202 protein-coding genes, 1 tRNA gene, 1 other RNA gene, 6 pseudogenes and 1 riboswitch (1 of these 211 cut by a window edge) are annotated in these 226386 nt (G+C 72.5%); of the genes and pseudogenes, 101 read left to right on the top strand and 109 right to left on the bottom strand.

Annotated features, from left to right (window positions below):
- Positions 1-543, top strand: partial view of a hypothetical protein gene (locus tag ACFYWQ_RS02520; protein ID WP_389512046.1) — the 3' portion only. 243 nt of this gene lie to the left of the window's left edge; 543 of the gene's 786 nt are visible here — the last part of the coding sequence; the start codon falls outside the window, past its left edge; it ends in the stop codon at positions 541-543.
- A gap of 15 nt (positions 544-558) precedes the next feature.
- Here ACFYWQ_RS02520 and ACFYWQ_RS02515 read toward each other — a convergent pair whose 3' ends face one another.
- From ACFYWQ_RS02515 to ACFYWQ_RS02485, 7 genes are all read right to left on the bottom strand, one after another.
- The gene (locus ACFYWQ_RS02515) at positions 559-1596 is read right to left on the bottom strand and encodes a rod shape-determining protein (RefSeq protein WP_389512044.1); all 1038 of its coding nucleotides are present in this window, start codon (positions 1594-1596) and stop codon (positions 559-561) included.
- Between the two features lie 230 nt (positions 1597-1826).
- The gene (locus ACFYWQ_RS02510; RefSeq protein WP_389512042.1) at positions 1827-6005 is read right to left on the bottom strand and encodes an SAV_2336 N-terminal domain-related protein; all 4179 of its coding nucleotides are present in this window, start codon (positions 6003-6005) and stop codon (positions 1827-1829) included.
- Entirely contained in the window at positions 5995-7158 is a 1164-nt protein-coding gene (locus ACFYWQ_RS02505; RefSeq protein ID WP_389512040.1) for an AAA family ATPase, read from the bottom strand. Before ACFYWQ_RS02505 ends, ACFYWQ_RS02510 begins: the two co-directional genes overlap by 11 nt.
- A gap of 220 nt (positions 7159-7378) precedes the next feature.
- Positions 7379-9088 (bottom strand): trypsin-like peptidase domain-containing protein, encoded by a 1710-nt coding sequence (locus ACFYWQ_RS02500; protein ID WP_389512038.1) that lies wholly within the window; start codon positions 9086-9088, stop codon positions 7379-7381.
- Positions 9085-9480 carry a CU044_2847 family protein gene (locus tag ACFYWQ_RS02495; protein ID WP_389512036.1) on the bottom strand — a complete coding sequence of 132 codons (396 nt, stop codon included), beginning with the start codon at positions 9478-9480 and terminating at the stop codon, positions 9085-9087. Before ACFYWQ_RS02495 ends, ACFYWQ_RS02500 begins: the two co-directional genes overlap by 4 nt.
- A gap of 248 nt (positions 9481-9728) precedes the next feature.
- Entirely contained in the window at positions 9729-11063 is a 1335-nt protein-coding gene (locus ACFYWQ_RS02490) for a carboxyl transferase domain-containing protein (RefSeq protein WP_389512034.1), read from the bottom strand.
- Positions 11060-12523, bottom strand: coding sequence for an acyl-CoA synthetase (locus tag ACFYWQ_RS02485; RefSeq protein WP_389512032.1), 1464 nt, complete (start codon positions 12521-12523; stop codon positions 11060-11062). The genes ACFYWQ_RS02490 and ACFYWQ_RS02485 overlap by 4 nt, the downstream gene beginning before the upstream one ends.
- A 382-nt stretch (positions 12524-12905) precedes the next feature.
- Here ACFYWQ_RS02485 and ACFYWQ_RS02480 point away from each other — a divergent pair, with 382 nt between their 5' ends.
- Positions 12906-13805 carry a RimK family alpha-L-glutamate ligase gene (locus ACFYWQ_RS02480; protein WP_389512030.1) on the top strand — a complete coding sequence of 300 codons (900 nt, stop codon included), beginning with the start codon at positions 12906-12908 and terminating at the stop codon, positions 13803-13805.
- Between the two features lie 141 nt (positions 13806-13946).
- On the opposite strand, the gene ACFYWQ_RS02475 is transcribed toward ACFYWQ_RS02480, so the two are convergent.
- Complete coding sequence (locus ACFYWQ_RS02475) at positions 13947-14546, bottom strand: hypothetical protein (RefSeq protein WP_389512028.1); 600 nt, start codon at positions 14544-14546, stop codon at positions 13947-13949.
- Between the two features lie 213 nt (positions 14547-14759).
- On the opposite strand from ACFYWQ_RS02475, the gene ACFYWQ_RS02470 reads away from it, so the two are divergent.
- Together ACFYWQ_RS02470 and ACFYWQ_RS02465 are read left to right on the top strand one after the other, a co-directional pair.
- Positions 14760-15533, top strand: coding sequence for an IclR family transcriptional regulator (locus ACFYWQ_RS02470; protein ID WP_389512026.1), 774 nt, complete (start codon positions 14760-14762; stop codon positions 15531-15533).
- Complete coding sequence (locus ACFYWQ_RS02465; RefSeq protein WP_389512024.1) at positions 15530-16393, top strand: SMP-30/gluconolactonase/LRE family protein; 864 nt, start codon at positions 15530-15532, stop codon at positions 16391-16393. Before ACFYWQ_RS02470 ends, ACFYWQ_RS02465 begins: the two co-directional genes overlap by 4 nt.
- A 71-nt stretch (positions 16394-16464) precedes the next feature.
- On the opposite strand, the gene ACFYWQ_RS02460 is transcribed toward ACFYWQ_RS02465, so the two are convergent.
- The 3 genes and pseudogenes from ACFYWQ_RS02460 to ACFYWQ_RS02450 all read right to left on the bottom strand — a co-directional run bounded on the left by ACFYWQ_RS02460 (position 16465) and on the right by ACFYWQ_RS02450 (position 20508).
- Positions 16465-17808: an NAD(P)/FAD-dependent oxidoreductase gene (locus tag ACFYWQ_RS02460; protein ID WP_389512022.1), complete on the bottom strand. Its 1344-nt coding sequence runs from the start codon at positions 17806-17808 to the stop codon at positions 16465-16467.
- Between the two features lie 1000 nt (positions 17809-18808).
- A pseudogene (locus ACFYWQ_RS02455) lies at positions 18809-19849 on the bottom strand (MAB_1171c family putative transporter); the annotation flags it as partial.
- Between the two features lie 50 nt (positions 19850-19899).
- Positions 19900-20508 carry a toxin-antitoxin system, toxin component family protein gene (locus ACFYWQ_RS02450; protein ID WP_389512021.1) on the bottom strand — a complete coding sequence of 203 codons (609 nt, stop codon included), beginning with the start codon at positions 20506-20508 and terminating at the stop codon, positions 19900-19902.
- A gap of 267 nt (positions 20509-20775) precedes the next feature.
- On the opposite strand from ACFYWQ_RS02450, the gene ACFYWQ_RS02445 reads away from it, so the two are divergent.
- The 6 genes from ACFYWQ_RS02445 (at position 20776) to ACFYWQ_RS02420 (ending at position 27179) form a co-directional block, all read left to right on the top strand.
- Positions 20776-22134: an extracellular solute-binding protein gene (locus tag ACFYWQ_RS02445; protein ID WP_389512020.1), complete on the top strand. Its 1359-nt coding sequence runs from the start codon at positions 20776-20778 to the stop codon at positions 22132-22134.
- The gene (locus tag ACFYWQ_RS02440; RefSeq protein WP_389512019.1) at positions 22131-23072 is read left to right on the top strand and encodes a carbohydrate ABC transporter permease; all 942 of its coding nucleotides are present in this window, start codon (positions 22131-22133) and stop codon (positions 23070-23072) included. Before ACFYWQ_RS02445 ends, ACFYWQ_RS02440 begins: the two co-directional genes overlap by 4 nt.
- The gene (locus tag ACFYWQ_RS02435) at positions 23069-23929 is read left to right on the top strand and encodes a carbohydrate ABC transporter permease (protein WP_389512017.1); all 861 of its coding nucleotides are present in this window, start codon (positions 23069-23071) and stop codon (positions 23927-23929) included. Before ACFYWQ_RS02440 ends, ACFYWQ_RS02435 begins: the two co-directional genes overlap by 4 nt.
- 21 nt (positions 23930-23950) lie before the next feature.
- Positions 23951-24919, top strand: coding sequence for an arabinan endo-1,5-alpha-L-arabinosidase (locus ACFYWQ_RS02430; protein ID WP_389512016.1), 969 nt, complete (start codon positions 23951-23953; stop codon positions 24917-24919).
- Between the two features lie 59 nt (positions 24920-24978).
- A complete protein-coding gene (locus ACFYWQ_RS02425) occupies positions 24979-26484 on the top strand; it encodes an alpha-N-arabinofuranosidase (RefSeq protein ID WP_389512014.1) in 1506 nt (501 codons plus the stop codon).
- Between the two features lie 236 nt (positions 26485-26720).
- Complete coding sequence (locus tag ACFYWQ_RS02420) at positions 26721-27179, top strand: RrF2 family transcriptional regulator (protein ID WP_389512012.1); 459 nt, start codon at positions 26721-26723, stop codon at positions 27177-27179.
- A gap of 19 nt (positions 27180-27198) precedes the next feature.
- Here the strand turns inward: ACFYWQ_RS02420 and ACFYWQ_RS02415 are convergent, their stop codons facing one another.
- Positions 27199-27879 carry a macro domain-containing protein gene (locus ACFYWQ_RS02415; RefSeq protein ID WP_389512010.1) on the bottom strand — a complete coding sequence of 227 codons (681 nt, stop codon included), beginning with the start codon at positions 27877-27879 and terminating at the stop codon, positions 27199-27201.
- A gap of 115 nt (positions 27880-27994) precedes the next feature.
- Here ACFYWQ_RS02415 and ACFYWQ_RS02410 point away from each other — a divergent pair, with 115 nt between their 5' ends.
- Positions 27995-29614, top strand: coding sequence for an ADP-ribosyltransferase domain-containing protein (locus ACFYWQ_RS02410; protein ID WP_389512008.1), 1620 nt, complete (start codon positions 27995-27997; stop codon positions 29612-29614).
- A 79-nt stretch (positions 29615-29693) separates the two neighbouring features.
- Here ACFYWQ_RS02410 and ACFYWQ_RS02405 read toward each other — a convergent pair whose 3' ends face one another.
- A complete protein-coding gene (locus ACFYWQ_RS02405; RefSeq protein WP_389512006.1) occupies positions 29694-30503 on the bottom strand; it encodes an intradiol ring-cleavage dioxygenase in 810 nt (269 codons plus the stop codon).
- A 255-nt stretch (positions 30504-30758) separates the two neighbouring features.
- On the opposite strand from ACFYWQ_RS02405, the gene ACFYWQ_RS02400 reads away from it, so the two are divergent.
- On the top strand, positions 30759-31730 hold the full coding sequence (locus tag ACFYWQ_RS02400; protein WP_389512004.1) for an arabinan endo-1,5-alpha-L-arabinosidase: 972 nt from the start codon (positions 30759-30761) through the stop codon (positions 31728-31730).
- Positions 31712-33145: a family 43 glycosylhydrolase gene (locus ACFYWQ_RS02395; RefSeq protein ID WP_389512003.1), complete on the top strand. Its 1434-nt coding sequence runs from the start codon at positions 31712-31714 to the stop codon at positions 33143-33145. Before ACFYWQ_RS02400 ends, ACFYWQ_RS02395 begins: the two co-directional genes overlap by 19 nt.
- A 359-nt stretch (positions 33146-33504) precedes the next feature.
- Here ACFYWQ_RS02395 and ACFYWQ_RS02390 read toward each other — a convergent pair whose 3' ends face one another.
- From ACFYWQ_RS02390 to ACFYWQ_RS02355, 8 genes are all read right to left on the bottom strand, one after another.
- Positions 33505-35118, bottom strand: coding sequence for a pyridoxal phosphate-dependent aminotransferase (locus ACFYWQ_RS02390; RefSeq protein ID WP_389512002.1), 1614 nt, complete (start codon positions 35116-35118; stop codon positions 33505-33507).
- 178 nt (positions 35119-35296) lie between these two features.
- Positions 35297-36445, bottom strand: a complete 1149-nt coding sequence (locus ACFYWQ_RS02385) for an aldose epimerase family protein (protein ID WP_389512001.1) — start codon at positions 36443-36445, stop codon at positions 35297-35299.
- Positions 36446-36511: 66 nt separating this feature from the next.
- Positions 36512-37756, bottom strand: a complete 1245-nt coding sequence (gene mmsB / locus ACFYWQ_RS02380; RefSeq protein ID WP_389511999.1) for a multiple monosaccharide ABC transporter permease — start codon at positions 37754-37756, stop codon at positions 36512-36514.
- Positions 37753-39303: a multiple monosaccharide ABC transporter ATP-binding protein gene (gene mmsA, locus ACFYWQ_RS02375; protein ID WP_389511997.1), complete on the bottom strand. Its 1551-nt coding sequence runs from the start codon at positions 39301-39303 to the stop codon at positions 37753-37755. Before mmsA ends, mmsB begins: the two co-directional genes overlap by 4 nt.
- A gap of 32 nt (positions 39304-39335) precedes the next feature.
- A complete protein-coding gene (chvE, locus tag ACFYWQ_RS02370) occupies positions 39336-40442 on the bottom strand; it encodes a multiple monosaccharide ABC transporter substrate-binding protein (protein WP_389511995.1) in 1107 nt (368 codons plus the stop codon).
- Positions 40443-40611: 169 nt separating this feature from the next.
- Positions 40612-41583, bottom strand: a complete 972-nt coding sequence (locus ACFYWQ_RS02365) for a hypothetical protein (RefSeq protein WP_389511993.1) — start codon at positions 41581-41583, stop codon at positions 40612-40614.
- Positions 41584-41694: 111 nt separating this feature from the next.
- The gene (locus ACFYWQ_RS02360) at positions 41695-42699 is read right to left on the bottom strand and encodes a zinc-binding dehydrogenase (RefSeq protein ID WP_389511991.1); all 1005 of its coding nucleotides are present in this window, start codon (positions 42697-42699) and stop codon (positions 41695-41697) included.
- A complete protein-coding gene (locus ACFYWQ_RS02355; RefSeq protein ID WP_389511989.1) occupies positions 42696-43856 on the bottom strand; it encodes a mandelate racemase/muconate lactonizing enzyme family protein in 1161 nt (386 codons plus the stop codon). The genes ACFYWQ_RS02360 and ACFYWQ_RS02355 overlap by 4 nt, the downstream gene beginning before the upstream one ends.
- 259 nt (positions 43857-44115) lie before the next feature.
- On the opposite strand from ACFYWQ_RS02355, the gene ACFYWQ_RS02350 reads away from it, so the two are divergent.
- The gene (locus ACFYWQ_RS02350) at positions 44116-45189 is read left to right on the top strand and encodes a hypothetical protein (protein WP_389511986.1); all 1074 of its coding nucleotides are present in this window, start codon (positions 44116-44118) and stop codon (positions 45187-45189) included.
- A gap of 18 nt (positions 45190-45207) precedes the next feature.
- On the opposite strand, the gene ACFYWQ_RS02345 is transcribed toward ACFYWQ_RS02350, so the two are convergent.
- Complete coding sequence (locus tag ACFYWQ_RS02345; protein WP_389511984.1) at positions 45208-45423, bottom strand: ATP-binding protein; 216 nt, start codon at positions 45421-45423, stop codon at positions 45208-45210.
- Positions 45424-45466: 43 nt separating this feature from the next.
- Here ACFYWQ_RS02345 and ACFYWQ_RS02340 point away from each other — a divergent pair, with 43 nt between their 5' ends.
- Together ACFYWQ_RS02340 and ACFYWQ_RS02335 are read left to right on the top strand one after the other, a co-directional pair.
- Complete coding sequence (locus tag ACFYWQ_RS02340; protein ID WP_389511982.1) at positions 45467-45967, top strand: GntR family transcriptional regulator; 501 nt, start codon at positions 45467-45469, stop codon at positions 45965-45967.
- Complete coding sequence (locus ACFYWQ_RS02335) at positions 45964-46746, top strand: GntR family transcriptional regulator (RefSeq protein ID WP_389511980.1); 783 nt, start codon at positions 45964-45966, stop codon at positions 46744-46746. The genes ACFYWQ_RS02340 and ACFYWQ_RS02335 overlap by 4 nt, the downstream gene beginning before the upstream one ends.
- 14 nt (positions 46747-46760) lie before the next feature.
- Here the strand turns inward: ACFYWQ_RS02335 and ACFYWQ_RS02330 are convergent, their stop codons facing one another.
- From ACFYWQ_RS02330 to ACFYWQ_RS02320, 3 genes and pseudogenes are all read right to left on the bottom strand, one after another.
- The gene (locus ACFYWQ_RS02330; protein ID WP_389511978.1) at positions 46761-47018 is read right to left on the bottom strand and encodes a hypothetical protein; all 258 of its coding nucleotides are present in this window, start codon (positions 47016-47018) and stop codon (positions 46761-46763) included.
- A gap of 126 nt (positions 47019-47144) precedes the next feature.
- Positions 47145-47372: pseudogene (locus ACFYWQ_RS02325) on the bottom strand (IS1380 family transposase); the annotation flags it as partial.
- 9 nt (positions 47373-47381) lie between these two features.
- Positions 47382-48884 carry an aldehyde dehydrogenase family protein gene (locus tag ACFYWQ_RS02320; protein ID WP_389511977.1) on the bottom strand — a complete coding sequence of 501 codons (1503 nt, stop codon included), beginning with the start codon at positions 48882-48884 and terminating at the stop codon, positions 47382-47384.
- A 158-nt stretch (positions 48885-49042) separates the two neighbouring features.
- Between ACFYWQ_RS02320 and ACFYWQ_RS02315 the strand changes: the two genes are divergently transcribed.
- Positions 49043-49672: a TetR/AcrR family transcriptional regulator gene (locus ACFYWQ_RS02315; RefSeq protein WP_389511975.1), complete on the top strand. Its 630-nt coding sequence runs from the start codon at positions 49043-49045 to the stop codon at positions 49670-49672.
- Positions 49673-50012: 340 nt separating this feature from the next.
- Here ACFYWQ_RS02315 and ACFYWQ_RS02310 read toward each other — a convergent pair whose 3' ends face one another.
- A complete protein-coding gene (locus tag ACFYWQ_RS02310; protein ID WP_389511973.1) occupies positions 50013-50513 on the bottom strand; it encodes a MarR family winged helix-turn-helix transcriptional regulator in 501 nt (166 codons plus the stop codon).
- An 89-nt stretch (positions 50514-50602) separates the two neighbouring features.
- Between ACFYWQ_RS02310 and ACFYWQ_RS02305 the strand changes: the two genes are divergently transcribed.
- Together ACFYWQ_RS02305 and ACFYWQ_RS02300 are read left to right on the top strand one after the other, a co-directional pair.
- Positions 50603-51622, top strand: coding sequence for an NADP-dependent oxidoreductase (locus tag ACFYWQ_RS02305; protein ID WP_389511971.1), 1020 nt, complete (start codon positions 50603-50605; stop codon positions 51620-51622).
- A 246-nt stretch (positions 51623-51868) separates the two neighbouring features.
- Positions 51869-52288: an organic hydroperoxide resistance protein gene (locus tag ACFYWQ_RS02300; protein ID WP_389511969.1), complete on the top strand. Its 420-nt coding sequence runs from the start codon at positions 51869-51871 to the stop codon at positions 52286-52288.
- 81 nt (positions 52289-52369) lie between these two features.
- Here the strand turns inward: ACFYWQ_RS02300 and ACFYWQ_RS02295 are convergent, their stop codons facing one another.
- A complete protein-coding gene (locus tag ACFYWQ_RS02295; protein WP_389511966.1) occupies positions 52370-53521 on the bottom strand; it encodes a serine hydrolase domain-containing protein in 1152 nt (383 codons plus the stop codon).
- Entirely contained in the window at positions 53518-56085 is a 2568-nt protein-coding gene (locus ACFYWQ_RS02290; RefSeq protein ID WP_389511965.1) for a M14 family zinc carboxypeptidase, read from the bottom strand. The genes ACFYWQ_RS02295 and ACFYWQ_RS02290 overlap by 4 nt, the downstream gene beginning before the upstream one ends.
- A gap of 293 nt (positions 56086-56378) precedes the next feature.
- Here ACFYWQ_RS02290 and ACFYWQ_RS02285 point away from each other — a divergent pair, with 293 nt between their 5' ends.
- Positions 56379-57185, top strand: a complete 807-nt coding sequence (locus ACFYWQ_RS02285) for an EI24 domain-containing protein (protein ID WP_389511964.1) — start codon at positions 56379-56381, stop codon at positions 57183-57185.
- Positions 57186-57383: 198 nt separating this feature from the next.
- Here ACFYWQ_RS02285 and ACFYWQ_RS02280 read toward each other — a convergent pair whose 3' ends face one another.
- Positions 57384-58661 carry a pyroglutamyl peptidase gene (locus ACFYWQ_RS02280; protein ID WP_389511962.1) on the bottom strand — a complete coding sequence of 426 codons (1278 nt, stop codon included), beginning with the start codon at positions 58659-58661 and terminating at the stop codon, positions 57384-57386.
- Positions 58662-58779: 118 nt separating this feature from the next.
- Positions 58780-59361 (bottom strand): TetR/AcrR family transcriptional regulator, encoded by a 582-nt coding sequence (locus tag ACFYWQ_RS02275; RefSeq protein WP_389511960.1) that lies wholly within the window; start codon positions 59359-59361, stop codon positions 58780-58782.
- A 106-nt stretch (positions 59362-59467) separates the two neighbouring features.
- On the opposite strand from ACFYWQ_RS02275, the gene ACFYWQ_RS02270 reads away from it, so the two are divergent.
- The gene (locus ACFYWQ_RS02270) at positions 59468-61888 is read left to right on the top strand and encodes a beta-glucosidase (RefSeq protein WP_389511958.1); all 2421 of its coding nucleotides are present in this window, start codon (positions 59468-59470) and stop codon (positions 61886-61888) included.
- A 223-nt stretch (positions 61889-62111) separates the two neighbouring features.
- Here ACFYWQ_RS02270 and ACFYWQ_RS02265 read toward each other — a convergent pair whose 3' ends face one another.
- Complete coding sequence (locus ACFYWQ_RS02265) at positions 62112-63080, bottom strand: aldose epimerase family protein (RefSeq protein ID WP_389511956.1); 969 nt, start codon at positions 63078-63080, stop codon at positions 62112-62114.
- Between the two features lie 10 nt (positions 63081-63090).
- A complete protein-coding gene (locus tag ACFYWQ_RS02260; RefSeq protein WP_389511955.1) occupies positions 63091-63984 on the bottom strand; it encodes an SGNH/GDSL hydrolase family protein in 894 nt (297 codons plus the stop codon).
- A 299-nt stretch (positions 63985-64283) separates the two neighbouring features.
- On the opposite strand from ACFYWQ_RS02260, the gene ACFYWQ_RS02255 reads away from it, so the two are divergent.
- The gene (locus ACFYWQ_RS02255; RefSeq protein ID WP_385062201.1) at positions 64284-64778 is read left to right on the top strand and encodes a DUF3145 domain-containing protein; all 495 of its coding nucleotides are present in this window, start codon (positions 64284-64286) and stop codon (positions 64776-64778) included.
- An 88-nt stretch (positions 64779-64866) separates the two neighbouring features.
- Here the strand turns inward: ACFYWQ_RS02255 and fabF are convergent, their stop codons facing one another.
- The 5 genes from fabF to ACFYWQ_RS02230 all read right to left on the bottom strand — a co-directional run bounded on the left by fabF (position 64867) and on the right by ACFYWQ_RS02230 (position 69802).
- Positions 64867-66138 (bottom strand): beta-ketoacyl-ACP synthase II, encoded by a 1272-nt coding sequence (gene fabF, locus ACFYWQ_RS02250; protein WP_389511953.1) that lies wholly within the window; start codon positions 66136-66138, stop codon positions 64867-64869.
- 83 nt (positions 66139-66221) lie between these two features.
- Entirely contained in the window at positions 66222-66470 is a 249-nt protein-coding gene (locus ACFYWQ_RS02245) for an acyl carrier protein (protein ID WP_385062198.1), read from the bottom strand.
- A 104-nt stretch (positions 66471-66574) separates the two neighbouring features.
- The gene (locus ACFYWQ_RS02240) at positions 66575-67576 is read right to left on the bottom strand and encodes a ketoacyl-ACP synthase III (protein WP_389511950.1); all 1002 of its coding nucleotides are present in this window, start codon (positions 67574-67576) and stop codon (positions 66575-66577) included.
- 16 nt (positions 67577-67592) lie between these two features.
- Positions 67593-68507, bottom strand: coding sequence for an ACP S-malonyltransferase (locus ACFYWQ_RS02235; protein ID WP_389511949.1), 915 nt, complete (start codon positions 68505-68507; stop codon positions 67593-67595).
- Between the two features lie 89 nt (positions 68508-68596).
- The gene (locus ACFYWQ_RS02230; protein ID WP_389511947.1) at positions 68597-69802 is read right to left on the bottom strand and encodes a PucR family transcriptional regulator; all 1206 of its coding nucleotides are present in this window, start codon (positions 69800-69802) and stop codon (positions 68597-68599) included.
- A 93-nt stretch (positions 69803-69895) separates the two neighbouring features.
- On the opposite strand from ACFYWQ_RS02230, the gene ACFYWQ_RS02225 reads away from it, so the two are divergent.
- Positions 69896-70555 carry a pirin family protein gene (locus ACFYWQ_RS02225; RefSeq protein WP_389511945.1) on the top strand — a complete coding sequence of 220 codons (660 nt, stop codon included), beginning with the start codon at positions 69896-69898 and terminating at the stop codon, positions 70553-70555.
- A gap of 16 nt (positions 70556-70571) precedes the next feature.
- Here the strand turns inward: ACFYWQ_RS02225 and ACFYWQ_RS02220 are convergent, their stop codons facing one another.
- From ACFYWQ_RS02220 to ACFYWQ_RS02200, 5 genes are all read right to left on the bottom strand, one after another.
- A complete protein-coding gene (locus ACFYWQ_RS02220; RefSeq protein WP_389511944.1) occupies positions 70572-70766 on the bottom strand; it encodes a DUF397 domain-containing protein in 195 nt (64 codons plus the stop codon).
- 89 nt (positions 70767-70855) lie between these two features.
- The gene (locus ACFYWQ_RS02215) at positions 70856-71050 is read right to left on the bottom strand and encodes a DUF397 domain-containing protein (protein ID WP_389511942.1); all 195 of its coding nucleotides are present in this window, start codon (positions 71048-71050) and stop codon (positions 70856-70858) included.
- Positions 71010-71858 carry a Scr1 family TA system antitoxin-like transcriptional regulator gene (locus ACFYWQ_RS02210; protein ID WP_389511941.1) on the bottom strand — a complete coding sequence of 283 codons (849 nt, stop codon included), beginning with the start codon at positions 71856-71858 and terminating at the stop codon, positions 71010-71012. The genes ACFYWQ_RS02215 and ACFYWQ_RS02210 overlap by 41 nt, the downstream gene beginning before the upstream one ends.
- 141 nt (positions 71859-71999) lie before the next feature.
- The gene (locus tag ACFYWQ_RS02205; RefSeq protein WP_389511940.1) at positions 72000-73808 is read right to left on the bottom strand and encodes a serine/threonine-protein kinase; all 1809 of its coding nucleotides are present in this window, start codon (positions 73806-73808) and stop codon (positions 72000-72002) included.
- A gap of 79 nt (positions 73809-73887) precedes the next feature.
- Positions 73888-74724 (bottom strand): serine hydrolase domain-containing protein, encoded by an 837-nt coding sequence (locus ACFYWQ_RS02200; RefSeq protein ID WP_389511938.1) that lies wholly within the window; start codon positions 74722-74724, stop codon positions 73888-73890.
- Positions 74725-74800: 76 nt separating this feature from the next.
- Between ACFYWQ_RS02200 and ACFYWQ_RS02195 the strand changes: the two genes are divergently transcribed.
- Entirely contained in the window at positions 74801-75292 is a 492-nt protein-coding gene (locus ACFYWQ_RS02195; protein ID WP_389511937.1) for a MerR family transcriptional regulator, read from the top strand.
- Positions 75289-76305 (top strand): aldo/keto reductase, encoded by a 1017-nt coding sequence (locus ACFYWQ_RS02190; RefSeq protein ID WP_389511935.1) that lies wholly within the window; start codon positions 75289-75291, stop codon positions 76303-76305. The genes ACFYWQ_RS02195 and ACFYWQ_RS02190 overlap by 4 nt, the downstream gene beginning before the upstream one ends.
- A 117-nt stretch (positions 76306-76422) precedes the next feature.
- On the opposite strand, the gene ACFYWQ_RS02185 is transcribed toward ACFYWQ_RS02190, so the two are convergent.
- From ACFYWQ_RS02185 to ACFYWQ_RS02175, 3 genes are all read right to left on the bottom strand, one after another.
- On the bottom strand, positions 76423-77292 hold the full coding sequence (locus tag ACFYWQ_RS02185) for a DUF4429 domain-containing protein (RefSeq protein ID WP_389511934.1): 870 nt from the start codon (positions 77290-77292) through the stop codon (positions 76423-76425).
- 57 nt (positions 77293-77349) lie between these two features.
- A complete protein-coding gene (locus ACFYWQ_RS02180; RefSeq protein WP_389511932.1) occupies positions 77350-78567 on the bottom strand; it encodes an alpha/beta hydrolase in 1218 nt (405 codons plus the stop codon).
- Between the two features lie 188 nt (positions 78568-78755).
- On the bottom strand, positions 78756-79406 hold the full coding sequence (locus ACFYWQ_RS02175; RefSeq protein ID WP_389511930.1) for a TetR family transcriptional regulator: 651 nt from the start codon (positions 79404-79406) through the stop codon (positions 78756-78758).
- 134 nt (positions 79407-79540) lie between these two features.
- On the opposite strand from ACFYWQ_RS02175, the gene ACFYWQ_RS02170 reads away from it, so the two are divergent.
- The gene (locus tag ACFYWQ_RS02170) at positions 79541-81160 is read left to right on the top strand and encodes an MFS transporter (RefSeq protein ID WP_389511929.1); all 1620 of its coding nucleotides are present in this window, start codon (positions 79541-79543) and stop codon (positions 81158-81160) included.
- Positions 81161-81392: 232 nt separating this feature from the next.
- Complete coding sequence (locus tag ACFYWQ_RS02165; RefSeq protein WP_389511928.1) at positions 81393-81698, top strand: small hydrophobic protein; 306 nt, start codon at positions 81393-81395, stop codon at positions 81696-81698.
- A gap of 412 nt (positions 81699-82110) precedes the next feature.
- Here the strand turns inward: ACFYWQ_RS02165 and aceE are convergent, their stop codons facing one another.
- Positions 82111-84858, bottom strand: a complete 2748-nt coding sequence (gene aceE / locus ACFYWQ_RS02160) for a pyruvate dehydrogenase (acetyl-transferring), homodimeric type (protein WP_389511926.1) — start codon at positions 84856-84858, stop codon at positions 82111-82113.
- A 347-nt stretch (positions 84859-85205) separates the two neighbouring features.
- Here aceE and ACFYWQ_RS02155 point away from each other — a divergent pair, with 347 nt between their 5' ends.
- From ACFYWQ_RS02155 to ACFYWQ_RS02130, 6 genes are all read left to right on the top strand, one after another.
- On the top strand, positions 85206-85643 hold the full coding sequence (locus ACFYWQ_RS02155; RefSeq protein WP_266396452.1) for a DUF3052 domain-containing protein: 438 nt from the start codon (positions 85206-85208) through the stop codon (positions 85641-85643).
- A 173-nt stretch (positions 85644-85816) separates the two neighbouring features.
- Positions 85817-86275, top strand: coding sequence for a peroxiredoxin (locus ACFYWQ_RS02150; protein ID WP_389511924.1), 459 nt, complete (start codon positions 85817-85819; stop codon positions 86273-86275).
- A 140-nt stretch (positions 86276-86415) separates the two neighbouring features.
- A complete protein-coding gene (locus ACFYWQ_RS02145) occupies positions 86416-86991 on the top strand; it encodes a calcium homeostasis/redox stress adaptation protein (protein ID WP_389324771.1) in 576 nt (191 codons plus the stop codon).
- A gap of 101 nt (positions 86992-87092) precedes the next feature.
- The gene (locus ACFYWQ_RS02140) at positions 87093-87668 is read left to right on the top strand and encodes a TerD family protein (protein ID WP_389511922.1); all 576 of its coding nucleotides are present in this window, start codon (positions 87093-87095) and stop codon (positions 87666-87668) included.
- A 74-nt stretch (positions 87669-87742) separates the two neighbouring features.
- Complete coding sequence (locus ACFYWQ_RS02135; protein WP_389511921.1) at positions 87743-88888, top strand: DUF475 domain-containing protein; 1146 nt, start codon at positions 87743-87745, stop codon at positions 88886-88888.
- Between the two features lie 97 nt (positions 88889-88985).
- Positions 88986-89723 carry a Tellurium resistance gene (locus ACFYWQ_RS02130; protein WP_389511920.1) on the top strand — a complete coding sequence of 246 codons (738 nt, stop codon included), beginning with the start codon at positions 88986-88988 and terminating at the stop codon, positions 89721-89723.
- A gap of 90 nt (positions 89724-89813) precedes the next feature.
- On the opposite strand, the gene ACFYWQ_RS02125 is transcribed toward ACFYWQ_RS02130, so the two are convergent.
- Positions 89814-90578 (bottom strand): TerD family protein, encoded by a 765-nt coding sequence (locus ACFYWQ_RS02125; protein ID WP_389511919.1) that lies wholly within the window; start codon positions 90576-90578, stop codon positions 89814-89816.
- Between the two features lie 195 nt (positions 90579-90773).
- On the opposite strand from ACFYWQ_RS02125, the gene ACFYWQ_RS02120 reads away from it, so the two are divergent.
- Genes ACFYWQ_RS02120 through ACFYWQ_RS02110 form a run of 3 tightly spaced genes read left to right on the top strand, consistent with a single transcriptional unit; the run spans position 90774 to position 95290 of the window.
- Positions 90774-91949, top strand: a complete 1176-nt coding sequence (locus tag ACFYWQ_RS02120; protein WP_389511918.1) for an HpcH/HpaI aldolase/citrate lyase family protein — start codon at positions 90774-90776, stop codon at positions 91947-91949.
- A 39-nt stretch (positions 91950-91988) separates the two neighbouring features.
- Positions 91989-94481 carry a phosphoribosyltransferase gene (locus ACFYWQ_RS02115; protein WP_389511917.1) on the top strand — a complete coding sequence of 831 codons (2493 nt, stop codon included), beginning with the start codon at positions 91989-91991 and terminating at the stop codon, positions 94479-94481.
- Positions 94481-95290, top strand: a complete 810-nt coding sequence (locus ACFYWQ_RS02110) for an HAD family hydrolase (RefSeq protein WP_389511916.1) — start codon at positions 94481-94483, stop codon at positions 95288-95290. The genes ACFYWQ_RS02115 and ACFYWQ_RS02110 overlap by 1 nt, the downstream gene beginning before the upstream one ends.
- 33 nt (positions 95291-95323) lie before the next feature.
- Here ACFYWQ_RS02110 and ACFYWQ_RS02105 read toward each other — a convergent pair whose 3' ends face one another.
- Complete coding sequence (locus ACFYWQ_RS02105; protein ID WP_389511913.1) at positions 95324-95548, bottom strand: zinc ribbon domain-containing protein; 225 nt, start codon at positions 95546-95548, stop codon at positions 95324-95326.
- A 288-nt stretch (positions 95549-95836) separates the two neighbouring features.
- Here ACFYWQ_RS02105 and ACFYWQ_RS02100 point away from each other — a divergent pair, with 288 nt between their 5' ends.
- The 3 genes from ACFYWQ_RS02100 (at position 95837) to ACFYWQ_RS02090 (ending at position 100701) form a co-directional block, all read left to right on the top strand.
- Positions 95837-98026, top strand: a complete 2190-nt coding sequence (locus ACFYWQ_RS02100) for a transglycosylase domain-containing protein (RefSeq protein WP_389512861.1) — start codon at positions 95837-95839, stop codon at positions 98024-98026.
- A gap of 45 nt (positions 98027-98071) precedes the next feature.
- Positions 98072-99358, top strand: coding sequence for a hypothetical protein (locus tag ACFYWQ_RS02095; protein WP_389511911.1), 1287 nt, complete (start codon positions 98072-98074; stop codon positions 99356-99358).
- Positions 99359-99504: 146 nt separating this feature from the next.
- Positions 99505-100701 (top strand): amidase domain-containing protein, encoded by a 1197-nt coding sequence (locus tag ACFYWQ_RS02090; protein WP_389511910.1) that lies wholly within the window; start codon positions 99505-99507, stop codon positions 100699-100701.
- Positions 100702-100717: 16 nt separating this feature from the next.
- On the opposite strand, the gene ACFYWQ_RS02085 is transcribed toward ACFYWQ_RS02090, so the two are convergent.
- The 3 genes from ACFYWQ_RS02085 to ACFYWQ_RS02075 all read right to left on the bottom strand — a co-directional run bounded on the left by ACFYWQ_RS02085 (position 100718) and on the right by ACFYWQ_RS02075 (position 103670).
- Positions 100718-101269 carry a DUF4383 domain-containing protein gene (locus ACFYWQ_RS02085; protein WP_389511908.1) on the bottom strand — a complete coding sequence of 184 codons (552 nt, stop codon included), beginning with the start codon at positions 101267-101269 and terminating at the stop codon, positions 100718-100720.
- A 155-nt stretch (positions 101270-101424) separates the two neighbouring features.
- Positions 101425-102807 carry a hypothetical protein gene (locus tag ACFYWQ_RS02080; RefSeq protein ID WP_389511906.1) on the bottom strand — a complete coding sequence of 461 codons (1383 nt, stop codon included), beginning with the start codon at positions 102805-102807 and terminating at the stop codon, positions 101425-101427.
- Between the two features lie 74 nt (positions 102808-102881).
- On the bottom strand, positions 102882-103670 hold the full coding sequence (locus ACFYWQ_RS02075; protein WP_389511904.1) for a DUF4097 family beta strand repeat-containing protein: 789 nt from the start codon (positions 103668-103670) through the stop codon (positions 102882-102884).
- A gap of 182 nt (positions 103671-103852) precedes the next feature.
- Between ACFYWQ_RS02075 and ACFYWQ_RS02070 the strand changes: the two genes are divergently transcribed.
- Positions 103853-103927, top strand: a tRNA-Val gene (locus ACFYWQ_RS02070).
- Positions 103928-104012: 85 nt separating this feature from the next.
- On the opposite strand, the gene ACFYWQ_RS02065 is transcribed toward ACFYWQ_RS02070, so the two are convergent.
- Entirely contained in the window at positions 104013-104357 is a 345-nt protein-coding gene (locus ACFYWQ_RS02065) for a hypothetical protein (RefSeq protein WP_389511902.1), read from the bottom strand.
- A 105-nt stretch (positions 104358-104462) separates the two neighbouring features.
- Between ACFYWQ_RS02065 and ACFYWQ_RS02060 the strand changes: the two genes are divergently transcribed.
- Both ACFYWQ_RS02060 and ACFYWQ_RS02055 read left to right on the top strand, forming a co-directional pair.
- Positions 104463-104888 carry a VOC family protein gene (locus ACFYWQ_RS02060; protein ID WP_389511901.1) on the top strand — a complete coding sequence of 142 codons (426 nt, stop codon included), beginning with the start codon at positions 104463-104465 and terminating at the stop codon, positions 104886-104888.
- A gap of 67 nt (positions 104889-104955) precedes the next feature.
- Entirely contained in the window at positions 104956-105201 is a 246-nt protein-coding gene (locus ACFYWQ_RS02055) for a DUF2277 domain-containing protein (RefSeq protein WP_389511899.1), read from the top strand.
- 220 nt (positions 105202-105421) lie between these two features.
- Here the strand turns inward: ACFYWQ_RS02055 and ACFYWQ_RS02050 are convergent, their stop codons facing one another.
- The 5 genes from ACFYWQ_RS02050 to ACFYWQ_RS02030 form a co-directional block, all read right to left on the bottom strand.
- Entirely contained in the window at positions 105422-106033 is a 612-nt protein-coding gene (locus tag ACFYWQ_RS02050; RefSeq protein ID WP_389511898.1) for a DedA family protein, read from the bottom strand.
- A 336-nt stretch (positions 106034-106369) separates the two neighbouring features.
- Positions 106370-106834 (bottom strand): DoxX family protein, encoded by a 465-nt coding sequence (locus ACFYWQ_RS02045; RefSeq protein WP_389511896.1) that lies wholly within the window; start codon positions 106832-106834, stop codon positions 106370-106372.
- Positions 106835-106935: 101 nt separating this feature from the next.
- Positions 106936-109026 carry an FAD/NAD(P)-binding protein gene (locus ACFYWQ_RS02040; protein ID WP_389512860.1) on the bottom strand — a complete coding sequence of 697 codons (2091 nt, stop codon included), beginning with the start codon at positions 109024-109026 and terminating at the stop codon, positions 106936-106938.
- Between the two features lie 163 nt (positions 109027-109189).
- Positions 109190-110815 carry an alkaline phosphatase D family protein gene (locus tag ACFYWQ_RS02035; protein WP_389511894.1) on the bottom strand — a complete coding sequence of 542 codons (1626 nt, stop codon included), beginning with the start codon at positions 110813-110815 and terminating at the stop codon, positions 109190-109192.
- A 352-nt stretch (positions 110816-111167) separates the two neighbouring features.
- Entirely contained in the window at positions 111168-111812 is a 645-nt protein-coding gene (locus ACFYWQ_RS02030) for an HNH endonuclease family protein (protein ID WP_389512858.1), read from the bottom strand.
- 423 nt (positions 111813-112235) lie between these two features.
- Here ACFYWQ_RS02030 and ACFYWQ_RS02025 point away from each other — a divergent pair, with 423 nt between their 5' ends.
- Positions 112236-112817 carry a TMEM165/GDT1 family protein gene (locus ACFYWQ_RS02025; protein ID WP_389511892.1) on the top strand — a complete coding sequence of 194 codons (582 nt, stop codon included), beginning with the start codon at positions 112236-112238 and terminating at the stop codon, positions 112815-112817.
- A gap of 275 nt (positions 112818-113092) precedes the next feature.
- The gene (locus ACFYWQ_RS02020) at positions 113093-113770 is read left to right on the top strand and encodes an HAD family hydrolase (protein ID WP_389511891.1); all 678 of its coding nucleotides are present in this window, start codon (positions 113093-113095) and stop codon (positions 113768-113770) included.
- 246 nt (positions 113771-114016) lie between these two features.
- Here ACFYWQ_RS02020 and ACFYWQ_RS02015 read toward each other — a convergent pair whose 3' ends face one another.
- Positions 114017-115573: a peptidoglycan-binding protein gene (locus ACFYWQ_RS02015; RefSeq protein WP_389511889.1), complete on the bottom strand. Its 1557-nt coding sequence runs from the start codon at positions 115571-115573 to the stop codon at positions 114017-114019.
- Between the two features lie 144 nt (positions 115574-115717).
- On the opposite strand from ACFYWQ_RS02015, the gene ACFYWQ_RS02010 reads away from it, so the two are divergent.
- Positions 115718-117766, top strand: coding sequence for a DHA2 family efflux MFS transporter permease subunit (locus ACFYWQ_RS02010; RefSeq protein WP_389511888.1), 2049 nt, complete (start codon positions 115718-115720; stop codon positions 117764-117766).
- Between the two features lie 114 nt (positions 117767-117880).
- On the opposite strand, the gene ACFYWQ_RS02005 is transcribed toward ACFYWQ_RS02010, so the two are convergent.
- A complete protein-coding gene (locus ACFYWQ_RS02005) occupies positions 117881-118381 on the bottom strand; it encodes a GNAT family N-acetyltransferase (RefSeq protein ID WP_389511887.1) in 501 nt (166 codons plus the stop codon).
- A 161-nt stretch (positions 118382-118542) separates the two neighbouring features.
- Between ACFYWQ_RS02005 and ACFYWQ_RS02000 the strand changes: the two genes are divergently transcribed.
- Together ACFYWQ_RS02000 and ACFYWQ_RS01995 are read left to right on the top strand one after the other, a co-directional pair.
- Positions 118543-119220 (top strand): hypothetical protein, encoded by a 678-nt coding sequence (locus ACFYWQ_RS02000; RefSeq protein WP_389511886.1) that lies wholly within the window; start codon positions 118543-118545, stop codon positions 119218-119220.
- Positions 119221-119225: 5 nt separating this feature from the next.
- Positions 119226-120095, top strand: coding sequence for a hypothetical protein (locus ACFYWQ_RS01995; RefSeq protein ID WP_389511884.1), 870 nt, complete (start codon positions 119226-119228; stop codon positions 120093-120095).
- A 37-nt stretch (positions 120096-120132) separates the two neighbouring features.
- Here ACFYWQ_RS01995 and ACFYWQ_RS01990 read toward each other — a convergent pair whose 3' ends face one another.
- On the bottom strand, positions 120133-120558 hold the full coding sequence (locus tag ACFYWQ_RS01990; RefSeq protein ID WP_389511882.1) for a DUF1992 domain-containing protein: 426 nt from the start codon (positions 120556-120558) through the stop codon (positions 120133-120135).
- A gap of 99 nt (positions 120559-120657) precedes the next feature.
- On the opposite strand from ACFYWQ_RS01990, the gene ACFYWQ_RS01985 reads away from it, so the two are divergent.
- On the top strand, positions 120658-121050 hold the full coding sequence (locus ACFYWQ_RS01985) for a hypothetical protein (protein ID WP_389511880.1): 393 nt from the start codon (positions 120658-120660) through the stop codon (positions 121048-121050).
- A 70-nt stretch (positions 121051-121120) separates the two neighbouring features.
- Here ACFYWQ_RS01985 and ACFYWQ_RS01980 read toward each other — a convergent pair whose 3' ends face one another.
- On the bottom strand, positions 121121-121792 hold the full coding sequence (locus ACFYWQ_RS01980; protein WP_389511878.1) for an O-methyltransferase: 672 nt from the start codon (positions 121790-121792) through the stop codon (positions 121121-121123).
- Between the two features lie 183 nt (positions 121793-121975).
- On the bottom strand, positions 121976-123250 hold the full coding sequence (locus ACFYWQ_RS01975; protein WP_389511876.1) for a DUF2330 domain-containing protein: 1275 nt from the start codon (positions 123248-123250) through the stop codon (positions 121976-121978).
- A 396-nt stretch (positions 123251-123646) separates the two neighbouring features.
- On the opposite strand from ACFYWQ_RS01975, the gene ACFYWQ_RS01970 reads away from it, so the two are divergent.
- From ACFYWQ_RS01970 to ACFYWQ_RS01955, 4 genes are all read left to right on the top strand, one after another.
- Positions 123647-125683, top strand: coding sequence for a bifunctional glycosyltransferase 87/phosphatase PAP2 family protein (locus ACFYWQ_RS01970; RefSeq protein WP_389511874.1), 2037 nt, complete (start codon positions 123647-123649; stop codon positions 125681-125683).
- A gap of 103 nt (positions 125684-125786) precedes the next feature.
- A complete protein-coding gene (locus tag ACFYWQ_RS01965) occupies positions 125787-126473 on the top strand; it encodes a hypothetical protein (RefSeq protein ID WP_389511872.1) in 687 nt (228 codons plus the stop codon).
- Positions 126474-126630: 157 nt separating this feature from the next.
- Positions 126631-127194: a Uma2 family endonuclease gene (locus ACFYWQ_RS01960; protein WP_389511870.1), complete on the top strand. Its 564-nt coding sequence runs from the start codon at positions 126631-126633 to the stop codon at positions 127192-127194.
- Positions 127195-127269: 75 nt separating this feature from the next.
- The gene (locus ACFYWQ_RS01955; RefSeq protein WP_389511868.1) at positions 127270-127410 is read left to right on the top strand and encodes a hypothetical protein; all 141 of its coding nucleotides are present in this window, start codon (positions 127270-127272) and stop codon (positions 127408-127410) included.
- A gap of 6 nt (positions 127411-127416) precedes the next feature.
- Here the strand turns inward: ACFYWQ_RS01955 and ACFYWQ_RS01950 are convergent, their stop codons facing one another.
- Positions 127417-127794, bottom strand: a complete 378-nt coding sequence (locus tag ACFYWQ_RS01950; protein ID WP_389511866.1) for a hypothetical protein — start codon at positions 127792-127794, stop codon at positions 127417-127419.
- A 102-nt stretch (positions 127795-127896) separates the two neighbouring features.
- On the opposite strand from ACFYWQ_RS01950, the gene sigJ reads away from it, so the two are divergent.
- Positions 127897-128799 carry an RNA polymerase sigma factor SigJ gene (gene sigJ / locus ACFYWQ_RS01945; protein WP_389511864.1) on the top strand — a complete coding sequence of 301 codons (903 nt, stop codon included), beginning with the start codon at positions 127897-127899 and terminating at the stop codon, positions 128797-128799.
- Between the two features lie 21 nt (positions 128800-128820).
- Here the strand turns inward: sigJ and ACFYWQ_RS01940 are convergent, their stop codons facing one another.
- On the bottom strand, positions 128821-129267 hold the full coding sequence (locus ACFYWQ_RS01940; RefSeq protein ID WP_389511862.1) for an ATP-binding protein: 447 nt from the start codon (positions 129265-129267) through the stop codon (positions 128821-128823).
- Positions 129268-129358: 91 nt separating this feature from the next.
- Here ACFYWQ_RS01940 and ACFYWQ_RS01935 point away from each other — a divergent pair, with 91 nt between their 5' ends.
- Together ACFYWQ_RS01935 and ACFYWQ_RS01930 are read left to right on the top strand one after the other, a co-directional pair.
- Positions 129359-130186, top strand: a complete 828-nt coding sequence (locus ACFYWQ_RS01935) for a helix-turn-helix domain-containing protein (protein WP_389511860.1) — start codon at positions 129359-129361, stop codon at positions 130184-130186.
- Positions 130167-130427, top strand: a complete 261-nt coding sequence (locus tag ACFYWQ_RS01930) for a DUF397 domain-containing protein (RefSeq protein ID WP_389511857.1) — start codon at positions 130167-130169, stop codon at positions 130425-130427. Before ACFYWQ_RS01935 ends, ACFYWQ_RS01930 begins: the two co-directional genes overlap by 20 nt.
- A gap of 15 nt (positions 130428-130442) precedes the next feature.
- Here the strand turns inward: ACFYWQ_RS01930 and ACFYWQ_RS01925 are convergent, their stop codons facing one another.
- From ACFYWQ_RS01925 to ACFYWQ_RS01910, 4 genes are all read right to left on the bottom strand, one after another.
- Complete coding sequence (locus ACFYWQ_RS01925) at positions 130443-131132, bottom strand: YoaK family protein (RefSeq protein WP_389511855.1); 690 nt, start codon at positions 131130-131132, stop codon at positions 130443-130445.
- 99 nt (positions 131133-131231) lie between these two features.
- Complete coding sequence (locus ACFYWQ_RS01920) at positions 131232-131651, bottom strand: transglycosylase SLT domain-containing protein (protein ID WP_389511853.1); 420 nt, start codon at positions 131649-131651, stop codon at positions 131232-131234.
- A 439-nt stretch (positions 131652-132090) separates the two neighbouring features.
- On the bottom strand, positions 132091-132435 hold the full coding sequence (locus ACFYWQ_RS01915) for a hypothetical protein (RefSeq protein WP_389511852.1): 345 nt from the start codon (positions 132433-132435) through the stop codon (positions 132091-132093).
- A gap of 252 nt (positions 132436-132687) precedes the next feature.
- Positions 132688-132876, top strand: a riboswitch (TPP riboswitch).
- A gap of 2 nt (positions 132877-132878) precedes the next feature.
- Positions 132879-133541 carry a TetR family transcriptional regulator gene (locus ACFYWQ_RS01910; protein ID WP_389511850.1) on the bottom strand — a complete coding sequence of 221 codons (663 nt, stop codon included), beginning with the start codon at positions 133539-133541 and terminating at the stop codon, positions 132879-132881.
- Positions 133542-133824: 283 nt separating this feature from the next.
- Here ACFYWQ_RS01910 and ACFYWQ_RS01905 point away from each other — a divergent pair, with 283 nt between their 5' ends.
- From ACFYWQ_RS01905 to ACFYWQ_RS01895, 3 genes are read left to right on the top strand one after another with little or no spacing between them, the layout of a single operon-like run.
- Positions 133825-135291 (top strand): glycosyltransferase family 4 protein, encoded by a 1467-nt coding sequence (locus ACFYWQ_RS01905; RefSeq protein WP_389511849.1) that lies wholly within the window; start codon positions 133825-133827, stop codon positions 135289-135291.
- Positions 135285-136055 (top strand): class I SAM-dependent methyltransferase, encoded by a 771-nt coding sequence (locus ACFYWQ_RS01900; protein ID WP_389511847.1) that lies wholly within the window; start codon positions 135285-135287, stop codon positions 136053-136055. Before ACFYWQ_RS01905 ends, ACFYWQ_RS01900 begins: the two co-directional genes overlap by 7 nt.
- Entirely contained in the window at positions 136052-137122 is a 1071-nt protein-coding gene (locus ACFYWQ_RS01895) for a prenyltransferase/squalene oxidase repeat-containing protein (protein ID WP_389511845.1), read from the top strand. The genes ACFYWQ_RS01900 and ACFYWQ_RS01895 overlap by 4 nt, the downstream gene beginning before the upstream one ends.
- Before the next feature lie 141 nt (positions 137123-137263).
- On the opposite strand, the gene ACFYWQ_RS01890 is transcribed toward ACFYWQ_RS01895, so the two are convergent.
- Positions 137264-137557, bottom strand: coding sequence for a hypothetical protein (locus tag ACFYWQ_RS01890; RefSeq protein ID WP_389511844.1), 294 nt, complete (start codon positions 137555-137557; stop codon positions 137264-137266).
- 212 nt (positions 137558-137769) lie between these two features.
- Between ACFYWQ_RS01890 and ACFYWQ_RS01885 the strand changes: the two genes are divergently transcribed.
- Genes ACFYWQ_RS01885 through ACFYWQ_RS01875 form a run of 3 tightly spaced genes read left to right on the top strand, consistent with a single transcriptional unit; the run spans position 137770 to position 141477 of the window.
- A complete protein-coding gene (locus ACFYWQ_RS01885) occupies positions 137770-139125 on the top strand; it encodes a hypothetical protein (protein WP_389511842.1) in 1356 nt (451 codons plus the stop codon).
- Positions 139122-140708 (top strand): substrate-binding domain-containing protein, encoded by a 1587-nt coding sequence (locus ACFYWQ_RS01880; RefSeq protein ID WP_389511841.1) that lies wholly within the window; start codon positions 139122-139124, stop codon positions 140706-140708. Before ACFYWQ_RS01885 ends, ACFYWQ_RS01880 begins: the two co-directional genes overlap by 4 nt.
- Positions 140695-141477, top strand: coding sequence for a hypothetical protein (locus ACFYWQ_RS01875; RefSeq protein ID WP_389511839.1), 783 nt, complete (start codon positions 140695-140697; stop codon positions 141475-141477). The genes ACFYWQ_RS01880 and ACFYWQ_RS01875 overlap by 14 nt, the downstream gene beginning before the upstream one ends.
- Before the next feature lie 131 nt (positions 141478-141608).
- On the opposite strand, the gene ACFYWQ_RS01870 is transcribed toward ACFYWQ_RS01875, so the two are convergent.
- The 3 genes from ACFYWQ_RS01870 to ACFYWQ_RS01860 form a co-directional block, all read right to left on the bottom strand.
- The gene (locus tag ACFYWQ_RS01870) at positions 141609-142409 is read right to left on the bottom strand and encodes a hypothetical protein (protein WP_389511837.1); all 801 of its coding nucleotides are present in this window, start codon (positions 142407-142409) and stop codon (positions 141609-141611) included.
- Between the two features lie 170 nt (positions 142410-142579).
- A complete protein-coding gene (locus ACFYWQ_RS01865; RefSeq protein WP_389511835.1) occupies positions 142580-143533 on the bottom strand; it encodes an N-acetylmuramoyl-L-alanine amidase in 954 nt (317 codons plus the stop codon).
- A gap of 161 nt (positions 143534-143694) precedes the next feature.
- Positions 143695-145212, bottom strand: a complete 1518-nt coding sequence (locus ACFYWQ_RS01860; protein WP_389511833.1) for an MFS transporter — start codon at positions 145210-145212, stop codon at positions 143695-143697.
- A 302-nt stretch (positions 145213-145514) separates the two neighbouring features.
- On the opposite strand from ACFYWQ_RS01860, the gene ACFYWQ_RS01855 reads away from it, so the two are divergent.
- Together ACFYWQ_RS01855 and ACFYWQ_RS01850 are read left to right on the top strand one after the other, a co-directional pair.
- A complete protein-coding gene (locus ACFYWQ_RS01855; protein WP_389511831.1) occupies positions 145515-147254 on the top strand; it encodes an MFS transporter in 1740 nt (579 codons plus the stop codon).
- A 132-nt stretch (positions 147255-147386) separates the two neighbouring features.
- Positions 147387-148037, top strand: coding sequence for a class I SAM-dependent methyltransferase (locus ACFYWQ_RS01850; RefSeq protein WP_389511829.1), 651 nt, complete (start codon positions 147387-147389; stop codon positions 148035-148037).
- A gap of 23 nt (positions 148038-148060) precedes the next feature.
- On the opposite strand, the gene ACFYWQ_RS01845 is transcribed toward ACFYWQ_RS01850, so the two are convergent.
- Positions 148061-149542, bottom strand: a complete 1482-nt coding sequence (locus ACFYWQ_RS01845) for a hypothetical protein (protein ID WP_389511827.1) — start codon at positions 149540-149542, stop codon at positions 148061-148063.
- Positions 149543-149995: 453 nt separating this feature from the next.
- Between ACFYWQ_RS01845 and ACFYWQ_RS01840 the strand changes: the two genes are divergently transcribed.
- On the top strand, positions 149996-150853 hold the full coding sequence (locus tag ACFYWQ_RS01840) for a MaoC/PaaZ C-terminal domain-containing protein (protein WP_389511826.1): 858 nt from the start codon (positions 149996-149998) through the stop codon (positions 150851-150853).
- A 246-nt stretch (positions 150854-151099) separates the two neighbouring features.
- On the opposite strand, the gene ACFYWQ_RS01835 is transcribed toward ACFYWQ_RS01840, so the two are convergent.
- Together ACFYWQ_RS01835 and ACFYWQ_RS01830 are read right to left on the bottom strand one after the other, a co-directional pair.
- Complete coding sequence (locus ACFYWQ_RS01835) at positions 151100-151255, bottom strand: hypothetical protein (RefSeq protein WP_389511824.1); 156 nt, start codon at positions 151253-151255, stop codon at positions 151100-151102.
- A 94-nt stretch (positions 151256-151349) separates the two neighbouring features.
- On the bottom strand, positions 151350-152600 hold the full coding sequence (locus ACFYWQ_RS01830; RefSeq protein ID WP_389511823.1) for a hypothetical protein: 1251 nt from the start codon (positions 152598-152600) through the stop codon (positions 151350-151352).
- Between the two features lie 244 nt (positions 152601-152844).
- On the opposite strand from ACFYWQ_RS01830, the gene ACFYWQ_RS01825 reads away from it, so the two are divergent.
- From ACFYWQ_RS01825 to ACFYWQ_RS01815, 3 genes are read left to right on the top strand one after another with little or no spacing between them, the layout of a single operon-like run.
- A complete protein-coding gene (locus ACFYWQ_RS01825; RefSeq protein WP_389511822.1) occupies positions 152845-153693 on the top strand; it encodes a Nif3-like dinuclear metal center hexameric protein in 849 nt (282 codons plus the stop codon).
- Positions 153690-154433: a zinc ribbon domain-containing protein gene (locus ACFYWQ_RS01820; RefSeq protein WP_389512856.1), complete on the top strand. Its 744-nt coding sequence runs from the start codon at positions 153690-153692 to the stop codon at positions 154431-154433. The genes ACFYWQ_RS01825 and ACFYWQ_RS01820 overlap by 4 nt, the downstream gene beginning before the upstream one ends.
- Before the next feature lie 12 nt (positions 154434-154445).
- Positions 154446-155840, top strand: coding sequence for a bifunctional RNase H/acid phosphatase (locus ACFYWQ_RS01815; RefSeq protein WP_389511820.1), 1395 nt, complete (start codon positions 154446-154448; stop codon positions 155838-155840).
- Here ACFYWQ_RS01815 and eda read toward each other — a convergent pair.
- On the bottom strand, positions 155812-156474 hold the full coding sequence (eda, locus tag ACFYWQ_RS01810; protein WP_389511819.1) for a bifunctional 4-hydroxy-2-oxoglutarate aldolase/2-dehydro-3-deoxy-phosphogluconate aldolase: 663 nt from the start codon (positions 156472-156474) through the stop codon (positions 155812-155814). The genes ACFYWQ_RS01815 and eda overlap by 29 nt on opposite strands.
- A 77-nt stretch (positions 156475-156551) precedes the next feature.
- A complete protein-coding gene (yaaA, locus tag ACFYWQ_RS01805; protein WP_389511818.1) occupies positions 156552-157334 on the bottom strand; it encodes a peroxide stress protein YaaA in 783 nt (260 codons plus the stop codon).
- Between the two features lie 174 nt (positions 157335-157508).
- On the opposite strand from yaaA, the gene ACFYWQ_RS01800 reads away from it, so the two are divergent.
- From ACFYWQ_RS01800 to ACFYWQ_RS01780, 5 genes are all read left to right on the top strand, one after another.
- Positions 157509-158087: a Uma2 family endonuclease gene (locus tag ACFYWQ_RS01800; protein ID WP_389511817.1), complete on the top strand. Its 579-nt coding sequence runs from the start codon at positions 157509-157511 to the stop codon at positions 158085-158087.
- A gap of 67 nt (positions 158088-158154) precedes the next feature.
- An RNA gene (gene rnpB / locus ACFYWQ_RS01795) (RNase P RNA component class A) lies at positions 158155-158558 on the top strand.
- 468 nt (positions 158559-159026) lie between these two features.
- Positions 159027-164375 (top strand): DEAD/DEAH box helicase, encoded by a 5349-nt coding sequence (locus ACFYWQ_RS01790; protein WP_389511816.1) that lies wholly within the window; start codon positions 159027-159029, stop codon positions 164373-164375.
- Entirely contained in the window at positions 164372-167476 is a 3105-nt protein-coding gene (locus tag ACFYWQ_RS01785; protein ID WP_389511814.1) for a helicase-related protein, read from the top strand. The genes ACFYWQ_RS01790 and ACFYWQ_RS01785 overlap by 4 nt, the downstream gene beginning before the upstream one ends.
- On the top strand, positions 167473-171918 hold the full coding sequence (locus ACFYWQ_RS01780) for an Eco57I restriction-modification methylase domain-containing protein (protein ID WP_389511813.1): 4446 nt from the start codon (positions 167473-167475) through the stop codon (positions 171916-171918). Before ACFYWQ_RS01785 ends, ACFYWQ_RS01780 begins: the two co-directional genes overlap by 4 nt.
- A gap of 25 nt (positions 171919-171943) precedes the next feature.
- Here the strand turns inward: ACFYWQ_RS01780 and ACFYWQ_RS01775 are convergent, their stop codons facing one another.
- Both ACFYWQ_RS01775 and ACFYWQ_RS01770 read right to left on the bottom strand, forming a co-directional pair.
- On the bottom strand, positions 171944-172168 hold the full coding sequence (locus tag ACFYWQ_RS01775; protein ID WP_389511812.1) for a DUF397 domain-containing protein: 225 nt from the start codon (positions 172166-172168) through the stop codon (positions 171944-171946).
- A complete protein-coding gene (locus ACFYWQ_RS01770; protein ID WP_389511810.1) occupies positions 172165-173034 on the bottom strand; it encodes a helix-turn-helix domain-containing protein in 870 nt (289 codons plus the stop codon). Before ACFYWQ_RS01770 ends, ACFYWQ_RS01775 begins: the two co-directional genes overlap by 4 nt.
- Before the next feature lie 174 nt (positions 173035-173208).
- On the opposite strand from ACFYWQ_RS01770, the gene ACFYWQ_RS01765 reads away from it, so the two are divergent.
- The 3 genes from ACFYWQ_RS01765 to ACFYWQ_RS01755 all read left to right on the top strand — a co-directional run bounded on the left by ACFYWQ_RS01765 (position 173209) and on the right by ACFYWQ_RS01755 (position 177659).
- On the top strand, positions 173209-173730 hold the full coding sequence (locus tag ACFYWQ_RS01765) for an ATP-binding protein (RefSeq protein WP_389511808.1): 522 nt from the start codon (positions 173209-173211) through the stop codon (positions 173728-173730).
- 264 nt (positions 173731-173994) lie between these two features.
- Complete coding sequence (locus ACFYWQ_RS01760) at positions 173995-176274, top strand: McrB family protein (RefSeq protein WP_389511806.1); 2280 nt, start codon at positions 173995-173997, stop codon at positions 176272-176274.
- Positions 176275-176462: 188 nt separating this feature from the next.
- A complete protein-coding gene (locus ACFYWQ_RS01755; protein WP_389511804.1) occupies positions 176463-177659 on the top strand; it encodes an McrC family protein in 1197 nt (398 codons plus the stop codon).
- Positions 177660-178099: 440 nt separating this feature from the next.
- Here ACFYWQ_RS01755 and ACFYWQ_RS01750 read toward each other — a convergent pair whose 3' ends face one another.
- The 6 genes from ACFYWQ_RS01750 to ACFYWQ_RS01725 form a co-directional block, all read right to left on the bottom strand.
- Positions 178100-178396, bottom strand: a complete 297-nt coding sequence (locus tag ACFYWQ_RS01750; RefSeq protein ID WP_389511802.1) for a DUF6087 family protein — start codon at positions 178394-178396, stop codon at positions 178100-178102.
- Between the two features lie 18 nt (positions 178397-178414).
- Entirely contained in the window at positions 178415-179578 is a 1164-nt protein-coding gene (gene tgmC / locus ACFYWQ_RS01745) for an ATP-grasp peptide maturase system methyltransferase (protein WP_389511800.1), read from the bottom strand.
- Positions 179575-180540 (bottom strand): ATP-grasp ribosomal peptide maturase, encoded by a 966-nt coding sequence (gene tgmB, locus ACFYWQ_RS01740; RefSeq protein WP_389511799.1) that lies wholly within the window; start codon positions 180538-180540, stop codon positions 179575-179577. Before tgmB ends, tgmC begins: the two co-directional genes overlap by 4 nt.
- Positions 180540-180800 carry a putative ATP-grasp-modified RiPP gene (tgmA, locus tag ACFYWQ_RS01735; RefSeq protein WP_389511797.1) on the bottom strand — a complete coding sequence of 87 codons (261 nt, stop codon included), beginning with the start codon at positions 180798-180800 and terminating at the stop codon, positions 180540-180542. The genes tgmB and tgmA overlap by 1 nt, the downstream gene beginning before the upstream one ends.
- A 79-nt stretch (positions 180801-180879) precedes the next feature.
- A complete protein-coding gene (locus tag ACFYWQ_RS01730; RefSeq protein WP_389511796.1) occupies positions 180880-181086 on the bottom strand; it encodes a hypothetical protein in 207 nt (68 codons plus the stop codon).
- Positions 181083-181250, bottom strand: a complete 168-nt coding sequence (locus ACFYWQ_RS01725) for a hypothetical protein (RefSeq protein ID WP_389511795.1) — start codon at positions 181248-181250, stop codon at positions 181083-181085. The genes ACFYWQ_RS01730 and ACFYWQ_RS01725 overlap by 4 nt, the downstream gene beginning before the upstream one ends.
- Before the next feature lie 231 nt (positions 181251-181481).
- On the opposite strand from ACFYWQ_RS01725, the pseudogene ACFYWQ_RS01720 reads away from it, so the two are divergent.
- The 5 genes and pseudogenes from ACFYWQ_RS01720 to ACFYWQ_RS01700 all read left to right on the top strand — a co-directional run.
- Positions 181482-181610, top strand: a pseudogene (locus ACFYWQ_RS01720) (multiprotein-bridging factor 1 family protein); the annotation flags it as partial.
- A 141-nt stretch (positions 181611-181751) separates the two neighbouring features.
- Positions 181752-182735: a hypothetical protein gene (locus ACFYWQ_RS01715; RefSeq protein WP_389512854.1), complete on the top strand. Its 984-nt coding sequence runs from the start codon at positions 181752-181754 to the stop codon at positions 182733-182735.
- A 16-nt stretch (positions 182736-182751) separates the two neighbouring features.
- Positions 182752-183105, top strand: coding sequence for a hypothetical protein (locus ACFYWQ_RS01710; RefSeq protein WP_389511794.1), 354 nt, complete (start codon positions 182752-182754; stop codon positions 183103-183105).
- Between the two features lie 241 nt (positions 183106-183346).
- Positions 183347-183676: a hypothetical protein gene (locus tag ACFYWQ_RS01705; RefSeq protein ID WP_389511793.1), complete on the top strand. Its 330-nt coding sequence runs from the start codon at positions 183347-183349 to the stop codon at positions 183674-183676.
- A gap of 29 nt (positions 183677-183705) precedes the next feature.
- Positions 183706-184158, top strand: a complete 453-nt coding sequence (locus tag ACFYWQ_RS01700) for a hypothetical protein (RefSeq protein ID WP_389511791.1) — start codon at positions 183706-183708, stop codon at positions 184156-184158.
- Between the two features lie 124 nt (positions 184159-184282).
- Here ACFYWQ_RS01700 and ACFYWQ_RS01695 read toward each other — a convergent pair whose 3' ends face one another.
- The 3 genes from ACFYWQ_RS01695 to ACFYWQ_RS01685 all read right to left on the bottom strand — a co-directional run bounded on the left by ACFYWQ_RS01695 (position 184283) and on the right by ACFYWQ_RS01685 (position 186130).
- Positions 184283-184738 carry a hypothetical protein gene (locus ACFYWQ_RS01695; protein ID WP_389511789.1) on the bottom strand — a complete coding sequence of 152 codons (456 nt, stop codon included), beginning with the start codon at positions 184736-184738 and terminating at the stop codon, positions 184283-184285.
- 15 nt (positions 184739-184753) lie between these two features.
- On the bottom strand, positions 184754-185260 hold the full coding sequence (locus tag ACFYWQ_RS01690; protein WP_389512852.1) for a restriction endonuclease fold toxin-2 domain-containing protein: 507 nt from the start codon (positions 185258-185260) through the stop codon (positions 184754-184756).
- Positions 185261-185650: 390 nt separating this feature from the next.
- A complete protein-coding gene (locus tag ACFYWQ_RS01685; RefSeq protein WP_389511787.1) occupies positions 185651-186130 on the bottom strand; it encodes an ATP-binding protein in 480 nt (159 codons plus the stop codon).
- Between the two features lie 431 nt (positions 186131-186561).
- Between ACFYWQ_RS01685 and ACFYWQ_RS01680 the strand changes: the two genes are divergently transcribed.
- Both ACFYWQ_RS01680 and ACFYWQ_RS01675 read left to right on the top strand, forming a co-directional pair.
- Positions 186562-187356 carry a helix-turn-helix domain-containing protein gene (locus ACFYWQ_RS01680; protein WP_389511785.1) on the top strand — a complete coding sequence of 265 codons (795 nt, stop codon included), beginning with the start codon at positions 186562-186564 and terminating at the stop codon, positions 187354-187356.
- A complete protein-coding gene (locus tag ACFYWQ_RS01675) occupies positions 187349-187570 on the top strand; it encodes a DUF397 domain-containing protein (RefSeq protein WP_389511783.1) in 222 nt (73 codons plus the stop codon). The genes ACFYWQ_RS01680 and ACFYWQ_RS01675 overlap by 8 nt, the downstream gene beginning before the upstream one ends.
- A 117-nt stretch (positions 187571-187687) precedes the next feature.
- Here the strand turns inward: ACFYWQ_RS01675 and ACFYWQ_RS01670 are convergent, their stop codons facing one another.
- On the bottom strand, positions 187688-188047 hold the full coding sequence (locus ACFYWQ_RS01670; protein ID WP_389511782.1) for a MazG-like family protein: 360 nt from the start codon (positions 188045-188047) through the stop codon (positions 187688-187690).
- A 22-nt stretch (positions 188048-188069) separates the two neighbouring features.
- Positions 188070-188615, bottom strand: a complete 546-nt coding sequence (locus ACFYWQ_RS01665) for a DoxX family protein (protein WP_389511781.1) — start codon at positions 188613-188615, stop codon at positions 188070-188072.
- Positions 188616-188752: 137 nt separating this feature from the next.
- Between ACFYWQ_RS01665 and ACFYWQ_RS01660 the strand changes: the two genes are divergently transcribed.
- On the top strand, positions 188753-189079 hold the full coding sequence (locus ACFYWQ_RS01660; RefSeq protein ID WP_389511780.1) for a nuclear transport factor 2 family protein: 327 nt from the start codon (positions 188753-188755) through the stop codon (positions 189077-189079).
- Between the two features lie 240 nt (positions 189080-189319).
- Here ACFYWQ_RS01660 and ACFYWQ_RS01655 read toward each other — a convergent pair whose 3' ends face one another.
- The 3 genes from ACFYWQ_RS01655 to ACFYWQ_RS01645 form a co-directional block, all read right to left on the bottom strand.
- Positions 189320-190006, bottom strand: coding sequence for an ABC transporter ATP-binding protein (locus tag ACFYWQ_RS01655; protein ID WP_389511779.1), 687 nt, complete (start codon positions 190004-190006; stop codon positions 189320-189322).
- Positions 190007-190051: 45 nt separating this feature from the next.
- Entirely contained in the window at positions 190052-191524 is a 1473-nt protein-coding gene (locus ACFYWQ_RS01650; RefSeq protein ID WP_389511777.1) for an ABC transporter permease, read from the bottom strand.
- 455 nt (positions 191525-191979) lie between these two features.
- A complete protein-coding gene (locus ACFYWQ_RS01645; RefSeq protein WP_389511775.1) occupies positions 191980-192753 on the bottom strand; it encodes an SDR family oxidoreductase in 774 nt (257 codons plus the stop codon).
- Positions 192754-192898: 145 nt separating this feature from the next.
- On the opposite strand from ACFYWQ_RS01645, the gene ACFYWQ_RS01640 reads away from it, so the two are divergent.
- Positions 192899-194539: an alkaline phosphatase D family protein gene (locus tag ACFYWQ_RS01640; protein WP_389511774.1), complete on the top strand. Its 1641-nt coding sequence runs from the start codon at positions 192899-192901 to the stop codon at positions 194537-194539.
- A gap of 209 nt (positions 194540-194748) precedes the next feature.
- Here the strand turns inward: ACFYWQ_RS01640 and ACFYWQ_RS01635 are convergent, their stop codons facing one another.
- From ACFYWQ_RS01635 to ACFYWQ_RS01625, 3 genes are all read right to left on the bottom strand, one after another.
- Positions 194749-195711: a small ribosomal subunit Rsm22 family protein gene (locus ACFYWQ_RS01635; RefSeq protein ID WP_389512850.1), complete on the bottom strand. Its 963-nt coding sequence runs from the start codon at positions 195709-195711 to the stop codon at positions 194749-194751.
- Positions 195712-196170: 459 nt separating this feature from the next.
- Entirely contained in the window at positions 196171-197295 is a 1125-nt protein-coding gene (locus tag ACFYWQ_RS01630) for a serine hydrolase domain-containing protein (protein ID WP_389512848.1), read from the bottom strand.
- Complete coding sequence (locus tag ACFYWQ_RS01625) at positions 197292-198824, bottom strand: multidrug effflux MFS transporter (RefSeq protein WP_389511773.1); 1533 nt, start codon at positions 198822-198824, stop codon at positions 197292-197294. Before ACFYWQ_RS01625 ends, ACFYWQ_RS01630 begins: the two co-directional genes overlap by 4 nt.
- Before the next feature lie 105 nt (positions 198825-198929).
- Between ACFYWQ_RS01625 and ACFYWQ_RS01620 the strand changes: the two genes are divergently transcribed.
- The 3 genes from ACFYWQ_RS01620 to ACFYWQ_RS01610 all read left to right on the top strand — a co-directional run bounded on the left by ACFYWQ_RS01620 (position 198930) and on the right by ACFYWQ_RS01610 (position 201563).
- On the top strand, positions 198930-199931 hold the full coding sequence (locus ACFYWQ_RS01620) for a Gfo/Idh/MocA family protein (protein WP_389511772.1): 1002 nt from the start codon (positions 198930-198932) through the stop codon (positions 199929-199931).
- 147 nt (positions 199932-200078) lie between these two features.
- The gene (locus tag ACFYWQ_RS01615; protein ID WP_389511770.1) at positions 200079-200702 is read left to right on the top strand and encodes a TetR/AcrR family transcriptional regulator; all 624 of its coding nucleotides are present in this window, start codon (positions 200079-200081) and stop codon (positions 200700-200702) included.
- 123 nt (positions 200703-200825) lie between these two features.
- Positions 200826-201563: a bifunctional DNA primase/polymerase gene (locus tag ACFYWQ_RS01610; RefSeq protein WP_389511768.1), complete on the top strand. Its 738-nt coding sequence runs from the start codon at positions 200826-200828 to the stop codon at positions 201561-201563.
- Between the two features lie 17 nt (positions 201564-201580).
- Here ACFYWQ_RS01610 and ACFYWQ_RS01605 read toward each other — a convergent pair whose 3' ends face one another.
- From ACFYWQ_RS01605 to ACFYWQ_RS01590, 4 genes and pseudogenes are all read right to left on the bottom strand, one after another.
- A complete protein-coding gene (locus ACFYWQ_RS01605) occupies positions 201581-202606 on the bottom strand; it encodes a hypothetical protein (protein WP_389511766.1) in 1026 nt (341 codons plus the stop codon).
- A pseudogene (locus ACFYWQ_RS01600) lies at positions 202545-202742 on the bottom strand (iron transporter); the annotation flags it as partial. The pseudogene ACFYWQ_RS01600 and the gene ACFYWQ_RS01605, both read right to left, overlap by 62 nt.
- Before the next feature lie 22 nt (positions 202743-202764).
- Positions 202765-203583 (bottom strand): heme ABC transporter ATP-binding protein, encoded by an 819-nt coding sequence (locus ACFYWQ_RS01595; protein ID WP_389511764.1) that lies wholly within the window; start codon positions 203581-203583, stop codon positions 202765-202767.
- Between the two features lie 193 nt (positions 203584-203776).
- Entirely contained in the window at positions 203777-204886 is a 1110-nt protein-coding gene (locus ACFYWQ_RS01590) for a FecCD family ABC transporter permease (RefSeq protein WP_389511762.1), read from the bottom strand.
- Positions 204887-205060: 174 nt separating this feature from the next.
- Here ACFYWQ_RS01590 and ACFYWQ_RS01585 point away from each other — a divergent pair, with 174 nt between their 5' ends.
- From ACFYWQ_RS01585 to ACFYWQ_RS01575, 3 genes are all read left to right on the top strand, one after another.
- A complete protein-coding gene (locus ACFYWQ_RS01585; protein WP_389511760.1) occupies positions 205061-205417 on the top strand; it encodes a hypothetical protein in 357 nt (118 codons plus the stop codon).
- A gap of 52 nt (positions 205418-205469) precedes the next feature.
- Positions 205470-206126, top strand: coding sequence for a PhzF family phenazine biosynthesis protein (locus tag ACFYWQ_RS01580; RefSeq protein ID WP_389511759.1), 657 nt, complete (start codon positions 205470-205472; stop codon positions 206124-206126).
- 228 nt (positions 206127-206354) lie between these two features.
- Entirely contained in the window at positions 206355-206822 is a 468-nt protein-coding gene (locus tag ACFYWQ_RS01575; protein ID WP_389511758.1) for a hypothetical protein, read from the top strand.
- Between the two features lie 62 nt (positions 206823-206884).
- Here ACFYWQ_RS01575 and ACFYWQ_RS01570 read toward each other — a convergent pair whose 3' ends face one another.
- Together ACFYWQ_RS01570 and map are read right to left on the bottom strand one after the other, a co-directional pair.
- Positions 206885-207532 carry a heme oxygenase (biliverdin-producing) gene (locus ACFYWQ_RS01570; RefSeq protein ID WP_389511757.1) on the bottom strand — a complete coding sequence of 216 codons (648 nt, stop codon included), beginning with the start codon at positions 207530-207532 and terminating at the stop codon, positions 206885-206887.
- A 193-nt stretch (positions 207533-207725) separates the two neighbouring features.
- Positions 207726-208583, bottom strand: a complete 858-nt coding sequence (gene map, locus ACFYWQ_RS01565) for a type I methionyl aminopeptidase (RefSeq protein WP_389511755.1) — start codon at positions 208581-208583, stop codon at positions 207726-207728.
- A gap of 57 nt (positions 208584-208640) precedes the next feature.
- Here map and ACFYWQ_RS01560 point away from each other — a divergent pair, with 57 nt between their 5' ends.
- Positions 208641-208868: a hypothetical protein gene (locus ACFYWQ_RS01560; RefSeq protein ID WP_389511754.1), complete on the top strand. Its 228-nt coding sequence runs from the start codon at positions 208641-208643 to the stop codon at positions 208866-208868.
- A 60-nt stretch (positions 208869-208928) separates the two neighbouring features.
- Here the strand turns inward: ACFYWQ_RS01560 and ACFYWQ_RS01555 are convergent, their stop codons facing one another.
- Entirely contained in the window at positions 208929-209528 is a 600-nt protein-coding gene (locus ACFYWQ_RS01555; RefSeq protein ID WP_389511753.1) for a hypothetical protein, read from the bottom strand.
- A 176-nt stretch (positions 209529-209704) separates the two neighbouring features.
- Here ACFYWQ_RS01555 and npdG point away from each other — a divergent pair, with 176 nt between their 5' ends.
- The 3 genes from npdG (at position 209705) to ACFYWQ_RS01540 (ending at position 211064) form a co-directional block, all read left to right on the top strand.
- A complete protein-coding gene (gene npdG, locus ACFYWQ_RS01550) occupies positions 209705-210421 on the top strand; it encodes an NADPH-dependent F420 reductase (protein WP_389511751.1) in 717 nt (238 codons plus the stop codon).
- Between the two features lie 135 nt (positions 210422-210556).
- Positions 210557-210736, top strand: a complete 180-nt coding sequence (locus ACFYWQ_RS01545; RefSeq protein ID WP_389511750.1) for a hypothetical protein — start codon at positions 210557-210559, stop codon at positions 210734-210736.
- A gap of 58 nt (positions 210737-210794) precedes the next feature.
- A complete protein-coding gene (locus ACFYWQ_RS01540) occupies positions 210795-211064 on the top strand; it encodes a hypothetical protein (RefSeq protein WP_389511749.1) in 270 nt (89 codons plus the stop codon).
- A gap of 108 nt (positions 211065-211172) precedes the next feature.
- Here the strand turns inward: ACFYWQ_RS01540 and ACFYWQ_RS01535 are convergent.
- Positions 211173-211358 (bottom strand): annotated as a pseudogene (locus ACFYWQ_RS01535) (transposase); the annotation flags it as partial.
- A gap of 4 nt (positions 211359-211362) precedes the next feature.
- Positions 211363-211753: pseudogene (locus ACFYWQ_RS01530) on the bottom strand (transposase); the annotation flags it as partial.
- Positions 211754-211849: 96 nt separating this feature from the next.
- Between ACFYWQ_RS01530 and ACFYWQ_RS01525 the strand changes: the two are divergent.
- Together ACFYWQ_RS01525 and ACFYWQ_RS01520 are read left to right on the top strand one after the other, a co-directional pair.
- Positions 211850-212488 (top strand): LysE family translocator, encoded by a 639-nt coding sequence (locus ACFYWQ_RS01525; RefSeq protein WP_389511748.1) that lies wholly within the window; start codon positions 211850-211852, stop codon positions 212486-212488.
- Between the two features lie 112 nt (positions 212489-212600).
- Positions 212601-212849, top strand: coding sequence for a hypothetical protein (locus ACFYWQ_RS01520; RefSeq protein ID WP_389511746.1), 249 nt, complete (start codon positions 212601-212603; stop codon positions 212847-212849).
- Positions 212850-213166: 317 nt separating this feature from the next.
- On the opposite strand, the gene ACFYWQ_RS01515 is transcribed toward ACFYWQ_RS01520, so the two are convergent.
- The gene (locus tag ACFYWQ_RS01515; RefSeq protein ID WP_389511744.1) at positions 213167-213973 is read right to left on the bottom strand and encodes a site-2 protease family protein; all 807 of its coding nucleotides are present in this window, start codon (positions 213971-213973) and stop codon (positions 213167-213169) included.
- 201 nt (positions 213974-214174) lie between these two features.
- On the opposite strand from ACFYWQ_RS01515, the gene ACFYWQ_RS01510 reads away from it, so the two are divergent.
- Positions 214175-217930, top strand: coding sequence for a BTAD domain-containing putative transcriptional regulator (locus tag ACFYWQ_RS01510; RefSeq protein WP_389511742.1), 3756 nt, complete (start codon positions 214175-214177; stop codon positions 217928-217930).
- A gap of 20 nt (positions 217931-217950) precedes the next feature.
- On the opposite strand, the gene ACFYWQ_RS01505 is transcribed toward ACFYWQ_RS01510, so the two are convergent.
- The 3 genes from ACFYWQ_RS01505 to panB all read right to left on the bottom strand — a co-directional run bounded on the left by ACFYWQ_RS01505 (position 217951) and on the right by panB (position 221111).
- Positions 217951-218781, bottom strand: a complete 831-nt coding sequence (locus tag ACFYWQ_RS01505) for an ABC transporter permease (RefSeq protein ID WP_389511740.1) — start codon at positions 218779-218781, stop codon at positions 217951-217953.
- Positions 218778-219803, bottom strand: a complete 1026-nt coding sequence (locus tag ACFYWQ_RS01500) for an ATP-binding cassette domain-containing protein (protein ID WP_389511738.1) — start codon at positions 219801-219803, stop codon at positions 218778-218780. Before ACFYWQ_RS01500 ends, ACFYWQ_RS01505 begins: the two co-directional genes overlap by 4 nt.
- A 441-nt stretch (positions 219804-220244) precedes the next feature.
- Positions 220245-221111: a 3-methyl-2-oxobutanoate hydroxymethyltransferase gene (panB, locus tag ACFYWQ_RS01495; protein ID WP_389511736.1), complete on the bottom strand. Its 867-nt coding sequence runs from the start codon at positions 221109-221111 to the stop codon at positions 220245-220247.
- A gap of 169 nt (positions 221112-221280) precedes the next feature.
- On the opposite strand from panB, the gene ACFYWQ_RS01490 reads away from it, so the two are divergent.
- The 4 genes from ACFYWQ_RS01490 (at position 221281) to ACFYWQ_RS01475 (ending at position 226115) form a co-directional block, all read left to right on the top strand.
- Positions 221281-222873 carry an MFS transporter gene (locus ACFYWQ_RS01490; RefSeq protein ID WP_389511735.1) on the top strand — a complete coding sequence of 531 codons (1593 nt, stop codon included), beginning with the start codon at positions 221281-221283 and terminating at the stop codon, positions 222871-222873.
- A 63-nt stretch (positions 222874-222936) separates the two neighbouring features.
- The gene (locus ACFYWQ_RS01485) at positions 222937-223572 is read left to right on the top strand and encodes a TetR/AcrR family transcriptional regulator (RefSeq protein ID WP_389511733.1); all 636 of its coding nucleotides are present in this window, start codon (positions 222937-222939) and stop codon (positions 223570-223572) included.
- A 174-nt stretch (positions 223573-223746) separates the two neighbouring features.
- Positions 223747-224793, top strand: a complete 1047-nt coding sequence (locus ACFYWQ_RS01480) for an endonuclease/exonuclease/phosphatase family protein (protein WP_389511732.1) — start codon at positions 223747-223749, stop codon at positions 224791-224793.
- 101 nt (positions 224794-224894) lie between these two features.
- Positions 224895-226115, top strand: a complete 1221-nt coding sequence (locus tag ACFYWQ_RS01475; RefSeq protein ID WP_389511731.1) for an MFS transporter — start codon at positions 224895-224897, stop codon at positions 226113-226115.
- Positions 226116-226386: the final 271 nt, after the last annotated feature.

The following is a 226386-nucleotide window of genomic DNA, read 5'->3' as shown; positions in this document are numbered from 1 at the left end:
CCGAGTGGCGCCGGCCGGACAGGGGCCGCCGCACGTCCCGGCGAGGCCCTGGCGCCGGCCGGGCACGCGGCCGACTCGGTCCGCCCCACGAGGGGTGCCGCACCGGAGTCCGGCCGGGCCGACGGGACGCCCGGGCCCACGGCGAGCCCCAAGCCCACGGTCCGCGCCGCCACCCCCACGCCGGTCACCACCCCCGCCGGCGGCTGGTCGACGACGGTCGTGCAGCCGAACCAGCAGCTCGCACCGGGCGAGTCCTGGACGACCGACCGCCTCACCATGACGATGCGGACCAACGGCGACTTCGTCCTCTACGACGAGTACGGCACCGCCCGCTGGTCCACCGGGACGAGCGGCGCCGGCAACCGGGTCATCATGCAGGGCGACGGGAACCTCGTCGTCTACGACCGCGGCGGACGTCCCCTCTGGAACAGCGGCACCGCGGGTCATGACGGTGCGATCCTCTGCCTCCAGAACGACGGGAACGTCACGATCCTCCACCAGGGCAGCGCCCTGTGGTCCACCGGCACGCACGACCGGTCGTGACGGTACGGCCGTCGCTCAGGCGGTGCTCGGGTTCAGGGCCAGCGGCTTGATCCGGCCCTCCAGCATCGCGCCCAGGCCCTGCGCGGCGCAGATGTCGGGCCGCTCGGCGATGTGCACCGGCATGCCGGTGGCCTGCCGCAGCATCTGGTCGAACCCGGGCAGCAGTGCGGACCCGCCGACCATCATGATCCCGCGGTCGGCGAGATCGGCCACCAGATCGGGCGGGCACTCCCGCAGCACCCGTCCGATGCCGTCGAGCACCGCGGTCAGCGGCGTCTCGATCGCGTCCCGGACGGCCGCGGTGTCGACCTGGACGGAACGGGCGAGGCCGGTGGCGACGTCCCGGCCGTGGATCTCCGTGGAGGCGGGGCCGTGCGGGGTGAGACCGTTGCCGGACAGGGCGAGCTGGAGCGGCCGTACGGACTGGCTGGGCAGCATCAGCTCGTGCTCGTGGCGCAGGTGCTGGACGATCGCGTGGTCGACCGCCTCGCCGCCGACGGGCACACGCTCGGCGGTCACGATCGACCCGAGGGAGAGGACGGCGACCTGGGTGGCGGCCGCCCCGCACACCATGATCATGGTGGCCTCGGGCCGTTCGACGGGCAGCCCGCAGCCGACGGCCGCCGCGATGAGCGTGTCGACCAGTTCCACCCGCCGGGCGCCCAGCCCGACCAGCGTCTCGATCGCCGCGCGCTGCGCCAGCGGGTCGGCGTCGTGCGGGGTGCAGGCGGCGGCGCGCAGGAACGGCTTGCGGCGCAGCTGGCGGCGGATCTTGTCGCCGAGCAGGTGCCGCAGCATGCGCTGCGCCATCTCGATGTCGACGACCGTGCCGCCGGAGACCGGGCGGACGACGCGGATGTAGTGCGGGGTGCGGCCCGTCATCCGCTCGGCGAACTCGCCCACCGCGATCAGCGCGCCGGTCCGGGTGTTCACGGCGGCGGCGGACGGCTGGTCGACGACGAGCCCGGCCCCCTTCACGTACACCCGCGTCCGCGCCGCCCCCAGATCGACGGCGAAGTGGCAGCGGCGCAACTGCTCCAGACTGGCGGTCATGGCAGGTCCTCCCGAGAGCGCAGGCCGTGGCGCCCGCCGGGCCGGCGGGCCGTGGTGAGTGGGCCGCCGGGCGGTGGCCTCCTACGCATCGTGCGGGGCCGGGAGGGCGGGCGCCCGCTGGAGGGGGCCGGGCGGGGCGCCGCCGAACGGGGGTTTTGTCCCGTACGCCCCCCGTGGATGACCGGCAAAGCCTCCGGGAGGTGCTAGAGGGACGGACCGGAGGTGGGGCGTCAGAGGGTTCGGGCCGCCTCCAGCACCGGCGCCAGTGACCGTACGGTCACCTCGCACCCGGCTGCCCGCAGCTCCTGCTCGACGGTCGGATTGCGGGCGAGGCCGATGAACCGCAGGCCGATGTGCTGGGCGGCGGTCAGCTCCGCCATGGTGGAGCCGATCAACACGCCTGTGGCCGAGGTGCCCGGACCCCCCAGGGCGCGCAGCAGACAGTCCGGGTGCGGGGTGAGCAGGGTCAGGTCCTCGCCCCGGCCGTGGATCCCGGCCCACGGCAGCCCGTACGGCTTCAGATAGCGGTGGACGGCCTGCTCGCTCACGTCCGTCACCACGGCCACCTGCCGCCTCGCGGCGTGCAACGCGCGCACCAGGGCCACGGCGTTGTGCGTGGTCGGGGCGTCCGGCACGGCCCGCAGCTCCAGCGTGTCCAGCCGTCCCCGCAGGAACGGCCCGAGCGGGTCGCGGGCGAAGAGGCGCAGTACGTCCAGCGGATGCGTCACCGTCTCCCGGGCCGCCGCGATGGTCGACGGCCGGCCGGTCGGCGCGTCCCGCGGATCCCGGTGTTCGGCGGCGAGCGCCAGCAGCTCCAGGGCCGCCTCGCGCGCGGTGGCCGCCGTGAACAGGCGTGTGAGGGCGCCGTCGAAGCCGAGCAGGACGGTCTCGGCCCCGCCGAGCAGACCGGCCGGCGTCGGCGGCCGCGCCCCAGGGGCCTCGCCGGCCGTGGTCGCATCCCGCTCCGGTGCCAGCCGCACCTCACAGGTCACCGTGAGCCCCGGCACCGGCCACTTGCCCAGCTGCGTGGTGACCGCGCGCTGCGCACCGACCGCACGGCGCAGGGGGTGGCGGCGGGTGATACGGGGCGCGGTCTCCCGCAGGTGGGTGAGGAGCCGGTCGGACACGCGGGAGGTGTCGGAGCGGACGAAGGCCACGGGGTCCGCGACCCGCCAGGTCAGCTCGACGTGCGCCGTGAAGTCGCCCTTGCCGGAACTCGGCAGGGACAGCCGGTGGACGGCGTGGTGAGCGGTGAGGTCCACCTCGTAGTACGTCGTGAGCCGGGGCGGGCGCCTGCCGTGCGGCTGGGCCGGGTTGAGCAGGGTGAGCGGGCCGTCGGCCTGCGTGTGCACGACGGCGGTGCGGCCCGGTGCCGGTATGCCGAGCTGCCTCAGGTCCCGGGTGATGAAGGGCCCCCGCACCAGGTCCCGTTCCTCGTCCTCGACGTGGGTGCCGGCCGGCGGGCAGTACCAGGCGACCGGCGACCCGTCCGGGGTGTCGCCGTACAGCGGGCGGAACCGGTGGGGCCCGGAGGCGGCGGAACTGTCGGCGAAAGCCTCGTAGAGGGCGGGGGGCACGACGACCAGGACGGGGGCGGCCCCCTCGGGGGGTGTGGCGGGGCGGGTCGCCTCGGGGTCGCCGTCCTGGAACGTCACGTGCAGGCGCGGCGGTTCGGCCAGCTCGGAGAGGGGGCCGGGCAGCCAGCGCAGGGCGGCGGCGAGGACGGGCAGGAGGTAGGCGCCGGGGGCGATGCGGACCTGGTAGCCGTCGGGGCGTACCCGTACCTCGTACTGCTGGAGGGTGAGGTCGCCTCGGTCGAGGATCTGGTGCACCGCGTATTCGAGGCTGATCCGGGCTTCGGGATGGGCGCCGAGGTCGGTCCCGGTCCGGAAGTGGAGGGTGGAGTGGGGGGCGCCTCGGTCCGTCCGGTGGGTGCCGGTCCGCCGGCTGGGCGGTCCGTCGTGTTGCGGGCTCTCCTGGAGGAGCCGTCCGGGCCGCTCCGGCGGGGTCAGACGAAGGAGCCGCTGGACACCCCGCAGTCGGGCGTTCCCGTCGTCGGACGTCAGGTCGGTGACAGCGGCGTCCAGTTCCGCGGTGAGTTCCTCCGGCGCAGACAGCCCCGGGGCGGGGAGCACGAGCTGCTCGGTGCCCGGGTCGCCGGTCCCCCGCTGCATCGTGCGGACGAGGAGCGCCAAGTCGCGGAGGTCCTCCGTGCGGCTTCCGGTCCCGGTCCGAACGGCGTCGAGGCAGGCCAGGACCGGTCCTCGAGGAGAAACGATCACGTGGGACGCGTCCAGGCCGCCGGCCGGCCTGCCCTGTTCGTGCAGGGCCGCCAGGGCCGCGGCGAGCCCGGGGACGAGAAAGGTGAGTTCGTCCGGGGGAAGGCCGTGCGGGGCGACTCGGAGGCGGTGGAGCAGACTCCGGCCGTCGACGAACTCGCGTACGAGGTAGGGAACGTCCCCCTCGACGCCGTAGTCCCTGATCGCGGCGATCCCGGGGTGGTCGATCAGGCTGAGATCGTGCGCGATGCGGGTGAAGCCGTGGCGGAGCCACTGGGGCGGGCGGGGGTACATGCGCACGAGGACCGTCGCGCCGTCCCCCCGCGTGTCATGCGCCAGCCAGTCGCCGTAGGCCGGACCCGACCGCCTGACCAGGCGGTACCGTCCGCCGAGCAGGCTTCCTTCCGGGTCCTGCCCGCCGGACAGCCGTCGGACGCTCTCCCGGCTGATCATCGCGAACAGCGGCCCGCTGCCCGGGCCGTCGCCGCCATGACGGCCGTTCCCGTTCCTGTTCCCGTCGCCGCTGCCGCTGCCGCTGCCGCTGCCGCTGCCGCTGCCGTTGCCGTCGCCGTTGCCGTCGCCGTCGCCCGTGGACGCCCGGAACTCTCCGGCCGCCAGGCCCGCCCGGTCGTCGATCAGCCCGCCGACCCGCTCCAGCAGTTCCCGGGTGCGTCCGCGTGCCGTCCGGGGCAGGGTCCGCAGCAGCAGGTCGCGGACGCCGGGGCGGAAGGCGTACGCGCCGGGCGGGCCGGGGACGGCGGTCAGCATGCCGCTGAGGATCACCTCGGCGAGGTGCTGCGGGCGGGGATCGCGGTCCACGGCGCGCTGGACGAGACGCATCACCGGCACGGACGGCTCGGCCAGCGCCAAGTGACCGGCGAGGCGGAACGCCTCCGGGGAGGCGGTGGCGCGGAAGCGCAGGACCAGGTCCCGGGCCGGGAGGCCGGCGGGGTCGGCGCCCGTGCCGTCCGGGGCGGGGGCGCCGGGCCGCCGGCCCAGCCAGGCCGCCGCCCCCGGGGCGCGTGCCCCGCCCGGCGCGGCCAGCAGGGCCGCCCAGTGGGCGAGCCAGGGGGCACCCGGTTCCAGGACGGGCAGCGGAACGGCGGCCGGGTGCGGGCGCGGGGCGTCCTCGTCGTACGGGGTGAAGGCGAGGGCGGTGGCCGGGGCCGCGGCGGACGGGGACGCCAGCACGCCCGGCAGCGCCGGCAGGGCCGTGGCCGGCCACAGGTGTTCCGGCAGCGGCTGGACGACGGCCAGCGGCATCCGGGCCGCCCAGCGGCGCAGGGTGCCGTACCAGCGGTCGCCCGCCGGGCCGGGCCGCCACTGCGGGCCCACGCAGTCGCTGACGACGAGCGTGACGGTCCGGCCGTCGGCCGGGTCGGGGACGTGCGGGGCGCGCCCGTCGGGTCCCGCCGGGTGCAGGGTCACCGTGCGGAAGACGCCGGACTGGGCGAGGACGGCGTGCAGTTCGCGGACGAGGGGACGCCAGACCGGCATGGTGGGGCCGGTGTCGTGCACGAGGCTGAGGCGCAGCCAGCGGTCGTGCGCCGGACGCAGCACCGGCAGCCAGACGTCCGGGTGCGCGCCGAGCCGTGCGATGCGGTCGGCCGTGGCCCGCTCGTCCAGGAGCCGGGCGCGCGCCGACGGCACGGTCCGCTTCAGCGGGCGCAGGGCGCGCTGGAGGGCGAGCGGGCGGGGCAGCATCGGCGGCGCGGGGGCCAGCAGGGGCGTACCGCCGCCGTGGCCCTGCCCGTTCGACGGCGACGGCGACGGCGATAGTGATGGGGCCGGTGGCTGTGGTGCGGGTGCGGGTGTGGGTGCGGGCAGGTGCAGGGGGACGCGGTCGGTGGGCGGGGGCGGTGCGGGCGGGACGGCGGCGGGGCCCTCGCCCCGGTGCGTCCGGCCGGTGGGCGGTGCGGGGGAGCCGGGCGGCCGGTCCCCGTCGGCGGCGGGCGCCGCCGGGGGCGCGTCCGCCGCGTCCTGCCGCCGCCCGTCCTCCAGCCGCGCGGCCAGCCACAGCACTTCCGCCAGCTCCAGCGGGGTGGGCGGGGTCGTCCCGGCAGCGGTCAGGAGCGCGGCCAGCCTGCCGACCGCCGTACCGTCGCCCCCGGACGCCCCGTCAGAAGCCATCGCCGTCCGCCGTGGCGCTCAGATACGGCATCAGCTCGTCCGCGAGCGCGTCGCGGGACTCCGCGTCCAGGCCGGCGACGCCGGTGAGGTACAGGGCGTTCAGGAGCTGGTCGGTGGCGAGTTCGCCGTCGGCGGCACGGGTGAGGAAGCGGTCGATCAGGTGGTCCGCCGCGCCGGGCGGGGTGTCGAGGTGGGCGCGGACGATCTCGGTGAGCTGCTCGCGGTCGGGGCGGCGCAGCTTCAGGCGGACGCAGCGGCGCAGGAAGGCGGGCGGGAACTCGCGCTCGCCGTTGCTGGTCATGACCACGAAGGGGAAGGCACGGCAGCGGACCCGGCCGCGCGCCACGGTGACCGGCGCGTCCGTGCCGTCGGCGAGGACCTCGGCGGTGGCGCCGTCGGCCGAGTGGCGGGCGGCACGCATCAGTTCGGGGATCTCGTACTGGCCCTCCTCCAGGACGTTCAGCAGGTCGTTGGGCAGGTCGAGGTCGCTCTTGTCGATCTCGTCGACGAGCAGGACGCGGGGACGCCCGTAGGGGAGCAGGGCCGTGCCGAGCGGGCCGAGACGCAGGTGGTCCTCGACATCGCCGGGCGGACCGCCGCCACGGACGCCGGGTCCGGGAACCCCGGGTCCGGGAACCCCGGGCCCGGGTCCGCCGGTACCGGGCGCGGCGGTGCTGGGCCTGCCGGTACCGGGTCCGTCAGCGGCTGGAACACCGGTTCCGGGGGTGCCGTCCCCGGCCGTCCGCCACGCCGCCTGGCGGGCCGCGTACAGCCGGGACAGCGGGTCGTACTGGTAGAGCCCGTCGGCCAGCGTGGAGCGGCTGGTGATGTTCCAGCGCAGGACCGGCCCGAGCCGCAGTTCGCGCGCGACCGCGTAGGCCAGGGAGGACTTGCCGGTGCCGGGCGGGCCGGTGACCAGCAGCGGGCGGCGCAGGACGAGCGCCGCGTTGACCAGCTGGACGCTCTCCGGAGCCGCCACGTAGGTGCGGGCGCGGTGCAGACGGTCGGGGGAGACGGCCGCCTCGTCGTCGCCGTCCCTTGGCGGGCGCAGGACGGGCTCGCCGTCGAAGGCCCGCCAGGGCGGCGGGGCGGGCAGCCGGTCGATGCCGTCGTGCGGCTGGCTGTTCCCGGTGTAGACGGACCAGTGCGGCATGGGGGGATCTCTCCGTGCGGCGAACTCGGGCTCGGGTGCGGGCGGGAGGGCGGGAGGGTTGGTGGAGGGGGGACGGGTGGCGGACGGGGGACGGCGGAGGGACGGTGGACGTGGGGGCGGCGGGCGGTATCGGGTGGGGGGCGTGGCGGACGTGGGGGCGGGTGCGGCCGGCGGCGGATCCCTGCCGAGTGGGCGGCGGGGCGGGACGGGGCGGGGCGGGTCAGGCCACGGGTGACCGGGCGTGGTCGGGGGTGCCGCCGTGCGGGTCGGTGAAGACGCGCGGGTCGTCCCACAGCAGCTGGATGTCCCGCGCCCAGTGCCCCTCCTCGGCGTCCGCCTCCTCCCGCAGGGCCAGGACGCGGCGGGGCAGTTCGGCGGGCGGGACGCCGGACACGACCGCGTCGAGCTCGTCGAGGAACGTCTTGCCCGCGCACCCGTCGCCGCCCGCGCACGGCTCGTCCGGGCCGCCGTCGCAGCCGCCCCGGGACCACACCACCACCGGGGCGGGAGCGGTGAGCGAGGTGTCGAAGTGGGCGCGGGTGCGGGCCGCGGCCGGGGCGGCGGCGAACCCGGCCAGACAGGCGTCGGGCTTGCGCAGCCGCACCCGCAGCCGGGCCGGCTCCTCGGCGCCGCCGCACTCGACGCGGTGCACCCGTGCGCCGGGCAGCGCGTCGAGCCGGTTCCAGACGCGGGTCAGCTGGTGGCGGGCGCCGGCCCTGCGGCGCGCCTGGTCGGTGACGACGAGCGGGTACACGCAGCCGAGCGGGGTGTCGTCGTCGGGCGCGCTCGCCCACCGGTCGACGGGCAGGTCGATCCAGTCCCGGGGCAGGGCGAACGCGATCAACTCGTCCGAGCCCGGCGTCAGATGGCGGAAGGCGGCGTCGATGCGGTCCTGGACGTACGTGGACAGGCGGGCCCGCGGGACGGTGTCGGAGCCGACCGGGTGCCGCCGCCCCCCGCTGTACGCGGACACCTCGACGAGGACCTGCCCGTCGCCCGCACCACTGTGCCGGAGGTCGACGAGGATGGGCGACCACTCGGGGGCGGCGGGTGCCTCGGCGGGAGTCTCGGCGGGCGCCCGGAACGCCGCCTCGACGTGCTCCGTGAAGCGGGCGACGGTGCCGGCCGCGTCCTCGCCGTCGATCTCGCACAGCACGAACAGGGCGGCCGAGCGCAGCGAGTCGAAGCCCTCCTCGGGCGGCTCCGGGTCGAACGGGCCGGCGGCGGCCCGGTAGAGCCGTACGGGGTCGCAGTCCAGCCCCGCGCGCACGGCCCGCTCGACCAGGTCGCGCAGCCGGGCGCGGTCGGCGGTGCGGTGGTCGGAGGTGGGGACGAGACCGGTGAGGGCGGGCCAGTGGCGGGCCATGACCTCGGTGGGCATCATCCGCCCGGTGCGCACCCCCTCCGCCCCGGAGTCCGCGGTGACCATGCCGATGACCTCGCCGGTGTCGACGAGGGTGACCGCGGCACCGCTGAACCCGGGGGCGAGCGGCTGCCCGCCGGGCGCCCAGGCCTCCAGCTGGAGCCACTCCCGGCTCAGCAACTGCGGTGCGGTGATGCGGTACTCGGCGAGGGTGCCCTCGTCGTAGCCGAACGGGAACCCGTACACGACGAGCTTGCGCGGCTGCCGGGCGTGCGCCGCGTCGACGGGCGCGAGCGCGGCCGGCGCGATCCGGACCTCCTCCGCCAGTTCCAGTACGGCGAGGTCGCCGGGGTCGGTGGGGGAGCCGGCCCAGCCGCCGTCGGCGACGACCCGCGCCGGGACGGGGGCGGAGCCGGGCCGCTCGGTGAAGGTCACCGCCAACGCGTCCGCGGGGCCCTCGTGCACGACGTGCGCGCAGGTCAGAACCGTGCGCGGGGTCACCAGGAAGCCGGCCCCGACGACCTGGCCGGCGCATTCGATCCGGGCGTGCCACTCGGCGCTCTTCATGAGGCGGCGGACGGCTCCGGCCGGGCGGGGGCGGGTACCTGGGCGGCGGGCTCCTGCGGGGCGGGCTGCGGGGCGGCCGACGGCGACCAGGTCAGCCTCACCACGAGGTGTCCCTCCGCCGTGCCCCGGGCGATGACCGCGCCCGTCTCGGCCGCCAGCTTCACCCCGAACTCGATCTCCACGCCGTCGGGCCGCAGCGTGCCGTCCCGGAAGACCCGCAGCGCGGACTCCGCGGCCGCCCGGACGCCCTCCAGGGAGCCCTCGAAGGTCCGGGCCGCCCGGACCGCGCCGTCGCCCCGGGCCACCAGCCGCGACCCGGGCCGCGGCTCCTCGGCGGCCTCCACCGCGACCACGGCACCGTCGTCCGTCCTGAACTCCACCAGCCCTGCCACGTCGCCCCCGTCGTGCCCTCGTACCCGTCGTTCCGCTGTCGTCCGTCGTTCCGCTGTCGTCCGCTGTCGTCCGTCGTGTCGCGCCACCGCGTCGGCTTTCCGGCCTCCGGCCCTCCAGCTCCACAACGCTGCGACTTCCACAATGCCGCGGCTCTGCGGCTCTACGCACCGACATTGTTACGGACGGTACGTGAGATTGTCCTGTTCCTGGGCCTCCGTGCCGTCGCGGGCGATGGAATCCGGCCACTTCACGGGCCGTCCGTCCGGATCACGCCCAGTTCCGCCAGGTCCTGCGGGCGGATGCGGAGCCGGTCGGCCGTCGCCTCGGCCTCCTCCGGGGGCCGTTTGAGGATCGCGGCGGCCGACTCCGGGGCGATGACCGAGAAGTAGCTGTCCGGCGTGGCCCAGGTGCGTCCGGGCGCGGCGAGCGCCAGCGCCCCGCCCGAACCGCCCTCGCCCACCAGGAGGGTGGTGACCGGCGTGCGCGCGGTGGCGACCGCGTCGAACAGCCCGGCGATCGCCGGACCCGCCCCCTGGCGTTCCGCCTCGGCGTCGTTGGCGGCGCCCGGGGTGTCCACCAGGGTCAGCACCGGGATGCCGAGCCGGTCCGCGAGCCGGATGAGCCGGGTGGCGGTGCGGTACCCGGCGGGCCGGGTCGCGGCTCCGGTCTGGGCGGCGTACGCCACCGTGCGGCCCGCGTGCTCGCCGAAGCCGCAGAGCACGCCGTCCGGGTCGGTGCCGCCGCAGCGGTCGCCGGAGATCTCGACGCGGTGGGTGAAGTAGGCGTCCAGGTAGTGCGCGGCGCGCGGGCGCCGGGGTGAGCGGGCGCGGCGGACGGCGTCCCCTCCGGACGCCGGCAGGTCCCTCGCCCCGAGCGGCGGCGGCACCGGCGCCGGCTCGTCCGACGGCCGGGTCAGCAGCCGCAGCCACCGCCCCAGCGTCTCCCGCAGCCGTTCCGGCGCCACGACCGCGTCCGCCGAGCCCGCCGCGACCTGCGCCTCCGCCGTGTAGGCCGCCGGGTCGGCGTCCGGGGGCCGCACCCGCGAGCCCGCGAAGCCGACCTGGGCGCCCGGCAGCGCGAGGACCACGTCGGCACCGGCGCCCAGGGTGGCCCAGCCGCCGCCGGTCGTCGGGTCCCGCACCACCGCGACCTGCGGCAGACCGGCCGCCCGGGTGAGCGCCGACTGCCGGGCCACGCGCTGGAGCTGGGTGAGGGCGAGCATGCCCTCCTGCATCCGGCTGCCGCCGGTGGCGATCAGCGGGACGACCGGGAGCCGGTGTTCCCGGGCGTACGCGTGGGCCGCCTCCAGCCGGTCCCCGGTGCGCTCGCCGAGCGAGCCGCCGAGGAAGCCGAACTCGAACGCGATCAGCACGGCCGGGGTTCCCCCGACGCGCGCCGTACCGCAGACCACGGACTCCGACTCACCGGTGCGCTCGGCGGCCCGGGCCCGGGAGGCGTCGTAGCCCGGCCAGGCGAGGGGGCCGTCGGGCGCCGGCCGCCGCTCGCCGTGCGGGATCTCGGTGAACGCGTCGGAGACCAGGGCGACGGCCTCCCGCGCGCCGGGGCGCGGGACCCCGCTCACGAGGCCAGCGCCCGCTTCATGATCTTCCCCATGTCGTTGCGGGGCAGCGCGTCGAGGTACCGCACCACCCGGGGCCGCTTGTGCGGGGCGAGCCGGCGGGCGACATGGCCGGCCAGTTCGTCGGCGCCCGGCGGCGCCTGGGGGTCCACCGGCACCACCCAGGCCACGATCCGCTCCCCGAGATCCGCGTCCGGCTCCCCGGTGACGGCGGCCTCGCGCACCCCGGGGTGTTCCAGCAGCGCGTTCTCGATCTCCCCGGCGCCGATCTTGTAGCCGCCGCTCTTGATCAGGTCCGTGGCCTTGCGCCCCACGATCCGGACGTACCCGTCGGGCTCGCGCACGGCCATGTCGCCGGTCCGGAACCAGCCGTCGGCGGTGAAGGCGGCCGCGGTCGCGTCGGGCCGGTTGAGGTACTCGGTGAACAGGTTCGGCCCCCGCACCTGGATCTCGCCCACGGTCTCCCCGTCGTACGCGGCGATCGGCGTCCCGTCGTCCTCCACCAGCCGCAGCTCCACACCCGGCAGGGGCACGCCCACCGTCCCCGCGCGGGGTTCGCCGTCCGCCCGCACGCTGGTGTTCATGAGCGTCTCGGTCATGCCGTACCGCTCGATCACCCGCTGCCCGGTCGCCGCCGTGATCCGTTCGTGGTCGTGCACCGGCAGCGCGGCGGAACCGGAGACCAGCAGCCGGGCCCGGCCGAGCGCCCCGGCCAGCGCGGGGTCGCCGGGGAGCGCCTCGGCGATGCGGTGGTACATCGTCGGCACCCCGAAGAGCATGGTCGCGCCGTCGTTCAGCTCGCGCGTCACGCCCTCGGTCCCGAACCGCCCCAGGTGCCGTACGGAGCCGCCGCGGCGCAGCGGACCCAGGACGCCCAGCACCAGCCCGTGCACATGGAACAGCGGCAGCCCGTGCACCAGCACGTCGTCCCCGGTCCACCGCCAGGCGTCGGCGAGGGCGTCCAGGGTAGCGGCGATCGCCCGGCGCGGGATGACCGCGCCCTTGGGCGGGCCGGTGGTGCCGGAGGTGTAGACGACCAGGGCGGGGTCACCGTCGTCGGCGTCGGCGTCACCGAAGCCGGGGCGCGCTCCACCGGCCGCCCCGCCGGCCCGCACGTCGACGTCGACCCGCTCGAACCCCTTGAGCGCGTCGGGCAGTTCGTCGCCGGGGGCGGCCAGCACCAGGGCCGGCGCGCTGTCGCCGAGGATGTGCCCGAGCTCCCGCTCCCCGGACTTCGGGTTCAGCGGCACGGCCGCGGCCCCGGCGAGCAGCACGCCCACGACGGCGACGGCGGTCTCCAGCGACGGTGTCGCCCACACGGCGACCCGGCGCGCGCCCGCCAGACGCCCGCCGACGGCGCCGGCCGCCGCCGCGAGCTCCGCGTACGTCAGGGATCGGGCGCCGAAGCGCAGGGCGACCTGGCCGGACGGCTGCTCCGTCACGGCCGGGAAGAGAGAGGACACGCGGTGCTCCTTCGGGAAGACGGACGCCGGGGACCGGCGCCGGGGCGGCCGACGCCGGAGGGCCGACGTCGCTGCCGTCAGGATCGTCCATACCCCGGAGCGGGTGTCATCCGGTGCCGCCGGAGCCCGATGTGATCTACGCCGCCTCCACCACGTCGGCAACGGCACACCGCACGTCGTCCGGCCCGCAGGCGCCGTTCGCGGCCGCCACCAGGGCCCGGACCGTCGCGTCCGCCACCAGGGCCCGGACCGCCGCGTCCGGGTCCGGCTCCGAGGCGGGCGGTTCGCGGGCCTCACCGGAGGTGAAGGTCGAACGGGTTGCCGTGGTCGTGCGGCCTGCGGTTAGCCTGCCCGGACACCCGCCGCACCGGAGGAGCCCGCCGTGCCCCGCATCGCCCTCGTCACCTACGACCCCCGCCCGGAGCCCAGCAGGGACAGCGACCTTCCCGTCCTGCTGCGGGCGCTGACGGACGCCGGGGCCGAGGCGGAGGCCGTGCACTGGGACGACGAGGACGCCGACTGGGCCTCCTACGACCTCGCCGTCATCCGCTCGACCTGGGACTACAGCTGGCGGGCGGACGAGTTCACGGCGTGGGCGGAGCGCTGCGCCAAGGCGACGCGGCTGTTGAACCCGGTCGGCGTCGTGCGCTGGAACGCCGACAAGCGCTACCTCGGCGACCTCGCGGCGGCCGGGGTGCCCGTCGTCCCCACCCGCTACCTGGCGCCCGGGGACGCCGGGGACGCCGGGGACACCGAGGACGGTTTCGGTCTCCCGGCCGACCACGAGTACGTGATCAAGCCCACCTCGGGGGCGGGCGCCCGCTACGCTGCCCGCCACACCCCCGACCGGCACGACACCGCCGTACGGCACCTCGCCCGGCTGCACGAGGAGGGGTTGACGGCGATGGTGCAGCCGTACGTGCGGTCCATAGACACCGGGGGAGAGCGGGCCCTCCAGTTCTTCGGCGGGCGGCTGCTGCACGCCAGCCGCAAGCGGGCCGTCCTGGCCCCCGGCACCGCCTTCGACGAGGACAAGGTCGCCCACCCCGGGCTGGAGCCGTGGACCCCGACCCCGGCCGAACTCGCCGTGGCCGAGCGGGCGCTGGCGGCCGTCCCCGAAGCGCCCGAGCTGCTGTACGCCCGCGTCGACCTCGTGACGGGGGACGACGGGGAGCCGCTGGTGATGGAACTGGAACTGGTCGAGCCGAACCTCTTCCTGTTCCTGCACCCGGAGTCGGTGCCCCGCGTCGCGGAGGCGATCCTGGCGGCCGCAGCCGGCTGACCGCCGGCCGGCCGCGCGTGGGTCCCCGCCGATCGCCCCCCGCCTGCGTCCCGGCCGGCCGGTCCTGCCCGTGTACCTGCCGGCCGTCGGCCTCCCGGGCGCCCCTCGCCGGTCCCCTGTCCGGCTCCCCGCCTCGCCCCGCTACCCCTGTACCGCCGTCCGCTGCAACAGACCCCATGTGAACTCGGCGGCGACCTCACGGCGTACGCCCCGGCGGTCCGGGGCGGTGAAGGACAGGCCCCAGCGGGTGGGGGCCGAGCCCTCCAGGGGGCGGGCGGGGGCGAAGGCGCGGGCGGCCTCGTCGACCGTGCACGACCAGGGGGTGAGATCGTCGAGGGTGCGCAGGACCGGCGGCTCGGCTCCGGGGGCGCGGACCAGCCACTCGTTCCAGACGGCGCCGCCCGGGGCGGTGAGCACCTCGAAGCGCAGGTCGGGCCAGAGCGGGAGCGGCCAGAGCCAGGCCTCGCAGTCGAGGTCGCCGATCCGGCGGGGCGTCCTCGACTCGGGCTCGCCCAGCACCGAGCGGTACCGGGAGAGCGAGCCACGGGCGCGCGGCGACCGCACCATCGCCTGCCACCGCTTGTTGGCCTCCCGCATGTCCGCCAGGGAGACGCCCAGCCCGCGCCGGGCGTCCTCCACCAGGTCCGGGTTGTGGTCGGCCATCCGGCGCAGCAGCACCAGCTGGAAGTCGAGACGGGTGAACGGGCCGGCGGGGCGCTTCTCGGACGGCATGGCTCCCATCGTCGCCCATACACGCACCCTCCGCGGGCCGTCCGAGGGCCGTGCGGGCGTCGCCCGCAGGGTCCGTGGGCCGTCGTCAGGTACTTCCCGTCGGGTGCGCCCCTCCCGACCATTGCCCGCCGCGTCGCTGTGTGACTAGCCTGTGTTCGTCATGCCGATCGCCTGTTGAAATCTCGAACAGGCACCTGAGTCGACTTAGGGAGGGGGCCGGTCGTGGGACGACTCGTACCTGCCGTGACCCGAGCTCTCGACATTCTCGAGCTCTTCCTCGACGGGGACGGGACACTCTCCGCCCCCGACATCGTGCGCAGGCTGCAACTGCCGCGCACCACCGTGCACGAACTGGTGACCACGCTCGCCGCCCGGTCGTACATCGTCCCCGTGCCCGGACAGCCCGGACGCTACCGCCTCGGTGTACGCCCGTACCAGCTCGGCAGCCGGTACGCCGAGCAGCTCGACCTGGCCGCCGAGGGCCAGCAGGTGGCCCGCACCGTCGCCGAGACCTGCGACGAGACGGTCCACGTGGCCATCCTCGAAGGCGCGGACGTCATCTACATCGCCAAGGTCGACTCCACGCACGCCGTGCGCATGGTGTCCGCGGCCGGCCGCCGTCTCCCGGCCCACTGCACCTCCGTCGGCAAGATGCTGCTGGCCTCCCTCCCCGAGCCGGAGCTGGCCGCCCGTATCCCCGACGACGCCGACCTCGTCGCCATGACGCCCAACAGCATCACCGACCCGGGCGCCCTGCGCGAGGCCCTGGCGGAGATCCGCGAGCGGGGCGTCGCGGTGGAGCGCCGTGAGTCCAACCCCGACGTCAGCTGTGTGGCGGCCCCGGTCCGCGACCGCACCGGCCGCGTCGTCGCCGCCCTGTCCATCTCCGTCCCCATGATCCGCTGGAGCGACGAGCGCCGCGACGAACTGGAGCAGCTCGCCGCCAAGGGCGCCGCCGAGCTGTCCGAGCTCCTGGGCTACCGGAGCGTGGCATGACGACGACCCGCACGACGGCGTACGAGGTGGCGGTCCGGGCCGAGGCCACCCTCGGCGAGGGGCCGACCTGGGACGCGGCGGCCGGCCGGCTGCTCTGGCTGGACATCCTGGGCGCGCGCCTGCACACCTACGACCCCGCCACCGGCCGGCGCACGGTCCGGGTCGTCGACCAGCACGTCGGCGCGGCCAAGCCCCGCGCGGGCGGCGGACTGGTCCTCAACCTCCGGGACGGCGTGGCCCTGCTGGACGCCGACGGCGAGGGCCTGCGCTGGCTCCACCACGAGCCGGTCCCCGGCCGCCGCGCCAACGACGCCGCCGTCGCCCCCGACGGCTCCCTGTGGGCCGGCACCATGCGCTACGACGAGGCGCCCGGCGGCGGCACCCTCTCCCGTCTCACCGGGGACGGCCCGGCCGAGGTGGTCCTGGACGACGTGACCGTCAGCAACGGCACGGGCTGGAGCCCCGACGGCCGCCTCATGTACTACATCGACTCCCCGACCCGCCGCGTCGACGTCTTCGACCACGTGGACGGCCGGGTCTCCGGCCGCCGCCCGTTCGTCGAGATCGAGGACGGCGCCGGCTTCCCCGACGGCCTGACGGTCGACGCGGAGGGGTGCGTGTGGGTGGCGCTCTGGGACGGCGCGGCGGTGCGCCGCTACACGCCGGCGGGCGTACTGGACCGGGTCGTCGAGCTGCCGACCCCGCGCGTCACGGCGTGCGCCTTCGGCGGGGCCGGCCTGACCGACCTGTACATCACGACGGCCCGGGTGGGCCTGGACGCCCCGCACCCGGTGGCCGGCTCCCTGCTGGTGGTCCCGGGAGCGGGCCGGGGCGTGGCCCAGCCGGCGTTCGACGGCTGAGCACCGGCGCGCCGGGCGTCGATCCGGAGGGCCGGAGGGGGGTGGGGCCGAGCGGCCCCACCCCCCTCCGCCTACTCCAGTCCCGCCCGCTTCCTCTCGTCCCCCGTCAACGGCGGCCCGCTCAGCGCCGGCCGCAGCGGCCCCACCAGCGCCGCCGCCACGACCGACGGAGCCAGCAGCACCTCCGGGCCCCGCTCCAGCGACGTCACGTCCGTCACCCGCCGGGCGATCCGGCCGTTGCCCGTCGCCGTGTACATCAGCCGGTCCACGTACGCGGCCACCATCCGGTCCCGCAGGGTCGGCCCGCCCTCCGTCGCCCCGGGGTAGAACACGTCCTGCCCGATCGCCAGCTGCCACGCCGCGCCGACCGGCTTCGCCACCGCCTTCTGCACCCGGCGGGACAGCCCCGCCGACCCCCACCCGTGACGCCGCGTCATCTCCCGCAGCAGCAGCGCGCTCTGGGCGGCCACCGCCAGCCCGTGACCGTAGATGGGGTTCAGCGCGGCGAGCGCGTCGCCTACGACGGTGAAGTTCTCGGGCCAGGCCGGCATCCGCTCGTAGAAGTGCCGGCGGTTGACGGTCGTCCGGGTGAAGGACACCTCGGTCAGCGGCTCGGCCTGTTCCAGCAGACGCCCGATGAGGGGGTGCCGCAGCTCCTCGCGGGCGAAGCGGACGAAGTCGTCCTCGTCGGCGGAGGGTTCGCCGCCGCGGGTGCCGGCCAAGGTGACGATCCACCGGCCGTCCTCGATGGGCAGGAGGAACCCCGACCGTCCCGGCCCGGCGGCCCGCGGGTCCAACTGGACGTTGACGACGGGGAATCCGGAGCGGGCGTGCTCGGGCGCGCGGTAGAGCCGGCTGGCGTACGCCAGGCCGGCGTCGATCTCGCGCCGTTCGGCGGCGGGCAGGCCGAGGGCCGTCAGCCAGTGGGAGGCGCGGGAGGCGCGGCCGGTGGCGTCGACGACCAGGCCGGCCGGGAGGACCCGTTCGCCCTCGCCGGGCACCCGCACCCGCACCCCCGTGACGGCCGCCGCGCCGCCCTCCAGCCCCACCGCCTCCGCCCCCGCGAGCACCTCGATCCGGCGGTCGGCGAGGACGCGCGCGCGGAGGGTCGCGTCCAGCAGGTCCCGCCCGGCCAGGATCACGTGATGGGACTCGGCCCAGCGCCGGAACCAGCCCTGCGGGGACAGCCCGACGATGTCCGTGGTGACCGGCGCCCGGCGCGCCCCGGCCTCCCGCAGCGTGTCGGTGATCCCGGGCAGCAGGGCCTCCACGGCCCGTACCCCGCCCGACCACAGCATGTGGGCGTGGCGCGCCTGCGGCAGCCCCTTGCGGGGCGCGGGCCCCTCGGGCAGCACGTCGCGCTCGACGACGACCACCCGGTCGGCGAACCCGGCCAGGGCACGCGCCGCGAGCATGCCGGTATGGGATCCCCCGAGGACGACGGCGGTTCTTGCGGGGGCGGACGGTTCAGTCATGCGTGGACACGCTCTCTGCCGGGGCGGCCGCGCGGGCGCGTACCGCGGTGATCTCGTCGGGGCGGCGCAGGATGTCGGACACGGCCTGGATCTCCCGCAGCAGGTAGGTGGTGTCCGGCTCGGACGAGAACGCCGGCCCCGACGCGCCTCCCACCCCGTCCGGCCCCGCCCGACCGGCCGCACCGGACGCCCCGGACGCCCCGGCGCCACGGGGCGTACCGGCGGAGGGCCCGGCGCCACCGGGCGTACCGGCGGAGGCACCGGGCGTACCGGACGCGGCCGTCGCGCCCGTCGTACCGGCCGCGCCCGTCGTACCGGCCGCGCCCGTCGCTCCGGACGCACGGGACGCGCCGGCCGCGGAGGAACCGGCGGAGGGCCCGGACGGCCCGGACGCGCCGGGTGTACCGGAGGCGGCGGACGCATCCGACGCATCCGACGAGCCCGTCGCTCCGGACGCACGGGACGCGCCGGCCGCGGAGGGACCGGCGGAGGGCCCGGAGGCACCGGACGCGCCGGGTGTACCGGAGGCGGCGGACGCATCCGACGCATCCGACGAGCCCGTCGCTCCTGACGCACGGGACGCGCCGGCCGCGGAGGAACCGGCAGACGGCCCGGACGGCCCGGACGCGCCGAGCGCACTGGACGTACCGGAGGCACCGGGCGCACCGGGCGCCCCGGAGGCGGCGGACGCATACGACGCCCGTGCCCCGCCCGACGCCCGTACCCCACCCGACGTCCGTGCCCTCCCCAACGGCCCGGCCCCGCCCGACGTCAGAGCCCCGCCCGACGCGAGAGCCCCGCCCGACGTCACAGCCCCGCCCGACAACCCTGCCGCGCCCGCCCCCGGCGCCCCCACCCCCGCCGCGCCCCCGCCCGAGGCCCCCGAGGCCCCCGACGCATCCTCACCCCGCCCCCCGGAGTACCCCCCACCGCCCCCCGCCTCTCCGTCCGTGACGGCGTCCAGGATGGTCACGGCGGCGGCGAGGGCCCGCGCCCGGTGCTGGTCGTGGCCGAGGGCGAGGGCCGCTGCGTGGGCCCGGCGGCGCAGGTCCTCGTCGAGGTGGCGGGAGAGTTGCAGGAGCGCGTCGCGGATGAACGTCTCGCGGCGGATCAGGCGCAGTTCCGGGGTCGCGCGCAGCGCGAAGGGCTCCCGGCCCCCGTTGACCGTCCGCATCAGCCGGGAGAGCGGCTTCAGGCTCCGGTGCCGGCGGCGGACCAGCCAGCGTTCCTGGAGGTACTGGCCGGCGTGCGGGACGATGAAGCCGACCGCGACCAGGGTGGCGGCGATGCAGGCGGCCGACGGCGCCACGTTGGTGTTGAGCCAGTCCAGGTCGTGCCCGGTCCAGCGGGCGGCCACGGCCGTCAGCTTGGCCGCGCTGAACAGCAGGTTCGTGGCGTAGCCGACGCCCAGGAACCGCAGGCCCCAGCGCAGCCAGGCGTCGAGGCCGTCGGTGCGGATCCAGTTCCAGATGAGCCGGGCGGTGATGGAGCAGGCCACGGTGTGCGCGACCAGGTAGAGCAGGATCTCCTCGCGCATGAACGGCGTGGTGGCGTAGTACGTGTCGAGGTCGCGGATCTGCTCCACGGGCACGTCGGCGAGCGCGAACAGCACCCACAGCGCGGCGACCACGGCCGCGTAGACCGAGACCACCCACCGGGTGGCGCGGCGGGTCTGCGGCGAGCGCTCGGTGCCGCCGTTGCGCCAGGCGATGATCAGCAGCAGCCAGGACGCGGAGAGCGCGGTGAGCAGGGAGTACACCCAGGGCGCCGCGATGTTCGGTACGCCGGTGACCCGGTTGGTCCAGGCGATGGTGCCGGGTGCCGCGAAGACGAACACCGCGCAGGCGAACACCAGCAGGCCGCCGACGGCCCGCAGCAGCGGGTCCCGCCACAGTTTGAGGATGCTGGGCAGTTTGATCGCCAGGGCGGCGGTCAGGACGACGGTGGGCAGCCAGAAGGAGACGTACACGCCGCTGAGCAGGTTGCCCGCCAGCGGGGAGGTCCCCGGCCCGGCGAGCCCCGCGGCCCCCGTCACCGCGCGGTACCCCCGCGCCCGCGGTAGCCCAGGGTCCGCTGGACCGGATCGGGGGGCGTGCTGCGGGCCCGTCCGGACAGGTACGGCCGGAGGGCGGCCGCGAGCCGGTGTCCGAAGGCGTCGGCCTCGGCCTCGTCGTCCTGGCGGGAGCCGTCGCGGGCGGCGACGGCCAGGGCGACGTCGTCCCAGCCGGGCCGTCCGGCCAGCGCGTGCGCGGCGGCCGCGCCCACGCCGTGGTGGTGGTGCCGGTGGCCGGCGTGCAGATGCCACAACTCATGGCCGAGGATGACCAGTTGCTGGACGTCCTCGGCGCGTTCCTCGACGATGACCAGGTCGAAGTCGTGGAACTCCACGCACAGCCCGGTCACGTCGAACTCGTCGGGGAACCGTTCGAAGCGCAGTTCCACGGGCCGGCCGCCACGCAGCGCCGCCATCGCCTCGCACAGGGCCCGGGACACCTCCCGCACTCCGGCCGGGGGGCGGGGCCGCGCCCGCAGCGCCGCGGAGAGGCCGCCGGCCAGTTCGCGCATGGCCGGGCCGGTCCTGGCGCGGCGCAGCGCCGAGGTGATCCGGGCCGCCCTGCCGCGGGTGCCCGACCTGTCCATCCGGTCCCCTCTCCCACCGCCCCGCGGCGGCCTGTTCGAGCCTACGCGGCCGGATGTGTCCGCGTCACGCGATGCCGTTCACAGGTTCTCCTCCGGCACGGGCCGGAGTTCTTCTCCGGCACCGGCCGGACGGAAAGCGCTGTCGGGGCGGGCCGGAAGTCCGTCCCGGAAGTCGTGTCAGAACCATTGACGCGCGGCCGCATCGAACCTACGGTCCCGTTCGAAGTTACGAGCGCTATTCGACATGCCGAACGACAGGGGCAAGGTATGGGACAACCTGGCCTGAACCGCAGGCAGCTTCTGGCTGCCGTGGGAGGACTGACCGTCGCTGGAAGCTTCGGCTTCGCCGCACTGGGCACAGGAGCCGACGCACTCGCCGCCGGTTCTCAGACCCGGGTGCGGTACTGGAACCTCTTCAGCGGCGGTGACGGATACAACATGATCGCGATGCTGGACTCCTTCCGCGAGGAGCACCCGGGCATCGCGGTGAAGGACTCCACGCTCCAGTGGGGCAGCCCCTTCTACACCAAGCTGGCCATGGCGGCGGCGGGCAACCGCGCACCCGACCTCGGTGTCATGCACCTGGGCAGGGTGACCGGCTTCTCGCCCGGCCGCCTCCTCGACCCCTTCGACGTGGACCTCCTCGCCAAGTACGGCGTGCGGGAGGCGGACTTCAACCCCGAGCTGTGGAAGCGGGCCGTCATCGACGGCAAGCTCTACGCCCTGCCGCTCGACATCCACGTCCAGCTCTGTTACTACCGCAAGGACGTGCTGAAGAAGGCGGGCCTGCTCGGTGCCGACGGGCGCATGGTGCCCGTGACGTCGGTCGACGAGTGGTTCGACGTCCTGAAGGAGGCCAAGAAGGCCACGAAGAAGGGCCTCCAGACCATCGGCCTGTGGCACAACGACCAGAACTTCCAGTGGTGGTTCTTCGTCGCCTTCTACACCCAGCTCGGCGGCACCTGGTTCAACGACGCCAACACCGAGGTCACCTTCGACACCGACAAGGCCACCCAGGTCCTGGAGTTCCTGCGCCGGCACATCACCGACGGCTACGCCAACCCGGCCTACGGGGGCGGCGCGGGCGCCGAACAGTTCGTCAACGGCGCCCCCTTCGCCTGGGAGGGCAACTGGTCGGTGCCGGTCTTCGACGCCGCGAAGGTCGAGTACGGCGCGACCCCGCTGCCGCCCGTCTTCGGCACGCAGGCCACGCACGCCGAGTCGCACTCCTTCGTGCTGCCGCACCAGGCGGAGCGCGGCGGTGCCGCCGACGAAGGCGCCCACCGGCTCGCCGCCTACGTGGTCAAGCACGCCCGGCAGTGGGCCGCCGGCGGCCACATCCCCGCCTACACGCCCACCCTGTCCACGGCCGCGTACCAGAAGCTGGAGCCGCAGAACGAGTACGTCTCGGCCATGGACCACCAGGCCACCGAGCCGAAGGTGTGGTTCGCCGGCTCCACCGGCATCCTCGCCCAGCGCGTCGGCCCGATCGTCGTCTCCTCGACGGTGGGCTCCGCCAAGCCGGACGCGGTCGCCCGCCGGATGAAGAGCACGCTCACCGAACTGCTCGCCTCGAAGAACCCCATGGACGGCAGGACCGCCGCGCAGGGAGGTGCGGTCGCATGACGACGACCAGCGCAGAGACCGTCATCGCACCGGCCCGCGCCAAGGCCGCCGTGCCGAGTGCCGCCGTCCGCCGCAAGCAGGGCTTCCAGCACGGCGCCTGGTTCGTCGCCCCGTTCCTGGTCCTGTTCGCCCTCTTCGTGATCTGGCCGCTGCTGCGCGGCGTCTACCTCAGCTTCACGGACGCCAACATCTCCGGTGACGGCGCGAGCTTCATCGGCCTCGACAACTACCGCGAGGCCCTCCAGGACGAGCTGATGTGGGACGCGCTCGGCCACAGCGTGTACTTCACGCTCCTGGTCGTGCCCTGCATCACCGTGATGGCCTTCCTGCTCGCGATGCTCGCCCACCACATCGAGCGCGGCAAGTGGCTGTGGCGGCTGTGCTTCTTCGCCCCGTTCCTGCTGCCCTCCACCGTCGCGGGCAACCTGTGGCAGTGGCTGTTCAACCCCGGCACCGGCATGATCAACTACGTCTTCGGCCTGGAGACGCCCTGGCTGACCGACAAGTCGTACGCCATGCTCGCCATCGTCATCACCACCCTGTGGTGGACGGTCGGCTTCAGCTTCCTGCTCTACCTCGCCGCCCTCCAGGGCATCCCCGGCCACCTCTACGAGGCGGCCAAGCTGGACGGCGCGAACGCCTGGCACCGCATGGTGCACATCACGCTGCCGATGCTGCGCAACATCACCGGCCTCGTCATCGCCCTCCAGATCCTCGCCTCGCTCCAGGTCTTCGACCAGGCCGTCGTGATGCTGGACTTCGGGCCCGGCCCGGAGAACTCGACCAGGACCTTCGTGCAGTACACCCTCGAAGAGGGCTTCACCAGCTACCGCGTGGGCTACGCCTCCGCCATCTCCATCATCTTCTTCGTGATCATCGCGGCCGTCGCCCTCGCGCGGATGTGGCTGCTGCGCAACCGTGAGGAGGGCGGCCGATGAGCACCGCCGCACAGACCCGCGTCAAGCCCCGCAGCGCCTGGCCCGCCAGCCAGATCGTGCTCACCCTCCTCGGCGTCCTCGTCTCCGCGGTCTTCCTCGCCCCCCTCGCCTGGGCGCTGTTCACCTCGCTCAAGTCGGAGACCGAGGCCGTCGAGGTGCCGACGCACTGGCTGCCGAAGGAGTGGACGGGCCAGGCCTGGTCGGCGATCTTCGAGTCCGGCAACATCACCAACTGGTTCGTGAACTCGCTCGTCGTCTCGGTGTGCGTGACCGCCGTCGTGCTGACCGTGGCCGCGCTCGCCGGATACGGCTTCGCCCGCACCGAGTTCCGCGGCAAGAACGTCCTGCTGGGCGTGGTCATGGCCGGCCTGATGGTCTCCCCGGCCGTCCTCGGCGTCCCGCTGTTCACCACGGTCCAGCAGATGGGCATGGTCGACACCTACTGGGGCATGATCCTGCCGCAGTGCGCGCCCGCCGCGATGGTCTTCATCCTCTACAAGTTCTTCCAGGGCGTCCCGCGCGAACTGGAGGAGGCCGCGTTCATCGACGGCGCGGGCCGCTGGCGGGTCTTCTTCACCATCGTCCTGCCGCTCGCCCGGCCCTCGCTCGCCGCGGTCGGCATCTTCACGTTCATCGCGTCGTGGAACAACTTCCTGTGGCCGTACATGGTCACCAACAACCCCGACCTGATGACCATGCCGAACGGCATCGCGACCGTCATGAACTCCTACGGCATCCAGTGGGCCCAGCTCATGGCCGGCGGCCTGATGGCGGGCCTGCCCCTGATCATCGTCTTCGTCTTCTTCCAGCGGCAGATCGTGACGGGTGTCGCCCACACCGGTCTGGCCGGCCAGTAACCCTTTCGAGGAGAGCCTGAGTTGAAGCGCTTCAGACTCGCCGCGCTGCTCGCCGCCGCAGCCGTGGCCCTGCTCCCGGGCACCGCCCGGGCGGACGCCGGCTACCCCGACCCCCGGCCGATCACCGGCCAGGAGATCATCCACGACCCCACCGTCTCCCACCTGAAGTCCGGCCAGTACGTGGCCTACTCCACCGGCGGGATCATCGGCGCCCGCCTGTCGGACGACGGCACGCAGTGGGACGACGCGGGCAACGCCTTCGCCGAGCCCCCGAGCTGGTGGTACGAGTACAACGACACCGGCGACCCCTGGGCCCCCGACCTCTCCTACCGCGCGGGCCGCTACTGGCTCTACTACGCGGTCTCCTCCTGGGGCACCAACCACTCCGCGATCGGCGTGGCCACCTCCCCGAGCGGACTGCCCGGCACCTGGACCGACCAGGGCAAGGTCTTCACCTCCGAGACCAGCGACACCTGGAACGCCATCGACCCCGCCCTGATCCAGGCGGACGGCAAGCTGTGGATGGCCTTCGGCTCGTACTGGACGGGCATCCGGATGGTCGAGCTCGACCCGAAGACCGGCAAGGCGGTCACCGGTACCACCGTCCACCACCTGGCGACCCGCCCCGACGCCCCGTACGCGGTGGAAGGCCCGTACGTCGTCAAGCACGGCCGCTACTACTACCTCTTCGCCTCCTACGACGCGTGCTGCTCGGGCGTGAACTCGACGTACAAGATCAAGGTCGGCCGCTCCACCTCGGTCACCGGCCCCTACGTCGACAGCACGGGCACGGCGCTCCTGGAGGGCGGGGGCGACCTGCTGCTGGAGGGCCACGGCAGGTACGTGGGGACGGGCGGCCAGTCCGTCTTCCAGGACAAGGGCGGCGACTGGCTCGCCTACCACTACTACGACGCCGAGGACGACGGCACGCCCAAGCTGGGGCTCAACAAGCTGAGCTGGCAGAAGAACGGCTGGCCGGTCGTCCGGTAGGCGACGCGCGACCACTGCCCACCCCGCAGACGGAACACAACCCCCCTCGAAAGGAAGAAATGCGCACCGCCCGTTTCACCCTCGACCCCGCCTTCACCGTCGGTGAGGTCAACCCCCGCCTGTTCGGCTCCTTCGTCGAGCACCTCGGCCGCTGCGTCTACACGGGCATCTACGAGCCCGGCCACCCCACCGCCGACGACGCCGGCCTGCGCCAGGACGTCCTGGACCTGGTCCGCGAACTCGGCGTCACGGCCATCCGCTACCCCGGCGGGAACTTCGTCTCCGGCTACAAGTGGGAGGACTCCGTCGGTCCGGTCGAGGAGCGCCCCCGCCGCCTCGACCTGGCCTGGCGCACCACGGAGACCAACCGCTTCGGCCTCTCCGAGTACATCGCCTTCCTGAAGAAGATCGGCCCCCAGGCCGAGCCCATGATGGCCGTCAACCTCGGCACCCGTGGCGTCGCCGAGGCCATCGAGCTCCAGGAGTACGCCAACCACCCCTCCGGCACGGCCCTGTCGGACCTGCGCGTCGAGCACGGCGACAAGGACCCGTTCGGCATCCGGCTGTGGTGCCTGGGCAACGAGATGGACGGCCCCTGGCAGACCGGCCACAAGACCGCCGAGGAGTACGGCCGTCTCGCCGCCGAGACCGCCCGCGCCATGCGCCAGATCGACCCGGACGTCGAACTCGTCGCCTGCGGCTCCTCCGGCCAGTCCATGGACACCTTCGCCGAGTGGGAGGCGACGGTCCTCAAGGAGACGTACGACCTGGTCGACCACATCTCCCTGCACGCCTACTACGAGCCGCACGACGGCGACGTCGACTCCTTCCTCGCCTCCGCGGTGGACATGGAGTCGTTCATCGAGAACGTCGTCGCCACCTGCGACCACGTCGGCGCCCGCCTGAAGTCCAAGAAGAAGATCAACCTCTCCTTCGACGAGTGGAACGTCTGGTACCTGTCCCGGACCGCGGCCGAGGTCAGCGCCCTGGACTGGCCCGAGGCGCCCCGCCTGCTGGAGGACAACTACAACGTCACCGACGCGGTCGTCTTCGGCTCGATGCTCATCGCCCTGCTCCGGCACGCCGACCGCGTGACCGTCGCCTGCCTCGCCCAGCTCGTCAACGTCATCGCCCCGATCATGACCGAGCCGGGCGGCCCGGCGTGGCGCCAGACGACGTTCTTCCCCTTCGCTCAGGCCTCCAAGTACGGCCGGGGCGAGGTCCTCGACGTGCGCGTGGACTCCCCGACGTACGAGACGAAGCGGTACGGCGAGGCGGACCTGCTGCACGCCACCGCCGTACGCGCCGAGGACGGCACGGTCACCGTCTTCGCCGTCAACCGGAGCCGGAGCGAGGCGCTCCCGCTGGAGGTGGCGCTCGGCGGTCTCGGGGTGACCCGGCTCGTCGAGCACAGCGTGCTCTCCGACGCCGACCCGGACGCCCGCAACACCCTCGCCGAGCCCGAGCGGGTGACCCCGCACGCGGGCGAGGGCACGGCGCTCACCGACGGGACGCTCACGGCGACGCTGGAGCCGCTGTCCTGGAACGTGATCCGGCTGGCCTAAGGCCTGTCCGTCGGATCAGGATGCGGGATGTCGGCGGTGCCCCGTCAGTGCTGGTGAGCGGGGCTGGGTGGGTTCGGATGCAAGGCGGAGGAGGGCGGCGACGCGGAGCGTCGGCAACCGACGACAACGCCGCAGGCGGGCCCACCCAGCCCCGCGTCCGCGGCCTGGTCCGCCGGACAGGCCCTACCCGGGGTGCCGGTGCGCCGCCGGCGGGCGGCGCACCGGACAATGTCCGTATGAGGATCTCGGCACGGGCGGACTACGCGGTGCGGGCGGTACTGGAGCTCGCCGTACGGCAGGGCGGCGACCCGGTGAAGGCGGAGACCGTCTCCGCCGCGCAGGGCATCCCGCACAAGTTCCTGGAGGGGATCCTCGCCGACCTGCGGCGCGGTGGGATCGTCGACAGCCGGCGCGGAGGGGGCGGCGGCTACCGGCTGGCCCGCGACCCCGGGAGCATCACCGTCGCGGACGTGATCAGGGCGGTCGACGGCCCGATCGTGTCCGTCCGCGGCGAACGCCCGACCGACCTCGCCTACACCGGCTCCGCCCGGCCCCTGCTGCCGCTGTGGATCGCCCTGCGCGCCAATGTCCGCCAGATCCTGGAGGGCGTCACGATCGCCGACATCGCGGCGGACGCCCTCCCGGACCCCGTACGGGCCCTCGCGGCGGAACCGGCGGCCTGGGAGAACCCCTGAGCCGGCCGGGCGGACCCCGTCAGCGGCGGGCGGCGGTGCGCTTCGGCGGCGCGATGCGCACCCGTGTCTCCACGGGGGCGCTCTCCAGGTCGTCGAGCTGCGCGACGATCGTGGCGCGCAGCTCGTCGTAGTCCTCGAAGGTGTGGTCGTTGAACAGCGTGTAGCCGGTCCACATCAGGTTGGCGCACACCCGTGCCGGGACCCGGCCGGTCCGGGCGCCCATGCCGACCAGCGCCACCGACCCGATGCTGCCCGGCGCCCGGTCGTTCTGCCGGTGGATCGCCTGGAACGCGGCGGCGCACGCCAGGGCCACGTTCAGCGTCTCGCTCACGTTCTGCGAGGACGTCTCCATCGTCGGCGTGGAGATCAGGAACCGCGGGTTGACCGCCCCGGACGGCACGCACACCGCGCTGCCCACCGGCAGCAGCCCTCCCTCGAACCCGTCGCGGATCGCCCGCTGCACGCGCAGCTGGATGCCCGCCCCGAGATGCCGCTTGACGACCTGGTCGACCCCGCCGTCCATCCGGCCCCGCGAGTTGGTCGGGCTGACCCAGGCGTCGGCCTCCTGGTCGAGGAGCGAACCCTTGCGGATCTCGATCCCGGGGGTGTCGGCGAACGCCGCCCGCCAGGCCTCCACCACCTCCGTGTTGACGTCGGTCAACACGACCTTGAGCGGCGCCTGCTCGCGGTTCACGGTCATAGTGCACTCCCACGTGAGAATCGGTCCATCCACCGCTTCCGGACGCTACCGCCCCCCACTGACAACGCGGTTGGCGCGGGCCGGACTGTCAGACCCCGCTGTTAGCGTCCCGGCCATGATCGATGCCAACGCCCCCGCCCAGCCCGACCCGAACGACCCGCTGGGCCTCACCGGCCTGTTCCAGGGCGGCGGTGAACCGTGGCTTCCGCTGCTGAAGCCGGTCATCGAGGCGCAGCCGGACGCGGCCGCGTTCATCGGCCCGGACCGCGGCCCGGACGTCGTCCCCGTCCGCGAACTGACCTTCCAGGCGCTCAAGCCGCACCCGCCGCACAAGTGGAAGGTCGTCGTCTTCGGCCAGAACCCGTATCCGCGGCCGGAGAGCGCCACCGGCATCGCCATGTTCGACAACACCTTCCACCACTGGAAGGACAGCCAGTTCGGCAGGGTCGTCAGCATCCGCTGCATCATCAAGGCGGCCGCGATGTGGAAGTACGGCATCCCCAGGAGGACGCCGGTCGCCGACCTGCGCGCGCTGCTGGAGCAGCGGGACACCGTCCAGCCGCCGGAGTGGTTCCAGGCGATGCTCACCCAGGGCGTCCTGCTGCTGAACGCGGCCCTCACCGCCGGCAGCGACAACCCGCGCGGAGCCGACCCGCACACCGCGTTCTGGCGTCCGGTCGCCGAGCGGATCGTCGAGGAGATCCTCAAGGCCAAGCAGGACGCCGACGAGGAGGACCGGGGGGTCGTCTTCGCCTGGTGGGGGGCTCACGCGCGCGCCCTGAAGAAGGTCGTCCTCCGGCTCCAGGAGAAGTACCCCGACGTCGAGGTCCGGCACATCGACCACCCCAACCCCGCCGCGCAGGGCGACGTCTTCTGCGAGGGCGACCATTTCGCGACGGTCAACGACGCCCTCGCCTCGCTCGGCGCGGACGGGATCGACTGGCTGCCGAGCCGGGGATGGGACCGGCACGCGGCGCAGGCCGGCGGCGGGGCGGGCGGCGACACCGCCGAGCGCATGGGCGCGTTCATCGCGTCCACCATGGAACTGCACCAGCTGTATCTGGAGCGGCTCGCCGGCGTCAAGGACGAGGGGCTCGTCCTCGACGCGATCACCGGCGTGTCCGACACCCCGCTCATGGACTTCCGCGACGCCGTCTCCCCGGTCGCCGGACTGCTGGCGCAGCTCGACCGGCACGTCCGGCGGTCGCACGAGTTCGGCAAGCGGCGGGCCGACGAGGCGGCCGGTGACCTGTCCGCCGACGCGATCGCCGCCCTCCACCTGTACACCTGCGAGTCCGCGTTCTACCGGGAGATCAACTCCGTCCTGCGCGCCCCCGACCGGTCGAAGGTCGTCCCGTACCTGCCCTACCTGCGGCTGCTGTTCTCGGCGGTGTCGCGACTGCCCGCCCGTACCCGGCCGCTGTGGCGCGGGGTGCCGCTGGACCTGCGGGCGCAGTACCCCCTCGGGCGGACGGTGACCTGGTGGGGCGTCTCGTCCTGCACGTCCGAGCGCGGCGTGGCGCGGGCGTTCCTCGGCAGCCGCGGCAAGCGGACGCTTTTCGAGGTGCAGCCCCGGCGGGCCGTCGGCATCCGCGACTTCTCCGCGTTCACGGGCGAGGAGGAGTTCATCCTGCTGCCGGGGACGCGGCTGAAGGTGGTGGGGGTGACGACCGAGCGCGGCGGTCTGTGCACCGTGAAGCTGGCCGAGTCGGAGGAGCTGCCCCTGGTGTCCTGACCCTGCCTCGGGTCCGCCGGCCGGACCGGCCGTGCGTCACCGCGCACCTGGTGACGCACGGCCGGCGGCGGTGGGGAGGTCAGCTCGACTCGACGCCGAGCGTCAGGGTCGCCGCGTACCCGGCGGAGGTGGTGCTGCCCAGCGCGGTGAGCGTGAGGAGCCCCGACGCGGCGCCTCCGTCGTCGTAGATGGAGTCCTGGGCGAGGGTGGTGCGGGTGACCGTGTTCGTCGAGTACGGCGAGACCGTCCCGACCTTGGCCGTGATCGTCTCGTCGAAGAACAGCTGGCCGGTGTGGATCTCCTGGCCGCCGGTGAAGGAGCCGTCCGAGGTCAGGGTGACGTTCGTGTGGACCTTGATGTGGATGTGCACGCAGCGGCCCCGGTACCAGCCCGGGTAGATCGAGGTGATGGAGGCGACGCCGCTGGAGTTCGTCAGGACTCCGCCGCGCAGGAAGGTGCCGCTGTCCGGTTCGCTGTGGCCGTTGTTGCCGACGAAGCCGGAGTACTCGCCGAGGGCGTCGGAGTGCCAGATCTCGACGAGGGCGTTGCTCAGGGGGACGCAGGTGTCGTCGTCGACGACCGTGAGCGTCAGCTTGAGCGGGATGCCCGCCTTGCCTTCGGTGATGTCGGCGCGGACGTACTGTCCGTCGAGGTAGTAGGGGCCTTCGGTCATCTCCTTGGTGAGGGTGCAGACGGCCGCGGCCGCCACGGGGGCGGCGGCAGCGGCGTCGGCGGCCGGGGTGCCGGCGGCGGGGGCGTCGGTCGCGGCGACGGCGCCGACGGCCAGGGTCGCGGCCGTGGCGCCGGTGGCGATCAGCACGGTGCGGCGGCCGAGGGACTGGGGGGTCTCGGTGTGCGCGTCCTGACGCGCATCTGTGGTGTCTGTCATGGGCACGGCACCGTAGGAGCGGTTCCTGTCCGAGGACTGTCAATTTGGCAAAGTGACCGACCGTCAAGTCCCATGCAGGACAAGGGGAGTGACGCGGTCCGCTCCGGGGACCGGACGAGGCTCCGGTGGTGCTCCGAAAACTTCCGGGACTGCGCGGGCCATTGACGCGCAAGGGGTTCGATTCTACGTTCCCGTCCGACGACGCGACTGCCGTTCGATATCACGAACGGCTGACCCCACTGAAGGAGCGTCCGCATGAGCCGCATGTCCCGCAAGGCCGCACTTCTCGCCCTTCCCGCCGCGATCCTGCTGGCGCTGACCCCCTCCACCGCCTCCGCCTACCCCAACCCCGGCACCGTCACCGGCTCCACCGTCGTCCACGACCCGACGATGATCCGCGCCGCCGACGGCCGCTACCTCCTCTACGCCACCGGGGGCGGCCTGTCCTACCGCACCTCCACCGACCGCGTCGCCTTCACCGCGGGCAGCGACGCCTTCACCACCAAGCCGAGCTGGTGGTCGACGTACGGGACGACGGAGGCGTGGGCGCCGGACATCTCCTACCAGGGCGGCAAGTACCTGATGTACTACGCCGTCTCGACCTTCGGCTCCAACACGTCCGCCATCGGCCTCGCCGGTTCGACGACGGGCCTGCCCGGCTCCTGGACCGACTACGGCACGGTCTACACCTCCAGCAGCTCCAGCGACTACAACGCCATCGACCCCAACCTCTTCGTCGACGGCGACGGCACCTGGTGGCTGTCGTTCGGCAGCTGGTGGACCGGCCTGAAGATGATCCAGATCAACCCCTCGACCGGCAAGCAGCTGTCGAGCAACACCACCCGCTACTCCCTCGCCTCCCGCCCGACCGGGACGAAGGCCGTCGAGGCGCCGTACATCGTCAAGCGCAACGGCTACTACTACCTCTTCGCCTCCTACGACACCTGCTGCGCCGGCACCAGCTCCACCTACAAGGTCAAGGTCGGCCGGGCCACCAGCGTCACCGGCCCGTACTACGACCAGAGCGGCGTCGCCCTCATGAACAACGGCGGCACCCCGGTGCTGGAGTCCCACGGGCGCTACATCGGCCCCGGCGGCCAGTCGATCATGGCCGACGCCGACGGCGACCTGATCGTCTACCACTACTACGACGGCGAGGACAACGGCACCCCCAAACTCGGCATCAACCTCCTGAACTGGAGCAGCGGATGGCCCGTCGCCTACTGACCCTGCTGGCCGCGCTGCTGCTCGCCCTGTCCCTGGGACAGTCCTCGGCCAGTGCCGCCTCCTTCGCCAACCCGGTCAAGGCGCAGAAGGGCGCCGACCCCTGGATCGCCTACCACGACGGCAACTACTACCTGGTGTCGACGAGCTGGACGGACGTCATCACCGTCCGCAAGTCCGCCACCCTCGCCGGCCTGGCCACCGCGCCGAGCGTGCAGGTGTGGCAGGGCGACGCGGCGAGCCGCTGCTGCAACATCTGGGCCCCCGAGCTGCACTACCTCAACGGCCGCTGGTACCTGTACTACGTCGCCGGCCAGAACGTCTCCGACTACAACCCGACCCAGCGCACCCACGTCCTGGAGAGCACCGGCTCCGACCCGCTCGGCCCGTACACCTACAAGAACCAGCTCAACTCCGCCTGGATGCTGGACCCGACGGTGGCGACCGTCAACGGGCAGCTGTACCTCTTCGGCAGCACGAGCAGCGGCACCCAGAACCTCGTCGCGGCCCGCATGTCGAACCCGTACACCCTCGCCACCGGCTTCTCCACCGTCTCGACGCCCACCTACTCCTGGGAGACGTCGGGCGGCTCGGTGAACGAGGGGCCGGAGATCCTCCAGCGCAACGGGCAGACCTTCCTCGTCTACTCGGCGAGCGGCTGCTGGACCGCCGACTACAAGCTCGGCCAGCTCACCCTCACCGGCAGCGACCCGCTGTCGGCGTCCTCCTGGACGAAGAAGTCCACGCCCGTCTTCCAGCGCAATGACGCAGGCGGCGTCTACGGGCCGGGCCACAACGGCTTCTTCACCTCCCCGGACGGCACCGAGAGCTGGATCGTCTACCACGCCAACGACGTGGCGTCGGAGGGCTGCGACAACGGCCGGACCACCCGCGCCCAGAAGTTCACCTGGAACTCCGACGGCACCCCGAACCTCGGCACCCCGGTCGCCCTCGGCGCGAGCCGGACCGGCCCGTCCGGCGAACCGTCCACCGTCTCCACCACGTACACCCTCACCAACCGCAACAGCGGCAAGTGCCTGGACGTGACGGGCAGTTCGACGGCCGACGGCGCCAACGTCGCGCAGTACACCTGCAACGGCGGCGCCAACCAGCGCTGGCGGATCGAGGACCTCGGCGACGACACCAGCCGTCTCGTCAACGTCGCCTCCGGCAAGGTCCTGGACACCGCCGACTGCTCCACCGCCGACGGCGCCGACCTGCGCCAGTGGAGCTGGCTGGACAACACCTGCCAGCGCTTCCGCTTCGTCGCCACCGACAGCGGCTACGTCCGCGTCGTCAACCAGGCCACCGGCAAGGTCGCCGACGTCGAGAACTGCTCCACGGCCGACTCCGCCGACGTACGACAGTGGACCTGGCTCAACAACACCTGCCAGCAGTGGAGCCTGACCCCGGTGTAGACGACCCCCGCGCCCCTGACCTCCAGGGGCGCGGGGAACTGCGCGAAAGGCCCCGACGGCCCCGCGCCGCTGGCGCACGGTCCGCCCACGGCGCGAAGGCGTGTCCGGCGCGCCCCTGCCGCCGGTGCAGATCGCCCACCCAGGGGCGCGGGGAACTGCGCGAAAGGCCCCGACGGCCCCGCGGCCGCCGGCGCACGGTCCGCCCACGGCGCGAAGGCGTGTCCGGCGCGCCCCTGCCGCCGGTGCAGATCACCGACCCAGGGGCGCGGGGAACTGCGCGAAAGGCCCCGACGGCCCCGCGGCCGCCGATGCACCCTCCGCCCCACGGCGCACAGGCGTGTCCGGTTCAGCCCGGCGGCTCAGCCAACCTGCCCCATCCCCGCCGCCGTCGGCCAGCTCTGCGCGTTGTTCGGCCAGCCCGACGTCGCGGCGGGGGAGAGGCCGTCCGTGCCGCGGACCTGGGCGGCGGTCAGGCCGCCGCGGGCCGGGACACCGGGCGGGGTGGGGCCGGGCATCGGGGCGGCGGGAGCGGCGGGCGGCACCGGGGACATCACGGCCGCCGCCGCCGGGACGGGGGCCGGGGCCGCGGGCGCCGACGGGACGGACGGCGGGAACACCTGGGCCGCCGCCGGCAGCGGCATCCCCGCCCCGCCGGTCTGCGCCGCCACCGGCATCTGGAGGCCGGCGACGGCGGCCGGAGCCGGGGCCGGGGCCGGCCCCGGCAGACCGGCGCCGACGGCCTGAGCGGCGAGGCCCGGCAGGCCGGCGCCGTTGGTGGCACCGATCAGCCGGTCCACGGCCGCCGTGCCCGAGCTGTAGCTGCTCCCGGTGCCCAGCTCGGGCACGGCGGCTCCCCTCCTGGTCCCGTAGAGCACCTGTTCCAGGCCGGACACCAGGCGACGCACGTCCACCTGGGGGCGCACCACGAGCCGCAGGAAGCGGCTGGAGGAACCGATCTTGTTGCCGCACTCGCGGACCAGGATCCGGTGCTCGGTGAGCAGTCGGTCGCGGACCACGGTGCCCTCGGCGCCCACCGGGAGGCGCACGAAGAGGAAGTTCCCCTGGGAGGGGTAGACGGTCAGGCCCGGCAGCGCGGAGAGCTGGCTGGCCATCTCCAGGCGGTCGCGGTACACCTGGTGGAGGCTCTGGGCGTACTCGGCGCCGTGCTCCTTGAGGATGAACACCACGTACTCGGCGAAGGCGTTGAGGTTCCATTTCGGCAGCATGGAGCGGACCCGGCCGGCGAGCGAGGGATTGGCGACCATGTAGCCGAAGCGGATGCCGTGCAGGCCGAAGTTCTTGCCGAGGCTGCGCAGCACGATGACGTTGGGGCGCAGCATCGCCTCCTGGACGACGCTCGGTTCGGCCTCCGCGTCGGCGAACTCCAGGAACGACTCGTCGATGACGACCAGGTCCAGGTCGGCCATCGCGTCCATGAACTGCACGATCGCGTGCTTGTGCAGGAACCCGCCGTCGGGGTTGTTGGGGTTGCAGATGACGGCGGCACGGGTGCCGCGCGCCCGGATGAACTCGGCGTACTGGGCGAGGTCCAGTGCGAAGCCGCTGGATTCCTGGAGCGGGAACATGTCGACCCGCTTGCCGGTCTCCATCGGCTGGTCGGTCCAGCGGCCGAAGGTGGGGACGGGGATGGCGAGGGACTCGCGGACCAGCAGGTGGTCGATCCAGGTGATCAGCTCGGTCGAGCCGTTGCCCATCGCGACCGCCTGCGGCGGGAGCTGGAGCAGGTTGCACAGCTCGGCGGTGATGGTGTCGGCGCTGCTCGGGTAGTACGTGATGATGTCGCGGAGCTTGGCCGCCATCACGTCGAACATCGCCGGGGTGGGGAAGTAGGGGTTGCACGGTATGCAGAAGTCCACCGGGCCGACCCCTTCGCCGCCCTCGCGCGTCAGCGCTGCCATCGACGGGCTGTGCGCCGCGGTGTTGCGGAACAACGAGGAGACGTTGTCGGCCATGGAACCTCCGTACGGGGCGGGCCCGGTGGGGACGACCGGGTCCGTCGTCATGTGGGTGGCCCGCGCGGGGGAGCACGGGCCGCCCTTACATACGGAGACTGGGGTGACGCTGTTCAATCCCTGAGGATTGGGTGAGAAGTTGTGCAGCTCCTGTGAAGGTCCGCCGCCGGCCGGAGGGTCAGGGGCCGAACGAGTGGACGGTCGTAGTCCGGTACGTCTGCCCCGGCCGCAGCACGGTCGACGGGAACGACGGCTTGTTCGGCGAGTCCGGGAAGTGCTGCGTCTCCAGGCACAGGCCGTCGCCCTGCCGGTAGACGGTGCCGCCCGAGCCGACGAGCGTGCCGTCGAGGAAGTTGCCGGAGTAGAACTGGAGCCCCGGCTCGGTGGTGGCGACGCGCAGGGTGCGGCCCGAGGAGGGGTCGCGCAGGGTCGCGACGGGCACCGGCTTCGCCGTGACGCCCTTGTCGAGCACCCAGTTGTGGTCGAGGCCCTGGCCGTACAGCAGCTGCTGGTGGGCGACGCGGATGTCCTCGCCGACGGTCTTGGCCCGGCGGAAGTCGAAGGGGGTGCCGGCCACCTTCGCCAGTTCGCCGGTGGGGATCAGGCCCGAGTCGACGGGGGTGTAGCGGGAGGCGGCGATCTGCAGCTCGTGGTCGTAGACCGAGCCGCTCGCCTCGCCGGCGAGGTTCCAGTAGACGTGGCTGGTGAGGTTGACGACGGTGGCCTTGTCGGTGGTGGCCTCGTAGTCGATGCGCCAGTCGCCCTGCCGGGTGAGGGTGTAGGTGACCTTCACCGTGAGGGTGCCCGGGTAGCCCATCTCCCCGTCGGCGCTCGTGTAGCGCAGGTACAGGCCGACGTCGGAGCCCTTCGTGAACGGCTCGACGTCCCACACCCGCTTGTCGAAGCCCTGGGCGCCGCCGTGCAGGGTGTTCTCGCCGTCGTTGACGCTGATCTGGTGGGCGGTGCCGTCGAGGGTGAACCGGCCCTTGCCGATGCGGTTGCCGTAGCGGCCGATGAGCGCGCCGAAGTACGGGCTCTTGGCGACGTACTCCTCGATCGTGTCGAAGCCGAGGGAAACGTTCCTGTAGCGGCCGTGGCGGTCGGGGATCTCCAGGGACTGGACGATGCCGCCGTAGGAGAGGACCTTCAGGCGGGTGCCGCCGTTGGCCAGCGACCAGAGGTGGACCTTCGTGCCGTCCGCGAGGGTACCGAAGAGCTTCTTCACGGGCGTGCTGCCTCCCGAGGCGTGTGCCGTACCGCCGAGCGTGGTCGCGGCGATCCCGGCGGCCGCGGCGCCCGCGATGACTGTGCGTCGGTTCAGTTCCATGGAGTGCGGCTCCCTTGAAAGGGCGGGGCCCCGCCGGACGCTTCCGGCGGGGCCCCGCTCGTCGACCTACGAACCGGACTTGCGCTTGTTCCAGACGTCGAACCCGACCGCGGCCAACAGGGCCAGGCCCTTGATGACCTGCTGCCAGTCGCTGCCGACGCCGAGGAGGTTCATGCCGTTGTTCAGCACGCCGAGGACCAGACCGCCGATGATCGCACCGAGGACGGTGCCCACACCGCCGCTCATCGACGCGCCGCCGATGAACGCCGAGGCGATCGCCTCGAGTTCGAAGTTCAGTCCCGCCTTCGGACCGGCCGCGTTCAGACGGGCGGCGACCACCAGACCCGCCAGGGCCGCGAGCACGCCCATGTTCAGGAAGACGTAGAAGGTGACCTTCTTGTCCTTCACGCCGGACAGCTTCGCCGCCGGCAGGTTGCCGCCGATCGCGTAGATGTGCCGCCCGAACACCGCGTTGCGCATGACGTAGCCGTAGCCGACCACCAGCACGCCCAGCACCAGCAGGATGATCGGGGCACCCTTGTAGCTGGCGAGCAGCAGGGTGACCACGAGGATCGCGGCGACGATGGAGACGATCTTGAGCAGGAAGATGTTGCGGGGCACGACCTCCAGCGCGAACTCCTGCTGGCGCCCCCGGTCCCGGACCTCCTGGAGCACCACGAAGACGATCAGGGCGATGCCCAGCAGCAGCGTGATGTTGTGGTAGTTGGTGGTCGGGCCGACCTCGGGCAGGAAGCCGTTGCCGATCTTCTGGAGGCCGTCCGGGAAGGGACCGAGGGTCTGGCCCTCCAGCAGGATCTCCGTCACACCGCGGAAGGTCAGCATGCCGGCGAGGGTGACGATGAACGACGGTATGCCGAGATAGGCGATCAGATAGCCCTGGATCGAGCCCGCGACACCGCCCACCACCAGGCAGAGCACCACCGCGACCGGCCACGACACGTCGTGCTGCACGGTCAGTACGGCCGCGAAGGCACCCACGAACGCCGTCAGCGACCCCACCGACAGGTCGATGTGGCCCGCGATGATCACCAGCATCATGCCGATCGCGAGGATCAGGATGTAGCTGTTCTGGAGGACCAGGTTGGAGACGTTGCGCGGCAGCAGAAGGTCGCCGTCGGTCCACACCGCGAAGAGGACGACGATCAGACCGAGGGCGATCAGCATGCCGTACTGGCGCATGTTGCGGCGCAGGCCGTCCAGCATCAGCTGGATCAGGCCGTCGCCCGCCGCCCCCGGGCCCTTGCCCGGCGGCGCGGCGGCCGGGCTCTTGTCGGTCACTTCGGTGCTCATCGCGTTACCTCTTTGTCCTTCGTCATCTGACGCATCAGCACTTCCTGCGTGGCCTCGGCCCGCGGGACCTCGCCCGTGAGGCGTCCGGCGGCCATGGTGTAGATGCGGTCGCACATGCCGAGCAGTTCGGGCAGCTCGGAGGAGATGAAGACGACCGCCTTGCCCTGGGCCGCCAACTGGTCGATGACCGTGTAGATCTCGTACTTGGCGCCCACGTCGATGCCGCGCGTGGGCTCGTCCAGGATCAGCACGTCCGGACCCGCGAAGATCCACTTGCTGAGGACGACCTTCTGCTGGTTGCCGCCGGAGAGCTTGCCGACCGGCTCGAAGACGGTCGGGGCCTTGATGTTCATCGACGTGCGGTAGCCCTCGGAGACCTGCCGCTCCTCGTGCTCGTCGACGATCCCGCGCCGGGCGACCTTTTTCAGGGCGGTGAGCGAGATGTTCCGGTTGATGGTGTCGATGAGGTTGAGGCCGTAGTGCTTGCGGTCCTCGGTGACGTAGGCGATGCCGTGGTCGACCGCCTCCGCGACGGTCTTCGTACGGATCTCCCGGCCGTCCTTGAGGACCGTGCCGCCCGCGTGCCGGCCGTAGCTGCGCCCGAACACGCTCATCGCGAGCTCGGTGCGGCCGGCGCCCATCAGTCCCGCGATGCCGACGATCTCCCCGCGCCGCACGTGGACCGACACGTCGTCGACCACCTTGCGCTGCTGGTCGATCGGGTGGTGCACGGTCCAGTTGCGGATCTCCAGCGCGGGTGCCGCGCCCTCCTCCGGCTGGTGCGGGGTGCGCTCGGGGAAGCGGTGGTCGAGGTCGCGGCCCACCATGCCGCTGATGATCCGGTCCTCGGTCGTCTCCGGCGCCTTCACGTCCAGCGTCTCGATGGACTGGCCGTCGCGGATGATCGTCACCGAGTCGGCGACCTTGCGGATCTCGTTGAGCTTGTGGGAGATGATGATCGAGGTGATGCCCTGCGTCTTCAACTCCAGGATGAGATCCAGGAGTTTGTCGCTGTCCTCGTCGTTCAGGGCCGCGGTCGGCTCATCCAGGATGAGCAGCTTCACCTTCTTCGACAGCGCCTTCGCGATCTCCACGAGCTGCTGCTTGCCCACGCCTATGTCGGCGACGCGGGTCTCCGGGTGATCGCTGAGACCGACCCGGCGCAGCAGTTCGGAGGCGTGCCGCAGGGTCTCGTTCCAGTTGATCAGCCCGCGCGTGGCGTGCTCGTTGCCGAGGAAGATGTTCTCCGCGAGGGAGAGGTACGGCACCAGCGCCAGCTCCTGGTGGATGATCACGATGCCGTGCTGCTCGCTCGCCCGGATGTCCTTGAAGCGGCAGACCTCCCCCTCGAAGAGGATCTCCCCCTCGTAGCTGCCGTGCGGATGGACGCCGGAGAGCACCTTCATCAAGGTGGACTTCCCGGCGCCGTTCTCACCGCAGATGGCGTGGACCTCGCCCTGACGGACGGTCAGCGTGACGTCCGACAGCGCCTTCACACCGGGAAAGGTCTTGACGATCGAGCGCATTTCCAGGACGGGTCCCGCCATGGTCGTGCCTTCCAATCCGTGAGGTTCGACGCTTACTTGAGCTGGTCCGCCGTGTAGTAGCCGCCGTCGACCAGGATCTGCGAGTAGTTGGTCTTGTCGACGCTCACCGGCTGGAGCAGGTAGGCGGGGACGACCTTGGAGCCGTTGTCGTAGGTCTTGGTGTCGTTGACCTCGGGCTCCTTGTCGTTGAGGACCGCGTCGACCATGTTCGAGGCGACCTTGGCCAGCTCGCGCAGGTCCTTGTAGACGGTCTGCGTCTGCCCGCCCGCGATGATCGACTTCACCGAGGCCAGCTCGGCGTCCTGACCGGTGATGACCGGCAGCGCCTTGCTCCCGGAGCCGTAGCCGTCGGACTTCAGCGCGGACAGGATGCCGATGGAGATGCCGTCGTACGGCGAGAGGACCGCGTCGACCTTCTCGGTCTTGTACGACTTGGTGAGGATGTCGTCCATGCGCCGCTGGGCGGTGGCGCCGTCCCAGCGCAGGGTGGTGACCTGGTTGAGCGCGGTCTGGCCGGACTGGACGACCAGCTTCTTGCTGTCGATGTACGGCTTCAGGACGCTCATCGCGCCGTTGAAGAAGTACTTGGTGTTGTTGTCGTCGTTGGAGCCGGCGAACAGCTCGATGTTGAACGGGCCCTTGCCGCTCGCCAGGCCCAGCTTGTCGACGATGTAGTTCGCCTGGAGCTCGCCGACCTTGGTGTTGTCGAAGGAGGCGTAGTAGTCGACGTTCTCCGAGCCGAGGATCAGGCGGTCGTAGGAGATGACCGGGATGTCCGCGTCCTTGGCCTGCTGGAGCACGTTGTTCAGCGACTTGTTGTCGATGGCCGCGATGATCAGCGCCTCGACGCCCTGGGTGATCAGGTTCTCGATCTGCGAGACCTGCTGGTCGGGGTCGTCCTCGCCGTAGACCAGCTTGGTCTTGTAGCCCTTGGCCTCCAGGTCCGCGACGACGTTCTTGCCGTCGGAGATCCAGCGCTCGGAGGACTTGGTCGGCATCGCGATGCCGATGGTCCCGCCCTTGCTGTCGCTCTTCTCCTCCTTGCTCCCGCCGTCGCTGCTCTGACCGCAGGCGGTCAGGGTGAGGGCCAGGGAGGCGGCTCCGGCCACGGCGGCGAGGGCTGCTCTACGAGTACGCATGATCATCATCCTTGATGTGGTGAGAGAGAGCTTCGGTCCTCAGGCGGGAGCGCTCCCCTGCGACGGGGGAGACCGTGCGGAGGAGACCGCGCGGAAGGGACCGAGGAAACGCGCGTGGGGGATTGTGTTCGACTGCGTCGTGTTCTGTGAAGAGGGCTTTCCCGGAACGTTATGCGGAAGTTTCGAAACGCCGCAGCGCGCCCGGGAGTCGGGAGCCCAGCGGGGCCATGTCGCCGTCGGCGCCGTGACGTGCCAACAGATCCAGGGCCAGCCTGCCGCGCCGCACCCGCTCCTTCGCGGTGGACAGCGTCAGGTCCCGCAGATGGTGCCCGTAAGGGTAGATCCCCGGTGCCTTGGAGAGCCCGAACTTCAGGTACAGAGGGGCACCGCGGCGGATCAGTTCGGCCACCTCGTACATCCGGACGTACCCGCCGAGGTCGTCGGGGGCCTCGATGTACATGTCCATCGGTGCGCCCGACACCCGCCGGATCTCGGTGAGGTGATCGAGCGTCAGGTCGCTGGGCACGTTGACGGAGTCGGCGCCGAGCCGCTCGTAGACCGCGTACGCCGCCGGGTTCACCGGGCCGATGAGCGCGCTCACCTTGAGCGTGGTGTCGGCCGGGATGATGCCCGCCTCCCGCGCCCGGTGCAGCGTCCACAGCACGCCCTCGTCGGCGACGAGCAGGCACTTGACGCCCAGCTCCGTCGCCCGGACGGCGTCCTCCACACAGCCGGCCACGGCGTCGTGGCCGCGCGCCCTCAGGCCCGCGCCGCGGGAGTCGGTACGGGTCGACCCGCCGATGTCCCAGGTGCCGCGCGGCCCGGTGAACAGGCACAGTTCGATGTCGCGTTCGCCGGTCGCCTCGACCATCTCGGTGATCTCGGCGTCGGTCAGCATCCACACGCCACTGCCCTGGCTGATCCGGTGGATCGGCACGTCGAGCCGCGAGGCCTCCTTCAGCACGACCGCCAGCGCTTCGGGACCCTCGCACGAGGGGATCTCGGTGCGCCAGCGGCCGCCGCCGGGGAAGCTGTGGGCGGAGGTGTCGGCGGGGTCGAGGGCGGGCGCGTCCAGCCCCAGGGCGGCGAGCGCCTGCTCGCCGGGGCGGCGGGCGGCCGTAGCGGAAGCGTCGGTCGTCACAAGCTGTCCTTCGTGTTCGTTATTTCGGACAAGGTTCGCGGCTCAAGTCGTACGGGCTTGGGTGTACGCCGGTGCGGCGGGTGTCGGAAGGCCCCCCGCACCGGCGTACGTCTAGGGGCGGAGCAGCACCTTGCCCACCTTCGGATCGCCGGATCCCACCAGCTCGATCGCCTCGGAGAACTCGCCGAGCGGCAGCTCGTGCGTGACCAGCGGCAGCGGGTCGAGCAGCCCGGAGGCGAACACCCGCACCGTGTGCGACCAGGCGTCCGGCGGTGCCCCGAAGACGGAGTGCACCTCCAGCTGCCGGACCACCAGGTCGGTCGGGTCCAGCCCGTCGGCGCCGGCCGCCGGGATGCCCGTCAGCACGAGCCGCCCGCCGCGCCGCAGCAGCGCGGCGGAGGTGCGTGCGGCGGACGCGGACCCGGCGGTCTCGATCACGACGTCGAAGTCGTCGGGCAGTTCCTCGTCCCGGGTGCGGAAGGAGGTGGCGCCGAACTGCCGGGCCAGGCCCTCCCGGTCCCGCCGCGTGCCCACGACCAGCAGCTCGCTCGGCGAGCCCGCCCTCAGGAACTGCACGGCGAACATGCCCAGCGTCCCGGTGCCGACGACCGCGACCCGCTCGCCCGGCAGGGCGTGGGCCTTGATCGCGGCGGCCGCGATGCAGGCGGCCGGCTCCAGCAGGGCCGCCGCCGTCAGGTCGGCGTCGTCGGGCAGGACGTGCAGCAGCCGGGCCGGCAGGGTCAGCGTGGCGGCCATCGCGCCCGGCTGGGTGAACCCGGTCTCCTCGTACCCGTCCGTGCACAGCGTCGTCTCGCCGGCGTGGCAGCGGTCGCACACCTGGCAGTTGCGGAAGCCCTCACCGACGACCTTGCGGCCCACCAGGGACTCCGGCACCCCGGCGCCCACGGCCTGGACCGTCCCCGACCACTCGTGCCCGGGGACGAGCGGGTAGCGGACGTACCCCTCGGGCCGGTTGCCCTGGTAGACCTCGCGGTCGCTGCCGCAGATGCCCACCGCGTGCACCCGCACCAGCGCCTCGCCGGGACCGGGCTCGCGAGGCGTGTGCTCGGCGAGCCGGTGCTCGCCGGGCGCCTCGACGACGACGGCGCTGCTCACTTCTCGGTGCCCTTCGGCTTGCGCTGCTCCCAGCCCTCGGCCCACAGGTCGAAGCGGGCCTGCTGCTGCGGGAACTCGGCGGCCGCGTCCACGTCCAGCTCGACGCCGAGACCGGGCGCGTCGGACAGGTGGAAGTACCCGTCGATCACCTCGGGCGCGCCCTTGACGACCTTCTTGATGTCCGCGTCCGCGAAGTCGTTGAAGTGCTCCAGGATCTTGAAGTTCGGCGAGGTGAAGCCGACCTGGAGCGAGGCGGCGGTCAGCACCGAGCCGCCCACGTTGTGCGGGGCGACCAGCATGTAGTGGGTCTCGGCGGTCGCGGCGAGCTTGCGCGTCTCCCAGATGCCGCCGATGTGGCCGACGTCCGGCTGGATGATGTCGACGGCCTGGCTCTCGAAGAGCTCCCGGAACTCGATCCGGTCGTGGATGCGCTCGCCGGTGGCGACCGGCATGTCGACCTTGGCCGCGACCTTCTCCAGCGCCTTGAGGTTCTCCGGCGGGACCGGCTCCTCCAGCCACGCGGGCTTGAACGGCGCCAGCTCCTTGGCGAGGCGGACGGCGGTGGCGGGCGAGAACCGGCCGTGCATCTCCAGCATCAGCTCGGCGTCCGGCCCGATGGCGTCGCGCACGGCCTCGATGAGGGAGACGGCGTACAGGCTCTGCTCGTGGTCCAGCTCGAAGTGGCCGGTCCCGAACGGGTCGATCTTGAGCGCCTTGTACCCGCGCTCCATGACCCCCTGGGCGGCCTTGTGGTAGGCCTCGGGCGTCCGCTCGGTGGTGTACCAGCCGTTGGCGTACGCCTTGACCTTGTCCGTGACCTTGCCGCCCAGCAGCTGCCAGACCGGCACGCCGAGGGCCTTGCCCTTGATGTCCCAGCACGCCATCTCGATGACCGCGATGCCGGACATCACGATCTCGCCGGCCCGCCCGTAGTCGCCGTACTTCATCCGGCGGGTGAGGTCCTCGACAGCGAACGGGTCGGAGCCGAGAATGTGGTTGGCCTCGGCCTCCCTCAGATACCCGATCAACGCGTCGGTGTGGCCCAGCATGCGGGTCTCGCCGACACCCGTGATGCCCTCGTCGGTGTGCACCTGGACGTAGGTCAGGTTGCGCCAGGGCGTACCGACCACGTGAGTGCTGATTCCGGTGATGCGCACGGAAGTTGCCCTTCAGCTGTTCGAGATTTCGTCACACGTTCGAAATGCTGGCGTGACAGTAAGGAGGGGGCGAGGGGGGTGTCAATGGGTCGGACACATAACGGTTTCGACAGTTTCGACAGCGGCTTTTCGGTTTCGATGCCCGGAACGGGTACGGGACCCCTCTCAGGGCCCCGCCGGGAGGCCCTTCGGTTTCCCACACAACCTTCACAGGTACCCCTAGGAACGTCACCCGGCAGGAACTTAGTCTTCCCGCGTCATGGACTACTGCCACCCGTGCCGACGGCACCTCAACGGCGCCCTCGCCTGCCCGGGCTGCGGCACCCCCGCCCAGCACCCGGGCGCACCCGCGCGGGAGACGTGCACGCCGGAGGTGTACCCGGCCCAGGCCTACGCGCCGGAGCCGTACGCCGTTCAGGACGCCGGGGCCGGTATGGACGGAGCTTACGGCTCCGGGGCCGGGATGGACGGAGCCTACGACTCCGGGGCGGGGACGGGCGCAGCTTACGGCTCCGGGGCGGGGGTGCAGGATCCGGGCGCCGGCGCTGACGCGCGGAGGGCCGAGACGGTCACCCCCGAGGCTGCGGCGACCCCCGATGCCGGGGCGGGTGTCCCCGACTCCGATGTGGTGGACCCCGGGGCCGGGGGCCGGGCCGCCCGCCGCCGTGAGCAGGAACGCGGCCGGGGCCGTGGCCGGGGTCGGGCCGGAGGTCAGGGCCGGTCCCGCGGCGGCCGGTCCCACGGGCTGGCGCCCTCCGACGACACCGCTGCTGACGCCGTCGACGACCCCGCCGAAGGCGATGCGAGCCGTCGCGATCGCAAGGCCGCCGTCCACCGCCGGCGCCGCCGCCGCACCCTCCTGATCACCGCGGGCTTCGTCCTGGCGGCCGGCGGACTGAGCCTGGCCGAACTCGGCATCGACGGCGCCGTTCTCCCCGGCTCGAACCCGGCGGCGGCCGGGGGCGAGTCGACGGAGGTCGACGCCGACGAGCCCACGGCAGGCACCGCAGCGGAGGCGCTCGACGCCAGGTCGGACACCGGAGGCCAGGGGGGCTCGGCCTCGCCGGACCCCTCGGCCTCGGCCTCCGCGTCCGCCTCGGGGTCCGCGTCGGCGTCCGCCTCGCCGGGTGCGTCGGAGTCGTCCACGACCGGCCCGGACCAGGACCCCCAGTCGGCGACCGTCCCGGTCACCTCCCCGACCACCTCCGGCTCCGACACCGCGGCGGACACCCCGTCCACCCCGACGTCCGACCCCACGACATCAGAGCCGGCCCCGGAACCGGAGCCTTCGCCTTCGGAAACGTGCGACCGGTTCCTGTGGTGGTGCAGCTGAGCGGAACGGGTGTCGCCGTCAGGGCCTCCCGGGACGGCGGTCGGTCTTGAAGACCGCCCACACCGTCTTGCCGATGACGTGCTCCGTGACGCCCATGTCGTCGGCCGGCTGCCTGATCAGGTGCAATCCCCGTCCTGAGCACGCGAGGGTGTCCGGGGCCTGAAGGGCGGCGAACGGGCTGCCGGTGTCCCGGACCCCCAGGCGCATCACCGTGCCGTCGAGTTCGAGGGTCACGCAGTACTCCCGGCCCGGCGGAACGCCGTGCAGCACCGCGTTCGTGGCGAAGCAGGGGCGGGGTGATGCCTGGGCCGAGGAGGCGGAGGCCCGGGGGCGGCGCGGTACCCAGCGGATCGTCCACGCGGGCGAGGTGCCGGCTCCGGCGGACGTTGCGGGGCTGCTCGGGATCGTGGAGGGTGAGCCTCTGGTGGTGAGGCGGCGCCTGATCCTCCTCGACGACCAGCCGATCGAACGTACCGACACCTACTACCCGACCGCCATCGCCCGGGGCACCCGGCTCGCCGGGACCGCCAGGATCCCGGGTGGAGCCGTCACGCTCCTCGCCGAACTGGGACACGTGGGCGTCCTCGTCACGGAGGACGTGACCGCCGGAATGCCGGACGAGGAGGAGTGGGAAGCCCTGCGGACAGCCGCCGACGAGCCGGTCCTGCGGATCACTCGGCTGACCCGGGACCGCGACGACCGGCCGATCCAGGTCGACCGTATGGTGATGCCCGCCCCACGGCAGAGGCTGCGTTACGAGATCAGGATCGGCGGATGACCGTGCCCAAGGCAGTACCGGAAGCCGCCGACCGCCGCTCGCTGCACGAGAGGATCGCGGCCGATCTGCGCGACGACATCATGAGCGGGGAGTTGGCGGCCGGAGCGAACCTGCCTTCCACGGTGCAGCTCAAGGAGCGCTTCGACGCGTCGAACGCCACTGTCCAGAAGGCCCTTCAGCTTTTGAAGGGCGAAGGTCTGGTGGTCGGAAGGGCCGGCGCGGCCGTCACGGTCCGCGAACACCGCCAGCGCACGGTCCGCCCTGCCGCGCTCGCGGCACCGGGCGCACCTGGAGAGCCCTTCCGCTGGCTCGCCGAAGCGGCCAAGCATGGCACGCGCGCCCGCAGCGAGCTGCTTGACGTGGGGGAGACCCGCCCACCGGCCGATGTCCGCGCCGCCTTCGGCCTCCCGGAGAACGGCACCGCCCTCCTCCGCGGCCAGCTCCTCCTGATCGACGACGAGCCCGCCGAACTCGTGTATTCCTACTATCCGTTGGACATCGCCAGAGGCACGCCACTGACGAGCCGCCGCCGGATCAAGGGCGGAACGCCCGTGCTGCTCACGGAACTCGGTCATCCTCCTCGCCGCAGCGTGGACCGCGTCTCCGCGAGGGTTCCTACCCAGGAGCAGTACCAGGCGCTCCGCCTGACGAGCGGCCTGCCGGTCCTGCGCACCCTGCGGGTCGTGCACAGCGATCGTGAGGAGCCGGTCGAGGTGACCGTGATGGTGAAGGCGGGGCATCTGTACGAGGTGCGGTACGAGTTCGCCGTCGGCGAGTGACCCGCCTTCTTCCGTCACCGCGTCCGGCGCCGCGACGCTCCTCCGCGGGCGGGAGGCGGCTGACCGGTCCCGTAGGCCACCACGTCCACCACGTCGTCGCCGGCCACGCAGTCCAGGGCGCGTCGGCTCAGCCGGTACGTCCAGTAGTGGTGCAGGCCGTACAGCAGGGGCCCGGACAGGGCCAGTGCCAGTTCGGCCTGCCACGGCATCGTTCCCGTGGGCAGTGCCGTGGCCAACGGCGAAACCACGGCGGCCGTTCCCGTGGCGCGCATTCCCGTCACCATTCCTCACCGCCGTCATGTCGCCGGGAATTCAATATCGCTCGCCGTGTCGACCGGGCCCGCAGGGTGACGCGGAGCGCATGGGCGAGATGGCGGCGGCGAGGCTCGGCGGAAAGGGTCCGGCGCCTGTCGGCCGGCCAAGCGCCAGACCTTCTTACGGACTTCGGCCCGTGCGACGCGGATCGTCCGAAGGGCGGTGTCGCCGGAGGCGGCGAGGACGTCGACCAGGCGGGAGACCGTCGGGTCGGAGGCGACCGGCCCGAACACGGCCGGCTCGGCTCGCAGCATGCCGACGTCGGCCAGGCAGTCCCCGCCCATCGCGACTGCCAGCGCGAGGTCCGGGAGGTGGCGTGGTCACAGCGCGATGCGGACGGTCTTGACTTGGGTGTAGGTGTCGAGTCCCTCCAGGCCGCCTTCGCGGCCCAGGCCGGACTGCTTGTAGCCCCCGAAGGGGAGGTTGCCGGTGCTCATCTCGGCCCAGGTGTTGATCCAGACGGTGCCGGCCTCGATGGCTGCGGCCATGCGGTGTGCGGTGGTGAGGTTGGTGGTCCAGACGGAGGCGGCCAGTCCGTAGTCGGTGTCGTTGGCCTGGGCGATGGCGTCGTCGATGTCGGTGAAGGTGGTGATCACGCCGACGGGGCCGAAGATCTCCTCGCGGACGACGCGCATGTCGGGGCGGACGTCGTCGAGGAGGGTGGGGGCGAAGAAGTATCCGTGGTCACCGAAGCGCCCGCCGCCGGTCACCACGTTCGCGCCCTCCTCGCGGGCGGTGTCGAGGTAGGAGCGGACGCGGTCGAACTGCGCCTTGGTGGAGAGCGGTCCCACCAGCGTGCCCTGGGTCAGCGGGTCGCCCGGGGTGAATGCCTCCATCGTCTTCAGCAACTTCTCGACGAACTCCTCGCGGATGCTCTCCTCGACGAACACCCGTGATCCGGCGACGCAGACCTGTCCCGCGTTACCCAGGAAGCCGGCCGCCACGCCGCGGACCGCGACGTCAAGGTCGGCGTCGGCGAAGACGACCGACGGCGACTTGCCGCCCAGTTCGAGCGTTATGCGCTTGAGCGTGTCGGTGGCCTGGCGCTGGACCAGCTTGCCGGTCGCGGTCGACCCGGTGAAGGCGATCTTCGCGACACCGGGGTGCGCGACCAGCGCGTGGCCCGCCTCGGCGCCCAGGCCGGTGACGACGTTCACGACACCGGCCGGCAGATCGGTGCCGGTCAGCAGCTCGGCCAGGCGCAGCGTGCTCAGCGAGGCGGTCTCGGCCGGCTTGAGCACGACGGTGTTACCGGCCGCCAGGGCCGGGGCGAGCTTGCCGGGCAGTTGGCCCATCGGACCGTTCCAGCCCCAGATGATGCCGACGACACCGAGGGGCTCCTTGCGGGTGTAGGCCATGCGGTCCTTGCCTGCGGGAACACTCACGCCGGACAGCTTGGTGGGCCAGCCCGCGTAGTAGCGGAAGACCTCACTCGCCTCGGCCAGCATGTGTGCGGTCAGCATGTGGGGTGCGCCCATGTTGACCGAGTCGATGGTGGCCAGTTCGTCGGCGTGTTCCTCGATGACGTCGGCGATCTGGTTCAGGATCCGGCCGCGCCGGTCGGGGCTCATTTCCGCCCAGGAGGGATCGGTGAACGCCGCCCGCGCGGCGTGGACCGCGGCGTCGACGTCGGCTGCCTCGCCGCGCGGCACACTGGCCAGCGCCTCTTCGGTGGCCGGGTCGGTGTTCGGCAGCGTTCGTCCGGAGAATGCGGCGACCTGCCGGCCTCCGATCCACATCATCCGCTCCCCGCCCCGCACGTACGCGGGGATGTCACGGCGGGCGGTGTCGGCGACGGGCGGGGCGCTCACAGTCGCAGTCATGGTTGTTCCTCTCCTGGTGTCCTGACAGCAGATCCGTCATAAGCGGATTGGGTGTCCACTTAACGTAGCGGACAGGCTGTCCGTTTACAAGGAGAAGTGAGAAGGGTATCCGGTACGCTGAGGTTCTGGACGCCGAAGGAAGGAAGGAAGCATCCGCCGTGAGCGCTGAGCCCGCCCCTGTCCGACGTGCCGACGCCGAGCGCAACCGGTCGAAGATCATCGCGGTCGCCCGCGAGGCCTTCGCCGAACCCGGTGCCGCACCGTCGATGGCCGAGATCGCCCGACGCGCCGGCGTCGGCATGGCCACGCTCTACCGCAACTTCCCCGGCAGACTCGAACTGGTTGAGGAACTCTTCCGCCACACCGTCGACGACATGTGCCAAGCCGCCGAATCCGTCAGTGGCGACACGCCTGGCGAGGCCTTCTTCGCCTGGCTCATGCGCTTCCACGCCCTCGGCGCCCGCAAAGGACCTCTCGCCTCCGTCCTCCTCTCCGAATCCGCCCATGGCACCCCCATCCTCCGCGCCAGCCGCTCCCGCACAATCGCGGCCGGCGAACCCCTTTTCCGCGCCGCGCAACGCAGCGGAGAAGTGCGCGACGACGTCTCTCTCGGACAGATCCTCGACGGCCTCGTCGCGCTCGCCGGCATCGACAACGGCCCGGACTTCCCCGGCGCCCTGATCCGCATCCTGCTCGACGGTCTGCGTCCGAATCCGGGCACCACGGGCGGAGCGCCGACTGCCAGTGAAGGCATGGACACCCCCACGACCACAAGAAGGAGAGAGTGATGGGCGTCCGCCTCCCCGTAAGACCCCGCGCCTACCTGTGCCGCCGCAGGATCCGCTGCACCTTTCCGGACAAGGCCGGCCAAGCGCTGCCGTCGGCAGCTTCGGCGTCGGGGCATGGGCCCAGGATCCCTGGCAGCGGACAGGATCCAGACAAGCCCTCACCGATGCAGGTCAGAGCCGCTCTCCACTCGCTCGAATCAAGTCCCGGAGAGGCCGGCTCGTGAAAGCCCGAGGCTGCGGGTCGCCGGAATGGCGTGCCGCCGGCGCCCGCAGCCGGCCGGCCTGGTTGTGGCTGAGGACGTCGTAGTCGCCGCCGATGATGTACGCCGGCCGACGAGTGTCAGCCGCCGGCGTCCGAGGCGTGTCGGTCGTCGGTGTGCGAGGCGTGTCGGCCGTCGGCGTCCGGCGGCGTCACCATCCGGCGCAGCAACCCCCGCAGCACCCCCCGTTCCTCCTCCGTCAGGCCCGCCAGGGGTTCGCGGGCGAAGCGCAGGCCCTCGCGGAGGGCCTTGGCCACCCGGCGGCCCTCCGCGGTGGCGGCCGCCAGCTTGACGCGGCGGTCGGCCGGGTCGGGGCGGCGTTCGGCCAGGCCCCGGGCCTCCAGGCGGTCGACGATGCCGGTCACGTTGGACGGCTCGCACTTGAGCCGGTTCGCCAGCTTGCGCATGGGCAGCGGTTCCAGGGAGAGCAGGCTGAGCAGGCGGGCCTGGGCGCCGGTGAGCGCGTAGGCGGCGGCGGCTTCCTCGTAGTCCTCGTGGAAGCGGGCCACCACCTCGCCGATCAGTTCGACGACCTCCAGGGTCAGGGCGTCGGGGCGGCGGGCCGGGGGTGAGGGTGCCATGGTGGACAGGGTACCCGGCTTACTTGACATCCTGAAATATTTAGACGCATGGTTGTTTCAGTTAGTGAAACATCAGAGAGGCTTCCCCCATGACCGACTCCGCCCTCCCCGCCGCCGGCCGCGAATGGCGCCTGCTCAGCCGACCCGTCGGCTGGCCGAAGCCCGAGGACTTCGAGCTGGCCGAGGCGGAGGTACGGCGGCCCGGACCCGGCCAGGTCCTCGTCCGCAACGAGTACCTCTCCGTCGACCCCTACATGCGCGGCCGGATGAGCGCCGCCAAGTCCTACGTCGCCCCCTACGAGCTGGGCAAGGCCATGCAGGGCGGCGCGGTCGGCGAGGTCGTCGCCTCCGAGGCCGAGGGCATCGCCCCGGGCGACCACGTCCTGCACTTCGGCGGCTGGCGCGAGTACGCCACCGTCGACGGCGGGCAGGTCGTCCGGGTCGACCCCGAGGCCGCGCCCCTCTCCACGTACCTGGGCGTCCTCGGCATGACCGGCCTCACCGCGTACGCGGGCCTGCTGCGCACCGCCTCCTTCAAGGAGGGCGACGCGGTGTTCGTGTCCGGCGCGGCGGGCGCCGTCGGCAGCCAGGTGGGGCAGATCGCCCGGCTGAAGGGCGCCTCGCGGGTCATCGGCTCCGCCGGATCCGACGACAAGGTCAAGCTGCTGGTCGAGGAGTACGGCTTCGACGCCGCGTTCAACTACCGGAGCGGCCCGGTCGCCGAGCAGCTGCGCGAGGCCGCGCCCGACGGTGTCGACGTCTACTTCGACAACGTCGGCGGCGACCACCTGGAGGCCGCCATCGGCTCCCTCAACCGGGACGGCCGTATCGCGGTCTGCGGCATGATCTCCCTCTACAACAACACCGAGCCCGCCCCCGGCCCGAAGAACCTCGTCCGCCTCATCCAGACCCGCGGCCGCATCGAGGGCTTCCTGGTCGGTGACCACTACGACCTCCAGCCGCAGTTCGTCCAGGAGGTCGGCGCCTGGGTCCGCTCCGGCGAGCTCAAGTACCGCGAGACGGTCGTCGAGGGCATCGAGAACAACCTGGAGGCGTTCTTCGGCGTCCTGCGCGGCGACAACACCGGGAAGATGATCGTCAAGCTGTAGCCGACGCGGGCGGGATGGGGTACGTCCTCGGCCCGGGAGGCCTCCCGTGGCCCGGGGCACGTCCTCGGCCCGGGAGGCCTCCCGCGGCCCGGGGCACGTCCTCGGCCCGCGAGGCCTCCCGTGTCCGCGAGACCTTCCTCGGTCCGGCGGGGCCTTCCTCCGTACTTCCGTGATGCGGTAAGTTTTTTCCGCATCCCGTCGCGGTCGTGGGCGCGCGTCGCGGCGGACCGAGGAGGAGAGAGCCCCATGCCGATTCAGCAGTCCGACGTCCTGTACACCGCCGTCGCCACCGCCGAGAACGGCCGCGACGGCCGGGTCGCCACCGATGACGGCCGGCTCGACGTGATCGTGAACCCGCCGAAGGAGATGGGCGGCAGCGGCGCCGGCACCAACCCGGAGCAGCTGTTCGCCGCCGGCTACAGCGCCTGCTTCCAGGGCGCCCTCGGCGTCGTCGCCCGCCAGGAGGGGGCCGACCTCACCGGCTCGACCGTCACCGCGAAGGTGGGCATCGGCAAGAACGACGACGGCTTCGGGCTCGTCGTCGAGATCTCGGCCCACCTCCCGAACACCGACCCCGGCACGGCCCGCGCCCTGCTGGAGAAGGCCCACCAGGTCTGCCCGTACTCGAAGGCGACCCGAGGGAACATCACCGTGACGCTCGCCTGACGGCGCTCACCGCGTCGTCGCGCAGGGCGGAGGCCGCACCCCCGGACGCGGGGTGCGGCCTCCGCCGGTCACTCGACCGGCTCAGCCCGCCAGCGCCGCCCGGTGCGCCGCCGCCACCAGCCGGTCGTTCTCCGGCGCGGCCCCGCCCGGGAAGGCGAACCGGCGGCGCGCGTACCCGTAGGCGAGCCCGCTGCGCGGGTCCGCGAACGCCTGGCAGCCGCCGGCCCCGCTGTGCCCGAACGCCCCCGCGCCGAGGAACGGGTACCAGGTGTCCGCGGTCGCCTGGAAGCCCAGCCCGTACGACTTGTGGGCGCGGACCACCAGGTCGTGGCCGACGGAGTGGCACTGCCCGAACTCCGCCGCCGTGTCCTCCTTCAGCAGCGGCGCCTTCCCGCCGACCTCGCTGATCGCCGCCGCGTACAGCCCGGCGAGCCCGCGCGCCGACGCCACCCCGCCCACCGACGCCGGCCCTTTGGCGCGGATCAGCGGGTCGTTCGGCAGGAGCGCCAGGTCGGTCGGCTCCTCGCCGTGCCGGTTGAAGGCGACGGCGGCCAGGGTGTGCGGCCCGTCGGGCAACGAGTCGAGCAGGGCCCGCTGCTCGGCGGTCGGCGCCATCGGCTGCGCCGCCCGGAAGCGCGGCTCGTGCGCGTCCGGCAGCCCCAGGAAGAGGTCCAGCCCGTACGGGGCCCGCACCCGCTCCTCGTACACCTCCTGGAGCGTACGTCCCGTCGCACGCCGTACGACCTCGCCGGCGAGCGCGCCGATGACCAGCGCGTGGTAGCCGAAGGCGGCGCCCGGACGCCAGAACGGCCGCTGGTCGGCGAGGCGTTCGGCGATCTGCCGGTCGTCGGCCAGCTCCCGCGCGGTGAACCCGGTGTCCGCGCCGACCAGTCCGGCCCGGTGCGAGAGCAGCTCGCGCAGGGTCAGCGCGCCCTTGCCCTCGGCCGAGAACTCCGGCCAGTAGTAGGTGACCTTGCGGTCCAGCTCCAGCGTGCCCTCCTGCACGAGGAGCGCGACCACCAGGTACGCGGCGCCCTTGGTGGACGAGTACACGCCGTAAAGGGAGTCGGCGTCCGTGCCGTCCCCGGCCCACAGGTCGACGACCCGGCGGCCGTGCAGGTACGCGCACAACTGGCCCTCGTAATCGGGTCGCTCCGCCGCCACGAACGCGGCGAACTCCTCCCGCACCGCTTCAAAACCGTCCGCGACGGTGCCGTGGATCTCCTGTGTCATCCGCTCTCCTCAGCCAGACCGCTGCCTGTGTGTGCCATGGTGATCAACGCCTGTGCGACCTGGGTGAACTCGCCCTTGGGATGGTCCCGGAAGAGGGGTTCCGTGCCGAACAGGACGGCGTGCGGCCCGCTCACGACGGCGGGCCGCCCGGCGGCGGCGCCGGGACCGCCCGAGCCGTCGGACCGGGCCCGCCAGTGGCCGGAGACGAGCGGTTCGCCGGTGGCGTACGACTGCTCGACGCGTACCCCGGGGCCGAGGCCGGTGAACCACACCGGCGCGTAGACGAAGCCGTGGTCCGGGGCCCCCGCCGTCAGCGGACCCGAGTTGACCACCCGCACCACGCCGTTGGCGTCCTCGGGGCCCTGTACGGCCGTCACGTCCAGCAGCCCGGCGCCCGTGGCGAGCGCGGCCCCGGCGGCACCCCGGCCGACCAGGCCGTGCCCGGCGAGGAAGGCGTCGAGGGCGGTGCGGGCGGCCCCGGTCAGCGCGGCCCGGTCCAGCCCGGCCGACACGAACAGCACGTCCACCGACGACCAGTCGAAACCGGCGTCGAGGCGGGCCGTGGAGACCGGCGTGACGTCGAAGCCCATCTCGCGCAGCGCGAACAGCTCACCGGCCGTGACGGCGGCGGCGATCCGGACGGGGTGCAGGGGAGTGGTGCCGGTGGCGGCGGCCGAGGTGAAGGAGACGTCGTACGCACGGGCGGCGCCGGCCGCCTGCGCGCGCGCCGACGCCGGGACGACCGCACTGCCGTCCGCGTCCCGCCGTACCGCGATCCCGGCCCGCAGCAGGGAGTTGAGGGCCGCGACCGCGCCCGGGTCGTCCAGCCGCAGCCGCAGGTCGCCGTGCGGGGCGACCGTGCCGGCCGGGGCGGCCCCGGTCACCGCCCGCAGCGGGGCGCCGGCCGGGGAGCCGCCGTGGACGGCCACCACCCGCGCGCCCCACAGCCGTCCCAGGCTCCAGCCCGAGATGTCGTACATCACCGACACCCGGCCGCTGATGTCCCGGCCGTCGGCGAGCAGCGCGTTCGCCAGCCCCCGCTTGGGCTGGCGCATGTCGACGACGTACGAGCCCTGCCGGTACGTCCGTCCGTCGAGCCGGAAGGAGCGGGTGGCCCGGGTGACGCGGACGTCGTTGGCGAGGAGGTGGTCGACGAGCCGGGCGGTGGCGGTGGGCGTCGGGCCGGCCGGGAGGACGTAGGCGCGCGGGAACGCGGTCGTCCAGACGTCCTCGGGGCCGATGCCCGGGACGCCCGGCACGGTCCGCTCCGACACCGGCACCTGCGCGGCACCGGCGGCCCCGCGCCGGAACACCTCGATCTGGTCGGCGACGAGGGAGGGGCCCCGCTCGCGGACGAAGTCGAGGGTGGCACGGAGGGCGGCGCCGGCCACCCGCACGTTGATCGCGGACCGGCGGCGCAGTTCGCCGGCCGGCAGGCCGGTGTAGGCCGCGTTGTTCACCTGGAGCGGGATCTCCACCGTGTGCGCGGCGACCGCGCCGTGGAAGGCCGCGTACTGCGGGGTGAAGACCGGCGGCCAGTCGTCCCAGCCCTCCGCCTGGTCCCGGAACGGGATCTGCGCGGGCCGCACACCGTCCTCGGCGGGGGTGAGCCCGAGGCCGTCGACGGCGGCCTCCATGCCGAGGGCGTTGGCGTAGGTGTTCTTCAGGAAGAGGTCGTACTCGTAGTTCTCGCCGTGCGGCGGGGTGGTCGGCTCGATGAGGGTGCCGTTGACGTAGCCGTGCAGGTCGAGCACGACGGCCGGCTGCTTGGCGATCTCGATCTGCCGCACCGCGCGCGTCTCGGGCTGCGAGGCGGTGACGGCGTCCCGGTTCAGGTCGAAGCCGGCCGCGTTCGCGCGGGTGCCGGCGATCCGGCCGTCCGGGTTGGCGGTGATGTTGAAGTAGAGGCGGCTGTGGGCGAGGAGGTCGCGCGTCGCCGTGTCGTCCGCGGTCGCGAGCCGCTCGACGAGCTCCAGGGAGGCGTCGGTGCCCTCCCACTCGTCGCCGTGGATGTTGCCGTTGAAGAAGACGGGCGTCTTGTACGCCGACTTCAGGGCGGGGTCGACGGCGGCCGCGGCGGGCGCGTTCTCGATGAGTTCACGCATCCGCTCCTGGTCGCGGGTCTGGCCGGCGGTCTCCGGCGCGGTGACGGTGACGAGGTAGAGCCGGTGCCCGCCCGCCGAGCGGCCGGCGACCTCGACGCTCACCCGGTCACCGAGCGCCTGAAGGGCGTTCAGCCGCGGGGCGATGGCGTGGTACGGGACGAGACCGAGCCTGAGGGACGCGTCGGCGGGGTTCTCGGGCTCGGCGGCGAGCGTCTGCCGCCGGGGGTAGCCGCGCACGGAGTCGGCGGCGGACAGGTCGGTGACGGGCGCGGTGAGCGCCTGCCGGGCGGTCGCCGCGGACGGCCCGGCGACGGCCGTGTCCGCGCCGGACCCCTCCCGGCTCACGGGTTCCGGGCCGGCGCCGGCGGCGGCCGGGGCGAGCAGAAGCGCCCCCGCGGCCGTGACGGCGAGGGCGGCGATCAGGACAGGCCGGGCCGGGGTGGTTCTCGTGGTGCGCACGTGTACCTCCGCTGACTTCCTGCGCTCGGGTGCTGCCGGAGACCGGTACGGCGAGATGTACCTGTGCGACTCAACTGCACCAAGAGGGGGTTGGTGTCACCGATAGCCCGGATGGCCTAGGAAAGACCCCACGGACACCCGGGCGTGCGCCCGGCAGGCGTCCGGGCGTGCGGAACGACGGACACCTGACGGCGCATCACCTCCGTCGCCTCGCAGGCGGCGGACGAACGGCTCACGCCGGCCCGCTCCGGCGCGACCGGGGATGATGTGCACGCGCCCGATAGAGTGCCGGCATGCGCGATCTCGGGGCGGGTTTCAGGTACCTGGTGGCGGGCCAGCGGTGGGTGGGCCGGCACGGCAGGCAGTACGGGTTCGGACTCCTGCCGGGACTGATCACACTGGTCCTCTACGTGGGCGCGCTGGTGGCGCTCGCGGTGTGGGGCGGGGACGCCGTCACGTGGGCGACGCCGTTCGCCGACGACTGGTCGAGCCCGTGGGGCGGCCTGTTCCGCGGGTTCCTCACGGTCGTGCTGTTCGCCCTGGGCCTCCTCCTCTCCGTCCTGACCTTCACCGCGGTCACCCTGCTCATCGGGCAGCCCTTCTACGAGAGCCTCTCCGAGACGGTCGACCGGGACGTCTCGCCCGACGGCACGGCACCGCGGTCGGGGCTGCCGCTCTGGCGCGAGCTGTGGATCTCGGCCCGGGACAGCCTGCGCATCGTGGTCCGGGCCCTGCTGTGGGCCGTGCTGCTGTTCGCCCTCGGGTTCGTCCCGTTCCTCGGGCAGACCGTCGTCCCCGTGATCGGCTTCTTCGTCACCGGCTTCTTCCTCACCGAGGAACTCACCGCCGTGGCCCTCCAGCGCCGGAACGTCGACCTGCGCGCCCGCCTCACCCTGCTGCGCTCCCGCAAGACGCTGGTCTGGGGCTTCGGCACACCACTCGGACTGGCCTTCCTGGTGCCCTTCGTGGCGGTGTTCCTGATGCCGGGCGCGGTCGCCGGCGCGACCCTCATGGCGCGGGAGCTGCTCGGGGAGGAGACCCGGGACGGCGAGGCCGCCGCCGCCGACGACGACCGCGAGGAGGCGCCCGCCCGGCCGTGACCGGACGGGCCCCGCACCCGCCCGGCCGTGACCGACGGGACGGGCGCCGCGCCTGCCTGGCCGTGACCGACGGGACGGGCGCCGCGCCTGCCCGGCCGTGCCCGGCCGGACGGGCGCCGCGCACGGCCGGTCACGGCGAGGCAGGCCGCGCTCGGCCCGGTCCGGCTGGCTCGGGCCTGGCTCGGGCCCGGCCCGGCGTCAGCCCCCGGTGCTGCGCCCCGCCGCATCCACCGCCACCGTCACGATCGCCCGCACCTGCGCGATGATGTCCAGCCGGTTGCGGACGAACTCCGGGTCGGTCACCGTCCCGGTCGCCGGATCGGTGTTCCCGGCGCCGAACTGGAGGACCGGCGTGTGGACGTGCCCGCCCGGCAGCGAGCCGCGCAGGCCGAGCCGGTCCCGCAGCAGCGTGGCCCGGTAGGCGATCTCGTTGGAGAGGTAGTTCCCGCCGCCCCCGGCCCGCGCCGTCGACCCCGGCGTGGGCCCGTCCGGCCGGACGACGGGCGCGGTCCCCCCGGCCGGGATCTCGGTGACGCCCGTGTTGTCGAGGACCGGGAAGCGGCCGGTGTCCGCCGCCACGATCTCCCGGTACGGCAGGGTCGTCGTCGTCCACTGCGGCTGCGAGGCCGGGTCGGTCACCGGGACCGTCTCCGTCCTGCTCACGTTCTCGTTGTCCGGGTAGCCGCCCCGCCAGGCCCCGTTGGTCCGCTCGACGTCGAAGCGGCCGACGCGCCCCTGGCTCACGGTCGCGAACAGGTCCACGTGCTTCAGGTGCGGCCGCAGTGTCCGCTCCACGGTGCCCTCGGTGAAGTCCCCCCAGCGCACCGGGAACACGGCCGTCTCCACCCGGGCCGGCCCGTCCGCCGTCTCGATCACCGTGCCGTCGAGGGCCAGCGCGGTCGCCCCGGACGGGTTGGAGATGCGGATGTCCTGGTCCAGGGTGAACGGGTCGAAACCGGTGACCAGCACCCGCTTCAGGCCCGCGCCGCCGGAGCGGCGGAAGTCGATGTCGTCCTGGCCGCGCGAGGTGCGCTCCAGGCCGGCCAGCAGCGCCGCCCGCTGTGTCCCGGTGAGCCCGAACTCCGGCTCCCAGGTGCGTACTTCCCGGGTCAGCGCCAGCCGTGCCCAGTACAGCGGCCGGTCGTCGTCCCGGCTGAGCCCTCCGCCGGCCGGGCCCCGGCCCTGCGCCCGGTCCACGGCCCGCCGCCACAGTGCCGCGCCCTCACGGGCGACGACGCGGCGGGCCTGCGCGAGGGAGGGAGCGGCCGCCAACCGCCGGGCGAGGCGCGGCGCGGCCGTGTCGAAGCCGGAGGCCGCGAGGATCTCCCGCGGGACGGCCCGGTCGAGCCGCTGCTCCTCGACGCCGGGCGCGGGTGCCGCGTCGGCCGGTGCCGCGCAGGCCGCGGTCGCCGGTGCGGAGAGACAGGCCGTGAGGGCCAGGCCGAGGACACCGATCCGAACTCGTAAGCAGTGCAAGGTGCTTGAGGCCTTCCGTCGCTGCGGTGCGCGTCGCGCGGGACGGCGCGTCGCGCGGGACGGCGGAAGTATCGCGTGGCGGGAACAGTCCACGCCATGGGGGCAGCCCGTCGGCTCCTCAGTCCAGGTCCTCGCCCAGCAGCCGCAGGAAGTCCCGGAACGCGCCCGGCATGTCGACCGACTCCGGGTCCAGCAGCCACTGGAACTGCAACCCGTCCATCACCGCCACCAGCAGGGGAGCGGTCCGCTCCGGCGTGAGGCCGTTGGGCAGCCGGTCGCCGTACTCGGTGCGCAGCACCGCCGCCATGCTCGCCCGGACCTCGGTGTAGCGCTCGGTGAAGTACCGCCGGGCCGGGTGCCCCTCGGTGACGCTCTCGCCGAGCAGCGCGGAGAAGGTCTGGACGATGCCGGGCCGCATCGCGTTGTACTCGACCAGCGAGACCAGCAGGTCGACCCGCCACCGGGTGTCCGGCACCGCGTCCCACTGGTCGCGCTCCTCCAGCACGGCGACGAGCAGCGCGTCCTTCGTCGGGAAGTGGTGCAGCAGCCCCTGCTGGGTCAGCCCCACCCGCTCGGCCACCGCGGCCAGGCTCGCCCCCCGGTAGCCGCGCTCGGCGATCACCTCCAGGGCCGCCCGTACGATCTCGGCGCGCCGCTCCCCACTCCTGACCCGGCCACTCATGGCGCCACCGTACGTCATCCGGCCCACCCTGAAATAACAGGAAGGTAACGAAACCTACCGCGTCACAGGCGATGGATGCACGATGGAGTCACTGCACTGCACGACTCAACGAGGAGGCGCCGCGATGGCGGACAACGAGGCGGTCGTCGAGGCGGCCCTCGGCAAGCTCGACCTGGAGGCCAAGACGCGGCTGCTGGCCGGCCAGGACATGTGGTCCCTGCCCGCCCTGCCCGAGATCGGCCTGGAGTCCCTGGTGATGTCCGACGGCCCGATCGGCGTACGGGGCGTGCGCTGGACCGCCGACGACCCGTCCGTCGCCCTGCCCTCCCCGACCGCCCTGGCCGCCACCTGGGACCCCGCGCTCGCCCACCGGGCCGGTGTGCTGCTGGCCCAGGAGGCCCGCCGCAAGGGCGTCCACGTCCTGCTCGCCCCCACGGTCAACCTGCACCGCTCCCCGCTCGGCGGCCGCCACTTCGAGACCTACAGCGAGGACCCGTACCTCACCGGCCGCATCGGCACCGGATACGTCAGCGGCGTCCAGTCCGGCGGCGTCGGCACCACCGTCAAGCACTTCGTCGCCAACGACGCCGAGACCGACCGCTTCACGGTGAACAACCTGGTCGGCGAACGCGCCCTGCGCGAGCTCTACCTGGCCCCCTTCGAGGCCATCGTGGAGAACGCCCACCCCTGGGGCATCATGACCGCCTACAACTCGGTCAACGGCACCACGATGACCCAGCACCACCACCTCGTGAACGAGGTCCTGCGCGGCGAGTGGGGCTTCGACGGCTTCAACGTCTCCGACTGGATGGCCGCCCGCGACACCGTCGGCGCCCTCCGCGGCGGCCTCGACGTCGCCATGCCCGGCCCGCAGACCGTGTACGGCGAGGCCCTCGCCGAGGCGGTACGGGACGGCCGGCTCGACGAGTCCCAGGTCGACGACGCCGTACGCCGCGTCCTGCGGCTGGCCGCCCGCGTCGGCGCCCTCGCCGGTGCCGAGCCCGCCGTCGCCGAACCGCCCGCCGCCGTCGACGGCGAGGCCCTCGTCCGCGAGCTCGCCCGCCGCTCCTTCGTCCTCGTCCGCAACGAGAACGGCGCGCTCCCCCTCAAGACCGGCACGGTCGCCCTCATCGGCGCCGCCGCCCGCGACGCCCGGGTCCTGGGCGGCGGCTCCGCCACCGTCTTCCCGACGCACATCGTCTCCCCGCTCGACGGCCTCACCGCCGCCCTCCCCGAGGGTGCGCTCACCTACGTCGTCGGAGCCGACCCCACCACCGAACTCGCCGTCGCCGACAAGGGGTTCACCCTCCGTGCCGTCTGCCGGGACGCCGGCGGAGAGGTGATCGGCACCGGCTCCGTGCCCAACGGGCAGATCCAGTGGATGGGCGACGACCTCCCCGACGGCGTCACCCACGACCGCCTCCACACCGTCGAACTGACCGGCACCTTCACCCCGCGCACCACCGGCCGGCACACCTTCGGCGTCAAGGGCGTCGGCGCCTTCACCCTCACCGTCGCCGGCACGACGCACTTCGACGGCCCCCAGGTGCCCGCCGACGTCAGCGACCCCTTCGAGGCGTTCTTCGGCGCCCCGGTGCCCCGCGCCGAGGCCGACCTGACCGCCGGGGAGACCGTCGAGATCTCCCTCACCTACGTCTTCGAGCTGCCCGAGGGCATCCCGCTGAAGGTGGTCGCCTTCGCGCTCGCCCACCAGGAGCCGCAGCGCGACGCGGACGAGCTGATCGCCGAGGCCGTCGAGGCGGCCCGCGCCGCCGACACGGCGGTGGTCGTGGTCGCCACCACCGACCGCGTCGAGTCCGAGGGCTTCGACCGTACCGACCTGCGGCTGCCCGGCCGCCAGGACGACCTGGTCCGGGCCGTCGCCGCCGCCAACCCGAACACGGTCGTGGTCGTCAACTCCGGCTCCCCGGTGGAACTCCCGTGGCGCGAGGACGTCGCCGCCGTCCTGCTGAGCTGGTTCCCCGGCCAGGAGGGCGGCGCGGCCCTCGCGGACGCCCTCACCGGCGCCCACGAGCCCGGCGGCCGCCTCCCCACCACCTGGGGCTCCCTCGCCGACGCCCCCGTCACCCAGGTCACCCCCGAGAACGGCGAACTCCCCTACACCGAGGGCGTCTCCATCGGCTACCGGGCCTGGGAGAAGCAGGGCCGCACCCCCGCCTACCCCTTCGGCCACGGCCTCGGCTACACCGACTGGTCCTACGAGTCGGTCGAGGCGGACGGCACCTCGCTGAGGATCCGCGTCCGCAACACCGGCGAGCGGGCCGGCCGCGAGGTCGTCCAGGTCTACCTCGCCCCGACGGACACGGAGCCGGCCCCGGAGCGCCCGGCCCGCGTGCTGGCCGGCTTCGCGAGCGTCGAGGCCGGACCGGGCGAGAGCGCCGAGGCCGTCGTCGACCTCCCGCGGCGCGCCTTCGAGGTCTGGGACGAGGACGCCCACCGGTGGCTCTTTGTGAAGGGTTCGTACGAAATCCAGGTGGGTAGGTCCCTCACGGACCGCAGGATCACCGCGACGATTACCGTCTGACGCGGAGGTTCTCACCACCCCGAGAGCAGCCCCGGTCCGGGACCTGACCCCTGGACCGGGGCTCGTACGTTTCACCGCAGCCGCCCGCAGCCGCAGCCGCAGCCGCAGCCGCAGCCGCAGCCGCAGCCGCAGCCGCAGCCGCAGCCGCAGCCGCAGCCGCAGCCGCAGCCGCAGCCGCCGTCACCGCCGCCGAGGTCACCGCCGTCGGCGGCCCGGCGTCGTCCTACCGCGCCGAGAAGCCGTACACCGTCTCCGACCGGTACACCTGCCCCGGCCGCAGCACGGTGGCCGGGAACTCCGGCCGGTTCGGGGAGTCCGGGAAGTGCTGGGTCTCCAGCGCGATGCCGTCGCCCGGCGCGAACGGCTTCCCGAGGTGGTCCGCCGTGTACACCTGGATCCCGGGTTCGGTCGTCGCCACCGTCAGCACCCGCCCGGACGCCGGGTCGTGCAGCTCGGCCACCTCCACGGGCGTCTCGGTGACGCCCTTGTCCAGCACGAAGTTGTGGTCGTAGCCGGAGCCGGTCTCACGGGCCGTACGGAAGTCGAAACGGGTGCCCGCCACCTCCGCGACCCCGGTCGGGATCAGGTCCGCGTCGACCGGCGTGTACCGGGACGCGGCCAGCCGCAGCTCGTGCCCGCCCGCGTGCCCCGCGCCCGCGAGGTTGAAGTAGCTGTGGTTGGTCAGGTTCACCGGGGTCGGCGCGTCGGTGACCGCCTCGTACGCGATGCTCAGCGCGCCCGACGCGTCGAGCGTGTACGTCGCGGTGACCTCCAGACGCCCCGGGAAGCCCTCCTCGCCGTCCGGACTGACCCGGCGCAGCCGCAGCCCGTGCTCGACGGGCTCCACGTCCCACACCCGCTTGTCGAAGCCGCGCTCGCCGCCGTGCAGGGAGTTGGGCGCGTTGTTCGGCGCGAGCGGGTACGTCACCCCGTCCAGCGCGAAGCGGGCGTGCGCGATCCGGTTCGCGTACCGCCCGACGAGGGCGCCGAGGTAGGGCTCGGGGTGCGCCAGGTAGCCGTCCAGGTCCGCGAACCCCAGCACCACGTCCGCCGGCCGGCCCGCCCGGTCCGGCACCTCGACCGACTGCACGATCCCGCCGTACGACAGGACCCGCACCCGGACGCCCGCCCGCTCCAGGGTCCAGCGGTGGACCGGGGTGCCGTCGGAAAGTGTTCCGAAGTGTTCGCTCATGGTGGAAACTCTAAGTCACCCGCTCCGCGGCGGTGACCTGGCGGTATGCGATCTCGGCCAGCCGGGCCTGGCCGTTCTTGCTCGGGTGGAACCAGTCCCAGTGGCTCAACTGGTCGGTGCCGAAGCGGTACTCGTACACGGCGCCGCCGTCGAAACGGCACCGCGGGTCCTGCGCGCAGACCTCCCTCAGCACCGTGTTGTAGTCCTCCACCCGCTGCTGCACCGTCGCCCGGCGCAGGTTCGCCGCGGAGTCCAGCGCGTCCGCGTCGCCCAGCATCGACGGGCAGATGCCCAGCTTCCACACCTGCTTGCCCAGCGCGTTGGTCCGCCCCTGCGACCACAGCCGTTTCAGGTTCGGCACGCTCGCCACGTACACCTGCGCCGTCGGCGCCGCCCGGCGCAGCGTGCGCAGCGCCTCCTGGAACTGGGCGCGGAAGTCGGCCACCGGCGTCATCGCCTCCGCGGACGCCCGGCATGCGTCGTTCGCCCCGGCCATGACCGTCACCAGCGCGGGCCTGCGCGCCGCGGCCCGCGTCATCTGGTCCGGCAGGTCCGCCATGCGCGACCCGGTCTCCGCGAAGTTCCAGCTGTGCGTCGCCGCCCGCGACGCCCCCAGCAGCCGGACGGCCAGACTGTTCACCTCGGCGCTGCCGCCGGTCGCCCAGGACACCTCGGGGCAGTCCGACAGGACCGTGCAGGCGTCGAAGCCACGGGTGATGGAGTCGCCCACCGCGGCGAGCGAGGCCGGGCTGCTGTCCCACACCGGCGTCGGCGACGCCCGCGCCCGCGAGGCCGACGGCCCCGGGCCGTCCCCGCCCCCGGCGTCACAGCCCGCCGCGCCGCCCAGCACGGCGGCCGCCACGACGACGGCGACCGCCCGCGAGCGGTGGCCTCGCTTCCGCATCCCCTGCCGTCCCCTCGGTCGTCGGCACCACCCCGGCCTGACGGATCGCCGGCCCCACCCATGACAACGTCCGGGAGTTCCCGCCGCCCCTCCGACGCGCCCCGCCCGCCCCACAAGAAGCAACGGAACGCTCCCGCACAGGCGTCCTGCCGGGTGAATGGCGGGCGTTTCGCGGCACCGGGACCGACGGTACGTCACACTCCTTGCGCCGCCGCACGGTAGCCTCGCCATCAACGTGGCTGCCCGGCCACCGCCGCCATGCCGGCCTGCACACCTGTCCGCTCTGCCCGGAGGTCCCGGTGACGACACGTGGAGTTCTGTACGTGCACTCCGCGCCGCGCGCGCTGTGCCCGCACGTCGAGTGGGCCGTCGCCGGGGTGCTCGGCACGCGCGTCAACCTCGACTGGATCCGGCAGCCGGCCGCGCCCGGCACCTGGCGCTCGGAGTTCTCCTGGCAGGGACAGGCGGGCACCGCCTCCAAGCTCGCCTCCGCGCTGCGCGGCTGGCACCTGCTGCGCTTCGAGGTCACCGCCGAGCCCTGCGCCACGGCCGAGGGCGAGCGCTACAGCTGCACCCCCGACCTCGGCATCTTCCACGCCGTCACCGGCATCCACGGCGACATCCTCATCCCCGAGGACCGGCTGCGCGCCGCCCTGCTGCGCTCCCAGCGCGACGAGACGGACCTGGAGGCGGAGATCGCCAAGCTCCTCGGCAAGCCCTGGGACGACGAACTGGAGCCGTTCCGGTACGCCGGTGAGGGAGCGCCCGTCCGCTGGCTCCACCAGGTCGTCTGAGCCGTCGTCCGCCGTCGTCCGGGCCCCGTTCGGCACGAAGGCCCCCACCCGGACCGGGTGGGGGCCTTCACACGCGTACAGGCGCTTCTCAGACCGTACGGAACGCCAGCACCACGTTGTGCCCGCCGAACCCGAACGAGTCGTTCAGGGCGGCGATACGGCCCTCGACGGGCAGCTTGCGGGCCTCGCCGCGGACGATGTCCGCGGCGGCCTCGGCCTCCGGGTCGAGGTTCTCCACGTTGATGGTCGGCGGAGCCAGCCGGTGGTACAGCGCGAGGATCGCCGCGACGGACTCCACGCCGCCCGCGCCGCCCAGCAGGTGACCGGTCATCGACTTCGTGGCGGAGACCGCCATGTGGTCGGTGTCGTCGCCGAACACCTTGCGCAGCGCCTTCAGTTCGGCCACGTCACCGGCCGGCGTCGACGTCGCGTGCGCGTTGACGTGCACGATCTCCGCCGGGTCCAGGTCGGTGCGCTCCAGCAGGTTCTGGAGGGCGTGCGCGATGCCGCGGCCCTCCGGCTCCGGCTGCACGATGTCGTGGCTGTCGGCGGAGATGCCCTGGCCGACCGCCTCCGCGTACACCCGCGCCCCGCGCGCGGCGGCGTGCTCGGCGGACTCCAGGACGATCACGCCGGCGCCCTCGCCCAGGACGAAGCCGTCGCGGGCGGTGTCGTAGGGACGCGAGGCGCCCTGCGGGTCGTCGTTGTTCTTGGACATCGCCATCATGTTGCCGAACGCGGCGATGGGCAGCGGGTGGATCGCCGCCTCCGTACCTCCGGCGACGACGATGTCGGCGCGGCCGGTGCGGATCATCTCGATGGCGTAGCCGATGGCCTCGGCGCCCGAGGCGCACGCGGAGACCGGCGTGTGCACGCCCGCGCGGGCGCCCACGAGCAGGCCCACGTTGGCGGACGGGCTGTTCGGCATCAGCATGGGGACGGTGTGCGGGGAGACGCGGCGGACGCCCTTCTCCTTCAGCACGTCGTACTGGTCCAGCAGGGTCGTCACACCGCCGATGCCGGAGGCGATGACCGCGCCGAGCCGGTCCGGGTCGACGGACGAGTCCTCGCCGGCCTTGCCCTCGAAACCGGCGTCCTTCCACGCTTCCTGGGCCGCGATCAGCGCGAACTGCGCCGAGCGGTCCAGCTTGCGGGCCTGCGGCCGCGGGATGACCTCGGTGGGCTCCACGGCGACCGGGGCCGCGATCTTGACGGCCTGGTCGGCCGCCCAGTCCTGCTCCAGGGGCTTGACACCGGACTTGCCGGCGATCAGGCCCTCCCAGGTAGAGGCTGCGTCGCCACCCAGCGGTGTGGTTGCGCCGATACCGGTGACGACCACGGTGCGATTGGTCGGGCTCACGGGAACTCTTTCTCCAACGATCGGGATTCAGCGGCGCCACCGCCGGGTGGCGGGGCCATTCGGCCCGAGGGCCGAGGGGTCACTCAGCCCTGGTGCGTGAGGATGTAGTTGGTCGCGTCGCCGACCGTCTTGAGGTTCTTGACGTCCTCGTCCGGGATCTTGACGTCGAAGCGCTCTTCGGCGGCGACGACGACCTCGACCATGGACAGGGAGTCGACGTCCAGGTCGTCGGTGAAGGACTTGTCCAGCTCGACGTCCTCGACCGGGATCCCGGCGATCTCGTTCACGATCTCGGCGAGACCGGCGACGATCTCCTTCTCAGTGGCGGCCATGTCGGCGCTCCTTCGTAGCTGTTCCAGAGGGTGTGGCGCCCACCGCGGCAGCGGCGGGGCCGGGGCATGTCGCGCACCGGACCACATGATCCGGCACGGAGTGCCTAGGGGAGGGTAACGACCGTCGCGGCGTACACGAGACCCGCCCCGAATCCGATGACGAGCGCGGTGTCGCCGCTCTTCGCCTCGCCGGTCGCCAGGAGCCGCTCCATCGCGAGCGGGATCGAGGCGGCCGAGGTGTTGCCGGTGGTGCGCACGTCACGGGCGACCGTGACGGACTCCGGCAGCTTGAGAGTCTTCACCATCGAGTCGATGATCCGCTCGTTGGCCTGGTGCGGGATGAAGACGTCCAGGTCGGCCGAGGTGATGCCGGCCGCGTCCAGCGCCTGCTGGGCGACCTTCGCCATCTCGAACACGGCCCAGCGGAAGACCGCCTGGCCCTCCTGGGTGATCGCGGGGAACTTGGCGACCTCGCCGTTGCGGTAGTCCGTCCACGGCACGGTCTGCTTGATGGTCTCCGACTTGTCGCCCTCGGAGCCCCAGATCGTCGGGCCGATCGCCGGCTCCTTGGCGGGGCCGACCACCACCGCGCCCGCGCCGTCGCCGAACAGGAAGGCCGTCGAGCGGTCCTCCAGGTCGGTGAGGTCGGACAGCCGCTCCACGCCGATGACCAGCACGTACTCGGCGGACCCCTCGACGATCATGCCCTTGGCGAGGGTGAGGCCGTAGCCGAAGCCCGCGCAGCCGGCCGAGATGTCGAAGGCGGCGGCCTTGTTCGTGCCGAGCTTGTCGGCGATCTCGGTGGCGACGGCCGGCGTCTGCTTGAAGTGCGAGACGGTCGAGACGATCACCGCGCCGATCTGCTCGGCCGTGATCCCCGCGTCGGCGATCGCCTTGCCGGACGCCTCGACCGACATGGCGGCGACGGTCTCCTCGTCGTTCGCCCAGTGCCGGGTCTCGATGCCGGAGCGCGAGCGGATCCACTCGTCGGACGAGTCGATCGTCTCGAGGATCACCTCGTTGGGCACCACACGGGTGGGCCGGTAGCCGCCCACGCCGAGGATGCGCGCGTACGGGGCGCCCTTGCTGGGCTTGATCTTCGACATGATCGGCGACTCCTTGTCAGGCACGGTGCTCGGCGATGACCTCGCGGGCCGCGTCGAGATCGTCGGGGGTCTTCAGCGCCAGCGTCTTCACACCGGGCAGGGCGCGCTTGGCCAGACCGGTGAGGGTGCCGCCCGGGCACACCTCGATGAGCGCGGTGACGCCGAGCTCCTTGAAGGTCTCCATGCACAGGTCCCAGCGGACCGGGTTGGCGACCTGGCCGACGAGCCGGTCGAGGACCTCGGCGCCGGTGGCGACGGTCCGCCCGTCCTTGTTGGAGACGTAGGGGACCGTCGGGTCGGCGGGCGCGAGCTCCTTGGCCGCGGTGGCCAGCGTCTCGACGGCGGGCGCCATGTGGTGGGTGTGGAAGGCGCCGGCGACCTTGAGCGGCACGACCTTGCGCACGCCCTCGGGCTTGTCCTCGTTCAGTGCGGCGAGCTGCTCCAGCGTGCCCGCGGCGACGATCTGCCCGGCGCCGTTGACGTTCGCCGGGGTCAGGCCCAGCTTCTCCAGGTGCGCCACGGAGACCTCGGGGTCGCCGCCGAGCAGCGCCGACATGCCGGTCGCGGTGACGGCGGCCGCCTCGGCCATCGCCTTGCCCCGCGTGCGGACCAGGCTCAGCGCGTCGGTGTCGTCGAGGACACCGGCGAAGGCGGCGGCGGTGATCTCGCCGACGCTGTGGCCCGCCACGGCGTCCGGGCGGACGTCACCGAGTGCCGCGGCGGACAGGAGCCCGGCGGCGACGAGCAGCGGCTGCGCCACCGCGGTGTCCCGGATGGCGTCCGCGTCGGCCTGCGTGCCGTAGTGGGCGAGGTCCAGTCCGATGGCGTCCGACCACGCGGCGACGCGGTCGGCGGCGCCGGGCAGTTCGAGCCAGGGGGTCAGGAAGCCGGGCGTCTGGGCGCCCTGGCCGGGAGCGACGAGTACGAGCACTCTCACACTCTCTCTTGAGGGCGGCCACGGCCGCCCGTGGGGACAAGGACGAAGAACGGCAGGGGGTTTTGTGGGGCCCCCACAAAACGCTAGGTCTGGGGATCTCCATCGACCAGACGCCCCAGGATCAGCGCGATGCGCAAGGTGAACGCCGAGCGTACATCCGACGGCGACCAGCCGGTGACGTCAGTCACACGTCGAAGCCGGTAGCGCACGGTGTTCGGGTGGACGAAGAGCATCCTGGCCGCCCCCTCCAGACTGGACGCCTGTTCGAGATAGACGGAGAGCGTCTCCAGCAGCGCGGAGCCCGCCTCCTCCAGCGGTCTGTAGATCTCCTCCACCAACTGCTCGCGGGCGCTGGGGTCCCCCGCGATGGCGCGCTCCGGAAGCAGGTCGTCCGCCAGGACCGGCCGCGGCGCGTCCTGCCAGGCCGAACACGCCTTCAGCCCGGCCGCGGCCGCCTGCGCGGACCGGGTCGCGGCCAGCAGGTCGGGCACGACCGGCCCGGCGACGACCGGCCCGGCCGCGAACGGCCCGATCAGCGACTTGGCCACGGCGAGCGGATTGTCGCTGCCGCCCGCGATGACGACGAGCCGGGAGCCCAGCACGCCGGTCAGCACCTGGAGCTTGGCGTGGCGCGAGGCCCTGCGGATCGCCTCCACCGTCAGCTCGGAGTCGCCGTCCGGGGCGGTCCCGAGGACGACGCACACATGGTCCGGCGCGCTCCAGCCGAGCGCCGCGGCCCGGCTGACGGCGCCCTCGTCCGCCTCGCCGCTGAGGACGGCGTTGACGACGAGGGACTCCAGCCGGGCGTCCCAGGCACCGCGTGCCTCGGCGGCCTGGGCGTAGACCTGGGCGGTGGCGAAGGCGATCTCCCGGGCGTAGACGAGGAGCGCCTCCCGCAGCACGTTCTCGTCGCCGGGAGCGGCGACCTCGTCGATCGCGGACTCCATGACCTCGATGGTCGTCCGCACCATCTCCACGGTCTGCCGCAGGGTGATGGCCCGGGTCAGCTCCCGCGGCGCCGTGCCGAAGACGTCCGTGGAGATGGCCTGCGGCGCGTCGGGGCGCCGGAACCACTCGGTGAACGCGGCGATGCCCGCCTGGGCGACCAGCCCGATCCAGGAACGGTTCTCCGGGGGCATCGCCCGGTACCACGACAGGGTCTCGTCCATCCGCGCGATCGCCTGGGCGGCGAGGCTGCCGGAGGACTTCTCCAGCCGCTTCAGGGTCGCGGAGTGCGGATGGACGCCGTGCGCTGCGGCTTCTGGGTGGCTGGTTTCGGGTTCGGGCACGGGGACAAGACTGCCTCATCGCCCCCCGCGCCCGCGTGGCCGGGTCGAGGGTGGGGGCTCCGCGCGCCGCGCGGCGGGTCTACCGTGGTCGGCGTGATGGACGTACGCCGCGCCGACGGGCGCTACCGCGGCGGGGACCCGGCGGCCGGGATCGAGACCCGTCACGCCTTCTCCTTCGGCCCGCACTACGACCCCGGCAACCTCCGCTTCGGCGCGCTGATCGCCTGCAACGAGGAGCGCCTGGCGCCCGGCGCCGGTTTCGACGAGCATCCGCACAGCCACACCGAGATCGTGACCTGGGTCGTCGAGGGCGAGCTGACCCACCGGGACTCCGAGGGGCACGAGACGACCGTCTGCCCCGGCGACGTGCAGCGGCTCAGCGCGGCGGCCGGCGTCCGGCACGTCGAACGCAACGACGGCTCAGGCCCCCTCACCTTCGTACAGATGTGGCTGGCCCCCCTGGAGCCCGGCGGCGATCCCGCCTACGACGTCGTGCGCGGCATCGCCGACTCCACCCCGTACGCCGTCCCCGGCGCGGGCGCGCTGCTGCACGTGCGGCGGCCGGCGGCGGGGGAGCGCGGCGCGCTGCCCGACGCCGCGCACGTGTACGTGCACGTGGTGCGCGGCGCCGTACGGATCGGACGGCACGAGCTGGGGCCGGGGGACGCGGTGCGCGTCGCCGACGAGAAGGACCTGGAGCTGGTGGCGGGGGAGGGGCCGGCGGAGGTGCTGGTGTGGGAGATGGCGGAGTGACGGACGAGACCGTGTGCTAACGGAGCCCGTCCACGAAGGCCCGCCAGGCGTCCGGGCCGATGAGCAGCGCGGGCCCGGTGGGGTTCTTGCTGTCGCGCACGGGGACGGCGGCGGGGAAGCCGTCGGCCACCTCGACGCAGTCGCCGCCGTTGTTTCCGCTGTAGCTGGACTTACGCCACTGTGCGTTGCTCAGGTCGGAGCTGGTCTCCATAGCGTTCCTCCATTACGCAGGTGATCAGTGCCGCCGAGTCCTCGGGGGAGAGGACTGCGGTCTGGAACAGCTGTGACAGAGAGCGCGTGCTAACGGAGCCCGTCCACGAAGGCCCGCCAGGCGTCCGGGCCGATGAGCAGTGCGGGCCCGGTGGGGTTCTTGCTGTCGCGCACGGGCACGGCGCCGGGGAAGTCGGCAGCGACCTCTACGCATTCGCCGCCATTGCTTCCGCTGTAGCTGGACTTACGCCACAGTGCGTTCCTCAGGTCGGAGCTGGTCTCCATAGCGTTCCTCCATCACGCGGGCGATCAGTGCCGCCGAGTCCTCGGGGGAGAGGGCTGAGGCTTGGAGCCGAGCGTAACCGACCGAGCGCTCCTTGATCACGTGTGGATTGGCCGTCATGTGCCCTTGGTCGTAGCCGTCCATGTAGAACAGGTCGGGGTCGTCATCGAACCTCAGCAGGGTGAACGTTCCCATCATGCCTGTGTGTTGGCCCGCGGCAAACGGGAGGATCTGGACGTTCACCCAAGGGTCCTCCCGGAAGCTCAACAGGTGGGCGAGTTGCCGACGCATCACGTCACGTCCGCCGATCTGAAGCAGCAGTGCGGCCTCGCTCAGGACGACCCAGAGGGCGGGCGGTTGTTCGCGGTGGAGGATGCGCTGGCGCTCCATCCGGGCCGCCACCATCTCGTCGGGCGCGCTGTGCCGTTCCACGCTGAGGACGGCCCGCGCGTACTCCTCCGTCTGCAAAAGCCCGTACACCAACTGCGCCTGGTACGTGGAGATGTACGCCGCCTTCGCCTCCATCTCCGCGTACGGCTGGAACCAGGTGGGCAGCTGGCTGCGCAGCACGAGGCCGATCAGCCGGGAGAAGACCCCGTCCGTGCCGAGTGCCGCGTCCACCCGCTCGGAGAAGTCACGGGTGGGGATCTTCCTCGTGGTCTCGATCTGGCAGATCAGCGAGCCCGTGCAGAAGATGATCTCGCCGAGCTGGCTCTGGCTGAGGCCGTGCGCCTCGCGCTGGCGGCGCAGCTCCCAGCCGTAGTAGTCGAGCGGGGAAGCGCTGGGGTCGAGCGATTGGATGTTGGCCACTGCGGTGCCTCCGGCCCTGCGACGCCTCGCGGCGTTCGTCTCGATCGGTGGCTGAGCGTAATCGCTTCGTCGCGCTGTGGTGGCGCGAATCACGCAACTGGCCCGCAGACGACGGACTTACGTCCTCCCCGGGAGCCACGCTCACTCCTCCGCGCTGGGCTCCTCCGCGTTGCGCCAGACCGTGATGTCGACGGAGACGTAGTCGCTGGGGTCGGTCTCCGGGGCGGTGCCCCGGTAGGTGACGAGGGCGATGTGGCCGGAGGGGGTGTGCACGCACATCTGGGACCCCTTGGAGAGCTGGGTGAGCTCGACCTCCTTGGTGTACCGGGTCTCGCTCCGGCAGGTGGCGAGCGAGCCCTTCTGCGCGTTGTTCAGCAGGACGGCCTTCTCGCCGTAGCTGCCCAGCGCGGGGTTGTTGTCCCAGCCGCCCGAGTCGTAGTAGTAGAGGTCGGCCGCCTCCTCGTACACGGGGCTGCTGCCGTCGGACGCCTCGACCGGCTTCGGCGGCGAGTCCGCGAACCGGACGTAGTAGCCCTCGGGGATGTTGATGCCCTTGTAGGTCACCGGTGTGGGGTCGGGCGTCGTCGGCTCGGCGCTCGTGGAGCTGCCGCCGCTCGTGCCCCCGGAGGACGAGCTGCTGCCGGCGTCGTCCGACGAGTCGTCGAGACTGTTGATGAACGACGCGCAGCTGCCCAGCCAGAACAGCCCGGCCACGACCGCGACCCCGATGCCGATCCACTTCCCGGCGGTGTTCCGGGGCGGCGGAACCGGCTGCGGCCGCCAGCCGGGCTGCTGGCCGAAGGGCGGGCGGGGTCCGGCCGGCGCGCCGTACTGCGGCTGGAACGGCGGCTGGAACGGCGGCTGGTACGGGGCCTGCGGCTGGGGCGGGGGGACGGGCGGTCCGTACGAGGGTGCCGACGGGATGTGCGTGGCCGCCGCCGTGGGGGCCGCGTGGGTCGGGGGCGGCAGGGTCACGTCGGGCCGGGTGACCGGCGCCGTCGGCGCGGGGGCGGCCGGGGCGGCTGTCGGGGCGGCCGCCAGCGCGGCCGACGCCGACACCCGCTGGGTGATGTCCGCGGCGATCGCCTCCGGCAGCCACGACCCGGACTGGCGCAGCGGTGTCGGCGACGCCTCCTGGCACAGGGTGATGATCTCGGCGGGGGAGGGCCGCTCGGCCGGGTCCTTGGCCAGGCAGCGCGCGATGAAGCCGAGCTGCTCGGGCAGCCCGGTCAGGTCGGGTTCCTCGTGGACGATCCGGTACAGCACCGCGTGCGAGGGGCCGTCCCCGTACGCGCCGGTGCCGCGCGCCGCGAACGCGGCCACCTGGCCGAGCGCGAACACGTCGGAGGCGGGGGTGACCGGCTTGCCGGAAGCCTGCTCCGGCGACATGAAGGCCGGGGTGCCGACCGAGACGCCGGTGCCGGTCAGCGCCGTGGCGTCGGCGGCCCGTGCGATGCCGAAGTCGATGACGCGCGGACCGTCGGAGGCGAGCAGCACGTTGGACGGCTTGAGGTCGCGGTGGACGACGCCCGCGCCGTGGATCACCGACAGCGCCTCGGCCATGCCCGCGAGCAGCAGCAGCACCGACGGCACCGGCAGCGGCCCGTGATCGGCGACGGCCGAGGCCAGCGAGGGGCCGGCCACGTAGGCGACGGCCAGCCAGGGCTGGGCCCCCTCGGTGTCGTAGTCGATGACCGGCGCGGTGTAGAGGCCCTGCACGCGCTGGGCGGCCGCGACCTCCTGCCGGAACCGGCGGCGGAACTCGGGGTCCTCGCTCAGCTCCGGCCGGATCGTCTTGAGGGCGATGGGGTGCCCGCCGGGCGTGTACGACAGGTACACCGTGCCCATGCCGCCCGAACCGAGCCGTGCCGCGAGGCGGTAGCTCGCCACGCCGGCCGGATCGCCGCTCTCCAACGGACGGAACTGCGCGTCCTGTTGTGCCCCTGCCATCGCTCTCCCCCGAGATCCGAACGGATGCCGTGCAGAGGGAGGGTAGCCGAGACGATCAACGTACCGGGCCGGAGCCCGATCAACGAACCGGGCCGGAGCCCTCGACCTCCGCGAGGACCGCGTCCGTGAAGGCGGGCCACACCTCGACCGCCCACGGCCCGAACGCCCGGTCCGTCAGCGCGACGGCGGCGATCCGGGCGTCGGGGTCGATCCACAGGAACGTCCCGGACTGCCCGAAGTGTCCGAACGTCCGCGGCGAGGACGACGCCCCCGTCCAGTGCGGCGACTTGGAGTCCCGGATCTCGAAGCCGAGCCCCCAGTCGTTGGGGTTCTGGTGCCCGTACCCCGGCAGCACGCCCTTGGTGCCCGGGAACTGCACGGTCATCGCCTCGGCGACCGTGCGCGGGTCGAGCAGCCGCGGCGCCTGCACCTCCGCCGCGAACCGCAGCAGGTCCTCCACCGTGGACACCCCGTCCTTGGCGGGGGAGCCCTCCAGGGAGGTCGCCGTCATGCCGAGCGGCTCCAGCACGGCCTGCCGCAGGTACTCCGCGAACGGGATGTCCGTCGCCTTGGTGATGTGGTCCCCGAGCTGCTCGAACCCGGCGTTGGAGTACAGCCGCCGCTCCCCGGGCGGGGCCGTCGTGCGGTGCTCGTCGAAGGCGAGCCCCGAGGTGTGCGCGAGCAGGTGACGGACTGTCGCCCCGGCCGGTCCGGCCGGTTCGTCCAGCTCGACGGCCCCCTCCTCGTACGCGACGAGCGCGGCGTACGCGGCGAGCGGCTTGGTGACCGAGGCCAGCGGGAAGCGCCGTCCGGCCGCGCCGTGGACGCCCAGGACGGTACCGTCGGCCCGTACGACACCCGCCGCGGCGGAGGGAACCGGCCAGTTCTCGATCAGCGCGAGGCTCTTCAGCGACATGGCCATGAGCCTACCTTCGGACTTTGTGCCGTATTCGCTTGCTTGGAGTGCGCTCCAAGGTCATAGCGTGGAGTCCATGACGGTGTTGCAGACCACGCCCGTGACCCCCGAGCAAGCCCCCACCCCCGCAGACGTCTGCTCGGCCCCGCCACCGCGGCATCCCCGTCCCGACGGGCAGGACAGCTACACGATCAGCGAGGTGGTCGCCTTCACCGGCCTGACGGCGCACACCCTGCGCTGGTACGAGCGCATCGGGCTGATGGCCCACGTCGACCGCTCGCACACCGGCCAGCGCCGCTACAGCAACCGCGACCTGGACTGGCTCGATCTCGTCGGCAAGCTGCGGCTGACCGGCATGCCGGTCGCCGACATGGTCCGGTACGCCGAGCTGGTCCGCGCGGGCGACGGCACGTACGGCGAGCGGTACGCCCTGCTGGAGGCGACCCGGCGGGACGTCCAGGCCAGGATCGCCGAGCTCCAGGACACGCTCGCCGTGCTCGACCGGAAGATCACGTTCTATGCGGACGCCCGGCGCGTCCACGCCTTCGAAGCGGAGAGGACCCGATGACCGACAGCAGGATCCCGACGGTACGGCTCGGCGACGGCGGCCCGCCGGTCGGCGTCCAGGGCCTCGGCTGCATGGGCATGAGTTTCGCCTACGGCCCCTCCGACGCCGAGGAGTCCCGGGCCGCCCTGGAGCGCGCGCTGGAGCTGGGCGTCACCCTCTACGACACGGCGGACGCGTACGGCGCCGGCGAGAACGAGCGCTTCCTGGCCCCGTTCTTCCGGGCGCACCGCGACGAGGTGGTCATCGCCACCAAGTTCGCCCTGTCCATCCCGCCCGACGACCCGACCCGGCGCGTCATCCGCAACGACCGCCCCTACGTCCGCCAGGCCGTCGAGGCGAGCCTGAGCCGCCTGGACGTCGATGTCATCGACCTCTATTACATGCACCGGCGCGATGTGAACGTGCCGATCGAGGAGACGGTCGGCGTGATGGCCGAGCTGGTGCGCGAGGGCAAGGTCAAGCACCTCGGCCTGAGCGAGGTCACCGCCGCCGAACTGCGCGCGGCGCAGGCGGTCCACCCGATCGCCGCCGTGCAGTCGGAGTGGTCGCTGTTCAGCCGGGACATCGAGGACCGCGTGGTGCCGGCCGCCCGTGAACTGGGCGTCGCCCTCGTGCCGTACTCCCCGCTCGGCCGGGGCTTCCTCACCGGGTCCTTCGCCGACGCCGACCGGGACCTGACCCCCGACGACTTCCGCCGGCAGCAGCCCCGCTTCACCGGCGAGAACGCGGCCGCCAACGCGGCCCTGCTGGAGCCGTTGCGCGCGCTGGCCGCGGCCCACGGCGCGACCCCGGCCCAGATCGCCCTGGCCTGGGTGCAGCACCGCGCCGACGTGCACGGCCTCCCGGTCGTCCCGATACCGGGCACCCGCCGGCCGGGACGGGTGGAGGAGAACGCGGGGGCCGTGGGCATCCGGCTGACGGAGGAGGAACTGACCCTGCTGGAGCCCCTCGCGGGGAAGGTGGCGGGCGACCGCTACGCGGACATGACGTTCACCTCCGCGGGACGCGAGTGACCACAGCTCCGGGGCCACGGTTGCGCGGGGCACGGGCTCCGGGGCCACGGGTTCGCGGGGCGCGGGCTCCGGGGCCACGGTTGCGCGGGGCGCGGGCTCCGGGGCCACGGCCGCGCACTACAGCTCCGCCAGCAGCTCGGCCTTCTTCACGGAGAACTCCTCGTCGGTGACCAGCCCGGCCCGGTGCAGCTCCCCGAGGTGCCGGATCCGGTCGGCGACGTCCGCGGGGTCCCGGCGGCGGCCTTCCTGGCGCGGCACGGCCGCCGCCGGGACCGCCGCCGGCGTCCCGCGCGTACGGACCGCCGCCAGCACGGCTGCCGCGAACGGCAACGACTCGTGCACCGCGCCGTACCCCAGCCCGAACACGACGGTCCCCGGGTCCTGGTCCGCCGGCACGGGCGCGTCCTCGCCCCGGAGCAGCCGCAGGTGCCCCTCGAAGACCTCCGGCGAGCGCCACTCCACCCCGTTCAGCCCGGACACCGGGAAGCTTTGGTCGCCGGCCTTCCACTTCGCCGAGGACGCCCCCGTCCACGACCACCGGAAGCGCACGGTGCGCCCGTCGAAGGACGCCTTCGCGTCGTACGCCTTGAACGACAGCGGGACCGCGGGCGCGGCCACCAGGAACCGCTCCGCCGGCCCGGTCTCCGTCACCCGCGCCCGCAGCTCGTCGCGGTAGTACTCGGCGAGCGTCTCCCGCTCGGCGGGCAGCACCAGCCGGTACGGGTCGCTCGCCTCCGGCAGCTGTCCCGCCGCCGCCTCGGCCAGCGGATCGGCTCCGGCGCGCGGCTCGATCCGCAGCGCCACGGTCCCCCGTCTGCCCGGTTCGAGCGTCACACCGGCGATCGCCGCCAGGGGGATCCGGCGCTCCTCGAGCACCGAGAACAGTTTGGGCGTGCGCATGCCCCGTTCGTAGCGGATGAGGACGGAGTCGGACTCGAACTCCCAGGCGGCATGAAATCCGGCCAGTACGTCACCCATGCGGCTCATCGTATGCGGCGCGCACGCATCCGTCGCCACCCCGCGCACACCGCAATTCCTGCGCCTCTACGCGCGTCCGCCCGCCGTCGTGCCGGACAAACCGGCCCGGCAGGCGTCGTCCCCGCCGGCGCAGCGCACCGAAAGGTACGCGCCGGTGCCGATGCCGGCGAAGTTGCGCAGGCTGTCCGTGCCGGGCTCGAAGTAGCCGCCGTGCCCGTCGGCGTTCCGCGCCGACAGCACCCGCGCGCCGAACGCGGCCGACACCGGGTCCGCGCCGTGCCCGAGGCCGCCGAGCTCCAGATAGGGAACGTCCCGCACCCAGTCGTCGGCGTCCCGCATCGCCCACACCCGGGCGGAGGTGCGCAGCTGGGCGGCCGTCTCCACCCGCATGCCGGGGCTGCCGGCCACCGCTATGTCCGTCACCCGCCGCGGCAGCGCGGGCGCGGCGACCCCGCACACCACCGAGCCGTAGCTGTGGCAGAACAGCGAGACGGGCGCGCGGCCGGGCAGCGCGCGCAGCAGCGCGTCGAGCCGTACGGCGCCGTACTCGGCCCGCATGGCGGTGGCCGAGTCGATGCCGAGGCCGGCGGGGGAGGTGTAGTCGGCCCAGGCGATCACGGCCGTCCGTGTCGCGGGGCTCACCGCGTGCTCGGCGCGGTACAGGGCCTGGGCCATGCCGACGGGCGCGGAGTACCGGCGGTAGGTGCGCTGGAAGGTGAGCAGCGCGGTGTCGACGCCGGGGACGACGACGGAGATCCGCTCGGCCCGGCCGAGGTCGCCGAAGACCTCGGCGGCCCGGCCGGCCCCCTCCGGGTCGAAGGCGAGGATCTCGCGGTCGGTGCCGCTCATCGCCTCGAAGCGGTGCAGGCGCCGGCCGGCCTCGTACTGTCCGGCGGGCGAGAGCCGGCTGTCGTGCACCCGGGCGCGCTCGATCCGCGCCTGTTCGCGCAGCGCGATGCGGTTGGCGCGGTAGCGCAGCTCGACGGGGGCGCCGTTCATGTTGCCGACCGCGAGCGGGTAGCGGCGGGCGAGCGCGGTCCGCTGGGATGCGGTGAGCGAGGCGAAGAACCGGGCGAGCCGGTCGGGCGCGGTGTGCGGGTCCGGCAGCCGCCGTCCGCCGATCCGGCCGTCCTCCCAGGCCGAGAGCGAGGCGCGCAGGGCACCGGTCTCCCGGCTCTGCCGCACCGCGGTCCAGCCGGTCGTCGCCAGCATCAGGAACACCACGGCCAGCGCGAGGAGCGCGCGCCACAGGTTCAGCTGCGGGGAGGTGTCGAAGGAAGTCACTGAAAGGACACACTAGGAGAACGGGAAGGTCTCGGGAGGCCTCAGTGACAGGGATCACGTTTCGACAGGTGTGGCGAGGGTCATGACCCTTCTCAGGGCCTGCGGACCGCGGTCTCCCAGGGCTTACGGACCGCCGTCTCCCAGGGCTTACGGACCGCCGTCTCCCAGGGCCTGCGGACCGCCGCCGTTCACGCCGTGCGCCAGCTGCCCAGCAGGGCCGGCCCCACCTGGTCGAGGTACCGCGCGGTCAGCGCGCGGATGCCGTCCACGCTGAAGTCCTCGCCCAGGCTCCACTGCCGCTCCGTCACCCGCATCACCCCGCCGAAGACGGCCACCGCCACCCGCGGCCGCGGGTCGGCGTCCACGTCGAGCCCCTCCCGCACGGCGAGCACCCGCGCGATCGCCTCCTCGGTCTCGGCCGAGCGCCGCAGATGGGCGGCGAGCAGGACCGGGGTCGACTCGATCACCCGGTACATGCGCAGGTACAGCTCGACCGACGCGACGGACTCGATGACCTCGTGGATCGAGTACCAGCCGTTCAGCACGGCCTGGCGCAGCGCCTCCATCGGGGGCTCGTGGGGCGGGCGGGCGCGCACCTCCTCCACGAAGCGCCGCACCGTCATCTCGGTGAGGGCGAGCGCGGCCTCCTCCTTGCCGGCGAAGTAGCGGAAGAAGGTGCGCTGCGAGACGTCGACGGCGGCGGCGATCTCGTCGACGGTGGTCCGCTCGTACCCGCGTGTGGTGAACAGTTCGAGGGCGGCCCGCAGCAGCGCGTCATGGGTGCGCCGCTTCTTCCGCTCGCGCAGGCCGATCGCCGCCGACGTCTCCACCACGAGCATGTCTTCCTTCCGTACGCCCCCGTCCGTCCAGTCCGTTCGTTCCGTCCAGCGCGAGCGAGGGGCGGGTGACGTGACAGTTACCGACTTGTGAATTGGTTTGTCAACTGTCAGTGGCTGTCACTAGCCTCGATCGTATGACTAGTCAGACCACCGTCGACCCGTCGGGCCCGGGGGGCGAGGCGCCCCTCACTCCGGCGGACCAGCAGCCGGCCGGCGGGCTGCGCGGGCACCCGTGGTTCACGCTCATCACCGTCGCCTTCGGGGTCATGATGGTGGCCCTCGACGGCACCATCGTGGCGATCGCCAACCCGGCGATCGCCAGCGATCTCGGGGCCACCTTCGCCGAGGTGCAGTGGATCACCAACGCGTACTTCCTCGCCCTCGCGGTCTCCCTGATCACCGCGGGCAAGCTCGGTGACCGTTTCGGGCACCGCCAGACCTTCCTCATCGGCGTCGTCGGCTTCGCCGCCGCCTCCGGCGCGATCGGCCTCTCCGACAGCATCGCGCTGGTCGTCACCTTCCGCGTCTTCCAGGGCCTCTTCGGCGCGCTGCTGATGCCGGCCGCTCTGGGCCTGCTGCGCGCGACCTTCCCGGCCGAGAAGCTCAACATGGCCATCGGCATCTGGGGCATGGTCATCGGCGCCTCCACCGCCGGCGGCCCGATCCTCGGCGGCGTCCTCGTCGAGCACGTCAACTGGCAGTCGGTCTTCTTCATCAACGTCCCGGTCGGCGTCGTCGCCCTCGGCCTGGGCGTGCTGATCCTGCTCGACCACCGCGCCGAGAACGCCCCGCGCTCCTTCGACCTGCTCGGCATCGCCCTGCTGTCGGCGGCCATGTTCTGCCTGGTCTGGGCCCTCATCAAGGCGCCGGAGTGGGGCTGGGGCGACGGCCGGACCTGGGCGTTCCTGGTGGGCTCCGTGGTCCTCTTCGCCGCCTTCGCGTTCTGGGAGACGAGGGTCGCCGAGCCGCTCGTTCCGCTCGGGCTCTTCCGCTCCGTCGCGCTGTCCGCGGGCGTCGTGCTGATGGTCCTCATGGCCATCGCCTTCATGGGCGGCCTGTTCTTCGTGACGTTCTACCTCCAGAACGTGCACGGCATGAGCCCGATCGACGCGGGCCTGCACCTGCTCCCGCTCACCGGCATGATGATCGTCGGCTCGCCGCTCGCCGGCGCGCTGATCACCAAGCTGGGCCCGCGCGTCCCGCTGGCCGGCGGCATGGTCTGCGTCGCGATCGCCATGTTCGGCATGTCCACGCTGGAGACGGACACCGGCAGCGGCATCATGTCCGTCTGGTTCGCCCTCCTCGGTCTCGGCCTCGCCCCGGTGATGGTCGGCGCCACCGAGGTCATCGTCGGCAACGCGCCGATGGAGCTCTCCGGCGTGGCCGGCGGTCTCCAGCAGGCCGCGATGCAGATCGGCGGCAGCCTCGGTACGGCCGTCCTCGGCGCCGTGATGGCCTCCAAGGTCGACGGCGACCTGGCCGGCAACTGGAAGGACGCGGGCCTGCCCGAGCTCACCCCCGAGCAGCTGGACCAGGCATCCGAGGCCGTCCAGGTCGGTGTGGCGCCGGTCGCGCAGGGCACCCCGGCCGCGATCGCCGCGAAGATCACGGACGTCGCCCACGACACCTTCATCTCCGGCATGAGCCTCGCGTCCCTGGTGGCGGCGGGCGTCGCGGTGGTGGCGGTGTTCGTCGCCCTGCTCACCAAGCGCGGCGAGAACGCGGAGGCGGGCGCGGGGGTCGGCCACATCTGACGGAACTTCAAGGAAGTTCCCCTATCAGGGTGACAACGCTAAAGGTCCCTCGCCCCCGGCACGTGCCGCAGGTCACAGTGGGTCAAGCCCTCCGGATGGGAGGGCGGCCCGGGCTGCGGCGCGCTGCCGGAGGGGGACAGCGCGCCGCCGGCCCCGGGGCCACGGGGGTATGGGACCGCCGGGACGGGATACCCGAACCATCGAAGCAACCTTGACGGCAAGGGAGTCGACGATGACGGGCTTTGGTGGCGGCACACGCAGGTACCCCCGCTCACGTGGCCGGACGTGGTCACGGAGCGGGCCGGACAGCGCCACGCTCGGCATCATCGGCCTGGTCTGCGCGGTCGCCGGCTTCTTCACGCTGGGGATCGTGCTCGGTCCGGCGGCGATCGTCTGCGGCTGGCTGGCCATGGGCCGCACCTGGGCGGGTCCCCGCCCGGTACCGGCCCTGGTCGCCGTCGTCCTGGGCGCCATCGACACGCTCCTGGCGGTCGTCTGGCTCGCGGGAGCGGCTGGGCCGGGCAACGGGCTGCTCTGACCCACCGGGCGGTGCGGGGCCGCCTGTGACCCACCGGGCGGTGCGGGGCGTCGAGGCGCCCCGGCCGCCCTTTTACGTACCCTCCCCGGGGGCTCCGCCCCCGGACCCCCGGCCTTTGCCCACCCACCGCCCGCCTCGGTAGGCCGAGAGGCGAGCCACCAAGCACCCAGCCCGTCCGGCGATTGAGGACGAGGCCCGTCCAGGGCCGACAGCGGGGTCCGGGGGCGGAGCCCCCGGGAGGGGACGGGAAAGGGCGGCGGGGGCGGGAGAACGCCGCGGGCATCGGCCCGGTCCTCGACGGCTCGCCAGGGCCGCCCAGCCCGGCAGGCACCGCAGGTGCAGGGAGCCGTACCCGCCGAGGGGTGGCGAGGACACCGACCTCGCCACCCCTCGGCCCGTCCGCTCCCGGCCGCTACGCGTCACCCCCCGCGGCCCCCGGATCGGCCGCGGCGACGTCCAGCAGCTGGTACCGGTCGACGGCCTGCTTCAGTGCCGACCGGTCGACCTTGCCCTCCTTCGCCAGCTCGGTCAGCACCGCCACCACCACCGACTGCGCGTCGATGTGGAAGTACCGCCGCGCCGCGCCGCGGGTGTCCGCGAACCCGAAGCCGTCGGCACCCAGCGACTGGTAAGGCCCCGGCACCCAGCGCGCGATCTGGTCCGGCACCGACCGCATCCAGTCCGAGACGGCGACGAACGGCCCCTCGGCCCCCGCCAGCTTGCGCGTCACGTACGGCACCCGCTGGTCCTCCCCCGGGTGCAGCAGGTTGTGCTCCTCGCACGCCACGGCCTCGCGCCGCAGCTCGTTCCAGGAGGTCGCCGACCAGACGTCGGCCCGCACGTTCCACTCCTCGGCGAGGATCCGCTGCGCCTCCACCGCCCACGGCACCGCGACGCCCGAGGCCAGGATCTGCGCCGGGACCGCCCCCGAGGTGCCCTCGCTGAAGCGGTACACGCCCTTGAGGATGCCCTCGACGTCCACGTTCGCCGGCTCGGCCGGGTGCTGGATGGGCTCGTTGTAGACGGTGAGGTAGTAGAAGACGTCCTCACCGGGCCGGCCGTCGGCGGTCTCGCCGTACATCCGCCGCAGACCGTCCTGCACGATGTGGGCGATCTCGAAGCCGAACGCCGGGTCGTAGGCGACGCAGCCCGGGTTGGTGGAGGCGAGCAGCTGGGAGTGGCCGTCCGCGTGCTGGAGGCCCTCACCGGTCAGCGTCGTGCGGCCGGCCGTCGCGCCCAGTACGAAACCGCGCGCCAGCTGGTCGGCCATCTGCCAGAACTGGTCGCCGGTGCGCTGGAAACCGAACATCGAGTAGAAGACGTACACCGGGATCAGCGGCTCGCCGTGCGTGGCGTAGGCCGAGCCGGCCGCGATCAGCGAGGCCGTGCAGCCGGCCTCGGAGATCCCGTCGTGCAGCATCTGCCCGGTGGGCGACTCCTTGTAGGCGAGCAGCAGCTCGCGGTCGACGGACTCGTACTGCTGCCCCAGCGGGTTGTAGATCTTCGCACTCGGGAAGAACGAGTCCATGCCGAACGTGCGGTACTCGTCCGGCGCGATCAGTACGAAACGCTTGCCGATCTCCTTGTCCCGCATGAGGTCCTTGAGCAGCCGGACGAACGCCATGGTGGTGGCGATCGACTGCTGACCGGAGCCCTTCTTCACGGTCGCGTACGTCTTGTCGTCGGGCAGGGCCAGCGGCCGGGCGCGCACGACACGGGTCGGGACGTACCCGCCGAGCCCCTTGCGCCGGTCGTGCATGTACTGGATCTCCTCGGAGTCGCGCCCGGGGTGGTAGTACGGCGGGAGCCCGCTCTCCAGCTCCCGGTCGGCGATCGGCAGGTGCAGCCGGTCGCGGAAGCGCTTCAGGTCGTCGACCGTCAGCTTCTTCATCTGGTGCGTGGCGTTGCGGCCCTCGAAGTTGGGGCCCAGCGTCCAGCCCTTGACCGTCTTGGCCAGGATCACCGTCGGCTGGCCGGTGTGCTCCACGGCCGCCTTGAACGCGGCGTAGATCTTGCGGTGGTCGTGACCGCCGCGGCCCAGGTGCAGGATCTGGTCGTCGGTCATGTTCTCGACCATCGCGCGCAGCCGGTGGTCGTCCCCGAAGAAGTGCCGGCGGATGTACGCGCCGGTCTCGGTGGCGTACGTCTGGAACTGGCCGTCCGGCGTGATGTTCATCTTGTTGACCAGGATGCCGTCGCGGTCCTGGGCCAGCAGCGGGTCCCAGGTGCGGTCCCAGATCAGCTTGATCACGTTCCAGCCGGCGCCCCGGAAGACCGACTCCAGCTCCTGGATGACCTTGCCGTTGCCGCGCACCGGGCCGTCGAGCCGCTGGAGGTTGCAGTTGACGACGAAGGTGAGGTTGTCCAGGCTCTCGCGGGCGGCGATGGTCAGCTGGCCGAGCGACTCCGGCTCGTCCATCTCGCCGTCGCCGAGGAACGCCCACACGTGGGACTTGGAGGTGTCGGCGATCCCGCGCGCGTGCAGGTAGCGGTTCATCCGCGCCTGGTAGATCGCGCCGATCGGCCCGAGGCCCATCGACACGGTCGGGAACTCCCAGAAGTCCGGCATCAGCCGCGGGTGCGGGTACGAGGACAGCCCGTGGGGCGCCCTCGACCGCTCCTGCCGGAAGGCGTCCAGGTTCTGCTCGCCGAGCCGGTCGAGCAGGAAGGCCCGCGCGTAGATGCCCGGCGAGGCGTGGCCCTGGAAGAAGACCTGGTCGCCGCCGTCGCCCTCGTCCTTGCCGCGGAAGAAGTGGTTGAAGCCGACGTCGTACAGCGACGCGGAGGAGGCGAAGGTGGCGATGTGGCCGCCCACGCCGATGCCCGGCCGCTGGGCGCGCGAGACCATCACGGCCGCGTTCCAGCGGGTGGCGTTGAGGATCTTCCGCTCGATCTCCTCGTTGCCGGGGAAGAACGGCTCGCTCTTGGTGGGGATCGTGTTGACGTAGTCCGTGCTGCGCATCTCGGGCACGGCCACGCGCTTCTCGCGGGCCCGCTCGATCAGGCGCAGCATCAGATAGCGGGCCCGCTCCCGGCCGCGCTCGTCGATGGCGGCGTCGAGGGAGTCGAGCCACTCCTGGGTTTCCTCGGGGTCGAAGTCAGGAACCTGACTGGGAAGGCCGCCAATGATGATCGGGTTGCGATCGGATGCGGAAGCCACGCTGTTCCCTTACTTTCCGTTGGGTTCTCCGTCTGCCTGCACCGTTCCCCATCGTGTACCTCGCGGGCGCGATCGTCACCTCTACCGAGAGGTAACCGGCAGTTGTTCGAATCTCGTACCCACCGACGGTTCCCAATCGTGCAAACAGGGCAGATAGGTGTGGTGTATGTCACCAATGGCCCCGATCGTGTGGCTGGAGTTGCGTCGACACGGCCCGGATCGTCACCGTTTCGGCGGTCTGAACCGCCGGGTACTTGCGCGATCCGCCCCGCCCGTGTGGACTACGGCCAATGCTTCGCGCACGCGCGTGGCTGAGTTATTCCCGAAACATGATCAGGAGGCAACCCGTGAGCGCGACCGCGGACCACGCGGAGGAGCGGACGAGCCCTGCCGTCAGGCTGGGGTTCCAGCCCGAGCAGGTGGTCCAGGAGATCGGCTACGACGACGACGTCGATCAGGAGCTCCGCGAGTCCATCGAGGAAGTCATCGGCAGCGACCTGGTGGACGAGGACTACGACGACGTGGCCGACGCCGTGGTGCTGTGGTTCCGCGACGAGGACGGCGACCTGACGGATGCGCTGGTGGACGCCACCACGTACATCGAAGAAGGCGGCTCGATCCTCCTCCTCACGCCGAAGACCGGCCGGACGGGGTACGTGGAACCGAGTGACATCTCCGAAGCCTCGACGACGGCGGGTCTGTCGGCCAGCAAGAGCGTCAGCGTGGGCAAGGACTGGAGCGGCAGCCGGCTGGTGACGCCGAAGGCCGCCAAGTCCAAGAAGTGACCTCGTCGAGGTAGAACCCCGGTCCCATCGCCGCGGACGGGCCGACGCCACGTCGGCCCGTCCGCGAGTGCGCCGTGACCGCTGCGTAGGGTGGTTCCCGGCGTGCCCGGGCGGTCTCCCGCCCCGGACGCGCGCAACGGTTCCGGCGAAGCCCAGCGAAAGGGTTCACGACGATGGCGATCCAGGTCGGCGACAAGGCCCCCGACTTCGAACTCAAGGACAACCACGGCGCCACCGTGAAGCTGTCCGACTTCCACGGCAGCAAGAACGTCGTCCTGCTCTTCTACCCCTTCGCCTTCACCGGCGTGTGCACCGGCGAGCTGTGCGAGGTGCGCGACAACCTGCCCAAGTTCGCCGACCGCGAGACCCAGGTGCTCGCCGTCTCCAACGACTCCGTCCACACCCTGCGCGTCTTCGCCGAGCAGGAGGGCCTGGAGTACCCGCTGCTGAGCGACTTCTGGCCGCACGGCGAGGTCTCCCGCGCCTACGGCGTCTTCGCCGAGGACAAGGGGTGCGCGGTGCGCGGCACCTTCGTCATCGACAAGGAGGGCGTCGTGCGCTGGACCGTCGTCAACGCGCTGCCCGACGCGCGCGACCTCGGCGAGTACGTCGCGGCACTCGACACCCTCTGATCCCGGGCCGGGGCCGACACCCTGTGATTCTTCGGTTCCAGGGCCTGCGAGGGGCGGGAACCCGTCACTAGGATCGACTCGTTGATCCGATATCCGACGCACGACGGGGCTCCCCGCCCCTGGACACACATGGAGGACTCGTGGGAGTCAGCCTCAGCAAGGGCGGCAACGTATCGCTGACCAAGGAGGCCCCTGGCCTGACCGCGGTCATCGTCGGTCTGGGGTGGGACGTGCGCACCACGACCGGCACCGACTTCGACCTGGACGCGAGCGCGCTGCTGCTGAACAACTCCGGCAAGGTCGCCAGCGACGCCAACTTCGTCTTCTTCAACAACCTCAAGAGCCCCGACGGCTCCGTCGAGCACACCGGTGACAACATCACCGGTGAGGGCGAGGGCGACGACGAGCAGATCAAGGTCAACCTCGCGGCCGTACCGGCCGAGGTCGAGAAGATCGTCTTCCCGGTCTCGATCTACGACGCCGAGAACCGCCAGCAGTCCTTCGGCCAGGTGCGCAACGCGTTCATCCGCGTCGTGAACCAGGCCGGCGAGGCGGAGATCGCGCGCTACGACCTCTCCGAGGACGCCTCGACGGAGACCGCGATGGTCTTCGGCGAGCTGTACCGGCACGGCGCGGAGTGGAAGTTCCGCGCCATCGGCCAGGGGTACGCCTCGGGCCTGCGCGGCATCGCGCAGGACTTCGGCGTCAACGTCTGAGCCGGGCCCACCCGCTCACCGTCCGGCGCCGCACCGTTTACGGGCGGCGCCGGACGCGCAGGACAACCGAAGAGGCAAGACCTACGGGGAGGACCAGCATCATGGGCGTCACACTCGCCAAGGGAGGAAACGTCTCCCTGTCCAAGGTCGCGCCGAACCTCACTCAGGTGATGGTCGGCCTCGGCTGGGACGCGCGCTCCACCACCGGAGCCCCCTTCGACCTCGACGCCAGCGCGCTGCTGTGCACCGGCGGGAGGGTTCTGGGCGACGAGTGGTTCGTCTTCTACAACCAGCTCACGAGCCCCGACGGCTCCGTGGAGCACACCGGCGACAACCTCACGGGTGAGGGCGAGGGCGACGACGAGTCGCTGCTGGTCGACCTCTCCAAGGTGCCGGCCGAATGCGACAAGATCGTCTTCCCCGTCTCGATCCACCTGGCCGACGAGCGCGGCCAGACCTTCGGCCAGGTCAGCAACGCGTTCATCCGCGTCGTCAACCAGGCCGACGGCCAGGAACTCGCGCGGTACGACCTGAGCGAGGACGCCTCCACCGAAACGGCGATGATCTTCGGAGAGCTCTACCGCTACCAGGGCGAATGGAAATTCCGTGCGGTCGGACAGGGGTACGCGTCCGGACTGCGGGGCATCGCTCTAGACTTCGGAGTCAACGTTTCGTAAAGCCGAGTACAGCGCGAGGGAAAGCCTCCCCCGAGCTGCGCTTGGGGGGACCCCCAGACAGGATTGGGTAGCCAGTGGTACTGAAAACCTTCGGCTGGTCGTTCGCGGTCACCGCGCTCGGCCTCGTCGCGGCGGTCTTCTACGGGGGGTGGACCGCCTTCGGTATCGTGGCGATCCTTTCCGTCCTGGAGATCTCGCTGTCGTTCGACAACGCGGTGGTCAACGCCGGAATCCTGAAGAAGATGAACGCCTTCTGGCAGAAGATCTTCCTCACCATCGGCGTGCTCATCGCCGTGTTCGGCATGCGGCTGGTCTTCCCGGTCGTGATCGTCGCGGTCAGCGCCTCGATGGGCCCGATCGAGGCCGTCGACCTCGCCCTGACCGACAAGGACCGCTACCAGCAGCTGGTCACGGACGCCCATCCGTCGATCGCCGCGTTCGGTGGCATGTTCCTGCTGATGATCTTCCTGGACTTCATCTTCGAGGACCGCGACATCAAGTGGCTCGCCTGGCTGGAGCGGCCGCTGGCCAAGCTCGGCAAGGTCGACATGCTGTCGGTCTGCATCGCGCTGATCGTCCTGCTCATCTCCTCGACGACCTTCGCCGCCCACGCCCACCAGCACGGCGGCACCCACGCCGACAAGGCCGAGACCGTCCTGATCTCCGGCATCGCCGGCCTGATCACCTACATGATCGTCGGCGGACTCTCCGGCTACTTCGAGGACAAGCTCGAAGAGGAGGAGGAACGCGAGCACGAGGCCGAGGAAGAGGCCGAACGCAGCGGCAGGCCCCGCTCCGCGGTCCTCCTGGCCGGCAAGGCCGCGTTCTTCATGTTCCTCTACCTCGAGGTCCTGGACGCCTCCTTCTCCTTCGACGGCGTGATCGGCGCGTTCGCCATCACCAACGACATCGTCCTGATGGCCCTCGGCCTGGGCATCGGCGCCATGTACGTGCGGTCGCTGACGGTCTACCTGGTCCGCCAGGGCACCCTCGACGACTACGTCTACCTCGAACACGGCGCCCACTACGCCATCGGCGCCCTCGCGGTGATCCTGCTGGTCACCATCCAGTACCAGATCAGCGAGATCATCACCGGCCTGGTCGGCGTCGTGCTGATCGCCTGGTCCTTCTGGTCCTCCGTCCGCCGCAACCGCGCCCTCGCGGCCGCCGGCGGCGACACCGGCTCGGACGAGAAGACCGAGGTCACTTCCGGGGTGTGATCAGCTTCCCGGTGAGGAACGCTCTGTGCGGGGCGGCCGTCGAGGACGTGTCCTCGGGCCGCCCCGCCGGTCTTCGACAGCACAACAGGGGGCGGGAATGGGCTTCTTCGACGGACTCTGGCCCGGTCGGGCAGCCGACTTCGACTCGGGCAGCGCCGCGACCAACGCGATCGAGCTGACCAAACGGCACAGCCAGGTCTCGCTCACCAAGCAGGACGCCGCCACCGGCAACCTGCGCATCAACCTGACCTGGCGCATGCGCACCTCCGACATCGGCGGCTCCCCGCGGGAGAGCCTGCTGCGCCACCCCTTCAAGGCGCTGCGCCCGCCGGAGGTCATGGGACACAGCCAGAGCATGGTCAACGTCGACCTCGACCTCGGCTGCCTGTACGAACTGGAGGACGGCACCAAGGGGGTCGTCCAGCCGCTGGGCGGATTCCTCGGCGACGTCAACGCGCCGCCGTACGTGAAGCTCACCGGCGACGACCGGTTCGGGTCCGGCTCCGGCGAGACGATGTACGTCAACCTCGACCACCGGGACGCCATCAAGCGGCTGCTGGTGTTCGTCTACATCTACGACCAGACACCGGCGTTCGACCGAACGCACGCCATCGTCACGCTGTACCCGAGCAACGGGCCGCGGATCGAGATAGGCCTCGACGAACGGCATCCGCAGGCCCGCTCGTGCGCGGTGGTGATGATCGAGAACGTCAAGGGGGAGATGGTGGTGCGGCGCGAGGTGAAGTTCGTGTACGGCTTCCAGGGGGAGCTGGACCGGCTGTACGGGTGGGGGCTCCAGTGGGGGCGCGGGTACAAGACGAAGGCCGACCGGTAACCGCACCGGCACCGCTCCCGTCCCCCGGGGGCCCGCGGGTCCCCGGCGCGCACGCCGGCGACGTCCCCCGGGGCCCCGCCGCCCCTCAGGTCACTGGCGGCCGATGAACTGCGGCCCCTGCGGCGGCATCCGGAACTCCCGCGCCACGGCCGCCGTGGGCTGGGCGGCGTCCGGATAGCCGTAGCCGTGCGTGGGGAGGTTCGCCGGATAGCCGTAGGAGGCGGGCGGCTGCTGGGGGACGGCCGTGGTCGGCTGCTCCGGCGGGAGCGGCTGGGAGGGGCGGGGCGAGGGGTCGGCGGACTGCGCCTCCTCCGACTCGTCCACCGAGATGCCGAAGTCGGTCGCCAGACCCCGGAGGCCGTTGGAGTAGCCCTCGCCGAGGGCGCGGAACTTCCAGCCGTCCCCGCGGCGGTACAGCTCGCCGCAGATCAGCGCCGTCTCCTCACCCGTCTCCGGACGGATGTCGAAGGTCGCCAGGGGCGCGCCGTCGGCGACCGCCGCGTCGTACAGCAGGATGCCGAGGGAACGGACGCGGTCGAAGGCGACGCCGTCCGCCGACGCGACCAGGAGGATCCGGCCGACGCCGGACTCGACACCGCTCAGCTCTGTCTGGATCGTGTCGGTGAGGTCCTCACCGGCCCGCTTCTTGCCGAGCCGCCAGACCTTCCCGGACGGGTGCCGCGGCTGGTTGTAGAAGACGAAGTCCTCGTCGGACCGTACACGGCCGTCGGGGCCGAGGAGCAGCGCCGAGGCGTCGACGTCGGGCGCTCCCTGCCCGGGTGTCCAACGCAGCACGGCCCGCACCGTGGTGGCCTCCAGCGGGACGTTCGACCCCTTCAGCATCGCGTGCGTCATGCGGCCATCCTGCCTTCTCGGTTCTGCTCACGACAACGCGGGGTACATCGGGTACACGGCGCCCGGCACAGCTGTGCCGGTCCCCGTTACCTGGAGTTCATGACCAGTGGGAACCCCTGACACGGGTCTCTACGTACTATTACCGGCCACCGCTTACCGAATCCACAGTCTTACGTTGCACCACGGGGGAGATATATGCGTCATTTCGGGCACCTCGCCCCTGAGGTGCGGGAGCGCCTGTTCCACCGCGAGCCGTGCGTCTTCGACGCCGACTCCCCGGCCCGGCTGCTGGCCGCGGCGCTGGGCGCCACGCTCTACAGCCCGGCCACCCGTCCCCGGCTCGCCGAGGACGTCCTCAAGCAGGCCGCGCGCGGCGTCGTGTCGATGGTGCTGTGCCTGGAGGACTCCATCGGCGACGAGGACGTCGAGCGGGGCGAGGAGAACCTGGTCCGGCAGTTCACCGGCCTCGCGGCCCGTGACGACGTGCAGCTGCCGCTGCTCTTCATCCGGGTGCGCACGCCCGAGCAGATCCCCGACCTGGTCCGGCGCCTCGGACCGGCCGTGCGGCTGCTGAGCGGCTTCGTGTTCCCGAAGTTCACCGAGGAGCGTGGCATCCCCTTCCTGGAGGCGCTGACCGGGGCCGAGACGTCGAGCGGACGCCGGCTGTTCGGCATGCCCGTGCTGGAGACCCCGGAACTGATGTACCGGGAGACGCGCGTGGACGCCCTGGAGGGCATCGCGCGCGCGGTCGACAAGTACCGCAGCCGGGTCCTCGCGCTGCGCCTCGGCGTGACCGACTTCTGCTCCACGTACGGCCTGCGCCGGGCCCCCGACATGACCGCCTACGACGTGCAGATCGTCGCCTCCGTGATCGCGGACGTGGTGAACATGCTGGGGCGGGCCGACGGCAGCGGCTTCACGGTGACCGGACCCGTCTGGGAGTACTTCCGGGTCCCCGAGCGGATGTTCAAGCCGATGCTGCGGCACAGCCCCTTCCTGGAGGGACAGGCCGTGGAGCTGCGTGAGAAGCTGATCGCGCACGCGATGGACGGGCTGCTGCGCGAGATCTCCCTCGACCACGCCAACGGCCTGCTCGGCAAGACCTGCATCCACCCCTCGCACGTACCGGCGGTGCACGCGCTGTCCGTCGTCAGCCACGAGGAGTACAGCGACGCGGCGGACATCCTGCGGCCGGAGCGAGGCGGCGGGGGAGTGCTGAGGTCGGCGTACACGAACAAGATGAACGAGGTGAAGCCGCACCGGGCCTGGGCCGAGCGGACCATGCTGCGGGCGGAGGTCTTCGGCGTCGCCCACGAGGACGTCAGCTTCGTCGACCTGCTCGCCGCGGGCATCCCGGCCGAACCCGCCTGACGCCCCGCCCCACGCCATCGCCTCACGACATAGGGACGCATGAACAACGCAATGAACAACGGGGTCTGGTCCGGGAACTGGGTCGCCGAACGGCTCGGCATCCGGCTCACGGGCGACGAGGAGCTGACCGGACTGCTGGGGCTGGCGCTGCGCCGCAACCCCCGGCGGGCGCACCTGCTCGTCTCCAACGTGCTGGGCAAGCACGTCCCGCAGTCGCCGTCCGTGGTGTACGGCCACGGCGTCGCCCTGGGCCGCCGGGTGCGCGACCTGCTGGGCGAGGAGGCCGACCGGGCGGTCGTCCTCGGGTACGCGGAGACCGCCACCGGCCTCGGCCACTCCGTCGCCGACGGCCTCGGCACGGCCCCCTGCCTGCACTCCACCCGCCGCCCGGTGCCCGGGGTCGCCCGGGCCGGCGGCTTCGAGGAGTCCCACTCGCACGCCACGTCCCATCTGCTCCTGCCGGAGGACCCGGCCCTGCTGGTCGGCGACGGCCCGCTGGTCCTGGTCGACGACGAGTTCTCCACCGGCAACACCGTCCTGAACACCATCCGCGACCTGCACGAGCGCTACCCGCGGCGGCGGTACGTCGTCGTCGCCCTGGTCGACATGCGCTCCCCGGCCGACGCGGACCGGCTGCGGGAGTTCGCCCGCGAGATCGGCGCCCGGGTGGACCTGGTGGCGGCCGCCTCCGGCACGGTGACCCTCCCCGACGGCGTCCTGAGCAAGGGGCAGGAACTGGTCGCCCGGCACGAGGGCCCGGCGGACGCGGACGCCGAGCCGTACGGCCGGTGCGTCCGGGTCGACCTCGGCTGGCCGCGCGGACTGCCCGACGGCGGCCGCCACGGCTTCACCCCCGCACACCGGGCCCGGCTGGAGGCCGCGCTGCCCGCGATGGCCGCCCGGCTCGCGCGGGCGCTGCCCGACGGCGCCCGGCGGGTGCTGGTGCTGGGCTTCGAGGAGCTGATGTACGCGCCGTTGCGGCTGGCACGGGAACTGGAACAGGCCGTGGCCGCCGAGGTGCGCTACTCCACGACCACCCGCTCTCCCGTGCTCGCGGTCGACGACCCCGGGTACGCGATCCGCAGCCGCATCGTCTTCCCCGCGCACGACGACCCGGCCGACGGCCCCGGCGAGCGCTACGCCTACAACGTCGCCGGCGGCGGTTTCGACGCCGTCGTCGCCGTCGTCGACTCCGTCGCCGACACCCCGCACCTGCACGCCCTCGGGGGCCTGCTGTCCCGGCTCGCCGCCCACACCCCGCACGTCGTCCTCGCGGTCGTCCCCTCGTACGTCCCCGAGCCGCTGTACGCCGACGCCCCGCCTGGAGAAGGAACCGCCATGCTGCCCGAGCCCCTCCGTGGTCCCGCCTTCTCCTCGTACGCGCCGGACGAGGTCGGCTGGCTGCTCCAGGACCTCTCCGAGGTGACGCTGGAGGCGCCGACCGAGGAGCGCGAGGAGGCCATCCAGAGCGGCGGCGCGCACTACGCGGAGTCGCTGCCGGTGGAGTACCAGCCCAGCGAGCAGTACCAGGAGCTGTTCCACGCGGCTCTGGAGACGTCCGCGGCGCGGATCGCGCAGGCGGTCGGCGTGGTCACCGAGACCGTGATCGCGGAGCTCCCCCGCTCCCGGCCCCCGGCCGACGGGGGGACCGCCGTGCCCCGCCCGGTCCTCGTCTCCCTCGCCCGCGCCGGCACCCCGGTCGGCGTGCTCATGCGCCGCTGGGCCCACCACCGCCACGGACTCGACCTGCCGCACTACGCGGTCTCCATCGTGCGCGGCCGCGGCATCGACGCCAACGCGCTGCGCTGGCTGGCCGCCCACCACGACCCGCGGGACGTGGTCTTCGTCGACGGCTGGACCGGCAAGGGCGCGATCACCCGCGAACTGGCCGTGGCGATCGAGGAGTTCGAGGCCGCGGGCGGCGCGGCCGGCTTCAGCCCGGAGATCGCGGTGCTGGCCGACCCGGGCTCCTGCGTGCGCACGTACGGCACCCGCGACGACTTCCTCATCCCCTCCGCCTGCCTCAACTCCACGGTCTCGGGACTGATATCGCGGACCGTGCTGCGCGCCGACCTGGTCGGGCCGGACGACTTCCACGGCGCGAAGTTCTACCGCGAGCTCCTCGGCGCGGACGTCTCGGGCGCCTTCCTGGACGCGGTCTCCGCCCGGTTCCCCGAGGTCGGGGACGCGGTGGACGTCGCGGTGAAGGAACTCCTCGCGAGTGACCGCACGCCGACCTGGGAAGGCTGGGCGGCAGTGGAGCGCATCAGCGAGGAGTACGGCATCCATGACGTGAACCTCGTCAAGCCCGGCGTCGGCGAGACCACCCGGGTGCTGCTGCGCCGGGTGCCGTGGAAGATCCTGGCGCGGGCCGGGGCGGGCGCCGATCTGGACCACGTCCGGCTGCTGGCCGGGCAGAGAGGGGTACCGGTGGAGGAGGTCGGGGAGCTGCCGTACAGCTGTGTGGGGCTGATCCACCCGCGGTACACACGGGGTGCGACGGGCGCCGACGGCAAGGCGGTGGCGGTCTGATGCCGGTCCTGGTGGCGAGCGATCTCGACCGGACGCTCATCTACTCCGCGGCGGCCCTCGCGCTGACCATGCCGGACGCGCGGGCCCCCCGGCTGCTCTGCGTGGAGGTGCACGAGAGCCGGCCGCTGTCGTACCTGACGGAGACGGCGGCGGGGCTCCTCACCGAGCTCGGGGACGCGGCGGTGTTCGTGCCGACGACCACCCGGACCCGCAAGCAGTACCAGCGGATCAACCTGCCGGGTCCCGCGCCGAAGTACGCGATCTGCGCGAACGGCGGCCATCTGCTGGTCGACGGCGTGTCCGACCACGACTGGCACACGGCCGTGACCACGCGGCTGGCCGACGAGTGCGCGCCGCTCGCGGAGGTGCAGGCGCACCTCGCGGCCTGCTCCGACCCGCTCTGGCTGCGCAAGCAGCGCATCGCCGAGGACCTGTTCGCCTACCTCGTGGTGGAGCGCGAGCTGCTGCCCGAGGAGTGGGTGAAGGAGCTGGCGGTCTGGGCGGAGAACCGCGGCTGGACGGTCTCCGTGCAGGGCCGCAAGCTCTACGCCGTGCCGAAGCCGCTCACCAAGAGCGCGGCCGTGCGCGAGGTGGCCCGCCGCACGGGCGCCGGCCTCACGCTCACGGCGGGCGACTCGCTCCTCGACGCCGACCTCCTGCTGGCGGCGGACCGGGGCTGGCGCCCGGGCCACGGCGAACTCGCCGACGCGGCCTGGACGGCACCCCGGATCACGGCACTGCCCGAGCGGGGCGTCCTGGCGGGCGAGCGCATCCTGCGGGAGTTCCTGAGGGAGGCCCGCGAAAGGTAGCCCCCGGCCGGGCACCGGCCGAGGGCCGTGCCGTCAGCCGCAGCAGCCCCCGCCGCAGCAGCCGCCTCCGCCCCCGCCCCCGCCGCCCGGCGTGGGGGCGGGGGCGGAGGCGGTGCCGCCCACGGCTACCGTGGACAGCAGTTTGACCGTGTCGCCGTGACCGGCGGGGCAGTCGGCGGGGGCGGAGGACTCGGCCATGGGACGGCTCAGTTCGAAGGTGTCGCCGCAGGTCCGGCAGCGGTACTCGTAGCGAGGCATGCTCACAGGCTAATCCGCCTTTGCGACGATGTGGGCCCATCCGTTTCGATGGTGTTCGCTTCTGTCGATTTCTTATGTGGAGAGTTTGCGAAGAGCGCTGGTAATTTGAGAGCGCCGCGAGAACCGCGAGGTCGGGGGGATTCAGGGTTTGCAGCCGCGTCAACGGCAACCATGTCGGACCCTCGTTCGTCTGTACGTCTGCCTACGCGAGCAATACGTCAGTGCGGAGGGAGACACATCGTGACCCAGGCGGGGCAGGGGGAGGAGCCCCAGGAGCCGGACGCCACCATGCAGTTGAAGGTTCCGACGCCTTTCAAGGCGGACGAGACCATGCAACTGCGGGTACCGGAACAGGGCATACCCGACAAAGAGGGCGTAGCCGACTCATCGGGCGAGTCGGCCGCGACGGGCAGGACCCGTACGGCGGGGAGCCGGCGCAAGGCGCCGAAGCCTTCCCTCCGCACCCGTTTCGCACCCCTGTTCGCCCGGCTGGCCCCCCTGACGGCGGTCCTCGCCCCCCTGGTCGCACGTGTCACGCCGTACGCCCGCCGCATGCGGCCGCAGTACCCGCGGCCGGGCCGCACCGGCTGGCGCCGGTGGCTGCCCTCCTGGCGGCAGTGGCTGGGCGGCGCGCTGGCCGCCATGGGCCTCAGCAGCCTCTTCCTGGTCGTCGCCTACGCGGCCACCGACATCCCCGACGACCTCAACACGTACGCCACCCAGCAGGACAACGTGTACTTCTGGGCCGACGGGACGCCCATGGCCCGTACCGGCTGGGTGCAGCGGCAGGCGATGCCGCTGGAGGACATACCCGAGGACGTCCGCTGGGCGGTCCTCGCCGCCGAGAACGAGAGCTTCTACAGCGACCCCGGCATCTCCTTCAAGGGCATCAGCCGCGCCCTGTTCCGCACCATCGGCCAGGGCGACACCCAGGGCGGCTCCACGATCACCCAGCAGTACGTCAAGAACGTCTACCTGAACCAGGACCAGACGGTCAGCCGCAAGTTCACCGAGGCGATGATCGCCCTCAAGCTCGACAACCAGATGAGCAAGGACGAGATCCTCGAGGGCTACCTCAACACCAGCTGGTTCGGCCGCGGCACCTACGGCATCCAGCGCGCCGCCCAGGCCTACTACGGCAAGGACGTCAGCAAGCTCAACGCCAGCGAGGCCGCCTTCCTCGCGTCCCTCCTGAAGGGCGCCGGCCTGTACGACCCGACCCTGAGCAGCGCCAACCGCGACCGGGCCGTCGAACGCTGGTCCTGGACCCTGGACCGCATGGTCGTCATCGGCAAGCTGTCCGCGGCCGAGCGGGCCACGTACAAGAAGTTCCCGGAGCCGCTCAAGAGCAACCCGCTGTACGACACCGGTGAGCAGAGCGACTACCTGGTCGAGCTGGCCTCGCAGTACGCCAAGAAAACCGCGAAGATCTCCGACAAGGACTTCGACCTCGGCGGCTACCAGATCTACACGACCTTCGACAAGGACCTGGAGACCGAGCTCACCGACGCCGTCACCAAGGCCCGCAAGAAGGCGCTGAAGGACGACCCGAAGACCGCGAAGACCGCGCACTACGGTGCCGCGTCGGTGGCCGACGACGGCCGGATCCTCGCCGTGTACGGCGGCCCCGACCACCGTACGCAGGGCTACAACGAGTCCAACGCCACCACCGTCCCCGCCGGTACGGCGTTCCTGCCGTTCGTGTACGCGGCCGGACTGGAGCACGGAGTGCAGAAGAGCCGCGACGGGGAGGCGACCCCGATCACCGGGGAGTCCGTCTACGACGGTGACGACGACGTGCCCGTGACCACACCGGAAGGGCCGTACTGGGACCGCAGCGGCCGCAAGGTGTCCGCCAGCAACGACGGCGACAAGTCGTACGGGGACATCACGCTGCACCAGGCCCTGGCGCTGTCGGTGAACACCCCGTTCATGCAGCTCGGCATGGATGTCGGCCTGGAGAAGGTGCGTGCCACCGCCGAGGCGTCCGGACTGCTGTCCTCCAGCATCGGCGCGCAGGTCCCCGCCCTGTCCATGGGCAGCTCCACGCCCAGCGCCATCCGCATGGCCAGCGGCTACTCCACCTTCGCCGCGGCCGGCAAGCACACCGAGCCCTACTCGGTGCGGCAGATCACCCACAACGGCACCAAGGTCCGGCTGGATCTGCCCGACCCGACCCGGGCGGTCGGCGCCGACGTGGCCGAAGAGGTCACCAGCGCGCTCACGGACTCCTTCCGCACCGCCCACCCCGACGCCGCGTCGGCCGGTGCGGAGGTGGCGGGCAAGGCCGGGACCACGGAGAAGGACACGGCCGCCTGGTACGTGGGCACCGCCTCGTCCGTCTCCACGGCCGTCGTCGTCTACCGCATCGACCTGGCCGAGAGCCTCGAACCACTGCCGCTGAAGGGCATCGCGGGCACCGGCGACGACAGCGTCCCCTACGACATCTGGTCCGGTGCCATGAACCCGCTCGGCTGACCACCGAGCGGGCCACCTCCCCAACCGCCTGGAGAATGAGCCGCAATGAAGCCACCGTCGGGCCGCCGCCGCAAGGCCCGGGCAACGCGCCGCAGCCGCAGCACCGCCTTCCATCCGGGGTTCCTGACCCTGGCGGCGTTCCTCGTCGTCGCCTCGCTGACGGCGGGCTACCTGGTGCTCAACCGCACGGACAACACCACGCCGACCGCGTCCTCGGGGGACGACAGGACGACCTCGGCGGCGTCCGGGGAGCCGGAATGGGACGGCAAGACCGAAGTCCTGGGGGACGGCTCCACCTCGTACACCGGCCCGCAGGACGGCCAGCTGAAGGCCGAACCGCTCAAGCCCGGTGAGAAACCGCCCCAGTTCGTCGTCTTCTCCTGGGACGGCGCGCTCGCCGGCGACGACGGGCTGTTCACCCACTACCGGGAGATGGCGAAGAAGTACGACGCCCACATGACGTTCTTCCTCACCGGCATCTACCTGCTGCCCAAGAGCAAGGCCGACCTCTACAGCCCGCCCCAGCACCCCAAGGGCTCCGCGGCGATCAGCTTCCCCACCGACGAACACATCCGCACCACGCTCGAGGACCTCGCCAAGGCGTGGGAAGAGGGCAACGAGATCGGCACCCACTTCAACGGCCACTTCTGCGGGGAGGAGGGCGGCGGCGACTGGAGCGTCGAGGAGTGGAAGAGCGAGATCGACCAGTTCTACTCCTTCGTCGAGAACTGGAAGACCAACACCGGCTACACCGACATGGACCCGCTGCCCTTCGACTTCAAGAAGGAGGTCACCGGTGGCCGCGCCCCCTGCCTGGAGGGCCAGGCGAACCTGCTGAAGGCCGCCAAGAGCTACGGCTGGCGCTACGACGCCAGTTCCGCCGGCGACTTCCAGATCTGGCCGACGAAGAAGAACGGCATCTGGGACTTCCCGCTCCAGATGCTGCCGTACGAGAACGGCGACTACCAGGGCCTGTCCATGGACTTCAACTTCCTCTACAACCAGTCCGAGGGCGAGACCGAGGGCGACCCGGACATGTACGCGCAGTGGCAGCAGGAGACCACCGACACCTACATGGCCGGCTTCGACCGCGTCTACTACGGCAGCCGGGCCCCGCTGTTCATCGGCAACCACTTCGAGCAGTGGAACGGCGGCATCTACATGAACGCCGTCGACGAGGTCATCAAGAACGTGTGCACCAAGAAGGACGTCAAGTGCGTCTCCTTCAAGGAGCTGGCGGACTGGATGGACGTGCAGACGCCCGAGACGCTGGAGCGGCTGCGCACCCTGGACCCGGCGCAGTCGCCGGACTGGTCGACCGTCGTGCAGTGACCGCCGGGCGGGGCCGCGGGCCGGGGAGTGACGTTCCAGTAACGTCCTCCGGTCCGCGGGCACATCCCTCTTCACAGCGGCCACAGACACCATGCAAAGATGCCCTCTCCTGGCATCCCTCCGCCGGGGCAAGAGGGGAAACATCAGTGAAGTCAAGGAAACTGAGCCGTACGCGGCGGCGTGCCGCGATACTCGGGGCGGCGGCGACCTCGGTCGTCGCCGGGGTGGCACTGCTGCCCAACTGGAGCGCGGGCGCCTCCGTCGTCGACGACCCGACGGTGGACGCCAAGACCAAGGCCACCTTCCAGCGGCTGGCGGACGCGGTCTTCACCGACCGCACCGACGCCCTGGTCGCGGGTGGGCAGAAGAACGGGAAGAAGCCGCTGACCGACGGCTTCTCCGGTGACGTGCGCATGTCCTCGGGCCAGGCCCGCAAGGAGGACGCCGCCCTGTCCTCGCTGGACCGGCGCAAGGAACGGCTCGCCAAGCTCGGCGAGAAGTACAGCAAGGGCAGCACCACCGTCACCCTGGACGCCACGAGCGTGAAGGGCCGCAAGGCCAAGGTCGCGGTCACCGAGACCACGACGCTCACCTACCAGAAGGTCCGCGGCGACGAGCCGAACACCACCGGCTTCCAGGCCCACCACGAGCTGACCTTCACCGCCGACCGCAACGGTGACTGGCAGCTGACCGCCGTCCGCGACACCGACGAGGGCTACCTCGCGGTGAACCAGCCGGCCGAGCCGACCGTCGAGCCCATGACCGCGGCGACGCCGACGGCGACGACGGCCGCGACCACCACGCCGTCGGCGCCCAAGGCGTCGACCACGTACCCCGGCCCGGCCGACGCGAAGAACTTCACCGCGAGCGGCCTGGACTACCAGGCGATGGCGGCGTACGCGAAGCAGTACTGGTCGAGCTACAACACCGCCTACCCGGACTTCAACGGGGCGGGCGCCGGCGGCGACTGCACCAACTTCGTCAGCCAGGCCCTGAAGGCCGGCGGCTGGAAGCACGTCCCGGGCTACGTGTACGACTACACCAAGTGGTTCGGCAACGCCGACATCCAGTCGGACTCGTTCGTCGGCGTCAACGAGTGGTCCTGGTTCGCCCAGAACTCGAAGCGGACGACCAGCCTCGCCAACGTCTACCAGCTGGACGTCGGCGACGTGCTCCAGGTCGACTTCGACAAGGACGGCTCCAAGGACCACACCATGATCGTCACGTCCCGCAGCCAGGGCGTGCCGTACGTGACGTACCACTCCACCAACACCTACAGCAGGTCGGTGGCGAGCATCATCGCGTCGTACCCCACGGCCGCGTACTACGCGTACCGCACCTGACCGGGCCCGGACCCGGTCAGGCGGGGAACTCCTTCCGCCGCTCCTGGTGAACGTCCCGCCGCTCCGCGAGTTCGGGGTGGCGGGCCCGCCAGTACGGGTTGTCGTGCGGCAGGGCCGATCCGACCCTGCCGTACATCCCGAAGACCATCAGCAGGATGCCGATCACGAAGCTGAGCATGCAGTTCTGGATCTCGAAGGCCAGGAAGTTGTACGGCGTGTCCAGCAGCGCCATGTTCAGGAAGCCGCTGAGGATGAACAGGATCCCGAGGACCATGTTCAGCGTCGACGCGAAGTTCCCGCCGATCACCATGCCCACGAACAGCAGCAGCCCGACGGCGACCGACAGCCAGCTGAGCGCGCCGTTGGTGTTCAGGCCCCAGACGGTGTCACCGCCCGTGTCGAAGAAGCCGATCCGGTCCAGGATGCCGAAGATGCCGAAGACGAGCAGTCCGAGGCCCATGACACCGGCGCCGATCCGGTAGACCCGGTTCAGGCGGTGGTCGACCGGTAGGTGCTCGTCGAAGTCGATCCGCTTCCGCTGCTTGCCGTGCACTGCGTGGGTGGCCATCGTCGCCTCCCTGAGGGTGTGAGGTGCCACGGCGGCCGTTCGCGCCCGTACGGACGCGGCCCGGCCGTCCTTCCCAATATCCGCCCGGCGTGCTCCGGCGGCAACGGCAGCGCTGCGGCGACGGCCGTGACGGCAGTGACGGCAGCGACGACGGCTCAGTGGCCGGCCGCCGCCCCCCGCTCCCCACGGATGCGGGCCACCACACCGGCCACCGTGTGCCGCACGGCCTCCGTCTCCGTCAGGAAGTGCCAGTAGTCGGGGTGGCGTCCCTCCAGCGTGGCCGCCGCCCGCTCCAGGCGCGCCACGGACTCGTCCAGCGGACGCGCGTCCCGCGGGTCGGGGGTGCTGCGCCCCGCCATCGCCAGCCGTTGCGCGTCCCGGATCGCGAACCGGGTCCGCTCGATCTCCTGCCGCGGGTCCTTCTGCACGGCGTTCAGCCGGGTCAGCCGGTCCCCGGCGGCCGACACCGCCTCGTCGGTGGAGTTCAGCAGCGCCCGCGCGGTCGACAGCAGCGCGGTGGCGTCCGCCCAGCGCTGCGCGTCCCGCGCGTCCCGTGCCTCGGCCAGCTTCGCCTCGGCCTGCCGTATGTGCTCCGCGGCCTGGTCGGGGACGTGCTGGAGGTCCTGCCAGCAGGCCGCGGTGAAGCGCCGGCGCAACTCGCTGAGCACCGGTTCGACCTGCCCGGCCCGGGTCGTCAGCGCCTGCGCCCGGGTGCGCAGCGACACCAGCCGGTGGTCGATCTCCGCGGCCCGCTCCGGCAGCCGCCCGGCCTCCGTCCGGACCGCCTCGGCCTCCCGGGAGACCCGCTCGGCCCGCTCCAGCGTCTGCGGCACGCCGTGCTGCCCGGCGCCCTGGTTCAGCTTGGTCAGTTCGGGCGCGAGCGCCGCCAGCCGGGCCGCGAGGTCGTCGGCCCTCAGCCCCGTGCCCCGGGCGGCGTCCAGCGCGTTCGACGCGGCCAGCAGCGCCTGCCGGGCCCGCTCCACGGCGGGCGCCAGCCGGGCCAGTTGCGTCTCGGCCTTGCCCAGCAGCGGACCGAGCCCCTCGGCGAACCGGTCCAGCTCCCGCTTCACGCGCTCCAGTTCGTCCTTGGCCCGGTTCAGCTCGGCGCGCGCCCGGGTGGCGGCCGACGCCTCCAGGTCGTCCCGGTCGAGGTCATGGGCGTCGACGGCCTGGATGTACTGGTGGCTCACCTCGTCGATGCGCCGGCCGATGCCCTCGAAGTCGGCGACCGCGCGCCGGGCGGCCGGCGAGTCGTCGACCGCCGTGATCGTCTCGATCGAGATCCGCAGGTCCCGCTGGGCCGTGTCCAGTTCGTAGAACGCGGCCGCCGCCGCGTCCTTCGCGGCCTGCGCCTCCGCCCGCTGGCTCTCCGCCCGGCCGCCGAACCAGCGCCGGGTGCCGCCGCCGGCGAACGCGGCGGGCAGCGCGAGGGCGGCGACGAGCGGCACGGCGGCCAGCAGGGTCAGGGTGTCCCCGAGCACGCGCAGGCGTGCGCGCGGCACCGACGGCGAGTACGGCTGTGCTGGTGTCGCCGTCACATCCCTCTCCCGTGCTGTCATCGGCCCTGCCCGGTGTCATTGTCCCACCGGTGAGGGACGAACACACGGGCCGGTCAGTTCGCGTTCCGCACCGTGACGTTGCCGTCCTGCGTCCGTGCGGACACCACGTGCGCGCTGGAGGCCTCCCGGGGCACGGAGACGTCCACCGCGCCGTCGTCGGTCCTCGCCGTGACGCGGTAGGTCGCCCGGGGCAGCGCGATCGTCACCGACCCGTCGTCGGAAGCCGTCTCCACCCGGTCCGGTACGACGCCGAGGTCGAGGCGGACCGAGCCGTCCTGGGTGCGGGCGCTCACCCGGCGGGAGGAGACCTCGGCCCGCACCGAACCGTCGTCGCTGCGCAGGTCCAGCGGGCCGCTGGAGTCGGTGACCCGCACCGCGCCGTCGGCCGTGCGGATGCTCAGGGCGTCCCGGAAGCCCGACGCGCGGACGCTGCCGTCGTCCTCCTCGACCGTGACGGCGACACCCCGGGGCACCTCGACGCGGTGCTCGGCCGCGCAGTCGGCGATCACGCCGGAGCAGCGCACCCGCAGCACCAGCCGGTCGTCCTTCATCGACCAGGACACCTCCGGGCCGTCGCCGATCGCGACCGATCCGTCGAACCACCGGGTGACCCGGACCGTGCCCGCCGGGTGCGCGTCCGAGGCGACGATCTCCAGCGCCGAGTCGTCGGAGTCGACGGTGAGGGTGTCGCCCCGCAGCGCGAAGGACCGGTGGTCGGGGTGCTCGTCGTCGCCGGCGGAGGCGCAGGCGGTCGCGGTCGCGGCGAGCGCCACGACTACAGCGGTGACCAGGGTGGCGCGTGCCCCGCGTGCCCCGCGCGCCGGGGCGGTGGTACGGATCATGGTGGTTCCCCCTGGACGGACCGCTCGGCCCGCGTCGACGCCGCTGTTTCCTGACGCCTTCGACGGTAGGCAGCGGCCGTCCGCCGCACGATCCGGTGGGCTCCCGTATCCGGGGTGGGGACAACCCCCGATACGGGTTTGCGGGACAGTGCCCCGGGCAAGGTAGGCTGTCGACTCGTTCTGGGTGCGTAGCTCAGGGGTAGAGCGCCTGCCTTACAAGCAGGATGTCGGCGGTTCGAAACCGTCCGCGCCCACCAGATGACGCGCGAGGGCCTCCGGGAAGTTCCGGGGGCCCTTTCGCGTGTCCCGTCAGCCCTCCTCCGTCCCTCCGCGCAGGCCTCTTCAGTCCTCCTCGCCGGACGGGGTCTCGTGGGCGTGCTTGAGCCGCATACGGGCCGCCACCCGGTCGCCCGCGGCGACCTCCGCCCAGAAGCGGTGGCCGCTCACGAACACCGCCAGCTCGTGCTCGCGCTGCCGGAGCTTCTCCACCTCGGCCTGCTCGTCGGCCGTCCAGCCCGGTGAGGCGGACCGTTCCACCTTGCGCCAGCCGCCGTCGTCACTGAAGCCGTCCAACGGCTCGACCGACCAGGGCAGCCGCTTCAGCAGGGCCGACAGCTCGGCCCGGACCTGATGCAGCTCCTCCTGACCGGTGCGCAGGTCGCTGGGAAAGTCGTAGGTCGTAGCCACCCGGCAATGGTACGCCTGTTCGAATTTGCGTCGCGACTCGCTTCGGCGGGTTCATGTGTTCGGGTGGGCGTCCCCATCGATCGGGGTGCGCGGCACAGTGGAGGTATGAACGCGGACAAAGAGAACATCCTCGCCCGAGGGAGAGTGGCGACCAGGCTCCCGGCGCGGGACCTGGACCGGGCGCGGCGCTTCTACGCCGAGCGGCTCGGTCTGGAGCCCGTCGACGAACGGCCCGGCGGACTGCTGTACCGGTGCGGGGGCACGGAGTTCGCCCTGTTCACGTCGACGGGGTCCTCGCCCGGGACCTTCACGCAGATGGGGTGGGAGGTCGACGACGTCGACACCGCCGTGTCGGAACTGAGGCGGCGCGGTGTGACGTTCGAGGAGGTCGACGTGCCCGGCTTCCGGACGGAGGACGGCATCGCCGCGATCGACGGCCACTACCCGAGCAAGGGCGCGCGCGGGGAACGCGCCGCCTGGTTCCGTGACAGCGAGGGGAACCTGCTGGGCATCGGCGAGCCGGTCCGCTGAGCGGGGGCGCCGCCTCGCCGCGGCGACGACCGCTGTGCCGGCGTCGGCCAGGGGCGAGACTGGAGGCATGTGCCGGAGCATCAAGACACTGCGTCCGCCCGCGCTGGCCGAGGAGGCCACGGAGGACGAGATCAGGGCCGCGGCCCTCCAGTACGTGCGGAAGGTGTCCGGCTTCCGGGCGCCCGCCGCGCACAACCGGGAGGTGTTCGACAAGGCGGTGGAGGCGATCGCGGGGGCCACGGCCGAGCTGCTGGGCGGACTGGAGGTCCGGGGCGCGCCCGCGGGGCGCGGGTCCGGGGCGCCGGGCGCGTGAGTCGGGGCGGCCCTGCCGGTGTGCCGTGGGGGAGCCCGGCACGGCTCGGCCGGGGCCGGTGCGCGGCTCCGGGGCGGTGGCGCGCGGGGCGGTGGCGTGTGGGGCGTTGTCACGCCCTGGGAGCGCCAGCTGCTGATCACCCGCTCCTGTCCGGCCGCTCCTGTCCGCGCTCCTGTCCGGCCGCTCGTGACCGGCCGGACGTGACCGGCCGGACGGGGGCTCAGGCGGGCTGCCGCCGCATCAGGTACGCCGCGCCCGCGCCCGCGGCGAACAGGGCGAGCAGGGAGACGCCCGTGGTTAGCCAGGTCGTGCCCAGCCAGTGCGCGCCGAAGTAGCCGAGGGCGGCGCTGTACGCGGCCCAGGAGAGGCCGGCCAGGGCGGACCAGGGCAGGAAGTCGCGGGCGCGGCGGTGGGCGGCGCCCGCGATGAGCGAGACGACCGAGCGGCCGGCGGGGGCGAAGCGGGCCAGGACGACCAGTGCGCCGCCGCCCCGGGAGAGCGCCCCGCCGAGACGTTCCTGCGCGGTCGTGAGCCGCCGGGAGCGGGAGATCGCGCGGTCCAGGCGGGCGCCGCCGCGCCGGGCCAGACGGTAGGCGGCCAGGTCGCCCAGGACCGAGGCGGTCGCCGCGCACAGGATCAGCGCCAGGATGTCCGGGACCTCGTGCGCGACCAGGCCGGTCGCCGCCCCCGAGCCCGCGGCCGCCGCCGTCGCCGCCGTGATGACCAGCACCCCGCTCGGCAGCACCGGCAGGAACACGTCGAGGAGGACCGACAGGGCCACCAGCGCGTAGATCCATGGAGCGCCGACCAACGCCCCCACACTTTCGAACACCGCTGACTCCCCGTGTCTCCCCCGTACGGCCCGACCGTGCCGCGATGTCGCGGGGGAGCGGCAGGTGCGGCCGATGACAGCCATACAGCGTACGCCGCGGGTGTGACAGATGTTTCACCGGGGGCTCGTGCGTTCGGAACGGCTCGTTCACCCGGTCGATCGCGGGGCGGGCTGTTCGAGAGGGGCGGGATGCTCCGGAGGCCGTTCAAGCCGTTCAAGCCGTTCAAGCCGTTCAAGCCGGTCAAGCCGGTCAAGCCGGTCAAGCCGTTCCGCCTCCGGGCGGAGCGCCCTCCGTGGCCGACGGAGGGCGCCCGCTCGTGCGTCGTGGCGGGCGGCTCAGGCGCCGACCGGCGCCTTCCGCGCGGCCGGGTCCCGCCGCTCCGTGGCCGGCCGCGTCCGGCGGGTGAACAGCCGGTCCAGGCCGAGCGCGCCCGAGCCGGTGAAGACCAGCAGCAGGAGGGCCCAGCAGAACAGCGCGGAGGACTCGCCGCCGTTCTCCATGGGCCACAGCGCCCCGGGCTGGTGGACCGTGAAGTAGGCGTACGCCATGGAGCCCGAGGCGAGGAGCGCGGCGGCGCGGGTGCCCAGGCCGAGCAGGACCAGGACGCCGCAGACCAGCTGGATCACGGCCGCGTACCAGCCCGGCCAGGTGCCGGCGGCGACGGTGCCGCCGTCCGTGCCGGAGGCGCCGCCGAGGACGCCGAAGAGCGAGGCGGCGCCGTGGCAGGCGAAGAGCAGGCCGACGACGATGCGGTACAGACCGATCGCGTACGGGCGTGCGGTGTCGAGACGAGCGGACATGTGGGGGGTGCTCCTTCGGTGTCGGTCGGGCGGCCCGTCCGGGGGACGGGACGGCCGGTGGGGGACGGCGGTACCGAATGAGCGACCCACGTTAGGCGTACCTAATCAATGCTTGCAAGTTCAACATTCGGCCACGGTCGGCCGTCCGCCGCCGGACCGGCGACCGCCTCCGCCGGACCGGCGACCGCCTCCGCCGGACCGGCGACCGCCTCCGCCGGACCGGCGACCGCCCCCGATGCTTGCGCCCCCGCCGGTTCCCCCTCCGCTCCCGCCGGTTCCGGTTCCGCTCCCGCCGGTTCCGGTTCCGCCCCCGCCGGTTCCGGTTCCGCCCCCGCCGGTTCCGGTTCCGTCCCCGCCGCGCGCAGGACCGCCCTCGCCACCGCGTCCGCGTCCGACAACGTGACCGAGTCGACTCCCGGGCGGGCGCCCGCCGCGGTCACCCAGTGCACCCCTTCCGTGGGCACGCCGAACGCGAAACGGCGTGCGTGGGCCCGGCCGTGACGGTCGATCAGGTGGTACGGCCGCGGGGTCACGTCCAGGCCTCCGGTGACGTATCCGTCGACCGTGTGCGGGCGGCACCCGCCGGTCCGCAGCAGCCGGGACAGGAGGCCGTCGGCGGTGCGCCGCAGGTCCGGTTCCGGAAGCCGGGCCTCGACGAGGGCGGTCACCCGCACGTCCGAGCCCGGCACGTCCGGCGAGTGCGCCCGCCAGGCCCCGTCCTCCTCACGCACCTCCAGCCCGGGGCCCAGCACCTCCACCACCCCGGCCTCCACCAGCGCGGCCAGTTCCTCGATGCGGCGGCGGGGCGGGCCGATGGAGAGGAAGGCGTTGAGCGGCGTGTACCAGCGGTCGAGGTGGTCCCGGCGGGAGGCGCCGGGGAGCCCTCCGTGGTCGACGACCAGCCGCAGTTCGTTGCGCAGGTCGCGCAGCACGTCCAGGGCGGCCTTCAGGGGCCCGCGCACATTGCCCCGCGCCGCCTCCTCGGCGTCCTGCCGCAGGTACGCCAGCAGCCACTCCCGCCACCGCCCCGGGTCCGTGAACTCCCGCCCCGCGTACGGCCGCGAGATCCGCTCCCAGCTCCAGCGGTCGGCCCGCGCCACGCCGGACGCGTCGAGCACGGCGGCCTCCCGCCGGTCGCCGTGCGGGACGTCCAGGAAGCGTTCGGTGAACTCCCGGTCCCCGAGGAGGGCCGTGTAGTAGACCGTCTCCACCTCCTTCGCCACCAGCGGCCATATCTCCGCCAGGAAGTCGGGCGCGTCACCGGAGTCCGCCCGCTTGCGGAAGCCCGAGATCACCTCCGGCGTGAGGACGAGCGGGACGTGGCGGCCGTAGGGGCCCTTGGCGTTGTCGCCGCGCGCCTGGTACGGCACGCCCCGCCGGGAGCCGGCGTACAGGCGCGGCTCGCGGCCGGAGGGCAGGTAGCGCAGCCCCCGGCCGGAGGGGACGAAGCGGCCGCCGCGCCCGGTCGTGAGCAGGGCCGTGTGGTCGAAGAAGTTCAGGCCCAGTCCGCGCAGCAGCACCGGTTCGCCGGGGCCGAGGGCGGAGAGGTCGACGTCGGCCGGGTTGGCCGGCGGGACGTGGCGCAGGCCGTGCCGGCCGGCGTGGGCGGCGTGACGCCGCTGGGCCGCGTCGGCGACGACCGGCAGATGGCCCTGTGCGAGGACCACGGCGGCCAGTCCGGGCAGGATCCGGCCGTCGTCCAGGGTGAGCGTCTGACGGCCGTCCACGGCGTCGTCCAGCCGGACCGCGCGGGCCGCGTGCGTCTCCACCCGCACCTCGGGCGGGGCCTGGCGGACGGTCCGCGCGAACACCCACTCCAGGTAGCGGCCGTAGTCGGCGCGGGTCGGGTAGTCGTCCGGGCCCAGCGTGCCGGCCGCCCACTCGTGCAGGCTGGGGCCGGGCCGGACGGGGCCGGCGCAGTCCACGCTGTCGTCGGTGAACAGCGTCACCTGGGAGGCCACGGTGTTCATCAGCAGCTCCCGCGACTGCGCCGTACGCCACACCCGGCCCGGCCCAGGCGGTGCCGGGTCGACGACGTGGACGGTCAGCCGCACCCCGGGCGGGAGCAGTTCCGGGGCGGACGCGCAGAGGCGTTCCAGCACACTCGTGCCGCGCGGCCCGGCACCTACCAGGGCCACGGCGACCGACGCCGGTCGCGGGGTGTCGAGGGGCGACGCCGGTACCGCGTTCACTGAGGACAAAGGGGTGACTCCCGGGCGTGTGGGGCGCAAGGCGGCGAGCCGTCGAACGCCTCCGCGGGGTCCGGTGGACCCCCGGGAAGCGGACGGTCCGCCTCATCATGCCCCCGGCTCCCACGGAAGCCAACGCGCGTCCCACTGGCCCCGGTTGTCCCGCTCAGGAGGTCAAGTCGGACTCCTCCACGGTTGTCAGCCCGCCCTTCTCCCGCGCGTGCTCCAGCCGCAGCCGGGCCGAACGCCCGTTCAGCGTCAGGGTCATGAGCTGGTTGCCGAACCAGGGCCCGCCGGTCTTGCGCCAGTCCACGACCGGCCGGGGGCAGCGCCCGTGCCGTGCGAGCCGGCGTCCGAGGGCGCGGGCCGGGGCGCTCCATCCGGCGCGGAAGCCGAGCCGCATCGACAGGGGGATGGAGTTGTGCACGGGCGAGCAGGTGAGCTGGAGCACCCGCGCGTCCGGAGCGGCCGCCCGCCACTTCGGCTCGGCCACGTACGCGTGGTGCACGTCCCCGGACAGGACGAGCACGCTCGCCGGCGCCTGCGGTCCCGAACCGGCCGCGGCGAGCAGCTCGGCGAGCGCGGTGAAGGAGGTGGGGAACGCCGCCCAGTGCTCCAGATCGGCCGCCCGCCGCACCTTCTCCGAGAACCGCGCCCACCGCGGGCCCCGCTCCCCCCGGCACAGGGCCGCGTTCCACGCCTCGGCGTCGTGCACCAGGTGCGGCAGCAGCCAGGGGAGCGAGGAGCCGACGAGGAGGTGGTCGTAGGAGCCGGGGCCGTCCAAGGCCTGTTCGCGCAGCCACGCGGCCTCGCCCGGGTCGAGCATCGCCCGCCCGCCCTCCTCCAGCACGCGCGCGGCCCTGCTGTCCACCATCAGCAGCCGGACGCGCCCGAAGTCGCGCCGGTAGCTCCAGCGCACGGAGGCGGGGTCGGCGTCCGCCCGGTAGGCGAAGTCGCGCAGGGCGTCGGTGCCGTCGGGGGCATCCCGTACGGTGGCGAAGAGCGGGTCGGCGGCGAGTTCGGCCGGGGAGAGGTTGCCGATGTGCTGGTGGACCCAGTACGACATCAGGCCGCTGAGGATCCGCTCGCGCCACCAGGGGGTGGCCCGCATGTCGGCGAGCCAGGCGGCGGAGGTGTTCCAGTCGTCGATGACGTCGTGGTCGTCGAAGATCATGCAGCTGGGGACGGTGGACAGCAGCCAGCGGACGTTGGGGTCGAGCCAGGACTCGTAGTAGAGCCAGGTGTACTCCTCGTAGTCCGCGACCTCGGCGCCCGGAGGCTCGGCCGGGTCGCGGCGGGTCGCCAGGCGCCGCCGGGTCGCGTCGGAGGTCTCGTCGGCGTACACCTGGTCACCGAGCAGCAGCAGGACGTCAGGCCGCTCCCCGGCCGGGTCGGCGGCGATGCGCGCGGCCAGGCTGTCCAGGGCGTCGGGGCCCACCGGGTCCTGCTCGTCGGCCGGGGGCGCCGCCCACCGGCAGGAGCCGAAGGCGACGCGCAGGCCGTCGTCGCCGGCCGGGGTGCGGATCACGGACGGCGGCAGGCGCGTGTCGGGCGGCGGCCACACGCGGCTGCCGTCGAGGAGGACCTCGTACGCGGTCGCGGTGCCCGGGGTCAGCCCGGTCACCGGGACCAGGGCGTAGTGGTGCCCCGCCACCTGGAAGGTGCCGGCCGTGCCGCCGGCGCCGTCCGCGCACCGCACCTCCGCGACGCACGGACGGCTCGCCTCGACCCAGATGGTCGCGGACGAGCCGTCGGTGTACCTCAGCAGGGGTCCCAGCCGTAGTCCGGCCACGTGATCGCCTCCTCCGTCGCTCCGTACGGTACGGAACGACGGAGGCCGCGGGCGAGGTCCCGGCGCCGAATTCCGGCCGTACGGCGCCGGGGTACTCCGTAGGGGCGGTGCGGTGCGGTGCGGTGCCGTGCGGTGCCGTGAGGTGCGGTGCGGTGCCGGGTTCGGTTCGGTGCGTTGCCGGGTGCGGGTGGTCCGTGCGTTGCCGGGTGCGGGTGGTCCGTGGCTTGTCGCGCAGTTCCCCGCGCCCCTTCGGGGGCGTGCACGGCACGCACCTCAGGGGCGCGGGGAACCGCACGGTCGGCCACCGGGGACCCGCCAGGCCGCGTCGCGCGGGGGCCGGGCGGGGCCGGGATCAGCAGGCGGAGAGGTAGCTCGTCAGCGCGCTCTTCTCGGCCGAGTCGACCGAGAGGCCGTAGTAGTACTTCACCTGGACCCAGGCGCGGACGTAGGTGCAGCGGTAGGACGTGACGGACGGCATCCAGGTGGCGGGGTCCTGGTCGCTCTTGGCCTGGTTGACGTTGTCCGTGACGGCGATGAGCTGCGGGCGGGTCAGGTCGTTGGCGAACGCCTGGCGCTGGGCGGTGGTCCAGGAGTCGGCGCCGGAGTCCCAGGCCTCGGCGAGCGGCACGAGGTGGTCGATGTCCAGGTCGGAGGCGGCGGTCCAGGTGGCGCCGTCGTAGGGGGAGTACCAGCTGCCGCTGGTGGCGGCACACGCGGAGTCCTGGACGACGTTGGTGCCGTCGCGCTTGAGGACGACCTCGCGGGTGTTGCAGGTGCCGGACTGGGTGATCCAATGCGGGAAGAGGTCGCGGTCGTAGCCGGTGCGGTCCTCGGTGGCCACGGTGAGCGAGGCGAGGTACGTGCGGGCGGTGGCGGCGCTGACCGGCGTCGGCAGGGCCGCGGAGGCGGTCGGGGAGTTGAACAGTGCGACGGAGGCTATGAGGCCGGTGAGCGCCGCGAGTATGCTGGCCCGTCGACGCGCGTAGACCTTCGACATGCGTGACATGCGAACTCCCTGGGGGGTGTGGGGCGTTGGGGTGCGAGCGAGTGAATGCTCGTGGCGCCTCGTTGCGGGGGGATGTGCGCGCGGTAAGAAACTAATGACGCGTACATGACAAGACAAGACGTGTGACATGACTTTCACCCCCGCCGGGCCGGTCCGAACGTCACGTAGGATGGGCGGCGCAGAAGGGGAGTAGCTCTTCGCCGGACCGTCGACACACTGCTCAGCTCGTCCCACCGGGACAGCCGAGCCGGCGCCCGGAGGCAGACCCGTGGACGGGTCGGCCAGCGAGACCTTCGGCAAGCAGTGCACACCTGTGCCGTACGGCACGGGTGCCATGTGTGCTGCCGTGCCGAGGCGTCTTCGAGCGAAGGAAGCAGCACTCTCGGTGGGGCGGCCCCGACCGATTGAGGACCCTTGATCAGCCTGACCGTGACGGCGCTCGTCTTCGGCGTCGTCTTCCTCGCCGAACTGCCGGACAAGACCGCCCTCGCCGGCCTCGTCCTCGGCACGCGCTACCGCGCCTCCTACGTCTTCGCCGGCGTCGCCGCCGCCTTCACGCTGCACGTCGTGCTCGCCGTGGCCGCCGGCAGCGTCCTCACCCTGCTCCCGCAGCAGCTCGTGCAGGCACTGACCGGTGTGCTCTTCCTGGGCGGCGCCGCGGTGCTGCTGATGAAGAAGGACGAGGGCGAGGAGGAGATCCGCAAGCCGGAGGACCAGTCCTTCTGGAAGGTCTCCGGCGCGGGCTTCATGCTCATCCTCGTCGCCGAGTTCGGCGACCTCACCCAGATCATGACGGCGAACCTCGCCGCCCGCTACGACGACCCGCTCTCCGTCGGCCTCGGCGCGGTCCTGGCGCTGTGGGCGGTGGCCGGACTCGGCATCGTCGGCGGCAAGGCCCTGATGAAGCGGGTGCCGCTGAAGCTGATCACCCAGATCGCGGCCGTGCTGATGCTGGGCCTCGGCGTGTGGAGCCTGTGGGAGGCGATCGCGGGGTGAGGCCGGCGGCGCCGGGCGCCCGGCACCGTGTGGTGCCGGGCGCTCTGCACTGTGCGGTGCCGGGCGCTCTGCACCGTGTGGTGCCGGTGTGCCGGCGGGCGGGGAGCGAACGGAAAGTGAACGCTTTCCGGGGGGAGTGGCGTGCGGGCCCGATTGTTTTGTACCGTGGGGAAACAAAGTGGCTCCCGCCCGTTTTCCCTGACCGGCGGGCGGGGCCGCCTTGTTTCCCCCGGGGGACCGGCCTGAGCGTCCCCCGTCCCTGCCTGGAGTCGCCGATGCCGGCCGCCGCGTCCGCCACCGTCCTGACCGCCCGTGCCCTCCTCCTCGACATGGACGGCACCCTCGTGAACTCGGACGCCGTCGTCGAGCGCGTCTGGCGGCGCTGGGCCGAACGGCACGGTCTGGACGGCGACGAGGTGATGAAGGTCGTCCACGGACGCCAGGGGTACGCCTCGATGGCCGTACTGCTGCCCGGCCGGCCGATGGAGCGGAACCTCGCGGACAACGCGCGCATGCTGGCGGAGGAGACCGCCGACCTGGACGGCGTCGTACCGGTCCCCGGGGCGCCCGGGTTCCTCGCCTCGCTGCGGGACGTTCCGCACGCGCTGGTGACCTCGGCGGACGTCCCGCTGTCCACGGCCCGGATGGCCGCCGCGGGGCTCCCCCTGCCGGAGGTCCGGATCACCGCGGAGTCGGTGGGCGCCAGCAAGCCGCACCCGGAGGGCTTCCTCAAGGGCGCGGCCGAGCTGGGCGTCGACCCGGCGGAGTGCGTGGTGTTCGAGGACTCCGGGGTGGGGATCGCCGCCGGGCGGGCGGCCGGTATGCGGGTCGTCGGCGTCGGACCGCGGGCGGTGGCGCACCGGCCGGACGTGGTGGTGCGGGACCTGACCCAGGTGCGGGTGGAGACCGCCGCGGAGGGTGTCCGGATCCATGTCACCGGGGTCCGGGGCTGAGGTCGTCACCGGGGTACGGGGCTGAGGCCGTCACCGGGGACCGGGCACTGAGACTGTCACCGGGGATCAGGGCTTAGATCGTCACCGGGGTCCGGGGCTGAGGCCGTCACCGGGGTCCGGTGCTGAGGCCGTCGCCGGGGACCGGGGCTTAGATCGTCACCGGGGTCCGGGGGCTGGGGCCGTCACCGGGGACCACGGCTTGGATCGTCACCCGGGTCCGGGGGCTGAGGCCCGCCCCCGCCGGTCTCACGGCTCCTTGGTCTCCGCCTCCAGCTTCGCCCGCGTGGCCGCCCCGTACACGCCCAGTTCCTCGCCCTGGATCCCCCGCGCCCACTGGAAGTTCCGCAGCGCGTCCTCGACCCTGCCGGTGAACACGCCGTTCACGTCGTCGTTGTAGAGGTAGAGCTGCTTCAGCCGCAGCTGGAGTTCGGTGACCTCGGGCCCCCGGTCCCCGCGCTGGAGCACGGTGGCCGCGGGGCTGCTGTCGGCCTCGTCGCCCTCGTCGGCGCCGCTCTCCGGGGTCAGGGAGCCCGTGGCCTCCGAGGTCGGCGTGCTCGGGCTCGGCTCGGCCGTCTCGGACGCGGACGGCGAGGCGCTCGAGGCCGACGGCGACGGCGAGGAGCTCTCGCTCTCGGACGGGGACGGGGAGGCGCTGGACGCCGAGGGGGACGCGGAGCGGCTCGCCGACTCCGACTCCGCCGCCGTGCTCCGCGAGGTGTCCGGTACGGCCGCCCGTACGTCCTCGGGGGCGGCGCCGTCACGGCTCGGCGTCTCGTAGGAGAACAGCCCGCTCGCGAACCCGGCCGCCGCCACGACGGCCACGGCCGCACCGGCGCAGGCGACCAGCAGCATCCGCCGGCGCCGGCTGTGCGGCCGCTCGTCGTCGGCCGGGACGTGCACGGCGTGCCCGTCGGCGTCCACCGCCTCGAACAGGCTCAGGTCGGTGGCGTTCGGCGCGGAGGCCGCCGGCGCGAGGGGCGTGGACAGCGCCGCGGCCGACGGCTCCCGGCGGCCGGCCGGGTCCACCGCCCGCAGGGTCATCGTCGCCTCGGAGACGGACGGCACGGCCACGGTCGCGTCGGTGACCGGGGGCAGGGCCGTGGTCGCGTCGGTGACCGAGGGGAGAGCCCTGGTCGCGTCGGAGGCCGACGGCGAAGGCGCGGTCGCGCCGGAGAGCGGCGGCACGGGCGCCGTCCCGCCGGTGACCCGCGGCAGGGGCATGGTCACGTCGGCCGTCGGCGCGGACGCCTCCGCCGCGCCCCGGCCGGCCCCGGGTGCCTGAGCGGTGCCGGGTGTCTGACCGGCCCCCGCGCTGTCCGTGCTGCCGCCCCCGCCCGGTCCGTTCCGCCCGTCCTGCCCGTTCCCCGCACGCACGCCCTCGCGCACGCCCTCACGCGCGTCCACGCCCGAGCGCGCGGTCGCGTCCGCCGCGCCCACCGCCGCGCCCACCGCCGCGCTTCCGGCACCCGCCGCCGGGCCCTCGGCGCCGTCCACGCCCCCTGTGCCCCCTGTGCCCCTTATCTCCCCTGTGCCCTCGTCGCCCTCTGCGCCCTCTGCACCCTCCGTGCTCTCCGCGAGCTCGACGTACGGCCGTATGCGCAGCGGATCGAAGTCCTCCGCCGCGGCCGCCTCCGCCTCGCGGGTGTCGCGCAGGGCCTCGGACGCCCGCAGGGCGCAGCCGCACGAGGGCGTGTTGTCCGCCGCGCGGAGCGCTCCGCACTCCGGGCACGGAAACCCGTGCTGCCCGGGCCGCGGTCGCTCGCGCCGCCCCATCGGTTCGTCCACCTGTTCGTCCCTCCCCATGCGAACTTCAGAGATTATGCAGATCCTCCACACAACTTCTCGCCCGCGGCCCCCGGAACGGTCGGTTCCGAAAGGACTCGGGAGGCCATAACGGGACACACCGATCACGATGGAGAGGTGTCACGTGAGCCTCGGGAGGCATCCATGGCCTTGGACGCGCACGCCAGGACCGGGGATCCCCGCGATCCGCGACAGGAGCACGTTTCCGGCGACGTCCTCGTCTCCATCGGCGCGCTGCTGCTCGGCATGCTGCTGGCCGCCCTGGACCAGACGATCGTGTCCACCGCGCTGCCCACGATCGTCAGCGAGCTCGGCGGTCTGGAGCACCTGTCCTGGGTGGTCACGGCGTACCTGCTGGCGTCGACGGCGGCGACCCCGCTGTGGGGGAAACTGGGCGACCAGTACGGGCGCAAGCGGCTGTTCCAGACCGCGATCGTGATCTTCCTGCTGGGTTCGGCGCTGTGCGGAACGGCGCAGGACATGCCGCAGCTCATCGCCTTCCGGGCGGTGCAGGGCCTGGGCGGCGGCGGGTTGATGGTGCTGTCGATGGCGATCGTCGGCGACCTCGTGCCGCCGCGGGAACGCGGCCGGTACCAAGGGCTGTTCGGCGCCGTCTTCGGTGCGACCAGCGTCCTCGGCCCCCTCCTCGGCGGCCTGTTCACCCAGCATCTGAGCTGGCGCTGGGTGTTCTACGTCAATCTCCCCGTCGGGGTCGTCGCGCTCGCCGTCATCGCGACCGTCCTGCACGTCCCGCGCACGGTGACGCGGCACGTCATCGACTACCTCGGCACCTTCCTCGTCGCCGCCGTGGCCACCTGCCTGGTGCTCGTGGCGTCCCTCGGCGGCACCACCTGGGGCTGGGGATCGCCGCAGATCGTCGGCCTCGCCGTGCTGGGCGTCGTGCTCGCCGTCGCGTTCGTGGCCGTGGAGCGCAGGGCGGCCGAACCCGTCCTGCCGCTGAAGCTGTTCCGCGTCCGCACCTTCACCCTCTCCGCGGTGATCAGCCTCGTCGTCGGCTTCGCGATGTTCGGCGCGATGACCTACCTGCCCACCTTCCTCCAGGTCGTGCACGGCGTCTCGCCGACCATGTCGGGCGTGTACATGCTGCCGATGGTGGCCGGTCTGCTGCTGTCGTCGACGGTGTCCGGGCAGATCGTCAGCCGCACCGGCCGCTGGAAGGTCTTCCCGGTCGCGGGCACCGGCGTGACGGCCCTCGGCCTGCTCCTCCTGCACCAGCTCGACGCGGACAGCTCCACCGCGGAGATGAGCGCGTACTTCCTCGTCTTCGGCGTGGGCCTCGGCCTGGTGATGCAGGTGCTGGTCCTCATCGTGCAGAACGCGGTGCCCTACGAGGACCTGGGCGTCGCCACCTCCGGCGCGACCTTCTTCCGCTCCATCGGCGCGTCCTTCGGCGTCGCCGTCTTCGGCACGGTCTTCGCGGGCCGCCTCGGCGACAAGCTCGCCGACGCCTTCCGGGGCGTCGCCCTGCCGCCCGGCGTCTCGGCCGGCGCGCTGGAGGCCGACCCGCGCCTCATCGGCGACCTGCCGCCCGCCCTGCGCCCGCCGGTCCTCGACGCGTACGCGTCCGCCATCACGGACGTCTTCCTGTACGCCGCCCCCGTCGCGCTCCTGGGCTTCGTCCTCGCCTGGTTCCTGCGGGAGGACCGGCTGCGCGGTTCGGTCACCGCACCGGACGTCACCGAGACCCTCGCCAGCAACCCCGTCGAGCGGTCGTCGTACGACGAGGTGTGCCGGGCGCTGTCCGTCCTCGGCACCCGCGAGGGCCGCCACGAGATCTACCGCAGGATCACCGACCGGGCCGGCTACGACCTCCTCCCGGCCGCGAGCTGGATGCTGCTGCGGATCAAGCGGTACGGCAGTGTCGAGCCCGGCATGCTCGCCGAGCGCACCAACGTCCCGCTGCCCGCGGTCCTGGAGGCCGCCCGCCAGATCGAGGAGCGCCGCCTCGCCCGGCGCGAGGGCCTGGACCTCCTCCTGACCCCCCGGGGCCACGAGGTCGCCGCACACCTCGCCCGGGCCCGCGAGGAGTCGCTGGCCGAACTCCTCGGCGACTGGTGGAGCCCCGACCGCCCCACCGACCTGACCCGCCTGGTGACGGAACTGAACGAGGAACTGTGCGGCTCGGACCGCGAACAGCCCCACGACATGCGGCCGGTGGTACGGCTCGGGTGAGGAGCGAACGGGCGGGGGCGCCTGGTGTGTGGCGCGTGGGGTGAGCGGGTGGGACCGCGGCCCGCTGCGACGCCGTCCCACCCCCGTCCCGCCCCGCCCGTCCCGCGCGGCGCCTCAGTCGAGGCCGCCGAGGTTCCTGCGGAACCAGTGCTCCGCGTACACGTCGTCGTTGTACGCCTCCGTCTCCGTGTAGCCGAGGCGGGCGTACAGCGCACGGGCCTCGACCAGGTCGCCGCGGGTGTCGAGCACCATCCGGTCGGCGCCCAGCGCGCGGGCGGCGTCCTCCGCAGCCCGTACGAGCAGGGCCGCACCCCCTTTCCCCTGGGCCGCCGGCAGCAGGAACACCCGCTTGAGTTCGGCGGTCGTCGCGTCCAGCAGGCGTACGCCCGCGCTGCCGGTCGGCTCACCGCCGTACCGCGCGACGAGCAGCCGCCCCGTTGGCGCGGCCAGTCCGTCCCCCGGGCCGGCGGCGATCCGCCGTTCCAGTTCGGCCGGGTCGGTCCGGCGCTTCTCGTGCCGCAGGTACCAGCGGTCACTGACCTCCGTGTAGTACGCCCGCCACAGCGCGGCGGCGACGGGTGAGTCCACGGGCTCGGGCGCGATGGTCCAGATCATGGCCGTCATTGTCGGGAAGGGACATGTCCCGCCCGCAACCGAATATGCGCCCACCGGGCGCCGCATGCCGGGCGCCGAAGGCCGGGTGCCGTTTGTCCGGCGCCGTCCGGGCAACCCGAATCGTGAACCGGCCCGAGGGGCCGACACACCGGAAGGCAACCATGTCCACAGGCCTGATCATCGCTCTGATCGTGATCGTGGCGGCCGTCATCGCCGTCGCGGCCGTCCTGGCCGTGCGGGCCCGCGGGTCGCAGTCAGGACGCAGCCTGAAGCAGCGCTTCGGGCCCGAGTACGACCGGGCCGTCGCCCGGCACGACGGTGACGTCAAGGCGGCCGAGCGCGAACTCGGCGCCCTCGTGGAGCGGCACGGCGGCCTGCACGAGCGGCCGCTGGAGCCCGCGGAGCGCGAGCGGTTCGAGGCCGCCTGGACGGCCGCGCAGGAGCGCTTCGTCGACTCGCCCCGCGAGGCGGTCGCCGAGGCCGACCGGCTGCTCGCCGACGTGGCCGGAGCCCGGGGCTTCCCGGCCGGCACGCAGTACGAGGAGCAGGTCGCCGCGCTCAGCGTGCACCACGCGCGCCACGTGCACGGCTACCGGCGCGTGCACCAGGTCGCCCGCTTCCACACGGACGGCGGCGCCCGCAGCGGCCAGGCACCCGGCACCGAGGACCTGCGGTCCGCCCTGGTCGAGGCCCGTGCCCTCTTCGACGACCTGCTGACCGACGGCCGGTCCGGCTCCGGCCGCCACGCACCGACCCGGCCGGCGAGCCGGGAGACCAAGGCCCGCGAGGGCCACCACATGCCGTGGGGCTTCCACCGGCATCAGACGAAGCAGGGGTGAGAAGGATGCCCGACGTGACACCGAGCGGCGAGGACCGACGCGGAGCGCGGCCCGAGCAGCGGGACGCCGAGGCCGAGCGGACCGGCCGCCGCGCCGAACAGCAGTCCGAGTGGATCGAACGCGGCGAGCGCACGTCCGTCGTGGGCGGCGGCCAGGAGGCGCCGGCGACGGCCGCGGAACGGCGGGGCGCCTTCGCCGAGACGAGCGGCGACGCCCGGGACGAGACGGTCGGCGGCGTGCGGGAGGCGCGGAACGCCCGTGAGGCCCGCGAGGCCAGGGAGATCAGGAGCGCCCGGGAGGCCAGTGGCGCCGGAGAGGGGAACGCGATGAGGGGCGGGACGACGGCCGGGACCGGCGCGTACCAGGGCAAGGACGCGGACGCCGCCGGCCGGGACGAGTACACCGGCCGGGACTCGTACGCGGGCCAGGGCCCGTCCGGCGGCGGGGACGCGTACGGGGAGCAGGGCCGTACCGGTGCCCACGCCCTCCGCGGCACCGAGGCGGGAGCGCCCACCGCGCCCGGCACCGCCACCCCGGCCGGCTCGTCCGAGCGGACCGCTCAGGCCGCCGCCCCGCACACCGCGTCCTCGCTGCTCCCGGGCGACCAGTGCGACAAGCTCACCGCGCGCATCCAGCACGCGGTCGCGGAGTTCGTCGACCGCCCCCACGACGCCGTCGAGGAGGCGGACCACGTCCTGGAGGAGCTGACCGCGTCGTTCACCGACGCCATGAACCGCCGCCGCCGTACGCTGCGCGGCTCCTGGCAGCTCGCGGACGACACCCGCGGCGACCGCGACACGACCGCCGACACCGAGCAGCTCCGGCTGGCCCTGCGGGACTACCGCGAGCTCACGGAACGGCTGCTGCACATCTGACGCCCCGCGCGGCCGGCGCACGGCCCGCTCACTCCGCTCACTCGGCCCGTGTGCCCCCGGCCGCCGCCCGGCGCTCCCGCCACTCCCGTACGACCGTCTCGACGTCGTACGGCTTCATCCCCAGCGGGGGGCCGGGCGGCGGCTTGAACATCATGTCCCGCAGCTTGACGTTGACGTCCGTGATGATCTTCCGGACGAGGCGTTCCGAAGGGGCCGCGTACGCCGCCGCGAGCGCGTCCTCCGCCTCCTTGCGCAACGCGAGCGCCGGCGGAAGCACCGAGAGCCCCTCGCGCGCCATCTTGCGCCTGATCCACCACAGTTCGTCGTACGAACTCTCGATCTCCGGGGACAACGGCCTGCCCGCGCCCGGAAGTTGATCGAACTCGCCCCGTCGCTCCGCGTCCCGGATCTGCTTGTCCACCCAGGACTCGAACGGAACGCCGGGTGGCTTTCGCTCGGTCATGGGTTCATTGTGCCGGACGCCACGGCCCCGGGCGATTTAGTATGCGGCCGCTGCACAAAGGTCACACAGCCACCGTCGGACACCTCACGAGGAGCGCACGTGCTCGAACTCACCATGGCCACCGTCTCGGGGACGGAAGAGGGTGCCACGGCCGGCATGCTCATGGCCGACGCGCCCAGCGAACCGGGGGCCGTGCTGCGGGTGGGCCGGGACGCGTCCGTCTGCCGTCTCGTGACGCCCGAGGACTGGCTGTTCGTCTCCCGGGTCCACCTGGAGTTCCTGTGCGGCCCCGAAGGCGTCTGGCAGGTCAGCTGGCTGCGCGGCTCCCAGCAGGACCCGTCCTCCGAGGTGCGGCTGGTGGTCGGGGAGTACGCCCAGACCATCGCCTACGGCGGGACCGTGCAGCTGCCGCGCGGCGGCACCGGCGAGATCATCGTCGTGGACCGCACCGGGCCGCGCAGCGTCAACGTGGGCTTCTACCACGAGGCGTAGCCTTCACCGGCCGACCGGCCGGCCTGATCTGACCTGGCCCGGCGCGGCCCGGCCCGGCCCGGTCCCGCCCTCACGCCACGACGCGGGCCAGCGCGAACCCGTCGTACCCCTTGGAGCCCACGGTCTGGATCGCCGTACCGCTCAACCTGGGGTGCGCGCCGATGAGTTCGATGGCGGACCGGGTGCCGAGGACGTCGCCCGCGTCGCTGTCGGCGTCGGTCACCCGGCCGCCCCGCACGACGTTGTCGACGACGATCAGGCTGCCCGTGCTGGTGAGCCGCAGGGCCCACTCCAGGTAGTGCGCGTTGTTGACCTTGTCGGCGTCGATGAAGACCAGGTCGAACGGGGGCGGGTTCTCGTCGGCCAGCCGCGGCAGCGACTCCAGGGCCGGGCCCACCCGCACCTCCACCTGCTTGTCGAGTCCCGCCCGCGCGATGTTGCGGACCGCGACCTCCGCGTGCCGCGGGCTGTACTCCAGCGAGATCAGCCGGCCGTCCGCCGGGAGCGCGCGGCCCAGCCAGATCGTGCTGTACCCGCCGAGCGTGCCGATCTCCAGGATCGTGCGCGCCCCCTGGATCTGGGCGAGCAGCTGGAGGAGCTTGCCCTGGGTCGCCGTGACGTTGGCCTGCGGGAGCTCGGCGGCCTCGCTGTCGCGCAGCGCGGCCGTGGTCACCTCGTCGTCCGGGGCGAGGTGGGTGGTGAAGTAGGCGTCGACGGCGTCCCATACGTGCGACTCGCTCATGCGCTCTGCCTCTCGTGTACCTGACGTATCCGTGACCTGCGTGGACCATCCCGTTAGGAGCGCTAACTACTATGCCAACGGCGCCGGTTGCGCCCGGGTTCCCCGTCCGGGGCGCCTCATGGGTTTCCCCGGCCGGTCCAATGCGGCCGTTCGGCCCGGACGGCGGATTCGGCCCCTGCGGATTCAGCCGTTGCGGGGGCCCGTGGGCGGCGAGGCGGGCGGCACCGTCGGCCGAGGGGGCACCGTGGGCCGGGGCGGTGCCGCGGGCCGGGGAGGCGGCGCCGCCGGATGCGCGGGCCGCGGGGGCGCTGCGGGTCGCGCGGGCCGTGGAGGCGCCGCCGACCGCGCGAGTCGGGGAGGCGCCGCGGGCCGGGCGCTCCGGTGCCGTTGCGCCCCCGTGTACCCCCGTCGCACCCGCCCCCGGCGCACGCCGAGCACCACCGCGCCCGTCACCAGCGCCGCGGCCACGCCGACGACCGTCAGCAGCCACACCGGCGCCCCGCCCACCGTGAGCAGCCGGTTCTCGTAGACGACCTGCCGGAACGCCGTGTCCTTCGCCGTGCGGCGCAGTTCGTGGTCCGCCGAGATCGACGACGGCACCGGGAACTCCTGCACGAGGGCCGTCAGGAACGGCGCGCCGTCCGCGAGCTCGCCCAGCGGCCCCGCCGTCGTGCCGATCCGCCCCGCGAACGTCACCCGGGGCCGCTCCCCGCCGATCCGCGACACCGGCTCCATCCGGTGGCCGGCCAGCACGTACAGGCTCAGCGACTGCGGGGTGGCGGCGAGCCGCGACAGCCGCATCGGATAGACGAGGGTGTCGCTGGCGAAGCTGAGGTGGAGCGGGTCCAGGTCACCGCGCAGCGGGGTGCCGGCGGTCTCCGGGGCCAGCCGTACCGCCACGTACTCCCAGCGCCGGTCGACGTACGGCTGGAGCGCCGACTCCAGGCGGGGCGGGAAGGTGAAGCCGTTGGCGCCCAGCCAGCCGTCCAGGGCGGCCGGGTCGGTGGCCGTCAGCCGGGCCACGTCGAACGGCCCGAGCCGCTCGCGCCCCACCACGCCCACCCCGGGCGCGGCGCCCGGCGGTGGAGGGGCCGCCCCCGCGGCGCCGTCGCCCGTCGTCAGCGGCCAGTCGCCGTCCTGCGGCCAGAAGTGGTAGCGGGTGCGCTCCTCGGGGGCCGTGGCCTCGGTCAGCTGGGAGAACACCTCCGGGTCGCCGAGCCGCACGTCCGCCCGGTGCGGCACCGGCATGATCCAGGCGGCCCGGTCGGCGTCCCCCGTGACCGACAGCCCCATGACGATCTGCTCCCGCTCCCCGTCCCAGCGCACCGCGGAGACCTCCCGGCGCACCGCGACCTGCTGCTCGCCACCGGGGACGAGCGCGCCGCAGCCGCAGGCGTAGGCGGGGGCGACCAGGGAGCCGAGCTGGGTCGCGAGGAGCGCGAGGAGCAGGACCGCCAACCGCCCCCGCCGCGCCCTCCGCGACACCTCCCGTCGAACCCCCGGCCACACCCTCGGCGACACCCCCCGCCATACCTCCCGTTCGTGCCGTTCCCGCAGGAAACCGACCATGTCGCGCAGCCCCTCCGTCACTGGTCACCGCCTGTGGCCCTACGACGGTACGAGCGAAGATCCGGTTCCGTTCGGCTCCGTCCGCGCTGTGACCCAGATCGCACCCCGCGCAGGCAACCCTCCCCCCGGCGCACTATCGTCTTCCGGACAAAAGGAGAGCGGACGTCAGGTGAAAACGGGGTGGCCTGCGTCCCTGTCCGGGGGTGGTGCGAGCCTCATAGGGTTCGCAAAGTACACCTCACGCGGGTGACGCGTGGGACGAACGGGGCGGGAGGCCGACGAGGCGTGGCGAATGCGGAGCACAGCGGACGGCCGGCGGAACCCTTCGGGGCGACGACGGCCGACACGGCGAGGGCGCGCCTGCACGCGGCCCGCCTCGGCCTGTGGCTGGTCGCGGCGGTCCTCGCCGTCCGGCAGGTGGCCGTCGTCCTCGGCACCCCGCGCGGAGAGCGGCTGACGGACCTGGAGACCTGGGTCGGACCGGACGGCGTCCTGCACGTCAAGGGTTCGCTCTACGACTCCACCCGCTTCACGGGCACCCCCTTCGGCGGGCTCGTCCTCAAACCCCTCACACGCGCCGCCGAGCAGGCCCTCGGCTGGGGCTGGACCTTCGGCACGCTGCTGCTGGTCGTGGCGCTGGGCCTGGTCGCGGCGCGCGCCCTGCCGCAGCCGGTCAGCAGACGCACCTCGCTGCTCGCCGCGCCCGTCGCGATCGTGCTGCTGATGCTGTCGCTGCCGGTGCGCAACACCCTCTGGCTCGGCCAGACCAGCATCATCCCGGTCCTGCTGGTCCTGCTCGGCTGCCTGGTCGTGCGGGGACAGCGGGCGGGCGGCGTGCTCATCGGCGTCGCGGCGGCGCTCCAGCCGACGGTCCTCCTCTTCGTGCCCCTGCTCTGGCTCACCGGCCGCCGGCCGGCCGCCCTCACCACGGGCGGCACCTTCGCCGCCTCCACGCTGCTGGCCTGGGCGGCGATGCCGCACGACTCGTACACCTACTGGGTCCACCACATGGCGGGCGTCGGCCTCGGCGGCGAGGCGAACGGCCTCGCCAACCAGTCCCTGCACGGCGCCCTGCTCCGCCTCGGCCTCTCCGGCCCGCTGGAGATCGTCCTCTTCCTGGCGCTGGGCGCGACGGTCGCCGTGGTCGGCGTGCGGCGGGCCGTGCGCTACGCCCGCGACGGCCAGCTGCTGCTGGCGGTGGCCCTCACCGGCTGCGCGGCGATCGCCGTGTCCCCGACCACCTGGCAGCACCAGCTCCTGTGGGTCCTCCTCGCCGTCGTCGGCCGCGTCGGCCGGCGCGCCTCCGACCGCTACGTCTGGCCGGTCGCCGTCGTCCTGGTGATGACGCTCCCCGCGCGGATGATGCTGCCGAACGTGCCCGCCCTTCACCCCGTCCGGGACAACGCGGTGCTGCTCGCGGCGGTGGCCGCGGCGACGGTCGTGCCCTTCCTCTCCCGGACGTCGGAGCACTACCGCACCCCCGTCCCCACCGAGTACGCCGCCCCCGTCCCGGCCCGCTGGAAGCACGTCCCCCTGCTGCCGTTCCTGCGCCGCGTCCTCACCCGCCCCAACCTCCTCCTGGAACTGCTGCTGATCCGCGTGACGTACGCGGCCTACCAGCAGGTCCGGCTGGCGGCGACCGGCGGCCGCGAGCGCGCCGAGGCGCACGGCCAGGAGATCCTCGACATCGAGGGCGCCCTGCACATCGACGTCGAGCACACGGTCAACCACTGGGTGGTCGGCGTCGACTGGCTGCGCCACTTCTTCGACTTCTACTACGAGTCCTTCCACTTCGTGGTGCCGCTGTCCGTCCTCGCCGTCCTGTACTGGCGGCGCCCGGTCGACTACCGCTGGGCCCGCGCGTCCCTCGGCTTCGCCACCCTCCTCGCCCTGCTCGGCTTCTGGCTCTACCCGCTGGCCCCGCCCCGCCTGATGCCCGCCCTGGGCATCATCGACACGGTCCACGGCGTCCAGGACTTCTCCCAGCCGGACTACGGCACCCTGACCGCCCTGACCAACCAGTACGCGGCCATGCCCTCGCTGCACTTCGGCTGGTCGCTGTGGTGCGGACTGGTCATCGCGCTCGTGGCGCCGAAGTGGTGGATGAAGGCGCTGGGCCTCCTCCACCCGCTGTTCACGGTGTCCGCGATCGTCGCCACCGGCAACCACTGGGTCCTGGACGCGGCGGGCGGCGCGGCCGTCGTCCTGGCCGGCTTCGGCCTGGCGTACCTGCTCCAGGGCCCCCGGGCACGGGCGACGGCGATCCCGAGGCAGGCGGTGGCCGCCCCCGTGTTGCCGGAGAAGGACCGGACCCCGAGCTGACCACCGCCCGGCCGGGCCTTACCAGGTGTGACCGGGCCTGACCGGGCCCCTCTGGTCGTGCTCAGGCCACGCGAGGCGTCTAACCTCCTGTGCGGGAGGACTGATGTTCGGAGGAAACGTGCGGAGGGTGCTGGCCGGCGCCGCGGCCGCCGCTGTCGTGGTGCTGTCCGGGGCGGCCTGCTCGGGCCAGGACGCGGACACGAAGGAGGCGAAGAAGGGGGCCGCCGTCCCCTACGACGAGCTGAGGGCCCTGGCCTTCCGGGACGGCGAGGTGCCGAACGTCCATGACACCCCGGTCCAGGAACCCAGCCCCAGGATGAGCGAACCGACGGCCCCGCCGGTCTCGAACGCGTCCTGCGGGACCGTCCTGGCCGCCGTGAACGGCGCCGGCGCCCCCACCGTCGTACGCCAGGTCTTCAACTGGAAGGACGACCTCTGGGGCGGTTCCTCCACCCTCGCCTCCTACGACGGCGACGGCGCCCGCCAGGCCTTCGCCCGCCTCCGGTCGTCGCTGACGACCTGCGCGTCCTACGACGGAGTCACCGCCGAGGGCCCGTACACGACCGAGCTCACCGCGACGGCCGCCCCCCGGGTCGGCGACGAGGCCCTCGCCTTCCGCACCGCCACGCCCACGAAGGACGGCCTGGTGCTGCACCGCGAACACGTCGTCGTCCGCACCGGCGGCATCACGGCGACCTTCACCAAGGTCGAGGCCGTCGGCGACGCAAGGTTCCCGCGGCAGCTGATCCGGCGGCAGGTGGAGCGGCTGGAGGAGGCGCAGGGCCGCTGAGCCGCGGGGGTCCTCCGTAGGACGCGGGCCACTGACCCCGAGGTCCCGCGCGCGGCGGCGGAACCTCGTGTCAGCAGGTGGGAGCGCCCGTATGCTGGCCGTGTACCGCTTGCCGGGCCTTCCCGCGGCTGCCGGGCGGACGAGGAGGCGAAAGGGAATGGGCGTTGCCATCGACCACACGGGGCCCTGGACCGTCGCCGATGTCCTCGCGCTGCCCGAGGACCGCACGACCCGCTACGAGCTACTGGGGGAGTCCCTCGTGATGTCCCCCGCTCCCGGCGTCCGTCACCAGCGGGCCTCCTTCCGCCTCCACGTCGCCCTGGACACGGCTGCCCGCGCTGCCGGCGCACCGGTGGAGATTCTGGAAGGTGTCAACGTCGTCCTGCCGTCCGGGTTGGTCGTGCCCGACCTGGTCGTGGCCGACGCCGGCGCGACCGCCGACGACCCCGTCACCGTCGACATCGACGCCGTCCAGCTCGTCGTCGAACTCGTCTCCCCCGGCAACCGCACCATGGACCGCAAGATCAAGCCCATGCTGTACGCGGAGGCCGCCGTTCCGCACTTCTGGCGCCTGGAGTTCGATCCGTCCCCGATGCTCGCCGTCTACGAACTGGAAGGCGGCCGCTACGTGGAGCGGACGACCGCTCTCGCGGGCGCGACCACCCACCTGGACGTCCCGTTCCCCATGGCCATCGATCCGGCTGGACTCACCCGGCAGTAGATGCCGCCTGACGGAAACGCTGATGGCAACCGGGCCCGCCAACGGCGTACACGAGCCACGAGGGACGGCCTGGTGATGCACCGGGAGCACGTCGTCGTCCGCACCGGCGGCATCACGGCGACCTTCACCGAGGTCGAGGCGATCGGCGACGCGAGGTTCCCCCGCGAACTGGTCCGCCGCCAGGCGCAGCGATGGGCGGGAACGCAGCGGGGCTGACCGCCGTCATGACCCCGACCCGTTGCGGGCCGTCAGCGCCAGCACGCTCAGCCCGAACATCAGCACCCCCAGGGGGAGATGGACCGACGGGACGTGCGCGATGCCGAGGACGACCTGGACCGAGGCGAGGAGGAGGAAGCCGGACGCGTGCCAGACGGGCCGGGGCGAGCCGCCGCCCGGCTTCCACGCCAGCACCGCCGCGAGCACGTACAGCATCGACGCCCCGTACATCACACGGGCTCCGACACTGTGCAGCGTCTCTCCGTAGGACGCGGTCAGCAGCAGTCCGGCGGAGACCGCTTGAAGGAAGATGGTCAGGGTCTGCAGGACGATCGCGAACCGCAGGAACGAGAAGCTGCGCTGTGCCGTCGTCTGGGTGGCCATGTCACGGTTCTCCTGTTCCGCCCGGAAGCAGTAGATCGATAAGGTCTCACCAGCCCGACGACGCGGGCCTGCGAAAGGTAAGGCGAGGCGGCGGTCGGGAGCATGGGGATGGCTGGGACGAGCACCGATGAGACAGCCGGTGAGCGGCGGCAACTGATCAATGTCGCCTACCGGTTGCTCGGTTCACTGGCCGAGGCCGAGGACGCCGTGCAGGAGGCTTACGCGCGCTGGTACGCGCTTCCGCGGGGTCGGCGGGAGGAGATCGTGGCCCCTGGCGCCTGGCTGACGACGGTGACCGGCCGTATCTGCCTGGACATGCTCGGCTCGGCGCGGGCTCGGCGTGAACGCTATGTCGGTGCGTGGCTGCCCGAGCCGCTGCCCGACCGCGCCGAGTGGGACCACGGCCACGCTACCGACCTCGCCGACCAGATCGTCCTGGACGAATCGGTGACCATGGCCTTCCTCGTCGTCCTGGAGTCGATGACGCCCGCCGAGCGGGTGGCGTTCGTCCTGCACGACGTCTTCCGTTACCCCTTCGCCGAGATCGCCGGCGTCCTCGGCCGGACCCCCGCTGCCTGCAAGCAGCTGGCGGCCTCCGCCCGGCGGCGGATCGGCGTCGTGCGCGCACCGGTGACGGCGGCCGGGCAGGCCGACGTGGTGCGGCACGTCAAAGAGGCATGGGAGAGGAAGGACATCGCGGCCCTGGTCGGACTCCTCGACCCGGCCGCCGTGATGACCGCCGACGGCGGCGGCATGGTCGGTACCGTCCTGCGCCCGGTCGAAGGCGGCGCCCGCATCGCCCAGTACATGGTCGCCATCGCCGACAAGTCTCCGGGGCTCGAACACCTGGAGCGGTCGGTCAACGGCGCCCCGGGCCTGGTGGCCCAGCGCGACGGCGTCGTCCTGACCGTGGCCTCGTTCGACGTCTCCGACGGCCGCGTCAGCCGAATCTGGGCCGTCCGCAACCCGGGAAAGCTGCGGCCGTGGGCGCGGGGCGGCCGGTAACCGGGTGCCGCTGAGGCGACGTCACCGGCCGGGCGCCGAAGGTGGCGGTTCGTCCGGGAGGCACTCGAACCACACGGTCTTCCCGCCGCCGGGCACCGGTGACATCCCCCACCTGTCCGTGACCGCAGCCACGAGGAGCAGGCCCCGGCCGCTCTCCGAGGTCGGGTCCGGCGCCGTCGCTGCGCGTGGCAGCCGGTTGTCGTCGTCCCTCACCTCCACCCGGACCCCGGACTCCCGCTTCTGGATCAGCACCTCGCAGCGGCGGTCCGGGACGTGGCGGACCACGTTGGCGATCAGTTCCGTCAGCGCCAACTCGACGGCGTCTGTGAGGTGTTGCAGGTCCCAGTCCTCCAAGTGGCCCCGTGCGATACGGCGGATGTGGCGGGCCGAGTGCTCGCCTGCCGTGAGGGTCAGGCGGTGCCGGGTGGGCACGGGGGAGGCGAGGACGGAGGGAAAGTATTCGTTCACGCTACGAGCGTGACCTCGTGCAACTACTCTGGGCTACCACTTGAACACAACCCGTTCAGGCGTGAGCAACGCTGCGTGAGAGGGGCGCCGCGTGACCAACATCAACGTCCTTGACCCTGGAGCCTCACCGCTCGACTACTACGGCTTCGAGCTGCGTCGGCTGAGGGAGGCCGCCGGGCTCAGCCAGCGGCAACTCGGCGACATCCTCAACTACACCGGATCGTTGGTGGGGCAGATCGAGACCGCCAGGAAGGTTCCGACCGTCGAGTTCAGTGAGCGGGTGGATGCCGCTCTGGGGGCCGGTGGCCTGTTCTCGCGGCTCGTAGGACTGGTCTTGCGTAGCCAACTCCCGGCCTGGTTCCAGCAGGTGGGGGAGTTGGAGGTGCGGGCTGTCGAGATCTGCTCCTTCCAGTCGCACATGGTTCTCGGCCTGCTCCAGACCGCCGCGTACGCGCGTGCCGTACTCGGTGCGTTGGACCGGAGCGACCTGGACGACCGCACCGCCGTGCGAATCGCTCGCCAGCGCATCTTCGAGAAGGCGGAGCCGCCGGTGTTCTGGGCGGTTCTCAGCGAGGCTGCGCTGCACCAGGAGATCGGTGGCAGAGAGGTCATGCACGGGCAACTGGCACACCTGTTGACCTTCGAGAGCAACCCTCGCATCAACGTCCAGATTCTGCCGTTCTCGGCTGGTGCCCACGCGGGAACGCAAGGCCCGTTCGACGTCTACCGCTTCGCCGGCGATCCGACCATCGTCTACACCGAGGGCTACGGCAGCGGGCACCCCACTGCCAATCCGAACACGGTCGAAGACTGCTCGCTCCGTTACGATCACCTGCGGGCCGCCGCCCTCTCCCTCAGGGACTCGGCAGAGCTCATCCGGCGCGTGATGGAGGACCGCTATGGAAAGCAAGTGGCGTAAGTCCGGCTACAGCAGCGATCAGGGCGGCAACTGCGTCGAGTGTGCGCCGATAGGCCTGCTTGCCTGGCGTAAGTCGTCGTACAGCGGTGATCAGGGCGGCCAGTGTGTTGAGGTCGCCGAAACCTCCGCCGCCACCGTCGCCGTACGCGACTCCAAGACCCCGGCGGGCCCGATGCTCACTCTCCGGCCCGCCGCCTTCACCGCGTTCGCCTCCTGGGTCGGGGCTGCCGCAGCCGAGTGATCCGGCACGGAGTGCTCACGGGCGGCCCGATGCCGTCAGGGCCAGTGCGCCCGACAGGAGGGCCGCCAGCAGCAGGGGCACGCCCAGGCCGTGGTGGAGCAGGAGCCAGGCGCCGAGGAGGCCTCCCGCGAACAGGGCTGCCACGGCTGTCGCGCGGCGGCGGAATCGGGTGCCGTGGCCGCCGCCCGCGTGGGACTCGGCGGCCATGCCGGTCAGGGTCATCGTGAGGACCGTCGTGGGGAGATCGGGCACGCCCAGTCTGCGGACGGTGGCCGTGCGCAGGCCCAGGGCGAACGCGGTCAGGACGATCACCGTGTAGATCGTGGCGGGGGCGTCGTCCGGTGAGGTGAGGGCGACGCCCGCCGCGGCCGCCAGGAAGGCGGCTTCCACGGCCAGTGCCAGGCGGGTCCACAGGCGGTGCGAGCCGACACCGTGGATCACGCGGCCCCCGGCGACGGCGCCCGCGAGGAAGCAGGCCAGCGAGGTCAGGGAGTGGCGGACCGAGAAGCCGGGGGCGCCTGCCGCGGCGAAGCCGACGACGAGGACGTTGCCGGTCATGTTCGCGACGAAGATGTGATGCAGGCCGAGAAAGCTGACGGCGTCGATCAGTCCGCTGGCCAGGGTCAGGACGAGCAGGACGGGGACGAGCCGCAGACCGCGGGCTTCGGGGTCGGGCGCGTCCGGCGCCGGGGGCTCGGAGGTCATCCGGCCAGTTGATCACAAGGCGGTGGAAAAAGGGCGAAAGCGGCGGTCCGGGGATCGGGGACCGCCGCTTTCGCGTCAGAGGGGGGCGTAGGGCCGGGATCAGTACCAGCCGTTCGCCTGCCAGAAGGACCAGGCGCCGGTCGGGCTGCCGTAGCGGGAGTTCATGTAGTCCAGACCCCACTTGATCTGGGTCTTGGCGTTGGTCTTCCAGTCCGAGCCGGCCGAGGCCATCTTGGAGCCGGGGAGGGCCTGGACGAGGCCGTAGGCGCCGGAGGAGGCGTTGGTGGCGTCGACGTCCCAGTTGCTCTCATGCTGGACGATCTTGCTGAACGCGTTGAACTGCGCGGCGTCCGGGATCATCTGGCGCGCGATCGCCTGGGCCTGGGAGGCGGACGCCATGGCGGGGGCCGCCTGGGCGGGTGCCGCGGTCAGGGCCATGCCGGCGGTGGCGGCGGCCACGGCGACGGCGGTGAGGGTCTTCTTGGGGGAGGCGATGCGGCGGATGACGGAGACGGACACGGAGAACCTTTTTCCTCGGGGGCGGTGGTGTCGCGAGGCATGCCGGAATCACGCGGTACGTGGCCGGACCGCGTGAGGTGCGGTGGGTGGCTGGCATGCCGTGGCGCCGAGGCCCGGGTGGGCTGTCGGCGCCGTGCGACGTCATCCAGAGAAGCAGGGCGGAGGGGTGTCCGCAATGACCCCTTTTACTAGTTGTGGCCGCATGTGGTCGGTCCGGTGCGTCTGTGAGCTGGCTCTCAATGTGCAGGTCAGGGGCCGGATTTGCGTGTGCATGACGTCTGAATTGTCCAACTAGGCCGGTTCGTAGGTGACCTGCGTCATGTGCGGTGCTTCACCGGTCCGCAGCGCTCGTCTCACGCGCCGCACACGCGTGCTCACGGTTCCAGGGGGTTCACATGTGACCGGCGCCTCGAAGGCGGCCCGGCGCGGAGGGGTGCGGCTACTTTCGGCGGCCGCTGATCAGGAAGCCGATGCCGATGCCGGCGACGAGGAAGGCCCCGACGGTCCACCAGGTGCCGTAGCCGTCGTCGGAGTCCTCGGAGTCCTCGGAGTCCTCGGAGTCCTCGGAGTCCTCGGAGGTCGTGGGGTCCTCGGAGTCGTCCTTATTGCTGCCGCCGTCCGACGCCTGCGTCGCCGCCGGTGTCGGTGTCGGTCCCGTCGTGAGGGCGAGCCGGGTGTAGGAGGACGGCGACGCGGGCGTGGCCGGGTCGGCGGCCGTGGCGGGCGCGGCCGCCACGATCACCGTGGTGGCGGCCAGGACTGCTGCGCTGTGGCGGACGTTCATGGTCGGCGGGTGCCTCTCCCGGTCGGGGAGTCGGGCGGCGCGGGACATCCCGGCGGGCTCGGCTCCGTTTCCTCGGCGCGAGCCGGTCGCGTCCTGCCCCGGGGCGCGTCCCGCACCCTGCTCGTGAGGGTGCCCCGACTCATCCGCCGTACCCCTTGGAGCTCCGGTTGACCCGCCCTGTACGTGTCCTAAAAAATCTCCCATTATGGGGGTTGCATCACGCTATGGGCGTTCTATTCTGGTAGTGGCCTACGAGGCGAGTGAGGGAGTTCGACCGGAGTAGCCGACTTCGGCGAGACGCCGTGACGGGAGTTACGGCATCCGCCGGTGGCCGACATCGACGGTCGGGCTGAGAGGCCGGAAGGCGGTAGTCGAGCCGGACGGCGACCCCCATTACCTGATCCGGGCAATACCGGCGAAGGGAACCCGTCTCGTAGGTTTTTCTACGGGTGCGGGTTCTTCTGTGTACGCGCGCCCGGATCCGTCACCTCGATCAGCCGGCACGCCGTCTCGATGTCGCCGCGCACCTGGGCGATGGAGGCCCGCCCGGAGAGCCAGGTGATGAGCGCCGAGTGCCAGGTGTGCTCGATGACGCGGACCGCGGAGAGCTGCGCGGGCGTCGGGTCGCCGGTGAGGTCCATCGCGTCGAGGATGATCGCCGTCGTCTGACGGGAGACCTGGTCGACCTCGGGGCTGACGCTGCGGTCGGCGAAGGTGAGCGCGCGGACCATCGCCTCGGCGAGATGGGGCTCGCGCTGGAGGGCGCGGAAGGCACGCATCAGGGTCACCGCCACGCGCTCGGCCGGGGTGTCGCCCGTCGGGGGCCTCTTACGCAGCGTGCCGTGCAGGTGCTCCAGCTGGTCCTGCATGGTGGCGACCAGCAGGTGCACCTTGGACGGGAAGTAGCGGTAGAGGGTGCCCAGGGCGACCTGGGAGGACTCGGCGACCTCCCGCATCTGGACCGCGTCGAAACCGCCGCGGCCCGCCAGCCGCGCGCTCGCGTGCAGGATGCGCCGGCGGCGGGCCTCCTGCCGCTCGGTGAGGGGCGGCGAGGCCGGGCGCGCGGTACTGGCTTCCACCTTGTCCCCCTTGGCTTCCGCAGTCATGGGTCCGGTCACTTCCGCAGTCATGGGTCCGGTCACTTCCGCAGTCATGGGTCCCGTCATGGGTCCGGTCATGGGGCCCGCTCCGTGACGGTCGGTGAGGGTGTGCGGTCACGCCGCGGTCCAGGGCGGCGCCCGGCCGTGGCGTGAATCACCTGATCCACTGCTCCGCACATCCCTACCTGCCGGTAGATTCAGAGCCTCCCGAACGATCAAGTCTGGAACTTGTTCTAGATTAACGTCCCGTCGTAGTCTCGCGGGACAGTGCAGGCAGAAGGGGGCCGGAGTGACCGCTGAGGCCAGTCAGGCGGGGCCTGGGCAGGCCCTCGCCGCGGACGGCGGGCGACCGCTCGACATCGCGCTCCTCACCTACAAGGGGAACCCGTTCTGCGGCGGCCAGGGCGTCTACGTACGGCACCTCTCCCGCGAACTCGTCCGCCTCGGCCACCGGGTCGAGGTCATCGGCTCCCAGCCGTACCCCGTCCTCGACGACCTCGGCGACGACCTCGCCGCACGCCTCACCCTCACCGAGCTGCCCAGCCTCGACCTGTACCGCCAGCCCGACCCCTTCCGCACGCCGGGACGGGACGAGTACCGGGACTGGATCGACGCGCTGGAGGTCGCCACGATGTGGACCGGCGGCTTCCCCGAGCCGCTGACCTTCTCGCTGCGCGCCCGCCGCCATCTGCGCGCCCGGCGCGGCGCGTTCGACGTCGTCCACGACAACCAGACGCTGGGATACGGGATGTTGGGAGACGTCGGCGCCCCGCTCGTCACCACCATCCACCACCCCATCACCGTCGACCGGCAGTTGGAGCTCGACGCCGCCGAGAGCCGGCAGCGCCGCTGGTCCGTGCGCCGCTGGTACGCCTTCACCCGCATGCAGAAGCGCGTCGCGCGCCGGCTGCCGTCCGTGCTCACCGTCTCCGGCTCCTCGCGCCAGGAGATCGTCGACCACCTCGGCGTCCGCGAGGACCGCGTCCACGTCGTGCACATCGGCGCCGACACCGACCTGTTCTCGCCCGACCCGTCGGTGCCCGTCATACCCGGCCGGATCGTGACGACGTCCAGCGCGGACGTACCGCTCAAGGGCCTGGTCTTCCTCGTCGAGGCGCTCGCCAAGGTCCGCACCGAGCACCCGGACGCCCACCTCGTCGTCGTCGGCAAGCGGCCCGAGGAGGGACCCGTCGCCCAGGCCGTCGAACGCTACGGCCTCGAAGGCGTCGTCGAGTTCGTCAAGGGCATCTCCGACGCCGAACTCGTCGACCTGGTGCGCTCGGCGGAGGTCGCCTGCGTGCCGTCCCTGTACGAGGGCTTCTCCCTGCCCGCCGCCGAGGCCATGGCGACCGGGACCCCGCTCGTCGCCACCACCGGGGGCGCCATTCCCGAGGTCGCCGGGCGCGACGGGGAGACCTGCCTCGCGGTCGCGCCGGGCGACTCCGGCGCCCTGGCCACCGCCCTCGGCCGGCTGCTGGCCGACCCCGCGCTGCGGGCCCGCCTCGGCGCGGCCGGGCGGGACCGGGTGCTGGAGCGGTTCACCTGGGCGCGGGCCGCCGAGGGCACCGTGGCCCGCTACCGCGAGGCCGTCGAACGGGCGGGGGGCGGACGTTCCCCGCGCCCGGCGGGACCGGACGCCGGCAATACGGTGCGCACGAGCCGCACGGTGCCCCGGACCACCCCCACGGCCACGACCGCCTCCGAAGCCGTTGCCGTTGACGTTGAATCCGATCGTGAAAGCAGGGCCACGTGCTGACCGTCGACTTCTCCCGGTTCCCGCTCGCCCCCGGCGACCGTGTCCTGGACCTCGGCTGCGGAGCCGGCCGGCACGCCTTCGAGTGTTACCGGCGCGGCGCCCGGGTCGTGGCCCTGGACCAGAACGGCGAGGAGATCCGCGAGGTCGCCAAGTGGTTCGCGGCGATGAAGGAGGCCGGTGAGGCCCCCGAGGGCGCCACCGCCACGGCCATGGAGGGCGACGCCCTCGCGCTGCCCTTCCCGGACGAGTCCTTCGACGTCGTCATCATCTCCGAGGTGATGGAGCACATCCCCGACGACAAGGGCGTCCTCGCCGAGATGGTGCGCGTCCTCAAGCCGGGCGGCCGGATCGCGATCACCGTCCCGCGCTACGGCCCCGAGAAGGTCTGCTGGTCCCTGTCCGACGCCTACCACGAGGTCGAGGGCGGCCACATCCGCATCTACAAGGCGGACGAGCTGCTCGCGAAGATCCGCGAGGCCGGCCTGAAGCCGTACGGCACCCACCACGCGCACGCGCTGCACTCGCCGTACTGGTGGCTGAAGTGCGCCTTCGGCGTCGACAACGACAAGGCGCTGCCGGTGCGGGCGTACCACAAGCTGCTGGTCTGGGACATCATGAAGAAGCCACTGGCCACCCGGGTCGCCGAGCAGGCGCTGAACCCGCTGATCGGCAAGAGCTTCGTGGCCTACGCGACCAAGCCGCACCTGCCCGCCGTGAACCCGGCCGTGGACCCTGTCGCGAGCCCCGCCGTGGACGCGCGGTGACCACTCCCCGGACGGAACACCTGGTCCTGCCCGGGGTGCTCACCGCCGAGCAGGCCGCCGAGACCGTCCGCGGCATCCTCGCCGTACAGCGGGAGGACGGCGCGATCCCGTGGTTCCGGGGACACCACCTCGACCCGTGGGACCACACCGAGGCCGCGATGGCCCTCGACGCGGCGGGCGAGCACGAGGCCGCCGAGCGGGCGTACGCCTGGCTCGCCCGGCACCAGAACGAGGACGGTTCCTGGTACGCGGCCTACGCCGACGGCGCCTTCGACGACGTCACCGACCGGGGCCGGGAGACGAACTTCGTCGCCTACGTCGCCGTGGGCGTGTGGCACCACTACCTGTCCACCGGCGACGACGTGTTCCTGGACCGCATGTGGCCGGTCGTCCACGCGGCCGTCGAGTACGTGCTGCGGCTCCAGCAGCCCGGCGGCCAGATCGGCTGGCGGCGCGACGACGACGGCACCGCCACCACGGACGCGCTGCTGACCGGCTCCTCCTCGATCCACCAGGCGCTGCGCTGCGCGCTGGCGATCGCCGAGCAGCGGGAGGAGCCGCAGCCGGACTGGGAACTGGCGGCGGGCGCGCTGCGGCACGCCCTGCGCCGGCACCCGGAGCGGTTCCTGGACAAGGGGCGCTACTCGATGGACTGGTACTACCCGGTCCTGGGCGGCGCGCTCACCGGTGCGGAGGCCAAGGCCCGCATCGAGGAGGCGTGGGAGAAGTTCGTCGTGCCGGGGCTGGGCGTGCGGTGCGTGGTGCCCAACCCGTGGGTGACGGGCGGTGAGTCGGCCGAACTCGCCCTGACCCTCTGGGCGATGGGCGAGTCCGACCGCGCGCTGGACATCCTCCAGTCCATCCAGCACCTGCGGGACGCCGCGTCGGGCCTGTACTGGACCGGCTACGTCTTCGAGGACGAGGCGATCTGGCCGCGGGAGCTGACCACGTGGACGGCCGGCTCCCTGCTGCTGGCGGTCGCCGCGCTCGGCGGCCACGAGGCCACCTGTGCGGTGTTCGGCGGCGAGCGCCTGCCGGCGGGACTGGACCCGGACTGCTGCGGATAGCCTCCGGCGGGCGCGCCCCGGGACCCCAGGGGTCACTGTTGTGCGTCGGGTGCGGGCCGGCGGTGGCCGGTCGCGCAGTTCCCCGCGCCCCTTCGGGCGCGGGGCTCAGTGCCGGTGGGACCGGACCGCGAACGGCGGGGCTCAGTGCCGGTGGACCCGGTTGGCGATCGCGTGGCCCACGAACAGGTAGACCACCGCCGCCAGACCGTAGCCCGCGACGACCCGCGCCCACGCCTCGTCGAACGTGAACAGGTCGTGCGACCAGCCCGCCAGCCAGCGGGCCACGTCGTGCACGAGCTGCACGAAGTCGTTGCCCCGGTTGGCGTCCAGCAGGTACATGAGGATCCACAGGCCCAGGATGAGGGCCATGACGTCGGCCACGACGGCGATGACCGTACCGGCCTGGTTCGCACCGTTCCGATATCGAGGTGACATGCTGTTCGGTTTGCCGTTCGAAGCGGGATGAAACCCAGCCGGTTCCCGCCGGTTCCCGCCGGTTTCTGGGCCGGTTCCCCGGCTGGTTCCCGCCGGTTCCCACCGCCCCTTGGCCTCGGTTTTCCCGTCGTTGGTATGGAGTTCCCCCTTCCGGGGGACATCGTTCGAACACGTGGTTGATGATCCTGGCCCCTTGAGTGGCAGGAGGGCCGTTGTCCGACACCGCACGAGCCCACACCGGTAGACCCGCGCCGGAAGAGCCGCGGCTCACCACGCGCCAGGCCAGACGCCGTCCCGTCCCCCGCCGCGTCGTCGTGGCGCTGGTGCTGGCGCTGGCGGGCCTGCTCTCCCTGACCGTCTCGGGCAACACGTTCCGCCCCTTCGAGCGGATCACCACCCTGGAGGCGCGGATGGCCTCCAAGTCCGACTTCTTCAAAGACCCCGAAGTACAACGGCTGTTGCTCGAACACGGATTGCGCGTCGACATCCACCGCCTGGGCTCCCGGGGCATCGCCACCCAGTCCCTGACGGACATGGACGTCGTCTTCCCCTCCGGGCAGCCCGCCGCGAAACTCGTCCTCGACCGGCAGGAGAAGTCCGTCCGCTCGGTCCGCCCGTTCGTCACGCCCCTGGTCCTCGGCACCTTCCGCGCCTACGCCGAGACCCTGGTGAAGACCGGCGTGGCCACCCCGCAGGAGAACCCCGACGGCGGCCCCACCCTGTACTACGACCTCGACATGGCCGCGTTCATGACCCTGCTCGACGGCCGCGAGGACGGCAAGGCCACAGCCGACCAGGACGGCGACGGCCGCGTCGAGGGCGCCGACACCTGGAACGGCATCGGCTACGACCGCGACGACGGCAGCGGCGACGGCGGCAGCGGCGACGGCGGCAGCGGCGACGGCGGCCGCAGCAACGGCGGCCGGGTCCTGGTGCGCACCTCCGACGTCTGCGAGTCCAACTCCGCCGGCACCTACCTCAGCCTCCTCGCCTTCGTCGCCAACCGGAACAGCACCCCCGGCACGCAGAACACCGACGACCCCCGGCTCGCGGCGGACGCGGTCACCGCACTCGCCGCGAAGATCAAACCCCTGATCAACCTCCAGGGCATGTGGGCCGACGAACAGGCCGACAGCTACTTCTCCGACCTCGGCGAGAGCATCGCGCCCATCTCCCTCCTCTACGAGCACCAGTACCTGGCCCACCAGATCACCTACCACGAGCAGCACGACAAGCAGGACACCAACCGCGTCCTGCTCTACCCCACGCCCTACGCCCTCACCGAGCCCCAGCTCATCTCCCTCACCGACCAGGGCGACCGGCTGGTCCAACTGCTCCAGGACAACGAGGAACTCCGCGACCGGGCCATCGAACTGGGCTTCCGCGTCCGCGTCTCCGGCGAGGACGGCACCGGCGAGCGCCTCGGCGCCTACCTGCGCGACCACGGCATACAGGAGCCGGTCCCCAACAGCGACCAGACCAAGTCCTACGAACCCGAACTGGACGTCCTGGAACGGATCATCGACCACGTCGGCAACTGCCCGCCGCCCGCACAGGACACCCCGTGACACGGCGCCCCGGCACCCTCGTGGCCGCCCTCGCCCTCGCCCTGCTGACCACCCTCACCCCGGCCTGCACCTCGGACGACGATCAGGTCACCCTCCGGGTGCTGGCCAGCCCCGAACTGGCCGACGTGGCCCCGCTGCTGGACCGGCTGGAGGAGGAGACCGGCGTCGAGCTGGAGATGGACTACACGGCGACCGCCGACCTCGCCGGCCAGCCGCCCGCCTCCGGCGAGAAGGCGACCTACGACTTGGCCTGGCTCGCCTCCGACCGCTCCTTCCAACTGCGCGTCCAGGACTCGGCGGGCCGCCTCACCCGGCCCGAGTCCACCGCGATCATGCGCTCGCCGGTCGTCGTCGGACTCACCCCGGACACCGCCGACGCGCTGCGCGAACGGGCCCCCGGCGGCCGGATCTCCTGGGCCGACCTCGCGGACGCCGCCGCCGACGGCACCGTACGCTTCGGCATGGCCGACCCCCGGCGCAGCGACACCGGGCGGGCCGCGCTCGTCGGCGTCGCCACCGCGGCCGCCGACACCGGCGGCGCCCTCCGGGAGGAGGACGTCTCCTGCGACCGGCTGCGCGGCTTCCGCTCCGGCCAGACCCTCACCGGCGCCAGCTCGCGCGCACTGATCGACACCTACGTCGCCCACCAGGACGCCGCCGACGCCCTGATCGCCCACGAGTCCGAACTGCTCACCCTCAACGCCCAGGGCCGGCTCGACCGCCCGCTGGAGATCGTCCACCCGGACGACGGCATGGTCCTCTCCGACTTCCCGCTGCTCCTCCTCGACCCCGGCGAGCGCGCGGCGTACGGCAAGGTCGTCGACTGGCTGCTCGGCGCCGACGTCCAGCGCGAGCTGATGCGGCGCACCCACCGCCGGCCCGTCAACCAGGACGTCGAGCCCTCCCGCGAACTGCGCGCGCCCGTCGGCAACGCCCTGTCCTTCCCCGACCGGCTGTCCATCGTGGAGCGGCTCGTCGACGACTACGGCGATCCCGTGCACGCCACCGGCGACCAGGTCGTGTTCGTACTGGACTTCTCCACGTCCATGCGCGGCGAGCGCATCGCCGCCCTGCGGGCCGCCTTCGCGGGCCTGAGCGGCGCCGACCGGTCCGCCACCGGCAAGTTCGCCCGCTTCTACCGGGGCGAGCGCCTCACCGTCGTCCGCTTCGGCGGCCGGGTGCTCCAGGAGCGTACGGTCACCGTCCGCTCCGACGCCGACCTGCGCACCCTCGACCGGATCGTCGCGGACGGCGGCTTCGACGACGCCACCGCCGTCTGGTCGGCCCTCGACCGCGGATACCGCATCGCCACCGACGCCGTACGGGCCGCGCCCGAACGGCCCGTCGCCGTCGTGCTGATGACGGACGGCGAGAACAACGCGGGCCTGTCGTACGCCGAGTTCCTGAGCTGGCACGACCGGCTGGGGTCCGCGGCCGACGCGGTGCCCACCTTTCCCGTCCCGTTCGGAGAGGCCGACGCCGGCGCCCTGGAGCGGGTCGCCACGGCGACCGGCGGCCGCGTGGTCGACGCCGGCCTCTCCTCGCTCTCCGACGCGTTCAAGGAGATCCGTGGGTGTCATTGACAGTCAGTGGTGGGGCCTGTGGTGGCCGTGGCTGGTCGTCTGGACGGTGACGGCGGCAGCCCTGGCCGTCGTGGCCCGGCACGCCCTGCTGCGCCTGGGCCGCTCGCGCCGCCGCCGCGACGACGGGCGCACCGTCCACGGCATGTGCTTCTTCCTGCACGACAAACGGGTCATGGACCTCTACCAGTACGGCGGGTTCGCCGACGCGCTGGAGGCGGAGGTCGCCGACCGGATGAACGTCGACACCGGCATCGGACTGCGCGCCCGGCTGGGGCTCGCCGGCTCGGGCGGGGCGCACCGCCAGGTCACCAAGGAACGCGTCACCGCCTACATCCAGCAGAGCACGCCGATCACGGTGATCCGGCTGCTGATGGACACCATGCGCAAGGAGGACGCCGTCGTGCACGCCGACCTCACCACCGGCGTGGTCACCCCCAACCGGGCGCTCGAGGACTCCCTGGGCGACCAGGGCGGCGACGGCCGGGTGCCGCTGACCGCCGTCGGCGTCGCCTCGGCGTTCGTCTCGGTCACCGGCCGGTTCACCGCGGTGCGCGCGGAGAACGGCGACATCGTGCTGAGCGCCCGGTACGGCACCGGACGGCCGCCCGCGCGGGTGCGGATCGTCTGCGAGGCGGCCGGGGTGCGCGAGGGCTTCCAGAACGCCGACTACTTCACCGGCGAGTTCCAGGCCCGCTGCCTCGGCAAGGTCCCGACCTGGAACCGCGACCGGGGCGAGCTGACACTGAACCCGATCGCGATATTCCTCTGAAGTCGTGGACGGCAGTCGTGTACTGATGGACCGTCAGTAAGGTGCGCTCGATACGGCGACGGCCCCCCGCCCGGAAGGGCGAGGGGCCGTGCGGTGGTGCGGTGGTGCGGTGGTGCGGGCCGGGACGGGGCTCAGCCGCGCTGGATGCCGGAGGTGTCCCGCAGGACGCCGCGCCGGCCGTCCTGGGTCTGCGCGACGAGACCCTGGGCGCCCTGCTCGACGGCCAGGTACCAGGTGCCGGGGGCCAGTTCGGCGATCGGGGTGGGTGCGCCGTCCTCCGCGAACAGCGGACGCGGCACCGGCACGGCGAACCAGAACGGCGAGAAGTCCGGGACCGGCGGCTGCGCCGGGCCCGGCTGCGCGCCGAACGGCGGCTGTCCCGGCTGGCCCTGCTGCGGCTGCCCGCCGAACGGCGGCTGCTGCGCGCCCGGGTAGCCGTAACCACCGGGCGGCTGGGCGCCGTAGGGCTGCGGCGTCGGCGGCTTCGGGGCCGGGATCAGCGCGGCCTGGAGGGCCGGCACCAGCGGGCCGGCGATGGCGGCCGCGGCCAGCAGCAGGGCGGCGATCAGGCCGAGGATGAGGCCGGCGCCGGTGTCGATGTCCGCGCCGTCGAAGGCGTCGGTGAACGCGCCCAGCGGGTCGATGATCGACCAGAACGACGTCCACGCGGCGAAGACGGCCAGCGCGACGCCCAGCTGGCCGAGGTCGAGGCCGGCGACCTTGCGCGGCTGCGGGAGCGCGCGGGCGACGACGATCAGCGCCGCCCCGATGATCCCACCGATGTACATGCTCATCAGGAGGCCGAGGTTGTCCCAGGCGTTGGGGACGTCGTCACCGGAGCCGTCGAACGTGTCCAGGAACGACGCGATGAACAGCAATACCGCTGCTCCGATCACCACGCCGTCGCCTCGAGTGAGGGAGCGGATATTCACTTCAGGTCCTTCGTCAGTCGTCTCGTCATCGGTCCACGCATCGGTAGAGGCGTCGCTGTCACCATGTCGCCGTCAGGCCCGGGTGGGAAGCGCGGGGGCGGCCCCTGATCGTAGGGACGACACTATCGTCCACACGATCGGACTGTCCGCCGGGATCAGTGCGCCGATCGCTACCCGCGCAGGAAACTCACGATTCCCTCAGAGATCCCTTGCGCCGCCTTCTGCCGCCAGGCGCCGCTGGTCAGCAGCGCCGCGTCCTTGCTATCGCGCATGTTGCCGCACTCGATGAACACCTTGGGAACCGTTGACAGATTGAGACCGCCCAGGTCCTCGCGTGTGACGAGACCGCTGCCGTCGCCGACGTAGTTGGAGGGGGCGCTGCCCGTGACGCGCCCGAAGTCCGTGGCGATCAGCTTCCCGAGCTCCCGCGAAGGGCCCACGATGCCACGGGTGTCGGCGGCGCCCGCTTGCACCTCGCCCGGCAGGATCACGTGGTAGCCGCGGTTGCCGGTCCCCGAGCCGTCGGCGTGGATCGAGACGACCGCGTCGGCGTGCGCGGCGTTCCCGATCCGGGCGCGCTCGTCGACGCAGGGGCCGTAGGGCCGGTCCGCGTCCTGCGTCAGCGTCACCGTGGCGCCCTGCCGTCGCAGCAGGGTGGTCAGCCGGTGCGCCACGTCCAGGGTGAACGCGGCCTCGCTGTAACCGGAGTTGGTGGACGTGCCGGTGGTGTCGCACTCCTTGCGGTGGGTGCCGACGTCCACCTTGCTGTTGATCTCGTCGGGGTGCCGGAAGTTGGTCGGGTTGTGGCCCGGGTCGATGACGACGACCTTGCCCGCGAGGGAGGCGGCCGTGGCCGTGGGCGTGGCCGTGGCGGACGGAGATCCGGAGACGGCGGGCTTCCCGTCGCCGTCGCCGTCGGCGTCGGCCGTCGTCGCCCCCGGCCCGCCCGACGCGGCCCCCGTCACCCGGCCCGCCTCGCCGTCCCCCGCCCCGCCCAGCGCCTCGTACCCCAGCCACCCGAGCAGCGCGCCGGGCACGAGCACGGCGAGCGCCACGGCGAGGGGACGGCGCAGCCGCGAGCGCCGGGGGAGCGGATGATCGAATTCCGGGCCTGTGTACGACACGCGTGCCACCCTAGCGGGGACGGTAGGGCGCGACCCGGGGGCGACGGCCGGACGAGTCGTGGGTACGGGGGACCCCGGCCGGGGGCCGCACACGACTCCCTCACCGCCCGTCGGCGCGGGAGTCGTGTGCGGCGGTGCCGGTCGGTCGGTCGGGCGGCGGCTCACTTCACGGGTGTGCGGGAACCCTCCGCGGCCGAGGGGGCCTCGGCGACCGGGGTGCCCGTCGCCGGCCTCCGCGGCAGCCACACCAGCATCAGCGCCGCCGCCGCGAGCAGCACCCCCGTGCCCGTGCGGAACGCCAGCGCGTAGCCCTCGGTCAGCGCCTCCGGCGTGGCGCGGCCGTCGGTGCGGGCGGCGGCCACCGTCGACAGCACCGCCAAGCCCAGCGAACCGCCCATCGTGCGGGAGGTGTTGACCAGCCCGGAGACCAGACCGGCCTCGCCCGGCGCCGCCCCGGAGGTGGCGAGCGCGGCGAGCGGGGTCGCCGACAGGCCCGCGCCCAGCATCATCAGGACGCCCGGCAGCATGATCGCGGTGAGGTAGGCGCCGTCGGCGCTCATCGTCGACTGCCAGCCGAACCCGGCCGCCGCGACCAGCGCGCCCAGCGCGGCCACGGTGCGCGCCCCGGCCGCCCGCATGAGGCGGGGCGCGAGCTTCGAGCCGAGGACGATGGCCAGGGAGCTGGGCATCAGCGCCAGGCCCGCCTCCAGCGGTGTGTAACCGAGCGCGTTCTGCGCGTACAGCGTCATGAAGTACCACATGCAGAACATGGCCGAACCGGTCAGGAACATCGCCGTGTTCGCCGAGGCCACCGGACGCAGCCGCAGCAGCCCGAGCGGCATCAGCGGGGCCGCCGTGCGGGCCTCTACGGCCAGGAACAGGGCGATCAGCGCGAGCCCGGCGGCCAGCGGCACCAGCACCGCCGCCGCGGTCCACCCCTCGGCCTCCGTCCGGGAGATCCCGTACGCCAGGGTGGCCAGCCCGGCCGTCACCAGCAGGGCGCCCGGCAGGTCGAGGCGGCGGCCGTCACCGGCCCGGCTCTCGGTCAGGCGGGCGAGGGCGCCGGCCAGGACGACCGCGCCGACCGGCACGTTGATCAGCAGCACCCACCGCCACGACAGCAGGTCGACCAGCACGCCGCCGACGAGCCCGCCCGCGGCGCCGCCGCCCGCCCCGACGGCGGTCCAGGTCGCGATCGCCCGCGCCCGTGCCGCGCCCTCCGGGACGGCGGCGGTGACGATCGTCAGCGTGGCGGGCGCCAGCACGGCCGCGCCCAGCCCCTGCACGGCCCGCGCGAGCAGCAGCTGCCAGTCGTCCCGGGCCAGCCCGCCGGCCAGCGAGGCCACCGTGAACAGGGCGAGCCCGACCAGGAACATCCGCTTGCGCCCGTACAGGTCACCCGCCCGTCCGCCGAGCAGCATGAACCCGGCGAAGGAGATGGCGTACGCGTTCACCACCCATTGCAGGCCCGCGGCGCCCATCCCCAGCTCCGCCCGCATCGACGGCAGCGCCACGTTCACCACGGAGACGTCGAGGACGACGAGGAACTGCCCGGCGCAGGCGAGCGCGACGACGAGCCAGGCGGGGGAGGAGGGAGAGGCCGGGGAGACGGGGGAGGCGGGGGAGAGGGGGCGGCGGGGCGGTGGCACGGCGTCGGTCGCTTCGGGCATGGACGTCATGGTCTCAGGCCGCTGTCGCCCCTTGCATCGGGATTCCGGCGTAGGTCTCGGGCCGTAGCCACGCAGGTCCTCGGCAGGTCCTCGGTAGGCAGGCCCTCGGCCGGTACTCGGCAGGCCCTCGGCAGGCCCTCGGCAGGCCCGCTCCCCCAAGAGAAGGTCAAGATTTCGTTAGTGTGCCGAAGCATCGGAATAGTTGCTCATGCATACGTGGTTCATCATGCACGTATCCCGCACGCGCACCCTCCCCCCGTTTCACCCCTCACCCTCACCTCTCCTCACCTCAGGCCTGGAGGCCCCCCTTCATGACGCACACGCCGACCGACCGGCCCCGACGCGGAGCGAACGGTGCCGTAGTCCCGGTGCTCGCCTTCGCGGGCATCGTGGTCGCGGTGATGCAGACCCTGCTCGTCCCGGTCGTCAAGGACCTGCCGCAGCTGCTGGGCACCGCCCCCAGCGACGCCACCTGGGTCCTGACCTCCACCCTGCTCTCCGGCGCCGTGGCCACGCCCATCATGGGCCGCCTCGGCGACCTGTACGGCAAGCGGCGCATGCTGATCCTCAGCCTCGCCGTGATGGTCGTCGGCGCGCTGGTCAGCGCCGTCACCAGCGACCTGATCACGATGATCGCCGGCCGCACCCTCCAGGGCTTCGCGATGGGCGCGATCCCGCTCGGCATCGGCCTGATGCGCGACATGCTGCCCCGCGAACGGCTCGGCTCGGCCATGGCCCTGATGAGCTCCTCCATCGGCGTCGGCGGCGGCCTCGCCCTGCCCGCCGCCGCCCTGGTCGCCCAGCACAGCGACTGGCACGCCCTCTTCTACGGCGCCGCCGGCCTCGGCGTCCTCGCCATCGCCCTCACCCTCCTCGTCGTCCCCGAGTCCCCGGCGCGCGCCGAGGGCTCCTTCGACCTGCCCGGCGCGCTCGGCCTGACCGCCGGACTCGTCCTCTTCCTGCTGCCCATCACCAAGGGCAGCGACTGGGGCTGGACCTCCGCCACCACGCTCGGCCTGTTCGCCGCGGCGGCGGCCGTCCTCGTCCTGTGGGGCGTGATGGAGCTGCGCCTGAAGGCCCCGCTGGTCGACCTGCGGACCACCGCCCGCCGCGAGGTCCTCCTCACCAACCTCGCCTCGATCATGGTCGGCGTCAGCTTCTACGTCGTCTCCCTCGTCCTGCCGCAACTGCTCCAGCTGCCGACCGGCACCGGCTACGGCCTCGGCCAGTCGATGGTCACCGCGGGCCTGCTCGTCGCCCCGCTCGGCCTGACGATGATGTTCACCGCGCCCGTCTACGCCCGCCTGTCCGCCCGCTACGGCCCCAAGGTCACGCTGATCCTCGGCATGCTGATCATCGCGATCGGCTACGGCGCCGGCCTCGGCCTGATGAGCGCCGCCTGGCAGAGCCTGGTCATCGCGGTGGTCCTCGGCGCCGGCATCGGCCTCGCCTACTCGTCCCTGCCCGCGCTGATCGTCGGCGCCGTCCCCGCCTCCGAGACCGGCGCGGCCAACGGCCTGAACACGCTGATGCGGTCCATCGGCACGTCCGTCTCCAGCGCCGTCATCGGCATGGTGCTCGCCAACACCGCGCACACCGTGAACGGCGTCGCCGTCCCCACCCTGCACGGCTTCCGCGTCTCCTTCCTGATCGCCACCGCCGCCGTCGCCGTGGGCCTCGTCCTGGCCCTCCTCCTGCCCGGCCGCACCCCGTCGGCCGCGCCGCAGCTGCGCGCCAGCAGCGAGGAGGACGCCAACCTGGAGCGCGCCGAGGCCGCCCTGCGGGCCTTCCGCGGCCGCGTCCTGGACGCCGGCGGCACCCCGGTCGCCCGCGCCAGGGTCACCCTCATCGACCCCCGCGGCCGGCAGGCCGGCGCCACCCTGTCCGCCGAGGACGGCAGCTACGCCCTCACCGTCCCCGCCCAGGGCTCCTACGTCCTCGCCGCCCGGGCCACCGGCCACGGCCCCCACGCCTCCGCCGCGACCCACACCGGCGACGACCGCCCGGTCGACGTGGACCTGGCGCTGCCGGGAGAGACGGTCACCGCGTAGGAACACCGCCCAGGCCTCGGAGCCTGCCCGCCGCGCCCCCTGCCGCGCCCCCGCCGCACCCCCCGTCGCAGCGCCGACGGGGGGTGCGACAGCATGGGGCGCCGACACACCCGTACGACCGAGGGGGACCCCATGACCGCGGCGCCCGCGCCCGAGATCCTGGCCGCGTTCGAGGCCGCGAAGGGCTTCATGCCCGTCGACGAGGGGCTCGCCCTGTACGCGGCGGCCGTGACGGCGGGGCGGCTCGGCCTGCCGCTGCTGGAGGTCGGCACCTACTGCGGGCGCTCCACGATCCTGCTCGCCGACGCGGCCCGCGCCGCCCGGGTCACCGCCCTCACCGTCGACCACCACCGCGGCAGCGAGGAGCAGCAGCCCGGCTGGGACTACCACGACCCGGAGACGGTCGACCCCGAGACCGGCCTGATGGACACCCTGCCCACCTTCCGCCGCACCCTCCACCGGGCAGGCCTGGAGGAGCACGTCGTCGCCCTGGTCGGCCGTTCGCCGCAGGTGGCGAAGGTGTGGGGCACCCCCCTCGGCCTGGTCTTCGTCGACGGCGGCCACACCGACGAGCACGCGAACGCCGACTACGAGGGCTGGGCCCCGCACCTCGCCGACGGCGGTCTCCTCGTCATCCACGACGTCTTCCCGCACCCCGCCGACGAGTTCACCGGCCAGGCCCCCTACCGCGTCTACCTGCGCGCCCTGGCCTCCGGAGCCTTCACCGAGGTCTCGGACACCGGCTCGCTGCGGGTGCTGCGGCGCACGGGCACCGGGATCTGAGGGGCGGTGGCCGGAGGTGACTCTCAGCCCGTCCCGCGCCGCCGGCGACGGCGGCGCAGGACGGCCCCCAGGGCCACGGCCGCCGCGAACGCCCCCGCGGCCCACAGCCGGGCGTCCCGCTGGGGCCGGTAGGGCAGGGCGGGCGACGCCCGGAGCGGGATGGCGGCGGTGTCGTTGCCGGGGGTGCGGTCGTAGGGGTTGTACGTGCGGATGGTGCCCCGCGCGCCGGGCACCTGCCGGTCGATGCGGACGCGGAAGCCGATGACGGTCGTCCCGCCTTCGTGCCGCACCTCGTAGAACCGGTCGTACCCGATCTCGCAGACGAACGCCCCGCCGGGCTCCTCCGGCCGGTCGCACGCCCACCGGCCGCCCGAGTCCTCGAAGGTGTACGGGACGGAGGTGACCGTGGTGCCCTCCGGCGGGACCACCTCGAAGCGGCCCAGGTCCTCGCTGTCGAGGATCCGGCCCGGTCCGAGGTCGCGCACCCCGAGCCGCACCTCCACCGTGTCGCCGACCCGGCCCCGCACCGTCGCGGTGACCGGCCGGTAGTCGACCTGCACGGTGGTGCCCACGTCGAGCGTGCCTCGCCCGCTGTCGAAGCCCCGGTCCGCCGTGCGGACCAGGGTGAGCGCGGCGCCCGTTCCGCGCACGGTGTGGCCGGCGGGCCGCTGCGGGGACGCCGACCAGGCGTAGGTCACCGTGCCCTTCAGCTCCCCGGGCGGGGCCGTGTACACCAGCGGCGCGCCGGTGCGGAAGGCGGCGCCCGCCGTGGCCTCCGCCGGGAACGTGCACCACGCCGAGGTGGGCGCGGAGCCCGCGTAGAAGCAGTTGCGGTACCGGGGCGTCAGCGTCAGGCCCGTCACGTCGACCTGGAGGGCGACGCCCTGCGGGGTGGGGAACGCGGAGTGGTTGGCGAACCCCGGTGTCACCGTCGCCGCCGTGCCCGGCTCCAGCCCGCTCACCGCCGGCTCCTCGCCGGGCGCGTACAGCGTCGGTCCGCCGACGACCATGCGGGTGGTGCCGGTGACGGGGGCGGCGTTGCCGGCGGTGGCGGTGTACGTCACCGTCCCGCTGTCGCCCGGCCGCACGCCGTCCACGCCGCGCAGGGTGAAGGGCGCGTTGCTCTCGCCGTCGCCGTTCTGGAGGGTGCCGTACGTGCAGGTGAACACCGGTCCCTCGCCGACGCAGTTCCCGTAACCGCCCTTCACCGCGCGGGCGACGCCCGCCAGCCCCGAGGTGTCCACGACGACCGTGACGTCGCGGGCCGGGCCCCCGTCACCGCGCACCACGGCGACGGGCACCACGAAGTCGTCGTTCTCGGCCCGCGCGCCCTCGTCGGCGTCGTACATGGTGAAGCTCTCCGGGGCCTCCAGCCGCAACGCCACCTGCCCGGAGCCGTCCGCCACGGCGGGGGCGCCGGTCAGGGCGCCCGTCGTGGCCAGAACGGCGGCGAGACTCACCGCCGTCGCGGCCGCACGTCTGCTGATCCGTATCGGTAGGAGCATGCGGGCACTATGCCAGCGTGCCGCCCACGGCCGACCGCCCACCGCCCGCTGCCGACGCCCGCACCCGCCGTCCACGGCCGGCCGCCCGCCGCCCACCGTCCACCGCCTGCCGCCGACGCCCGCACCCGCCGTCCACGGCCGGCCGCCCGCCGCCCACCGTCCACCGCCTGCCGCCGAGGCCCGCACCCACCGTCCACGGCCGGCCGCCCGCCGCCCACCGTCCACCGCCTGCCGCCGACGCCCGCACCCGCCGTCCACGGCCGGCCGCCCGCCGCCCACCGTTCGCCGCCCGCTGCTGACGCCCGCACCCACCGCCCGCTGCTGTCCGCCCGCCGTCCGCCGCCCGCCGCCGAGGCCCGCACCCACCGCCCACTGGCTGTCCGCTTGCCACTTCCCGCCGCCCACCGCTCGGTGCACCGCCGCGCGACGCCCGCCGTCACCGTCAGGAGTCCCATGCCCATCGACGCCGCCGAGGCGCTCGCCGCCGCACCCCGCTCCCGCGAGATCGCCTGGACCCCCGAGGACGTCCTGCTCTACCACCTCGGCATCGGCGCGGGCCGCCCCGCCACCGACCCCGACGAACTGCGGTACACCCTGGAGTCACGGCTGCGGGTCCTGCCCAGCTTCGCCACCGTCGCCGGCGCCGGTGCGCCCGGGGTGATCGACGCACTGTCCATGCCCGGCGTCGACGTCGACCTCGCCCGCGTCCTGCACGGCGGCCAGTCGCTCGCCCTGCACCGCCCGGTCCCCGCAGAGGGCACCGCCACCGCCACCAGCAGGATCACCGCGGTGTACGACAAGGGCACGGCCGCCGTCCTCGTCCTGCGCACCGACGTCACCGACGCCGACGGCCCGCTGTGGACCGGCGACGCCCGGATCTTCGTACGGGGCGAAGGCGGCTGGGGCGGCGACCGCGGCCCCTCCGCCCGTCCCGTCCCACCGGCCGACGACCCCGACACGGTGCTCGAACGGCCCGTCCGCGAGGACCAGGCCCTGCTCTACCGCCTCTCCGGCGACCGGAACCCGCTGCACGCCGACCCCGACTTCGCGCGGCGCGCCGGATTCGAGCGGCCCGTCCTGCACGGCCTGTGCACCTACGGGATCACCCTCAAGGCCGTCGTCGACACGCTGCTCGACGGGGACGTGACCCGGGTGCGCTCGTACGCCACCCGCTTCGCCGGAGTCGTGTACCCGGGCGAGACCCTGCGCGTCCGCCTGTGGCGGCGGGCGGGCACCGTGCGGGCGGCGGTGAGCGCGGTGGAGCGGGACGACGCGCCGGTCCTCACCGACACGCTGGTCACCTACGACTGAGACCCGCCGGAACGCGGAAAGGTGGCGCCGGACGCGGAGCCCCGAGACCGGAGCCCGGCGCCGGACGCGGAGCCCGGAGCGGGGCTCGCGAAGCCCGTACCGCGAAGCCCGGACCGAGAAGCCCCTACCGCGAAGCCCGAACTGCGGAGCCGGACCGCGAAGCGCAGCGGGCGGAGCCCCACCGCGGAGCCCGGGACGCAGAAGGCCCCGCCCGTCTCGCGACGGGCGGGGCCTTCCGGCGTACCGTCAGGCAGCCGCCTCGGCCTTCTCCACGGCCGGCTTGCGGTGCCGGCCGCGGGGAGCGGACTCGCCGTCCTGGGCCGCGACCGGGCCCCGGTGACGGCCGTGACCGGTCTCCTGGGCGTCGGCGGACAGCGGCTGCGTGGTGCTTGCGTCACTCATCGGAAGTGTTCACCCCGTCAACATGATCTTTTTACAGCCGGGCGAGTTTATCCGGCGTACCTCGGGGCGCGCGCAGGCGGCCACGCGACCGCTGCTACTTCGTTACAACCCGGTCGAGGGGGGCCTGCTGGAGCGGGACGGGACGAGGGGCACCGGGTCCGGGTCCGACGGCGGAGGCAGGGGCGCAGGCAGGGTCGCAGGCGGGGTGGGGGCCGGGGCCGGGGGATTCGGCGGGGAGGGGGAGGGGGCCCGGTGCGGAGGCCACCGGCTGCGCGGCCTGCGGCTCCGCGGCCCGCGGCTCCATGGCCGTGCTCCGCGGGGGCACGGCCACGCGCGCCACGCCGCACGGCTCCGCCGCCGTCGCGTACGGCAGGCGCAGCACGCCGTCCCGGGTCCACAGGCCGCTGCCCGCCAGCCAGCCCTCGGGCGCCGCCACCGGGTGCAGGTGCCGTTCCGCCGGGCGCCACACGCCGAGCCGGCTGCCGAACGGGCCGTCGACGCGGAGCGCCACCGCGCACGTCTCCGGCAGCAGCACCTGACCCGGCTGGATCGCGAACGGTGTCAGGACGCAGCCCGGGACCCGCAACGACTCCGGGAAGCGGACCGGGAACGTGCTGCCGAGCACGCCCCAGCCGAGCCGTGGCTCACCGGGCGAGGGCGCGTCCGAGCGGATCAGCAGCAGACCGCTGTCCGGGTCCGCCAGCAGCAGACGGTCGTCGCTGTCGGCGGTGATCTGGAGCAGCGGGGACACCTCGCCGCCCCGCTCCAGGTCCACCACCACGGCCTTCGTGCGGCCGCCGGCCTCCCGGTCCAGCGCCAGCATGCGTCCCGTCCGGTCCAGCCACACCCCGCCCGAGCAGCGGCCGGGCAGGTCGGCGACGTGCTCCGGGCCGAACGCGCCGCCCGCGACCAGCCACAGCGTCGTCGAACGCGGGCCCACCGCCAGGGCGTACGCCCGCTCACCGCACGGCGCCGGCGGCAGCAGGCGCAGCCGGGTGCCCACGTCCGGGCACTCCACCGCGCCCAACGGCAGTTCTCCCGTGCCGGGGCCGGTCGGGTACAGCAGCGAGAAGGCGTGCCGCCCCTGCACCAGCCGCCGGATCAGGACCCGGCCGTCGCCCATCGGGTGCACGTCCGTGCCGGGCTCCTCCGGCTGGTGGACGGGGAGCGGCACGGCGTACGGCTCGGGGCCGTCCAGCGTCCAGCGCTCCGGGAACCAGGACTCGCCGTCCCGCGCGAGACGGGCGGCGTAGGCGCCGTCCGCCGTGATCACGCAGGGCGCGTGCGGCGTCCGGTCGTCGTCTTCCTCGTCCTCCGCGGTGGATTCGATTGCACAGGCCGTCATGGCTCGGTCACCTCCGGTGACGAAGCTAAGGTCGTGCGCCCGGGAGGGGGATCGGCGCACGGGGGCTTCGCTCGTACGAGTGGTGCAGAAGCGATTCGCCTCCGGAGGGCCGGGGGGTTGTGCTGCCCGCCCGCCCGACCCCTTCACCCGACCCCTCCGCCCGACCCTCCGCCCGACCCCTCCGCCCGGCCTCTCCACCCGCCGCCGGTGCACCCCCGAGGACCGGCCAGGTAGCCTTTTCCCCGTGCCCCGTCTGTCTGAAGTCATCGCCGCGCTGGAGAAGCTGTGGCCCGCCGAGCGGGCCGAGGCCTGGGACGCGGTCGGTACGGTCGTGGGCGACCCCGACCAGAAGGTCGCGCGGGTCCTCTTCGCCGTCGACCCCGTCCAGGAGATCGTCGACGAGGCGGTGAAGCTGGACGCCGATCTGCTCGTCACCCACCATCCGCTGTACCTGCGCGGGACGACGACCGTCGCGGCGTCGACCTTCAAGGGCCGGGTCGTGCACGACCTGATCAAGAACGACATCGCGCTGCACGTCGCCCACACCAACGCCGACACCGCCGACCCGGGCGTGAGCGACGCGCTCGCCGGGGCGCTCGATCTGCGGGTCGTCCGCCCCCTCGTCCCTGACGCCTCGGACCCCGAGGGGCGGCGCGGGCTCGGGCGGGTCTGCGAGCTGGACCACCCGCTGACCGTGCGGGAGTTCGCCGCACGGGCCGCGGAACGGCTCCCGGCGACCACGCAGGGACTCCGGGTGGCGGGCGATCCGGAGGCGGTCGTACGGACCGTCGCCGTGAGCGGCGGATCGGGGGACAGCCTCTTCGACCACGTGCGTGCGGCCGGCGTCGACGCCTTCCTCACCGCCGACCTGCGCCACCACCCGGCGTCCGAGTTCATGGCGGCCGGCGCCCACCGTCCCCTCGCGCTGTTCGACGCGGCGCACTGGGCCACCGAGTGGCCCTGGTGCGAGCTGGCCGCCGCCCAGCTCGACGAGATCTCCGACCGGAACGGATGGGACCTGCGGGTCCACGTCTCCACCACGGTCACCGACCCCTGGACCCTTCACACCCCCTCACCTGGAGCCCCCAACTGAACGCCGCGCCCGCCGACCAGATCCGACTCCTCGACGTCCAGGCCCTCGACGTCCGCCTCCAGCAGCTCGCGCACAAGCGGAGGTCGCTGCCCGAGCACGCCGAGATCGAGTCGCTGACCAAGGATCTGACGCAGCTGCGCGACCTGCTCGTGGCCGCGCAGACCGAGGAGAGCGACACCGCCCGCGAGCAGACCAAGGCCGAGCAGGACGTGGACCAGGTGCGCCAGCGCGCCGCCCGCGACCAGCAGCGGCTCGACTCGGGCGCCGTCACCTCCCCGAAGGACCTGGAGAACCTCCAGCGGGAGATCGTCTCCCTCGCCAAGCGCCAGGGCGACCTGGAGGACGTCGTCCTGGAGGTCATGGAGCGCCGTGAGGCCGCCCAGGAGCGGGTCGCCGAGCTGACCGAGCGGGTCTCCTCCGTCCAGACGAAGATCGACGACGCGACCGGCCGCCGGGACGCCGCGTTCGAGGAGATCGACGGCGAGGCCGCCACCGTGACCAAGGAGCGCGAGGTCGTCGCCGGCGCCGTCCCGGCCGATCTGCTCAAGCTCTACGACAAGCTGCGCGGGCAGCAGGGCGGCATCGGCGCGGCCAAGCTGTACGCGCGGTCCTGCCAGGGCTGCCGCCAGGAACTCGCCATCACCGAGCTGAGCGAGATCCGCAAGGCCGCGCCCGACACCGTCGTACGGTGCGAGAACTGCGGCCGGATCCTCGTGCGCACCTCCGAGTCCGGGCTGTAAGGGGCGGCCGGCGTGCGGGAGTTCATCGTCGAGGCCGACGGCGGGTCGCGCGGCAACCCGGGGCCCGCGGGCTACGGCAGTGTGGTGATCGACGCGGCGACGGGGGAGACGCTCGCCGAGCGCGCCGAGTACATCGGCGTCGCCACCAACAACGTGGCCGAGTACCGCGGGCTGCTGGCCGGACTGCGCGCCGCCCGCGAACTCGACCCGTCGGCGCACGTGCGCGTCCGGATGGACTCCAAGCTGGTCGTCGAGCAGATGTCGGGGCGCTGGAAGATCAAGCACCCCGACATGAAGCCGCTGGCCGTGGAGGCGTCCCGCGTCCTCCCGCCCGGCCAGGTCACCTACGAGTGGATCCCGCGCGAACGCAACAAGCACGCCGACCGGCTGGCCAACGAGGCGATGGACGCGGGCAAGCGGGGCGAGCAGTGGGACCCCGGGGCGTCCCGGGCCGCCCTGGACGCCCCGGCGCGGCCGGCCGCCACCGCGGCGGCGCCCGAGCCGTCCGGTCCGCCCGGGGACGCGGCCGCGGGGGCGGCCAGGGCCCGCGCGGCACTGGCCGAGGCGCGCCCGACGACGGCCGCCACCCCCGGTCCCACGCCGGGCGCGAAGGCCGACGACCGCCGCGCCGCCCGCACCGTGGCCACCCCCGCCCCCAACTTGCCCGCCGCTGCCGCGACGCAGGCCGCCTCCGCCTCCGTTTCAGCCTCTTCTTCCGCTCCCGCTCCCGCTTCCGCCTCCGCGCAGCCGTCCGTCGGCTGGGGCTCCGCGCCCGACCTCGGGGCGCCGGCCACCTTCGTCCTGCTGCGGCACGGAGAGACCCCCCTCACCCCCGAGAAGCGTTTCTCCGGCAGCGGCGGCACCGATCCCTCCCTCTCCGGCATCGGCCGGGAGCAGGCCGAACGGGTCGCCACCGCCCTCGCCCGGCGCGGCACCGTCCAGCACATCGTCGCCTCCCCGCTCGCCCGCACCCGGGAGACCGCGGCGGCCGTCGCCGCCCGGCTGGGGCTGGAGGTCACCGTCGACGACGGGCTGCGCGAGACGGACTTCGGCGCCTGGGAGGGGCTGACGTTCGGCGAGGTCCGCGAGCGCCACCCCGACGACCTGAACGCCTGGCTGGCCGACCCGGAGGCCGAACCCACCGGCGGCGGCGAGAGCTTCGCGGCGACCGCCACCCGGATCGCCGCCACCCGCGACAAGCTGGTCGCGGCGTACGCGGGCCGCACCGTGCTGCTGGTCACCCACGTCACCCCGATCAAGACCCTCGTCCGGCTCGCGCTGGGCGCGCCGCCGGAGTCCCTGTTCCGGATGGAGCTGTCGGCGGCCTCGCTGTCGGTCGTGGCGTACTACGCGGACGGCAACGCCAGCGTCCGCCTCCTCAACGACACGTCCCACCTGCGTCCCTGAGGCCCGAGGCAGAGCGCGCCAGTTCCTCGATCCGCCCCCAGTCCCGGGCCGCCACCGCGTCCGCCGGGACCATCCAGCTCCCGCCGACGCAGCCGACGTTGGGCAGCGCCAGGTACTCCGCGGCGTTGTCCGGGCCGATCCCGCCCGTCGGACAGAACCGGACCTGCGGGAGCGGCCCGGCCAGGGACCCGAGATACGCCGTCCCCCCGGCCGCCTGCGCCGGGAAGAACTTCATCTCCCGCACCCCGCGCTCCAGCAGCGCCACGACCTCCGACGTGGTCGACACCCCCGGCAGGAAGGGGAGCCCGGACGCGCGCATCGCCGTCAGCAGGGCCTCCGTCCAGCCGGGGCTCACCAGGAACCGCGCTCCCGCCGCCCGGCACCGCGTCACCTGCTCCGGCGTGATCACCGTCCCGCCCCCGACGACCGCCTCGGGCACGGCGCCGGCGATCTCCCGGATCACGTCGAGCGCGGCGGGCGTGCGCAGCGTCACCTCGACGGCCGGAAGCCCGCCCGCGACCAGCGCCCGCGCCAGCGGTACGGCGTCGGCGGCGTCCCGCAGGACCACGACGGGCACGACCGGGGCGAGATCCAGGACCGAGACAGCCGAAGAGGAGGGCAGGAGTGAGGTCATGCGCCTCATCCTGCCCCCGGTGTGCAACACGCGCAAAGGTCGTTGCACAGGATGCAACGACGGCCGGCGTGAGTCGGCTAGTGGACCTGCTCCACCAGCACGTCCAGCGTCCACACGGCTCCCGCCCGCTTCGGCGCCTGCTCCTCCACCACGTAGCCCAGGTCGCGCAGCGCGACCACCAGCTCGGCGGGGCCCTTCGGGGCGATCCCCGCCGTCAGCAGACTCCGTACGATCCGCCCCTTGGTCGCCTTGTTGAAGTGGCTGATTACCTTCCGGGTCGGTGCGTGCAGCACCCGCACGCTCGCCGTCCGCGCGGCCACCTCGCCCTTCGGCTTCCACGCCGCCGCGTACGCCGCCGACCGCAGGTCCAGCACCAGCCCGTCCCCGGCCGCCTCGGGCAGCACGTCCGCCATCGGCGCCCGCCAGTGGGCGCCCAGCGCCCCGAGCCCGGGCAGCTTCACCCCCATCGAGCAGCGGTACGACGGGATCCGGTCCGTCACCCGGACCGCCCCCCACAACCCCGAGAACACCAGCAGCGACCCGGCCGCCCGCTCCTTCGCCGCCGCGTCCAGCGAGGCCACGTCCAGGGCGTCGTACAGCACGCCCGTGTAGATCTCACCGGCCGGCAGGGCGCCCGCCGTGCGCAGCGCCGCGTTCTTGGCGACCTCGCCGCGCAGCCCCTCGCTCAGCCCCAGCACCTCGCGCGCCTTGTCCTCGTCCCCCGCGCACAGCTCGACCAGCTCGGCCAGCACGGCCTCCCGGGCGGCGGCGAGCCCCGGCAGCGACAGCGACGCCGGCTCCAGCGGGGCGCCACCACCGGACGCGGCCTTTCCTTCGGACGGGGGCAGCAGGACGAGCACGCGTGTTTCTCCTTCGATAGGACTCCGCGCCAGCGTACTGGGGTGCCCCGGGGCGAGCCGTGCCCCGACAACGGCGGTGATCATGTGCCACGATCGAGGGAAGGGTTCCCGATCTCACGGACAGGTGATCCAGCAATGTCCGAGTCTGGCGAGCGACCGAAGGAGGGGCGTGACATGACCGCCATGGCCCACGAGCCGCTCAGGCAGGAAGAGGTCCTGCTGGAGGGCTTTCTCGCCCTGGACACCCCGGAAGGATTCCGGGCGGAGCTCGTCGAGGGGGAGATCGTTGTGACACCGCCGCCGGACGGGGATCACGAGCACTACATCAGCCGGATCGTGCGGCAGATGATCAAGTGGTCCCGGACCGAGATGGATTTCTCCGGCAACAAAGGACTGAAACTGAAGAAGGCGGAGGGCTGCCCCAAGGACCACGTGATCCCGGACGGCACCTTCGCGCCGGCGGCACTCCAGCTCTACCGAGGTGCCGACTCGTGGATGCCCTGCCAGGGCGTCGCCCTGGTGCTCGAGGTGACCTCCACGAAAGCTACGGCCGACCGCGAGCTCAAACGCCGCTGCTACGCCCGCGCCGGTATCCCGTTCTACCTGCTCGTCGACCGTGACACCTCCGAGATCACGCTGCTCAGCGACCCCAAGCAGGACGACTACCGCCGGCGCTGCACCGTCCCCTTCGGAAAACCCCTCACCCTCCCCGAGCCCTTCGCCTTCGACCTGGACACCAGCGACTTCCTGTGAACCCCGGTGGCGGACGGCCGCCGCACCCGGCCCAGCGCACGCCCGGTACCATGGTCCACACGGCAGACGAGCCGGGCGGACGGCCGCGTGGAGCCCCCTAGGGGGCTTCCCGAGGAACGTCCGGGCTCCACAGGGCAAGGTGGTGGCTAACGGCCACCCGGGGTGACCCGCGGGACAGTGCCACAGAAAACAGACCGCCGGGGACCTCGGTCCTCGGTAAGGGTGAAACGGTGGTGTAAGAGACCACCAGTGCCCAGGGTGACCTGGGCAGCTAGGTAAACCCCACCCGGAGCAAGGTCAAAAGGAGCGCCGTCACAAGCGCTCTGCGCGGACGTTCGAGGGCTGCCCGCCCGAGTCCGCGGGTAGACCGCACGAGGCCGGCGGCAACGCCGGTCCTAGATGGATGGCCGTCTCCCCGGCCGCCGCGAGGCGACCGGGTGACAGAACCCGGCGTACAGCCCGACTCGTCTGCCGCTCTTTATTTCCGCAGGTCAGAGCAGGTCATAGGCATGTTTCCTGCTGAACGAAGTGTCCGGGTCGAATTCGGGCCTGTGTATGGTCCGCCCTGTCTGACCGGTAGATACACGGAGGGTGCATATCGGACGATCGGTCGGCGTGAGGTGTAGGCGGGCGGCGGTCGGAAGTCGCGGATGTACTGGAGAGTTTTATCCGGTATGTCCCGTGCGGAGCGGGTTGATATCGATGGGCAGGGCAGGTTGTGGCCCGTGGACTGGATTTCTTCCTTGCCGAGGGGGTCTTGATCGGTCCAGGAGACCTCAAGGCCCGCGGACACAGGATTCCGATCAAGCCAGGGTGCGCGACCCCCGCTGGCACCTGCGATCTCGCCGGTAGGGTTGTTCGGACGTGCTCAGTCGGTGGGTGGTCGTGCCGCTGCGACTAGCCAGACGAGAGAGCCGTACCGCGAGCTATGAGTCGTGCATGAGGGGGATTGGCAACGCCATGGATGTGTTCGGCGCGCATGAGCGGCTCATCGAGGACTACGACGAGTTCACGCGCTCCCTGGTCTGGGTGAGGGATCCCGCCATTCGTGAGCACCTCAGGGCGGAGCGGGAGAGGAAGTCCAGGTGGCCTGATCCATGGATCTCGCTCAATCCCACATTCCGCAAGGGCGGAACGGTCGCGGAACTGACCGAACCGGGATCCGATGACACGAGGCTCCTTCATCCGCTGTGTGCGCAGTACTTCCGCAGCAAGAACCGCGCTGGTGATACGGCTGCGGACGAAGACATCACTCTTACCCTGCACTACCACCAGCGCCAGGCGATCGAGATCGCCGCGTCGAAGAGTTCGTACGTCCTGACCACCGGAACCGGGTCTGGAAAGAGCCTCTGTTACCTGATTCCGATCGTGAACGAGGTCCTTGAGAACCCGAACCCCGACGGCATCTCCGCGATCATCGTGTATCCGATGAACGCCTTGGCTAACAGCCAGATGGACGAGCTCAAGCACTATCTCGAGAACGGCGTGGCTTCCGAGGACCGCCGCGTCACCTTCGCCCGCTACACAGGGCAGGAGAAGCGCAAAGAGAAGGAGTCCGTACTCAACAGCAAGCCGGACATCCTGCTCACGAACTACATGATGCTGGAGTACCTCCTCACCCGCCCCGATGAGCGCAAGGAGCTAGTCAAGGCGGCGAAGGGCCTGCGCTTCCTCGTCCTGGACGAGCTGCATACCTACCGCGGCCGCCAGGGAGCTGACGTGGGCATCCTGGTGCGTAGGCTCAGGGAGGCGTGCGAGGCGACGGATCTGCGGTGCGTAGGGACGTCCGCGACCATGGCCACGACGGAGACGTTCGCCGAGGCCCAGGAGACGGTGGCCGAGGTCGCCACGCGGCTCTTCGGCACTCCCGTCGATCCGGACCGGGTGATCGGAGAGATGCTTGAGAGGGCCACTGATCCCGGTCGGCCACTCGCGCCCGAGGAACATGCGGCCGCCCTCGCCGCCGCTGTGCGCCGTGCGGTCTCCGGTCCCGATGCCCTGTCGTCCTCGTATCAGGTCCTCAGCCGTGACCCGCTCGCTGTCTGGGTCGAGCAAGCCTTCGGCCTTGAACTGGAGCCGGCGGGCCCCACGGACGGAGCCCCGCGGCGCTTCCGCCGCCGCAGCCCCACCACGATTCCGCGGGCTGCCGTCGACCTGCGCCGGGCGTGCGGTGAACAGACCGTGTCGGAGGCCGACTGCAGGGAAGCGATCAAGGCGATGCTGGAGGCCGGCGCACGGGTGAAGGATTCCGGCACCCGCCGCCCCCTGTTCGCGTTTAGGCTCCACCAGTTCCTCTCCAAGGGCGACACGGTCTACGCCAGCCTTGAGGCGCCCGCCGCCCCTCGCCATCTCACGAGTCAGTACCAGCTGCGGGTACCCGGACACCAGGATCGGCCGCTGGTCCCGCTCCACTTCTGCCGTGAATGCGGACACGACTACCTGGCCGTGACCCACGACGGGCGGCAGGAGCGTTATTTCGCACGCAAGGACCCCGAGGCCCCGGCCGAGGCAGGTGACGGCTACCTCTACGTGGACAAGGAACGTCCCTGGCCCAGCGACCCCGAGCAGATCCTGGACCGGCTTCCGGCAAGCTGGATCGAGACGGACGACCAAGGACAGCGCACGGTCGTCAAAGCCCGCAAGGACGACCTTCCCGAACAGGTGTGGATCAGCCCCGACGGGCGGCGGGCGCAGCCCGGCACCGGACTGCGCGCCTGGTGGATCAGGGCGCCGTTCCGCTTCTGCCCCCGCTGCCGCGTCGGATACGAGCAGCTGCGCGTCCGGGACTTCGCCAAGCTCGCCACCTTCTCGGCCGAAGGGCGCAGTTCCGCGGTGTCCCTGGTCAGCGCGAGCGTAGTGCGGTCACTGCGTGGCCAAGCCGACCTCGGCAAGCGCGCTCAGAAGCTGCTGACGTTCGTCGACAACCGTCAGGACGCCAGTCTCCAGGCCGGCCACTTCAACGACTTCGTCCAGGTCACCCAGATCAGGGGCGCTCTGTACCGGGCCCTGGACAAGGCGGGTACGGCGGGGCTGCGCCACGACGCGCTGCCTCAGGCCGTTGCCGAGGCGCTGAACCTGCCGCTGACGGCCTACGCCCGCAACGCCCAGGTCAAGTACGGGCCGCTGGAGGACACCCAGGCGGCCCTGCGTTCCGCGCTGGCCTACCGCATCTACGCGGACCTGGAGCGCGGCTGGCGGCTGACCATGCCCAACCTCTCCCAGACCGGCCTGCTGCGCTTCGACTACACCTCGCTCGCCGACATCGCCGCCGACGCCGACCTTTGGCGCGGCACCCACTGGGCTCTGGAGAACGACGACCCCGCTCACCGGCAGGAGATCGCACGCACCCTGCTCGACGAACTGCGCCGGGCTCTCGCCGTCAACGAGAAGTGGCTGACCCAGCTGGGACACGAGCAACTGGTCGCTCTCAGCAAGGAACACCTCGCCGGTATCTGGGCCGTGCCGGACACGGATCCGCGCACACCTGCCCGGATCGCGTACGCCGGGCCGCGGCCGAAGCGCTCCTCGACAGCGGACACCGTGTACTTCAGCGCCCGCGGTGGTTACGGCCGCTATCTGCGCAGGCCGGGAGAGTTCGGAGCACTGCCGCAGCTGGCGGGCAAACGTCTCGGTGAGGCTGACGCCGATGTCATCATCGGCGACCTCCTTCGGGCACTGCGCACTGCCGGTCTGCTTCAGGTCGTGGACGAGCGGTCCGACGGCAGCCTCGGCCACCAGCTCAAGGTCTCCTCCTTGATCTGGCTGCCCGGTGACGGCGAGACCGGCGAGCCGGACCTCGTACGCAAGACGTTCGACTCCGGCGCCGGAGCCCGGGTGAATCCGTTCTTCCGGGACCTGTACCGGGACGCGGCCGACGAACTGCGAGGGCTGGAGGCCAGGGAGCACACCGCTCAGGTGGACTCGGAGATGAGACGGGAGCGTGAGCGGGGCTTCCGGGACGGCGATCTTCCGCTGCTGTTCTGCTCACCCACCATGGAGTTGGGCGTCGACATCGCGGAACTCAACGCGGTCACCATGCGTAACGTCCCGCCGACCCCGGCCAACTACGCGCAGCGCTCGGGCCGTGCAGGACGGTCGGGTCAGCCGGCCCTGGTGACGACGTACTGCTCGACGGGTAGCGCCCACGACCAGTACTACTTCCGCCGTCCTGAACTCATGGTGTCCGGCAGTGTGGTGCCTCCTCGTATCGACCTCACCAACGAAGACCTGTTGCGTTCCCATGTACAGGCGGTGTGGCTGGCCGAGACGGGAGCGAGCCTGGGCCACCGTATGACGGAGGTACTCGACGTCGCCGCGCCCGCGAGCGAGGCGAGCGGCGCTCTTCCGCTGCCGCTCGACAAGGAACTGCGCAAGACCCTGGAGACCGACGCCTACCGCCGCAACGCCATCGCGCGCTGCGTACGGATCCTCGCTCCGCTGCAGGGGGATCTCGCCGACACGGCCTGGTGGTATGACGGCTGGATCGACGACCAGGTACGAGACGCGCTGCGCACCTTGGACCGGGCCTGCGACCGCTGGCGTCGGCTGTACCGCAACGCGCACGACGAACGCGACGAGCAGGACCGCCTCGCCAACGACTCCTCGATCGGTGCCCAGGACCGCAGACGGGCGAGATCCCGCCGTATTCAGGCCGAGCAGCAGCTCGACCTGCTGCGCAACGACTCGGACGACAACGAGGGCGCCCGCTCCGACTTCTACACCTATCGCTACTTCGCTTCCGAGGGGTTCCTGCCCGGCTACTCGTTCCCGAGGCTGCCGCTCGCCGCGTACGTTCCCGGAGAGCCCGGCGAGAGCAAGTACGGTCAGAAGCGCGGTGCCTATATTCAGCGGCCGCGGTTCATCGCCATCGGCGAATTCGGTCCTGGAGCGCTGATCTATCACGAGGGCCGCCGTTACACCGTCTCCAACGTCCAGGTTCCGATGGGGGAGACCCCTGGCCGGATCGCCACGGTGGACGCCAAGGTGTGCGGCGACTGCGGCTACTGGCACGACACCCGGGAAAAGCGTGACGACTGCGTCGGCTGCGGAGCCCGCCTCGTACCGGTCCTGCGCCGGTTGATGCAGCTGACCACCGTGTACGCCGAGCCCCGACGCCGTATTTCCTCCGATGAGGAGGAGCGCCTGCGGGAGCCCTTCCACCTGAAGACCGCCTACCGCTTCCACCATGGCAAACTCACGGCCCGGTTCTGCCTTCCCGGCACCGCGGACGCCGAGCGCGCGATCGCCGAACTCACCTATGGCGACGCGGCGGTGCAGGTCATCAACCTGGGGCGGCGGACCCGTCGCCCCCCTGGCGACGAGGGCTTCTGGCTCGACCCCGTCTCGGGGCGCTGGCTGAGCGACACCAAGGCCGCCGAGCGCGCCGAGACCTCGGCGGAGCAGGAGGCGCTCGGCACCTTCCGGCTCACCACACGGACCGAGAAGGTCGTGCCCTACGCGGAGGACAGCAAGAACATCGCCGTGCTGCGGCTGTCCACCCCGGTCGACCACTACACGCGTGTCACGCTCCGCTACGCCCTGGAGCGCGGCATCGAAGCGCACTTCCAGTTGGAGGACGCCGAGCTGCACAGCGAGGACCTGCCCGATCCCGAGGACAGGGCCCGCATGCTGTTCGTCGAGGGCGCGGAGGGCGGCGCCGGAGTGCTGAGGCTGCTGCACGACGACCACGAGACGATCGCCAAGGTCGCCGCCAAAGCCCTGGAAATCATTCACTACGAGTGGGAGGACGGGCAGTGGCACGACCGGAAGCACGCCAGGGGAGCCCGCGAGACCTGTGAGTTCGGCTGCTACGACTGCCTGCTCACCTACCACAACCAGCTCTTCCACCCCATGATCCGCAGGCAGACGGCCGTCGAGGTGCTGAAAGAACTCGCTCAGTGCCGGGCGGTCAGGGATCAGCCCCAGGCGGCGAGCCCCGTCGAGCACGCGGCCGCACTGGCGCTGCGTTCGTCGCACGACAGCGGCGGTGGATTCGTGGAGTGGCTGCGCGGCCACGGCTACCGGCTGCCGGACGAGACCGGCGAGGAGACGGCTTCGGCGCGGGCCGTGCCCGATTTCGTCTACCGTCTACCCGACGCCGACGTCGCGGTCTTCCTGGACCTGCCCGGCAACGGCGTCCCCGACGAGTCGCGCGACACCAAGGCCAGAACCTGGCTGGAGAACCGCGGCTGGCTCGTGATCGAGATGAGCGACGAAAGCGAAGAGGAGTGGCACAGCACCGTGCGCGCGTACCCGAACGTCTTCGGCCCGGGACGGGCGCCGCGATGACCGGCCTCTACACGCCCGGTGCACTGGTCCGCGCTCGTAACCGGGACTGGGTGGTGCTGCCCGGCACCACGGCGGACTTCGTGCTGGCCCGCCCACTCGACGGCGACAGCGAATTCGACACCCTGCTGTTCCCCGAAGAGACCGGCGACCCGCACTTCTCCGCCCCTGAGCTGCTGGTCAAGGATGACGGAACGGGTCGGCCCCAGGCTGTCGACAGCGACGACATCGGCGACTTCGCCTCCGCGTCCTTGCTGCGTACGGCCCTTCGGGTTTCGGCGTCCAGCGGTGCGGGACCGTTCCGCTGCCTGTCCGGAATCGCCGTTCAGCCACGTCAGTACCAGCTGGTGCCGCTGATGGCCGCTCTGCGTATGGACACCGTGCGGCTGTTGATCGGAGACGATGTCGGGATCGGCAAGACAGTCGAGGCGTCGCTGATCGCCAAGGAACTCATCGAACAGGGCTCCGCGACGAAGATGGCCGTGCTGTGCTCTCCGGCGCTGGCCGAGCAGTGGCAGCGCGAGCTGCACGACAAGTTCAGCCTCGATGCTGAACTCGTGCTGCCCTCCACGGCCGGCAAGCTGGAGCGGTCGCTCATCGAGACCGATCAGACGATCTTCGACCGGTATCCGTACACCGTCGTGTCCACGGACTTCATCAAGCAACGCGATCGCCGCGACGCCTTCCTGCGCACATGCCCGGACCTGTTGATCGTGGACGAGGCGCACACCTGCATCGGAGCCGGTGCGGGCCGCCAGCAGCGCTACGAGCTGCTGAAGGACCTGGCCGCCGATCGTGACCGCCATCTGATCCTGATCACTGCGACCCCGCACAGCGGGGACCGCGACGCCTTCGCCAAACTCACCGGCCTGCTCGACGAGAGCCTCGCCCAGCTGGATCCGACCGTACCCGCGCATCGCGACCGGATCGCCCGCCACCTGGTGCAGCGCCGCCGCCGCGACATCCGCCACTTCCTCGACGAGGACACTCCCTTCCCGGCCGATCGCATGCTGCGGGAGGTGCCGTACCGGCTCGATTCCTCGTACGCCGAGTTCGTCTCCGACGTGATCACGTACGCCCGTGAGCAGATCCGCCGGCCCGACGGCGAGCTGCGCCAGCGCATGAGCTGGTGGTCCGTCCTCGCGCTGTTGCGCTGTGTGCTGTCCTCCCCGGCGGCGGGCCGGGCGACCCTGACCACCCGTTCCGCAGTCGGCGCCGCGCGCACCCCCCAGGAGGCCGACCGCATCGGCCGCGACGCGGTCCTGGAAGCCCCGGACGCGGAGGCGTCAGAGGGCCTGGACGCCGTCCCCGGCACACTCCTCGATGGAGGGGAACCGCCCGTCACGGACGCGAAGACCGAGGATGCGGGGAGCACGGGGGCGCCCGAGGAGGCTACCCGTCCTCGCAAGGCGGACCGCCGGCTGAAGGAGTTCGCCCAGCGTGCCGCTGAACTCGCGGGCCCCGAGCACGACGCGAAGCTGCGCCTGCTGATCGACGAGGTCAAGGCACTCATCGCCGACGGCCACGACCCCATCGTGTTCTGCCGCTACATTCCCACGGCCGACTACGTCCGTACCCACCTCCACGATGCTCTCGGTGGCCGGGCCCACGTCGAGGCGATCACCGGCAACCTGCCCCCCGAGGCGCGAGAGGCACGCGTCGCGGAGCTCACCGTACGGCCCGGACGTCAGGTCCTGGTGGCCACCGACTGCCTGTCCGAGGGCGTCAACCTCCAGGAGCGCTTCAGCGCAGTCCTCCACTACGACCTGTCGTGGAACCCGACCCGCCACGAGCAGCGGGAGGGCCGGGTCGACCGGTTCGGCCAGCGCAGCGAACGTGTCATGGCCGTCACGCTCTACGAGACCGACACCGGTATCGACGGACTCGTCCTGGACGTCCTGATCCGCAAACACCGCGACATCGCCCAGCAGACCGGTGTCGCCCTGCCCGTGCCCAAGACGGGTGAGCGCGTCCTGGAGGCGCTCACCAACAGCCTGCTCCTGCGCGGTCGGCCCGAAGCGGCGGCCGCCGGCCAGATGTCCTTCGACTTCGGGGCGGACGAACAGATCGGGGCGGCTCGCGACGCGCTGCACCGCGAATGGGAGAGCGCCGCGGAACGGGAGTCACGGATTCCGACCAAGTTCTCCCACTCCGGTATGCGGCCGCAGGACGTCGAGGACGAGCTGACCGCGCTGCGGCAGGTCCTCGGCGCACCCGGCGACATCGTCGAGTTCACCCGGGAGTCCCTCGCCGCGCTGCGCGCCCCGGTGCGGAGTCTCCCGCACGCTCCGGGCTTCGCCGCCCAGCCCGGCCCGCTCCCCGCCGGCCTGCGCCATTCGCTCGGCGTGTACGAGACCGAGGACCAGGCGGCGGCTGCCGCCGGCACCGGAAGGGCCGCGCGCCGAACGACGGCGAAGGCCCCTCGGAGATCCCAGTCTCCTAAGAAGACCACAGGTTCCGCGACCGGCCCCCGCGACCTGGTCTTTCACCGGGACCTGCCCGTTCCGCCGAACGAGCACGCACTGGTACGCACCGACCCCGCGGTTCGCGCCATCGCCCGCTATGTCCTGGACTCGGCACTCGACCCCGCCGTATCGACCGAGGACCGGCCCGCCCGCCGCCTCGGCGTGATCCGTACGGAATCCGTCGACACCTACACCGTGCTCCTGCTGGCCCGCTATCGCCTCCAGCTCAAACTGCCCCTCAAGCGCAGTGGCGAGTCCAAGGAACTGGTCGCCGAGGACGCCCGTGTGCTGGGCTGGCGCCCTGACGACGACGGCGGTATCGAATGGCTCACCGACGAGGAGACCGCCCGTCTCCTCGCTGCCGAACCCAAGGGCAGCGTCATCACTGAGCAACGCGTGCGCGCCGTCAGCCGTGCCCTGGGCGAGCTGAGGCTTCCCGAGGTGCGCGACCATCTGCACGCCTACGGGGATCAGCTCGCCGCGCAGCTCACCACCGCGCATCTGCGGGTGCGCGAGGCCGCGGGCGAGCGTGGTCGTGCGCTCGGTGCTGCCGCCGCCCGCCGTATCACCGTCACCCCTGCCGGGCCGCCCGACGAGCTCGGCGTCTACGCCTTCGTACCCGCCGGAGTCCGCCGTTGACCGCCGTACTGCCCGACCCGCGGGCCGCCGTCCCCTCCGTGTCCACGTCCACGTCCGCCGTTCGGGTCGAGGGACGGCTCTTCACGGCTGATCTGCTCGCCCGGGTCACCGCAGGGGACCGCGAGCTGCCCGGCTGCGCCCCCGCCGACTACGGCCTGTACCGCGGCGAACGCATCGGCGACGCGGCGGGCCGCGCCTGGACGGCGCTCACCGGCGCCTACCGGGCCTTCCGCGACGACCTCGACCGGCTGCCCGGAGAGAAGTCCGCGACCACGCTCACCCGCAGGGCGTGGCTGCTGCGTCTGTTCACGGAACTCGGCTACGGGCCGCTGGCCGCCGACGGCGTCACCGTCGAGCACCCGGGCCGGGGCGAGCGGCTGCACACGAGCCACCGCTGGCAGGACCACCTTCCGGTGCATCTGCTGGCCTGGGACAAGCCGCTCGACCGGAAGGTGGGCAACCGGCGCGCCCCGCAGTCCGTCCTCCAGGAACTCCTCAACGTCTCGCCCGGCCACCTCTGGGGCATTCTCTCCAACGGCCAACTCCTGCGCGTCCTGCGGGACTCCACCTCCCTCGTCGGCTCCGCGTATCTGGAGTTCGACCTCGAAGCGATCTTCGACAACGACCAGTACGCCGACTTCGTTCTCCTGTACTCCCTGCTGCACGCCTCCCGTTTCGAGCTGGTGGCCAAGCCGCGTAAACGCGGTCGTGGGCGAGCCGTCGGGGACGGGGGAGAGGAACCGGACGGCGACACCGCCGAAGAACCGGAGTCGGCGGAGACGTCCGAGGGCGACGAAGGAGACAACGAGGAGGACGAGGGCGAGTACGACTCCCGTGGCGACGCTGTCGGCGGGGCCGCGCAACCGACGCTCGACGCTACCGGGGACCCCGACGCCCCCGCCCTCACCCCGGCCGACTGCCGCATCGAGTGGCTGCGCACCCACGCCGTCGAGACCGGCCTGCGTGCCCGCGACCACCTCCGTGACCAGGTCGCCGACGCCCTCGGCGTGCTCGGCACCGGCTTCCTGGACACCAACGAGCATCTGCGGGACGCCGTCGCACGCGGCGGCCAGGAGACCCTGGAGGAGTTCCACCACGAACTGCTGCGCCTCGCCTACCAGTTGATCTTCCTGTTCGTGGCTGAGGACCGAGGCATTCTCCTCGACCCGGAGGAGTCCGAGGAGGTGGCGCGCGCCCGTAAGCGGTACATGGCCTACTTCTCCACCAGACGCCTGCGCCGCATCGCCTTCCGCCGCCCCGGAGACCGCAACACCGACCTATGGCCTGCCTTGTGCAGAGTGCTCGACGCCCTCGGCACCGACGGCGGGGCACCCGCTCTCGCCCTGCCCGAACTCGGCGGCCTGTACTTCCGGGACGTCCGGGACGAGGACGACGTCGCCGACACCCGGCTCGGCTCGGCCGAACCGCTGCGTACCGCCAGGCTGCCCAACGACCGCCTCCTGGAGGCCGTACGGCTGCTGTGCCAGGTCCAGGACACGAACCGCCGCTGGCAGCGCGTCGACTACCGCCACCTCGGCGCCGACGAACTCGGCAGCGTCTACGAGTCCCTGCTGGAACTACGGCCCCGGCGCAGCGCCCAGCCGGAACGGTTCTGGCTCCAGACCCTCGCCGGCAACAAGCGCAAGACGACCGGTGCCTACTACACACCTGTCAGTGTCATCGAGAAACTCCTCGACGAGGCACTCGACCCGGTCATAGACCGCTTCGCGACGGCCGACCCGCGCCGCCTCCTCGACCTGACGTTCATCGACCCCGCCTGCGGTTCGGGCCACGTCCTGGTCGCCGCCGCGCGCCGCGTCGCCCTCCGTTACGCCCAGCTCGACACCGGGGACCCCGAACCGGCCCCGGAGCGGGTGCGGGCCGCGCTCGCCGAGGTCGTACGCCACTGCGTGCACGGCGTGGACATCAACCCGATGGCCGTGGAGATCGCCAAGGTCTCCCTGTGGCTGGAGTCCCTGGAGCCCGGCCGGCCCCTCGCGTTCCTCGACGACCGCGTCAAGGTGGGCAACGCCCTGCTCGGTACGACGCCGAAACTTGTCGCGGAGGCGATCCCGGACGGCGCGTTCAAGAAACTCGCGGGCGACGACGGCAAGATCCTCACGCGGCTCAAGGCGACCAACAAGAAGGAGCGCGCGGGCGGCGACGGAATCCAGGCGGCCCTGGGGCGCAGCCCGCTACGGGTCGGGACGGCCGAACTCCGTCAGGAGGCCGAAGTACTGGCCCAGCTGCCGGGCCGCAGTCTGTCCCAGGTGCGCGAACAGGCCCGCCGCTACGAGGAGTTCGTGCGGGAGTCCGAGGAACGCCAACGCCATCAGCGCGTCGCGGACGCCTGGTGCGCGGCTTTCCTGTGGCCCAAGTACGAGGGCGCTCCCTCGGCAATCACGAGCACCACCCTGCTGTACCTGGCGGACGGCGGCACTCTGGACGAAGAGGAGACCGAGACCCTCCAGAACATCGCCTCCCGCAACCAGTTCTTCCACTGGCACCTGGAGTTCCCGCGCGTCTTCCGCGTCGAGAACGACGAAGACGACGACCACAACCCGGACACAGGCTGGCAGGGTGGCTTCGACTGCATCCTCGGCAACCCGCCCTGGGAGCGCGTCAAGATCCAGGAGAAGGAGTGGTTCGCCTCCCGTGACGAGACCGTCGCCGACGCGCTCAACGCCCACGAGCGCAAGAAGCTCATCGCGGCGCTTCAGGAGAGCGAGGACGCCGTCGACCGCGAGCACTACCACGACTTCCAGGTGGCGCTGCGCGAAGCGGCGGGTACGACGCTGATGCTCCGCAGCTCCGGCATCTTCCCGCTCACCGGACACGGCGACGTCAACACGTACGCGGTGTTCGCCGAGCGCGCCCGGATGCTGCTCGCCCCGAAGGGCATGTCGGGGCTTGTGCTGCCGACGGGGATCGCGACAGACATGACGACGTCGCGGTTCTTCGGGGATCTGGTGGAGCGGCGGCAGTTGGTGACGGTGTTGGACATGGAGAACGAGGAGAAGCTCTTTCCCGACGTCACCAACCGGTACAGCTTCTGCCTGTTCACCATTTCCGGTTCGGGCGGGCGCCACGAGCGGGCGCGGCTCGCGTTCCGGGCCCGCAGGCCCGACCAGTTGGATGCCCGTACCTTCGAGTTGGACGCGCAGGGCTTCCGCGACATCAATCCCAACACGCGGACCTCACCTGTGTGCGAGAGCCCGGAGCACCTGAGCGTGCTGCGGGGGATTCACGAGCGGGTGCCGGTGCTGTGGGCGAACAAGGGGATGGGGGGTGAGCGGAATGCTTGGGGGTTGCGCTTCATGCGTATGTTCGACATGGCTAGCGACTCAAAGAGGTTCCTGACGGACGAGGCTCTGCTCAACGACGGCTGGACTCGCGTCGGCACCACGTTCGTGCGCGAGAACGAGCGTGCTCTGCCGCTGTATGAGGGCAAGTTCGTCCACCACTACGACTCGCGTTTCGCGACGTACGAGAACGCGACGCAGGCGCAGATGAACAAGGGGACGCTGCCCCGGCTGGACACCGGGGCGCATGAGGATCCCTATGCGGTGCCGCTGCCCCGGTACTGGGTGCTGGAGGAGCAGGTTGAGAGTCAGATCGCTAAGGAAGGGCGTACATGGCCCCATGCCTGGTACCTGGGAAGGCGAAATGTCAGCAGGGCCTCGGACCAACGAACTGTGATCGTTGCTCCGGTGCCTCGCGTGGCGGCCGGAGACAAGCTTCCCCTGATGTTCCCCCAACAGTCCCCAGACCTCTTGCTGGCCAACCTGACTAGCTTCGTACTTGATTTCACCGCGCGGCAAAAGCACTCCGGTGCATCGCTTTCGTACTTCGTGGTAGAGCAGTTGCCCGTTCTTGAACCCGACGCCTACATGCGCGCGGCCCCCTGGCTCGCGAACGAGCCCTCCGCCCCCTGGATCCGCGACCGCGTCCTCGAACTCACCTACACCTCGCACGAGCTGGCCCCCTTCGCCCGCCACCTGGGCGACGAGGGAGCCCCGTTCGTCTGGGACGAGGAGCGCCGTTTCCTGATGCAGGCCGAGCTGGACGCTGCGTACTTCCACCTGTACGGCGTGTCCGAGGGTGAGGCCGCCCTCGTGCTGGACAGCTTCCGGGCGTTCCGCAACAAGAAGCCGGAGCTGTTCCAGCGTACGAAGGACGAGATCCTGGCGGTCTACCGAGAGATGGCGAAGGCGGCGGAGCAGGGCACACGGTACGTCCACGCCGAGCTGAGCCCGGCCCCCGGCCGGGGCCGTCGGCACGGGCCCGGTACGAGTCCGCTCACCCGGTCGGTGCCCCCGGCCCCGGAGCCGCCGGACTCAGGCGGGCAGGCGGTCGCGGACGTGGGTCGGCCTGACGCAGAGGACGTCCTGTTCGGCATGGCGGACATAGGGGAGGACGAGCAGCTCGGCTTCTGGAGCTGAGGCGCGGCAGGGGGATCAGCGCCGGTCACAGTTCGCCGGCGATGACCCCTTCCCGGAAGGCGGCCCACTCTGAGGCCGTGAAGCGCAGGGGTTCCCGTCCGGGGTTCTTGGAATCCCGGACGGCCCTGGCTCCACCGGGGAGTTGGGCGACTTCTACGCAGTTCCCTTCCCCTCCACTTGCTGATGCCTTGCGCCACACCGCCTTGGTCAGGTCGACGGCGTACAGGTCCGACTTACGGTTGCCGTTCACTTGCGCTGTTTCTCCTCGATGCGCGTGATCAGAGCCAACGAGTCATCGGTCGGGAGCGCTGCCGCGACGATGCGTTCGAAGGCGTCAGCGAAAGTTCGAACATCGCCGACGCCCTCAACGTAGGACGAGCCGATCAGATTCTCCAGTAGTACTACGTCGGGCATCGGTGGAGGGAAGCTGACCAGGCTGAAACCGCCGACGTTCCCCGGGTGCGGTGTGGCATCCAACGGCATGACCTGAAGAGTCACATGGTGCATGTCGGCGACATCGAGCAGCCGCTGCAACTGCTCGCGCATGGTCGTGGGGCGGAGAGCGAACCGCTGGTGCAGGGCGGCCTCATGGATGACCGCCCAAAGCTTCAGCGGGCCATCGGGGCGCGTGAGTACGGACTGTCGCGCCTGGCGCACTTCGGCCAGGGCCGCTACTTCTTCCGGTGTGCGCGTGATCGCGTTCGCTGCGATGCTCTCGCGTGCGTATGCGGCGGTCTGCAACAGCCCCGGGATGAGCAGCGGGGCGAATTCGCGGATGCTCTCGGCATCCGATTCCAGTGAGATGTAGTCGGCGTAGGACGGGGAGACGATGCCGCTGTACGTCTGCCACCAGCCTTGCTTGCGGGCGTCCTTGGCCAGTGCCTCCAGCGCCGCCACGACTTCCGGGTCGACCGTGCCGTACGCCTTCAGTAGCGGAGCCACCTCGCCGGGGCGGATGTAACCGTTGGCTGTTTCGATGCGGGAGAGCTTCGGCCCGATCCAGCCCATGGTCGCGGCGGCAGCATCGAGGCTCAGACCGGCCGTGTTGCGGTACTGGCGCAGGGCCTGCCCGAGACGTCGGCGGCGGACGGTCGGAACGGGGCGCATGTTTGGCATGTCGGCAGCATGGCACCACCCGCTGAGGTGTGGCGATGGGAACGAATAGTCGAGTATGCAATTCGAGGTGACAAGGTTGCGAGTTCAGGTGCTCAAGCGTCACGCTGAAGTCAAGTTGGTGTGCTCAGTCATCAATTGCTGTACTTAGCATGTCTGTCGCCGCGAGGAGGCGCCATGCACCCCACCCCCACCGAGGCCACGCCCGCCCATGCCACCCCCGCCACAGCCACCCCCGATCCGCCCGAACTCGCACCCACCACCCCCGGCTACTACCTCCGCGCCCGCCCCCAGGGCTTCGCCGCCCACTTCTGCGCCTCGCCGCAAAACCTCTGCGGAGTAAGGGCGTCGACCCGTTCCGCGCTCCTTGCGTATGGCATGGGGCCCGACGTCGTCGACGCCGTGCAGCTCGTCGTCTCCGAGCTGGTCGGCAACTCGGTGCGGGCCTGCGGAGACCACGTACCGCTCGTCGTGGAGGTGTACGTGACGTTGTACGGCATCGCGGTGAACGTGCACGATCCGAACCCCGGCGTCCTGCCACGGCGAAGGGCTACACCGCTGGACAGTGCCGACGCGGAGTCTGGGCGGGGGCTCGGCCTGGTCGATCTGCTCGCGCCGGACTGGCAGGTACGGCGGTCGGCGATCGGGAAGCAGGTGCGCTGCCGCGTGCCTGTGCCCGCTCGGCCCATGCTGAACTGAACGACAGTGCCCGCGCGGTAGGGCTTGCGGCGCGACCCGGAAGCACACCGCGCCTGCCGGAGCGGCATCGTCACCGGTGATCGCGCCCGGATGCAGGAACCCGCCGCCCAGTCCCCGCCAGGCCGGATCGTGCCGCGGCTTGAACACCGTCCCGTCGCCGGATTGTCAGTGAGCGCCGCTATGTTGGTGGCACTGGAGTTGATCGGCCTGTGACCGGGGCGTATGCGCCGGGATGGGGCGAGAACGGAGGGGCTGGGGGATGTCATGACCGTGGTCTTCGACTTGAACGCGCGTGCGGTGCACGGCGCCATGCAGGTGCTCGCCAAGCTGCCGAAAGGTCATGGGCTGGCGTTCCGCGAGGTGTGGGAGCGGGTGCAGGAGCTGGACCCGTCGTTGAAAGCGGACTGGGAGGAGGCATTCCCGGACCTGTCGACCACGATCAGGACCAAGCTGCGGTACGAGAGCATCAACCTCGGCAAGGCGGGCTGGCTGCGCAAGACGGGCCGGACGTGGAGGCTGACCGGCCCGGGGCGTCAGGCGTTCCTGGCGTACGAGGGCGATCCGGCGGCACTCCTGACCCGCGCGTACGAGAGGTACGGGTACTGGAGTACCGAGCGGGCGGCCTTCGACCGGGCGGCGGAGATCCTTGAGACCCTGCCGGACGCCAACCAGTGGGTGGAGATCGCCGACCTGGCGCAGGCTGTCGCCCTGGACGAAGAGCCGCTGCGGGCGTGGCTTCAAAGTCATCGCCCCACCGGCTGGCATCTCGCGCTGGGAGCGGACGGGGAAGTTCCCGAGCAACTCGGTCTGGCGGAGAACGAGTACGACGAGTGGCGCACGCTCCTTGAGGAGAGTCGGGTCTATGACCCGGCTGCCTCAGGGGCACATGCGGTGCGCGCACTGCTCACGAAGAGAATCCGGGGGGAGGAGCTTCAGGACCTCGTTCCTCAGGAACTCAAGGCCGCGGCCCCGGAGGACAAGCCGCGTCGGCGAGCCTGGCTCATCCGCGGAACCGACGGGAGGGGAGCGACGCTGATCCGCTCGCTGTGGCGGGAGAAGGGCGTCTGCACGCTCTCGGCGGACCGGCTTCCCGGACTGGCAGAGGGGGATGAACCGGAGCACGTGCGGCAGGTCGTCGACCTGTACTACACCGATCTCAGCCAGTCCCGGCGCACTGAAACGGCCACGGCCTTCTACGCCTTCCTGTCCCGGATGAGGGAGGGCGACATCGTGGTCACCACCGATGGCGACCAGATCTACCTCGGTGAGGTCAAGGGCCCGGCCGTGTCGACCGTCACAGGGGACGGGACCGTTCTGCAGAGGGCGGTCGACTGGAGCAACCTGGACAGCCCGCTCACCATGGGCGACCTGCCCGAGGCGCTCGCCGGACCGCTGGGCAACCCGAACTCCGGCCTGCTCGAACTTTCCGAGTTCACCGGCGACCTCGAGGTCTTTCTCGACGAGGATCCCGAGCAGACTCCCACGGGCGCGGTCGATGCCGCCGAACTGCCCGACGCCACGCAGGAGCTGGCCGACGAACTGACCATGCGCGACACTGAATGGCTCCAGGACTGCGTGGAACTGCTTCGTGACCGGCCCCAGTTGATCCTGCACGGACCGCCGGGCACCGGAAAGACCTTCGCGGCCCTCGCCCTGGCCCGCCACCTCACGGCGGGCCGGTCGGCCAACGTCCAGTTGGTGCAGTTCCATCCGGCCTATTCGTACGAGGACTTCTTCGAGGGCTTCCGCCCGCGCGCGGTCCCTCTCACGCCGGAGGAGACCAAGAGTGGGAGCGGTCCGAAGGTGGTGACGGGAGGACCCGCCGGAAAGGATCTCTCGGACACCGGGTCCGGCATCGTCTTCGACCTGGTCCCGGGCCCCCTCAAGAACCTCGCCGAGAAGGCCGACGACAACCCCGGCGAGAACTTCGTCCTGGTCATCGACGAGATCAACCGTGGCCATCTCGCCAAGGTCTTCGGCGAGCTGTACTTCCTCCTCGAATACCGCCGTGAGTTCGTGCACCTGCTGTACGGCTCGGACAAGGGGCGCCGCTTCAGGCTGCCGCGCAACCTGGTCATCCTTGGCACGATGAACACGACGGACCGTTCGATCGCCCTCATGGATGCGGCGATGCGCCGGCGTTTCTCCTTCATGGAGCTGCACCCGTCCGAGAGGCCGGTGGATACCGTTCTCGCCGACTGGCTGGCGAAGAAGCAGTTCCCGCAGGACGCCGCTCGTCTCCTCGACGCTCTCAACAACCGCATCGAACGGGCCCGGCTCGACGACCGCGACTTCCGGATCGGCCCGTCCTACTTCATGCGCACGCCGGTGCACACCCACCCCAAGGGCCTGGACCGGGTCTGGCGCCACCAGATCCTGCCCCTGCTCAAGGAACTCCACTGGGGGGACGACGTGGACGTCTCATCCGAGTACGGCCTGGAAGGGCTGCGGGAGGAGCTCGGACTTGGCGCACCCACCGCTACCCCGGCCGCTGAGGAGGGGACGGGCGAAGGCGTTCCGGCGGCGCGAGGGGCCGCTGAGTGACGGAGGTCAGCGGGCGGCAACGGCTCGACATCGCGGTGCGGGCCGCTCTTACGGCGCCTGTCGGCGCCACTGTCGAGGCCGTGCCGCAGGCCACCGGTGTGACAACGGCTCGGCGTGGTCGGGACCCGTTCCCCGTCGATGTGGCCGAGGGTGGCGGATGGAGTGCCTGGACCCTGACCGCCGCACAAGTGGACACGCTCAGCTCCGAGGACGCCCGCAAGCTCATCGAGGTTCGTCCAGCCGGCCGGGGCGCGGACCGTTCCCGCTGGGAGCTGAGGGCCAGACGGACGGTCGGTGCGGTTCGGCTCGGCACGGCCGAGGGCGTCGTCCAACTGCGTATCGCCCCGAAGGTCACGGTGGACCGGCTGCTGTATCTGCTGGCCTACGCGCCGCGCTGGGCGCGCTGGCAGCCCGACCCGGTCGACGCGGCCGTACGGAACGAACTGTTCCCGGCGATCGCCCACACTTTCGCCCGAGCAGCCGAACAGGCACTCCGTCGCGGCCCGCTGTCCGGATACCGGGGGCGAGAGGACACCTCGATGATGCTGCGCGGGCGGCTGCGCGCAGCCGCTCAGCTCCGCAGCCGCCCAGGTCTCGCCCTTCCCCTGGAGATCTCGTACGACGAACACACCCCCGACATCCCCGAGAACCAACTGCTGCTCGGTGCGGCCCGCCGCCTCACCCGGCTTCCAGAAGTCCAGTCGCAGGACCGTGCCAGACTTCGGAGGCTGGACGCCCTGTTGGACGGCGTGACCGCACCGGTGCTCGGAGCTCCCGTGGCGGCATGGACGCCCAGCAGACTCAACGCCCACTACATCCCGGCTCTGCGCCTCGCCGAGATCATCCTCAAGGGCGCTTCCTTCGAATACACCGATGGCCGGCCGGTCAGGGTCGACGGCCTCCTCCTCAACATGGAGAAAGCCTTCGAGGAGTTCCTCGCGAAGGCCCTCGGGTCCGCACTCGAACGGCAGATCGGAGGGCGCTTCCAGGCTCAGGCGAACACACACTTCCTGGACGACCGGAGCGAGTACCCCCTCCTGCCGGACCTCGTGCACAAACTGCCGGGCGAGGACGGGGCCCTGCATCCGGCCATCCTCGTGGACGCCAAGTACCAGGACGGCGTCAAGCGGGCCAATCTCTACCAGATGCTGGCGTACTGCACCTGCTTCGGACTGTCCGAGGGGCATCTCGTATCCGTCGCGGGGGACGAAGACGGCACGGGGATACGCGTTCCCGTTCCCGGCGGTGCGATCATGCTCTACCAGCATGTGGTGGACCTGTCTCTGCCGCCCCAGGCACTCGCGGCCCGTGTCGATGACCTCGCGAGGACGATCGCGGCAGCCCGGACTACAACTCCGCGGCCTCGTACAAGGACGGGAACATAAGCGTGGGAACACCTGCTGCACTGTGGCTTTTTCGGGCGCCGTGTACGCGCTACCCCACTGAATTCGGACATTCCGCAGTGGCCGTACCAGTCATGCGGAGAGAGTGAGCGGACGATGACGTCTGATCTTCCCGGCCTTGAACGCACCGACTACGCCCCCTTCGCGCACTTCACCGTCCCTAACACCACCCTCTCCCGCAGGGTGATGTGGACGTTGGCGTCCCGACGGGTGCCTCGGATGGGCCCGGCGTAGAGCCCGACTCGTCTGTTTCCTGGGGGCTTTGACCACTGGAAACGCAGGTCAGAGGCCATTTCTCGTGTATTGGCAGGCCCCGCAGGGCCCCGGTCCACACCGGTTCAAGCAGGACTGCGCGGATACGTACGTAGCCACGAAAGTACCCAAACCTCGCGGGCTGGAGGCGGGCGTCCGGCGGGCCGAGGCTATCGCGGTGCCTGAGGCTTCCTGTGCTTGCCGGTCCCGGGGCCAAGCCTCGGCGCCGGCCCCGAGGAAGGGACGGTTTCGGTGTCGGGGAACAGAACCCGCTTCACCTCCGCGAGGTTCGCTGCGAAACCGTAGGGCTCCCAGATGTGTCCGTTCCATCGCTGGATCGCCCGGGGCGCGTCGGGGTTCAGATGCGACCCACGTGTGCCGTCGCCGTTCACGAGAGGTACGGCGCGGAGCTGTCCGATCCTTGCGTCACGGCGCTCGGCCCACTGGGACAGCGACTCATCGTCCATTCCTAGGAGGGTAGTGGCTCAGGCGAGCCGGTGTTCCCAGCGCAGCGACGGGCTCCGGTCGATCCAGTACAGGTGGGATGTGGTTGTCACGCGGAGCCGAATGGCGTCGATGTCCGGCGTCCCGGCGTCCTGCCAGGAGACAAGGGAGCGTTCGATGTCGTCCCACAGAGCCACGGGGCCGCCCTGGCGGACGGTCCAGCTCTCGCCGTCGGCGAGGAACTCGGCGAACGACTCCCGCTCCGGATCGAACAGGTACCGCAAGGGTGAGCCGTCGGCGCGGGTGGCGCGGACGAACTGTGCACCGGGTGCGGCGAGCTGTGCGAGGAAGGCGGGCATCCACTCCTCCAGGACGAGAGGGGACACCAGTGCGGTCCGCTCGCTGTCCGCGTAGGCGGTCCGGGCGGAGAGGTCGCCCGCCACGGGCGTCACCGCCTGGGCCCGTGCCTGCATGAAGGAGGAGCCTCCGATGATCGCGCCCTCAGCGGTACCGTCATCACCGACGGTGACCCTGGCGAGGCCGGTTCCCCAGGGCCAGGAGCCGACCGTGCCGAGAACGATGCCACCGGGCCTCGTCTGCCGCACCCACGTGTACGGGATGCGACGTACGGCGCAGGTGGCGATGACCCGGTCGTACGGTGCTCGGTGCGGATGGCCCAGAAGCCCGTCGCCCGGCACGGTCCACGTCGAGTAGCCGACGGTTTCCAGGGCGGCATCCGCGCGTGCCGCCACCTGAGGGTCGACCTCGACCGTGGTGACGTTGTCCTCGCCGAGGTAGTGGCACATCAGGGCTGTGGAGTAGCCGGTGCCCGTGCCGATCTCCAGGACGTGGTGGTCCGCCTTGAGGTCCAGGGCCTCGACCATGCCGACGACGGTGGTCGGGTCAGTCGAGGACGACGTGGGCACGCCCGCGACGGGTTCGCCGGTCTGGTCGGCGGTGAGGTGGCCGTCGAGCTGGGTGGTGAGGGTGCCGACGCTGTACGCGACCTTCAGCCACTCGTCCGGGGTCGTACCGACGACGGTGACGGGCCGCCAGGTCCGCCCCTCGTCGAGGAAGACTCCGGGGTGGAGGAACTGCTCGCGAGGGACGGTCTCGACGGCCCTGCGCAGCCAGGGGGAGTTCAAGACGCCCTTGCGCTTGAGCAGCGCGGCCATGCGGCGCCGCTCGGATGCCGAGTCGGTCATCGGCTGTCTCCTTGCGTGAGTAGGTCGGCGAAGGCGGCGGACATCGGGAGGCCGGTCTCCGACTCCAGCCACCCCCACTGCCCGTTGGGGTTCAGCTCCAGCCACCAGTGGTTCCCTGCCCCGTCCACCGCGAGGTCGAAGCTTCCGGACACCAGTCCCAGACGGTCCAGGTAGGTGTGCAACACCATGTCCACGCGGCTGGGGAGGCGTTCGACGGTGTAGGTCAGGGCGCTGTAGTCCTTGCGCCAGTCCAGCAGCTCGGAGTCGATGCGTACGGCGAAGGTGTGCCGGCCCACGATCAGGACACGGAGGTCGGCGACCTTGTCCACCCGGGCCTGGAACAGGTGGGGTGTGACGCGAACGCTGTCGTCGATCTCGTCGGCGGTGACGGGGGCAGTCCATCCGGTTACCGGCACGCTCTCACGTGAGTACGGGGTCCACCGCAGCGTCTTGAAGATCGCTTCCCTTTGGGTGCGGATGAACTCGCGCGCCTCGGCCGGGTCGTTGGTGACGAGGGTGGGCGGGACGGTGAAGCCGAGCTGCTGGGCGAGAGCGAGCTGGGCGGGCTTGTAGTCGGCCGCCGCAATGCGTAACGGGTGGTTGACCCAGAGCGGTCCGTCGAAGGCGTAGAGCGTGCCTCCAAGCCCGTACCGGACCTGTGCCGCTGCGAAACGGGAGTCGTCCGGGGACAGGTGGGGGAACGACGGCCACTCCGGGCGGCGCCAGTACACCGATCGGACGTGGGTCAGGTCTGCGGTTCTCGACGGGGTGCGCACCTGCCCGACCACAGGGGTCGGGCAGGTGCCGAACCGAGCCGAGACCGTGAGGTCCCCGCCGATGTCGGCGGGGTTGAACCGGACCACCGGCACATCGCGCCGATTGAGTTCGGCGATCACCATGTCGGCGGTGATGTCGTCCGCCTCGGTGGCCACCAGTACCGGCCTCTTCTCGGTCACTGTCATCAGTCCTGGCTGCTGTCCTGGTCGTGACCCTGGTCGTTCCGGGAGTCCGAGTTCGTCGTCGTGGAGGTCTCGGTGCCGGAGCTGGTGCCGTGCTTGCCCATCTCGACCACCTGACCGGTGCGGTCACGGAACACCCCGAGCTGCGTCGTGGGGTCGACGGCGACCGTGGCGTGGGGCTGGCGGATGGTCGTCGGGTAGGGCGCGAGTCGGCCCGCGCCCCACGGCCGCGTGGGGGTGGGAAGTACGACGGAGGTGGTCATGGGACTCCTTCGGTTGCAGGGGGTGATGCGGGAAACCGTCCGCGCCGACGGGTGCGGACGGCGATCTGTGGGGAGCAACTCAGAGGCGGGAGGCCTGGACGTTGCCGGCCGCGGTCGTCCACTCGACCCCGGACGCGGGCCGGATGTGCGCGACCCGGACCGTGCCGTGGCTGTGGAGCTCGTGCGTGACGGCGACGAGAACTCCCTCCCCGCGTGAGGCGATGTCGCGGACGTTCGTGTTCAGGAGCGGGTGCTGCTCGTAGCCGTCGGGCCCGACCGGGTTCACGTCTCCATCTCCTGCCGCGTCTCGCTGCGGCGCATGAACTTCTCCCAGCCGCTGGCCGCCCGTACCCGCAGAGCTCGGCTCGGCGCACCCGGTCGGGGCTCCGGCGGCGTGTACGTGCGGCCGCTGGCGCCAGGGTTCCTGCGGGGCAGTTCGGAGGTTGTCACGCGGTGGCTCCTCTCTGATGGGGCGGCAACTGGCAGCAGCCCGGACGGGACGCGGCGCGCGGCCCGCTGCCTTGGGGAGCCGCCCGGACGGTCTTTCAACCTCCGAGCGGCGTGTGACCAGTGAACGACGATCCGTTACCGTCTCCCAGAGCGGACCCCGCGCATCGCCCAGGCGTTTTCCGGGCATCGGGTGTTGCGAGTGAGGAAGGTGCTCTTCGTGAGGGGAGACCAATGGCTTTAAGGCGTAGGCGCTTTGCCGAGCGGAGGGTGGCAAAGGGTTACTCTCAGGAGGAATTCGCAGAAGCGCTTACGGTGGCCGCGTCCACCGTGGTCCGTTGGGAAAGTGGCCGTGCCACCCCACAGCCGCACCAACGGCCCAAGATCGCCAGCCTGTTAGGAGTCACCCTCTCCGAGCTGGAAGGGCTTCTCTTCGAAGAACAGCCGGCCGAAACCGCCGTGCTTCCTGACACCCCACCCCTCCTCCACGGTGATGATGACGATATGAAGCGCCGCGATGTCCTGGGCCTGCTCGCCGTCACGGGCGCGCTGGTCACCCTGCCCGGTTCGGACGAGGCCCCCCGAGGACACACAGTGGCGGCGCTCCTGGAGACAGGGGAGGAGCTGCACCGCAGTCTGTGGCAGGTCTTCACCCTCTCGGACTCCAAGCCGACCGTCTTCCCGGCGGTCCGCAAGCAGCTCGACGTCCTGACGAAGGGCCTGGCCGAGGCGCGTACCGCAGCGGACCGGGCCCGGCTGTGCACGATGGCGGCCGACCTCTACCAGCTCGCCGGCGAACTCTTCTTCGACGCCAACTGGTACACCGACGCCGCACAGTGCTACACGCTGGCTGCCAACGCCGCCCATGCTGGTGGTGACCACGACCTCTGGGCCTGTGCCATGACCCGCCACGCCTACGTCGAGCTGTACGCGCGCCGCGCGCCCGCTGCCCAGCCCCTGCTGGCGGTGGCCTCCCGGATCGCCCGGCGGGGCGACAGCGCGCTGTCCACCCGCCACTGGGTCGCCGCCGTCCAGGCCCAGGTGTGCGCGGCCATGGGCGACATCGACGGCTGCGCCCGGGCCCTCGACGAAGCCGAGAAGGTGCACTCCCTCGACGGCCACTCCCACAACGGCGGCTGGCTCCGCTTCGACGGTTCCCGCCTCCCCGAGGAACGAGGGGCCTGCTACCTTCAGCTCGGCCGTCCTGACCTCGCGAAAGATGCCCTCACTGCAGCCCTCGCCCAACCACTGTCGCTGCGCCGCCGCGCCGCCGTACTGAGCGACCTTGCTGCCCTTGGGGCCCACCGGGGCGACGTCGATCAGGTCGTGCAGTACGCGGACGCAGTGCTCAGCCTGGCCGACCGGTCGAACTCGGGATTCATCGGCAAGAAGCTGGACGGATTTCGAGGGCGTCTTGCCCCGCTCATGTCCGACGGCCGAGTCTCGGATCTGGATCACCGAATCGCGGCGCTTTCGCGCACCGCATGACGAGAGGGACACGTGTATGAGTGACGGTCGGATCTTCCGCGAGGCGTGGATCGCCGGCGTGACCAAGCACTACCCCGGTGAACCGAAGCCCGGCTACATCACGCCGTGGAACGAGACGCCCGAGTGGGAGCGCGAGGCTGCCGCCGCCGTGTATGGACAGGTTCGGGACTTCATCAAGGTCAGCGAAGGGCACGCCACACGGCTCACCCGCGAGCAGAAGGGCCGCTTCGTCGCGATCTGCTGGACCGCTCAGATGTTCAAGCACTTCGAGGAGCCGAAGCCCGGATATGTCGCCGACTGGGCCGACCTGCCGGCCTGGCAGCAGGAGACGGACTCGGACATCTTCGAGCACATCGAGCAGACCGCCTGAACCCCGAGAACGACGGAGCCCCCGTGCGGACCGTGCCGGGCGGGGGCGTCGAATTACGTAGCCATCAAGGTAGCCACGGAAGCGACCTCTCTGCACGTTTGTGCAGGTCATAGCGTTGAGGTGATTCTCCCCGGCGTACAGCCCGACTCGTCTGCCGGCCCCTTCACGCCGTGCCCTAAAGGGGCCGGTTGCCCCCGCGGCCGCTCTCACCCTGTCGTCATACGCGTATTACGATGTCTTCGTGGCAAAAGCGCGCATCACCATCAGCTTGGAGCAGGACCAGGCCGAACGCATCAGGCAGCACGCGGAACGGGTGGGCATGGACGTCTCGGCCTACCTGGTGCATGCCGCGACGCGCCAGATGGCCGAGAGCGATGCCATAGAGGAACAGTTCGCCGAGGTGGACGCACTCATCGCCCGGGCGGAGCAGGCAGCGGACGGGCTGCCCGCCGAGCCAGCCCCGGAACCGGCCGCGGAACTGACGGAGCAGGAACGCCACGAGGTCGAGGAAGCCCTGGGGCTCGTCCACGGCCGGGACCGGCAAGGCCGCCGTCCGGGACACGCCGCGTGAGCGCACGGGTGCCAGTCTATGATACTGGCATGCTCATCGCACTCGCCGACCGCAAGGCGAAGGCGGTGGCTCTCCACGAGGGACTGCGCACGGCCCCGCACCGGGCGCTGGTACTCGGACCGGTCCTCGCCCAGGTGTGGCGCCCCCAGCCTGCGCTGGTGCACGCCCTGTCCGGCGTACTGAAGGACTGCACGGTCCCTCGCGCCCGTACGTCCGAGCCGCCCATGCGTGAGACGAAGGCGGGCCGTCCGGAGTGTCTGGCCTGTGCGACGGGCCCGGACCTCGCGGACTGGCGGCGCATCGGCACCGCTCTGGGGCGGGCGGCCCTGCCGGCGAAGAAGCGGCCGGACGCGGTGGACGCCTGGGTGGCTCTGGCGGCAGCCCTGCACGGCAGCGCGGTGATCTTCACCACCGATCCGGGGGACATCCACGCCTACCTGACGGTCCTCGCGCCTACGGACGTACACGTGGTTGCCGTCTGACGACCGGGAGTCACGTTCCGCCCCGTCCACATGGTCGGGCGGGAGGTGGCGGGAGGTGAACGAGCATGCGTCAAGACCTTGGGCGTGGATCACGGCGATCCGGCCGTCGTCGGGGCCGCCGCAGTCACTCGGCTCCAGTCGCCGCCAGGTGCCTACGCAGTACGGCCTCGATCTCCGTGGCGTCGCCTGTCGCCGGCAAGGGCCAGGGTGTCTCGTCGCCGTTCTCCATGACGAAGCTGCTGAGGAATCGCACACTCGTAGGTGAGGGAACGTAAGAGTCACGGAGCCACTTGGCGAACAAGGCCGCCCCGTGTGCGGTCACGTCGATGACGCTGACGTGGGCGTAGTCCGGGGCGGGCATGGCGGCCGTCCCGGTGACGAAGACGTCCGGCGCCACCTCGATCTCGAAGTCCAGGTCAGGGACATCGCGGAGGCCGGAGGTGTTCGGCTCCAGGAAGGCGTCGGGGAAAGACCGCTCCAGCGCGTCCCTGAACGTCTCCAGACCCGCCTGCCATGCGGCCGGGTTGTCCTCAGGCGGAGCGAAGACGAAGTTCGACCGCAGGTTGTGCTCGACTGTCACAGAGGTCCTTCACTCTCAGGGCACGTACCGGGCGGAACCGGTGACACCGTTCATGGCCATCATGGACTCCCAGTAGGCCGCGTTGTCCTTGCCGTTGGTCACGATCTCGAGGCCGCGGATCTCGGAGTTCGCCGGGTTGGTCATCGCGCTCTTGTACCGGCGCAGCTCCGACTCGTCGCTCCGGTACATGCCGTCGATGAGCGGGTCCCACTTCGGATTTCCCTGTGCGTCCACCTTCACGGGCTTGGCGAGGGTCTCGTTGACGCGCTCGATGCTGCGGAAGCTGCGCTTCGCGCAGTCCGGGTCGCGTACGTGCTTCGCCTCGACCAGGTAGCCGTCGACGGGGCGTATGCTGTCCACGATGAGCCCCTGCTTACGGCCGACGAGCGGTACCTCGCGCTCCGGGTAGCCGGCCACGCGCAGTTGATAGGCGTTGTCGGGATTGGTGGGACCACCGCCTCCCGCGAACCCTCCCGTGTTGAGCGAGTTGAGCCGGGTACGGAACTGCTGCTGCTCTCCCAGGGTGAGCAGACGGGTGGTGCCGGGCGCTCGCGGGCGTTGCGCAGGAGACCCTTGCCGGTCTCGCCCATCACATAGGCGCTGAAGCCCATCTTGTCGAGCGTGGTGGAGGCCGCCGACGTGTACACCTTCGCGAACGCCCGTCCGGCGTCGTCGTCCCCGGCCATGCCGTGCTGCCGGTCGAGTTCATGGAAGAGGGCGATGGTGGTGTCACGGGTGCCGACCATGACGGTGCCCACCATTCCCATGGACGCCTTGATCCATGCCCTCGGCGATGACCTTCAGGTCCGGTGGCAGTCCCACGCTCGTCTCCGTCCGATGAACAGACTTGTCGACGTCTGTAGTTGACTATCCGTTCTATCGCACAGGTGTCCTGCCGGGAGGCTGGATCCGTCACCGGGACACCTCTGCCCATACGGTCTTCACACATCCGTCACGCGGTTCGCAGCCCCAGCGGGTGGCGAAGGCGTCGACGAGGAGCAGGCCGCGACCGTTCGTGGCCGTGTCGGGCGGCGAGGGGAGTGCGGCAGGGAGTCGGGCTGCGGTGTCGGGCAGTGGCGGCAGTCGGTCCGGGCGGGTGTCGCTCACCTCGACGCGGGCGTGAGCGACGGTGAGGTGCAGGCGTACCTCGAAGTCCCGGCCCGCGGTGTGGCCGTGCGTGACGGCGTTCGCGGCGAGTTCGGCCATGATGGCGACGACGGCGCGTGTGACGGGGGCGGTGCGGGGGAGGCCCCAGTCTCGGAGCTGCTGCTCCACGAGGAGACGGGCGAGACGAGCGCCTCGGCGGGTGGAGCTGAGCTGGATTCTGAAGTGGAGGGTGGGGGCGGGAGAGGGGGCGGACGGTGGGGTGGTTGCGGGGGAGGGGTTCGTCATGCCGGCACCTGCATGTCGTGGGCGTTCCGCGCGGTGAGGTAGGGACGGACGAGGGCGTTGTCTTCCCCGCGCAGTACTGAGGTGTGGGGCGGGCGACGGAGGCCCGGACAGGGGGCGGTCGGGGCGGCCGAGGCGGACGGCGTCGTTGTGAGCTGTCGGTGGTGTCCCGACGGGGGCCACAGGAGACACAGCAGTTGCTCGAAGAGGCGGGCGAGGAAGGGCAGCACTTTGTCGGACTCCGCTTGTCGTGGGGATCGTGCCCCTGGTCCGGCCGTCGTGTGCCGGAGGGGGCGTCCGTACGCGGTCGACCTCGGGATGAGGGGCGCGGTACGGCGTCGCTGTGTAGCGATCCACTCACAGAGTGAGACGAGGGGGGTTAGGCTCGCCAGGGGGTAGCAGGTGACAAGACTTCTGTCGCACGGGAGTTGACCTTGAGTAACATCTACGGGGACTGGTTGAAGGCTCAGCGAGAGGCGGCCGGGTTGACGCAGCAGGAGCTGGCGGACCAGGCGATCATGACCCGTTCGCACATCTCGCACATCGAGGTCGGCCGCCGCATCCCGTCGAAGGAGGACGCGCGACGGCTGGACAGGGCGCTGGACACGGGGGATGTGCTGAGCAGCTTCCTGCCGGATGAGGGTGCGGCCGTCGCGGAGTACTTTGAGGCGGCTCGGCTGTTCGAACAGCAGGCAACGGTGATCCATGAGTTCGCGCCGTCGTTCGTGCCGGGCATCCTCCAGACCAAGAGGTACGCGCGTGCGGTTCTGAGCACGTCCTTCCCTCCAGTGAGCGAAGAGGAATGTGACAGGCTCGTTGTCACACGCCTGGACCGTGCCAAGATCCTCGACGACTCGGTTAGCCCGATCGTCTGGGCCCTGCTCGACGAAGCTGTACTGCGTCGCGTTGTGGGCAGCCGAGAGATCATGGCCGAACAGATCATGCACCTGGTTCGGCTTGTGGAGAGCGGGCGTGTGCGCGTACACGTGATGCCCTACGGCATCGGTGCGTATCAGCTGCTCCAAAGCTTGGTGACCTTGATGTGGTTCGAAGATCAGCCCCCGGTTGCTTACTCAGAAGGCGTCCAGGTCGGCAAGGTGCATGACTCTCCGGCCGTGGTCACACGCCTGCAAGGCGTCTACGCTCTGGCACTGAGCGACGCACTGTCGCTGAAGGAGTCGTTGGCCATGATGCGGGCGATAGCAGAGGACTACGGACGCCGTGACTGAGCAGACCATCTCGAACAGTTCCGCGTTGCAAGGCTGGCGTAAGTCGTCATACAGCGGCCCCGAAGGCGGTAGTTGTGTCGAGGTGCTCGACGGACACCCGGCCGGTGTCCCGGTCCGGGACTCCAAGGCTCCGCAGGGGCCCGCGCTGGTCTTCTCGACGGCCGGCTGGTCGGCGTTCGTCGAGACGGTGAAGACCAGCGCGGTTCGGTCTTGAGCGGGCAAGCCGGACGACAGCCGATTCCTTAGCCTGCGTCTGTCCGTTCTGCTCCATGCGGGCGGGCGGACGTTGTGCTGCGCCCAGAGCGCCCAGAGCGCCCAGAGCGCCCGGGTGTCATGGAGCGGTCGTGCCCAGCGACCGCTCCGCGACCCGGGCCAGATGCCGCCCGAACACCCCCCGCGCGTCGGGCGTCAGTGTCCGCAGTGCCACCAGCGCCGTGATCACGACGTCGCAGAGTGCGGCCTCGACGTCCTCCCAGGTGTGGCTGGTGCCCTTGCGGGGGTTCTGGCCGGTCGCGCCGATGACCGCCTGGGCGGCCTCGCCGACCTCCTCGGAGAGTTTCAGCATGCGCAGCAGCAGGCCCTCCCGGCCGTCGATCGGCTGATCGGCGTCCAGCCAGGCCCACAGGGCGTCGACGGTGGCCCAGAGACCGGTGGGGACGGGGGCCGGTGGGGGCGGGGTGCTGTCGGTCATGGGCGCAGCCTGCCCCCGTCGGTCACTCCTCGAACAGCGCCTCCTGCTCGCCCTCCTGGCGGCGCCGCAGCCGCCGGGTGCGCAGGCCCACGATCACCGCCGTGGCCGCCGCCGTCACGCCGAGGGCCGCCGGGACCATCCAGCCCCGGTTGACGGTGTGGCCGAGGACGTGGTCGAGGGAGAGGCGGCCGGGGCCGGTGATGGCGAGGGACGCGCCGGTGAGGCCGAGGGTGGCCGCGTACTCGTAGCCGCCCTCCTGCGCGAAGAAGCCGTTCGGGACGTGCACCGCGGCCGCGCCCGCCATCGCGCCGGCCGCCGCCGCGCCCGCCGCCGGGGTGGCCAGGCCCAGCGCCAGCAGCGCACCGCCGCCGGCCTCCGCCAGGCCCGACGCCGTCGCGCTCGCCCGGCCGGGGGCGTAGCCGACGGACTCCATGAACTGGCCGGTGCCTTCCAGGCCGTGTCCGCCGAACCAGCCGAACAGCTTCTGCGTGCCGTGGGCCACCAGCACTCCGCCGGTGCTCAGCCGGAGCAGCAGCAGGCCCAGATCACGTCGGTCGAGACAGGTCACGGTGACTCCCGGGGCGGAGGGGGCGGTGGGGACGGAGGGGGTGGGGCCGTTCCACCGTCGCACTCCTCGGGCCGTCCCGCCCCCTCCGGGCGCCGTTCGGGTGGCGGGGTCCGCGGGGCGGTGTGAAGGTGAGCCGTATGACGATCCAGACCGGAAGACTCACCGACCCGGCCGTCCGGGCCTTCGTCTCCGCGGTGAACGCGCACGACCGGGAGGCGTTCATGAGCCTCCTGACGGCCGACGCGACCATGGCGGACGACGGCTCCGACCGCGACCTCGCCGAGTGGATCGATCGGGAGATCTTCTCCTCCCACGGCCACCTGGAGGTCGACAACGAGTCCGACGGCGGCCGGGCCCTCCTCGCCCGCTACAGCAACGACACCTGGGGCGAGATGCGCACCAAGTGGCGGTTCGTGGTGGAGGACGACGGGCGGATCTCCCGCTTCGAGACCGGGCAGGCGTAGCGGCCCGTTCGGCCCGTTCGGGGGGGCTCCTCCGTCCCACACGCGCGGGTCCGTCACACACGCGCGGGTCCGTCACACACGCGCGCGGGTCCGTCACACACGCGGCGGGCCGCCCACTGCCCGGCGGACGGCCGAGGTCGGCCGGGTGCTGGGGCGGTGAGCGGCCCTTGGGGAGGCTGCGTCAGGTACTGAGGCTGTTGTGTCAGGGACTGACGTCGCGGCAGGGGCCGACCGGGAGGGTCAGCGGCTGACCGCCTGCTCCTTCAGCGTCAGCTGCCCGGCCTTGATGGTGGCCAGGCGCGGGGCGCGGCGGGCGATGGACGAGTCGTGGGTGACCATGATGAACGTCAGCCCGTACTCCTGCCACAGCCCCTCCAGCAGGGTCATGATGTCGTCGCGGGTGCCCTCGTCGAGGTTGCCGGTGGGCTCGTCGGCGAGGAGGACCTTCGGCTTCTTCACCAGCGCGCGGGCGATGGCGACGCGCTGCTGCTGGCCGCCGGACATCTCGGACGGGACGTGCGACAGCCGCTCGCCCAGGCCGACCGACCGGAGCGCCTCCGCCGCGCGCTCGCGCCGCTCGGCCGGCTTCACGCCGAGCGGGACCAGGGCGGTCTCGACGTTCTCCTGGGCGGTCAGGGTGGGGATGAGGTTGAACGCCTGGAAGATGATGCCGATGTTCTCGGCGCGCACCCGGGTCAGCTTCGCCTCGCTGAGGCGGGCCAGGTCGACGCCGTCGAGTTCGACGCTGCCCTCGGACGGGCGGTCCAGGGCGCCGATCATCTGGAGCAGCGTGGACTTGCCGCCGCCGGTGGGACCCTGGATGACGAGCTGGTCGCCGTCCTCGATCGTGAGGTCGATGCCGCGCAGCGCCTCGACCGTCTCCTTGCCCCGCGTATAGCGCTTGGTCACGCCGGTGAGCTTGTACATGGACTTCTCCGTGATCCGTAATCCGTGAGGGAGGTGGCGGGCCGGTCAGGAAACGCTGCGCAGGGCGTCCGCCGGGCGCATCCGGGAGGCGCGCCAGCCGCCCATGGCACCGGCGATGAGACCGCCGGCGACCGCCAGGCCGACCGCGAGCGCGATGGTGGTGACGGAGACGGGCGCGGAGAGCGCGATCTCCAGGGTGTTGCCGGACGACTGACCGCCCATGCCACCGCCGCCCGGGCCGCCGCCCATGCCGCCGCCGCCCATGCCGCCGCCGGTGTTGCCGAGCTCGGCCGTCAGCGTCGGGCTGATCGCCGTCACCGTGTACGCCGCGGCCAGGCCGAGCGCGATGCCGAGGACGCCGCCGAGGAGGCCGTTGACGATGGACTCGCCGACCACCTGCCGGGTCACCCGGCGGCTCGGCCAGCCGAGCGCCTTCAGCGTGCCGAACTCGCGCACCCGGCGGGACACCGCGGAGGAGGTCAGCAGCGCGGCGACCAGGAACGCGGCCGCGAGCACGGCGATGGACAGCCACTTGCCGACGCCGGCCGCCAGGTCGGAGGCGGTGGAGAGGGAGCCGGAGACCGTGTCCGCGAGGTCGGCGGAGGTCGTCACCGTCGTACCGGAGATGTTCTTCTGGATCGCCGCCTTGACGGTGTCGATCTGCTGGGAGTCGGTCGCCTTGACGTAGATCGTGGTGACCTGGTCGGCCGCGTCGGCGAGGGTCTGCGCCTGCTTCAGCGGCAGGTAGACGTCCGTGGTGGACTCGCTGCTGTCGGGCGTCGCGACGCCGATGACCTTGTACTTGGTGCCGGAGATGGTCAGCGTGGAGCCGACCTTGTAGGAGTTCTCCTTGGCGTACGAGGCGCTGACGAGCGCGACCTTGGCGTCGGCCTGCGCGGTCGTGAACGTCTTGCCGGAGGTGATCTCCGTGCCGGCCAGCGGGCCGAGGTCCTGGTCGGTGACGTCGACGCCCGCCACGGAGTACGAGTTGACGTCGAAGGAGGCGCCGCCGCCCTGGACCTGCGGGGCCGCGGTGCTGTTGCCGCTGCCGCCGCCCGGGCCGCCCTGGCCCTGCGACTGGCCGCCGGAGGAGCTCTGCGCCTCACCGCGGGTGAAGGAGCCGTCGACCTTGGTGACGTTCAGGGTGAGCGCGCCGACCGCGGCCGCCACGCCCTTCTGCTTCGCGACCTTCGTCACGAGCGACGACTTCAGGGCCTGACCTCCCTGCGTCATCACACGGTCCGAGCTCTGCTCCTCGTCCTCGTCGGAGGAGGCGTCGAACTCGAATCTGGGGCCCTGGGAGCTGTTTCCGGTGGGCGCCGTACGGGCCTTGGTGACGGTCATGTCGGTGCCGAGGCCGTACAGCGACTGCAGGACCTTGTCCTGTGCCTGTGTCATGCCGGCCGACACCGAGTTGACGGTGATGACCAGCGCGATACCGAGCGCCAGACCCAGTGCGATGACCAGGGCCGCCTTCTTGCGCCGGCCCAGCTCGCGCTTGAGATAGATGCCAAACATCCCGTTCCTCGTCAGGTTCTTGGCGCCCGCTGTGGGCGCGGCATCAAATTAGGGAGAAACCTTTGAGTCGGCATGGGTAAAGGATGTGCATGGCCTGGGAATACCGGGGTATGGGATGAGAATTCCCTGAGCGTGCCCGAAGTGCCCCGAGGGGGCCCGAAGTGCCCCTGTGGCGCGGGCGGGTGTCCCGGTGGCGCGGGCGGGTGTCCCGGTGGTGCGGCAGCCGTTCCACGGTCCGGTGCGTACCCCGCGGCTCCGCGCGGGGTCCACCCCCACCCGGTGCCGTGGAACGGCTGCCCCTCCCCCCTCGATGTGGCTCGGTGGAACGTTCGTGCCTCACATGTGAACGTTCGGTGGAGGTAAGTCGAGCATAAGTCCGCTACCGGGCGCAATGGGGCGGAAGAGGAAGATCCGCTTGTGCAGGTCGATGAGGTGACGTCCTGTCGGGCGGGCGGTCAGCCCCGGCCCACGTACGGCATCGCCGTCGCCAGGACCGTCGCGAACTGCACGTTCGCCTCCAGCGGCAGCTCCGCCATGTGCCGCACGGTGCGGGCCACGTCGGCGACGTCCATCACCGGCTCCGGCACGGTCCTCCCGTCGGCCTGGAGCGCGCCCGTCGCCATCCGGGCCGTCATGTCGGTCGCCGCGTTGCCGATGTCGATCTGCCCGACCGCGATGCGGTACGGCCGCCCGTCCAGCGACAGCGACTTGGTGAGGCCGGTGAGGGCGTGCTTGGTCGCCGTGTAGGCGACGGAGTGCGGGCGGGGCGTGTGGGCCGAGACCGAGCCGTTGTTGATGATCCGTCCGCCCTGCGGATCCTGCTCCTTCATCTGCCGGTACGCCGCCTGCGCGCACAGGAACGCCCCGTTGAGGTTGGTGTCCACCACGTGCCGCCAGGCGTCGTAGGGGAGGTCCTCGACGGGCACGCCACCGGGGCCGAACGTGCCCGCGTTGTTGAACAGCAGGTCGAGCCGGCCGAACCGGGCCCGCACGGCGGCGAAGAGGGCCGTCACGTCGTCGGGGCGCGAGACGTCCGTCCGTACGGTGAGCGGCTCGGTCTCGGGCGCGGCCAGTGCGGCCGTCTCCGCCAGGGTCTCGGCGCGGCGGCCCGTGAGGACCACCGACCATCCCGTGCGGAGCAGTTCCACGGCCACGGCGCGGCCGATGCCGGACCCGGCGCCCGTGACCACGGCGATCTTCGACTGTACGTCAGTTCGCTTGGCGTTCATGGGCCCGCAGCGTACGGCAGTGCCCGCGATACGGAATGCTTCCGTCCGCCACCCGACTGTCGTCCACGCGCCCCTTCGGGGTCTTCACGGGGTCGCTCCCGGCCACTCCAATGCCTCCTGCATCCATCTTCAGGGGAGGACCGGAATGACACCCGCAGCACGCCCGTCCCAGCACGCCCCCGAACTCCGCGCCGCCGCCCGGCACATCGGCCGCCGCCGCTTCCTCACCGTCACCGGCGCGGCCGCCGCCCTCGCCTTCGCGGTCAACCTGCCCGCCGCCGGTGCCGCGGCCGCCGCCGAACTCGACCCCGCCCGGATCACCGACGACCCCTTCACCCTCGGGGTGGCCTCCGGCGACCCCCTGCCCGGCTCCGTGCTCCTGTGGACCCGCCTCGCCCCGGCCCCCTACCAGCCCGACGGCGGCCTGCCCGCGGAACGCGTCACCGTCCGCTGGGAACTGGCCCACGACGAGCACTTCCGACGCACCGTCAGACGCGGCACGGCCACCGCCCACCCCGAGTTCCACCACACCGTCCACGTCGAGGTCGGCCACCTGGACCCCGACCGCGTCTTCTACTACCGCTTCCGCGTGGGCGCCTGGACCAGCCCGACCGGCCGCACCCGCACCGCGCCCGCCACCCGCTCCCGCGTCGCGGACCTCACCCTCGCCGCCGTCTCCTGCCAGGCCTACGCCGACGGCTACTACACCGCGTACGGCCACCTCGCCCAGGACGACGTCGACGTCGTCTTCCACCTCGGCGACTACCTCTACGAGTACGCGGTCAACGCGGTCGGCAACTACCGCAACTACACCGACCGCACGCTCCCCGACCTGTTCGACCACGAGACGGTGACCCTGGAGGACTACCGCCTGCGGTACGCCCTCTACAAGTCCGACCCCGACCTGATGGCCGCGCACGCCGCGCACCCCTTCGTCGTCACCTGGGACGACCACGAGACCGAGAACAACTACGCCGGCGACACCCCCGAGAACACCGTCCCGCCGGAGGAGTTCCTGCTGCGCCGCGCCTCCGCCTACCGCGCCTACTGGGAGAACCAGCCGCTGCGCCGCCCCCAGCTCCCCGACGGCTCCGACATGCGGCTCTACCGCCGCCTCCACTGGGGCGACCTCGCCCAGTTCGACGTCCTCGACACCCGCCAGTACCGCTCCGACCAGGCCTACGGCGACGGCGCCCAGCTCCCCGGCCCCGACATCGACGACCCGTCCCGCACCATGACCGGCGCCACGCAGGAGCGCTGGCTGCTCGACGGCTGGCGCACGTCACGGGCGCTGTGGAACGTCGTACCGCAGCAGGTCACCTTCTCGCAGCGGAAGCTGGACCTGAACCCGGTCGCCAAGCTGTCGATGGACGCCTGGGACGGCTACCGCGCCTCCCGCCGCCGCGTCCTGGACGGCGCGGGGGCCGCCGGCGTCGACAACCTCATGGTCCTCACCGGTGACGTGCACGTCGGGTACGCCTTCGACATCAAGGACGACTTCGACGACCCGGCGTCCCGGACGCTGGGCACGGAGATCGTGGCCACCTCGATCGCCAGCGGCCGCGACGGCTCCGAGAAGCCCGCCAACTGGGCCACCTACACGGCCGCCAACCCGCACCTGAAGTTCTACGACGGGCGGCGCGGCTACGTCACCGTCGCCCTCGGCCGCGACCTCGCCCGCGCCGACTTCAAGACCGTCCCCTACGTCACCCGCACGGGCGCGCCGGTCACCACCGCCGCGTCCTTCGTCACCGAGGTGGGTGACCAGGGCCTCAAGCCGGCCTGACCCGGCCGGGGCCGCCCTAGGGGCCCGTCCTGCCGGCCGGGTCCGCCGTGCCCGGCCGGGACTTCCCTACGGGCTCGGGACCGCCGCGCCCCGCAGCGCCGGGACTTCCCTACGGGTCAGGACCGCCCTACCCGGCCGGGACCGCCTTACCTACGGGGCCGCAACCGCCGCGCCCGGCAGGCCGTCCTGCCCGGCGGCCGGGGGCCGCCCTACGGGGCCGGCGGCGGCCAGGCGTCGCCCCAGTCGGCGTCCCGCGCCGCCCGGTACAGCTCGCCGTGGCGTTTCGTCACCGTCGTCCGCTCCAGCCGCTCCTCGGCCCCGCACAGGTCGAGGAGCACCTGGCCCTTGCGGATCTGCGGCCGCCGGACGACGCGGGCGGGCGCCGGGGCGACGGGGAAGCGGGCGGCGGCGACGTACGAGAACTTCTCGTCCTCGTACGGCAGCGAACCGCCCTTGACCTGCCGGTGCAGCGAGGAACGGCTGACCCGCGCCGAGAAGTGGCACCAGTCGGTGCCCGGCGCGATCGGACAGGCGGCGCTGTGCGGGCAGGGGGCGGCGACGCGGAAACCGGCGGCGACGAGCCGGCCGCGGGCCTCGATGATCCGCGCGTAGCCGTCCGGGGTGCCCGGCTCGACGATCACCACGGCCTGCGCGGCGGCCGCGGCCGCGTCCACCAGGGCGGCGCGGTCGGCGGCGGACAGCTCGTTGAGGACGTAGGAGACGGTCACCAGGTCGGTGGCGTCGAGGGCGAGCGCCGCGCCGATGCGGGCGCGCTGCCAGCGGACGTCCCGCAGCGCCGGGTTCGCGCCCGCGATCTCCCGGCCCAGGGCCAGCGCCGGCTCCGCCCAGTCCAGGACGGTCACCGGGCGCTGCCCGCTCCAGGTCGCGCCGACCGCCCAGGTCGCCGCGCCGGTGCCGCCGCCGACGTCCACATGGCCACCGGGCACCCACCCGGGCACGGCGTCCGCGAACGCCTCCAGCGCCGACCGGACCGCCTCGAAGGTCGCCGGCATGCGGTACGCGGCGTACGCGGCCACATCGGCGCGGTCGCGCAGGATGGGCGCGTCGGTGGGCGTGGCCCCCCGGTAGTTGGCGATCAGCCGGTCCACGGCCTGCGCGGCCTGCTTGGGCGGGAGCCCGTCGAGGAGATCCGTGAGGGCGCCACGGAGCATCTCGGAGGCGGATACGGAGACGTTCACCCCACGATTTTCTCAGGTCCCGCACCCGGCCCCGACCCGCCGTCCCCCGCGGGGCGGCCGACACCCGCCTGCCCCTGGGCCGGGCGGGTTCACCGCACCGGGCTGCCGCCCCCCGCGGGGCAGTCGGCGCCCGCCTGCCCTCCGGCTCGGCGGGTTCACCGCATCGGGCCGCCGACCCCTGCGGGGCGGCCCGGCACCCGCCCGCCCCCGGGCCGCCGGGCTCACCGCGCCAAGCTGGCGTGCTTACCGTGCCGGGCCGCCGGGCTCACCGCGCCGGGCCGCCGGGCTCACCGCGCCAGGCTGGCGGGCTCACCGCACCGGGCCGGAAGGCTCACCGCGCCAAGCTGGCGGGCTCACCGCACCGCCGGGCTCACCGCGCCAAGCTGGAAGGCTCACCGCACCGCCGGGCCGCCCGCCCCCGGGCCGCCGGCCTCACCGCACCGCCCGTGCCAGGCGTGTCCCCGCCCGGGCCCGTGGCGCGCTGTCCGGTGGCCGGCGTACCGGATGCACCGTGTTCGCCAGCAGGACGAGGAAAATGTCCGTCGCCGGGTCCAGCACCAGCGACGTCCCCGTGAACCCCGTGTGGCCCGCGGCACCCCGGCCGGCGAGCTCCCCCATGAACCACGGCTGGTCCACCGCGAACCCCAGCCCCGGCGGCGTCAGCAGCAGTTCCGCGAAGTCCGGTCCGAGGACGCGGGCGGGCCCGTACGCGCCGCCCGCGAGCAGGGCCCGGCAGAACACGGCCAGGTCGCGGCCCGTGGAGAACAGGCCCGCGTGACCGGCCACCCCGCCCAGCGCCCAGGCGTTCTCGTCGTGCACCACGCCCCGCAGCGGACCCCGGTCGGCCTTGGCCCACGGGCGCCGCTGGTCCTCGGTGGCCGCCGCGCCGGGGCAGGGCCCGAAGCCGGTCGACGTCATGCCCAGCGGCCGGGTGATCCCGTCGCGCACGAGGACGTCCAGGCCGCGCCCGGTCATCCGCTCCAGGAGCTGCTGGAGCAGCAGCATGTTCAGGTCGGAGTACCGGTACGTGCCCGGCGCGTCCACCGGCGCCTCGGCGCGCAGCAGCTCCAGGCGCTCCGTGTCGTCCGCGCAGTCGTACAGCGGCAGCTCGGGACGGAGGCCGGAGGTGTGGGTGAGCAACTGGCGGACGGTGACGCCGTGGGCGGCGGCCGCGCGGAAGTCCGGCAGGTAGGCGCCGATCCGCGTGTCGATGCCGAGCGTGCCCCGCTCGATCTGCTGGACCGCCGCGACCGACGTGAACAGCTTGGTGAGGGAGGCCAGGTCGAACGGCGTGTCCACGGTCATCGCGACACGCCTGCCGGGCGGCAGCTCCACGCCCGCGCCGGCCTCGGGGTCGTACGCCGCGTAGCGCACCGCCCAGCCGGCCGCCCGCTGGACGGCGATCACCGGGCCGCGTCCGGCGACCACGACGGCGCCCGCCGCCCAGGGGCGGCCACCACGGGTGAGGCCCTCGACGTCCCACGCGAGGTGCCGTATCTCCTCGGGGTCGAGCCCGGCCCGCTCCGGGGTGTCGACGCGCAGGCGCGGTGCGCTCAGCTGTCCGCTCCCCGGTGCTCGGCCCCGCCCGCGCGGGCGGCGCCTCCGCTCTCCACCGCCGCCGTCCCCCTCCGGGGACGGCACAGGCCGGCGAAGCAGGCCAGCGCCACCAGCGTGGCCACCAGCTGTACGACGGCCATCGGCACGGCGGTGTCCTCGCCGGCGATCCCGACCAGCGGCGAGGCGATCGCGCCGATGAGGAAGGACGACGTCCCCAGCAGGGCGGACGCCGAGCCCGCGGAGTGGCGGACCCGCATCAGGGCGAGCGTCTGGGCGTTGGGCAGGGTGACGCCCATCGCGGACATCAGGACGAACAGGGCGGCGGCCACCGGGACCAGCCCCACCTCGCCGAACACCCCGGACGCCATCAGCAGCAGTGCCGTCGCCGCCAGCAGGACGACCACCAGACCGGCGACCAGCACCCGGTCCAGGCGGACCCGGCCCACCAGCACCTTGCCGTTGACCTGGCCGACCGCCACCAGCCCGATCGAGTTCAGGCCGAACAGCAGGCTGTACGTCTGCGGCGAGGCGCCGTAGATCTCCTGGACGACGAACGGCGAGGCCGAGATGTAGGCGAACAGGGCGGCGAAGGCGAAGCCGCCGGTGAGGAGGTAGCCGGTGAAGGGCAGGTCGGCGAGGAGGGCGCGCATCGAGCGCAGGGCCTCGCCCGCGCCGCCCGAGTGGCGTTCGGCGGGCGGCAGGGTCTCCGGGAGCCGCGCCGCCACCAGGCAGGCCAGCAGCGTCCCGACCACCGTCAGGACCACGAACACGCCCCGCCAGTCCGTCACCCGCAGGATCTGCCCGCCGATCAGCGGCGCCACCACCGGGGCCACCCCCGAGACCAGCATCAGGGTGGAGAAGAAGCGGGCCATCGCCACCCCGTCGTACAGGTCCCGCACCACCGCCCGCGCGATCACTATGCCCGCCGCGCCCGCGAGACCCTGCACCAGCCGGAACGCGATGAGCAGTCCGACGGTGGGCGCCAGCGCGCACAGGGCGGTGGCCAGGACGTACACGGCCAGTCCGCCGAGCAGGGGACGCCGGCGCCCCCAGCGGTCGCTCATCGGCCCGACCACCAGCTGCCCCAGGGCCATGCCGGCCAGACAGGCGGTCAGCGTGAGCTGGACGGTGGCGGCCGGCGCGTGCAGGGAGCGGGTGACCTCCGGGAGCGCCGGGAGGTACATGTCCATCGCCAGCGGGGGAGTGGCGGTCAGACCGGCCAGGAGGAGGACGACGAGCAGCCCGGTCCGCCGCTCGGCGGACGACGGCCCCGCCGTGCGTACCGGCGAGTCGGCCCGGCCCGCCGTGCGTCCCGGGGAGTCGGTCCGTCCCGCCGTGCGTCCCGGGGAGTCCGTCCGGCCCGCCGTGCGTCCCGGGGAGTCGGTCCGTCCCGCCGTGCGTACCGGGGAGTCCGTCCGGCCCGCCTGGCCTGCCCGGTCGGCCCCTCCCGCCTGCCCTGTCCGTCCCGCCCGTCCCGCCCGTTCCGGCCGCTCCGTCTCCGTGTCGACCGTGTCCGACCCGCCCGTCACTGGCGCCCCACCCTCGGGCATCTGGCCGCCCCTCCCTCTCCGACGTCTTCGCGACCTATGCTCTCAGCTCGAACGCACCGATGGGACGGCACGAGGGTGGGCGGGATGACGACGGACAGCGTGCGGTGGGGGATCCTGGCGACCGGCGGGATCGCCGCCGCCTTCACGGCGGACCTGATCGACCTGCCCGACGCGGAGGTCGTGGCGGTCGCCTCGCGCACCGACACCTCGGCGCGGGCCTTCGCCGAGCGCTTCGGGATACCCCGGGCGTACGGCGACTGGGAGTCGCTGGCCTGGGACGAGGACATCGATGTCGTCTACGTCGCCACCCCGCACTCCGCGCACCGGTCCGCCGCCGGCCTGTGCCTCAAGGCCGGGCGGAACGTGCTGTGCGAGAAGCCGTTCACGCTGAACGTGCGGGAGGCCGAGGAACTCGTCGCGCTCGCCCGCGACAACGGGCGCTTCCTCATGGAAGCCATGTGGATGTACTGCAACCCGCTGATCCGGCGTCTGAAGACGCTGGTCGACGACGGCGCGATCGGCGAGGTGCGGACCGTGCAGGCCGACTTCGGCCTCGAAGGCCCCTTCCCGCCCGCGCACCGGCTGCGCGACCCCGCCCAGGGCGGCGGCGCCCTCCTCGACCTCGGCGTCTACCCCGTCTCCTTCGCCCAGCTCCTGCTCGGCGAACCCTCGGGGGTCTCCGCCCGCGCCGTCCTCTCCGCCGAGGGCGTCGACCTCCAGACCGTCGCCGCCCTGTCCTGGGACTCCGGCGCGCTCGCCGCCCTGCACTGCTCCCTCGTCGGCGGCACCGGCACCTCAGCCTCCGTCACCGGCTCGCGCGGCCGCATCGACATCCCGTCCGGCTTCTTCCACCCCGACCGCCTCGTCCTGCACCGCGCCGGCCGGGACCCCGAGGAGTTCACCGCCGACCCGGCCGACGGGCCCCGCGCCACCATGCGCCACGAGGCCCGCGAGGTCATGCGCGCGCTGCGCGCCGGGGAGACCGAGTCGCCCCTCGTCCCCCTCGACGGCACCCTCGCCGTCCTGCGCACCCTGGACACGATCCGCCGCGACATCGGCGTCCGCTACCCGGGAGAGCCCGCGTAGCCGACGCCCCGCACTGCCCCGCGCCCCCGCCCCGCACCGACGCCTGCCCCCGTCCCGCCCCCCGCCCCCTGTCCCGCCCCCCCGTGCCCCCTTCCCGGCGGGCACGGGGCGAGACGGGGCGTCTCATGTGCTTGGTACCGTCGTCGCATGGTCACCCAGCCCGGAAAGCCGGCCCCCGACACCACCCGCCGCAGCGAGAAGTCCCGGCGGGCCATCTACGAGGCCGCCCTCGCGCTCGTCGGGGAGGTCGGGTACCCGAGGACCACGATCGAGGGCATCGCCGCCCGCGCCGGCGTCGGCAAGCAGACCATCTACCGGTGGTGGGGCTCCAAGGCCGACGTGCTGCTGGAGGCGTTCCTCGACCTGGGCGAGCAGGCGGCCGAGGCGGCGGGGCAGGTGCCGTACGCCATCCCGGACAGCGGGGACCTCGCCGCCGACCTCAAGGCCGTCCTGCGCGCCACCGTCGACGAGCTCCTCGACCCCCGCTTCGAGGCCCCGTCCCGCGCGCTGACCGCCGAGGGCCTGGTCAACGAGCAGCTCGGCCGCGAGTTCGTCACCAAGCTCCTCGAACCCAGCCTCCGGCTGTACGCCGACCGCCTGCGCTCCGCCCAGGCCGCCGGGGACGTCCGCGCCGACGTCGACCCGCGCATCGCCCTGGAACTCTTCGTCTCCCCGCTCGCCCAGCGCTGGCTCCAGCGCACCGGCCCCCTGTCGTACGCGTACACCGACACCCTCGTCGACTACGCCCTCCACGGACTCGCACCGCGATGACTCCCCGGGCCCCATCCGTCCCGCTGGTCCCACCTGCCCCGATTGGGTGCTCCGGACCCCCGATGCGCAAGATGGTGGGACCATAGGGCATGCTGTCCGCACCACGGCGAGGCAAGGGGATAGATGAGCGCGGAGTACGGCGGCCGCACCGGCCGGCAGGGCAAACTCTCCCAGTGGCTGCGCGGACGCCGTCCGAAGGAGGCCGCCGACGACGGCGGCCGTGAGGCCCTGCTGCTCGCCGCCGCCGGAGCGGGCCTGCCGCTCGCGCCCGCCGCGTACCCGGCCCCCGGCTACCGCTGCTCCTGCGACCGGGTCGGCTGTCCCACCCCCGCCCGGCACCCCGTGTCGTTCGCCTGGCAGACGCAGTCCACCACCGACCGCGCCCAGATCGAGCGCTGGGCCCGCCACCAGCCGCAGGCCAACTTCATCACCGCGACCGGCATGGTGCACGACGTCCTCGACGTGCCGCTGGAGGCCGGCCGGGAGGCACTCGACCGGCTGCTCGACGCGGGCGTCGAGGTCGGCCCGGTCGCCGCGAGCGACGACGGCCGCATGCTCTTCTTCACCCTCACCCGCGGCACCCCCGAGGACGAGGACGAGTGGTGGCCCTGCGAGCTGGACTGCCACCCCGAGACCATGGACGAGCACCCCGGCCTGCGCTGGCACTGCCGCGGCTCCTACGTCCTCGTCCCGCCCGCCCGGCTCCCCGGCGACGACGACCGCGCGGTGCACTGGGTCCGCGGCCCGGAGCACGCGCTGCCCGACCCGCTCACCCTCCTCGAGGTCCTCACCGACGCCTGCGCCCGCCACGTCGGCCAGGGGACCGGGCACCCGTCCGCGGCCTGGCCGCTGCGCCACTGAGGAGCGCGCCGAGGGAGCTACTCGCCCTTCGCCGCCGTCAGCCCCTCCAGTCGGCTGAGCAGTGACACCTTGCCGTTCCCGGAGCCCTTCGCCGGGTCCAGGGCCACCTCGTTGGCGACGAACTCCATCGTCAGGGACTGCTTGACCTCCCCGGTCGTCAGCGCCTGGACGTTCTCGTTCTGCGTCGGCACCGTCGCCCCCGCCGCGGCCGTCTGCTTCGTGTAGTGGTGCGTGCTGAAGAACACCAGCGCCCCGCCGTCCGCGGTGCGCAGCGCCAGCGGCGCGAAGTCACCGCTGGTCAGGGGCTGGTCGACGTACTGCGTGGCCAGTCCGGGCTTGCTGGAGTTCTTCTCCCGCGTGGCGCGCAGCTCGCTGGTGTACGTGCCGTCCGCGAAGGTCTCCCCGCCGTCGTGCAGGTAGGTCGCGTAGTCCTTGCTCAGGTCCTCCGGGGAGCGCGTCAGTTCCCCGGAGTCGGCGGGCACCGCCTCCGCCCAGCCGTCCTTGTCCTTGCTGAACTCCGGCAGCGCCCCCGGCGCCACCAGCGTCAGGTAGGCCGCCTGCCAGGGGTCCGCCAGACGGTTGCGGGTGAACACCAGCAGCCAGCGCACGTCACCGCCCTTGTTGGCCTGCGCGTCGGCGACGAACCAGCGCGGCCAGCCCGCCTTCTTGGGGATGGTGTACCGCACGTCCGTCAGCACCAGCGCCTTGTGCTGCGGGTTGCCGTCCGGGTGGTTGACCCGCCCCGCCTTCAGCCGCGCCGCGTCGATGGCGCCCAGCGCCCCGGTGGTGTGCTCGGCGTCGAGGGAAGCGTCGTACGCCGCGTCGGCCTTGTTGTACGCGGTCGTGAACTGCTCGACCGCCTTCGCGGCCTCGGCCCGGGTCGCCGCGGGGAGCACCACGCGCTCCCCGTGGACCACCACACAGCCGCTCGCCGTCAGTGAGACGGCGGTGAGCGAGACCGCTATGACTGCGTTCCGGTCGCGCCTGACGGGCCGTCGACGGCCGGTCGTCAGGCTGCGTTCCCCGGTGCGTTCCCTGGTCATCAGGTGTCTTCACCTTCCCCTTCCCGGAGGCGAACCCTACCGGGGCGGGGAACGGCGCGGACGCCGGGACCGGGTACAGCGGCCACACCGTGACCTGGCCGGCCACCGGGCCCGGCCGGCCGCCCGACTCGCCCCGGCGCGAGGGCGTGTCGGCCGGCTCAGGGGCTCCGCCTGGGGTTGACGAGGAGGGCGCCCGTCTCCGGGTGCGGCAGCACCTCGACCGGCTGGTCGTACACCTCCGTCAGCAGCGGCTCGGAGAAGACCTCGGCGGGCGGGCCGTCCGCGGCGACCCGCCCCGCGCGCAGCACCGCGACCCGGTGCGCGTAGGCCGCGGCGAGCCCCAGGTCGTGCAGGACGACGACCACCGCGTCGCCCGCCGCCGCCCGTTCCCGGCACAGCCCCAGCACCAGTTCCTGGTGCCGGAGGTCCAGGGCGGCGGTCGGCTCGTCGAGCAGCAGCAGCGGGGCGCGCTGGGCGAGGACCCGGGCGAGCGCGACCCGGGCCCGCTCGCCGCCGCTGAGCGCGGAGAAGGGGCGCGCGGAGAAGGCGGTCACCTCGGTGGCGGCCATCGCCCCGGCCACCGCCAGGTCGTCCTCCGCGGGGGAGGAGGCGTGCGGCGCCCGTCCCATCCGGACCACGTCCGCCACGCGGAACGGGAAGGAGAGCGTCGCCGCCTGCGGCAACACCGCCCGCCGCAGCGCCAGTTCGGGCGCCGTCCACTCCGTCGCCGGGCGCCCGTGGATCCGTACGACGCCCCGCGCGGCCGGCAGGTCGGCGGCGAGCGCGGCCAACAGGGTCGACTTTCCGGCGCCGTTGGGGCCGACGAGCGCGAGGACCTCACCGGCACGGACCCGTACGTCGACACCCCGCAGGACCTCGCGTCCGCCCAGCCGGACGTGGAGGGCTTCGGCCTCGGCGAGGACGTCGCCCGGGGCGGCGGGGGACGGCGGGGCCGGCCGGGGGCGGAGGAGTCTCATACGGGGGTTCCTCGGGGTTCCTTGAGGGAGGCGGACGGGGAGGGCGATCGGACCGGCCTGTGCAGGGGCACCGGCATCGGCGCTGCGGGCGGCGCCGGGACCAGGACGGGCACCGGCATCGGTACCGGCACCGGCATCGGTACCGGCATCGGTACCGGCGTCGGCGCTGTGGTCGGCGCGGGGCGGGCGGCCGTCACGCCCACCCGCCCTGTCTGCGGCGGGTCCTGCGCAGCAGCCAGAAGAAGAAGGGGCTGCCGAGGAGGGCGGTGAGGACCCCGAGGGGGAGTTCCGCGGGGACGGCTACCGTGCGGGACACCAGGTCGGCGGCGAGCAGCACCAGAGCGCCGAGCAGGGCGCTGCCCGGGACCAGGAACCGGTGTCCCGGCCCCGCGGCCATCCGCAGCAGGTGCGGCACGACCAGGCCGACGAAGCCGATGATCCCGGACACGCTCACCGCGGCCGCGGTCAGCAGCGCGACGACGAGGATCAGCACGATCCGCAGCCGCTCCACGTCCACGCCCAGGTGCCGGGCCGGCCGTTCGCCGAGCGCCAGCAGGTCCAGGCGCCGGGAGTACAGGGGCGCGAGGGCCAGGCCGATCACCGCGCACGGCAGCACCGCGAGCACCTTCGGCCAGGTCGCCTGGGAGAGCGAGCCGAGCTGCCAGAAGGTGATCTGCTGGATCGCCGCGGTGTCCGCGAAGAAGAGGCACAGCCCGATCAGCGCCCCCGCGAAGGCGTTCACCGCGATCCCGGTGAGGATCAGCGTCACCACCTCCGTACGCCCGCCGGACCGCGACATCACGTACACCAGCAGGACCGTGCCGAGACCGGCGGCGAAGGCGAAGGCGGACACCGTCCAGGTGCCGAGGAAGTGCACGCCGAACGCGATCGCGGCGACCGCGCCGACCGCCGCGCCGGAGGAGATGCCGATGACGCCGGGCTCGGCCAGGGGGTTGCCGAACACGCCCTGCATCAACGCTCCCGCGCACCCCAGCGAGGCCCCGACGAGCAGCGCGAGGACGATCCTCGGGAACCGCACGTTCCACAGCACCGACTCCGCGACCCGGTCCAACTCCCCGCCCCCGAGCCCGATCCGGTGCTGCACGGAGGACAACGCGTCCCCGACGGGCACCGGATACGCCCCGAGCCCGGCGGCGACCGGCACGAGGACGAGCAGGCCCACGACCAGCCCGGCGGTCAGCAGCCCGGCGGTCCCGCGCCGCCCGCGCGGGGCCGTGGCCGCGGGTGCGGCGGCGGGCTCGGTGGGCTCGACCGGCTCGACGGCCTCCTCCAGGAGGGTCATACGGCACCCTCCGGGGCGTACCGCTGTCCGGCGTCCGGTCTCGGTGAGCGTCGCACTGTCTGTCCGTTCCTTCCGGTCCGCCGATGGTCCCGGGCAGTGAAGAGCCGGGCAGGAAAATAGCTTAGGTTAGCCTTACCTTTATTCGCTACCGGTTGTCACCCCGGAGGACCCCCCATGCCCGCGCACCCCCGTGCCCTGGTCGCCGCCGTACCCCCGGCCCTCGCCGTGACCTGCGCGGCCCTGACGGCGGTCCTGCTCCCGGCCGGCGCCTCCCACGCCGCGACCCGCGCCCCGCAGGGCGTCGCGTCCTACGCCGTCAGCGACGGCCTCCGCCGGACACTCGCCGACGTCCGCGTCACCGTGCGGCGCGGCGGGGGCGGCGATGCCGCGACGGGCGACGCGATCGGCAGCGGCACCGGCCCGGCCGGCTCCGACGTACCGGTCGGCGCCCTCGGAACGGCGTCCGCGGCGACGGTCCTCGCGGGCGCCGGGGTGGTGTTCGCGGTGCGCAGGCGCTCCTCGGACACCTGACCTGCTCCGACCTGGGGCGCTCTCATGGCCCGCGCGATGCTTCAATTCCCCCGTGACTGACTACGACGTGCTCCGCGTCTTCTGCGCGCCCAACGGCGGATACGGCAACGAGCTGGGTGTCGTCCGTGACGGCTCCCGCGTGCCCGAGCGGAGCGACCGGCAGGAGATCGCGGCGAAACTCGGCTTCAGCGAGACCGTGTTCGTCGACGACCCCGAGCGCGGGGTCATCGACATCTACACCCCCACCCTGCGCCTGCCCTTCGCCGGCCACCCCTGCGTCGGCACGGCCTGGCTGCTCGACGTCCCCGAACTCGTCACCCCCGCCGGGGTCGTCGGCGTCCGCCTGGACGGCGAGTTCAGCTGGATCGAGGCGCGCGCCGAGTGGGCCCCGCCGCGCACCCTCCGCCAGTACGCCACCGCCGCCGAGGTGGACGACCTGGCCGTACCGCCGCCCGGCGAGTGGGTCTACGCCTGGGCGTGGGAGGACGAGCCGGCCGGGCGGATCCGCGCGCGGGCGTTCCCCGGCCGCGACGACGGCATCGAGGAGGACGAGGCGACCGGCGCGGCGGCCCTCCTCCTCACGGAACGGCTGGGCCGGGCCCTCAACATCACCCAGGGCGCGGGCTCACAGATCCTGACGGCCCCTCAGCCGCACGGCTGGGTCGAGATCGGCGGGCGGGTCTACCTGGAGCGCTGTCCGGAACGCTGACCGGAGCGCCGGGCAGGTGGCGACACCGGTGGCGATACGGTCCCGTGGTCGGTCCCGGCGCCGGTCGTGGGGGCGGTCGCGATGCCGGCGCGGCCCGGAGGGCGGCCGCTCGGCGGCCGCTCGGCGTCCGTGGTCATTCGCACCTCCGTACGGGTGGTCCCGCGTGTGCGCGCTGTGGCGAGCGGGGACCGATGGGCGTGACCACTCAGCCTCCGTGAGAGGAGCATCATGCGTATCCGATCTGCCCTGGCCGCTGCCGCCCTGGGCGTCGCCCTGACCGCCGCCGGCGCCACGAGCGCCACCGCCGACGACGGGCACCGCACCTCGGACAAGGGCGACCACGCCTCCTGCAGCTCGTACATCGGCGGGATCGACACGGTCTCCAGCGACATCTTCTGGGCGGGCGTCAACTGCCACGACGGCCTCGGCTTCCTCCCCGGGAGCTACCGCTCCGCCGGCCACGAGCGCTCCTCGGACCATGACCGCTCCTCGGGCCACGGCTACTCCTCGGACCACGACCGCTCCTCGGGCCACGGCTCCTCCTCGGACCACGACCCTCGTTCCGAGCACGGTCGTTACCCGGACGGCAAGCGTCCGTCGGGCCACGAGGGCTCCTCGGGTCACGAGGGCTCCTCGGGCCGCGAGCGTCCCGCGGACCACGACGACTCCTCCGGCTACGGCCACCACCAGGACTGAGACGACATCGGGCCCGCCCCTCCCCGGTGGAGGCGCGGGCCCGGTCGTGTCCTCGCCGGCCCTCACGCCGACAGCGGGAACTCCTCGCCCAGCGCCCGGAACACCGCCGTGTTCAGCGCGAACGCCCGCTTGCACTCGGCCACGATCCGCTGCTTCTCCAGGTCGTCCGCGTCCACCGCGTCCAGCAGCTCCCGGTAACCCCGCTTGAACGCGGCCGGGTTGGTGACGTTCTCGAAGACGTAGAACCGGACGCCGTCGCCCTTCTTCTCGAAGCCCCAGGTCCGCTCCGCCTTGTCGCGGATGATCTGCCCACCGGAGAGGTCCCCGAGGTAACGGGTGTAGTGGTGGGCGATGTACCCGGCCGGCCACCGCTCGGCGCACTCGCGCACCCGCTCCGCGTACGCCCGGGTCGCCGGGAGCGCCGACAGGCCCGCCCGCCAGCCGGGTCCCCGCAGGTGCGCCAGGTCCCGCTCCAGCGCCGTGAGGCGGAACAGCTCCGGCTGGACGAACGGCCCGGCCACCGGGTCCGACGCCAGCCGCTCGGTCCCGGTCTCCAGTGCCTCGTACACGAACCACAGCTGCTCGGTGTAGCGCGCGTACGCGTCGACGCCGAGCCGGTCGCCGAGCAGATCGCTCATGAACGTCGAGGTCTCGGCCTCCACGTGCTGCTCGTGGGACGCGGTGCGGATGACTGTCGAGAAGGAGTCCATACCTCAGATCTTTTATGGTTAGGCTTACCTAAGTCAACGCCTTGCCGACCTTCTGTCGGTAAGTTTACCGACGCCGGGTCGGTAAAAACCTCTGACCCGAACTTACCCCGGCAACGCGGAACCCGCCCTCCGGGGGAGAGCGGGTTCGCACAATGTCGGGTCCGGGGCGGTGTCCGGTCCCCGTAGGGGCGGGTCAGGGCAGGGTGAGGATCTCCGTGCCCGTCTCGGTCACGACCAGCGTGTGCTCGAACTGGGCCGTCCGCCTGCGGTCCTTCGTCACGACCGTCCAGCCGTCGTCCCACATGTCGTACTCGTGCGTGCCCAGCGTCAGCATCGGCTCGATGGTGAAGGTCATCCCGGGCTGGATCACGGTCGTGGCGTGCGGGCTGTCGTAGTGCGGGATGATCAGCCCGGAGTGGAACGACGAGTTGATGCCGTGGCCCGTGAAGTCCCGGACGACCCCGTACCCGAACCGCTTGGCGTACGACTCGATGACCCGGCCGATGATGTTGATCTGCCGGCCCGGCTTGACCGCCTTGATCGCGCGGTTCAGGGACTCCCGGGTCCGCTCCACCAGCAGCCGGCTCTCCTCGTCGACGTCCCCGACGAGGTAGGTGGCGTTGTTGTCGCCGTGCACCCCGCCGATGTACGCGGTCACGTCGAGGTTGACGATGTCGCCGTCGCGCAGCACCGTCGAGTCGGGGATGCCGTGGCAGATGACCTCGTTGACGCTCGTGCACAGCGACTTGGGGAAACCGCGGTAGCCGAGCGTCGAGGGGTAGGCGCCGTGGTCGCACATGTACGCGTGCGCCACCTTGTCCAGTTCGTCGGTGGTGACGCCCGGCGCGATCAGCTTCGCCGCCTCCGCCATGGCACGGGCGGCGATCCGCCCGGCGACGCGCATGGCCTCGATCGTCTCGGGCGTCTGCACCTCCGGCCCGGTGTACGGGGTCGGCGCGGGCTTGCCGACGTACTCGGGGCGGCGGATGTTTCCGGGCACGGAACGGGTGGGGGACAGCTCCCCGGGGACGAGCAGCGACTGGCCAGACATGCGGCGAGTCTAACCAGCGGGCATGGGGGAACATGACGGTGGCGAGAGGAGCTGGTCATGCCCCTGTTCAAGAAGCGGACCGTCGGCAAGCCGGGCGAGTGGTACTACTGCCTGGAGCACAAGAAGGTCGAGGAGGGGCCGGACTGCCCGGCCAAGGACCGGTTCGGCCCGTACCCGACCCGAGGCGAGGCCGAGCACGCGATGGCGACCGCCCGCGAGCGCAACCTCCAGTGGGAGAACGACCCCCGGTGGCACGACGCCCCGGCGACCACGGACGACGACTGACCCGCCCGCGCGGGGCCGGCGGTCGTGTCCGCGCGTCCCTACCGGCCGCCTGCCCCGCGCTCACCAGGAGGCGGGCGGCGGTGCGGTCAGGGACTCCGCCAGCCGGGAGAGGCGGTCCCGGAAGCGCCGGCGCCCGCGCGGGGAGGGCACCGTGTGCTCGCCCGCCGCCGCGCTCACCAGGTGCTGCACGGTGTCCAGGTCGAGCTCCGCGCCGTCCGGCACGGCCAGCGCCTCGTGCGCCAGCGCCGTCAGCTCCGCCCCGCCCGGACCGAGGGCCAGCACGGTCACCCCGGCCCGCCGCGCGTCCGCCACCCGCTCCAGCAGCGGCGCGTCCCCCTCCGGCGACACCACCAGCAGGGTCTCGCCGCGCCGGGCGGCGTCGATCCGGCCCGGACCGACCGCGAGGTGTGCCGGGTCCGTGGGCCGCGCGTCGAGCCGCACCAGGGTGGGGGCCAGCTCCGGCGTGCCCGACCAGGCGGCCTCGTCGACCAGATGGGCCGCCAGGTGCCACGGTTCGTAGGCCGCGCTGCCCACCAGCAGCAGCCCGCCCCCGTGCTGCACCACGGACCCGCGCAGCACCGCGGCGAACCTGCGCGTGGCCCCCAGCCACTGCGTCCCGGCGAGCACCTCGCGCAGCAGCGCGACCCGTACGGCGTCCATGCGACCGCATGGTGCCGCAACCCGCCCGTCCCCGCCCGGTGTTCGCCGCCGATTCCCCCGACCCGGGGAACGTGACGGCCGCCACGCCCGGCGTGTCGCGGGGATCACCCCGGGGCCGCGCCCCCGCGGCGCCCCCGCGCCCCGTCCGGGCGCCGCCGCGCACGTACAGTCGGCCCATGACCTCTACCGACAGCGCACAGACCGCCCCCGCGAAGGCCCCCGCCAAGGATCCGTGGGACCTCCCCGACGTCTCCGGGCTCGTCGTCGGCGTGCTCGGCGGGACCGGGCCGCAGGGCAAGGGCCTCGCGTACCGCCTCGCCAAGGCCGGACAGAAGGTGATCATCGGCTCCCGGGCCGCCGACCGCGCCCGGACCGCCGCCGACGAGCTCGGCCACGGCGTCGAGGGCGCCGACAACGCCGAGACCGCGCGCCGCAGCGACATCGTGATCGTCGCCGTGCCGTGGGACGGCCACGGCGCGACTCTGGAGTCCCTGCGCGAGGAGCTCGCGGGCAAGCTCGTCGTCGACTGCGTCAACCCGCTCGGCTTCGACAAGCAGGGCGCCTACGCGCTCAAGCCGGAGGAGGGCAGCGCCGCCGAGCAGGCCGCCGCCCTGCTGCCCGACTCCCGGGTCACCGCCGCCTTCCACCACCTGTCGGCCGTGCTGCTCCAGGACCCGGAGATCGACGAGATCGACACGGACGTCATGGTCCTCGGCGAGGCCCGCGCCGACGTCGAGACCGTGCAGGCGCTCGCCGGCCGCATCCCCGGCATGCGCGGCATCTTCGCGGGCCGCCTGCGCAACGCCCACCAGGTCGAGTCGCTGGTCGCCAACCTGATCTCCGTCAACCGCCGCTACAAGGCGCACGCGGGGCTGCGCGTCACCGACGTGTGAGCCGCGCTCCGGCATGGGGGACACTGGACGGCACCAGCAGTGTCCCCCACGGGACCCCCACGGGACCCCCCACGGGCCCCCTCACGGGTCTCCCCACGGGACCTCCGACAGGACCCCGACAGGAGAACGACCCCCATGCCCCGCCTCGCCCTCTTCACCCTCGTCGTCTGCCTCCTCGCCGTCGCCGCCGCGGTCGTCTCCTTCGCGCACGGCAGCTGGCTGGGCGTCGTCTGGGTGCTGCTGGCGGGGCTGTCGTCCAACATGACCTGGTACTACGTCAAGCGCGAGAAGCTCCGCCGGTCCGTCACGCGCTGACCGCGCACGCGCGGCCGTCGCAGCGTGGCAGGAGCGGCACGACGTCCTGGACGCGCGCTTGGCGGAGCTGGAAGCCCGTCCGAAGACGGAGGCGCGCGTCGTCGCCAAGGAGCAGTCAGTCACCTATGCGCAGATGTGGGAGGCGAGCGACGACCGCGAACGGCGTGCGTTGCTGACGGACTGCGGCGTCGTCGTCAGCGTGAAACGAGGGACCCGCGGCGGGTGGCGGAAGCTGGACGAGTCCCGCGTCTCGTTCGACGTCACGGCCGAATTCTTCGCCGACGCTGCGGCGGAGCTGGAGGCTCTGGCCGACGAGCTCGCGAGCTAGGAGCGTGTCTCAGTAACGAGCAAGCGGCCCGCTGACAGCTGTGGCTGGGTCTTGCCCGGCGGGTGTTCGGCGGGCAGGTCCCGTGGCGTGGGTTGGGGGCCTGGCTGGTCAGCCGGCGAGGGCGGCGAGCCCGGTGGTCCCCGCGTGCCGGAAGATCTTGCGGAGGTCGTGGCAGGCGGCCAGCAGCCGCCACTCGCCGCGGGCTCCGTCCTCGCCGCGCAGGAGGAGCTGGCGGCCTTTCTGGCAGGTCGTGATCTGTCCGAAGACGGGTTCGACGATGGCCTTGCGGCGACTGCTGGCGGCGGCGGAAGCGGGCGATCGAGCGGAAGCCCGGTTCCTGGCCGGCGGCCAGGAACCGGAATGCGACGTCGTCGGCCAGGCGACGCTCGATTGCCCGGGAGGAGCGGACGCCGGTGGTGTAGCCGTCGACGAGCAGGCGGACCATGGAACGCGGATCAATAGGGCGGGAACCCGCGCTTCTCGGTGTAGTCCGCCAGGACGGGCGACAGATCGAGCACGTCGTCGACCAGGTCCGCGACGAACCGGGCCAGGTGGTCCTCGGGCAGCCAGTCGTCCAGCGACGGCGGTAGCAGCAGCACCTGGTGCGGGTCGAACGCCCTGAATCGCTTGTTCACCGCCGGTGGACGAGCCTGCGACCGTTTCTTCTCGACCGGATCGGTCTCGAACAGACCATTCCCCTCACGCATAGCGGGATCGTCCCGCATGAATGATCACCGGCCCACGCGGGGTTGTCGCGTACCAAACCGGGCTCCTAGCCTGACGGCATGCTGGGTATCGGGCACTTCTGGGCCTTCCTCGCCGTGGTTGCCGTGCTGATCGCTGTGCCGGGGCCGAGCGTGGTGTTCGTGGTCGGGCGTGGGGTGGCACTCGGGCGTCGGGCGGCGCTGGCCACGGCGGTGGGCAACAACGGCGGGGTGCTGATCCAGGCCGTGCTGGTGGCCTTCGGGTTGGGAGCCGTCGTCGCGCGGTCGATCGTGGTGTTCTCGGTGCTGAAGTTCGCAGGCGCGCTGTATCTGGTCTATCTCGGCGTCCAGACGTGGCGGCATCGCGGGGAACTGGCCGTCACGGACGCGCAGCCGCGGCCACCCACGAATGTGCGACGCATCGCCCGGCAGGGTTTCGTTGTCGGAGTGAGCAATCCGAAGGGCTTCCTGATCTTCTCGGCCGTGCTGCCCCAGTTCGTCAACCGCTCGGCAGGGCACGTGACGCTGCAACTCCTGCTCCTCGGTATCGTCTGCGCCGCTGTCGCTCTGGTTTCCGACTCGGCCTGGGGGCTCCTCGCCGGGACGGCGCGTGGCTGGTTCCACGGGTCGCCCCGCCGCCTGTCCGCGATTGGTGCAGTGTCCGGGACGGTGATGGTCGGCCTCGGCGTCCGTCTGGCTCTCACCGGGAACGACGTGTGACAACACAGCGGATACTCGAAACGTTGCGGATGTCGCTGGTTACTGAGACACGCTCCTGGCTACGCCCCGCGTCCGTCATGGATGCGGGGCTTCGACTTCAGGAGGAGCAACGATGGACACCACGAAGAGCGTCAAGGGCCAGTACGACGAGGGTTGCCTTCACTGCGGGGAGGCACTCATGCAACAGGAGGGACCGGGGCGCGTCCGGTTGTTCTGCAACCCGGACCACAACAGGGTGTGCACCTACAACAACGACGCGCTCGCGGCTGGGTGGGCGCAGCACCACGCAACGCGCGGGGAGCGCCACACCCGGTTCCGCATGGTGCAGCAGTCCTACTTCAGACTCCCGTCCGCTCCCTAGACCCGCGGCTGGCGCCCGTGCATCGCCCGCGGTGGGCGCGGCGGGGGTGGAAGCGCCGGTGAGGTCGGCACCTCCACCCCCGCTAGCGTCCTGCGCACCGTCCCCGCTCCGACCTTTCCGGGGCCGGTGATCTGCCTCCTGACGTCGTGCCGACGCCGGAAGGAGGCACCTGCTCCTCGTCCTCCCTCTCCCGCTCATCACGCCGGAGGACGAGGAAGCACCCGTCGGCGGAGTCCCTATGGACTGCCCGGCGCGGTCGAGCCGCGCTCACCTGACCATCCCCGTTCAGGTGGGCGGGGTTTCGTCGTTTCCGCAGGTCAACGAGCCAAGCAGCCGGCCACGTCCTCTCCACCCCTGAATACGTAGTTGTACAGGTACTGACCGCAGTACGTCTCGAAGTCGCCCACGCCGAGACCGCGCAGCGCCGCGTCGACCACGTCGAAGAACGCGCCGTTGACCGCCGGCACCCACAGCAGCGCGAACACGAACAGCAGCCCGAACGGAGCGAACGGCTCCACCTGCCGCTTCACGCCGTACGGCAGCCAGGGCTCGAGCACCCCGTAGCCGTCGAGGCCGGGCACCGGCAGGAAGTTCAGGATCGCCGCCGTGACCTGGAGCAGCGCCAGGAACGCCAGCGCGTTCCGGAAGTCGGCGGGCACGCCGTCCAGCGCGTCCAGCCAGAAGGGGGCCGTGCACACCGCGGCGAACAGCACGTTCGTCAGCGGGCCGGCCGCCGAGACCAGGCTGTGCCGCCAGCGGCCCCGGATCCGCCCGCGCTCGATGAACACGGCGCCGCCCGGCAGGCCGATCCCGCCCATGATGACGAACAGCACCGGCAGCACCACGCTGAGCAGGGCGTGCGTGTACGCGAGCGGGTTCAGCGTGAGATAGCCCTTGGCGCCCACCGAGATGTCCCCGCCGTGCAGGGCGGTGCGCGCGTGCGCGTACTCGTGCAGGCACAGCGACACCACCCACGCCGCCGTCACGAACAGGAACACGGCCACACCGGGCTGCTCGGCGAACCCCGTCCAGGTCGCCCATCCCGTGACCGCCATGACGGCCACGATGCCGACGAAGACGGGGCTGACCCTCCGGTCGCTGCGGCGGGTGAGGGCGGTCGTCATGGTGCTCCCTGGGCTCGGTGCGGGGGTGGAGTGTGGCGGTGGAGTGCGGGGGTGGAACCGCCCGACCGTACCGGGCGCAGGGGGAAAACGTCTCGCGGGCGGTCGTCGGTTCCTGCGAGGGTGGGCGGAAGGGGAACGCCGGACGTCCCGGTCCGCCGCGCCGCCGGAACCCCGTGACCGGCCCCCGGCCCACCGGAGACAATGGACCCCGTGCGCTACCGCATCCTCGGCACCACCCAGGCACTCCGCCCCGACGGCACCCCCGTCGCCGTGGGCGGGGCACGGCTGCGTGCCCTGCTGACCGTACTGGCCCTGCGGGCCGGCCGGACCGTGCCCGCCGCCCTGCTGGTCGACGAGGTGTGGGCCGGGGACCCGCCCGCCGACGCGCCGGGCGCGCTCCAGGCGCTCGTCGGACGGCTGCGCCGCGCCCTCGGCGCCCAGGAGGTCGCCTCCGTGGACGGCGGCTACCGGCTCACCGCCCCGCCCGACACGGTCGACCTGCACCGCTTCGAGCGGCTGACCGGCGACGGACTGCGCGCCCTCGCCGACGACGACCCCGCCAAGGCGGCCGTCCTGCTCGACGACGCCCTCGCCCTGTGGCAGGGCCCGGCCCTCGCCGACCTGCCCGACCGCACCGCCGAGGCGGCCCGCCGGGAGGCCCGCCGCCTCGACGCCGTGCGCGCCCGCCACACCGCCGCCCTCGCCCTCGGCCACGCCGGACAGTCGCTGCCCGAGCTGACCGCCCTGTGCGACGCGCACCCCTTCGACGAGCCCCTCCAGGCGCTGCGCCTGCGCGCCCTGCGCGACACCGGCCGCACCGCCGAGGCGCTCGCCGCCTACGAGGACGTCCGCCGCCTCCTCGCCGACCGGCTGGGCTCGGACCCGGGCCCCGAACTGCGCGCCCTGCACGCCGAACTGCTGACCCCGGCCGAGCTGCCGGGCCCGGCCCCGCGCCCCGACGGTCCGCACACCTCCGCCGGCCGCACCGGCCGCAACGGGGACGCCGCGTCCCCGGCCCGTGGCACGCCCGGCACGCCCGGCATACCTGGCGCGCCCGGCTCCCCGCCCCTCCCGGGCGCCCCGCCGACCGCCCCGGCGCACGGCCCGGCAGCCACCCCGGCAGGCGCCGCCGGGGCGGCGGGCGGCGGTCCGGCCCCGGGGGCGAACGGCTTCGCCCCGCAGGTGAGCGGATCGGCCCCGCAGGTGGACGGCTCCGCCCTGCCGGTGGACGGATCGGTCCCGCCGGTGCATGGCTTCGTCCCGCCGGTGGACGGCTCCACTCCGCCGGTGGACGGCTTCGCCCCGCCGGTGGACGGCTTCGTCCCGCCGGTGGACGGCTCCACTCCGCCGGTGGACGGCTTCGCCCCGCCGGTGCACGGCTCGGTCCCGCCCGTGCACGGCTCCGCCCCGCCGATGGACGGTTCCGTCCCGCCGTTGCACGGTTCCGTCCCGCCCCCCGGCAACCTCCGCGCCCGGCTGACCTCCTTTGTCGGCCGGGAGGCCGACATCGAGGCCCTCCGGGGGGACCTCGCCGCCGCCCGGCTCGTCACGCTGCTCGGACCCGGCGGCGCGGGCAAGACCCGGCTGTCGCAGGAGGCCGCCGAGACCGTACGGGACACCACCCGTGACGGCGTCTGGCTGGCCGAACTGGCGCCCGTCGCCGACCCGGACGCCGTACCGCAGGCCGTCCTCACCGCCGTGGGAGCCCGCGAGACCGTGCTGTACGGCGCCGGCGCCGAGGAGATGCGGGTCGCCGGCGAACGCCACGACGACCCCGTGGAACGCCTCGTCGAGCACTGCGCCCGGCGCCGCATGCTGATCGTCCTCGACAACTGCGAGCACGTCGTCGAGGCCGCCGCCCGGCTCGTCGAGGAACTGCTCGGCCGCTGTCCCGGCCTGACGGTCCTCGCCACCAGCCGGGAACCGCTCGGCGTGCCCGGCGAGGTGCTGCGCCCGGTGGAACCGCTGCCGGAGCCGGTCGCGCTGCGCCTGCTCGCCGACCGGGGAGCGGCCGCCCGGCCCGGCTTCCGCGTCGACGACGACCCCGAGGCCTGCGCCGAGATCTGCCGCAGGCTGGACGGCCTGCCCCTCGCCATCGAGCTGGCCGCCGCCCGCCTGCGCATGCTGACCCCCCGCCAGATCGCCGACCGGCTCGACGACCGCTTCCGTCTCCTCACCTCCGGCAGCCGTACCGTGCTGCCCCGCCAGCAGACCCTGCGCGCCGTCGTCGACTGGTCCTGGGACCTGCTCGACGCCGACGAACGCGAGGTCCTCGGCCGGCTGTCGGTGTTCGCCCGGGGCTGCGACCTCGCCGCCGCCGAGGCCGTGTGCGGCCCGGCCGCCATCGACGCGCTCGGCTCCCTCGTCGACAAGTCGCTCGTGGTGGCCGCCCCCGCCGCCGACGGCGCGATGCGCTACCGGCTCCTGGAGACCGTCGCCGAGTACGCGGGCGAACGCCTCGACGAGTCCGGCGACCGCCCCTCGGCCGAGCGGGCCCATCTGACGTACTACCGCGAACTCGCCCGCGCCACCGACGTGCTGCTGCGCGGCCCCACCCAGCGCGCCGCCGTCGACCTCTTCCAGCTGGAGTACGAGAACCTGCGCACCGCGCTGCGCCGGGCCGTCGCCGCGCGCGACGAGCAGGAGGCGCTGTGCCTCACCCTCTCCCTGGCCGTCTACTGGCACATGCGCGACCTGCGCATCGAGGCCCGCTCCTGGTGCAGCGAGGTCATGGCCCTGGGTCCCGACCCGTTCACCGAGCCCGTCCGCCCCGCCGCCCCGGTGTGGCAGTCCTGCACCGCCGCCCCGCCGCCGATGACCGGCGAGGTCCTCGCCGAGGCCCGGCGCGGTGTCCACCTGGCCCATCTCGCCTGCATGGACACCGAACTGGACGCCTGGCAGAACCCGGCGGCCCAGGCCAAGCTGCGCGTCATCGCCCAGACCTACGAGCCCGGCCTCCCGCAGACCTGCCGGTCCCCCGGACTGCTCTGGTTCTACGCCGTGATGCTCACCGGCGACATGGACCGCATCCGCGCCATCATCGACGCCAACGTCCGCACCTGCCGGGAGACCCCCGGATTCGAGTGGGAGCTCGCCAACTGCCTCCAGATGCGGGCCAACCTGCTCGCCAACCGCTCCGACTGGGCGGGCGACGCGGTCCGGGACGCCGACGAGTCCCTGGAGATCTACCACCGGCTGGACGACGCCTGGGGCATCGCCGAGGCCCTCTCCGCCCGCGCCGAGGCCCGCGAGCGGCTGGGCGCCCACCGGGAGGCCGCCGCCGACTACGAGGAGGCCATGGTGCACGCCGAACGGCTCGGCGCCCGCGCCCAGCTGGCCGTCCTCGGCGCCCGGCTGGGCAGCACGCTGGTGGAGGCGGGCGAGGAGGAGCGCGGCGAACGCGTGCTGCGCGAGGTCATCGCCGGCACGGACGGTTCGGCCAACGAGGCCATGCCCGCCGCCCGCCTCTTCCTGGCCGGCCGGCTCGGCCTGGACGGCCGCCTCGCCGAGGCCCGCGAACAGCTCCGGCTGCTGCGCGAGGAGTTCACCATCGCGCACTTCGCCGTCTTCGACGCCTTCATCCTCAGCGCCGAGGCCTGGCTGGACGCGGCCGACGAGCGGTACGAGGAGGCGCTGGTCGGCGTCCGCAAGGCGATGGAGCGGGGCGGCGACCCGCTGGCCGTGGCCATCGCCCCGTACATGCGGTCGCACTTCCTGACCGTCGCCGCGATCGTCCTCGCCGGTGCCGACGGCGGCAGCCGCGCCTCGGTGGCCGCCCGCTGCCTCGGCACCGCCGACAGCCTGCTCCCGCCCGCCTACATCGCCCCGCGCCTGGAGCGCCACACCCGCGACCTGGCCGGGACCGCGGCCCGCGCCGCGCTCGGCGACGAGGCGTACGAGGCGGCGTACGCCGAGGGCGGCGGCCTCTCCTACGAGGAGGCCGCCGCCCTGGTGTGAGCGAACCGTTCCGCGAGCGCTCAGTGCTTGGTACGGAACTTGTGGACCGCGACCGGCGCCATCACCGCGGTGAGCGCCGCCGACCAGGCCAGCGTCACCCACAGGTCGTGCGCGACGGGGCCGCCGATCATCAGCCCGCGCGCGGCGTCCGCCAGCGCGGACAGCGGGTTGTAGTCGGTGAAGGCGCGCAGCCAGCCCGGCATCGAGGACGTCGGCGCGAAGATCGACGAGCCGAACTGCAACGGCATCAGCACCAGGAACCCCATCGCCTGCACCGACTGCGCGCTCTTCATCACCACGCCGAGCGTGAGGAACACCCACATCAGGGCCGACCCGAACACGGCGGACAGCCCTATGGAGGCCAGCAGTCCGGCCCAGTTCGTGATGTCGAAGCCCACCAGCAGCGCGACGACCAGCAGCACCACCGTCGCGAACAGCATCCGCATCAGCTCCACCGCGATCTTCGCGAAGAGCACGGAGCCGCGCCCGATGGGCAGGGACCGGAAGCGGTCCATCACACCGGAGTTGAAGTCCTGGTTGAAGCCGGTGCCCACGCCCTGCGCCATGTTCATCCCCATCATGGCCATCAGCCCGGGCACGACGTACTGGACGTACGCCTGCTGCCCGCCGCCCAGCGACTGGCCGATGGAGCCGCCGAAGACGTACACGAACAGCAGCGTGAAGACGACCGGGAAGAGGACGGCGTCGAACATCGACTCCGGGTCCTGCCGGATCCACAGCAGGTTGCGCCGCACGAGCGCGCCGGTGTGCCGCAGATGGGCCCGGAGCGGGATGGGCGCGTCGACGGCCTTCACGGCGGCCGGGCTCGGGGTGACGGTGGCGGCGCTCATACGGCGACCTCCTCGCGGGTGTCGGCGGGCACGGCGTCCTGCGGGGCACTGGCACGGTGGCCGGTGAGGGACAGGAACACCTCGTCCAGGCTGGGGAGTTCGGTGGTGAGGGAGGCGAGCGTGACACCGCGCGCGGTGACCGCGCCGACCACCGCGGTGAGCTGCTCGTCGCTGAGCACCGGCACCAGCACCGAGCCGCGCTCGGCGTCCACGACGGTGCCGGCCAGGCCGGTGATGCCCAGGTCGTCCAGGGCGCGGGCCAGGGGCCGCAGCTGCGCCGGATCGGAGGGCCGCACGCGCAGCGTCCGGCCGCCCACCCGCGCCTTCAGCTCGTCGACGCGCCCGGTGGCGATGACCTTGCCCCGGTCGACGACGGTGAGCTCGGAGGCGAGCTGCTCGGCCTCCTCCATGTACTGCGTGGTCAGCAGGACCGTCACCCCGTCCCCGACCATCGCCTTGACCTCGTCCCACACCTCGTTGCGGGTGCGCGGGTCGAGGCCGGTGGTCGGCTCGTCCAGGTACAGCACCGCCGGCCGGCCGATCATCGACGCGGCCAGGTCGAGCCGGCGCCGCATGCCGCCGGAGTAGGTGCTCGCGGGCCGCCGGGCCGCCTCCGTCAGGGAGAACCGCTCCAGCAGCTCGTCGGCGCGGGTCCGCGCGTCCTTGCGGGACAGGTCGAGGAGCCGCCCGATGAGGTACAGGTTCTCCCAGCCCGGGAGCTTCTCGTCCACGGAGGCGTACTGGCCCGTGAGGCCGATCACCCGGCGCAGCTGGCGGGGCTGGCGCACCACGTCGTAGCCCGCCACGGTCGCCCGGCCGGCGTCGGGGGCCAGCAGGGTGGACAGGATCCGCACGAGGGTCGTCTTCCCGGCGCCGTTCGGCCCGAGGACCCCCATCACGGTTCCCTCCCGCACGTCCAGGTCGACCCCGTCCAGCGCCTTGGTCTCGCCGTAGTGCTTGACCAGCCCCCGTACGGTGACGGCGCTGCCCGCGCCGCTGGGGTTATCGTCGATTCGCGTCATGTCCCCGACGATGTCAACGCCCACCGACAAACAGCCGACAAGTCACCTACAGCCGCCGACACCCACCGACAGCCCGCCGACGGGGCCCGCCGACGGCCGCCGACGCGGTGCCGTCCCGGGATGTTCGCCCCCGCCGCCCCTTCCCGTCCCGTCCCCGGGGGCTGCCGCCCCCTGACCCCCGCTGTCGGCCCTGAACGGGCCTCGTCCTCAAACGCCGGACGGGCTGGGATGTGGTGACCCTCTCCACCGACCGAGTCGGGTGGTGGGTGGGCACAGGCCGGGGGTCCGGGGGCGGAGCCCCCCGGGGGACGGGACGGGAAGGGGCGGCGGGGGCGATCCACGGCCCGAACGGACGCCCCGGGCGCGGCCCCGCCCCCCGGGGGAAAAGACGGCAGCCCGTCGACGGGGGAAGATCGACGGGCTGCCGTGTGCGGAGTTGGCTCAGTGGACGCTGTGCTCCTCCAGCGGGAACGTTCCGCCGACGACGTCCTCCGCGAACGCCTTCGCCGCCCCGCTCATGACCGCCCGCAGATCGGCGTACTGCTTCACGAACTTCGGCACCCGGCCGCCGGTCAGCCCCAGCATGTCCGTCCACACCAGCACCTGCGCGTCCGTCTCCGGACCGGCCCCGATCCCCACGGTGGGGATGTGCAGCGCACGGGTGACCTCGGCCGCCAGCTCCGCCGGGACCAGCTCCAGCACGACCGCGAACGCGCCCGCGTCCTGCACCGCCTTGGCGTCCCGCAGCAGCTGCGCCGCCGCCTCCTCGCCGCGCCCCTGGACGCGGTAGCCCATGGCGTTCACGGACTGCGGGGTCAGGCCGATGTGCGCCATGACCGGGATGCCGGACTCCACCAGCAGCTCGATCTGCCGGTGGGAGCGTTCCCCGCCCTCCAGCTTCACGGCCCCGACACCGGCCTCCTTGACCAGCCGGGTCGCGCTGCGCAGCGCCTGGACCGGGCCCTCCTGGTACGAGCCGAACGGCAGGTCGCCGACGATCAGCGCGCGCTGGGTGCCCCGTACGACCGCGGCCGACAGCATGGTCATCTCGTCGAGGGTGACGGGAACGGTCGTCTCGTACCCCAGGTGGCAGTTGCCCGCCGAGTCGCCGACGAGCATCACCGGGATGCCGGCCTCGTCGAACACGGACGCGGTCATCGCGTCGTAGGCGGTGAGCATCGGCCACTTCTCGCCGCGCTCCTTGGCGGCGGCGATGTCGCGGACGGTGATGCGGCGGGTGCCCTTGCCCCCGTACAGCGCCTTGCTGCCGTCGGAGGGCCTCTTCTGGGCAGCCGAAAGCTGCGTCATGGGAACGGCTCCTTACGTCATCTCGAGGCGCCCTCACGGCGTCCCCGGACCACCTCCATGGTGGCACCTCGTGCCAGGCAGGACCAGAGCGCCCCCCGTGGGTAAAACCTGAGTAAGAGAATTCCGATACGAGACGGTCTCGTATCGAAATTCTTCTAGGCTCGACGGCATGACTTCTCCGTCCGTCACCACCGCCCCGCGCATACCCGAAGCGGTGCACCGACGCCGCTGGGCGATCCTCGGCGTGCTGATGCTGAGCCTGCTGATCGTCGTCCTCGACAACTCGATCCTGAACGTCGCCGTCAAGACCATCTCCACCCCCGCCCCCACCGGCCTGGGCGCCACCCAGAGCGAGCTGGAGTGGGCGATCAACTCGTACACGCTCGTCTTCGCGGGCCTGCTGTTCTCCGCCGGCCTCCTCGGCGACCGCGTCGGCCGCAAGAAGGTCCTGCTCGGCGGCCTCGTCGTCTTCGGCATCGGCTCCGCGCTCGCCGCCGAGTCCGGCTCGCCCGCCCAGCTCATCGCCTTCCGCGCGGTGATGGCCCTCGGCGCCGCGTTCGTGATGCCCGCCACCCTCGCCGTCCTCATGAACGTCTTCGAGCGCGAGGAGCAGCCCAAGGCCATCGGCATCTGGGCCGGCGGCGTGGGGCTCGCCATCGCCATCGGCCCCATCACCGGCGGCCTCCTGCTGGACCACTTCTGGTGGGGCTCGGTCTTCCTGATCAACGTGCCGATCGTCATCGTCGCCGTCGCGCTGATGCTGTGGCTGGTGCCCGACTCCCGCGACCCGAACCCCGGCCGGATCGACCCCCTCGGCGTCGTCCTGTCCGTCGTCGGGCTGGTGCTCCTCGTCTACGGCATCATCAAGGGCGGCGAGCTCGCCGACTTCACCGACCCGACCGTGCTGGCGACGACCGCCGCGGGCCTCGCGGTCCTCGTGGCGTTCGTCGTCCTGGAGAAGCGCAGCGACCACCCGTCCATCGACGTCACCCACTTCCGCAACAAGGTCTTCTCGGCCGCGATCGGGGTCATCGCCCTGGTCTTCTTCGCGCTGATGGGCGTCACCTTCTTCTCCGTCTTCTACACCCAGAGCGTGCGCGGCTACTCGCCCCTCCAGACCGGTCTGCTGATGCTGCCGCTGGCCGCCGCCCAGATGATCTTCGCGCCGCGGGCCCGGCTCGTCGTCGACCGCTTCGGCATCAAGGCCACGACGACGACCGCCATGCTCGTCATCACCGCGACGCTGGTGGCGTTCGCCACGCTCGACGAGGACACGCCGATCTGGGCCCTGGAGGTCGTCTTCTTCCTCATGGGCACCGGCATGGCCCACATCATGACCCCGACGAGCGTCGTCATCATGCAGGCCCTGCCCCGCGAGAAGGCCGGCTCCGCCTCCGCCCTCAGCAACACCTTCCGCCAGGTCGGCGGCGCCCTCGGCATCGCCGTCCTCGGCTCCGTGCTGTCGACGTCGTACCGGCACGGCATCGAGGACCGGCTCGGCGTGCTGCCCGCCGGGCTGCGCGAGACGGCCGGGGAGTCCATCGAGGCGACCCTGGGCGTGGCGGCCGGACTCGGCGAGCGCGGCAGGGTGCTGGTCGACCCGGCCAACGAGGCGTTCCTGCACGCGATGCACGTCACCGCGCTGTGGGGCGCCGGGGTGGCGCTGGTGGGCGCGGTGGTCGTGGGGCTCTTCCTGCCCGGCCGGCCGAAGGCGACCGAGGACGCGGCGAAGGACGCCGACCTGGCGGGCACGGCCTCGTAGGAACGGCCCGCGGGCCGTGCGCTGCGGGAGAATCCCCCCAGGGCGACGAAGGGACGGACGGACGTGAGTCTCGTGGACAGCGGCACCGGTGTGGAGCAGCCCGGGCGCGGGCGGCCGCGCAGCGAGGCGGTGGAACGGGCCATCGTCGAGGGCACGCTGAAGCTGCTGGAGGAGGGCATTCCGCTCGGTGACGTGTCCATCGAGCGGATCGCCCGCACGGCCGGCGTCGGCAAGGCGACCATCTACCGCCGCTGGAGCGGCAAGGAGGAACTCCTCGTCGACGTCCTGCGGGCGGTCGAACCGGAGGACCTCGAACTGCCCGGCACCTCCCTGCGCGACGACCTGGTCGTGCTGCTGGAGTCGCTGCGCCTGCGCGGACTGGCCAACCGCTCCTCGGCGATCCTGCACAACGTCCGCGCCCAGATGAAGACCAGCCCCCGGATCTGGACGGCCTACCACAACGCGGTCGTCGCCCCCCGCCGCCGGGTCGGCCTCGACGTCCTGCGCCGCGGCCAGGAGAACGGCGAACTGCGCACCGACCTCGACCGAGAGCTGATCTACGACATCCTCGTCGGCCCCATGCTCGTCCGGTCCGTCCTGCAACCCGACGCCGACCTCGGCGAGGGCCTCGCCGAGCAGATGGTCGACGCGCTGCTGACCGGCCTACGGCCCGTCAGTTCCCCCACCGGCCCGCTGTAATGTGCACGTTCCGTCACAGAGCGGTCCCCGTGACCGCCGACCGGAACCCGTGACACCGGCCCGTACGTCATCGAGCCCGTACGGTCGTCATGGGACGGCAGGATCGAAGCCGATCATCCCCTAGGGTCGTACCCGGGGGACGAACGGTTGCACGGCAGGCAGTGAGGCGACGGTATGGCGCAGCAGGCGTACATGACGGAGACGGACAACGGCGGCTCGGGACCCGAGCGCCGGGGAACCCGGCTTCGGCGCCTGGCGGAACGTCTGACCGCGGGCTGGCGCGGCGACCCGCGCATCTGGCGACGCGGCGTCGTCGCCGCCGTGCTCGCGCTGCTCCTCTCCCTCGTGATGGTGGCGCACTCGTACATCCCCAACCGCTACGGCAACCTCGGCAGCCTGACGGAGACGTTCCTGCCCTGGCTGGGGCTGTTCGTCCCGCTGCTGTTCCTGCTCGCGCTGGTGCGCAGGTCGGCGACGGCGCTGATCGCGGTGGTGCTGCCGGCCGTCGTCTGGCTGAACCTCTTCGGCGGCCAGCTCACCGACAAGACCGGCAGCGGCGGCGACCTCACGGTCGCCACGCACAACGTCAACGCCGAGAACGCCGATCCGTCCGGCACCGCCCGTGCCGTCGCCGCGTCCGGCGCGGACGTGCTGGCCCTGGAGGAGCTGACCTCCTCGGCGGTCCCGGTGTACGAGAAGGCGCTGACGGCGACGTACGCGTACCACTCGGTGCGGGGCACGGTCGGGCTGTGGAGCAAGTACCCGATCAGCGACGTGGCGGACGTCGACATCAAGCTGGGCTGGGTCCGCGCGATGAGGGCGACGGTCACGACGCCCGAGGGCCCGGTCGCGTTCTACGTCGCCCACCTGCCGTCCGTGCGCGTCAAGCTCCAGGCCGGGTTCACCGCCCGGCAGCGCGACAAGAGCGCGGACGCGCTCGGCGAGGCGATCGCCGCCGACCCGCTGAGCCGCAAGATCCTGCTCGGCGACCTCAACGGCACGATGAACGACCGCTCCCTCAACGCCGTCACCTCCCAGATGCGCTCGACGCAGGGCGCGGCGGGCAGCGGCATGGGCTTCAGCTGGCCGGCGTCGTTCCCGATGGCGCGGATCGACCAGATCATGGTGACGGGCGTCCAGCCGGTCACCTCGTGGACCCTGCCGGAGACCGGCAGCGACCATCTGCCGGTCGCCGCCCGTGTGAAGGTCACCACACCGTAACCCGCCGGAATACCGGGCCGGGAAGGATTTGTTCCGTAGCTGAACATACCGGCCCGCGAGGGACGGACGGATCCCCTTCCCGGAAAGGCACAGGCTTCCTCATGCCCCTGGCCCTGCTCGCCCTGGCCGTGGGTGCCTTCGGCATCGGCACCACCGAGTTCGTGATGATGGGCCTGCTGCCCGACGTCGCCGACGACCTGCACATCTCCATCCCCTCCGCCGGACACCTCGTCTCCGCCTACGCCCTCGGTGTCGTCCTCGGCGCCCCGCTGCTCGCGGCGGTGACGGCACGCCTGTCCCGCCGTACGGTCCTCATCGCCCTGATGGTGCTGTTCGTGGCGGGCAACGCCCTGTCGGCGTTCGCCCCCGACCACCGCTGGCTGCTCGCCGCCCGCTTCCTCAGCGGTCTGCCGCACGGCGCCTTCTTCGGCGTCGGCGCGGTCGTGGCCACCACCCTGGTCGCGCCCGAGCGCAAGGCCCGCTCGGTGTCGCTGATGTTCCTCGGCCTGACCGTGGCCAACATCGCCGGCGTCCCGGCGGCCACGCTGATGGGCCAGCACCTCGGCTGGCGGGCCACCTTCCTCGGCGTCTCCGCGATCGGCCTCGCGGCCATAGCGGCGCTGGCCGCGCTGATCCCGCACGACCACGCCCACGCGCCCACGACCGGCCTGCGCGGCGAGCTGGCGGCCCTGCGCTCCCTGCCCGTGTGGCTGGCGCTCGGCACGACGGTCGCCGGCTTCGGGGCGCTGTTCTCCGCGTACAGCTACATCACCCCGATGCTGACGGACGCCGCCGGCTACGCCGACTCCAGCGTGACCCTGCTGCTCGCCCTGTTCGGCGTCGGCGCGACGATCGGCAACCTGCTGGGCGGGCGCCTCGCCGACCACGCGATGCGCGGCACCCTGTTCGCCGGCCTGGCCTCGCTGGCCGCCGTCCTGGCGCTGTTCCCGCTGCTCATGAGCGCCCCGTGGAGCGCGGCCCTGGCGGTGACCCTGCTGGGCGTCGCCTCCTTCGTCACCGGCTCCCCGCTCCAGCTGATGGTGATGGAGAAGGCGTCGACCGCCCCCTCCCTGGCCTCCTCCGCCAACCAGGCCGCCTTCAACCTGGCCAACGCCGGCGGCGCCTGGATCGGCGGCCTCACCCTCGCCGCCGGCCTCGGCGTCACCTCACCGGCGGTGGCGGGCGCGGCCCTGGCCGTCCTGGGCCTGGCGGTGGCGGGCGTGGCCTTCGCCGTGGACCGCCGCAGGTCCCCCGACCGGCCCTCCCGAGCCCTGATCGTCGCCACGAACGAACCCCGCCGGTCGCAGTCCCTGTCCCACTGACGTTCCAGGAACTCCGCCCCTCACAGCCCGCCAGCACCACCGGGCCCACACCCGTCGCCCCTCCAGGGGCGCGGGGAACGGCGCGAACGGCCACCGCGCCCCCGCACCCGCACACCGGCGGCACACCGCCCGGCGGGTGCGCGCGGGACGCGGTGCCGCAGGGGGCCGATGCTGCCGGGCCCACACCCGTCGCCCCTCCAGGGGCGCGGGGAACGGCGCGAACGGCCACCGCGCCCCCGCACCCGCACACCGGCGGCACACCGCCCGGCGG

This window comes from Streptomyces sp. NPDC003247, assembly GCF_042888135.1.
Lineage (GTDB): Bacteria > Actinomycetota > Actinomycetes > Streptomycetales > Streptomycetaceae > Streptomyces.
This window is presented reverse-complemented; position numbering and strand designations above follow the sequence as displayed.

Coding starts and splice junctions, on each gene's coding strand:
- ACFYWQ_RS02215 (WP_389511942.1), bottom strand. CDS start 71,050: ATGGAGACCAGCTCCGACCTGAGGAACGCACTGTGGCGTAAGTCCAGC.
- ACFYWQ_RS02200 (WP_389511938.1), bottom strand. CDS start 74,724: ATGTCGCTGAAGAGCCTCGCGCTGATCGAGAACTGGCCGGTTCCCTCC.
- ACFYWQ_RS02165 (WP_389511928.1), top strand. CDS start 81,393: ATGACGGGCTTTGGTGGCGGCACACGCAGGTACCCCCGCTCACGTGGC.
- ACFYWQ_RS02115 (WP_389511917.1), top strand. CDS start 91,989: ATGAACAACGCAATGAACAACGGGGTCTGGTCCGGGAACTGGGTCGCC.
- ACFYWQ_RS02295 (WP_389511966.1), bottom strand. CDS start 53,521: ATGACACAGGAGATCCACGGCACCGTCGCGGACGGTTTTGAAGCGGTG.
- ACFYWQ_RS01670 (WP_389511782.1), bottom strand. CDS start 188,047: ATGACCGACAGCACCCCGCCCCCACCGGCCCCCGTCCCCACCGGTCTC.
- ACFYWQ_RS01910 (WP_389511850.1), bottom strand. CDS start 133,541: ATGACTGCGGAAGCCAAGGGGGACAAGGTGGAAGCCAGTACCGCGCGC.
- ACFYWQ_RS01575 (WP_389511758.1), top strand. CDS start 206,355: ATGCGTATCCGATCTGCCCTGGCCGCTGCCGCCCTGGGCGTCGCCCTG.
- ACFYWQ_RS02085 (WP_389511908.1), bottom strand. CDS start 101,269: ATGGCCACCCACGCAGTGCACGGCAAGCAGCGGAAGCGGATCGACTTC.
- ACFYWQ_RS01925 (WP_389511855.1), bottom strand. CDS start 131,132: ATGACCTCCGAGCCCCCGGCGCCGGACGCGCCCGACCCCGAAGCCCGC.
- ACFYWQ_RS02395 (WP_389512003.1), top strand. CDS start 31,712: ATGGCCCGTCGCCTACTGACCCTGCTGGCCGCGCTGCTGCTCGCCCTG.
- ACFYWQ_RS02205 (WP_389511940.1), bottom strand. CDS start 73,808: ATGGCAGGGGCACAACAGGACGCGCAGTTCCGTCCGTTGGAGAGCGGC.
- ACFYWQ_RS02260 (WP_389511955.1), bottom strand. CDS start 63,984: ATGCGGAAGCGAGGCCACCGCTCGCGGGCGGTCGCCGTCGTCGTGGCG.
- ACFYWQ_RS01800 (WP_389511817.1), top strand. CDS start 157,509: ATGACCGCCATGGCCCACGAGCCGCTCAGGCAGGAAGAGGTCCTGCTG.
- ACFYWQ_RS01610 (WP_389511768.1), top strand. CDS start 200,826: ATGAGCGCGGAGTACGGCGGCCGCACCGGCCGGCAGGGCAAACTCTCC.
- chvE (WP_389511995.1), bottom strand. CDS start 40,442: ATGCGTACTCGTAGAGCAGCCCTCGCCGCCGTGGCCGGAGCCGCCTCC.
- ACFYWQ_RS02445 (WP_389512020.1), top strand. CDS start 20,776: ATGGGACAACCTGGCCTGAACCGCAGGCAGCTTCTGGCTGCCGTGGGA.
- ACFYWQ_RS01505 (WP_389511740.1), bottom strand. CDS start 218,781: ATGAGCGCCGCCACCGTCACCCCGAGCCCGGCCGCCGTGAAGGCCGTC.
- ACFYWQ_RS02150 (WP_389511924.1), top strand. CDS start 85,817: ATGGCGATCCAGGTCGGCGACAAGGCCCCCGACTTCGAACTCAAGGAC.
- ACFYWQ_RS02320 (WP_389511977.1), bottom strand. CDS start 48,884: ATGACTGCGACTGTGAGCGCCCCGCCCGTCGCCGACACCGCCCGCCGT.
- ACFYWQ_RS02000 (WP_389511886.1), top strand. CDS start 118,543: ATGTCCACAGGCCTGATCATCGCTCTGATCGTGATCGTGGCGGCCGTC.
- ACFYWQ_RS01990 (WP_389511882.1), bottom strand. CDS start 120,558: ATGACCGAGCGAAAGCCACCCGGCGTTCCGTTCGAGTCCTGGGTGGAC.
- ACFYWQ_RS02195 (WP_389511937.1), top strand. CDS start 74,801: ATGACGGTGTTGCAGACCACGCCCGTGACCCCCGAGCAAGCCCCCACC.
- ACFYWQ_RS02515 (WP_389512044.1), bottom strand. CDS start 1,596: ATGACCGCCAGTCTGGAGCAGTTGCGCCGCTGCCACTTCGCCGTCGAT.
- ACFYWQ_RS02245 (WP_385062198.1), bottom strand. CDS start 66,470: ATGGCCGCCACTGAGAAGGAGATCGTCGCCGGTCTCGCCGAGATCGTG.
- ACFYWQ_RS01890 (WP_389511844.1), bottom strand. CDS start 137,557: ATGTCACCTCGATATCGGAACGGTGCGAACCAGGCCGGTACGGTCATC.
- npdG (WP_389511751.1), top strand. CDS start 209,705: ATGACCTCTACCGACAGCGCACAGACCGCCCCCGCGAAGGCCCCCGCC.
- ACFYWQ_RS01475 (WP_389511731.1), top strand. CDS start 224,895: ATGCCCCTGGCCCTGCTCGCCCTGGCCGTGGGTGCCTTCGGCATCGGC.
- ACFYWQ_RS01855 (WP_389511831.1), top strand. CDS start 145,515: ATGACGCACACGCCGACCGACCGGCCCCGACGCGGAGCGAACGGTGCC.
- ACFYWQ_RS02265 (WP_389511956.1), bottom strand. CDS start 63,080: ATGAGCGAACACTTCGGAACACTTTCCGACGGCACCCCGGTCCACCGC.
- panB (WP_389511736.1), bottom strand. CDS start 221,111: ATGACGCAGCTTTCGGCTGCCCAGAAGAGGCCCTCCGACGGCAGCAAG.
- ACFYWQ_RS02185 (WP_389511934.1), bottom strand. CDS start 77,292: ATGAGCCGCATGGGTGACGTACTGGCCGGATTTCATGCCGCCTGGGAG.
- ACFYWQ_RS01785 (WP_389511814.1), top strand. CDS start 164,372: ATGACCGGCCTCTACACGCCCGGTGCACTGGTCCGCGCTCGTAACCGG.
- ACFYWQ_RS02275 (WP_389511960.1), bottom strand. CDS start 59,361: ATGACGTACGGTGGCGCCATGAGTGGCCGGGTCAGGAGTGGGGAGCGG.
- ACFYWQ_RS02335 (WP_389511980.1), top strand. CDS start 45,964: ATGACCGTGCCCAAGGCAGTACCGGAAGCCGCCGACCGCCGCTCGCTG.
- ACFYWQ_RS02270 (WP_389511958.1), top strand. CDS start 59,468: ATGGCGGACAACGAGGCGGTCGTCGAGGCGGCCCTCGGCAAGCTCGAC.
- ACFYWQ_RS01500 (WP_389511738.1), bottom strand. CDS start 219,803: ATGACGCGAATCGACGATAACCCCAGCGGCGCGGGCAGCGCCGTCACC.
- ACFYWQ_RS01750 (WP_389511802.1), bottom strand. CDS start 178,396: ATGGACGATGAGTCGCTGTCCCAGTGGGCCGAGCGCCGTGACGCAAGG.
- ACFYWQ_RS02300 (WP_389511969.1), top strand. CDS start 51,869: ATGCCGATTCAGCAGTCCGACGTCCTGTACACCGCCGTCGCCACCGCC.
- ACFYWQ_RS01620 (WP_389511772.1), top strand. CDS start 198,930: ATGACGACGGACAGCGTGCGGTGGGGGATCCTGGCGACCGGCGGGATC.
- ACFYWQ_RS01860 (WP_389511833.1), bottom strand. CDS start 145,212: ATGACGTCCATGCCCGAAGCGACCGACGCCGTGCCACCGCCCCGCCGC.
- ACFYWQ_RS01955 (WP_389511868.1), top strand. CDS start 127,270: ATGCACCGGGAGCACGTCGTCGTCCGCACCGGCGGCATCACGGCGACC.
- ACFYWQ_RS01950 (WP_389511866.1), bottom strand. CDS start 127,794: ATGGCCACCCAGACGACGGCACAGCGCAGCTTCTCGTTCCTGCGGTTC.
- ACFYWQ_RS01840 (WP_389511826.1), top strand. CDS start 149,996: ATGCCCATCGACGCCGCCGAGGCGCTCGCCGCCGCACCCCGCTCCCGC.
- ACFYWQ_RS01770 (WP_389511810.1), bottom strand. CDS start 173,034: ATGCCAAACATGCGCCCCGTTCCGACCGTCCGCCGCCGACGTCTCGGG.
- ACFYWQ_RS02425 (WP_389512014.1), top strand. CDS start 24,979: ATGCGCACCGCCCGTTTCACCCTCGACCCCGCCTTCACCGTCGGTGAG.
- ACFYWQ_RS01640 (WP_389511774.1), top strand. CDS start 192,899: ATGACACCCGCAGCACGCCCGTCCCAGCACGCCCCCGAACTCCGCGCC.
- ACFYWQ_RS01590 (WP_389511762.1), bottom strand. CDS start 204,886: ATGACCCTCCTGGAGGAGGCCGTCGAGCCGGTCGAGCCCACCGAGCCC.
- ACFYWQ_RS02465 (WP_389512024.1), top strand. CDS start 15,530: ATGACGACGACCCGCACGACGGCGTACGAGGTGGCGGTCCGGGCCGAG.
- ACFYWQ_RS01685 (WP_389511787.1), bottom strand. CDS start 186,130: ATGACGAACCCCTCCCCCGCAACCACCCCACCGTCCGCCCCCTCTCCC.
- tgmB (WP_389511799.1), bottom strand. CDS start 180,540: ATGACAGTGACCGAGAAGAGGCCGGTACTGGTGGCCACCGAGGCGGAC.
- ACFYWQ_RS02390 (WP_389512002.1), bottom strand. CDS start 35,118: ATGGCCGACAACGTCTCCTCGTTGTTCCGCAACACCGCGGCGCACAGC.
- ACFYWQ_RS01515 (WP_389511744.1), bottom strand. CDS start 213,973: ATGACGACCGCCCTCACCCGCCGCAGCGACCGGAGGGTCAGCCCCGTC.
- ACFYWQ_RS02310 (WP_389511973.1), bottom strand. CDS start 50,513: ATGGCACCCTCACCCCCGGCCCGCCGCCCCGACGCCCTGACCCTGGAG.
- ACFYWQ_RS02015 (WP_389511889.1), bottom strand. CDS start 115,573: ATGGGGAGGGACGAACAGGTGGACGAACCGATGGGGCGGCGCGAGCGA.
- ACFYWQ_RS02190 (WP_389511935.1), top strand. CDS start 75,289: ATGACCGACAGCAGGATCCCGACGGTACGGCTCGGCGACGGCGGCCCG.
- ACFYWQ_RS02435 (WP_389512017.1), top strand. CDS start 23,069: ATGAGCACCGCCGCACAGACCCGCGTCAAGCCCCGCAGCGCCTGGCCC.
- ACFYWQ_RS01615 (WP_389511770.1), top strand. CDS start 200,079: ATGGTCACCCAGCCCGGAAAGCCGGCCCCCGACACCACCCGCCGCAGC.
- ACFYWQ_RS02105 (WP_389511913.1), bottom strand. CDS start 95,548: ATGCCTCGCTACGAGTACCGCTGCCGGACCTGCGGCGACACCTTCGAA.
- ACFYWQ_RS02400 (WP_389512004.1), top strand. CDS start 30,759: ATGAGCCGCATGTCCCGCAAGGCCGCACTTCTCGCCCTTCCCGCCGCG.
- ACFYWQ_RS02125 (WP_389511919.1), bottom strand. CDS start 90,578: ATGACGCACGCGATGCTGAAGGGGTCGAACGTCCCGCTGGAGGCCACC.
- map (WP_389511755.1), bottom strand. CDS start 208,583: ATGTCTGGCCAGTCGCTGCTCGTCCCCGGGGAGCTGTCCCCCACCCGT.
- mmsB (WP_389511999.1), bottom strand. CDS start 37,756: ATGAGCACCGAAGTGACCGACAAGAGCCCGGCCGCCGCGCCGCCGGGC.
- ACFYWQ_RS02020 (WP_389511891.1), top strand. CDS start 113,093: ATGCCGGCCGCCGCGTCCGCCACCGTCCTGACCGCCCGTGCCCTCCTC.
- ACFYWQ_RS02305 (WP_389511971.1), top strand. CDS start 50,603: ATGACCGACTCCGCCCTCCCCGCCGCCGGCCGCGAATGGCGCCTGCTC.
- ACFYWQ_RS01980 (WP_389511878.1), bottom strand. CDS start 121,792: ATGAGCGAGTCGCACGTATGGGACGCCGTCGACGCCTACTTCACCACC.
- ACFYWQ_RS02220 (WP_389511944.1), bottom strand. CDS start 70,766: ATGGAGACCAGCTCCGACCTGAGCAACGCACAGTGGCGTAAGTCCAGC.
- ACFYWQ_RS02045 (WP_389511896.1), bottom strand. CDS start 106,834: ATGTCCGCTCGTCTCGACACCGCACGCCCGTACGCGATCGGTCTGTAC.
- ACFYWQ_RS01605 (WP_389511766.1), bottom strand. CDS start 202,606: ATGACCAGGGAACGCACCGGGGAACGCAGCCTGACGACCGGCCGTCGA.
- ACFYWQ_RS02440 (WP_389512019.1), top strand. CDS start 22,131: ATGACGACGACCAGCGCAGAGACCGTCATCGCACCGGCCCGCGCCAAG.
- ACFYWQ_RS01915 (WP_389511852.1), bottom strand. CDS start 132,435: ATGAACGTCCGCCACAGCGCAGCAGTCCTGGCCGCCACCACGGTGATC.
- ACFYWQ_RS01960 (WP_389511870.1), top strand. CDS start 126,631: ATGGGCGTTGCCATCGACCACACGGGGCCCTGGACCGTCGCCGATGTC.
- ACFYWQ_RS01585 (WP_389511760.1), top strand. CDS start 205,061: ATGCCCGCGCACCCCCGTGCCCTGGTCGCCGCCGTACCCCCGGCCCTC.
- ACFYWQ_RS02060 (WP_389511901.1), top strand. CDS start 104,463: ATGAACGCGGACAAAGAGAACATCCTCGCCCGAGGGAGAGTGGCGACC.
- ACFYWQ_RS01850 (WP_389511829.1), top strand. CDS start 147,387: ATGACCGCGGCGCCCGCGCCCGAGATCCTGGCCGCGTTCGAGGCCGCG.
- ACFYWQ_RS01645 (WP_389511775.1), bottom strand. CDS start 192,753: ATGAACGCCAAGCGAACTGACGTACAGTCGAAGATCGCCGTGGTCACG.
- ACFYWQ_RS02170 (WP_389511929.1), top strand. CDS start 79,541: ATGACTAGTCAGACCACCGTCGACCCGTCGGGCCCGGGGGGCGAGGCG.
- ACFYWQ_RS01965 (WP_389511872.1), top strand. CDS start 125,787: ATGTTCGGAGGAAACGTGCGGAGGGTGCTGGCCGGCGCCGCGGCCGCC.
- ACFYWQ_RS02500 (WP_389512038.1), bottom strand. CDS start 9,088: ATGAAGAGCGCCGAGTGGCACGCCCGGATCGAATGCGCCGGCCAGGTC.
- ACFYWQ_RS01765 (WP_389511808.1), top strand. CDS start 173,209: ATGCACCCCACCCCCACCGAGGCCACGCCCGCCCATGCCACCCCCGCC.
- ACFYWQ_RS01510 (WP_389511742.1), top strand. CDS start 214,175: ATGGACCCCGTGCGCTACCGCATCCTCGGCACCACCCAGGCACTCCGC.
- ACFYWQ_RS01650 (WP_389511777.1), bottom strand. CDS start 191,524: ATGTTTGGCATCTATCTCAAGCGCGAGCTGGGCCGGCGCAAGAAGGCG.
- ACFYWQ_RS01760 (WP_389511806.1), top strand. CDS start 173,995: ATGACCGTGGTCTTCGACTTGAACGCGCGTGCGGTGCACGGCGCCATG.
- mmsA (WP_389511997.1), bottom strand. CDS start 39,303: ATGGCGGGACCCGTCCTGGAAATGCGCTCGATCGTCAAGACCTTTCCC.
- ACFYWQ_RS01830 (WP_389511823.1), bottom strand. CDS start 152,600: ATGACGGCCTGTGCAATCGAATCCACCGCGGAGGACGAGGAAGACGAC.
- ACFYWQ_RS01715 (WP_389512854.1), top strand. CDS start 181,752: ATGAAGCGCCGCGATGTCCTGGGCCTGCTCGCCGTCACGGGCGCGCTG.
- ACFYWQ_RS02450 (WP_389512021.1), bottom strand. CDS start 20,508: ATGGACAGGTCGGGCACCCGCGGCAGGGCGGCCCGGATCACCTCGGCG.
- ACFYWQ_RS02010 (WP_389511888.1), top strand. CDS start 115,718: ATGGCCTTGGACGCGCACGCCAGGACCGGGGATCCCCGCGATCCGCGA.
- ACFYWQ_RS01595 (WP_389511764.1), bottom strand. CDS start 203,583: ATGAGACTCCTCCGCCCCCGGCCGGCCCCGCCGTCCCCCGCCGCCCCG.
- ACFYWQ_RS02095 (WP_389511911.1), top strand. CDS start 98,072: ATGAAGCCACCGTCGGGCCGCCGCCGCAAGGCCCGGGCAACGCGCCGC.
- ACFYWQ_RS01710 (WP_389511794.1), top strand. CDS start 182,752: ATGAGTGACGGTCGGATCTTCCGCGAGGCGTGGATCGCCGGCGTGACC.
- ACFYWQ_RS02285 (WP_389511964.1), top strand. CDS start 56,379: ATGCGCGATCTCGGGGCGGGTTTCAGGTACCTGGTGGCGGGCCAGCGG.
- ACFYWQ_RS02175 (WP_389511930.1), bottom strand. CDS start 79,406: ATGCTCGTGGTGGAGACGTCGGCGGCGATCGGCCTGCGCGAGCGGAAG.
- ACFYWQ_RS02005 (WP_389511887.1), bottom strand. CDS start 118,381: ATGATCTGGACCATCGCGCCCGAGCCCGTGGACTCACCCGTCGCCGCC.
- ACFYWQ_RS02130 (WP_389511920.1), top strand. CDS start 88,986: ATGGGCTTCTTCGACGGACTCTGGCCCGGTCGGGCAGCCGACTTCGAC.
- ACFYWQ_RS02460 (WP_389512022.1), bottom strand. CDS start 17,808: ATGCTCGCGGCGCGTGCCCTGGCCGGGTTCGCCGACCGGGTGGTCGTC.
- ACFYWQ_RS01995 (WP_389511884.1), top strand. CDS start 119,226: ATGCCCGACGTGACACCGAGCGGCGAGGACCGACGCGGAGCGCGGCCC.
- ACFYWQ_RS01700 (WP_389511791.1), top strand. CDS start 183,706: ATGCTCATCGCACTCGCCGACCGCAAGGCGAAGGCGGTGGCTCTCCAC.
- ACFYWQ_RS02055 (WP_389511899.1), top strand. CDS start 104,956: ATGTGCCGGAGCATCAAGACACTGCGTCCGCCCGCGCTGGCCGAGGAG.
- ACFYWQ_RS01930 (WP_389511857.1), top strand. CDS start 130,167: ATGGAAAGCAAGTGGCGTAAGTCCGGCTACAGCAGCGATCAGGGCGGC.
- ACFYWQ_RS02385 (WP_389512001.1), bottom strand. CDS start 36,445: ATGGAACTGAACCGACGCACAGTCATCGCGGGCGCCGCGGCCGCCGGG.
- ACFYWQ_RS02075 (WP_389511904.1), bottom strand. CDS start 103,670: ATGATCCGTACCACCGCCCCGGCGCGCGGGGCACGCGGGGCACGCGCC.
- ACFYWQ_RS01570 (WP_389511757.1), bottom strand. CDS start 207,532: ATGGACTCCTTCTCGACAGTCATCCGCACCGCGTCCCACGAGCAGCAC.
- ACFYWQ_RS01525 (WP_389511748.1), top strand. CDS start 211,850: ATGCTGGGTATCGGGCACTTCTGGGCCTTCCTCGCCGTGGTTGCCGTG.
- ACFYWQ_RS02405 (WP_389512006.1), bottom strand. CDS start 30,503: ATGACAGACACCACAGATGCGCGTCAGGACGCGCACACCGAGACCCCC.
- ACFYWQ_RS01655 (WP_389511779.1), bottom strand. CDS start 190,006: ATGTACAAGCTCACCGGCGTGACCAAGCGCTATACGCGGGGCAAGGAG.
- tgmA (WP_389511797.1), bottom strand. CDS start 180,800: ATGACCACCTCCGTCGTACTTCCCACCCCCACGCGGCCGTGGGGCGCG.
- ACFYWQ_RS02330 (WP_389511978.1), bottom strand. CDS start 47,018: ATGCGCGCCACGGGAACGGCCGCCGTGGTTTCGCCGTTGGCCACGGCA.
- ACFYWQ_RS01480 (WP_389511732.1), top strand. CDS start 223,747: ATGGCGCAGCAGGCGTACATGACGGAGACGGACAACGGCGGCTCGGGA.
- ACFYWQ_RS02475 (WP_389512028.1), bottom strand. CDS start 14,546: ATGGGAGCCATGCCGTCCGAGAAGCGCCCCGCCGGCCCGTTCACCCGT.
- ACFYWQ_RS02030 (WP_389512858.1), bottom strand. CDS start 111,812: ATGTCGAAGGTCTACGCGCGTCGACGGGCCAGCATACTCGCGGCGCTC.
- ACFYWQ_RS01635 (WP_389512850.1), bottom strand. CDS start 195,711: ATGCTCCGTGGCGCCCTCACGGATCTCCTCGACGGGCTCCCGCCCAAG.
- eda (WP_389511819.1), bottom strand. CDS start 156,474: ATGACCTCACTCCTGCCCTCCTCTTCGGCTGTCTCGGTCCTGGATCTC.
- ACFYWQ_RS02120 (WP_389511918.1), top strand. CDS start 90,774: ATGCGTCATTTCGGGCACCTCGCCCCTGAGGTGCGGGAGCGCCTGTTC.
- ACFYWQ_RS01520 (WP_389511746.1), top strand. CDS start 212,601: ATGGACACCACGAAGAGCGTCAAGGGCCAGTACGACGAGGGTTGCCTT.
- ACFYWQ_RS01560 (WP_389511754.1), top strand. CDS start 208,641: ATGCCCCTGTTCAAGAAGCGGACCGTCGGCAAGCCGGGCGAGTGGTAC.
- ACFYWQ_RS02420 (WP_389512012.1), top strand. CDS start 26,721: ATGAGGATCTCGGCACGGGCGGACTACGCGGTGCGGGCGGTACTGGAG.
- ACFYWQ_RS01490 (WP_389511735.1), top strand. CDS start 221,281: ATGACTTCTCCGTCCGTCACCACCGCCCCGCGCATACCCGAAGCGGTG.
- ACFYWQ_RS01790 (WP_389511816.1), top strand. CDS start 159,027: ATGAGGGGGATTGGCAACGCCATGGATGTGTTCGGCGCGCATGAGCGG.
- ACFYWQ_RS01545 (WP_389511750.1), top strand. CDS start 210,557: ATGCCCCGCCTCGCCCTCTTCACCCTCGTCGTCTGCCTCCTCGCCGTC.
- ACFYWQ_RS02140 (WP_389511922.1), top strand. CDS start 87,093: ATGGGCGTCACACTCGCCAAGGGAGGAAACGTCTCCCTGTCCAAGGTC.
- ACFYWQ_RS02110 (WP_389511916.1), top strand. CDS start 94,481: ATGCCGGTCCTGGTGGCGAGCGATCTCGACCGGACGCTCATCTACTCC.
- ACFYWQ_RS01845 (WP_389511827.1), bottom strand. CDS start 149,542: ATGCTCCTACCGATACGGATCAGCAGACGTGCGGCCGCGACGGCGGTG.
- ACFYWQ_RS02240 (WP_389511950.1), bottom strand. CDS start 67,576: ATGTCGAAGATCAAGCCCAGCAAGGGCGCCCCGTACGCGCGCATCCTC.
- ACFYWQ_RS01555 (WP_389511753.1), bottom strand. CDS start 209,528: ATGGACGCCGTACGGGTCGCGCTGCTGCGCGAGGTGCTCGCCGGGACG.
- ACFYWQ_RS01835 (WP_389511824.1), bottom strand. CDS start 151,255: ATGAGTGACGCAAGCACCACGCAGCCGCTGTCCGCCGACGCCCAGGAG.
- ACFYWQ_RS02350 (WP_389511986.1), top strand. CDS start 44,116: ATGGACTACTGCCACCCGTGCCGACGGCACCTCAACGGCGCCCTCGCC.
- ACFYWQ_RS01660 (WP_389511780.1), top strand. CDS start 188,753: ATGACGATCCAGACCGGAAGACTCACCGACCCGGCCGTCCGGGCCTTC.
- ACFYWQ_RS02510 (WP_389512042.1), bottom strand. CDS start 6,005: ATGGCTTCTGACGGGGCGTCCGGGGGCGACGGTACGGCGGTCGGCAGG.
- tgmC (WP_389511800.1), bottom strand. CDS start 179,578: ATGACCGACTCGGCATCCGAGCGGCGCCGCATGGCCGCGCTGCTCAAG.
- ACFYWQ_RS02410 (WP_389512008.1), top strand. CDS start 27,995: ATGATCGATGCCAACGCCCCCGCCCAGCCCGACCCGAACGACCCGCTG.
- ACFYWQ_RS02415 (WP_389512010.1), bottom strand. CDS start 27,879: ATGACCGTGAACCGCGAGCAGGCGCCGCTCAAGGTCGTGTTGACCGAC.
- sigJ (WP_389511864.1), top strand. CDS start 127,897: ATGGGGATGGCTGGGACGAGCACCGATGAGACAGCCGGTGAGCGGCGG.
- ACFYWQ_RS02100 (WP_389512861.1), top strand. CDS start 95,837: ATGCAGTTGAAGGTTCCGACGCCTTTCAAGGCGGACGAGACCATGCAA.
- ACFYWQ_RS02505 (WP_389512040.1), bottom strand. CDS start 7,158: ATGCCGCACTGGTCCGTCTACACCGGGAACAGCCAGCCGCACGACGGC.